General features: G+C 62.0%; 147 protein-coding genes, 4 tRNA genes and 2 pseudogenes. 70 read left to right on the forward strand and 83 right to left on the reverse strand.

The annotated features are described in order from the left end of the window. Positions 1 to 14: 14 nt before the first annotated feature. From B9N88_RS22605 to B9N88_RS22615, 3 genes are read right to left on the reverse strand one after another with little or no spacing between them, the layout of a single operon-like run. A complete protein-coding gene (locus B9N88_RS22605) occupies positions 15 to 1,433 on the reverse strand; it encodes an efflux transporter outer membrane subunit (RefSeq protein ID WP_027606235.1) in 1,419 nt (472 codons plus the stop codon). Next, positions 1,417 to 2,586 carry an efflux RND transporter periplasmic adaptor subunit gene (locus B9N88_RS22610; RefSeq protein ID WP_027606236.1) on the reverse strand — a complete coding sequence of 390 codons (1,170 nt, stop codon included), beginning with the start codon at positions 2,584 to 2,586 and terminating at the stop codon, positions 1,417 to 1,419. Before B9N88_RS22610 ends, B9N88_RS22605 begins: the two co-directional genes overlap by 17 nt. Next, complete coding sequence (locus B9N88_RS22615; RefSeq protein WP_027606237.1) at positions 2,576 to 5,797, reverse strand: efflux RND transporter permease subunit; 3,222 nt, start codon at positions 5,795 to 5,797, stop codon at positions 2,576 to 2,578. Before B9N88_RS22615 ends, B9N88_RS22610 begins: the two co-directional genes overlap by 11 nt. A 207-nt stretch (positions 5,798 to 6,004) precedes the next feature. Here B9N88_RS22615 and B9N88_RS22620 point away from each other — a divergent pair, with 207 nt between their 5' ends. Beyond that, entirely contained in the window at positions 6,005 to 6,415 is a 411-nt protein-coding gene (locus B9N88_RS22620; RefSeq protein ID WP_027606238.1) for a PA0061/PA0062 family lipoprotein, read from the forward strand. On the opposite strand, the gene B9N88_RS32685 is transcribed toward B9N88_RS22620, so the two are convergent. Next, complete coding sequence (locus tag B9N88_RS32685) at positions 6,412 to 6,573, reverse strand: hypothetical protein (RefSeq protein ID WP_166655314.1); 162 nt, start codon at positions 6,571 to 6,573, stop codon at positions 6,412 to 6,414. The genes B9N88_RS22620 and B9N88_RS32685 overlap by 4 nt on opposite strands. Before the next feature lie 211 nt (positions 6,574 to 6,784). Between B9N88_RS32685 and B9N88_RS22625 the strand changes: the two genes are divergently transcribed. Beyond that, the gene (locus B9N88_RS22625; RefSeq protein WP_027606239.1) at positions 6,785 to 7,447 is read left to right on the forward strand and encodes a C39 family peptidase; all 663 of its coding nucleotides are present in this window, start codon (positions 6,785 to 6,787) and stop codon (positions 7,445 to 7,447) included. Positions 7,448 to 7,490: 43 nt separating this feature from the next. On the opposite strand, the gene pbpG is transcribed toward B9N88_RS22625, so the two are convergent. Both pbpG and folD read right to left on the reverse strand, forming a co-directional pair. Further along, a complete protein-coding gene (gene pbpG / locus B9N88_RS22630; RefSeq protein WP_027606240.1) occupies positions 7,491 to 8,414 on the reverse strand; it encodes a D-alanyl-D-alanine endopeptidase in 924 nt (307 codons plus the stop codon). A 207-nt stretch (positions 8,415 to 8,621) separates the two neighbouring features. Continuing rightward, positions 8,622 to 9,476, reverse strand: a complete 855-nt coding sequence (folD, locus tag B9N88_RS22635; RefSeq protein WP_027606241.1) for a bifunctional methylenetetrahydrofolate dehydrogenase/methenyltetrahydrofolate cyclohydrolase FolD — start codon at positions 9,474 to 9,476, stop codon at positions 8,622 to 8,624. 275 nt (positions 9,477 to 9,751) lie between these two features. Between folD and B9N88_RS22640 the strand changes: the two genes are divergently transcribed. The 11 genes from B9N88_RS22640 (at position 9,752) to B9N88_RS22690 (ending at position 19,771) form a co-directional block, all read left to right on the forward strand. Continuing rightward, a tRNA-Arg gene (locus B9N88_RS22640) sits at positions 9,752 to 9,828 on the forward strand. A gap of 32 nt (positions 9,829 to 9,860) precedes the next feature. Next, a tRNA-His gene (locus B9N88_RS22645) sits at positions 9,861 to 9,936 on the forward strand. A 56-nt stretch (positions 9,937 to 9,992) separates the two neighbouring features. Beyond that, positions 9,993 to 10,077, forward strand: a tRNA-Leu gene (locus B9N88_RS22650). A gap of 77 nt (positions 10,078 to 10,154) precedes the next feature. Beyond that, positions 10,155 to 10,230: transfer RNA gene (locus B9N88_RS22655), tRNA-His, on the forward strand. Between the two features lie 397 nt (positions 10,231 to 10,627). Next, on the forward strand, positions 10,628 to 11,938 hold the full coding sequence (gene tig / locus B9N88_RS22660; protein ID WP_027606242.1) for a trigger factor: 1,311 nt from the start codon (positions 10,628 to 10,630) through the stop codon (positions 11,936 to 11,938). Between the two features lie 91 nt (positions 11,939 to 12,029). Next, positions 12,030 to 12,665 (forward strand): ATP-dependent Clp endopeptidase proteolytic subunit ClpP, encoded by a 636-nt coding sequence (gene clpP / locus B9N88_RS22665; RefSeq protein ID WP_003174822.1) that lies wholly within the window; start codon positions 12,030 to 12,032, stop codon positions 12,663 to 12,665. Positions 12,666 to 12,777: 112 nt separating this feature from the next. After that, on the forward strand, positions 12,778 to 14,061 hold the full coding sequence (gene clpX, locus B9N88_RS22670) for an ATP-dependent Clp protease ATP-binding subunit ClpX (protein WP_003238279.1): 1,284 nt from the start codon (positions 12,778 to 12,780) through the stop codon (positions 14,059 to 14,061). Positions 14,062 to 14,223: 162 nt separating this feature from the next. After that, a complete protein-coding gene (gene lon, locus B9N88_RS22675; RefSeq protein WP_027606243.1) occupies positions 14,224 to 16,620 on the forward strand; it encodes an endopeptidase La in 2,397 nt (798 codons plus the stop codon). A 149-nt stretch (positions 16,621 to 16,769) separates the two neighbouring features. Then, positions 16,770 to 17,042 carry an HU family DNA-binding protein gene (locus B9N88_RS22680; protein WP_003174819.1) on the forward strand — a complete coding sequence of 91 codons (273 nt, stop codon included), beginning with the start codon at positions 16,770 to 16,772 and terminating at the stop codon, positions 17,040 to 17,042. 230 nt (positions 17,043 to 17,272) lie between these two features. Continuing rightward, positions 17,273 to 19,147: a SurA N-terminal domain-containing protein gene (locus tag B9N88_RS22685; protein ID WP_027606244.1), complete on the forward strand. Its 1,875-nt coding sequence runs from the start codon at positions 17,273 to 17,275 to the stop codon at positions 19,145 to 19,147. Between the two features lie 99 nt (positions 19,148 to 19,246). Next, positions 19,247 to 19,771: a GNAT family N-acetyltransferase gene (locus tag B9N88_RS22690; protein ID WP_092354596.1), complete on the forward strand. Its 525-nt coding sequence runs from the start codon at positions 19,247 to 19,249 to the stop codon at positions 19,769 to 19,771. Here the strand turns inward: B9N88_RS22690 and B9N88_RS22695 are convergent. Then, positions 19,718 to 20,923, reverse strand: a complete 1,206-nt coding sequence (locus B9N88_RS22695; RefSeq protein WP_027606246.1) for an MFS transporter — start codon at positions 20,921 to 20,923, stop codon at positions 19,718 to 19,720. The genes B9N88_RS22690 and B9N88_RS22695 overlap by 54 nt on opposite strands. Positions 20,924 to 21,041: 118 nt before the next feature. Between B9N88_RS22695 and B9N88_RS22700 the strand changes: the two genes are divergently transcribed. After that, positions 21,042 to 21,938 carry a LysR family transcriptional regulator gene (locus tag B9N88_RS22700; RefSeq protein ID WP_027606247.1) on the forward strand — a complete coding sequence of 299 codons (897 nt, stop codon included), beginning with the start codon at positions 21,042 to 21,044 and terminating at the stop codon, positions 21,936 to 21,938. 89 nt (positions 21,939 to 22,027) lie between these two features. Continuing rightward, on the forward strand, positions 22,028 to 22,810 hold the full coding sequence (locus B9N88_RS22705; protein WP_027606248.1) for a DUF2242 domain-containing protein: 783 nt from the start codon (positions 22,028 to 22,030) through the stop codon (positions 22,808 to 22,810). A gap of 1 nt (position 22,811) precedes the next feature. Here the strand turns inward: B9N88_RS22705 and aceE are convergent. Beyond that, a pseudogene (gene aceE, locus B9N88_RS22710) lies at positions 22,812 to 25,472 on the reverse strand (pyruvate dehydrogenase (acetyl-transferring), homodimeric type). Between the two features lie 145 nt (positions 25,473 to 25,617). On the opposite strand from aceE, the gene B9N88_RS22715 reads away from it, so the two are divergent. Next, positions 25,618 to 26,094, forward strand: a complete 477-nt coding sequence (locus B9N88_RS22715; RefSeq protein WP_027606249.1) for a MarR family winged helix-turn-helix transcriptional regulator — start codon at positions 25,618 to 25,620, stop codon at positions 26,092 to 26,094. 76 nt (positions 26,095 to 26,170) lie between these two features. After that, positions 26,171 to 26,428: a hypothetical protein gene (locus B9N88_RS32420; protein WP_133822091.1), complete on the forward strand. Its 258-nt coding sequence runs from the start codon at positions 26,171 to 26,173 to the stop codon at positions 26,426 to 26,428. An 8-nt stretch (positions 26,429 to 26,436) separates the two neighbouring features. Here the strand turns inward: B9N88_RS32420 and B9N88_RS22720 are convergent, their stop codons facing one another. Together B9N88_RS22720 and B9N88_RS22725 are read right to left on the reverse strand one after the other, a co-directional pair. Continuing rightward, complete coding sequence (locus B9N88_RS22720) at positions 26,437 to 27,471, reverse strand: AraC family transcriptional regulator (RefSeq protein WP_027606250.1); 1,035 nt, start codon at positions 27,469 to 27,471, stop codon at positions 26,437 to 26,439. A 4-nt stretch (positions 27,472 to 27,475) separates the two neighbouring features. Next, positions 27,476 to 28,606 (reverse strand): carbon-nitrogen hydrolase family protein, encoded by a 1,131-nt coding sequence (locus tag B9N88_RS22725; protein WP_027606251.1) that lies wholly within the window; start codon positions 28,604 to 28,606, stop codon positions 27,476 to 27,478. Between the two features lie 211 nt (positions 28,607 to 28,817). Here B9N88_RS22725 and B9N88_RS22730 point away from each other — a divergent pair, with 211 nt between their 5' ends. After that, entirely contained in the window at positions 28,818 to 30,857 is a 2,040-nt protein-coding gene (locus tag B9N88_RS22730; RefSeq protein ID WP_027606252.1) for an NADPH-dependent 2,4-dienoyl-CoA reductase, read from the forward strand. A 57-nt stretch (positions 30,858 to 30,914) separates the two neighbouring features. After that, positions 30,915 to 31,805: a 1-aminocyclopropane-1-carboxylate deaminase/D-cysteine desulfhydrase gene (locus B9N88_RS22735; RefSeq protein ID WP_027606253.1), complete on the forward strand. Its 891-nt coding sequence runs from the start codon at positions 30,915 to 30,917 to the stop codon at positions 31,803 to 31,805. On the opposite strand, the gene B9N88_RS22740 is transcribed toward B9N88_RS22735, so the two are convergent. The 3 genes from B9N88_RS22740 to B9N88_RS22750 all read right to left on the reverse strand — a co-directional run bounded on the left by B9N88_RS22740 (position 31,795) and on the right by B9N88_RS22750 (position 34,430). Next, on the reverse strand, positions 31,795 to 32,352 hold the full coding sequence (locus tag B9N88_RS22740) for a cytochrome b (protein ID WP_027606254.1): 558 nt from the start codon (positions 32,350 to 32,352) through the stop codon (positions 31,795 to 31,797). The two genes, B9N88_RS22735 and B9N88_RS22740, sit on opposite strands and share 11 nt — an antisense overlap. Positions 32,353 to 32,465: 113 nt before the next feature. Then, positions 32,466 to 33,293, reverse strand: coding sequence for a phosphonoacetaldehyde hydrolase (gene phnX / locus B9N88_RS22745; RefSeq protein ID WP_027606255.1), 828 nt, complete (start codon positions 33,291 to 33,293; stop codon positions 32,466 to 32,468). Between the two features lie 27 nt (positions 33,294 to 33,320). Next, the gene (locus tag B9N88_RS22750) at positions 33,321 to 34,430 is read right to left on the reverse strand and encodes a 2-aminoethylphosphonate--pyruvate transaminase (RefSeq protein WP_027606256.1); all 1,110 of its coding nucleotides are present in this window, start codon (positions 34,428 to 34,430) and stop codon (positions 33,321 to 33,323) included. A gap of 112 nt (positions 34,431 to 34,542) precedes the next feature. Here B9N88_RS22750 and B9N88_RS22755 point away from each other — a divergent pair, with 112 nt between their 5' ends. Next, the gene (locus B9N88_RS22755) at positions 34,543 to 35,400 is read left to right on the forward strand and encodes a LysR substrate-binding domain-containing protein (RefSeq protein WP_027606257.1); all 858 of its coding nucleotides are present in this window, start codon (positions 34,543 to 34,545) and stop codon (positions 35,398 to 35,400) included. Positions 35,401 to 35,498: 98 nt separating this feature from the next. Next, positions 35,499 to 36,206, forward strand: coding sequence for a YebC/PmpR family DNA-binding transcriptional regulator (locus tag B9N88_RS22760; RefSeq protein ID WP_027606258.1), 708 nt, complete (start codon positions 35,499 to 35,501; stop codon positions 36,204 to 36,206). A gap of 76 nt (positions 36,207 to 36,282) precedes the next feature. Here B9N88_RS22760 and B9N88_RS22765 read toward each other — a convergent pair whose 3' ends face one another. The 4 genes from B9N88_RS22765 to B9N88_RS22780 form a co-directional block, all read right to left on the reverse strand. Next, complete coding sequence (locus tag B9N88_RS22765) at positions 36,283 to 37,587, reverse strand: protein kinase (RefSeq protein ID WP_027606259.1); 1,305 nt, start codon at positions 37,585 to 37,587, stop codon at positions 36,283 to 36,285. A gap of 39 nt (positions 37,588 to 37,626) precedes the next feature. Further along, positions 37,627 to 38,721, reverse strand: a complete 1,095-nt coding sequence (gene zapE, locus B9N88_RS22770) for a cell division protein ZapE (protein ID WP_027606260.1) — start codon at positions 38,719 to 38,721, stop codon at positions 37,627 to 37,629. A gap of 62 nt (positions 38,722 to 38,783) precedes the next feature. Further along, a complete protein-coding gene (locus tag B9N88_RS22775; RefSeq protein ID WP_027606261.1) occupies positions 38,784 to 39,521 on the reverse strand; it encodes an anti-sigma factor family protein in 738 nt (245 codons plus the stop codon). Further along, positions 39,518 to 40,024 (reverse strand): RNA polymerase sigma factor, encoded by a 507-nt coding sequence (locus tag B9N88_RS22780; protein ID WP_027606262.1) that lies wholly within the window; start codon positions 40,022 to 40,024, stop codon positions 39,518 to 39,520. The genes B9N88_RS22775 and B9N88_RS22780 overlap by 4 nt, the downstream gene beginning before the upstream one ends. Positions 40,025 to 40,193: 169 nt before the next feature. On the opposite strand from B9N88_RS22780, the gene B9N88_RS22785 reads away from it, so the two are divergent. Together B9N88_RS22785 and B9N88_RS22790 are read left to right on the forward strand one after the other, a co-directional pair. Next, positions 40,194 to 41,276, forward strand: coding sequence for a catalase family peroxidase (locus B9N88_RS22785; protein ID WP_027606263.1), 1,083 nt, complete (start codon positions 40,194 to 40,196; stop codon positions 41,274 to 41,276). Then, positions 41,273 to 41,812 carry a cytochrome b gene (locus B9N88_RS22790; RefSeq protein ID WP_027606264.1) on the forward strand — a complete coding sequence of 180 codons (540 nt, stop codon included), beginning with the start codon at positions 41,273 to 41,275 and terminating at the stop codon, positions 41,810 to 41,812. The genes B9N88_RS22785 and B9N88_RS22790 overlap by 4 nt, the downstream gene beginning before the upstream one ends. An 18-nt stretch (positions 41,813 to 41,830) precedes the next feature. On the opposite strand, the gene B9N88_RS22795 is transcribed toward B9N88_RS22790, so the two are convergent. After that, on the reverse strand, positions 41,831 to 42,982 hold the full coding sequence (locus tag B9N88_RS22795; RefSeq protein WP_027606265.1) for a M14 family metallopeptidase: 1,152 nt from the start codon (positions 42,980 to 42,982) through the stop codon (positions 41,831 to 41,833). Between the two features lie 464 nt (positions 42,983 to 43,446). Continuing rightward, positions 43,447 to 43,797 carry a DUF6124 family protein gene (locus B9N88_RS22805; RefSeq protein WP_027606266.1) on the reverse strand — a complete coding sequence of 117 codons (351 nt, stop codon included), beginning with the start codon at positions 43,795 to 43,797 and terminating at the stop codon, positions 43,447 to 43,449. Positions 43,798 to 43,928: 131 nt separating this feature from the next. On the opposite strand from B9N88_RS22805, the gene B9N88_RS22810 reads away from it, so the two are divergent. Beyond that, entirely contained in the window at positions 43,929 to 44,564 is a 636-nt protein-coding gene (locus B9N88_RS22810) for a LexA family protein (RefSeq protein WP_027606267.1), read from the forward strand. Here the strand turns inward: B9N88_RS22810 and B9N88_RS22815 are convergent. From B9N88_RS22815 to B9N88_RS22830, 4 genes are read right to left on the reverse strand one after another with little or no spacing between them, the layout of a single operon-like run. Beyond that, the gene (locus B9N88_RS22815; RefSeq protein ID WP_027606268.1) at positions 44,561 to 46,486 is read right to left on the reverse strand and encodes an acetyl/propionyl/methylcrotonyl-CoA carboxylase subunit alpha; all 1,926 of its coding nucleotides are present in this window, start codon (positions 46,484 to 46,486) and stop codon (positions 44,561 to 44,563) included. The genes B9N88_RS22810 and B9N88_RS22815 overlap by 4 nt on opposite strands. Next, on the reverse strand, positions 46,483 to 47,289 hold the full coding sequence (locus B9N88_RS22820; protein WP_027606269.1) for a gamma-carboxygeranoyl-CoA hydratase: 807 nt from the start codon (positions 47,287 to 47,289) through the stop codon (positions 46,483 to 46,485). The genes B9N88_RS22815 and B9N88_RS22820 overlap by 4 nt, the downstream gene beginning before the upstream one ends. A gap of 14 nt (positions 47,290 to 47,303) precedes the next feature. Continuing rightward, entirely contained in the window at positions 47,304 to 48,911 is a 1,608-nt protein-coding gene (locus B9N88_RS22825) for a carboxyl transferase domain-containing protein (RefSeq protein ID WP_027606270.1), read from the reverse strand. Between the two features lie 11 nt (positions 48,912 to 48,922). Continuing rightward, positions 48,923 to 50,086: an isovaleryl-CoA dehydrogenase gene (locus B9N88_RS22830; protein WP_027606271.1), complete on the reverse strand. Its 1,164-nt coding sequence runs from the start codon at positions 50,084 to 50,086 to the stop codon at positions 48,923 to 48,925. 150 nt (positions 50,087 to 50,236) lie between these two features. On the opposite strand from B9N88_RS22830, the gene B9N88_RS22835 reads away from it, so the two are divergent. Beyond that, a complete protein-coding gene (locus tag B9N88_RS22835) occupies positions 50,237 to 51,874 on the forward strand; it encodes an AMP-binding protein (RefSeq protein WP_027606272.1) in 1,638 nt (545 codons plus the stop codon). Between the two features lie 542 nt (positions 51,875 to 52,416). Here the strand turns inward: B9N88_RS22835 and B9N88_RS22840 are convergent. The 3 genes from B9N88_RS22840 to B9N88_RS22850 all read right to left on the reverse strand — a co-directional run bounded on the left by B9N88_RS22840 (position 52,417) and on the right by B9N88_RS22850 (position 54,775). Continuing rightward, a complete protein-coding gene (locus B9N88_RS22840; RefSeq protein WP_027606273.1) occupies positions 52,417 to 53,316 on the reverse strand; it encodes a hydroxymethylglutaryl-CoA lyase in 900 nt (299 codons plus the stop codon). A 16-nt stretch (positions 53,317 to 53,332) separates the two neighbouring features. Further along, positions 53,333 to 53,725 (reverse strand): MerR family transcriptional regulator, encoded by a 393-nt coding sequence (locus tag B9N88_RS22845; protein WP_027606274.1) that lies wholly within the window; start codon positions 53,723 to 53,725, stop codon positions 53,333 to 53,335. 114 nt (positions 53,726 to 53,839) lie between these two features. Further along, positions 53,840 to 54,775 carry a LysR family transcriptional regulator gene (locus B9N88_RS22850; RefSeq protein ID WP_027606275.1) on the reverse strand — a complete coding sequence of 312 codons (936 nt, stop codon included), beginning with the start codon at positions 54,773 to 54,775 and terminating at the stop codon, positions 53,840 to 53,842. 151 nt (positions 54,776 to 54,926) lie between these two features. On the opposite strand from B9N88_RS22850, the gene B9N88_RS22855 reads away from it, so the two are divergent. Next, a complete protein-coding gene (locus B9N88_RS22855) occupies positions 54,927 to 56,156 on the forward strand; it encodes an acyl-CoA dehydrogenase (protein ID WP_027606276.1) in 1,230 nt (409 codons plus the stop codon). Between the two features lie 122 nt (positions 56,157 to 56,278). On the opposite strand, the gene B9N88_RS22860 is transcribed toward B9N88_RS22855, so the two are convergent. Beyond that, the gene (locus B9N88_RS22860) at positions 56,279 to 57,613 is read right to left on the reverse strand and encodes a substrate-binding domain-containing protein (RefSeq protein WP_027606277.1); all 1,335 of its coding nucleotides are present in this window, start codon (positions 57,611 to 57,613) and stop codon (positions 56,279 to 56,281) included. A 149-nt stretch (positions 57,614 to 57,762) separates the two neighbouring features. Continuing rightward, a complete protein-coding gene (xthA, locus tag B9N88_RS22865; protein ID WP_027606278.1) occupies positions 57,763 to 58,575 on the reverse strand; it encodes an exodeoxyribonuclease III in 813 nt (270 codons plus the stop codon). A 168-nt stretch (positions 58,576 to 58,743) separates the two neighbouring features. Between xthA and B9N88_RS22870 the strand changes: the two genes are divergently transcribed. The 7 genes from B9N88_RS22870 (at position 58,744) to B9N88_RS22900 (ending at position 69,722) form a co-directional block, all read left to right on the forward strand. Next, entirely contained in the window at positions 58,744 to 59,388 is a 645-nt protein-coding gene (locus B9N88_RS22870) for a GNAT family N-acetyltransferase (RefSeq protein ID WP_027606279.1), read from the forward strand. A 64-nt stretch (positions 59,389 to 59,452) separates the two neighbouring features. Beyond that, a complete protein-coding gene (locus tag B9N88_RS22875) occupies positions 59,453 to 61,180 on the forward strand; it encodes an autotransporter assembly complex protein TamA (RefSeq protein ID WP_027606280.1) in 1,728 nt (575 codons plus the stop codon). Then, a complete protein-coding gene (locus B9N88_RS22880; protein ID WP_081744439.1) occupies positions 61,180 to 64,851 on the forward strand; it encodes a translocation/assembly module TamB domain-containing protein in 3,672 nt (1,223 codons plus the stop codon). Before B9N88_RS22875 ends, B9N88_RS22880 begins: the two co-directional genes overlap by 1 nt. A gap of 205 nt (positions 64,852 to 65,056) precedes the next feature. Next, positions 65,057 to 65,530, forward strand: a complete 474-nt coding sequence (locus B9N88_RS22885) for a MarR family winged helix-turn-helix transcriptional regulator (protein WP_027606282.1) — start codon at positions 65,057 to 65,059, stop codon at positions 65,528 to 65,530. Further along, positions 65,527 to 66,978: an efflux transporter outer membrane subunit gene (locus tag B9N88_RS22890; protein ID WP_027606283.1), complete on the forward strand. Its 1,452-nt coding sequence runs from the start codon at positions 65,527 to 65,529 to the stop codon at positions 66,976 to 66,978. Before B9N88_RS22885 ends, B9N88_RS22890 begins: the two co-directional genes overlap by 4 nt. A gap of 15 nt (positions 66,979 to 66,993) precedes the next feature. Continuing rightward, positions 66,994 to 68,193 carry an HlyD family secretion protein gene (locus tag B9N88_RS22895; RefSeq protein WP_027606284.1) on the forward strand — a complete coding sequence of 400 codons (1,200 nt, stop codon included), beginning with the start codon at positions 66,994 to 66,996 and terminating at the stop codon, positions 68,191 to 68,193. After that, a complete protein-coding gene (locus B9N88_RS22900) occupies positions 68,193 to 69,722 on the forward strand; it encodes a DHA2 family efflux MFS transporter permease subunit (RefSeq protein ID WP_027606285.1) in 1,530 nt (509 codons plus the stop codon). The genes B9N88_RS22895 and B9N88_RS22900 overlap by 1 nt, the downstream gene beginning before the upstream one ends. 154 nt (positions 69,723 to 69,876) lie before the next feature. Here B9N88_RS22900 and lpxH read toward each other — a convergent pair whose 3' ends face one another. Together lpxH and B9N88_RS22910 are read right to left on the reverse strand one after the other, a co-directional pair. Next, a complete protein-coding gene (gene lpxH, locus B9N88_RS22905) occupies positions 69,877 to 70,626 on the reverse strand; it encodes a UDP-2,3-diacylglucosamine diphosphatase (RefSeq protein ID WP_027606286.1) in 750 nt (249 codons plus the stop codon). Continuing rightward, the gene (locus B9N88_RS22910) at positions 70,623 to 71,126 is read right to left on the reverse strand and encodes a peptidylprolyl isomerase (RefSeq protein WP_027606287.1); all 504 of its coding nucleotides are present in this window, start codon (positions 71,124 to 71,126) and stop codon (positions 70,623 to 70,625) included. Before B9N88_RS22910 ends, lpxH begins: the two co-directional genes overlap by 4 nt. Positions 71,127 to 71,375: 249 nt before the next feature. Here B9N88_RS22910 and B9N88_RS22915 point away from each other — a divergent pair, with 249 nt between their 5' ends. Together B9N88_RS22915 and cysS are read left to right on the forward strand one after the other, a co-directional pair. After that, complete coding sequence (locus B9N88_RS22915) at positions 71,376 to 73,076, forward strand: glutamine--tRNA ligase/YqeY domain fusion protein (RefSeq protein WP_027606288.1); 1,701 nt, start codon at positions 71,376 to 71,378, stop codon at positions 73,074 to 73,076. 20 nt (positions 73,077 to 73,096) lie between these two features. Further along, positions 73,097 to 74,485 carry a cysteine--tRNA ligase gene (gene cysS, locus B9N88_RS22920; RefSeq protein WP_027606289.1) on the forward strand — a complete coding sequence of 463 codons (1,389 nt, stop codon included), beginning with the start codon at positions 73,097 to 73,099 and terminating at the stop codon, positions 74,483 to 74,485. A gap of 389 nt (positions 74,486 to 74,874) precedes the next feature. On the opposite strand, the gene B9N88_RS22925 is transcribed toward cysS, so the two are convergent. The 7 genes from B9N88_RS22925 to B9N88_RS22955 all read right to left on the reverse strand — a co-directional run bounded on the left by B9N88_RS22925 (position 74,875) and on the right by B9N88_RS22955 (position 81,968). Continuing rightward, positions 74,875 to 75,213, reverse strand: a complete 339-nt coding sequence (locus tag B9N88_RS22925; RefSeq protein ID WP_027606290.1) for a Na+/H+ antiporter subunit G — start codon at positions 75,211 to 75,213, stop codon at positions 74,875 to 74,877. Continuing rightward, positions 75,210 to 75,488 (reverse strand): K+/H+ antiporter subunit F, encoded by a 279-nt coding sequence (locus B9N88_RS22930; protein ID WP_005789171.1) that lies wholly within the window; start codon positions 75,486 to 75,488, stop codon positions 75,210 to 75,212. Before B9N88_RS22930 ends, B9N88_RS22925 begins: the two co-directional genes overlap by 4 nt. Continuing rightward, entirely contained in the window at positions 75,485 to 75,973 is a 489-nt protein-coding gene (locus tag B9N88_RS22935; RefSeq protein ID WP_027606291.1) for a Na+/H+ antiporter subunit E, read from the reverse strand. The genes B9N88_RS22930 and B9N88_RS22935 overlap by 4 nt, the downstream gene beginning before the upstream one ends. Beyond that, entirely contained in the window at positions 75,970 to 77,652 is a 1,683-nt protein-coding gene (locus tag B9N88_RS22940) for a monovalent cation/H+ antiporter subunit D (protein ID WP_027606292.1), read from the reverse strand. Before B9N88_RS22940 ends, B9N88_RS22935 begins: the two co-directional genes overlap by 4 nt. Then, positions 77,649 to 77,993 (reverse strand): Na+/H+ antiporter subunit C, encoded by a 345-nt coding sequence (locus B9N88_RS22945; protein WP_003192163.1) that lies wholly within the window; start codon positions 77,991 to 77,993, stop codon positions 77,649 to 77,651. The genes B9N88_RS22940 and B9N88_RS22945 overlap by 4 nt, the downstream gene beginning before the upstream one ends. Beyond that, positions 77,993 to 80,914, reverse strand: a complete 2,922-nt coding sequence (locus B9N88_RS22950) for a monovalent cation/H+ antiporter subunit A (protein WP_027606293.1) — start codon at positions 80,912 to 80,914, stop codon at positions 77,993 to 77,995. The genes B9N88_RS22945 and B9N88_RS22950 overlap by 1 nt, the downstream gene beginning before the upstream one ends. 124 nt (positions 80,915 to 81,038) lie before the next feature. Then, positions 81,039 to 81,968 carry a DMT family transporter gene (locus B9N88_RS22955; protein ID WP_027606294.1) on the reverse strand — a complete coding sequence of 310 codons (930 nt, stop codon included), beginning with the start codon at positions 81,966 to 81,968 and terminating at the stop codon, positions 81,039 to 81,041. A gap of 92 nt (positions 81,969 to 82,060) precedes the next feature. Here B9N88_RS22955 and B9N88_RS22960 point away from each other — a divergent pair, with 92 nt between their 5' ends. The 11 genes from B9N88_RS22960 (at position 82,061) to B9N88_RS23010 (ending at position 92,964) form a co-directional block, all read left to right on the forward strand. Continuing rightward, complete coding sequence (locus tag B9N88_RS22960) at positions 82,061 to 82,624, forward strand: helix-turn-helix domain-containing protein (RefSeq protein ID WP_027606295.1); 564 nt, start codon at positions 82,061 to 82,063, stop codon at positions 82,622 to 82,624. Positions 82,625 to 82,778: 154 nt separating this feature from the next. Then, on the forward strand, positions 82,779 to 83,975 hold the full coding sequence (locus B9N88_RS22965) for an SfnB family sulfur acquisition oxidoreductase (protein ID WP_027606296.1): 1,197 nt from the start codon (positions 82,779 to 82,781) through the stop codon (positions 83,973 to 83,975). Positions 83,976 to 83,986: 11 nt separating this feature from the next. Next, positions 83,987 to 84,313, forward strand: coding sequence for an acyl-CoA dehydrogenase (locus B9N88_RS22970; protein WP_027606297.1), 327 nt, complete (start codon positions 83,987 to 83,989; stop codon positions 84,311 to 84,313). Further along, the gene (locus B9N88_RS22975) at positions 84,313 to 85,761 is read left to right on the forward strand and encodes an LLM class flavin-dependent oxidoreductase (RefSeq protein ID WP_043293595.1); all 1,449 of its coding nucleotides are present in this window, start codon (positions 84,313 to 84,315) and stop codon (positions 85,759 to 85,761) included. Before B9N88_RS22970 ends, B9N88_RS22975 begins: the two co-directional genes overlap by 1 nt. Positions 85,762 to 85,876: 115 nt before the next feature. Beyond that, positions 85,877 to 86,725: an AMP-binding protein gene (locus B9N88_RS22980; RefSeq protein WP_027606299.1), complete on the forward strand. Its 849-nt coding sequence runs from the start codon at positions 85,877 to 85,879 to the stop codon at positions 86,723 to 86,725. Continuing rightward, positions 86,722 to 87,492 carry an ABC transporter ATP-binding protein gene (locus B9N88_RS22985; RefSeq protein WP_027606300.1) on the forward strand — a complete coding sequence of 257 codons (771 nt, stop codon included), beginning with the start codon at positions 86,722 to 86,724 and terminating at the stop codon, positions 87,490 to 87,492. The genes B9N88_RS22980 and B9N88_RS22985 overlap by 4 nt, the downstream gene beginning before the upstream one ends. Then, positions 87,492 to 88,373 carry a branched-chain amino acid ABC transporter permease gene (locus B9N88_RS22990; protein WP_027606301.1) on the forward strand — a complete coding sequence of 294 codons (882 nt, stop codon included), beginning with the start codon at positions 87,492 to 87,494 and terminating at the stop codon, positions 88,371 to 88,373. Before B9N88_RS22985 ends, B9N88_RS22990 begins: the two co-directional genes overlap by 1 nt. A gap of 4 nt (positions 88,374 to 88,377) precedes the next feature. After that, the gene (locus B9N88_RS22995) at positions 88,378 to 89,427 is read left to right on the forward strand and encodes a branched-chain amino acid ABC transporter permease (RefSeq protein ID WP_027606302.1); all 1,050 of its coding nucleotides are present in this window, start codon (positions 88,378 to 88,380) and stop codon (positions 89,425 to 89,427) included. Positions 89,428 to 89,445: 18 nt separating this feature from the next. Next, entirely contained in the window at positions 89,446 to 90,786 is a 1,341-nt protein-coding gene (locus B9N88_RS23000) for an ABC transporter substrate-binding protein (RefSeq protein ID WP_027606303.1), read from the forward strand. Positions 90,787 to 90,789: 3 nt separating this feature from the next. Next, entirely contained in the window at positions 90,790 to 91,557 is a 768-nt protein-coding gene (locus B9N88_RS23005) for an ABC transporter ATP-binding protein (RefSeq protein ID WP_027606304.1), read from the forward strand. Between the two features lie 12 nt (positions 91,558 to 91,569). Next, positions 91,570 to 92,964 (forward strand): FAD/NAD(P)-binding protein, encoded by a 1,395-nt coding sequence (locus tag B9N88_RS23010; RefSeq protein WP_027606305.1) that lies wholly within the window; start codon positions 91,570 to 91,572, stop codon positions 92,962 to 92,964. 76 nt (positions 92,965 to 93,040) lie between these two features. On the opposite strand, the gene B9N88_RS23015 is transcribed toward B9N88_RS23010, so the two are convergent. The 4 genes from B9N88_RS23015 to B9N88_RS23030 are packed head-to-tail and all read right to left on the reverse strand — an operon-like array spanning position 93,041 to position 97,643. Continuing rightward, the gene (locus B9N88_RS23015; RefSeq protein WP_027606306.1) at positions 93,041 to 94,282 is read right to left on the reverse strand and encodes an efflux RND transporter periplasmic adaptor subunit; all 1,242 of its coding nucleotides are present in this window, start codon (positions 94,280 to 94,282) and stop codon (positions 93,041 to 93,043) included. Continuing rightward, positions 94,272 to 95,750 carry a TolC family protein gene (locus B9N88_RS23020; protein WP_027606307.1) on the reverse strand — a complete coding sequence of 493 codons (1,479 nt, stop codon included), beginning with the start codon at positions 95,748 to 95,750 and terminating at the stop codon, positions 94,272 to 94,274. Before B9N88_RS23020 ends, B9N88_RS23015 begins: the two co-directional genes overlap by 11 nt. Then, entirely contained in the window at positions 95,743 to 96,942 is a 1,200-nt protein-coding gene (locus tag B9N88_RS23025; RefSeq protein ID WP_027606308.1) for an ABC transporter permease, read from the reverse strand. The genes B9N88_RS23020 and B9N88_RS23025 overlap by 8 nt, the downstream gene beginning before the upstream one ends. After that, the gene (locus B9N88_RS23030; protein ID WP_027606309.1) at positions 96,939 to 97,643 is read right to left on the reverse strand and encodes an ABC transporter ATP-binding protein; all 705 of its coding nucleotides are present in this window, start codon (positions 97,641 to 97,643) and stop codon (positions 96,939 to 96,941) included. The genes B9N88_RS23025 and B9N88_RS23030 overlap by 4 nt, the downstream gene beginning before the upstream one ends. Positions 97,644 to 98,005: 362 nt before the next feature. On the opposite strand from B9N88_RS23030, the gene B9N88_RS23035 reads away from it, so the two are divergent. Further along, positions 98,006 to 98,758: a TetR/AcrR family transcriptional regulator gene (locus B9N88_RS23035; RefSeq protein WP_027606310.1), complete on the forward strand. Its 753-nt coding sequence runs from the start codon at positions 98,006 to 98,008 to the stop codon at positions 98,756 to 98,758. A 166-nt stretch (positions 98,759 to 98,924) separates the two neighbouring features. On the opposite strand, the gene B9N88_RS23040 is transcribed toward B9N88_RS23035, so the two are convergent. Then, positions 98,925 to 99,986 (reverse strand): FUSC family protein, encoded by a 1,062-nt coding sequence (locus B9N88_RS23040; RefSeq protein WP_027606311.1) that lies wholly within the window; start codon positions 99,984 to 99,986, stop codon positions 98,925 to 98,927. A 90-nt stretch (positions 99,987 to 100,076) separates the two neighbouring features. Further along, positions 100,077 to 101,693 (reverse strand): NADP-dependent glyceraldehyde-3-phosphate dehydrogenase, encoded by a 1,617-nt coding sequence (locus tag B9N88_RS23045; RefSeq protein ID WP_027606312.1) that lies wholly within the window; start codon positions 101,691 to 101,693, stop codon positions 100,077 to 100,079. A 151-nt stretch (positions 101,694 to 101,844) separates the two neighbouring features. Here B9N88_RS23045 and B9N88_RS23050 point away from each other — a divergent pair, with 151 nt between their 5' ends. The 4 genes from B9N88_RS23050 (at position 101,845) to B9N88_RS23065 (ending at position 106,030) form a co-directional block, all read left to right on the forward strand. Then, positions 101,845 to 102,720, forward strand: a complete 876-nt coding sequence (locus tag B9N88_RS23050; RefSeq protein WP_027606313.1) for a Dyp-type peroxidase — start codon at positions 101,845 to 101,847, stop codon at positions 102,718 to 102,720. Positions 102,721 to 102,871: 151 nt separating this feature from the next. Then, a complete protein-coding gene (locus tag B9N88_RS23055; RefSeq protein WP_027606314.1) occupies positions 102,872 to 103,327 on the forward strand; it encodes a hypothetical protein in 456 nt (151 codons plus the stop codon). 144 nt (positions 103,328 to 103,471) lie between these two features. Continuing rightward, a complete protein-coding gene (locus tag B9N88_RS23060) occupies positions 103,472 to 104,839 on the forward strand; it encodes an MFS transporter (RefSeq protein ID WP_027606315.1) in 1,368 nt (455 codons plus the stop codon). A gap of 57 nt (positions 104,840 to 104,896) precedes the next feature. After that, positions 104,897 to 106,030, forward strand: a complete 1,134-nt coding sequence (locus tag B9N88_RS23065) for an MFS transporter (RefSeq protein ID WP_027606316.1) — start codon at positions 104,897 to 104,899, stop codon at positions 106,028 to 106,030. 1 nt (position 106,031) lies between these two features. On the opposite strand, the gene B9N88_RS23070 is transcribed toward B9N88_RS23065, so the two are convergent. Continuing rightward, positions 106,032 to 106,553 (reverse strand): DUF3087 domain-containing protein, encoded by a 522-nt coding sequence (locus tag B9N88_RS23070; RefSeq protein WP_027606317.1) that lies wholly within the window; start codon positions 106,551 to 106,553, stop codon positions 106,032 to 106,034. A 134-nt stretch (positions 106,554 to 106,687) separates the two neighbouring features. Between B9N88_RS23070 and B9N88_RS23075 the strand changes: the two genes are divergently transcribed. Beyond that, positions 106,688 to 106,867: a hypothetical protein gene (locus B9N88_RS23075; protein ID WP_027606318.1), complete on the forward strand. Its 180-nt coding sequence runs from the start codon at positions 106,688 to 106,690 to the stop codon at positions 106,865 to 106,867. A 12-nt stretch (positions 106,868 to 106,879) separates the two neighbouring features. Then, entirely contained in the window at positions 106,880 to 107,080 is a 201-nt protein-coding gene (locus B9N88_RS23080) for a DUF6021 family protein (RefSeq protein ID WP_027606319.1), read from the forward strand. A gap of 32 nt (positions 107,081 to 107,112) precedes the next feature. On the opposite strand, the gene B9N88_RS23085 is transcribed toward B9N88_RS23080, so the two are convergent. Next, the gene (locus tag B9N88_RS23085) at positions 107,113 to 107,349 is read right to left on the reverse strand and encodes a DUF6555 family protein (protein ID WP_027606320.1); all 237 of its coding nucleotides are present in this window, start codon (positions 107,347 to 107,349) and stop codon (positions 107,113 to 107,115) included. Between the two features lie 120 nt (positions 107,350 to 107,469). Between B9N88_RS23085 and B9N88_RS23090 the strand changes: the two genes are divergently transcribed. Continuing rightward, positions 107,470 to 108,309 (forward strand): arylamine N-acetyltransferase family protein, encoded by an 840-nt coding sequence (locus B9N88_RS23090; protein WP_027606321.1) that lies wholly within the window; start codon positions 107,470 to 107,472, stop codon positions 108,307 to 108,309. A gap of 123 nt (positions 108,310 to 108,432) precedes the next feature. Then, positions 108,433 to 109,185 (forward strand): outer membrane beta-barrel protein, encoded by a 753-nt coding sequence (locus B9N88_RS23095; protein WP_027606322.1) that lies wholly within the window; start codon positions 108,433 to 108,435, stop codon positions 109,183 to 109,185. A 124-nt stretch (positions 109,186 to 109,309) separates the two neighbouring features. Here the strand turns inward: B9N88_RS23095 and nuoN are convergent, their stop codons facing one another. The 21 genes from nuoN to B9N88_RS23200 all read right to left on the reverse strand — a co-directional run bounded on the left by nuoN (position 109,310) and on the right by B9N88_RS23200 (position 133,043). Then, complete coding sequence (nuoN, locus tag B9N88_RS23100; protein ID WP_003174731.1) at positions 109,310 to 110,773, reverse strand: NADH-quinone oxidoreductase subunit NuoN; 1,464 nt, start codon at positions 110,771 to 110,773, stop codon at positions 109,310 to 109,312. 7 nt (positions 110,774 to 110,780) lie between these two features. Further along, positions 110,781 to 112,313 carry an NADH-quinone oxidoreductase subunit M gene (gene nuoM, locus B9N88_RS23105; RefSeq protein ID WP_017527174.1) on the reverse strand — a complete coding sequence of 511 codons (1,533 nt, stop codon included), beginning with the start codon at positions 112,311 to 112,313 and terminating at the stop codon, positions 110,781 to 110,783. Positions 112,314 to 112,352: 39 nt separating this feature from the next. After that, a complete protein-coding gene (nuoL, locus tag B9N88_RS23110) occupies positions 112,353 to 114,206 on the reverse strand; it encodes an NADH-quinone oxidoreductase subunit L (RefSeq protein ID WP_027606323.1) in 1,854 nt (617 codons plus the stop codon). Continuing rightward, positions 114,203 to 114,511, reverse strand: coding sequence for an NADH-quinone oxidoreductase subunit NuoK (nuoK, locus tag B9N88_RS23115; protein WP_003174727.1), 309 nt, complete (start codon positions 114,509 to 114,511; stop codon positions 114,203 to 114,205). Before nuoK ends, nuoL begins: the two co-directional genes overlap by 4 nt. Before the next feature lie 2 nt (positions 114,512 to 114,513). Next, a complete protein-coding gene (nuoJ, locus tag B9N88_RS23120) occupies positions 114,514 to 115,017 on the reverse strand; it encodes an NADH-quinone oxidoreductase subunit J (protein WP_003174726.1) in 504 nt (167 codons plus the stop codon). A 9-nt stretch (positions 115,018 to 115,026) separates the two neighbouring features. Next, positions 115,027 to 115,575, reverse strand: coding sequence for an NADH-quinone oxidoreductase subunit NuoI (gene nuoI, locus B9N88_RS23125; protein ID WP_003174725.1), 549 nt, complete (start codon positions 115,573 to 115,575; stop codon positions 115,027 to 115,029). Between the two features lie 11 nt (positions 115,576 to 115,586). After that, the gene (nuoH, locus tag B9N88_RS23130; protein ID WP_017137518.1) at positions 115,587 to 116,594 is read right to left on the reverse strand and encodes an NADH-quinone oxidoreductase subunit NuoH; all 1,008 of its coding nucleotides are present in this window, start codon (positions 116,592 to 116,594) and stop codon (positions 115,587 to 115,589) included. Next, entirely contained in the window at positions 116,591 to 119,305 is a 2,715-nt protein-coding gene (gene nuoG, locus B9N88_RS23135) for an NADH-quinone oxidoreductase subunit NuoG (protein WP_027606324.1), read from the reverse strand. Before nuoG ends, nuoH begins: the two co-directional genes overlap by 4 nt. Positions 119,306 to 119,440: 135 nt before the next feature. Then, the gene (nuoF, locus tag B9N88_RS23140) at positions 119,441 to 120,796 is read right to left on the reverse strand and encodes an NADH-quinone oxidoreductase subunit NuoF (protein WP_027606325.1); all 1,356 of its coding nucleotides are present in this window, start codon (positions 120,794 to 120,796) and stop codon (positions 119,441 to 119,443) included. Further along, on the reverse strand, positions 120,793 to 121,290 hold the full coding sequence (gene nuoE / locus B9N88_RS23145; protein ID WP_010566874.1) for an NADH-quinone oxidoreductase subunit NuoE: 498 nt from the start codon (positions 121,288 to 121,290) through the stop codon (positions 120,793 to 120,795). The genes nuoF and nuoE overlap by 4 nt, the downstream gene beginning before the upstream one ends. A 2-nt stretch (positions 121,291 to 121,292) precedes the next feature. Then, on the reverse strand, positions 121,293 to 123,077 hold the full coding sequence (gene nuoC / locus B9N88_RS23150; RefSeq protein WP_027606326.1) for an NADH-quinone oxidoreductase subunit C/D: 1,785 nt from the start codon (positions 123,075 to 123,077) through the stop codon (positions 121,293 to 121,295). Between the two features lie 72 nt (positions 123,078 to 123,149). Next, entirely contained in the window at positions 123,150 to 123,824 is a 675-nt protein-coding gene (locus B9N88_RS23155) for a NuoB/complex I 20 kDa subunit family protein (RefSeq protein ID WP_003174719.1), read from the reverse strand. 10 nt (positions 123,825 to 123,834) lie between these two features. Beyond that, positions 123,835 to 124,248: an NADH-quinone oxidoreductase subunit A gene (locus B9N88_RS23160; RefSeq protein ID WP_003219575.1), complete on the reverse strand. Its 414-nt coding sequence runs from the start codon at positions 124,246 to 124,248 to the stop codon at positions 123,835 to 123,837. A gap of 594 nt (positions 124,249 to 124,842) precedes the next feature. Next, on the reverse strand, positions 124,843 to 126,168 hold the full coding sequence (gene aceA / locus B9N88_RS23165; RefSeq protein ID WP_003219577.1) for an isocitrate lyase: 1,326 nt from the start codon (positions 126,166 to 126,168) through the stop codon (positions 124,843 to 124,845). A gap of 494 nt (positions 126,169 to 126,662) precedes the next feature. Beyond that, positions 126,663 to 127,400 (reverse strand): secretin N-terminal domain-containing protein, encoded by a 738-nt coding sequence (locus B9N88_RS23170; protein ID WP_027606327.1) that lies wholly within the window; start codon positions 127,398 to 127,400, stop codon positions 126,663 to 126,665. 230 nt (positions 127,401 to 127,630) lie between these two features. Further along, on the reverse strand, positions 127,631 to 128,053 hold the full coding sequence (locus B9N88_RS23175; protein ID WP_027606328.1) for a GNAT family N-acetyltransferase: 423 nt from the start codon (positions 128,051 to 128,053) through the stop codon (positions 127,631 to 127,633). Continuing rightward, complete coding sequence (locus B9N88_RS23180) at positions 128,046 to 129,212, reverse strand: ribosomal protein uL16 3-hydroxylase (RefSeq protein ID WP_027606329.1); 1,167 nt, start codon at positions 129,210 to 129,212, stop codon at positions 128,046 to 128,048. Before B9N88_RS23180 ends, B9N88_RS23175 begins: the two co-directional genes overlap by 8 nt. Positions 129,213 to 129,296: 84 nt before the next feature. Next, positions 129,297 to 130,667 carry an adenylosuccinate lyase gene (purB, locus tag B9N88_RS23185; RefSeq protein ID WP_027606330.1) on the reverse strand — a complete coding sequence of 457 codons (1,371 nt, stop codon included), beginning with the start codon at positions 130,665 to 130,667 and terminating at the stop codon, positions 129,297 to 129,299. A gap of 125 nt (positions 130,668 to 130,792) precedes the next feature. After that, positions 130,793 to 131,416: a high frequency lysogenization protein HflD gene (gene hflD, locus B9N88_RS23190; RefSeq protein ID WP_027606331.1), complete on the reverse strand. Its 624-nt coding sequence runs from the start codon at positions 131,414 to 131,416 to the stop codon at positions 130,793 to 130,795. Continuing rightward, entirely contained in the window at positions 131,413 to 132,537 is a 1,125-nt protein-coding gene (gene mnmA / locus B9N88_RS23195) for a tRNA 2-thiouridine(34) synthase MnmA (protein WP_027606332.1), read from the reverse strand. The genes hflD and mnmA overlap by 4 nt, the downstream gene beginning before the upstream one ends. A gap of 59 nt (positions 132,538 to 132,596) precedes the next feature. Then, the gene (locus B9N88_RS23200; protein WP_027606333.1) at positions 132,597 to 133,043 is read right to left on the reverse strand and encodes an NUDIX hydrolase; all 447 of its coding nucleotides are present in this window, start codon (positions 133,041 to 133,043) and stop codon (positions 132,597 to 132,599) included. A 189-nt stretch (positions 133,044 to 133,232) separates the two neighbouring features. Between B9N88_RS23200 and B9N88_RS23205 the strand changes: the two genes are divergently transcribed. Next, positions 133,233 to 134,129, forward strand: coding sequence for a DMT family transporter (locus B9N88_RS23205; RefSeq protein WP_051429364.1), 897 nt, complete (start codon positions 133,233 to 133,235; stop codon positions 134,127 to 134,129). Between the two features lie 72 nt (positions 134,130 to 134,201). After that, on the forward strand, positions 134,202 to 135,074 hold the full coding sequence (locus tag B9N88_RS23210) for a LysR family transcriptional regulator (RefSeq protein ID WP_027606335.1): 873 nt from the start codon (positions 134,202 to 134,204) through the stop codon (positions 135,072 to 135,074). Positions 135,075 to 135,131: 57 nt separating this feature from the next. Here the strand turns inward: B9N88_RS23210 and B9N88_RS23215 are convergent, their stop codons facing one another. Then, positions 135,132 to 137,357: an NADP-dependent isocitrate dehydrogenase gene (locus tag B9N88_RS23215; RefSeq protein ID WP_027606336.1), complete on the reverse strand. Its 2,226-nt coding sequence runs from the start codon at positions 137,355 to 137,357 to the stop codon at positions 135,132 to 135,134. A 493-nt stretch (positions 137,358 to 137,850) separates the two neighbouring features. On the opposite strand from B9N88_RS23215, the gene icd reads away from it, so the two are divergent. Continuing rightward, positions 137,851 to 139,107 (forward strand): NADP-dependent isocitrate dehydrogenase, encoded by a 1,257-nt coding sequence (icd, locus tag B9N88_RS23220; RefSeq protein WP_027606337.1) that lies wholly within the window; start codon positions 137,851 to 137,853, stop codon positions 139,105 to 139,107. Positions 139,108 to 139,188: 81 nt separating this feature from the next. Here the strand turns inward: icd and cspD are convergent, their stop codons facing one another. Continuing rightward, positions 139,189 to 139,467, reverse strand: a complete 279-nt coding sequence (cspD, locus tag B9N88_RS23225; protein WP_043293603.1) for a cold shock domain-containing protein CspD — start codon at positions 139,465 to 139,467, stop codon at positions 139,189 to 139,191. A 225-nt stretch (positions 139,468 to 139,692) separates the two neighbouring features. Here cspD and clpS point away from each other — a divergent pair, with 225 nt between their 5' ends. Continuing rightward, positions 139,693 to 140,061 carry an ATP-dependent Clp protease adapter ClpS gene (gene clpS, locus B9N88_RS23230; protein WP_010567912.1) on the forward strand — a complete coding sequence of 123 codons (369 nt, stop codon included), beginning with the start codon at positions 139,693 to 139,695 and terminating at the stop codon, positions 140,059 to 140,061. Between the two features lie 29 nt (positions 140,062 to 140,090). Then, positions 140,091 to 142,361: an ATP-dependent Clp protease ATP-binding subunit ClpA gene (clpA, locus tag B9N88_RS23235; protein ID WP_027606339.1), complete on the forward strand. Its 2,271-nt coding sequence runs from the start codon at positions 140,091 to 140,093 to the stop codon at positions 142,359 to 142,361. Positions 142,362 to 142,524: 163 nt separating this feature from the next. Here the strand turns inward: clpA and infA are convergent, their stop codons facing one another. From infA to aat, 3 genes are all read right to left on the reverse strand, one after another. Then, on the reverse strand, positions 142,525 to 142,743 hold the full coding sequence (gene infA / locus B9N88_RS23240; protein ID WP_002553999.1) for a translation initiation factor IF-1: 219 nt from the start codon (positions 142,741 to 142,743) through the stop codon (positions 142,525 to 142,527). A 100-nt stretch (positions 142,744 to 142,843) separates the two neighbouring features. Then, entirely contained in the window at positions 142,844 to 143,551 is a 708-nt protein-coding gene (locus B9N88_RS23245) for an arginyltransferase (protein WP_027606340.1), read from the reverse strand. A 55-nt stretch (positions 143,552 to 143,606) separates the two neighbouring features. Then, positions 143,607 to 144,287, reverse strand: a complete 681-nt coding sequence (gene aat / locus B9N88_RS23250) for a leucyl/phenylalanyl-tRNA--protein transferase (protein WP_027606341.1) — start codon at positions 144,285 to 144,287, stop codon at positions 143,607 to 143,609. Between the two features lie 498 nt (positions 144,288 to 144,785). On the opposite strand from aat, the gene B9N88_RS23255 reads away from it, so the two are divergent. Genes B9N88_RS23255 through cysG form a run of 6 tightly spaced genes read left to right on the forward strand, consistent with a single transcriptional unit; the run spans position 144,786 to position 152,288 of the window. Beyond that, a complete protein-coding gene (locus tag B9N88_RS23255) occupies positions 144,786 to 147,194 on the forward strand; it encodes a DNA translocase FtsK (protein ID WP_027606342.1) in 2,409 nt (802 codons plus the stop codon). Positions 147,195 to 147,248: 54 nt separating this feature from the next. Continuing rightward, on the forward strand, positions 147,249 to 147,872 hold the full coding sequence (lolA, locus tag B9N88_RS23260) for an outer membrane lipoprotein periplasmic chaperone LolA (protein ID WP_027606343.1): 624 nt from the start codon (positions 147,249 to 147,251) through the stop codon (positions 147,870 to 147,872). A gap of 27 nt (positions 147,873 to 147,899) precedes the next feature. Beyond that, positions 147,900 to 149,222, forward strand: a complete 1,323-nt coding sequence (locus B9N88_RS23265; protein ID WP_027606344.1) for a replication-associated recombination protein A — start codon at positions 147,900 to 147,902, stop codon at positions 149,220 to 149,222. Further along, complete coding sequence (gene crcB, locus B9N88_RS23270; protein WP_027606345.1) at positions 149,222 to 149,596, forward strand: fluoride efflux transporter CrcB; 375 nt, start codon at positions 149,222 to 149,224, stop codon at positions 149,594 to 149,596. The genes B9N88_RS23265 and crcB overlap by 1 nt, the downstream gene beginning before the upstream one ends. A 16-nt stretch (positions 149,597 to 149,612) precedes the next feature. Continuing rightward, the gene (gene serS, locus B9N88_RS23275; RefSeq protein WP_027606346.1) at positions 149,613 to 150,893 is read left to right on the forward strand and encodes a serine--tRNA ligase; all 1,281 of its coding nucleotides are present in this window, start codon (positions 149,613 to 149,615) and stop codon (positions 150,891 to 150,893) included. Beyond that, on the forward strand, positions 150,894 to 152,288 hold the full coding sequence (gene cysG / locus B9N88_RS23280) for a siroheme synthase CysG (RefSeq protein ID WP_027606347.1): 1,395 nt from the start codon (positions 150,894 to 150,896) through the stop codon (positions 152,286 to 152,288). Positions 152,289 to 152,338: 50 nt separating this feature from the next. Here the strand turns inward: cysG and B9N88_RS23285 are convergent, their stop codons facing one another. The 6 genes from B9N88_RS23285 to tusD form a co-directional block, all read right to left on the reverse strand. Then, positions 152,339 to 153,334 carry a glutathione S-transferase family protein gene (locus B9N88_RS23285; RefSeq protein ID WP_027606348.1) on the reverse strand — a complete coding sequence of 332 codons (996 nt, stop codon included), beginning with the start codon at positions 153,332 to 153,334 and terminating at the stop codon, positions 152,339 to 152,341. Between the two features lie 88 nt (positions 153,335 to 153,422). Next, entirely contained in the window at positions 153,423 to 154,424 is a 1,002-nt protein-coding gene (locus B9N88_RS23290) for a glycosyl transferase family protein (protein WP_027606349.1), read from the reverse strand. Next, positions 154,421 to 154,756, reverse strand: a complete 336-nt coding sequence (locus B9N88_RS23295) for a TusE/DsrC/DsvC family sulfur relay protein (protein ID WP_027606350.1) — start codon at positions 154,754 to 154,756, stop codon at positions 154,421 to 154,423. Before B9N88_RS23295 ends, B9N88_RS23290 begins: the two co-directional genes overlap by 4 nt. After that, entirely contained in the window at positions 154,753 to 155,031 is a 279-nt protein-coding gene (gene tusB, locus B9N88_RS23300) for a sulfurtransferase complex subunit TusB (RefSeq protein ID WP_027606351.1), read from the reverse strand. Before tusB ends, B9N88_RS23295 begins: the two co-directional genes overlap by 4 nt. After that, positions 155,031 to 155,381, reverse strand: a complete 351-nt coding sequence (tusC, locus tag B9N88_RS23305; protein WP_027606352.1) for a sulfurtransferase complex subunit TusC — start codon at positions 155,379 to 155,381, stop codon at positions 155,031 to 155,033. The genes tusB and tusC overlap by 1 nt, the downstream gene beginning before the upstream one ends. 1 nt (position 155,382) lies before the next feature. After that, positions 155,383 to 155,775 (reverse strand): sulfurtransferase complex subunit TusD, encoded by a 393-nt coding sequence (gene tusD / locus B9N88_RS23310; protein WP_027606353.1) that lies wholly within the window; start codon positions 155,773 to 155,775, stop codon positions 155,383 to 155,385. A gap of 157 nt (positions 155,776 to 155,932) precedes the next feature. Here tusD and B9N88_RS23315 point away from each other — a divergent pair, with 157 nt between their 5' ends. Beyond that, positions 155,933 to 157,108: a CaiB/BaiF CoA transferase family protein gene (locus B9N88_RS23315; protein WP_027606354.1), complete on the forward strand. Its 1,176-nt coding sequence runs from the start codon at positions 155,933 to 155,935 to the stop codon at positions 157,106 to 157,108. Positions 157,109 to 157,141: 33 nt separating this feature from the next. Here B9N88_RS23315 and B9N88_RS23320 read toward each other — a convergent pair whose 3' ends face one another. Together B9N88_RS23320 and B9N88_RS23325 are read right to left on the reverse strand one after the other, a co-directional pair. Further along, complete coding sequence (locus B9N88_RS23320) at positions 157,142 to 157,636, reverse strand: SprT family zinc-dependent metalloprotease (protein WP_027606355.1); 495 nt, start codon at positions 157,634 to 157,636, stop codon at positions 157,142 to 157,144. Positions 157,637 to 157,765: 129 nt separating this feature from the next. Then, positions 157,766 to 158,368 (reverse strand): Yip1 family protein, encoded by a 603-nt coding sequence (locus tag B9N88_RS23325; RefSeq protein ID WP_027606356.1) that lies wholly within the window; start codon positions 158,366 to 158,368, stop codon positions 157,766 to 157,768. A 264-nt stretch (positions 158,369 to 158,632) separates the two neighbouring features. Here B9N88_RS23325 and ttcA point away from each other — a divergent pair, with 264 nt between their 5' ends. Beyond that, positions 158,633 to 159,457 carry a tRNA 2-thiocytidine(32) synthetase TtcA gene (gene ttcA, locus B9N88_RS23330; protein ID WP_027606357.1) on the forward strand — a complete coding sequence of 275 codons (825 nt, stop codon included), beginning with the start codon at positions 158,633 to 158,635 and terminating at the stop codon, positions 159,455 to 159,457. An 80-nt stretch (positions 159,458 to 159,537) separates the two neighbouring features. After that, a complete protein-coding gene (locus tag B9N88_RS23335) occupies positions 159,538 to 160,209 on the forward strand; it encodes a DNA-3-methyladenine glycosylase I (RefSeq protein ID WP_027606358.1) in 672 nt (223 codons plus the stop codon). A gap of 7 nt (positions 160,210 to 160,216) precedes the next feature. On the opposite strand, the gene B9N88_RS23340 is transcribed toward B9N88_RS23335, so the two are convergent. Genes B9N88_RS23340 through arsC form a run of 3 tightly spaced genes read right to left on the reverse strand, consistent with a single transcriptional unit; the run spans position 160,217 to position 161,572 of the window. After that, positions 160,217 to 160,624 carry a DUF2069 domain-containing protein gene (locus B9N88_RS23340; RefSeq protein ID WP_027606359.1) on the reverse strand — a complete coding sequence of 136 codons (408 nt, stop codon included), beginning with the start codon at positions 160,622 to 160,624 and terminating at the stop codon, positions 160,217 to 160,219. After that, a complete protein-coding gene (wrbA, locus tag B9N88_RS23345; protein ID WP_027606360.1) occupies positions 160,608 to 161,222 on the reverse strand; it encodes an NAD(P)H:quinone oxidoreductase in 615 nt (204 codons plus the stop codon). Before wrbA ends, B9N88_RS23340 begins: the two co-directional genes overlap by 17 nt. Then, complete coding sequence (arsC, locus tag B9N88_RS23350; protein ID WP_027606361.1) at positions 161,219 to 161,572, reverse strand: arsenate reductase (glutaredoxin); 354 nt, start codon at positions 161,570 to 161,572, stop codon at positions 161,219 to 161,221. The genes wrbA and arsC overlap by 4 nt, the downstream gene beginning before the upstream one ends. Positions 161,573 to 161,687: 115 nt before the next feature. On the opposite strand from arsC, the gene B9N88_RS23355 reads away from it, so the two are divergent. Further along, entirely contained in the window at positions 161,688 to 162,149 is a 462-nt protein-coding gene (locus B9N88_RS23355) for a TlpA disulfide reductase family protein (RefSeq protein ID WP_027606362.1), read from the forward strand. A 136-nt stretch (positions 162,150 to 162,285) separates the two neighbouring features. On the opposite strand, the pseudogene B9N88_RS32755 reads toward B9N88_RS23355, so the two are convergent. Beyond that, positions 162,286 to 162,522, reverse strand: a pseudogene (locus B9N88_RS32755) (IS481 family transposase); the annotation flags it as partial.

Below are 162,522 nucleotides of genomic sequence, written 5' to 3' on the forward strand. Positions count from 1 at the left end.
TGCCTGGGGTGATGTCAGGCGCCAGGTTGCCAGCCGCCGCCGAGTGCGGTCATGAGTCCTACACTGGCCTGCAACTGCCGCGTCTGCACCGCCTGCAATGTCCGCTGCGCCTGCAACGCCGCCGTCTGCGCGGTCACCACATCCAGGTAACTGACCGCCCCCGCCTGATAGCTGTTCATCGCCAATGATTGCGTATGCTGCGCCGCATCCGCTGCCGCCTGTTCATCCTGCGCCTCCTGCTGCAAATCCCGTAGTTGCGCCAGGTTATCTTCCACCTCGCGCACGGCCTTCAGCACCTGGCTACGGTACTGCGCCGACGCCTCTTCAAACTCGGCCTTGGCCTGGCGTTCATTGGCGCTCAAGCGGCCACCGTCGAAGATCGGCAGGTTCACCAACGGTCCCAGCGCCCAATACCGATTGCCCGCCGACAGCAGATTGCCGACGCCCTGTGTCTGTCCGCCAATCAACCCGGTCAAGCTGAAGTCCGGGTACCACGCCGCCTTGGCCACGCCGACATTTGCGTTGGCCGCAAACACCCGGCGCTCTGCCGCTGCAATATCCGGGCGACGTTGCAACAGGTGGCTTGGCAACTGCGACGGAATTCCCGGCAGGGCGATCAGTTGCTGGCCGGGCGGCAAGGTAAAGTCGCTGGCTGCCACACCCACCAACTCGCCGATGGCGTGCTCGGTGAGGTTGCGTTGCCCACGCACTTCATCCAATTGCGCCCTGGCCTGCGCCAGTTGATTTTGCGCACGGGTCAGGTCCAGCTCCGAGGCTATCTGGCCCTCGTAGCGGCTGCGGGTCAATTGCAATGCCTGGCTGAAATCATCCAGCGAGCGAGTGAGAATCCGGCTCTGTGCATCCAGCCCATTGAGCTGCACGTACAAGGTCGCCAACTGACGCTGCAAACTCAGGCGTGCCACCGCCAGGTCATCCCCGGACGCTTGCGCCTGGGCATCGCCGGCCGCGACCTGGTTGCGGATTTTGCCCCACAGGTCCAGGTCATAGCTCAAGGAAAACCCCGCGATGTTGCTGTTGTACACCGACGGTTGCGTATCCCCCCGCAACGGTCGCGAATCCGATTGCCGCTGGCGCAGCGGTTGCGCGCTGGCGGTGATCTGCGGGAACAGGCCTGCGTGCAGTTGGCTGGCATACGCTTGGGAAGCATCAAAGTGCGCCAGCGCCGCCGCCAGGTCCGGGTTGGCCTTGAGCAGCTGCTGTTGCAGGTCATCCAGGCGCGAATCGTTGTAGAGCTTCCACCATTCGGGTGCCAGTTGGTCGGACGGCTGCGCGCTGTGCCAGGGGCCATCGCTGGTCTGTTCGCGGTAGTGGGTCGGCAGGTCGATCGCCGGCACCTTGTAGGTCGGCGCCATCGAGCAACCCTGCAAGAGCAGCAGCGTCAATGCGGCGAGCGGTTTAAGCCTTATGCGCATGCGCACCTCCGGAGGCATCGGCGAGCTGCACGGGATCACCTTCGCGCAGGGCATCGGGCGGGTTGTCGACGATGCGGTCGGCGGGTTTCAAGCCCTGGTCGATCACCAGGCGTTCGCCCAGGTCGAGGCCGATATGGATGGGCTGCAGGTGCACACGGTTCTGCCCGTCCAACACCGCCACCTGGGTGCCCTGGGCGCGGAAGATCAGGGCGCTGGCCGGGATGCTCACGCCATGGGTATCGGCCGGAATCGGCAGGGTGGCCTCGGCATAATCACCGGGCAGCAGCTCGCCGTCGGGGTTGTCGGCGACGAACTGGGCGAGCAGGGTGCCGGAGCGGCGGTCGATGGCGGTGGAGTCACCGATCAGGCGCGCCTTGAAATGCTTGCCGGGGTGCTCGGGCACGGTCAGCTCGGCTTCAAGGCCCGGATGGATGACTGCTGCGTAGTTCTGCGGCACCGGTACGTAGAGGCGCAATTGATGGGTGTCGGCAATGTTGAACAGTTCCGGATCGCTGTCGGTGTCGGCCTTGATCAGCTGGCCGATATCGGTGTTGCGCGCGGTGATGGTGCCGGCGAACGGGGCGCGAAGGGTCTTGTAGCTTTCCAGTGCCGACAGCCGGGCATAGTCGGCAGCGGCGGCCTCGGCGTTGGCCTTGGCGGCAGCGGCATTGGAGGTTTTTTCATCGGCCTCCTGGCGCGATACCGAATGGCTGGCCAGCAGGTTTTGCCAGCGCGTGGCGGTGGTTTCGGCCAGGCGTGCGTTGGCCTGTTCCTGCACCAGGCGTGCATGGGTCTGCGCCAGCTGTTGATCCAGGTCGGGGCTGTCGATTTCCGCGAGGACTTGCCCGGCCTTGACCCGGCTGCCGATATCGACTTTCCAATCCTTCAGGTAACCGCTGACCCGGGCGTGGATCGGCGCCTTGCTCCAGGCTTCCAGGTGCGCCGGCAGGCGCAAGGTATCGCCGGCCACATTCTGCCGGGGCTGGAACACCATCACGTGCGGGATGGCGGCGGTCTCGGTCCAGGCCGTGACCGATTGTTCGTGCAGCGTGCGGGCATGCAGGCCGTTGGCGACCAACAGGGCGGCCAGGGTCAGGCCGCCGACACCCATGAGCATCAGACGCTTGCGCGAGGGTTTGTGATCAGACGACATGTGGGGTTTCTCCTGCAACTGCGCGAGTAGGGTGACGACCGTGGACCAGGCTGAAGACCACGGGAACAAACAACAATGTGGCGAGGGTCGCGAAGATCAAACCGCCGATGACGGCGCGCCCGAGCGGGGCGTTCTGCTCCTCGGAAATTGCCAGGGGCAACATGCCGATGATCATCGCCAGGGCGGTCATGCACACCGGGCGGAAGCGCGTGTAACCGGCCTCCATGGCGGCTTTCAACGCATCACCATGTTCGGCCAGGCGCTCACGGCAGAAGCTCACCACCAGGATCGAGTTGGCCGTGGCCACGCCCATGCACAGGATGGCGCCGGTGAGCGCCGGCACCGACAAGGAGGTGCCGCTGAGGAACAGCATCCACACGATGCCTGCGAGCGCCGCCGGCAACGCGGTGATGATGACGAACGGGTCGGCCCACGACTGGAAGTTGATCACGATCAGCAGGTAGATCAGCACCACCGCACCCAGCAGGCCAAGGCTCAAGCCGCTGAAGGCTTCATGCAGCGCATCGATCTGCCCGTGCAGGCTGATCGTCGCGCCTTTGGGGCGCAGATGCGCGGTGTCATCCAGCACCTTTTGCACGTCGCGGGCTACGCCGCCGAGATCGCGGCCCTGCACGTTGGCGTACAGGTCCAGGGTCGGTTCGATGTTGTAGTGGGTCACCACCGCCGGGCTTTGCACGCGGGAGATAGTTGCTACGCCGCCGAGGATCTGTGACTGCCCATCGGCGCCGGTGACGGGCAGCGCTTCCAGTGACGGCAGGCTGTCGAGTCGGTATTGCGGGGTGGCGGCGACAATGGAATAGGACACGCCGTTGGCCGGGTTGAGCCAGAAGGTCGGCGCGGTCTGCGAACTGCCGGCCAGCGACGCCACCATGCTGTTGGTCACGTCCCGCTCGGTAATGCCCAGGCCGTTGGCGCGCATGCGGTCGACATTCACCTGCAGCGACGGGTAGCCGGTGGACTGCTGGATGCGCAGGTCGGCGATACCGGGCACGTGTTGCAGGCGACGTTCCAACTCGACGGCATAGGCGCGGTTTTCTGCATCGCTGCGCCCGGAGATTTTCACGTCCAGCGGCGCCGGCGCGCCGAAGTTGAGGATCTGGCTGCTGATGTCCGCCGGCAGGAACGCAAAGTGGCTGCCAGGGAAACTCTGCGGCAGCGCTTCACGCAGTTTCTTCACGTAGTCCGCGGTAGGCGCATGGCCCTTTTTCAGGCTGACCTGGATGTCGCCATCCTGCGGGCCGATGGTACCGCTGCTGCTGTAGGCCATGTCGATGCCGCTGAGCGGAATGCCAATGTTATCGACGATGGTGTCCAGCTCTTCGGCGGGGATCACTTCACGGATCCGCGCTTCGATGCGGTCGAAGGCGGCGGCGCTTTCTTCGATACGCGTGCCCAGCGGCAGGCGCACATGCAGGGCCAGCGCGCCGGCATCCGTCGCCGGGAAAAAGTCCTGGCCCAGGCTGGGCAACAGCAGGAATGAGGCGAGCACACAGGCCAGGAAACCGACGATAAAACCCTTGCGATTGCCCAGGGCCAAGGTCAGCAGGCCGTGGTAGGTGTCGCGGATATTCGAGAAGTGACGCTCGAAACCCTGCTGGAAATTCAGCACCGCTTGCAGTGCGGCATTGCGCGGTTTCGGGTGCTGCTCGCCCTCATGGTGGTTGATGAATGCATCTTCGGGATGGTGCCCCACGCCTGGCTCCGGCGTGTGCGGCTTGAGCAGGAACATCGCCAGCGTCGGCACCAGGGTGCGCGAAAGAATGAATGAGCTGGCCATGGCAAAGATCACCGCCAGCGCCATCGGCCGGAACAGATAACCGGCGATGCCTTGCAGCAGGAACATCGGCACGAACACGATGCAGATGCACAGCAGCGAGACGAACGCCGGGCCGACAATTTGCGCGGCGCCGTCGAGGATCGCGGTCTTCACCGGCTTGCCTTGCTCCAGGTGCCAGTTGATGTTTTCGATGGTCACCGTGGCGTCGTCCACCAGGATCCCTACGGCCAACGCCAGCCCGCCGAGGGTCATGACGTTGAGGGTCTGCCCGCTGACCGCCAGCAGCGCAATGGCCGACAGCACCGCCAGGGGAATCGACGCCGCGATAATGATCGTGGAGCGCCAGCTGCCGAGGAACAGCAGGATCATCGCACTGGTCAGCAGCGCGGCGATGATGCCTTCCTGGGCCACGCTGCCCACCGATTGCTTGACGAATACCGAGGCGTCGCCCAGCAGCGAGGTCTTCAGTGACGGCGGCAGGGTTTCGTTGATGCGCGGCAGCATCTGGCGGATACCGTCGATGATCGACAGGGTGGAAATGCTGCCGTTTTTCAACGCCGGCATCAGCACCGCGCGATGGCCGTCGACGCGCACGATGTTGGTCTGCGGCGGCGAACCGTCGCGCACGTGGGCGACCTGGCCGATGGTGATCAGCGCGCCGTCGACGGTCTTGATCGGCAGGTCGTTGAGCTCATCGATGGCCTTGGGGCTGTTGTTGAGCAGGATCGTGTATTCATTGGGGCCGAGTTTGGCGGTGCCCACCGGGATGATCTGGTTCTGCAGCGCCAGGGCATTGCCCACATCCTGGGCCGACAAGCCTTTGGCCGCCAGCGCCTGGGGGTCGAGGTCAAGGGTGATCTGCCGCTGCTTGCCACCCATCGGCGTGGGCATGGCCAGGCCGGGCAGGGCGCTGAGGGGCAGGCGGATATTGTTCTGCACCAGGTCGCGAATTTTGGCTTCCGACAGCGTCGGGCTGGAGAACGCCATTTGCAGGATCGGCACCGTGGAGGCGCTGTAGTTGAGGATCAGCGGTGGCGTGATACCCGGTGGCATCTGCTTGAGCACCGTTTGTGACACGGCGGTCACTTGGGCGTTGGCGGTGCGGATGTCGACGCCGGGCTGGAAGAAAATCTTCACGATGCCCATGCCGGGCAAGGATTGCGATTCGATATGTTCGATGTCGTTGACGGTGGTGCTCAGGGAGCGTTCGTAGGTGTAGATCACCCGGCCGGCCATGGCGTCCGGCGACAGGCCGTTGTACTGCCAGACCACGGCGACCACAGGGATGCCGATATCGGGAAACACGTCGGTGGGGGTTCGCAGGGCCGCCATCGGCCCGATGATGCAGATGAATATGGCCAACACGATAAACGTGTACGGCTTTTGCAGTGCGGTCTTTACCAGCCCGAGCATGCGTGAACCTCCGAGGGAGCAGGATTGCAAACCCCGGCAGTCTTGCCCGACCCACCTAACACGCGCCTTTCAGCCAGGTGAAGGAACATTTAGGTAAGGGCTGAAGATCGTTTCATATGGATTCATTTGTTCTACAGGGCGTGGCTGCCCAAGCTTGCATCCCATCGGACGACTTGTCTTTTTACTGATGTTCTTTGGAGCTCTGCCATGTCACTCAAACCTTTATTGATGATCCCCGCCCTGGGGGCTGTTTTGTTGTTGTCGGCCTGTGCCGGCCCGATTCCCAAGGCGGACCCCAGCGAAGCCTGGATCGGCTTGAAAGAAGAAGCGCCGAACGACCTGATGGCCGAACGTGTGGACGGCAAGCGTGTCGACGACGGGCGCTTTTTCGAGGTGACCCCCGGGGATCATCGCCTGGACGTGACGTTGTTCGAGGAAGAAGCCGGCGACGACAACCAGCAGGACTGCCAGGGTCGGGTCGAGTACAAGGATTTCAAGGCGGGTGAGCATTACACCCTGGTGGAGTCGAGCCTGGGCACCACCGTGCGCGCATCCCTGATGGACGGGCACGGTAAGGAAGTCGCGGCGACTCAGGATTTCAATTGCATGCCTGGCTAGGCGTGGTGCACCGCCGCTCTATGGGGCTTGGCGGGTGCCTCAGGTTTGACGTGGGGGTGATGGTGCCGGCGGGTAATGCGCAACACCCCCCACAACATGGCGCCGGCTACCGCCAGCCAACCGCAGATCAACAGGAAAATCGTTGTTGCAAGGCTCATTTTGGCCTCCTTTCGCCCCGCAGGGGGCACACACAGTCTTCTCAATGGACAGTCTAGCTACCCGGCGGTTGCCTGCTATTGACCAATGGTCGTGTTCGTCCAACTCGTTTGCTCTAACCGCGACGCTTTACTGAGCCTATGGGCTATACCCGCGTGGCAGAGCGTCCTATGATCAGGGCCCTCACCGGCAGTTGATCAAGAGAGTAAAAAATTGCGGTTACGGTCGAACCTTAAAACATCCTTGTTGCTGGCCTGTGCCCTGGGGCTCGCGGCCTGTTCCGGGCAGCCGTCGAAACTTCCGGGCCTGCCGGAACGTGTCGAACTCAATGGTGTGCCGACCTTTCGCAGCGAGGCTTATCAGAGCGGTCCTACGGCATTAGCCAGCATGCTGTCGCAACAAGGCATTGTGATGACACCGGGCTTGTTGGATAAGCCGTTGCATTTGCCGGGCGGTGAAGCGGACCTGGAGCGCAACATGCAGGTGCTGGCCCGTGAGTACGGGCTGATGGTGTACCCGCTGGATGCCAAGCTGACCGCGGTACTGGCGCAGGTGGCGGCGGGTTACCCGGTGATGGCGCGGATTGGCGGCGGCCTGTTGTCTGACGCGCACTACGTGGTGGTGGTGGGTTTCAACCAGCAGAAAAGCACGGTGCTGTTGCGTTCAGGCATGGACCGACGCCTGCTGATGAGCTTCAGCGACTTTGAGTCGAAGTGGAGCAGTGCCGGGCACTGGGCAATCGTCACCCAGCGCCCGAGCCAATTACCGGCCAATGTGGATGCGCAGCGCTGGCGGGATTCGGCGAACGCAACGGCCCAGGCCGGGCAGGAGCGGGCGGCAGCGCAGGCGCTCAAGGTGTTGGCGGAACACAAATAAAATGGGAGGGGCGAGCCCCTCCTAAATGCGTTCTCGGTGTTCCTTAACGGCGGACTTCGGCGGCATTCGCGCGGTTCTTCAGGTTCTTGTCAGCCTTGTAGCGCAGCGCGACGTCCGGCACCGAGCCGCCCTTGCCGGTCTCGACCCAGCTACGGATACGGCTGGCATCGGCAAAGTGGGTGAATTTGCCGAAAGCATCCAGGATCACCAGCGACACGGGACGATTACCCATGCGGGTGACCAGCACCAGGCAATGACCGGCCTGGTTGGTGAAACCGGTCTTGGTCAGCTTGATATCCCAGTTGGCGCGGTTGATCAGGTGGTCGGTATTGGAGAAACCCAGGGTGTAGTTGGGCTTGCGGAACGCTACGGTCTTTTCCTTGGTGGTGCTCAACTGGCTCAGCATCGGAAATTTTTGCGCGTAGGCCAGCAGCTTGCTCAAGTCGCGGGCGGTGGACACGTTGTGGATCGACAGGCCGGTGGGCTCGACATAATGGGTGCTGGTCATGCCCAGGGCCTTGGCCTTGGCGTTCATCGCGGCAATAAAGGCCGCGTAGCCGCCCGGATAGTGGTGCGCCAGGCTAGCGGCGGCGCGGTTTTCCGAGGACATCAGGGCAATCAGCAACATCTCCCTGCGCGGCATCTGGCTGCCGATCTTCACGCGGGAGAACACGCCTTTCATCTCCGGCGTGTCGGTGATGTTGATGTCGATGTACTCGTCCATGTTCTGCTTGGCTTCAAGCACGATCAGGCCCGTCATCAGCTTGCTCACCGAAGCGATAGGCACTACCACGTCGGGGTTGCTGGCGTAGATGACCTTGTTGGTCTGCAGGTCCACCAGCATGGCGCTGCCGGAAGCGATCTGCAGTTTGGACGGATCCCGCGGCGCCAGGGCGGAGTCGGCAGCGTGTGCAAAGGTGCCGGTGAACGCAAAAAACAGGCTGACAATGGAAAGACGAATTTTCACGCGGATGAACTCGCTAAAAAGTAAGAAATACCGTTGGGAAACGGGTTTTGTGATAAATGGCGTTACATTTTAGGAGTATGGACGAGAGACTGTCGAATGTTCTTCTAAAACCGGACGAAAGTGCTTAAAAACTAAGAAAAAACAGGTTTTCTTCCGAGCAATAAAAAGCCCTGCGATAAGGCAGGGCTTTTTCAGTACGGCTGGTTATTAACCGTGCAGGGTTTCTGCGGCGTACAGGGTATTTTCCAGCAGGCAGGCACGGGTCATCGGGCCAACGCCACCCGGCACCGGGGTGATCCAGCCGGCGCGGGGCAGGGCGGTTTCATACACCACGTCGCCGACCAGCTTGCCGTCTTCCTGGCGGTTGATGCCCACGTCGATGACGATGGCGCCTTCCTTGATCCATTCGCCCTTGACCAGGCCCGGCTTGCCGGCGGCCACGACGACCAGGTCGGCACGGCCAACGTGGCCGGCCAGGTCCTTGGTGAAGCGGTGGGTCACGGTGACGGTGCAGCCGGCCAGCAGCAACTCCATGGCCATTGGGCGGCCCACGATGTTGGACGCGCCGACGACGACGGCATCGAGGCCGTACAGGTCGACACCGGTGCTTTCCAGCAGGGTCATGATGCCTTTGGGCGTGCACGGGCGCAGCAGTGGGATACGCTGCGCCAGCCGGCCGACGTTATAAGGATGGAAACCGTCGACGTCTTTGTCAGGGCGGATGCGCTCGAGCAGCTTGGACGCGTCCAGGTGCGCGGGCAATGGCAATTGCAGGAGGATGCCGTCCATCGCCGGGTCGTCGTTGAGGCTGTCGATCAGGTCGGTCAGGGCCTGCTGGGTGGTGTCGGCAGGCAGGTCGTAGGCCTTGGAAAGAAAGCCGACCTCTTCACAGTCTTTACGCTTGTGCGAGACATAAACCTGAGAGGCAGGATCGCTGCCGACCAGGATCACCGCGAGGCCAGGCGTGCGCAAGCCTTGCTGGCTGCGCTCGGTGACTCGTTTGGCGATCTGCTGGCGCAGGCTGGCGGCGATTGATTTGCCGTCGATAAGTTGTGCAGTCATTACGCGTGATTAACCATCGAGAGGGGGAGGAAAAGTGCGCGCATTCTCGCACGCCACGGCGTGAGGGCAAAGGCGCTTGGTCCGCAAATTGGCCTAACCCCTTAAATAAAATGAATTTTTTTCAAAAAAGATTTGACGGGTTTCCAGGCCCTCTATACTATTCGTCGCACTTGTCGGGCACAGCCTAGCACTGGTTAAGAAGGTCGAGCAGAATGGTTGTTCTGCAAGGCTGGAAGCACTTAGTTTGTAATCCTCCAAGAGTACAGATTAATAAGGCGCCCGTAGCTCAGCTGGATAGAGCATCCGCCTTCTAAGCGGATGGTCGCAGGTTCGAGTCCTGCCGGGTGCGCCATTAGGCAGCTTTGGCACAAGTAGCGCTATATGGTGGGCGTAGCTCAGTTGGTAGAGCACGGGATTGTGACTCCCGTTGTCGAGGGTTCGATCCCCTTCGTCCACCCCATATTTTGAAAGGCGCCAGATTAACCGTCTGGCGCCTTTGCTTTAAGAGCTTCAAGCGCGGATGTGGTGGAATTGGTAGACACACTGGATTTAGGTTCCAGCGCCGCGAGGCGTAAGAGTTCGAGTCTCTTCATCCGCACCAAATAAGGCCTTACTCGGTTTACATGCAGGGTGGGGTTAGACAAAGAAGTAGTTTGGTTTCTTTGTTAACGCAATATGGTGGGCGTAGCTCAGTTGGTAGAGCACGGGATTGTGACTCCCGTTGTCGAGGGTTCGATCCCCTTCGTCCACCCCATATTCGAAAGGCGCCAGATTTAACAGTCTGGCGCCTTTTTTGGTTTTGGCGGTTCGGTTTTTCGTGGCTGCGGGTTGTGGGTCGCGATGGCGATGCGTTTCATCGTATTTATGTGTCTCGATGATACTGCATTGTTATCTGCCTTCATTGCGAGGTAGGCCGTCAGGGAGATGGGCGACGATCCCTTCTATATATAGAGGGGCGGCGCAGAGCCCTGGCGTGATTGGCTTTATTTGTCACCGGGGCGGGGCGCGACAGTGCCTTCGTACCGATAAATTGCCGGCTGTTTACGGGCGTATTTCCAGTAGGGTGACTTCTTGAGTTTGACCCACTAGAATGCATGCCCTTGATTGGGGTCGGAAATGGCCGGCTAACGTCTGTGCAACGAGGAATATCCATGCAAGTTTCTGTTGAAAATACTACTGCTCTCGAGCGCCGCATGAGCATCACCGTGCCGGCTGAGCGCATCGAGACTGCGGTCAACAAGCGTCTGCAGCAGACTGCCCAAAAGGCCAAGATCGCTGGTTTCCGTCCAGGCAAAGTGCCAATGAGCGAAATCAAGCGCCGTTTTGGTGCTGATGCACGCAATGAAGCCGTCGGTGACGTGATCCAGGCTTCTTTCTACGAAGCAGTGGTTGAGCAAAAGCTGAACCCGGCTGGTTCGCCTTCGATCGAGCCCAAGTCCCTGGAAGCGGGCAAGGACCTGGAATACGTTGCCGTATTCGAAGTGTTCCCTGAGTTCGAAGTGGCCGGTTTCGACGGTATCGCTATCGAGCGCCTGAGCGCCGAAGTGGCTGATTCGGACCTGGACAACATGCTGGAAATCCTGCGCAAGCAGAACACCCGTTTCGAAGTGGTCGACCGTGCTGCCCAGAACGAAGACCAGCTGAACATCGATTTCGTTGGCAAGGTTGACGGCGAAGCATTCGCTGGCGGCTCCGCCAAGGGCACTCAGCTGGTGCTGGGTTCCAACCGCATGATTCCTGGCTTCGAAGACGGCCTGGTTGGCGCCAAGGCCGGCGAAGAGCGTGTCCTGAACCTGGAATTCCCTGCTGACTACCAGAACCTGGACCTGGCTGGCAAAGCCGCCGAGTTCACCGTGACCGTCAACAGCGTTTCCGAGCCTAAGCTGCCAGAGCTGAACGAAGAGTTCTTCAATCAGTTCGGCATCAAGGAAACAGGTATCGAAGGCTTCCGCACCGAAGTTCGCAAGAACATGGAGCGCGAGCTGCGCCAGGCTATCAAGTCCAAGGTCAAGAACCAGGTCATGGATGGTCTGCTGGCCTCCAACCCGATCGAAGTGCCTAAGGCCCTGCTGTCCAACGAAGTGGATCGCCTGCGCGTACAGGCTGTCCAGCAGTTCGGCGGCAACATCAAGCCAGACCAACTGCCGGCCGAGCTGTTCGAAGAGCAAGCCAAGCGCCGTGTGGTGCTGGGTCTGATCGTGGCTGAAGTGGTCAAGCAGTTCGACCTCAAGCCTGACGAAGATCGCGTCCGCGAAATGATCCAGGAAATGGCTTCGGCCTACCAGGAGCCTGAGCAGGTCGTGGCCTGGTACTACAAGAACGACCAGCAGCTGAACGAAGTACGTTCGGTTGTGCTGGAAGAACAAGTTGTGGATACTGTTCTGCAGAAGGCTAAGGTGACCGATAAAGCGGTCTCTTACGAAGAAGCAGTCAAGCCGGCGGAAGCAGCACAAGCCGACTGATTGTCCAACTCGTTGGAAATTCAACCATAAGCCAGCCTCGCGCTGGCTTATGCGTTTTCAAGACATGACTATTTGGGAGTAACTGCAGAGCATGTTCCGTAATTCCTATATTCAGCAGAACTCTGATATCCAGGCCGCAGGCGGCCTGGTCCCGATGGTTGTCGAGCAGTCCGCTCGTGGCGAACGCGCCTACGACATCTACTCGCGCCTGCTCAAGGAGCGAGTGATCTTTCTGGTGGGCCCGGTAGAGGACTACATGGCCAACCTGATCTGTGCGCAACTGCTGTTCCTTGAAGCGGAAAACCCGGACAAGGACATCCATCTCTACATCAACTCGCCGGGCGGTTCGGTGACAGCGGGCATGTCGATCTACGACACCATGCAGTTCATCAAGCCGAACGTATCGACGACCTGCATTGGCCAGGCCTGCAGCATGGGCGCGTTCCTGCTGACCGCAGGTGCCGAGGGCAAGCGTTACTGCCTGCCGAACTCGCGTGTGATGATTCACCAGCCACTGGGCGGTTTCCAGGGTCAGGCGTCGGACATTGAAATCCACGCCAAGGAAATCCTCTTCATCCGCGAACGCCTCAACACGCTGATGGCCAAGCACAGCGGGCACACCCTGGAAGAAATCGAGCGCGACACCAACCGTGACAACTTCATGAGCGCCGAAGCCGCACGTGAATATGGGTTGATCGACGCAGTGATCGAAAAGCGCCCCGCTTAATATAAGCCGCTCAAAATAGGGCTGGTCGGGTTTTCCGATCATCTGCGGGCTTGAAAAAGCCCGCATAAGCCTTCATCTTGTGTTGCAAGCCTATCGGATTTGGATCGAACGAATGACTGACACCCGCAACGGCGAGGACAACGGCAAGCTGCTCTATTGCTCCTTCTGTGGCAAAAGCCAGCATGAAGTGCGCAAATTGATTGCCGGCCCCTCGGTCTTTATCTGCGACGAGTGCGTCGACCTGTGCAATGACATCATCCGTGAGGAGGTGCAGGAAGCCCAGGCCGAAAGCAGCGCGCATAAATTGCCTTCGCCTAAAGAAATCAGCGGCATCCTTGATCAGTATGTGATTGGTCAAGAGCGTGCAAAGAAGGTTCTGGCCGTAGCGGTATACAACCACTACAAGCGCTTGAACCAGCGTGACAAGAAAGGCGACGAAGTCGAACTCGGCAAGAGCAACATCCTGCTGATCGGTCCTACAGGCTCGGGTAAGACCCTGCTTGCAGAAACCCTCGCTCGCCTGCTGAACGTTCCGTTCACCATCGCCGACGCCACCACCCTCACCGAGGCTGGCTACGTGGGCGAAGATGTCGAGAACATCATTCAGAAACTGCTGCAGAAGTGCGACTACGACGTAGAGAAGGCCCAGATGGGTATTGTCTATATCGACGAAATCGACAAGATCTCGCGCAAGTCCGACAACCCGTCGATCACTCGGGACGTTTCCGGTGAAGGCGTGCAGCAGGCCCTGTTGAAACTGATCGAAGGCACGGTTGCTTCCGTACCGCCACAAGGCGGCCGCAAGCACCCGCAGCAGGAATTCCTTCAGGTTGATACGCGCAACATCCTGTTTATCTGTGGCGGCGCATTCTCCGGCCTGGAGAAGGTTATTCAGCAACGGTCTACCCGTGGCGGCATCGGTTTCAGTGCAGAAGTGCGCAGCAAGGAAGAAGGCAAGAAGGTGGGCGAGTCCCTGCGTGAAGTCGAGCCTGACGATCTGGTCAAGTTCGGTCTGATCCCGGAATTCGTTGGCCGTCTGCCGGTCCTGGCCACGTTGGACGAGTTGGATGAGGCGGCTCTGATTCAGATCCTCACCGAACCGAAAAACGCCCTGACCAAGCAATATGCCAAGCTGTTCGAGATGGAAGGTGTGGACCTCGAGTTCCGTACTGACGCGCTCAAATCGGTGGCCAAGCGGGCACTGGAGCGCAAGACCGGTGCACGTGGCCTGCGTTCGATCCTCGAAGGTGTATTGCTCGACACCATGTACGAAATCCCCTCGCAGTCCGAGGTGAGTAAAGTGGTGATCGACGAAAGCGTTATAGAAGGCAAGTCCAAGCCACTGTATATCTACGAAAACAGTGAGCCGACTGCCAAGGCTGCGCCAGACGCGTAAGCGTTTCGCAGTTTTGGTACAAACGAAGGGGCCTCTAGGGGCTCCTTTGTTTTTCATAAGGATTTTTACTGCGTGTAACTGCCAGCATTGAGCTTGTTTTTTTTACACGCAGCCCCCATCTTGGTTTCAAGCTTATTTTTCAACTGTCATAGAGGCGAAATCATGAAGACAACCATCGAATTGCCTCTCCTGCCGTTGCGTGATGTCGTCGTCTATCCGCACATGGTTATCCCGCTGTTCGTGGGGCGCGAGAAGTCTATCGAAGCCCTCGAGGCCGCGATGACGGGCGACAAGCAAATCCTGCTGTTGGCCCAGAAAAACCCTGCCGATGATGATCCAGGCGAAGATGCCCTGTATCGCGTCGGCACCATTGCCACTGTCCTGCAACTGCTCAAGCTGCCCGATGGCACCGTCAAGGTGCTGGTGGAAGGCGAGCAGCGCGGTGCGGTAGAGCGTTTCATGGAGGTGGACGGCCACCTGCGCGCCGAAGTGGTGCTGATCGACGAAGTCGAGGCCCCTGAGCGCGAGTCCGAAGTGTTTGTGCGCAGCCTGCTCTCGCAGTTCGAGCAGTACGTGCAGTTGGGCAAGAAAGTCCCGGCTGAAGTCCTGTCTTCCCTCAATAGCATCGATGAGCCAAGCCGCCTGGTCGACACCATGGCCGCGCACATGGCGCTGAAGATCGAGCAGAAGCAGGACATCCTCGAAATCATTGACCTGTCGGCCCGTGTCGAACACGTGCTGGCGTTGCTGGATGCCGAGATCGACCTGCTCCAGGTCGAGAAGCGCATCCGGGGTCGTGTCAAAAAACAAATGGAGCGCAGCCAGCGCGAGTACTACCTGAATGAGCAGATGAAGGCCATTCAGAAGGAGCTCGGCGACAGCGAGGAAGGCCACAACGAAATCGAAGAGCTGAAAAAGCGCATCGATGCTGCCGGCCTGCCTAAAGACGCCCTGACCAAAGCCACCGCCGAGTTGAACAAGCTCAAGCAGATGTCGCCGATGTCGGCCGAAGCCACCGTGGTGCGCTCGTACATCGACTGGCTGGTGCAGGTGCCGTGGAAGGCTCAGACCAAGGTACGCCTGGACCTGGCTCGTGCCGAAGACATTCTCGATGCCGACCACTATGGCCTTGAAGAGGTCAAAGAACGCATCCTCGAATACCTCGCCGTGCAGAAGCGCGTGAAGAAGATTCGTGGCCCGGTGCTGTGCCTGGTTGGCCCGCCTGGGGTAGGTAAAACCTCCCTGGCCGAGTCCATCGCCAATGCCACCAACCGTAAATTCGTACGTATGGCCCTCGGTGGCGTGCGCGATGAGGCGGAAATTCGTGGTCATCGCCGGACTTACATCGGTTCGATGCCAGGAAGATTGATTCAAAAAATGACAAAGGTGGGTGTGCGCAACCCGCTGTTCCTGCTCGATGAAATCGACAAAATGGGCAGCGACATGCGCGGCGATCCGGCATCGGCCTTGCTGGAAGTGCTCGACCCTGAGCAGAACCACAATTTCAACGACCATTACCTGGAGGTCGACTACGACCTGTCCGACGTAATGTTCCTGTGCACCTCCAACTCCATGAATATTCCGCCGGCATTGCTGGACCGGATGGAGGTGATTCGTCTGCCGGGTTACACCGAAGACGAGAAGATCAATATCGCCGTCAAATACCTCGCGCCCAAGCAGATTTCGGCCAATGGGCTGAAGAAGGGCGAGATCGAATTCGACGTCGAGTCGATCCGCGACATCGTGCGCTACTACACTCGCGAGGCCGGTGTACGGGGGCTTGAGCGCCAGATCGCGAAGATTTGCCGCAAGGCGGTCAAGGAGCACGCGCTGGAAAAACGCTTCTCGGTGAAGGTCACGGCCGACGCTCTTGAGCACTTCCTGGGTGTGCGTAAATTCCGTTACGGCCTGGCGGAACAGCAGGATCAGGTAGGGCAGGTGACTGGCCTGGCGTGGACCCAGGTGGGCGGCGAATTGCTGACCATCGAAGCTGCGGTGATCCCCGGCAAGGGCCAGTTGATCAAGACCGGCTCCCTCGGTGACGTGATGGTCGAATCCATTACCGCCGCGCAGACCGTGGTGCGCAGCCGCGCCAGGAGCCTGGGGATCCCCCTGGACTTCCACGAGAAGCACGACACCCACATCCACATGCCGGAAGGGGCTACACCGAAGGATGGCCCGAGCGCTGGCGTAGGCATGTGCACGGCCCTGGTTTCGGCATTGACCGGCATACCGGTGCGCGCCGATGTCGCGATGACCGGGGAAATCACCCTGCGTGGCCAGGTATTGGCCATTGGTGGCCTGAAAGAGAAATTGCTGGCTGCACACCGCGGGGGCATCAAGACTGTGATCATTCCTGAAGAGAATGTTCGCGACTTGAAGGAAATTCCTGACAATATCAAGCAGGATCTTCAGATTAAACCGGTTAAATGGATTGACGAGGTCCTGCAAATTGCGCTGCAATACGCGCCGGAGCCCTTGCCGGATGTGGTTCCGGAGATAGTTGCAAAGGACGAAAAACGAGAGTCTGATTCCAAGGAAAGAATTAGCACGCATTAATGTGAATAAGCCTGGGGGCTTCCTTGACAGCTTTTTAGAGCCCTTGTTATAAAGCGGCTCTTAAGTGTCTGTAGGCCATTCAGCACTGGTTTTTGCTGTTTACCAAAAAACTTAGAATCATACTCAATAGATATATAAGGGGACTTAGAGTGAACAAGTCGGAACTGATTGATGCTATCGCTGCATCCGCTGATATCCCGAAAGCTGCTGCCGGCCGTGCGCTGGATGCAGTAATCGAATCCGTCACTGGCGCTCTGAAGGCCGGCGACTCCGTGGTACTGGTAGGCTTCGGTACTTTCTCTGTGACTGACCGCCCAGCTCGCACTGGCCGTAACCCACAGACTGGCAAAGCACTGCAAATCGCTGCTGCCAAGAAACCAGGTTTCAAAGCCGGTAAAGCCCTGAAAGAAGCGGTTAACTAAGCTTCGATCAAGCCTTTGCTACCCGGGTCGGACGCAGGTCTGGCCTGGCAGCGGAGCGAAAGCTGACCCAAGTATCCATCGGGTCGCCAAGCCGGGGGTGTAGATTCAACCCCCCGTCCGCTCCGCCAGTTACGAGAAGGCGCATCCTCGGATGCGCCTTTCTTCTATCCGGACTCTACCCACGCTCCACGGTTGCCAATTTTTGAAGTTCAACCGTTTCTGGGGGACGCATGCTGCAAAATATCAGGGACAATTCACAAGGCTGGATTGCCAAGACCATTATCGGGATCATCGTCGCATTGATGGCGTTCACCGGTATCGAGGCCATTTTCCAGGCTTCGACCAACACCAAGCAGGACGTGGCCAAGGTCAACGGTGAAGAAATCACCCAGACTGAACTGAGCCAGGCCGTCGACATGCAACGTCGCCAGCTGATGCAACAGCTGGGCAAGGATTTCGATGCTTCACTGCTGGACGAAAAACTGCTGCGCGAAGCGGCCCTCAAGGGCCTGATCGATCGCAAGCTGCTGCTGCAAGGCGCCGCCGACTCCAAGTTTGGCTTCTCCGAAGCTGCACTGGACCAGGTGATCCTGCAGACCCCGGAATTCCAGGTGGACGGCAAGTTCAACGCCGAACGCTTTGACCAGGTGATCCGTCAGCTGGGCTACAGCCGTCTGCAGTTCCGTCAGATGCTGACCCAGGAAATGCTGATTGGCCAGGTTCGCGCAGGCATCGCCGGCAGCGGTTTCGTGACCGACGCCGAAGTGCTGGCATTCGCCCGTCTGGAAAAACAGACCCGTGATTTCGCTACCGTCAATATCAAGGCCAACCCTGCGGCGGTGAAACTCACCGACGACGAGGTCAAGGCTTACTATGACCAGCACGCCAAGGAGTTCATGACCCCGGACCAGGTGGTCATCGACTACCTGGAACTGAAGAAGTCTTCCTTCTTCGATCAGGTCAGCGTGAAGGACGATGAACTGCAGGCTGCCTATCAGAAAGAAACCGCCAACCTTGCTGAACAGCGTCGTGCCGCGCACATCCTGATTGAAGTCAACGACAAGGTCACCGACGCGCAAGCCAAGGCCAAGATCGAAGAAATCCAGGCGCGCCTGGCCAAGGGTGAGAAGTTCGAGGCCCTGGCCAAGGAGTTCTCCCAGGATCCAGGTTCGGCCAACAATGGCGGCGATCTGGGCTTTGCCGGCCCTGGCGTCTACGACCCGGACTTCGAAGCAGCCTTGTACGCCTTGAACAAGGACCAGGTATCTGCACCGGTGCGCAGCACCTTCGGTTGGCACTTGATCAAGCTGTTGGGCGTTGAAGCACCGCAAGTGCCGACGTTCGCCAGCCTGAAAGACAAGCTGACCCGCGAGCTCAAGACCCAACAGGTCGAGCAGCGTTTTGTCGAAGCAACCAAGCAATTGGAAGATGCGGCATTCGAAGCCTCCGACCTGGCCCAACCAGCATCGGACCTGAAGCTGACCGTACACACCTCCGCGCCGTTTGGCCGTGAAGGTGGTGACGGTGTTGCGGCCAACCGTGCCGTGGTCACCGCTGCGTTCAGCCCGGAAGTGCTGGATGAAGGTGCCAACAGCAGCGCCATCGAGCTGGACCCGGAAACCATCATCGTGCTGCGTGCCAAAGAGCACCGCAAACCGGCGCAACTGCCGTTGGAAAGCGTTGCTGCGGCGATTCGCACACAGATGGCCAAGGAGCGCGCCAGCGCGGCTGCCAAGACTCACGCTGACGAGCTGATCGCTAGCCTGCGTGATGGCAAGACCCCGCTGAACCAGCCGGTCGACGGCCAGGCCTGGAAAGTCACTGAAGCGGCTACCCGTAGCCAGGAAGCGATTGACCCGGCCGTGCTGCAAGCCCTGTTCCGCATGCCCAAGCCTGCGGCCAAGGACAAGCCGACCTTCACCACCGTGACCCTGGCTGATGGCAGCCTGGTGATCGTGCGCTTGAACGGCGTCAACGAAGCGGCTGCCCCAACGGACGAAGAAAAGGCGCAATACCGCCGCTTCCTCGCTTCCCGTGTCGGCCAGCAGGACTTCGCGGCGTACCGCAAGCAGTTGGAAACCAAGGCTGATATCAAGAAGTACTGATGTCGCTTTGAACAAGAAGCCCCCGGCCTGAAAAGACCGGGGGCTTTTTTATGTGCGCTAGACTGGGTACTCGGTATCGTCGACCCAGGAGTTCCAAGCGTGTTGATTCAAGGAATGGATGGCTTGCTGATCCGCCGCGCCAGCGTGGCGGATGTTCCTGCTGTGCTGCAGGTGTTCGACGAGGTGATCGCCTGGTTCGTTGGCAGGGGCAATACCCATCAGTGGGGCACCGAGCCCTGGTCGGCGTCGCCCCGGCGGGTCGCGCAAGTGGCTGAAGCCTGCGCGTTGCCCGGGGCCTGGGTTGTCGAGGACCCCGAGGGGCATCTCCGAGGAGCGCTGGTGTTGGGCGATCCCATGCCATATGTACCGTCGGCGACTGAGCCCGAGGTGTATGTGCGCCTGTTGATTGCCGCGCGTGACCCGAGTGTTCGCGGCCTTGGCCGGCGCATGATGGCCTTTGCCGATGACCAGGCCCGCGCAGCAGGAGTCACGGGCTTGCGTGTGGACTGCTACGGCGGCGGGACAGGGGATCTGGTGCGTTTTTATGAGTCCTGTGGTTACCAGCGCATTTCAACGTTCGACTTGGCGGGGTGGCCGGGCCAACTGCTGGGGCGCCGTCTGTGATGCACCGGCCCAGGCCAGCAGCATCAGAAGCACAACCGCCCAAGGAAAGGCCGTGGCGCCCCAACCTTGAAGCAATACACCACCCGCCAGGCCGCCACCGGCTATCCCCAGGTTCCACACGGTCACCAGCATGGATTGTGCGGCATCCGCCGACTTGCCCGCCGATTGGGCCAGTGCGGTTTGCAGCAATGCCGGCAAACCGCCGAACGCCAGGCCCCATAACGCCACGGCGATATAGATGACTGCCGGCACATTGATCCACAACGCCAGCGCCAGGGCGATCAGGCCAAACAGCGCACAGCTGGTCAGCAGCAAAGCGCGCAGCCACCGGTCAATCAATACACCTGCTAGCCAGATGCTCAGCACCGCCGAGAGGCCGAACACCAGCAGCACTCGGTCAACGTCTGCCTCAACCCCGGCGGGCACCAGCAACGGGGCGATGTAGGTGTACAGAATGTTATGGGCCAGCACGTAGGTAAACGTCACCCATAGCACCGGACGAACGCCCGGCAGGTTCAGCACCTCGCGCAGCCCCAGGCGTTTATCCGCCCGTTCGCCGGCAAAGTCCGGCAGTTGCCAGCGTGCCCAGGCGAGCAGTACCAGGGTCAGCCCGGTCATGATCGCAAAGCTCAAGCGCCAGCCAACGGCGGTGCCGAGGAAGGTACCCGCGGGTACACCCAGCGACAGTGCCAGCGGTGCACCCAGCATCGCCACGGCAATGGCGCGACCTTGCAGGTGTGGCGCCACCATTCGGCTCGCATACCCCGCCAGCAGCGCCCACAGCAACCCGGCGAAGACCCCGGCAAAAAAGCGTGCCACCAGGGTCAGCCCGTAATGGCTGGACAGCGCGGTTACGCTGTTGACCAAGGCAAACCCGCCAATGGCCAGCAGCAGCAAGGGCCGCCTGCGCCAGCCGCGGGTCAGCAGCGTCAGCGGGATGGCTGCCAGCAGGGAGCCAAGGGCGTAGAGGGTAACCAATTGGCCGACCAGGGCGGGTGACACGCCCAGGCCTTCGCCCATCTGCGGCAGAAGCCCGGCGGGCATGGCTTCGGTGAGGATGGTGATAAAGCCGGCGCTGGCCAGGGCCAGTAGACCGCCCAGGGGTAAGGAGTCCCGCTGGGCTGATGCGGTGAGTGGAGGGCAGCTGCTCATGACGTTTTATCCAGGTAAAAGGGCAAGCAGGCAGAGTAGGGGGCTGCGACTGGCGGAAAAACAGGCTAAGGTTCCGAACTTATCGGACGCCGGTGTCCGTAATTGCTGGAGGCAGATCATGGACAGCTTGGGCAGCCTGTCGGTATTTGTGCAGGTGGCGCAGACGCTCAGCTTCACCGCCGCCGGCCGCGTGCTGGGGGTGTCGTCGTCGGCCGTGGGCAAAAGCATTGCGCGGATGGAAGAGCGCCTGGGCGTGCGGCTGTTTCACCGCAGCACGCGCAGTATCACCTTGACCAGTGAAGGTGCGCTGTTCCTTGAGCGCTCGCGGCGGATTCTCGCTGAGGTGGAAGCGGCCGAGCAGGAACTGACGGACGCCGCTGCAACGCCACGGGGCAAGTTGCGCATCAGTGTGCCGCAGGTGCGCGGCTTGTTGATGCCGGTGCTCAGTGACTTTATGCGCGCCTACCCGGAGATCGAGCTGGACGTGGATTTTTCCGACCGCATGGTGGACGTGATCGAGGAAGGTTTCGATGCAGTGATTCGCACCGGCAAGCCGGAAGATTCACGCTTGATGGCCCGCCACCTGGGCCACTACCAGTTGGTACTCGTCGCCACACCGGGCTACTTCGCCCAACACGGCACGCCGCAGCAACCACAGGACCTCAATGGTCACGCCTGCCTGCGCCACAAGTTCTGCGCCACGGGCAAGCTCGAGCCCTGGCCGTTGCGCCTTGCCCCGGGGGCTGCGGAACCGCTGTTGCGTACGCCGTTGGTCAGCACCACCATCGAGTCCCTCAAGCATGTGGTGCTCGAGGGGTTGGGCATTGCCTGCCTGCCGGACTACATGGTCAACCAGGCCGTTGACGAAGGGCGCTTGCAACGGGTGCTGGATGAATACCTGGAGCATCGGGGCAATTTCTGGATATTGTGGCCCGGTCGCCATACCTCGGCCAAGCTCCGTGTGTTTATTGACCATATGTGCGCCGGGCTTTTCCCAGCAGGCCCCGGTGCGTAACCCTGTGACGTTTTACCGACAGGAATGTGCGCGCCAAGGCCTCGTTCTGTTGCACAATACCGCCCAGACCGTTTTCCTCAGGAATATCAATGTCGACATCATTCCACTTGCGTAGCCTCGGGCTGGCGCTGGTGCTGGCGGGCGCCGCGGGCTGCTCGTCACCCAAGACCGCTATTTATGAACATGAAAACTTCGACGACTCCGGTACATTTTCCCGGGATTATCCGGTTACCGATGTAGCGGCGTGCGAGGCCGCGCGGCGCGCCTTGCTGAGCCAGGGCTACATCATCACCAGCAGCGATCCGAAACTGGTCGTGGGTAACAAGAGCTTCCAGCAGACCGGCGAAACGCACCTGCAGATCAGCTTCAACGTGGTCTGCGCCGATGATGGCAAAGGCAAGAACCACTCGACGATGTTCGCCAATGCCCTGCAGGATCGCTATGCGCTGAAGAAGGTCAACAACTCCGCAAGCCTGGGTGTGGGCGTGCTGGGGTCGGTGTCGATGCCGATCGGCTCTACCGATGACTCGATGGTGAAGGTGGCCAGTGAGACGGTGTCCGCGCCGAAGTTCTACGACCGTTACTTTGCGTTGGTGGATGTGTTCCTGCCACAGGAAGTGAAGAAGGCCGAGCATATCCCCGAGCAGCCCAAGGCCGATCTGGGTGTGCCGGAGCCGAAGGCCGCACCGGCTGCAGAGAAAGTCGAGGCGCCGAAGGAAGAGCCTGCCGCACCGGCTGCCTCGGAGCCGGTTGTGCCCGCGCCTGAGGCTGCACCGATTGCGCCGCAGGCCGAACCCGCACCCGCTGCCACCACGCCGGACCTGCCGCCGCCGACAGAAGCGATTCCGCCGCTGCCGACGCCTGCGCAGTAAATCAAACCGCTACGGGGTCAGCCTTGTCGACGTTGATCCCGTAGCGCTTGATCGCTTCACTGACCTTGTCGCGACCGATCACGCCGTCATCCGCCAGTGCCTTCAGGGCAGCCAGGGCGATGAAGTGGCGATCCACCTCAAAGAACGCGCGCAAGGCTTCCCGAGTGTCTGATTGCCCGAAGCCATCAGTGCCCAGTGCGACAAAGCGTCGGCCCGGCACGAACGGACGGATCTGATCGGCGAACAGTTTCACGTAATCCGTCGCCACCACCACCGGTCCCGTTTGCCCGGCCAGGCATCGCTCGACGTAGCTCGCGCGCGGCTCACGCTCGGGGTGCAACAGGTTCCAGCGCTCCACCGCGTGTCCGTCACGGCGCAACTCGGTCAGGCTCGTCACGCTCCAAACGTCGCATTGCACGGCAAAGTCGTTGGCGAGCAGGTCGGCGGCTGCGATCACTTCGCGCAGGATCGACCCGCTGCCCATCAGTTGCACCTTGGCGTGCTGGCTGCCGCTCAGGCGGTACATGCCTTTAACAATGCCATCCTCCACACCTTCGGGCATCGCCGGGTGCGGGTAGTTTTCGTTGAGCAGGGTGATGTAGTAGTAAATATCCTCCTGTTCGACATACATACGCCGCATGCCCTCGCGAATAATCACCGCCAGTTCGTAGGCAAAGGTCGGGTCATAGGACACGCAGCACGGAATCACCGACGACAGGATATGGCTATGGCCATCGTCATGCTGCAGGCCTTCGCCCATCAGCGTGGTGCGCCCGGCCGTGGCACCCAGCAGGAAACCACGCGCCCGTGCATCGCCCGCCGCCCAGGCCAGGTCGCCGACGCGCTGGAAGCCGAACATCGAATAGAAGATATAGAACGGCACGGTCATCAGGCCGTGGTTGCTGTAGGACGTACTTGCTGCGATCCACGAGGAAATGGCGCCGGACTCATTCAGGCCTTCCTGCATGATCTGTCCGTCCTTGCTCTCCTTGTAATAGCTCAGTTGCCCGGAGTCCTGTGGGGTATAGAGCTGGCCGACGGCGGAGTGGATGCCGATCTGTCGGAACAGGCTTTCCATGCCGAAGGTGCGTGATTCGTCCGGCACGATGGGCACGATCAGCTTGCCCAGGTGCGGGTCTTTCAGCAGCGTACCGAGGATGCGCACGAAGGCCATGGTGGTTGATATCGCGCGCTCGCCGGTGTCCTTGAGCTGAGTGGCGAAGGCGCTCAGTTCGGGGATCTGCAACGGTTCGACCGCCGTGTGGCGCGCGGGCACATAGCCGCCCAGGGCCTGGCGACGCGCGGCGAAGTAACGGGCTTCTTCGCTGTCGGCGGTGGGCTTGAGGTACGGAATTTCAGCGAGTTGCTCATCGGGCACTTCCAGGCCGAAGCGGTCGCGGAAGGCTTTGACGGCATCGGCGCCCATCTTTTTCAGTTGGTGATTGATGTTCTGGCCTTCGCCGGCTTCGCCCATGCCAAAGCCCTTGACGGTCTTTGCCAGGATCACCGTCGGTTGGCCGCTGTGGCGCACGGCGGCGGCATAGGCGTTGTAGACCTTGTCCGGGTCATGGCCGCCCCGTGAGAGTTTCCAGATATCGTCGTCGGACAGGTCTGCAACCAGTGCCAGCAACTCCGGGTATTTGCCGAAGAAATGTTCGCGCACGTAGGCGCCGTTCTGGGATTTGTAGTTCTGGTAGTCGCCGTCCACGCACTCCATCATGCGCTGGCGCAGCAGGCCACTGGTGTCTTTTTCCAGCAGTGCATCCCAGCCACCGCCCCAGATCACTTTGATCACATTCCAGCCGGCGGCGCGGTACAGGCTTTCGAACTCCTGGATCACCTTGGCATTGCCGCGTACCGGGCCGTCCAGACGTTGCAGGTTGCAGTTGACCACGAAGATCAGGTTGTCGAGTTTCTCGCGTCCGGCCAGGGAAATGGCGGCCAGGGATTCCGGTTGGTCCATTTCGCCATCACCGAGGAATGCCCAGACCTTGCGGCCCTGGTGTTGCTTGAGGTCACGAAACTCCAGGTAGCGCATAAAGCGCGCCTGGTAGGCTGCCGTGATCGGCCCGAGGCCCATGGACACGGTGGGGAATTGCCAGAAGTCCGGCATCAGCCGTGGGTGGGGGTAGGACGAAATGCCCTCGCCACCGGCTTCGCGGCGGAAGTTATCCAGGTGTGCTTCGCTGATGCGGCCTTCGAGGTAGGCACGGCCTTAGATGCCTGGGGAGGAGTGGCCCTGGATGTACACCAGGTCGCCGTCGAAGTTGTCGGTGCGGCCACGGAAGAAGTGGTCGAAACCTACGTCGTACAGCACAGCGGCTGACGCATAAGTGGCGATATGCCCACCCACACCGGAGTGTTTACCTGCACGCAATACCATGGCCATGGCGTTCCAGCGGATAAACGCGTTGATACGGCGTTCGATGACCAGGTTGCCGGGGTAGGGCAACTGGCGTTCCACCGGGATGGTGTTGACGTAAGGCGTGGTCACCCGCCCGTAGAAGTCACCATGCCGCGCCACGTCGAAATCCAGCAACTGATCGATCAGGTAATGGGCGCGCGGGCGGCCTTCGGTGGACAGCACCGATTCGATGGACTCCAGCCACTCGCGGGTTTCCTGTGGATCGACGTCGCGTCTGACTTCGTTATTCGGGGTCATGTGAGGCTCCAGGGTCGGCGGATTTCAAGTGGCGGGCTCCTTGTGGGAGTGTCGCCAAAGTTGTTGCAATTGCAACTACATGGTCGAATCTAGCGCGGGATGAGCTACTATTGCAACCTTCTTGAAATCCGCCGGATGGTGTTGCATGTCGTCGAAAGAGCCTGATGTATGGTTCCGTTTTGTCAGGGCCCACAGAACCGTCATCCGCGAAATCGAGCGCCGCCTGGCGGCCGCCGACTTGCCGCCTTACGCCTGGTACGACGCACTGTGGGGCCTTGAAAGCGGCCCCGAAGGCACCCGCCGCATGCACGAATTGGCCGATGTGCTGGCCATCGAGCGCTATAACCTCACGCGCCTGGTAGACCGCCTGGAAAAGGACGGCCTGGTGCTGCGTTCACGCTCCGACGGCGATGGCCGCGCGGCCTTTGCATCTATCACCGATGCCGGCCGGGCGTTGCGTAAAAAAATGTGGAAGATCTACGAAAGTACGGTGGACGAGTTGTTCCTGTCGCAGATCGAACCGCAGCAGCGTCAGGCGTTTGCCGAGGCGTTGGAGCGTACCGCCGGGATGGCGGTGGAGGCGGGTGTTCAAACCCGTGGTCGACGCAAGTCTGAAACTTGATGCAGACCCCATGTGGGAGGGGGCAAGCCCCCTCCCACATTGGAATGCATTCCCGTCCATTTCCGTGCATCCCTGATTGCAATCGCGCCTCAAAACCCCGGTGCTAAATTCGTACAACGCTGCTACGTTTAATCCTGGAGTGCAGGAACGTCATGACGTCGACATTTTTTCGTCATCACGGCACTTTAGGCTGGCTGTGCAGGTCATTTATCTGCAGCCGCTTTTAATTCAAAACAAGGAGCCCACCATGGACGAATACCAGGAAGAACTGCTGGAGTACCAGGCCTTTGAACTGGATCCTCTGGATCCGGCCGATGACGCCACCGAGCTGTAAGACCGACTTCAGGCGGAATGCCGCTGACTGCGGCGAAATTCCCCTGGGGTCTGGTTGTTCCATCGCCTGAACGCCCGTTGAAACGCCTGGGCTGAGGCAAAACCGAGCAAGTACGCGATTTCGCCGAATGCCAGTTCCGTATCGCGAATGTAGGTCATGGCCAGGTCGCGGCGGGTATCGTTGAGAATCGCGCGAAACTGTGTGCCTTCTTCGGCCAGTTTGCGGCGCAGTGTCCAGGTCGGCAGCTTCAAGCGCGCCGCCACTTCTTCCAGGTCGGGTTCCCGGCCGCCATTGAGCATCGGCCCGAGCAAGCGGGTAATGCGCTCGCGCAGGCTGCGGGTGCGGGTCAACTGCTCCAGTTCCCGTTCACACAGTTGCAGCAACAGGTGCCAGGTACTCGGACAATGCTGCGGGTTGCGCAGGGCCAGGGTTTGCTGGCTCAGGCGCAGTTGATTGGCGTCGGCGCCGAACTGGATCGGGCCATCGCCCAGCAGCGCGTACTGTTCGCTGTAGTCCGGCGCTGCAAATTCGATTTCAATCCGTTGCGCCTGTACCGTTTGCTGGGCCAGGCTCGAGAGTTGCTGCAGCCAGCCGGCGATGATCGAGTCCACCACGAAGCGGTTGTAGGCGTTATAGGGGCTGATGGAATAGAACCGCAGCCAGGCGCCTTCGGCGTCCTCGTGGAAACTCGATTGCCCGCGATAGTTGGAGCCGTACAGCGCCTCGAAGCGGGTCAGGGTGCGCGCTGCCTCGCGCACATTGGGCGCCTGGGCGGCGGTGACCCCGGCCAGCCCGGCCTGGCTCAGGCGGCTGAGCTGGCCCATGCGCAGGCCCAGGCCGGGGTCGCCGGTGAGTTGGATGGCCCCATGGCCCAGGCGCATATAACGCGGGATCGACAAGCGTGCACCCGCTTCGGCGAGGCGCGCGGGGTCGAGGCCGTATTGCAGCAGCAGCGGTTGCGGGTCGAGGCCGTGGCTGTGGATCGCGTCGGCCAGGGTGTGCACGAAGCCCACCGACAAATCACCCAGTCGCACCGGCTTCACGGGGCTACAGCCAGATATTCAGCAGGCGCGCGCCACGGGCGTCGCCGTCGGCGCTGATCTGCCCGTTGCTGCTGAGAAAACTGTGCCCGGCCGTGCCCAGGTCCCAGAACTGCCCACGCAGGAATACGCTCATGCCCGCGGTTGCCTGGCTGACGGGTTGTTGGCTGATCAGGGTGAGGCGTCGCCAGGCCTCACCTTCGCTGAGCTCTTCAGGCTTGAGGCTGATTTCCGGTGGCGTGGACACGCTCTTGAAGCCGCGCCATGGTCGATCCCAGGTATCGCGACCGAGCACAAAGGCCGGCACCGCAATCAGTTGCGCACCTTGCTCGTTGAGCTTGCGATAGTTGTCCGGGTACCAGCTGTCACTGCCGACCAACACGCCGAGGCGCCCGGCCGGGGTGTCGACCACGCTGACGATGTTTTCGTCACCGGGTTCGATAAAACCGCGTTCATCGTAGATCGGATAAAGCTGGCGCTGGGGATCGCCGAGGGGCAAGCCGTCCGCCGCAAACACCACGCTGGCGTTGTACAAGGCGCCATGGCCGACCTGCAGTTGGCCCTGGCTGACGCTGGGGTTGGGCAGGGCGATGGAGCCGGCCACCAGCGTGACGCCAAACTCCTTGGCCAGGCCGCCGAACAGCACCTGGTAGTCCCGCGCCATGCCGGAGGCTTTCATACGCAGGTAGGCGTCATCGGTGCGGTTATCGCCGGTTGCGCTGATCCAGGCACGGGCAAACAGCAGCGGGTTGCTGACCGATAGCCAGTTCATCGCATCCTTCACGTGCAGCGCCTGGTACACCTCATTTTTTTCACCGGTCAACATCAGCCAGGTACCGATATGTTCAGGCAGCACTACGATGGTTTTTTCGTTGATCAACCCCTGGTCCCGGGCCTTTTGCAGATAGGCCGCGAGCTTCAGGTGCAGGCGTTCCAGGCTCTGGTAATCGGCGGGAAACAGCTCCGGCTGGATGCCCAGCAAGTTGCCGCGATCGGCGGGCAGGCCTTCGTTGACGGCGAGGGTGATGCGCAGGTCCGACAGGTAATGCGCCACAGGGCGCTCCTGGGTCCAGACCAGATACGCGGCGACGGCGGCAACCAGGGCCATGGAGACGGTAAAAGCGAGAAGTTTACGCATGGGGCAACAGACAACAGACCGGGTGCAGGGTTCGCGACTAGGGTAGGGCCCCTGCAACGGCTTGCCAAGGGGCGCTGTGCATTTGGATCAATAACTTGTCAGTTTCAGTCATTGAGCCGTCGTCCACCGCCTCTTAGTCTGTGGGACATAAACCGATGAGGTGCCATTCGAGCCCCTCACGTCCCGTGATGATCCGTTGTGGAGCTGTACCATGACCGCTGCTGCCTACCCGCACCTGCTGGCCCCGTTGGACCTGGGTTTTACCACCTTGCGCAACCGCACCCTGATGGGCTCGATGCACACGGGCCTGGAAGAAAAGCCCGGTGGTTTCGAACGCATGGCGGCCTACTTTGCCGAGCGCGCCCGTGGCGGCGTGGGCCTGATGGTCACTGGCGGCATTGGCCCGAATGATGAAGGCGGGGTGTATTCCGGCGCGGCCAAGCTCACCACCGAAGAGGAAGCGCAGAAGCACAGGATCGTCACGCAGGCCGTGCATGAGGCGGGCGGCAAGATCTGCATGCAGATCCTCCACGCCGGCCGTTACGCCTACAGCCCAAAACAGGTGGCGCCGAGTGCGATCCAGGCGCCGATCAACCCGTTCAAGCCCAAGGAGCTGGACGAGGAAGGCATCGAGAAGCAGATCCAGGATTTCGTCACCTGCTCGCTGCTGGCCCAGGTCGCCGAGTACGACGGCGTGGAAATCATGGGTTCCGAAGGTTACTTCATCAACCAGTTCCTCGCCGCCCACACCAACCACCGCACCGACCGTTGGGGCGGCAGCTACGAAAACCGTATGCGCCTGGCGGTGGAGATCGTGCGCCGGGTGCGCGAAGCCGTTGGCCCGAACTTCATCATTATCTTCCGCCTGTCGATGCTCGACCTGGTGGAAGGCGGCAGCACCTGGGAAGAAATCGTGCAGTTGGCCAAGGCCATCGAGCAGGCCGGCGCGACCATCATCAACACTGGTATCGGCTGGCACGAAGCGCGTATCCCGACCATCGCCACCAAAGTACCCCGTGGCGCGTTCAGCAAAGTCACGGCCAAATTGCGCGGTGCGGTGCAGATCCCGCTGATCACCACCAACCGCATCAACACACCGGAGATTGCCGAGCAGATCCTCGCCGAAGGCGATGCCGACATGGTCTCGATGGCGCGGCCGTTCCTCGCCGACCCCGAGTTCGTCAACAAGGCCGCCGCCGGCCGCGCCGATGAAATCAACACCTGCATCGGCTGCAACCAGGCCTGCCTGGACCACACCTTTGGCGGCAAGTTGACCACCTGCCTGGTCAACCCACGCGCGTGCTACGAGACCGAACTCAACTACCTGCCGGTCAAGCAGATCAAGAAAATCGCCGTGGTCGGCGCCGGCCCCGCAGGCCTGGCTGCCGCGACCGTGGCGGCTGAGCGTGGCCACCAGGTGACCTTGTTCGATTCGGCCAGTGAGATCGGCGGCCAATTCAATATCGCCAAGCGCGTACCGGGCAAGGAAGAGTTTTTCGAGACCCTGCGCTACTTCAATCGCAAGTTGCAGACCACCCACGTCGAGCTGTGTCTCAACACCCGGGTCGACACCGCGCAGCTGGTGGCGGGCGGTTACGACGAGATCATCCTGGCCACGGGCATTGCGCCACGCACGCCGGCGATTGCGGGGATTGAAAACCCCAAGGTGCTGAGCTACCTGGACGTGATCCTCGAGCGCAAGCCGGTGGGCAAGCGCGTCGCGGTGATCGGCGCCGGCGGCATTGGTTTTGACGTGTCGGAATTCCTTGTGCACCAGGGCGTGTCCACCAGCCTCGACCGCGAAGCGTTCTGGAAGGAATGGGGCATCGACACCCAGTTGCAAGCCCGTGGCGGCGTGGCCGGGATCAAGCCTCAGCCCCATGCCCCGGCCCGTGACGTGTTCCTGTTGCAACGCAAGGCTTCCAAGGTCGGCGACGGCCTGGGCAAGACCACCGGCTGGATCCACCGTACCGGCTTGAAGAACAAGCGCGTGCAGATGCTTAACAGCGTCGAGTACCTGAAGATCGACGATGACGGCCTGCATATCCGCATCGGCTCCGAGGGTGAGCCGCAGCTGCTGGCCGTGGACAACATTGTCATCTGCGCCGGGCAAGACCCGCTGCGCGAACTGCAGGACGGCCTGGTCGCCGCAGGGCAGAACGTGCACCTGATCGGCGGCGCCGATGTGGCGGCCGAGCTGGATGCCAAGCGCGCGATCAACCAAGGCTCGCGCCTCGCCGCCGAGCTGTAAGACGACGCAAGGGGTGGTGTTAGACTACCGCCCCTTTTTCCATGCAGATGCCGCCCGATGGGTCCCTTTGACTGGCTTCCCCACACGCCCCTTGAAGCCATGCGGCTCGATTGGTTGAACGGCGTCGAACTGGCCGTGCTGCGCCTGGACCGCATCGACCCGCTGATCAGCGGCAACAAGTGGTTCAAGCTCACCAAACATCTGGCCCAGGCACGACAGGCCGGTGCCAGCGGCGTCATCAGCCTTGGCGGGGCGTACTCCAACCATCTTCACGCGCTGGCAGCGGCGGGCAAGCGTTTTGGTTTCGCCACTGTCGGCCTGCTGCGTGGCCATCCCCAGGACACCCCCACCGTCCTCGACCTGAAAGCCTGCGGCATGCACCTGCATTGGCTGGGCTACGGCGGTTATCGCGCGCGCCATGAGCCGGGTTTCTGGCTGCCGTGGCGCGAGCGCTATCCCGATCTTTACCCCGTGCCCGAAGGCGGAGGCGGGATGGCCGGGGCATTGGGTTGCGGGGTCTTGGTCGAGCAGGCACGCCGGCAATTGAGCACCGTGGGCTGGGCCGATTACGACGCCTGGTGGCTGGCGGCGGGCACCGGTACGACGTTGGCGGGGTTGGCGCTGGCGGAGGCGGGCGCGCATCCGGTGTATGGCGCAATGGCGGTACCGGATGATCATGGCGTGGCGCAGAACGTGAGTGCCCTCGTGCAGGGCGGTTATGAATTGCTGGACGCCAGCCGGGGTGGCTTTGGGAAGGTTGATCCGCTATTGCTCGAGTTTATCGAGAGCACTGAACAGGCCTGCGGTGTACCGCTGGAGCCGCTCTATACCGGCAAGGCGTTGCTGGCGTTGAAGCAGCAGATCGAGGCCGGGCGTTTCGTGCCCGGCACTCGCCTGATCTTCGTGCATACCGGTGGCTTGCAGGGCCGCCGAGGGTTTACAGCCTAGCGCGCTTACCCGGCATCATCCGCAACGCCGTGTTATCACGCATCACATAATGATGAAAGATCCCCGCCAACGCATGCAGGCCGATCAGCCAGTAACCGATCTTGCCGAACAGCACATGCCAGCCCTCGATCTGCTTGGCCAGCGCCTTGTTTTCAGCAATCAGCGGCGGCAGCTCGATCCCATAGAACATCACCGAATGCCCCTCGGCACTGACGATCAGCCAACCGGCAATCGGCATGCCGATCATCAAGGCGTACAGCGCGAAGTGCATCAGCGTGGCCAGCAGGCTTTGCCATTGTGGCGGGGCGGGGACGATCTTGGGTGCAACCCCCAGGCTGCGCGCGAACAGGCGCAGCCACACCAGCACAAACACGGTGAGGCCGAACATGAAGTGCATCTCGACGATCAACGTCCGTGCACCGCTGCCTTTGGGGAACTGGCCGCGTAACTCAATGCAGGCGTAGACCACCGCCAGCAGCACCACCATCAACCAGTGCAGCGCAATCGATATGGTGCTGTAGCGCGTATCGGAATTTTTCCACGGCATCGCTGGGTTCCTCACTCATCAGGGCGAACCTTCGTTCTTTGGCGACGAAGTCCTTTTACTGTAAGCCTGTTTTGCGCGGTTTGCCCGGTGCGATGTCGTTGTCTTGACCTCTATCAGTCGCTTTGCGGCATTTCACCGCGGGCCAGGCGCTGGTTGATGTCGGCGATGACGGCCGGCAGGTCGGTAATGGTGTCGATCAGGTAGTGGGGGCGCGAGCCTTCGAACATCGCTTCGATACGCGTGCGTTCGCTGGCCAGCGTCGAGGCGTCGAGGGCGCGGAACTGCGCGTAGGTCAGGCCCAGGGCGTTGCCGGAGCAGGTCAGGGCCACGGTCCACATCCCGGCGCGACGGCCTTCGAGGATCCCCGGCACGGTGTCGTCGACCTTGACGCACGCCGCCACATCGTCGATGCCCAGGGCGATCACGTTGGCGAGTGCCTGGGCTGGCCATGGGCGGCCGTTGGGCACTTCGTCGGTGGCGACCACGTGGTCGGCGACGTAGCCGTTGGTGGCGGCCAGGGCGACCACTTTGTCCATGACTTGCTTGGGATAGCCCGAGCAGGAGCCGATCTTGATACCTTGCCCGCGCAGCTGGCCGATGGTGTCGAGGGCACCGGGGATCAGTGTCGAGTGCTCGGCGATCTTCTCGATCTGCAACGGCATGAAGCGCTGGTAGATGGCGGTCACGTCGTCATCGGTAGGCGTGCGGCCGAATGCCTGGCGGTAGCGCTCGGCGACTTGCGGCTGGTCGCACAGGGTGCGGATATGGTCCCACTTGCCCATGCCCATCGGGCCACGGGCTTCTTCGATGGAAACCTGCACATCGAATTCGGCGAAGGCCTCGACAAAAATCTGCGTGGGGGCGAAAGAGCCGAAGTCGACCACGGTGCCGGCCCAGTCGAGGATGACGGCCTGGAGGGTGTTGGGGTTTTGATAGTTCATGGTTCAGATCCTGTGGGTAAGGGGCAATCAGATGTCCGACACTTCCATTTCTTCCAGCACCTCGGCGATCGCCTTGACCGCTGCGCGCATCCCTTGCGTATCGACATGGCCGATGCAGCCCACGCGGAACGTCTCCACCTGGGTCAATTTGCCGGGGTACAGAATGAAACCCTTGGCCTTGACCCGTTCGTAGAAATCCTTGAACTGGTAGCGCGGGTCTGTCGGGGCATGAAAGGTCACGATGATCGGGGCCTGGATCGCCGTTGGCAGGAAGCTGCGCAGGCCCAGTGCGGCCATGCCGTCGAGCAAGGCCTGGCAGTTGTCGGCATAGCGTCGGTGGCGCGCGGGCAGGCCGCCTTCTTCCTGGTATTGCAGCAGCGCTTCGTGCAGGGCGGCGACCACATGGGTCGGCGGGGTAAAGCGCCATTGACCGGTCTTGGCCATGTAGCTGTGCTGGTCGAACAGGTCCATCGCCAGGGAATGGCAGTTGCCCTGGGCGGCGGCCAGCGTCTGTTTGTTCGCGAAGACGAAGCCCATGCCCGGCACGCCTTCCAGGCACTTGCCGGAGGCGGCGATCAGTGCGTCGAACGGCACCTCGCGGGCATCGATCGGCAGGGCGCCGAAGGAGCTCATGGCGTCGATGATCAGGCGCTTGCCGTGGTGTTTGACGACCTCGGCGATCTGCGGCAGCGGGTTGAGGATGCCGGTGCTGGTTTCGCAATGGATCAACGCAACGTGGGTGATGGCGCTGTCTGCCGCCAGCAGGCGGTCCACATCGGCGGCGGTAGCAGGCTCGTCCTCGGCGGTTTCAAAGGTGCTGAAATCACGGCCGAGCACTTCGCAGATCCTGGCCAGGCGCTTGCCGTAGGCGCCGTTGATCAGCACCAGCACCTTGCCGTCACGCGGTACCAGGGTGCCGATGGCCGCCTCGACCGCAAAGGTGCCGCTGCCTTGCAACGGCACGCAATGGTGGCTGCCTTCGCCGTGGAGGATCGCCAGCAATTGTTCGCAGACGCTGGCGGTGAGTTGGTTGAAGCGGTCATCCCATGAACCCCAGTCCACCATCATGGCCTGGCGGGTGCGGTTCGATGTGGTCAGGGGGCCCGGGGTCAGCAGGATCGGTGCGGCAGTGGTCATCTCAAGTCCTCGCAAGGCATCGGGGTTGAAGCTACGGCGCCTAAATTGCAGTTTGGCTTGTCATCAATCAAATTGTTTGTTGTTATGCGAGCTATCAGTGAGGCCGATAACCATGAACCTGTTCCAACTGCGCGCGTTCGACGCCGTGGCCCGTGAGGGCAGTTTTACCCGTGCTGCCGCGCGGCTGTTCATCAGCCAGCCGGCGGTGACCGGGCATATCAAGGCCTTGGAGGAGCACTACCAGATTCCGTTGCTGCGCCGCACCGCGCGGCGGGTGGAGTTGACCGAAGAGGGCGCGCGGCTGGCGGCGATCACACGGGCGATCTTTGGCCTGGTGGACGAAGCCCAGACCATGCTGGAGGCCAACCGCCAACTGCTGAGCGGGCGCCTGGAAGTCGCGGCGGACGGCCCGCACCTGGTGATGCCGATGATTGCCAGCCTGCGCGCGCGCTACCCCGGGATTACCGTCAACCTGCGCCTGGGCAATGCCCAGGAAACCCTGGCCGCGCTGTTGTCCGAACATGCCGATGTGGCGGTACTCACCGAAGTGGAGCCGCGCAATGGCCTGCACCTGCAACCGTTGAGTGAGTCGCGGCTGTGCGCATTGGTGCCGGCCAGCCATGCGTGGGCGCAGCAACCCGAGGGTATCCGCCTTGAGCAACTCAATGATGTGATCATGGTGCTGCGCGAGCCCAGCTCGATCACCCGGCGTACCTTCGATGACGCCTGCATGGCCGCGAATGTGCAGCCCAAGGTGTTGCTGGAACTGGACAGCCGCGAGGCGGTGACCGAAGCCGTCGCCGCTGAGTTGGGGGTGGGCGTGGTCTCGTCCATGGAAGTCAGCCCCGACCCACGGGTGCAGGCGGTGCCGATTGAGGGCGAGGGGCTGGTCAACCGGCACCTGCTCGGTTGCATGGAGCGGCGCCGCTCGTTGCGCCTGATTCAGGCGGTTTTCGAGTTGGCGCCCTGAGGGTTTTTGGTGGAACGATGCGTTCTTGCGCTATAAACTCTGCCCCCAAAGCGCCGGCCAGTAGACGTTTCGGCGCGATGTATAGAAGAGAGTGAGTCATGGGCGCACAGTGGAAAGTCAAACATAAAGAAGCGGCATCCAATGCCAAGGGCAAGATCTTCGGCAAGCTGGTGAAAGAAATCACCATCGCCGCCCGCAACGGTGCCGACACCGCGACCAACGCCCACCTGCGTCTGGTGGTGGAACAGGCCAAAAAGGCCTCGATGCCCAAGGAAACCCTGGAACGCGCGATCAAGAAGGGCGCCGGTCTGCTCGGTGAAACCGTGCAATACCACCGCGTGACCTACGAAGGGTTCGCCCCGCACCAGGTGCCGTTGATCGTCGAGTGTGTGACCGACAACATCAACCGCACCGTGGCGGAAATCCGCGTGGCGTTCCGCAAGGGGCAGCTGGGTGCTTCCGGCTCCGTGGCCTGGGATTTCAACCATGTCGGCCTGATCGAAGCCTCGCCGGACACCCCGGATGCCGATGCGGAAATGGCCGCGATCGAAGCCGGTGCGCAGGACTTTGAAGACGGCGAAGAAGAAGGCACCACCCTGTTCATCACCGAGACCACTGACCTGGACGCCGTGCAAAAAGCCCTGCCGGAACAGGGGTTCACCGTGCTGTCGGCCAAGCTGGGCTACATCTCGAAGAACCCGGTGAGTGGTTTGACCGATGAGCAGATGGCTGAAGTCGAAGCCTTCCTCGAAGGTTTGGACAACCATGATGATGTGCAGGATATGTTCGTCGGCCTGGCGGGCTGATTTATCAACTGAAGAAACGCGATCCAAATGTGGGAGGGGGCCAGTCGAGTCGTCGCACCGCCCCTCCCACATTTGTTTAGTGGTGTTGGATGGATTGCAGCATGGCGTTGATTTCTTCGAAGCTCGGCCGTGCCAACACGTCGGGCTGGCAACAGCTTTTCTGCAAATCCAACAGCACCTCGTCAGACAACCCCGCCTCAACCCGCTCCAGCAATTCCCCCAGCAGCACCCCGAACGCGCGCACTTCAATGCGTTGCAAGGCTCGTGTTTCCAACGTGTCTGCCTTGGCATGGAACGACGCCGCGCCAAAGTCCCCGAGCAAACAATCGCCCGCTTCATTCCACAGGATATTGTGCCCGTACAGGTCGCCATGGGTGATGCCGTGCCGGTGCAGATGCGCCGCCACGGAGGCGATGCCCCGTGCCATGCGCAAGGCTGTGTCGACGCTGAAGCGAGTGTCGGGGGCATAGACGTCGCGGGTGCAGGAGGCCAGGCTCGGCAGGGCGGCGAGGTTGCGGTAGCTCGGGTCGATCAGGTCCATGACCAATGCGGCCTGGTCCTCGGGGGCACCCACCACGCGGCCTTGCACCTTGATCAGGTTAGGGTGCAACCCGGCGGCGATGCAGGCCTGCATTTCGTGCAGCGGCGAGCCGTCGCTGGTGATCGTGCCTTTGTACAGCTTGACGGCGACGGGCTTGGCGGTGGGTGTCCACAGGGCCTTGCGAATCACCCCCGAGGCACCTTCGCCCAGCACCTCGGCCAGTTCCAGTTCCGTCCAGGGAATAGCCGCTGTCGCGTCGTCTACCGTCACATCCACGGCCATTTCCACCGGGTTGCCCGCATAGGCCAGCCACGTCAGGCTCGGCAGCGTCAACAGCCACTCGGGCAGGTGCGTGAGGCGGTTGGAGGCAATGCGGATCAGCTCCAGGTTGCTGCAGTTGGCCAGGCTCTGCGGCAACTGCGTCAGTTGGTTCCCGGCGAGCATCAGTTTCTGCAGCAGCGGCCGCTCGCCCAACTCGCTGGGCAACTGGCTGATGCGGTTGTCGGTGAGGATCAGCCAGCGCAGCAACGGCGGCAGCGCGGCGGCGGGCACGTGGCTGATCTGGTTGGCCTTGAAGCCGATCATGCTCAGTTTGGCGCATTGGCCCAGGCATTCCGGCAGTTCGGTAAAGGCGTTGTCCGAGCAGAACAGCACGCGCAGGTGCGGCAGGCGGTGCAGGTCGTCGGGCAGGCGGCTCAGGGCATTGCCGCTGAGGTTGAGGATTTCCAGGGAGTCGGCCAGCCCGAAGATTTCCTCAGGAAATTCGGTGAGCCCGCAGGACAGGTCCAGGCGCGTAATGCCGGCCAAGTGGCCGGCCTTGAGTTGGGCGAGGGTATTCATGAACGGCGCGGTCACTCGGCAAGGGGGCGTAAATGGCGCTCATGATACCGGGTCGCGCACCCGTTGCGGGTCGGCCTGTCGCAATTGGTTCAGGCGGCTGGCGGTGCGCGCCAGGTCGATGGCCTGGCCGCTCATGGCCTGTGCCAGCGGTTGTTCGCCGATCAGGATCAGGTGCTTGTCCTTGTCGTAAAGCACGTCCACCAGGTTGATAAACCGCTGCTGCACGGCGATCGGGCAGTCTGCCAGGCGGGGCAGGCCGTCGATGACCCAGTGATCGAACACCTCGCACAGCAACAGGTAGTCCATCACCGCCGTCAGCTGTTCGCACAGGTCGTTGAAGGCGAATACGATGGTGCGGGCCTGATGCCGGCGGCAGATCAATGTGCGGTGGCCCACCGTCAGCGTCTGCGGCGGGCCACCGCTGACCGGCAGGCCGAGCGCCGTACGCTGGGCCTGTGTGCCCGGCCACAGGTAACAACCGGTGGTGAAGCGCTGCGCGGCATGGGCCTGGGGCAGGCTGCGAAAGTCCTCGGGCGAACTGACTTCCAGCACGTCCATACGCGCGGCAATCAAGTCGATCACCGGCTTGAACCGCTCGTGGTACAGCGGGTTGGGCAACAGCCCTTCGGGTGGATAGTTGGAGGTGACCAGCACCCACACGCCACGCTGGAACAGGGCCTTGAACAGCCGGGTAATCAGCATGGCATCGCCGATGTCGTGCACGTGGAACTCGTCGAAACACAGCACGCGGCAGCCGTCGAGCAACTCGTCCAGGGTCATGGCCAAGGCATCGTCCGTCGCCTGGTGCGTGAACATACCGCGGTGCAGTCGGGCGAAAAACTCATGGAAATGCACCCGTTGTTTCTCGGCGATGGGCAGCGCCTGGAAGAAACCGTCCAGCAGCCAGCTTTTGCCGCGCCCCACCGGGCCGTGCAGGTACAGGCTGCGGGTCGGCTGGCTGGCGAGCAGGTGCCGGGTCTGGCGCGCCATCGCGGTGATGGCCTGGGCTTGGCCAGCACTGAGGGTGTAACCCTGTTGCCGGGCTTTGTCCTGAAAGAACGTCTGGATGGGCGTGTCGTCCAGTGTGTCGGTTTTTTTACCGAGCAAACGACGGATAAGGGGGAGCACGGCCAATGCGAGTCACTCTGTAGTGCGGTGGTCGCTTACTTTAGGGCGCCGATGGCGATTTGACCAATCTAGAACGGCTGCAGGGGTGGCGTCGCCTGGCCGGCCGGGCTGACCACCGCATAGTTGTAGCCGCCGCCGGACCAGTATTGCGCTTGCAACCCATCCGCCGTGCGCTCGCCACGGGGCAGGAAACCGTTGTCCGGGCCAGGTGGGCGGATGTAGAAGCTGAGGCGTCGACCTTGTGCGTCCTGGTACAGCACCATGGCGGCGGCGCCTTGATCGGTAGTGAGCAGTCGCCCGCTGACGGGCGTGAAGCCCGCCTGGCTCAAGTCCGGCAGGCGATGGGCTTGATTGAAGTAGCGGTCGAGCCACGCCTGCATCGTGCCGCGGTCCTGGCCGTTGTAGTCGGCGGGCATGATGCCCTCCTGGGCAAACAGGCGGAACGCTTGCATCGCATCGGCCATCGGCAGCAGCGGCGGTTGCGTGGCTTCACGGGCCTGCCAGCCGCCGAGGCCACCGAGGCTGACGGCCATCAGCAGCACTGCGGCGGTGGCAAAGCGGCGGCGCGTCTGGTGCTTGAGGCGCTGGCGAATCAGTGCCGGGTCCAGCGCCGGGTTGGCCGGTTGTTGCAGGGCGCCGCTCAAGGACGCGCGCAGCAATTGCGCGTCCTGCTGCCACGCCTGCACTTGGGCCGCGACCTCGGGGTGGGCGGCCAGGTAGGTTTCGAGCACACGGCGATCACTGTCCAGGAGTTGGTGATCGACGTAGGCATGCAGGTCGCGTTCGCTGGGGGGCAGGCTGATCATTTGAGTATCCGCAGGGAAGGGCTGGCGATGTCGCCATCGCTGAGTTGACGCAACGCTTGGCGCGCCCGGGACAGGCGCGACATCACGGTGCCGATCGGCACCTCGAGTATTTGCGCGACTTCCTTGTAGCTCAAGCCCTCCACCGACACCCACAACAGCAGTGCGCGTTGTTCGGTGTTGAGTTGGTCGAAGGCTTGCAGGGTCGCCTGGGCGATGACGGTGCGCTCCACCGACGGCTGCGCGTCATCGCGGCCGGTAAAGAATTCCAGCATGCGTGCATAGCGCCGGGTGCGGCGGTGGGCATCGAGGAACTGCCGGTAGAGGATCGAGAACAGCCAGGCGCGCAGGTCGCCCTCGATGCGCTTGTCGGCCCAACGGGTGATCGCCCGCTCCAGGGTCGCCTGCACCAGGTCGTCGGCACTGCTGGCGTTACGGGTCAGGGACACAGCGAAACGCCGCAGCCTGGGGATGAGTTCACGTAACGGTTCGTCGAGTTCATGCATGGGTGTCTGGCTGGTCACTACGCTGGGACTAGAGAGACGTCCGGCGTGAACGGTTATTCCCGGCCGTGGAAAATAAATCCAGGGCCTGGGAATAGAGCGGATCGGCGTTCGTCTTAATGCTCCGACCTTATGGTTACCCCTAAAGGCCTTCAGGCCCTGGAGTCTGTTCATGGTAGATCACTCATCACCGCCACGTCCCCCGTTAAGCACGGCGAGCCTGATCGCACGACTCGCGGGAATTGGCGCCGTGGTTGCGGTTATGGCCGGGGCATTTGCCTACGTCAACGGCAGCCTCGACCCACAACGCCTGCGTCCGAAAACCCTGGTCAATGCCCTGGAAACCAACAACGGCGTGCACCCGGGATTCCGGCGTAACCATGCCAAGGGCGTGTGCGTGGCCGGGTATTTCGAAAGCAGTGCCGAGGCGCGTGCCTATTCCCGCGCCCAGGTATTCAGCGCGGCCAGGACCCCATTGATCGGCCGCTTCGCCCTGCCCAGCGGCAACCCCTATGCGCCGGATAGCAGTGTGCCGATCCGCAGCTTTGCCGTGCAGTTCAGTCTGGCTAATGGCCAGCAATGGCGCACCGGCATGAACAGCATGCCGGTGTTCCCGGTGGGCACGCCCGAGGCGTTCTACCAGATGCTCAAGGCCGGCGCGCCGGACCCGGCCACCGGCAAGCCGAACCCGGCGAATATGCCGGCGTTTTTTGCCGCTCACCCTGAGGCGGCGCCATTCCTGGCGTGGGTCAAGACGGCCAGGCCATCGGCCAGTTATGCGACCGAAACCTATAACGGTATCAACGCGTTTTACCTGGTGAGTGCCGAGGGCAAGCGCCAGGCCGTGCGCTGGGGCGTAGTGCCCCAGATTCAGGATGCAGCGGGGGAGACCGCACCAGCGGGCGCCGACTTTCTGGAGAAAGACCTGGTGCAACGCCTGGCCTCAGGGCCGTTGCGTTGGCAATTGAACATGACCCTGGCCAACCCCGGCGACCCGCTGGAGGACGCGAGCAAACCCTGGAGCGGTGAGCACAAGGTGTTGAATGCCGGCACCCTGGTGCTGCAAAGCAGCCAGCCCCAGGCCGACGGCGATTGTCGCGACATTAATTTCGATCCGTTGATTTTGCCCAGCGGCATCGAAGCCTCCAATGATCCGCTGCTGGCTGCACGTTCGGCGGCGTATGCCAGTTCGTACCTGCGCCGTGCCGGTGAAGTCAGCCCCTTGCACAGTGCCCCAGCGGAGTCGAAGCCATGAATGCCCAACCGCGGTTTTTTGCCCCCCTGGCGCGCCTGCTGCACTGGTTGATGGCGCTGATGGTCATCGCCATGTTGTTTATCGGCGCAGGCCTGGCGGCGTCAGTGTCGGAGCGGCATGAGTGGTTGATCCACCTGCACAAGCCGCTGGGGATCGCGATCCTGGTGCTGGTGATCGTGCGCCTGGCGGTGCGCTTCTCCACCCGCCAGCCGCCGTTGCCGTCTGACTTGCCGCTGTGGCAGGTGCTGGCAGCCAAGGTGTCCCATCTGGTCTTGTATGGGTTGATGCTGGTGTTGCCGCTGCTGGGCTGGGCGATGATTTCGGCGGCGGGCGACCCGGTGATGCTCAGCAGTTCGGTGCAGTTGCCGGCGCTGGTGGCGGCGGATGCACCGCTGTTTGCGCTATTGCGCAAGGCCCATGGGTATCTGGCCTACCTGCTGTTCCTGACGGTACTGCTGCACCTGGCGGCGGCGCTGTTCCATGGGTTGATTCGGCGCGATGGTGTGCTGCAGAGCATGACCGGCACCAAGGACTGATGCCGGGGGCCAGGGGCGTTAGCGCAGGACCGTGACGATATCGGCCACGCTGCTCAAGACGTCCTTGGCCAGCTGTTTGGAACGTTCGCCTGACCAACCGGTTTTCGGATTGGGGGCGTCGTCGTTGTCCTTGAACGGCATTTCCAGGGTCAGGGACAGGCAGTCGTACTGCTCGCCGACGGCATTGCAGGCCAGGGTCATATTGGCTTCGCCCGGCAAGTCGCGGGTGTAGCCGTGGGTGGTTTGGAAGTCACGGGTCAGCGAACTCAAATGGCTGCGGAAGCGTTTTTCCAGCGCTTCGATACGCGGGGTGTAGCCGGGGTTGCCTTCGCAGGCAGCGGTAAACACGTAGGGGATTTCTTCGTCGCCGTGGATGTCGAGGAACAGGTCGACACCGTACTGCTGCATTTGCTGTTGCACGAACAGCACTTCCGGGCTGATCTCCTGGCTGGCGCTTTGCCAGGCGCGATTGAGGTCCTGGCCCATGGCGTTGGTGCGCAGGTGACCGTGGAAGGCGCCGTCGGGGTTCATGTTCGGCACCAGGTACAGGTCGGCAACGGCCAGGAGCTTTTTCATCTCGGCATCGCCATCCTGTTGCAGGCGTTCGATGATGCCCTCCATGAACCATTCGGCCATGTGCTCGCCGGGGTGCTGCTGGGCAATGATCCAGACATTGCGCCGGCCTTCGCCGCCTTTGCCACGTCGCAACAGTTGGATATCGCGGCCCTCGACACTTTTGCCGGTGGCCAGCAGTTGGGTGCCGGCGTACTTCAGGGCCTGGTCGATCAGCCAGTCGTGGCGTTCGCGGCTGTAGGGCTCGAAGTAGGCCAACCAGGCATGTTTCTCACGGGTTTCGAGGCTGATGTGCAGGATCTCGCCGTCGAAGCGGGTAGGGACTCGGAACCAGTTGACGTGATCATAAGACGCGACAGCGTTGTAGCCGCTCCAGGCGTGCTTATACGAAGAACCACCGGCGTTGCTCAGGCGAAAATTATGGGTGTGACCCACGTGCATGCCTTCGGCTTTGAAGTGGAACCATTGGTAATGGTGGCTGCGGGTATCGGGCTGGATGGCCAGCAGCAACTGGTAGGCGTCGCTGGCGTCGAGCACCTGGATATTGCCACTGTCGAAGTCGGTGCTGATCTTGATGGAGGTCAAGGCCACGGTCATAGTCTGGTTGCCTGAATATGAGTGTTGTGGCGGCTATATTACACAGGAGTCTGGTAAAGCCTGGATGCAAAATTGTTGCGGGGGAGGGGGGCGTCGTCCGTGACGCCGCCGCAGCTTAGAATCTATGAGATTGATTCTCAAGCGCTATTTCGCAGAGATGTGCGCTGGAGCACTGGACTGGCTTTCTTTTGGCGATGGTCTTTTGCTACCATGCGCGCCATCAAGCAACACACAGTCTTCATTAGCCTGAAGCCATGCCAGGGAAACTGGCAAAAAAAAGACCCGGCCAAAGAGCCGGGTCAAAAACCGTGATTAGCCTGATGAGGAGATATTCCAAGAGTCCGACCTAAGGTCCCTTGGTCTATCGACTGATCTCGCGATCAGCTGGGTCCAATAATAATCATTATCATTTGCAAGTCAAATGTTTTTATCCGTGGGATAGAAATATTTTTCCTTCGCGGCTGTTATCCGTTCGCCCGAACCTCCGGAGCCCGCAACGACCGCTCGACCATCGCCTTTGCCATATCAATCAAATACACCACTGAAAACGCCAGGTCGCGCTGGTTGCCCTGATGGCTGCTCGCTGATTCGTAGGCCGTGGCGGCGGCACTGCGCAACAGGTCCGAGGCGTGCACCAGGGCTTCCTCCTGGCTGATGCCGGGCTTGATGGCGAAAAAGCTGTCATCCGGGACGGGTGCTGACATATTTTCTTTCAAGTAGAAGTCCAAGGCACGCTGGGCAGCACCGCTGCTGCGCAGGCCTTGCACGTCATCGTTTTCGGGTGTTTCAGGCAGGGGATACGGGCTCGTCGTCATAAGGGGCGGTACTCTGGGTGGGTGTCGAAAACCTTATGCCCGATGATAGTACGTATCGTATTTATGTCGTTTTATGGATTACTACAAACTGTTTATTGCCCTGGAAACTGGCTGACGTATTGTCGGCGGCCATGGATAAATGGATAGCGTTGGTCAAGGCCAACATGAAAGACCGCAAGGTCACCCAGGGTGAGTTGGCTGAACGCTTGGGCATGTCCCAGGGGGGCGTTGGCCACTGGCTCAACAAGCGCCGCGTGCCGAGCCTGGCGGATATGAACCGGGTGCTGGCAGAGTTGGGGCTGGGCGACCTGGAAGTGGTGCAGGAGCTGCGTGAGAAGGCCGACGAGGTCGTAGACCCGGCAAGACAGTACACGGCGTATTTTCGCTACCCGGTCAGCGAGTGGAAAGGCCTGGGCGAAATCCGCGAAGAGCGCCCGGCCTATGGTGCCGCGCGCTTCGAACTGACGGATTACCACGCCCGGGGCGACGCCTACTGGCTGCCGGTGACGAGCGACGCCATGACCGCACTCAGCGGCCCGAGCATCGCAGCAGGGATGATGATCCTGGTGGATCCGGCCATCGCCGCCGAACCCGGCAAATTGGTAGTCGCCCAACGGGCCGGCAGTACCCAGGCGACCTTCCGGCAGTTGCTGGAAGAGAGCGGCCAGCTCTACCTGGTGCCGCTCAACCCCACCTACCCGAAACTGCTGTTCACCGTTGATTGCCGCATCCTCGGCGTCGTCGTGCAGGCCACGGTGAAGTTCTAGTCCGCCGTTTCGAGCTCCACCAACGCACACCCCTCGGCAACCATTTCGCCCTCCTGGCAGAACAGCGCCTTGACTACCCCGGCCTGGGGCGCGCGGATACTGTGCTCCATCTTCATCGCTTCGAGCACCACCAACTGGGTGCCGGCCTCGACCGTTTGGCCGACGTCCACCAGCACCCGCACGATGCTGCCGTTCATCGGTGCCGTGAGGCCGCCCTGGTGCGACTGGCTGGCCTCGACAGCAGCAATCGGATCGAACAGGCTCACGCCCTGCATCTCGCCGTCCCAACGCAGGAAAACCCTGTGCTCGTTGCGCACTGCCAGATGTGAACGACGGACGCCCCGGTGTTCGATCACTAACTGTTCGCCCTGCAATGTCGCGGCGATGGCGGCCAGTGTCACCAGGCGGTCCTGGCCATTGCAGCTCAAGTGCAGCGAGACCTCGGCGGGCAGTCCTGCACGGAATCCACGGGTGTCCGCCCATGGCCCGTCACCTGGGGGCAAGCTCTGCATGAAGGCAGAACCTGCGGCCTGCCAGAATTCATCGCTCAACGTCCCGGCCACCGGCAGAAGTTCGTCCTGGTAGCGCGGAATAAATCCGGTATCCAACTCGGCCGCCGCAAATGCCGGATGACCAATAATGCGCCGCAGGAAGCCCAGGTTGGTCTTCAGCCCACCCACGGCAAACTCGTCGAGCATGCTCAGCAAGCGCAGGCGTGCCTGTTCACGGTCTTCACCCCAGGCAATCAGCTTGCCGAGCATCGGGTCGTAGAACGGCGACACGTCGTCTCCTTGCTCGACACCACTGTCCACGCGACGCCCCGGGCCCGGCACGGACTCGCGATACAGCGCCAGGTGCCCGGTGGCGGGCAGGAAGTCATTGGCCGGGTCTTCGGCGTACAAGCGCACTTCAATCGCATGGCCGATCAGCGGCACCTGCTCCTGGGTGATCGGCAGCGCCTCGCCCTGGGCGACGCGAATCTGCCAGGCCACCAGGTCCAGGCCGGTAATCGCTTCGGTGACCGGGTGTTCCACCTGCAGCCGCGTGTTCATCTCCATGAAGAAAAACTCGCCGCGCGCATCCAGCAAGAACTCCACCGTGCCCGCGCCGACATAACCGATGGCCTGGGCCGCACGCACCGCCGCTTCGCCCATGGCCTTGCGCTGTGCAACGCTCAGCCCCGGTGCCGGGGCTTCCTCGACGACCTTTTGGTGGCGGCGTTGGATCGAGCAGTCCCGCTCATTGAGGTACAGGCAATGCCCGTGCTGATCGGCAAATACCTGGATCTCTACGTGGCGTGGCTTGAGCAGGTATTTCTCCACCAGCATCTGCCCATTGCCGAAGGACGACAGCGCCTCACGCTGGGCCGAGGCCAGGGCGTCGGCGAGCTGGCTGACATCCTCCACCACCTTCATGCCCTTGCCGCCGCCCCCGGCCGTGGCCTTGAGCAGCACCGGATAGCCGATGCGCTCACAGGCGTCGCGGAAGGTTTCCAGGTCCTGTTCCGTGCCGTGATACCCCGGCACCAGGGGCACGCCGGCGGTTTCCATCAGGGCCTTGGCGGCGGACTTACTGCCCATGGCGTCGATGGCCGAGGCGGGCGGCCCGAGGAAGATCAGCCCCGCCGCCTCGATCGCACGGGCAAACCCGGCGTTTTCCGACAGGAAACCGTAGCCTGGGTGAATGGCCTGGGCACCGCTGGCCTGGGCGGCGGCGATCAATTTGTCGATTTGCAGGTAGCTCTCGGTGGCTTTGCTGCCCCCCAGGTCGACGCGAATATCCGCCTCGCGGCTGTGTCGCGCATCACGGTCGACGGCGCTGTGCACCGCCACGGTGGTCAGGCCCATGGCCTTGGCGGTGCGCATCACCCGGCAGGCAATCTCGCCGCGGTTGGCCACCAGCAGGGTGGTCAGCGTGCTCATGAACGCGGCTCCTGGGGCTGCCAGCTGGGTGGGCGTTTTTGCAGGAACGCGCGTAAACCCTCCTGGCCTTCGGCGCTGACACGGATGCGCGCAATGGCATTTTCGCAATAGCGGCGCAGGGCTGGGGTGAGCGCGCCGTTACCGACTTCGCGCAGCAGGTCCTTGCTGGCGCGCATCGCCGCCGGGCTGTTATGCAGCAGGTGGGTGATCCACTGTTCCACCTGTTGGTCCAGTTCGCCAATCGGGTAGCTTTCCGCCAGCAGGCCGATTTCCCGGGCACGCTGGCCGCCAAACCGCTCGGCGGTCAGGGCATAGCGACGCGCCGCACGTTCGCCGATGGCCTGCACCACGAACGGGCTGATCACGGCCGGGGCCAGGCCGATGCGGACTTCCGACAGGCAGAACTGCGCGTCATCGGCGCCGATGGCCATGTCGCAGCAACTGATCAGGCCCAGCGCGCCACCGTAGGCCGCGCCTTGCACCACCGCCAGGGTGGGGATTTTCAGCTTGGCCAGGTTGTACATCAGCTCCGCCAGTTCGCGGGCGTCGTCCAGGTTGGTGTGGTAATCCAGTTCGGCCGACTGCTGCATCCACGCCAGGTCGGCACCGGCGCTGAAGTGCCTGCCGCGCCCCCGCAGGACCAGGAAACGCAGGGATGCATCACCTTGCACATGGTCGAGGGCGATGATCAGTTCGCGGATCATCTCGGCGTTGAACGCGTTGTTCTTGGCTTCTCGGCTGAGCCACAGCGTGGCAAAGCCACGGCTGTCGGTGATCAGTTCGAGGGTATTGAAATCGCTCATGGGTACGGCTCCATTTACATGCGGAACACGCCGAAGCGGCTCGGCTCGATGGGGGCATTCAGCGCGGCGGACAAGGCCAGGGCCAGCACATCGCGGGTCTGCATCGGGTCGATGACGCCGTCGTCCCACAGGCGTGCGCTGGAGTAATAGGGGTGACCCTGGGTTTCGTACTGGTCGAGGATCGGCTGCTTGATCGCCGCTTCCTCTTCAGCGCTGAAGCCGACGCCTGCCCGTTCAGCCTGTTCACGCTTGACCTGCACCAGCACGCCCGCAGCCTGTTCGGCACCCATCACGCCGATGCGTGCGTTGGGCCACATCCACAAAAAGCGCGGGTCATAGGCGCGGCCACACATGCCGTAGTTGCCGGCGCCGAAGCTGCCGCCGATGATCACCGTGAATTTCGGCACCTTGGCGCACGCCACTGCAGTCACCAGCTTGGCGCCGTGCTTGGCGATGCCACCGGCTTCGTATTTCTGGCCGACCATAAACCCGGTGATGTTCTGCAGGAACAGCAGGGGAATCCCGCGTTGGCAGGCCAGCTCGATAAAGTGCGCGCCTTTTTGCGCGGCCTCGGCGAACAGAATCCCGTTGTTCGCCAGGATCGCGATCGGGTAGCCGTGCACATGCGCGAAGCCGCACACCAGGGTGGTGCCGAACAGCGCCTTGAACTCATCGAACACCGAGCCATCCACCAGCCGTGCGATCACTTCGCGCACATCGAACGGCTGCTTGGCATCGGCCGGGATCACGCCGTAGAGCTCTTCGCTGCTGTACAACGGCGCCACGGGCGTGCGTTGCAGCAATTGGCCTTGCTTGCGCCAATTGAGGTTGGCCACGCTGCGGCGGGCCAGGGCCAGGGCGTGTTCATCACTGTCGGCATAGTGGTCGGCCACGCCGGATATCCTGCAGTGCACGTCGGCACCGCCGAGGTCTTCGGCGCTGACCACTTCACCGGTAGCCGCCTTCACCAATGGCGGGCCGGCCAGGAAGATCGTCGCTTGGTTACGCACCATGATCGCTTCGTCGGCCATGGCCGGCACGTAGGCGCCACCGGCGGTGCACGAGCCCATCACCACGGCGATCTGCGGGATGCCCTGGGCACTCATGTTGGCCTGGTTGAAGAAGATCCGCCCGAAGTGCTCGCGGTCGGGAAACACTTCATCCTGACGCGGCAGGTTGGCGCCGCCGGAATCCACCAGGTAGATGCACGGCAGGCGGTTCTGTTCGGCGATGGTCTGGGCGCGCAGGTGTTTTTTCACCGTGAGTGGGTAGTAGGAGCCGCCTTTGACCGTGGCGTCGTTGGCGACGATCATGCATTCGACGCCTTCCACGCGGCCGATCCCGGCAATCACCCCGGCGGCCGGTACGTCTTCGCCGTACACCTGATGGGCGGCCAGTTGGCTGAGTTCGAGGAACGGCGAGCCCGGGTCCAGCAGGCGATTGATGCGCTCGCGCGGCAGCAGTTTGCCGCGTGAGGTGTGACGCTCCTGGGCCTTGGCGCCGCCGCCTTGCTGCACGTGGGCGAGCAGAGTGTGCAGGGCGTCGACCTGTTGGCGCATCGCCGCGCTGTTGCTGGCGAACTCCGCTGAGCGTGGGTTGAGCTGGGTGTGCAAGGTGGCCATGGGACGCTCCTTCAGCGGGTTTCGTTGAAGAGTTCGCGACCGATCAGCATCCGCCGAATCTCACTGGTGCCGGCGCCGATTTCATACAGCTTGGCGTCTCTCAGCAGGCGCCCGGCGGGGAATTCATTGATATAGCCATTGCCGCCGAGGATCTGGATCGCGTCGAGGGCCATTTGCGTGGCGCGTTCGGCGCTGTACAGGATCACCCCGGCCGCGTCCTTGCGCGTGGTTTCGCCGCGTTCGCAGGCCTGGGCCACCGCGTAGAGGTAGGCGCGGCTGGCGTTGAGCTGGGTGTACATGTCGGCGACCTTGCCCTGGATCAGCTGGAACTCGCCGATGCTTTGACCGAACTGCTTGCGATCGTGGATGTAGGGCACGATCAGGTCCATGCACGCCTGCATGATCCCGGTGGGGCCGCCGGACAACACCACGCGCTCGTAATCGAGGCCGCTCATCAGCACTTTCACGCCGCCGTTGAGCACGCCGAGGATGTTTTCCTCCGGCACTTGCACGTCATCGAAGAACAGTTCGCAGGTGTTGGAGCCACGCATGCCGAGCTTGTCGAACTTGTTGCTGCGGCTGAAGCCTTTCCAGTCGCGCTCGACGATAAACGCGGTGATGCCGTGGGGGCCCCTTTCCAGGTCGGTCTTGGCGTAGATCACATAGGTGCTGGCGTCGGGGCCGTTGGTGATCCAGGTCTTGCTGCCGTTGAGCACATAGTGGTCGCCGTGTTTGTCGGCGCGCAGTTTCATCGAGACCACGTCGGAACCGGCGTTGGGTTCGCTCATGGCCAGGGCGCCGACGTGTTCGCCGCTGATCAGTTTGGGCAGGTACTTGAGTTTCTGTTCGTGAGTACCGTTGCGGTTGATCTGGTTCACGCACAGGTTGGAGTGGGCGCCGTAGGACAACGCCACCGAGGCCGAGCCACGGCTGATTTCTTCCATGCTCACCACGTGGGCCAGGTAGCCCAGGCCGGCGCCGCCGTATTCTTCCGGTACGGTGATGCCCAGCAGGCCCATGTCCCCGAACTTGCGCCACAGGTCGGCGGGGAACAGGTTGTCGATGTCGATCTGTGCCGCACGGGGCGCGATTTCCTTGGCCACGAAGGACTGCACCTGGTCGCGCAGCATGTCGATGGTTTCACCGAGGGCGAAGTTCAGGGACGGGTAACTCATGGACAGGCACCTTAATGTGAGCTTTGTTGTTGTGTGGATGGCGCGCCAGGGAAGGGCGCTCACCTTTACGTTAACGTAAGCTTGCGTTACGGTGCTGTCAATCGTAGTTTACGTTTACGTCAACCTACAAAAAAGACAACAGGGGTCGTTATGGATCAACTGCATCCGAGCTACAGCCGTGGCTCCCAGGACAAGGCCTTGCTGGCCATGACCATTGGCCAGGCCTTCGATCACACCGTGGCGCAGCACCCCGATGGCGAGGCCCTTGTGGTACGCCATCAGCAGCGTCGCTACACCTGGCGGCAACTGGCCGAGACCGTCGAGGTGCACGCTCGCGCGTTCCTGGCCTTGGGTATGCAGACCGGCGACCGCCTGGGTATCTGGGCGCCCAATTGCGCCGAGTGGTGCATCAGCCAGATCGCCAGCGCCAAGATTGGCGTGATCCTGGTCAATATCAACCCGGCGTACCGCAGCAGTGAACTGGACTACGTGCTCAAGCAGTCCGGCTGCGAGTGGCTGGTGTGCGCCGGCGCGTTCAAGACCTCCGACTACCACGCGATGTTGCAGGCATTGCAGCCTGAGCTGCGCGGCATGATCAGCCTCGACCCCAGCCCGCCCCCGGGCTTCCTGCCCTGGTCGGAACTGGCGGCCCTCGGTGCGGGCCTGCCGCCCGAGCAGCTGCACAGCCGCCAGGCCAGCCTGCACTTCGATCAAGCCGTCAATATCCAGTACACCTCCGGTACCACCGGTTTCCCCAAGGGCGCCACCCTCAGTCATCACAACATCCTCAATAACGGCTATATGGTCGGCGAAAGCCTGGGCCTCACCGCGCAGGACCGCCTGGTGATCCCGGTGCCGCTGTACCACTGCTTCGGCATGGTGATGGGCAACCTGGGCTGCATCACCCATGGCACCACCATGATCTACCCGAATGACGGCTTCGATCCGCTGCTGACCCTCACCGCCGTCGCCGAAGAACGTGCCACCGGCCTGTACGGCGTGCCCACCATGTTTATTGCCCTGCTCGATCACCCACGCCGGGGCGAGTTCGAGCTGTCCACCCTGCGCACCGGCATCATGGCCGGCGCCACGTGCCCCATTGAGGTGATGCGCCGGGTCATCGGCGAATTGCACATGGGCGAGGTGCAGATTGCCTACGGCATGACTGAGACCAGCCCCGTATCCCTGCAAACCGGCGCGGATGACGATCTGGAGCGCCGCGTGACCACCGTCGGCCGCACCCAGCCGCAACTGGAAAGCAAGATCATCGATGAAGCCGGTAACACGCTGCCCCGTGGCCAGGTCGGCGAACTCTGCACCCGTGGCTACAGCGTGATGCTCGGCTACTGGAACAACCCCGACGGCACCCGCGAGGCCATCGACGCTGCGGGCTGGATGCACACCGGCGACCTGGCCACCATGGATGCCCACGGCTATGTGTGCATCGCCGGGCGCAACAAGGACATGATCATTCGCGGTGGCGAAAACGTGTACCCGCGCGAGGTGGAAGAGTTTTTCTTCACCCACCCGGCGGTGGCCGATGTGCAGGTCATCGGCATTCCGGACGAGCGTTACGGCGAAGAGATCGTGGCCTGGGTCAAGTTGCATCCGGGCCATGTGGCCGACGAGCTGGAACTGCAGGCCTGGTGCAAGGGCCGTATCGCGCACTTCAAGACGCCCCGGTACTTCAAGTTCGTGGAGGAGTTTCCGATGACGGTGACGGGCAAGATCCAGAAATTCCGCATGCGCGAGATCTCGATCGAAGAGCTGGGGGCAGGGCAGGGTTAAAGGCCAGAAAGCACAAAGGGGACCCGAAGGTCCCCTTTAATTTGTCGTTGCGTGCTCTTTTTTTATTATTGAGGGGCGGTCTATTGTTGTTTTTGGCAACCGTTACCCTTTACCGCTGTTTTTGGCGACCCCCATCCGGGGTCAAGAGCAAACGTATTTTTTTGAGCGCTGACCTGCTTCTTCGTTAACGATCCAACCAGTGGGTAGCTACCTGAGGTAGTTTTATTTTTCTCTAACCGGTTGCGGGTTTCGGCATGCCGTACCCTGCGAAGCACATCTTCTCCAAAAAAATCTGTTAGCTGCGTCTCTGCCGTGTTGTTTTTGTTATGTCAGAGTCGTTTCGTCTTATTTTTATTAGGTTTGGCGCTTTTTATTCTTGTTATGCCATAGAGATAGCAGAAGGCGTGCCAACTTTTAAAATCCATTTAAAATCAATAAGTTAATTTTTTAGTAGGACTTGGCCTACAGAAAATACGACAAAATATGTTCCCGTGTTACTCGATGTGTAGCCGTGCGGTAACACATTGTCACGGCTACGCTACTCAACCGGCTGTCCGCGCCTTGGCTACGCGCGAGCCCGTGGGGCGGCCGAGGACATGGCTGATGTGCAGGCCCGCGCGAATCAATGCATCCAGGTCGATGCCGGTGTCGATCCCGAGGCCATTGAGCAGGTACAGCACATCTTCGGTGGCGACGTTACCGCTGGCACCCTTGGCATAGGGGCAGCCGCCGAGGCCTGCAATAGAGCTGTCGAATACCGTGATGCCTTCCAGCAGGCCGGCATAGATATTGGCGATGGCCTGGCCATAGGTGTCATGGAAGTGGCCTGCCAGTTTGTCCCGTGGCACCTGCGCGCCGACCACCTCGAACAGCCGCCGCGTGGTGCCCGCCGTGCCGGTGCCGATGGTGTCGCCCAGGGACACCTCGTAGCAGCCCATGGCATACAGCTCCCGCGCGACCGCCGCCACCTGTTCCGGCGCAATCTCACCTTCGTAAGGGCAACCCAGCACACAGGACACATAGCCGCGCACGCTGATGCCGTGCTGCCTCGCCGCCGCCATGATCGGCGCAAAACGCTCCAGGCTTTCGCTGATGGAACAGTTGATATTGCGCTGGGAAAACGCCTCGGAGGCTGCGGCAAACACCGCCACTTCCTTCACGCCCGCCGCCAGCGCGTCCTCGAAACCACGCAGGTTTGGCGCCAGCGCACCGTAGGTTACGCCGGGCTTGCGCTGGATCTGCGCGAACACGTCGGCGGAACCGGCCATTTGCGGCACCCACTTGGGCGAGACAAAACTGCCGACTTCGATATAGCTCAGGCCCGCCGCGCTGAGGGCGTCCACCAATCGGACCTTGTCGGCCACGCTGATGGGCTGGGCTTCGTTCTGCAAGCCGTCGCGCGGGCCGACTTCCACCAGGCGCACATGGGAGGGGAGGGACATGGCAGCTACCTTCTGATCAATGGCCAACCTGGCCCATGGTTTGCGCCAGGGCCTGGGTGCAACGCTCTTCGGCGGTGTCCAGCTCCAGCTTCATTTGTTCGATATCCAGCAGTTGCTGTTCCAACTGCTCACGGCGCTCGGCGATCTTGGCCAGCATGCTGTTGAGTTGGATCTGGTTGCCGCCGGTGGGGTCGTAGAGTTCGATCAGCTCACGGCACTCGGCCAGGGAAAAACCGATGCGTTTGCCCCGCAGGATCAGCTTGAGGCTGACCTTGTCCCGCGCCGAATAAATGCGCTCCTGGCCCCGGCGTTCCGGGGCCAGCAGGCCTTGTTCCTCATAGAAGCGAATGGCGCGGGTGGTGATGTCGAGCTCACGGGCGAGGTCGGAGATGCTGTAGGTCGTGCTCATGGGGGCGCTCAAGAAGGTCTTGGCGCTAAGCTAATGTCAGGTTGACGTAAACGTCAAGGGGCGCTGCGCAGCCCATCGGGGCAAGCCCCCTGCCACAGGGGGCGCTCTTCAGCCTCAGGCCTGTTGCTTATCCAGCTTCTTCTCATGGGCGGTGACTTGCTGGCACAACTCGATCATCTGCTCGCGCATCCAGCGGTTGGCCGGGTCCTGGTCGGTGCTTTCGTGCCAGTACAGGTGGGTTTCCACCGGTGGCACGTCATTGACCGGCAGGTTGAACCAATGCAGTTCATGGCGGCGGGCGAAACGTTCGGGCACGGTCATGACCATGTCGGTCTGCTGCAACACTTGCGAGGCCATCAGGTAATGCTGGGAGCGCAGGGCGATCTTGCGCTGGATGCCCATCTTGCCCAGGGCCAGGTCGACGTGGCCCAAGCCGTTGCGGCGGCTGGAGATATGGATATGGGTCAGCGACAGGTAGTCATCCAGGGTGAACTTGTCCTTGCCCGCCATGGGATGGCCCTTGCGCATGGCGCACACGTAGCGGTCTTCCATCAGCTTGACGTGGCGTACCTGCGGGTCGGTGTTGAGCGGCGCGTCCACGGCAAAATCCAGGCGCCCGGCCGCCAGTTCCTTGGTGGTCTCGCGGCGTTTGGACAGGAAACTCTCGATCACCACGGTGGGCGCCAGGCGGCGCAGGCGTTGGAACAGCAGCGGCAGAATCACCGCTTCGGTGAGGTCGGTCATGCTGATGCGGTAGGTCTTGGCCGCCTGCTGCGGGTTGAAGATGCGGCTTTCCTGCACCGACACCCGCAGCAACGACAGCGCATTGCGCACCGGGCCGATGATGTTCTGCGCCATCGGCGTGGGCACCATGCCTTGGGCGGTGCGCACGAACAGCGGGTCGTTGAACGTCTCGCGCAGGCGCGCCAGGGCGTTGGACACCGCCGGCTGGGTGATGCCGACAATCTGCCCGGCGCGGGTCAGGTTGGCTTCGGTGTAGATCGCGTCGAAGACGATAAAGAGGTTGAGGTCGACCTTGCTCAGATTCATTTCGTTGCGCTCTTATTGTTAGTTGGCCATACGTCGATCATATATCGGTGATGAATGTTAATACACGCCGAGAATAGGCTAGGTAAATTATCAACGCTGTTCTAGCATCGATTGCATGACCTAAACAACCTCTCAAAGAAGGGAGCTGCTCATGGATTTCGCCTATTCGCCCAAGGTTCAGGAACTGCGTGAACGTGTTACAGCGTTCATGGACGCTTACGTTTACCCGGCCGAGCCGGTGTTCGAACGCCAGGTCAGCGAAGGCGACCGCTGGCAGCCCACCGCCATCATGGAAGAGCTGAAGGCCCGGGCGAAAGCCGAAGGCCTGTGGAACCTGTTCCTGCCCGAGTCCGAACTGGGCGCCGGCCTGACCAACCTTGAATACGCCCCCCTGGCCGAGATCATGGGCCGCTCGCTGCTGGGTCCGGAACCGTTCAACTGCTCCGCCCCCGACACCGGCAACATGGAAGTGCTGGTGCGCTACGCCAACGAAGAGCAGAAACAACGCTGGCTCGAACCGCTGCTGCGCGGCGAGATCCGTTCGGCCTTCGCCATGACCGAGCCCGATGTCGCCTCTTCGGACGCCACCAACATGGCCGCCCGCGCCGAGCGCCAGGGCGACGAGTGGGTGATCAACGGCAAGAAATGGTGGACCTCCGGCGCCTGCGACCCGCGCTGCAAGATCCTGATCTTCATGGGCCTGAGCAACCCGGATGCACCGCGCCACCAGCAGCACTCGATGATCCTGGTGCCGGTGGACGCCCCTGGGGTAAAAATCGTACGCCCGCTGCCGGTGTTCGGCTACGACGACGCGCCCCACGGCCACGCCGAAGTGCTGTTCGACAATGTCCGCGTGCCTTACGAAAACGTACTGCTGGGTGAAGGCCGAGGCTTCGAGATTGCCCAAGGCCGCCTTGGCCCAGGCCGTATCCACCACTGCATGCGCTCCATCGGCATGGCCGAGCGCGCGCTGGAACTGATGTGCAAACGCTCCGTCAGCCGCACCGCGTTCGGCAAGCCTTTGGCGCGCCTGGGCGGCAATATCGACAAGATCGCCGACTCACGCATGGAAATCGACATGGCGCGCCTGCTGACCTTGAAAGCGGCGTACATGATGGACACCGTGGGCAATAAAGTGGCGAAAAGTGAAATCGCCCAGATCAAGGTGGTGGCGCCGAACGTGGCGTTGAAGGTGATCGACCGCGCGATCCAGATCCACGGCGGCGCCGGCGTCTCCAACGACTTCCCGCTGGCCTACATGTACGCCATGCAACGCACCCTGCGCCTGGCCGACGGCCCGGACGAAGTGCACCGCGCGGCCATCGGCAAGTTCGAGATCGGCAAGTATGTGCCTAAGGAGTTGATGCGCGGCGGGCAGTAACAGCGCGTCGCCTGCAATCGGGGGCAAGCCCCCTCCCACACTTTGAATGTATTCCCAAATCAAAATGTGGGAGGGGGCTTGCCCCGATGAGGCCGGATCAGGCCCTGAAGATCCAGCAGCCCTCAGTACACCCAAACTTCCACGCGCCGATTCTTGATCCGCCCCTCATCCGCCGTATTCGCCGCCACCGGCATCTGTGCGCCGAAGCCGCGAATATCGCGCAATACCACGCCGTTCTTGACCAGCTCCCGGCGTACCGCCATCGCCCGCAGCTTCGAGAGCAGCGCGGCCCGTTGCGGGTCATTCTTGGCATCGCCGAATCCCACCAGCGTTACCTGCTTGTCGAGTTGGTTGTGGCGCTTTATATAGGCCACGACGCGCTGCACGTCCTGGCGCGCCTTGTTGTCCAGGCTGGCGCTGCCTTCCTCGAAGCGAAAATTCACGCTCAAACGCTGGGCGTCACGGGCAATCGCCTGGTAGTCGTCGGGCATCGAAGGGCGCGGCTCCACCGTCATCGCCTGCACCTGCTGCGCAATAAACCCATTGGCCGCCACAATCGCCTGGCCTTTGCTGCTCTGGGCAAAGTCCACCAGCGCCTTGGCCCACGGGTTGCTGGAGGAGGGCGGCAGGTAGAAGAACAGACGGCGAGACAGCGGGTAATCCTCGGTGGCAATCAGGCTGTTCAACGGCAACATCGGTTGCGAGTCGCCATCGACAATCGCCACCGCCTTGGCCTGGCGCACGTAAGGCAAGCCGATAAAACCGATGCCCTGGGGATCCCGGCTCACCGCATCGGACAACGCTTCGCTGGACTCGAAGCGCTTGGCGGACGCGGCCAGGGGCTTGCCGCGCAGGCGCAGCACCAGGTCCTTGAAGGTGTCATAGGTGCCGGATTGGTCATCCCGCGCGTACAGATGAATGGTTCCGCCGATCCCGCCCAATGCTTCCCACGTGTTGATTTCGCCGTTGAAAATCTGCGCCAGTTGCTCGGTGTTCAACGTATTCAGCGGGTTGCGCGGGTTGAGGATAATGGCCAGGCCGTCGATGGCGATCACCTGTTCGGCCTCGGGGCTTTTCAGGTCGCCGAGCGCTTCGAGGTCCACCAGTTCGCTGTCTTTTATTGGCCGGGACGAGGCGGCCAGGTCGGCGCTGGCGTTTTTCAGCGCGACAAACCCCGTGCTGGAACCATGGGCCGCCACCTCGACGGTCACCGTCCTGCCCTGGCGCGTCTTGCCGATCACGCGCTGTTCATTGGTGCCCTCGGCCGGTTCGCTGTGCACCGCCTGCAGGCCCTGATGCTCCATCAACCCCTTGACCAGCGCGGGCCCCAGCGCCGCGCCAATGGTGTTGGAACCCTGGATGTGCAAAGCCGGGCCTTGGTCGGGAACGGGGAGGGGGGCAGCCACGACGCAGAGGGACAACGCGCTACACAACAGGAACAGAACGCGCAGCATCATGCCGGCACCTTCTCAAGCCAAAGGGAGTGCGGCGAGATTAAGTCACTTGGATTTCAATAATGTGACTGACAGTCAGCTTATCTGTTACTGATACACCGCGATCGTGGGCAAGCCCCCTCCCACATTTGGCCCGAGTACAGTCAGGGGGATCAGCTGAGTTCGAGCCAGATCGGCGCATGGTCAGACGGTTTCTCCAAGCCCCGCAGGTCGTAATCCACCCCGGCATCCTTGACTCGTGGCAACAAGCCATTGGAGGCCATGATCACGTCAATGCGCAGCCCACGCTTGGGCTCATCCTCGAACCCACGGCTGCGGTAGTCGAACCAGCTGAAACGGTCGGCCACCTCGGGGTTGAGGTGGCGGAAACTGTCCACAAGGCCCCAGTTCTTCAGGCGCGCCATCCACTCGCGCTCTTCGGGCAGGAAGCTGCACTTGCCGGTTTTCAGCCAGCGCTTGGCGTTGTCGGCGCCGATGCCAATGTCGCAGTCCTCCGGGGAAATGTTCACATCGCCCATCACCACCAGGGCCTGGTCGTTGCTGAACTGGCTTTCCAGCAGGTGCTGCAAATCTGCGTAGAAGCGCTGCTTGGCGGGGAACTTGGTCGGGTGGTCGCGGCTTTCACCTTGTGGGAAATAGCCGTTCATGATGGTCACCGGCTGGCCGTTTTCATCGGCGAAGGTGCCCCAGATAAAACGGCGCTGGGCGTCTTCTTCATCGCTGGCAAAGCCCTTGTGCACGCTCAAGGCTTCTTTGCGCGAGAGCAGCGCTACACCGTAGTGGCCTTTTTGCCCGTGGTAGTACACGTGATAGCCCAGGGCCTGCACTTCGGCCAGGGGGAACTGGTCGTCGTGGACCTTGGTTTCCTGCAGGCCGATGACGTCGGGTTGGTGTTTTTCAATCAGTGCCGCCAGCTGATGAGGGCGGGCGCGCAGCCCGTTGATATTGAAGGAGACGATTTTCATGGTCGGCGGTCCAGTCTGGCAAAAGGGCGATGCTAGCGGACAAGTCGGACGGGGGCCAGCGTGGCGGTAGGACAGATGCACTGCTAATGTCTGGGAACGACTGGTGCTGCGTAGGTTCGTACCCATAAGAACGCCATCTATTGAGTGGCGCCCAGGGAGATTGACTGTATGACTGACACTGCCATTGGCGAAGTTCGCCTGCTCAACAGCGGCTACTCCCGCGAAGCACGCTCGCTGCTGTACCAGGCCTATCGGCATGAGCCGACGTTTGCCTACATCTTCGAGGCGGAACGCGCAGGTTATGAACAGCGGGTACGTGCCACCGTGCGCGAACTGGTCAAGCAGCATTTCTTCCAGAAACTTCCCGCCATCGGCCTGTTCGTCAACGACCGCCTGATCGGCATCGCGCTGATCGCGCCCCCGCAGCGGCGCCTGGGGATTACCGAAAGCTGGGCCTGGCAATTGCGCATGTGGCTGAGCACCGGCGTGCGCGGCACCCGGCGCTACCTGGACTACCACTATGCGGTGATGGCCTGCCTGCCCAACGAATCGGTGCATGTGTTGCCGCTGCTGGGCATTCATCCGCAATTCCAGGGCAAGCACTACGGTGAACAGCTGCTGGAGGCGGTACACAATTGGTGCGCGGAAGACCCGCACTCGTCCGGTGTGGTGTTGGACACGGGGAATTCGCGCTATCTGGAGTTCTACAAACGCCAGGGCTATGAGGAGATCGGCGAAGTGGCGGTAGGACCGATTCTGGAGCACGTATTTTTCCACCCCAATCCGCAGGTGTTACATGCTGCAACGGCTTAGCGCAGAATTTTTCAGAATCCTCTGAGTTCTAAGTTTCTCCCCAGCTCGTGTAGCATCCGCGCCTATGAAGTTTCCAGGAAGATTTACCAGCGGCTTGGTTCTGCTGTTCACAAGCTGCGGCGCATTCGCGCAAAGCGAATTGGACGTGCGGATCAAGCCAAAAAACGACGCGTTGAAAGCCAACATCGAAGGCTATATCGGCGGGGTGGGCGAGCGTGATGAAGACGCCTTGCTGCGGTTCAGCCGTGGGGCCGAAGAGCAGGCGCGCAAAGCCGCCCAGGCTTTAGGTTTCTATCAGCCCCGGATCGAAAGCGATGTGAAGGGCGGCAAGAACCCGCGCCTGATCCTCACCATCGACCCCGGCGAACCGGTGCATCTGCGCAACGTGACCATTCGGGTCGACGGCCCGGCCGCGGACCTCAAGGCCTTTCGCGTACCCGCCAGCGACGACCTCAAATCCGGCGCCGTGCTCAACCACGGCCACTACGAAGACGCCAAGCGTCTGATCCAGAACCAGGCCTCGCGCTACGGCTTTTTCAGCGGGCGCTTCACTCACCAGAAACTCTCGGTAGACCCCCAGGCCGGTGTCGCCGATATCGAACTCATCTATGACAGCGGCCCGCGCTACACCTTGGGCAAGGTCAGCTTTGCCGGCGATACGCCGTTTGACGAAGAGCTGCTGCAACGCATGGTGCCGTTTAAAAGTGGCGCCCCCTACGATTCCGAACTGATCGCCGAACTCAACCAGAACCTGCAAGCCAGCGGCTTTTTCGAAGGCGTGCGCGTCGACGCCGCACCCGCGGCTTCGGCCAATGACGTGATCCCGGTGGCCGTCAACCTGGAGACCCGCAAGCCACGCACCATGGGCCTGGGCCTGGGTTTCTCCACCGACGTCGGCCCGCGCGGCAAGGCCAACTGGACACGCCACTGGGTCAATCCCCAGGGCCACAGCTATGGCTGGGAGGCTGAACTGTCGGCGCCACGGCAGAACGTCGGGTTGTGGTACGACATCCCGCTGGACCCGCCGCTCACCGATAAACTGCGTTTCGCCGGCGGTTACCAGAATGAAGAAATCGCCAACACCGACACCTTGAGTAAATTGCTCACCCTAGGGCCCGAATGGCACAGCAAGTTGCCCAGTGGCTGGACCCGGGTGATCTCGCTCAAATACCAGCGCGAAGAATACCGCCTGGGCAATGACTCGGGCCTCAGTAACCTGGTGATGCCGGGTGTGAGTTATTCCTACCTGCGCAGCGATAACCGCATCGACCCCCATAACGGCTACCGCCTGCAATTCGACAGCAAGGTGGCGAAGGAGGGACTGGGCTCCGACACCAACCTGTTGTACGGCACGGCCATGGTCAAGGGCCTGACCACCCTGTGGGACAACCACCGCTTCCTGGCGCGGGCCCAGGTCGGCGGCAGTGCCACTAATGGCTACAAGTCGGTGCCGCCGTCGCTGCGGTTCTTCGCCGGTGGCGACCAGAGCGTGCGCGGCTACGAGTACCAGACCCTGTCGCCGGAGAATGACCGGGGCGACCGTATCGGCGGCCGCTACATGGTGGCCCTGAGTGCCGAGTATCAATATTCCATCGCCGAAAAATGGCGGATTGCGACCTTTATCGACCAGGGCAACTCGTTCAACTCCCTGGAGTTGCCCAGCTTGAAGACTGGTGTGGGTGTCGGCATCCGCTGGGTCTCGCCGGTCGGGCCGATCCGCCTGGACCTGGCCCACGCCCTGGAAGACCCGGGCGGTGTTCGATTGCACTTTTCCATGGGGCCTGAGCTGTGATGCGTGGTGTGAAAATAGCGGGGCTGGCCGTGTTGGCCACCCTTGTCGTGCTGTTGCTGGCCCTGTGGGCGGTCCTCGGCACCCAGGCGGGCAGTCGCTGGGCGCTGGGGCGTGTACCGGGTTTGAGCGTAGAGAATTTCCACGGCCGTCTGGGCGGCCAGTGGCGCGCCGATCATCTGCTGTGGGCGCAGGACGGCAGTCGCGTCGAACTCGATGCGCCGACGTTTGACTGGTCGCCGACGTGCCTGTTGCGCATGACCCTGTGCATCAATCGCCTGGATGTGGAGCAAGTCCGCCTGGACGTTGCGCCGAGCACCGAAGAAAGCAGCGGGCCGATTCAATTGCCCGACCTGAAGCTGCCCGTTTCCATTCAGTTGGGCGACGTTCGTGTCGGCAGCCTGCTGCTTAACGGCAGCGAACAACTCAAGGGCCTGCAACTGGCCGCGCACTGGACCGCCGCCGGCATGCAGATTGACGCGGTGCACCTGCAACGGGACGGCCTGGTGCTGGACCTGAACGGCCTGTTGCAACCCAGCGGCGACTGGCCGCTGACCGCCAGCGGCAACCTGAGCCTGCCCTACGCCCCCGGCGGCGCGCCGTGGACGGTGGCGCTCAAGGTCGAGGGCGACCTGCTCAAGACCCTCAGGCTTGACGCCGACAGCAGCGGCTACCTGCCGGCCAAACTCAAGGGCGAGCTGCAACCCCTGGTGGACAACCTCCCGGCCCAGGTGCATATCACCGCCGATGGCTTCAAACCCAGCGCCGATCTGCCCGACACCCTGCAGCTCAATCAACTGGACCTCACCGCCAAGGGCGACCTGGGCAGCGGCTACCAACTGCTGGGCAAGGCCATACTGCCGGCGGAAAAAGGCCCGGTGGACCTGCTGCTGCAAGGCAAGGTCGACGCCAAGGGCGCGCAGATCGCCGGCCTGGACCTGAATGCCGGCGACAAACAAAGCCTCAAGCTCACGGCGCAGTTGGACTGGCAACAAGGCTTCAGCGCCGAGGCCAAGATCGACTGGCTGGACTTTCCCTGGCATCGCCTCTACCCGCTGATCGACGAGCCACAGGTGGTGTTGCGCACCTTCAACGGTGAGGTTTCCTACAAAGACGGCAACTACCTCGGCAACCTCAAGGCCGACCTGGACGGCCCGGCGGGCAAATTCAATCTGGTCACGCCGTTCAGTGGCGACCTCACGCAAGTCTTCCTGCCTGAGCTGAAGCTGACTGCCGGCCAAGGCAAGGCCGAAGGGCATTTGAACCTGCAATTTGCCGATGGTATTGCGTGGGATACCGCGTTGGACCTGTCGGCGCTGAACCCGGCGTACTGGGTGGCGGAATTGCCGGGCACGCTGGCTGGCCCCTTGCGCAGCAAAGGTGAATTCAAAAACGAGCAGCTCAAGCTCAACGCCGACCTCGACCTCAAGGGCCGCCTGCGTGGGCAAACCGCCGTGCTGGCGGCCAAGGCCGAGGGCGCGGGCGAGCAATGGACCCTGGCCAACCTGGATGTCCGCCTGGGCGACAACCGCATCAACGGCAGCGGCAGCCTGCAGCAACGCCTGGCCGGGCAGATCGATATCAAGCTGGCGCGCCTGGCCCAGCTGTGGCCGCAATTGCGTGGGCAGGTCAATGGCCGACTCGACGTGGCCGGCAGCCTCAAGGCGCCCCAAGGCCAACTCGACCTCAAGGGCCAGCAACTGGCGTTCGCCGATAATCGCCTGCAAAGCCTGAGCCTGGACGCGACCCTGGACAGTGCCCAGCGCGGGAAAATCGACCTCAAGGGCAGCGGCATTCAAAGTGGTGACACCCAGGTGGGCACGCTCACCGCCAGCGCCCAGGGCGATATCAGGAACCAGAAGGTCCAACTCGGCCTGGCCGGCCCCTTGGTCAAGCTGGCTCTGGCCTTGGACGGCAACCTCGACAAAGGCAACTGGCGCGGTCGCCTGGCCAGTGGCGATGTGCAGGCGGGTGGCCAGGACTGGAAGCTGCAGGCGCCGGCAAAAATCGAGCGCATGGCCGACGGCAAGCTGACTTTTGCGGCCCACTGCTGGGTCTCCGGTGCGGCCAGCCTGTGCGGTGAAGACCAGCGCCTGATGCCGGAACCCAAATTGCGCTACCACCTCAAGCAATTCCCCATCGACAGCCTGGCGGCGTTTCTGCCCAAGGACTTCGCCTGGCAGGGCAAGCTCAACGCCGACGTCCAACTGGACCTTCCCGACAGCGGTCCCAAAGGCGTGGTCGCGGTGGATGCCAGCGGCGGCACCCTGCGGGTCAAGGACAAGGATCAGTGGCTGGATTTCCCCTACGACACCCTCACGCTGGAAACCACCCTCAACCCCAAGCGTATCGACACCCAACTGAACTTCCGAGGTGGCAAGCTCGGCGAGTTGCTGTTGCAGGCGCAGATCAACCCATTGCCGAAAAACAAGCCGATCAGCGGCAATTTCAGCCTGACCGGGCTGGATCTCGCCGTGGCGCGGCCGTTTGTGCCGATGGTCGAGAAACTCAGCGGCAAGCTCAACGGCAGCGGCCGGATCGCCGGTGGCCTGCTGGCGCCGCAGGTCAACGGCAACGTCAACCTGGTGGGCGGTGAAGTCTCCGGGCCAGAGCTGCCCATCAGCCTTGAAGGCCTGAACGTGCAGGCGCTGATTGCCGGTGAAAGTGTGCAATTGAATGGCGCATGGCGCAGTGGCAAGGCCGGGCAGGGCAGCCTCAAGGGCCAGGTCGACTGGGGCCAGGCCCTGGTGGTGGACCTCAGCCTGCAAGGCTCGCAACTGCCGGTCACGGTGGAGCCCTATGCGGTGCTCGAAGTGGCCCCGGACCTGAAGATCAGCCTGAAGAACGACAAACTGGCGATTGCCGGCAAGGTGCGGATCCCCCGCGGTGACATCACCGTGCGCGAACTGCCGCCGTCCACCGTCAAGGTCTCGGATGACACCGTGATCGTCGGCAGCCAGACCGAAGAGGGCAAGCCACCGATGGCCATGGCCATGGATATCGACGTGGCGGTGGGCGAAGACCAGCTCAACTTCTCGGGCTTCGGCCTCACCGCCAAGGTGCAGGGCCATGTGCACATCGGCGACAACATGGATACCCGTGGCGAGTTGTGGCTCAACGACGGTCGCTACCGCGCCTATGGCCAGCGCCTGGATGTGCGCCGCGCACGCCTGCTGTTCGCCGGGCCGCTCGACCAGCCGTACCTGGATATCGAAGCGATCCGCAAGACCGACGATGTCGTCGCCGGTATCCGCCTCAGCGGCAGCGCCGAGCAGCCCACCACGCAGATCTTCTCGGAACCGGCCATGAGCCAGGAACAGGCGCTGTCCTACCTGGTGCTGGGCCGTCCGCTGAGTTCTACCGGCGAAGACAACAACATGCTCGCCCAGGCCGCCCTCGGCCTTGGCCTGATGGGCAGCGCCGGGGTCACCTCGGATCTTGCCAACAAACTGGGGATTCGCGACTTCGACCTCGACACCCAGGGCAGCGGCAACAATACGGCAGTGGTGGCCAGCGGCAAGATCACCGAGAAACTCAGCCTGCGTTACGGGGTAGGGGTGTTCGAACCGGCCAGCACCATTGCCTTGCGCTACCTGCTGAGCAAGAAGGTGTACCTGGAAGTGGCGAGTGGCGTGGCCAGTTCCCTCGACATCTTCTACAAGCGCGATTTCTAGATCCTTTCGCGGTACAAAATGTGGGAGGGGGCTTGCCCCCGATAGCAGTCGTTCAGTCAACACATCAGTGACTGACCCAACGCTATCGGGGGCAAGCCCCCTCCCACATTAGCAAGCAAGCTAATTATTCCATTTGACTTTCTCTGCCTAGGCAGTAACATCTCGTCATACATTCACTGCCTAGGCAGTAATAAGGTGACTTCCGATGCCCCACTTCACCCCTGAAAACTTCCACAACTGCCACCTCGGGCTGTTGCTGGGCCGTGCGGCGCTCCTCAAGGACCGCATCATCGACACCCACATGGAACCCCACGGCATCACGGCCGCGCAGTTCAAGGTGCTGATCATCATGGCCCAGTTCGGCGTCGACACCCCGGCCGAGCTGTGCCGCAACCTGTCCCTGGACAGCGGTTCGATGACCCGCATGCTCGACCGCCTCGAGCAGAAAGGCCTGCTGGACCGCAAACGCTCCGAGCAGGACCGCCGCCAGGTCCAGTTGGTGCTGACTGCCGACGGCCAGCGCCTGGCAGACATGCTGCCGCACATAGGCGCCCAGGCGTTGAACCAACTGGCGGGCGTACTTGAGGCTGGCGAGCTGGAAACCCTGGAACGGATTCTCAAGAAAATTCTGATAGCTGCCGGTGATCCCATCACCCTGCAGCGGGTAGGTAAAGCATGAACACACGTGCCCTTTGCCTGGTGCTCGTGGCCATGAGCATGGCCGGTTGCGCCAACTACAGCGGCCTCGACACCCAGGGCCGGCGCCTCGACGCCAACACCTTGCAGACCGGTAAATCCCTGAGCGGGGTGACCCTGTCGAGTGCCGCCTGGCCCAGCGCCGACTGGTGGAAAAACCTCGGCGACCCGCAGCTCGACGGCCTGATCCAGGAAGCCCTGCAAAACAGCCCCGACATGCAAGTCGCCAGCGCCCGTGCCCATCAGGCCGAAGCCGCCGCCTATGCCGCGAATGCCGCACGCATGCCGACCCTGGATGCCAGCGCCGGCGTGAGCCGTTCACGCCTGGCCAAGGACCAGGACCCGCGCGGCGAGGGCGATGCCTACTCGACCGTGCGTAATATCGGCGCCAGCTTCAATTACAACTTCGACCTCTGGGGTGGCCAGCGCGCCGCCTGGGAAGCCGCGCTGGGCCAGGCCCGCGCCGCCGAAGTCGACCAACAGGCCGCGCGCCTGACCCTCGCTGCCGATGTGGCCAAGGCCTACAGCGACCTGGGCCAGGCGCACATCGTGCGCGACCTGGCCGGCGATGACCTCAAGCGCACCCGGCAAATGCTCGACCTGAGCAAGCGCCGCCTCGCTGCGGGCATCGACAGCCAGTACCAGTACCAGCAGACCGAAAGCCTGGAAGCCAGCTCCCAGTCGCAATTGATCGATGCCGACAAGCAACTGCAGAGCGCCAAGATCGCCCTCGCCGTATTGCTCGGCAAAGGCCCGGACCGAGGCGGCGAACTGGCCCGTCCGAATGTGCTCAAGCCCGCCGCTGTCGCCGTGCCTTCGGTGTTGCCCGCCGAGCTGCTGGGCCGTCGCCCGGACCTGATCGCCGCGCGCTGGCGAGTCGAGGCCGCGAGCAAGGACATCGCCGCCAGCAAGACGCGCTTCTACCCCAACCTCAACCTCAGCGCGAGCGCCGGGGCCGAGTCGTTGCTGGGGGATGCGATGTTCGGCTCGGCCAGCCGCTTCTTCAACATTGCGCCGACGATCTCGTTGCCGATCTTCGATGGCGGCCGCCTGCGCGCCGACCTCGATGCGCGCGATGCCGACTACGACCTGGCCGTGGCCCAGTACAACAAGACCCTGGTGCAGGCCTTGGGCGATATCGGCAACACCCTTTCGCAACTGCGCGAAACCGGTCGGCAGATCCAGGCCCAGCAACACGCCACGGATATTGCCCAGCAGTCCTACGACACCGTGGTCCAGCGCTACGGCTCAGGGGTCGGTAACTACCTGGACGTGCTCAGCATCGAGCAGCAATTGCTGCAGGCCCAGCGTCAGCTGGCGACCCTGAATGCCGGGCAAATCGATCTGTCGATTCAATTGATGCAGGCCCTGGGTGGCGGATACAGCGCCGACAACGTGGCGTCGACCACCCCAGCCACCCGCACGGAATAATTTGAGGTATTTGTCATGGCCACTGCCGAAAACACCACCGCTACCGAACAACCCAAAGACAACAACCCACGCAAACGCAAGGTCATGCTGATCGGCCTCGCGCTGATCGTCATCCTCGGCGTCGTGGGCGTATGGGGCTGGTATGAATTCTACGGGCGCTTCAACGAGAGCACCGACGACGCCTATGTGAACGGCAACGTGGTGGAAATCACCCCGCTGGTCACCGGCACCGTGGTCAGCATCGGCGCGGACGATGGCGACCTGGTCCACGAAGGCCAGGTGCTGATCAACTTCGACCCCAACGACGCCGCCGTCGGCCTGCAAAGTGCCCAGGCCAACCTGGCCCGCACCGTGCGCCAGGTGCGTGGCTTGTACAGCAACGTCGATGGCATGAAAGCCCAGGTCAACGCACAGAAAGCCGATGTGCAAACCGCCCAGGACAATTTCAACCGCCGCAAGACCCTGGCCCAGGGAGGCGCGATTTCCCAGGAAGAACTGTCCCACGCCCGTGACAGCCTGACCGCCGCGAAAAACGCGCTGACCAACCTTGAGCAGCAACTCAAGACCAGCAATGCGCTGGTGGATGACACCGTGATCTCGTCCCACCCGGACGTGCAGGCCGCCGCCGCGCAACTGCGCCAGGCCTACCTGGCCAATGCGCGCAGCACCTTGATCGCGCCGGTCACCGGCTACGTGGCCAAGCGCACCGTGCAACTGGGCCAGCGCGTGCAGCCGGGTACGGCGTTGATGGCGGTGATCCCGCTGAACCAGTTGTGGATCGACGCCAACTTCAAGGAAACCCAATTGCGCGACATGCGCATTGGCCAGCCGGTGGACATCGAGTCGGACATCTACGGCAGCGACGTGAAATTCAGCGGCACCGTGGATAGCCTTGGCGCCGGCACCGGCAGTGCGTTTGCCCTGCTGCCGGCGCAGAACGCCACCGGTAACTGGATCAAGATCGTGCAACGGGTGCCGGTACGCATCCACATCAATGCCGAAGAACTGGCCAAGCACCCGCTGCGGGTCGGCCTGAGCACTGTCGTCAATGTCGACCTGCATGACCAGAGCGGCCCGGTGCTGGCGCAACAGGCGCCGCAGAAGGCGACCTTCACCACCAACGTGTACGACCGCCAATTGGCCGAGGCTGACGCCATGATCACCGAGTTGATCCATGCCAACAGCATCGCCGCGCCCAAGGCTGTGCAGCGCTGATGAGCAATAACGCCTCCTTCACGCCGCCCAGCCTGTTGATGGCCACCATTGGCCTGTCGCTGGCGACCTTTATGCAGGTGCTCGACACCACCATCGCCAACGTGGCCTTGCCGACCATTTCCGGCAACCTCGGCGTGAGTTCGGAGCAGGGCACCTGGGTGATCACCTCGTTTGCGGTGAGCAACGCCATCGCCTTGCCGCTGACCGGTTGGTTGAGCCGGCGGTTTGGCGAAGTGAAGCTGTTCCTGTGGGCCACCATGCTGTTTGTGCTGGCCTCGTTCCTCTGTGGTATTTCCACTTCGATGCCCGAACTGATCGGCTTCCGGGTGCTGCAAGGCCTGGTGGCCGGGCCGTTGTACCCGATGACCCAGACCCTGCTGATCGCGGTCTACCCGCCGGCCAGGCGTGGCATGGCCCTGGCGTTGCTGGCGATGGTCACGGTGGTGGCGCCGATTGCAGGGCCGATCCTCGGTGGCTGGATCACTGACAGCTACAGCTGGCCGTGGATCTTCTTTATCAACGTCCCCATCGGCATCTTTGCGGTGATGGTGGTGCGTGCGCAATTGAAGAAGCGCCCGGTGACCACCAGCTACCAGCCGATGGATTACGTCGGGCTGTTGAGCCTGATCGTGGGCGTCGGCGCGTTGCAGATCATCCTCGACAAGGGCAACGACCTGGACTGGTTCGAATCCAACTTCATCATTGTGGGCGCGGCGATTTCGGTGATTGCCCTGGCGGTGTTCATCATCTGGGAAATGACCGACAAGCACCCGGTGGTCAACCTGCGGCTGTTTGCCTACCGTAACTTTCGCATCGGCACGATTGTGTTGATCCTCGGCTACGCGGGCTTCTTCGGCATCAACCTGATCCTGCCGCAGTGGCTGCAAACCCAGATGGGCTACACCGCCACCTGGGCCGGCCTGGCGGTGGCGCCGATCGGCATCCTGCCGGTGCTGATGTCACCGTTCGTGGGCAAGTACGCGCACAAGTTCGACCTGCGCCTGCTGGCGGGCCTGGCGTTCCTGGCGATCGGCTTGAGCTGCTTTATGCGCGCGGGCTTCACCAATGAGGTGGACTTCACCCACATTGCCCTGGTGCAGTTGTTCATGGGCATCGGCGTGGCGCTGTTCTTCATGCCGACCTTGAGCATCCTGATGTCCGACCTGCCACCGCACCAGATTGCCGACGGCGCCGGTCTTGCGACCTTTCTGCGGACCCTGGGCGGCAGCTTTGCGGCCTCGCTGACCACCTGGATCTGGATCCGCCGGGCGGACCAGCACCATGCGTACATGAGCGAGAACATGACCACCTATGACTCGGCCACCCGCGACGCGCTGCAGGCGCTCGGTGGGGCAGGGCACAAGGCCTACGCGCAACTGGACCAGATCCTCACCAGCCAGGCGTACATGATGTCCACCGTGGATTACTTCACGTTGCTGGGGTGGATGTTCATGGGGTTGATGCTGCTGGTGTGGCTGGCCAAACCGCCGTTTGGCGCCAAGGCAGGGCCGGAAGCGTCCGGCCACTGATTGGCAAAGACTGAAATGCAATCAATTGTGGGAGGGGGCTTGCCCCCGATGAGGGAGTGTCAGTTGAACATCTTTTACTGACCCGCCCTAATCGGGGGCAAGCCCGCTCCCACATTTTGATCTCTGTTCACATTGAATCAGGGGGATTCGAGGATCAGGCGCCAGGCAACGCCAGCTGCGGATTGACGAAGTCAAACGCCGCCAACTGAAAGCCTTGCTCGTCCGCCTGCAACGCCCAGCCCTGCTTGTCCCAATCCCCCAGCACAATGCGCTTGGCCGCCTGGTCGCCAATCTGCAGCTTATGGATCGCCGGGCGATGCGTGTGGCCGTGGACCAGGGTGCGCACGCCGAACTGCTGCATCACCCGCGGCACTTCCTCGGGCGTGACATCGACAATGTCGTTGGCCTTCATGCGCGTTTGCGCACGGCTTTCACTGCGCAGCTTGCGCGCCAGCCGATGGCGGGTGCGCAACGGCAGGTGACGCAGGATAAACAGCACGATGGGATTACGCAGGATGCGCCGCAGCTTCATGTAGCCAAGGTCGCGGGTGCAGAGGCTGTCGCCGTGCATCAACAGCACGGGTTCGCCTGCGAGCTGCACGACACTCGGGTCCTTGAGCAAGGTGGCGCCTGCCGCTTTGCAGAACGCCTTGCCGAGCAGGAAGTCGCGGTTGCCATGCATGATAAAAATCGGGGTACCGCTGTCGCTCAGCTCGCGCAGAGCCTCGCAGATCGAACGCTGGAAGGGCGTCATCCCATCGTCGCCAATCCAGGCTTCAAAGAAGTCCCCCAGAATGTACAACGCCTGGGCGCCACGGGCGCGGTTGTGGAGCAGATCCAGAAACGCCCGGGTAATGTCCGGGCGCTCCTCTTCCAGATGCAAATCTGAAATCAGTAATATCACTCAACGATCTCGGCTTTCTCGACGATCACGTCTTCGACCGGAACGTCCTGGTGACCGGCCTTGGAGGTGGTCGACACGCCTTTGATCTTGTCGACTACGTCCTGGCCTTCGGTGACTTTACCGAACACGGCGTAGCCCCAGCCCTGTACGTTCTTGCCGCTGTGGTTCAGGAAGGTATTGTCGGCCACGTTGATGAAGAACTGCGCGGAGGCCGAATGCGGCTCCATGGTACGGGCCATGGCGACGGTGTACTTGTCGTTGGAAAGGCCGTTGTCCGCTTCGTTCTGGATGCTTGGGCGCTTGTCTTTCTTTTCTTTCATGCCAGGCTCGAAACCGCCGCCCTGGACCATGAAGTTACCGATGACACGGTGGAAAACCGTGTTTTCGTAGTGGCCGGCCTTAACGTACTCGATGAAGTTGGCGACGGTGATCGGCGCTTTCTCGGCGTTCAGCTCGATGACGATGTCACCGTGGTTGGTGGTCAGTTTGACTTGAGTCATGTTCACTACTCTTTTCAGGGAATTCGTGGGTTTGGACGCCTGGGGCGCCTTACCTGTCTGGCTAAACGGCGGCCAAGGCGCGCAGTTTAGCGTGCCCGGCAGGAATTTCGAGGTGGTTTTTTACCGCCTGGTTAATTAAAGCAGCAGTTTTTGGTCGTGACCTGTCAGTGTCTTGACAGCATCAGCTATGATATCGCCTTTGTTTTATCTGGCCCCAACCGGCCACGAACCTGTCTGTTCAAGGATCCTATGAGCAAGCCCACTGTCGACCCTACCTCGAATTCCAAGGCCGGACCTGCCGTCCCGGTCAACTTCCTGCGCCCGATCATCCAGGCGGATCTGGATTCGGGCAAGCACACGCAGATCGTCACCCGCTTCCCGCCAGAGCCCAACGGCTACCTGCACATCGGTCACGCCAAGTCGATCTGTGTGAACTTCGGCCTGGCCCAGGAGTTCGGTGGCGTCACGCACCTGCGTTTCGACGACACCAACCCGGCCAAGGAAGACCAGGAATACATCGACGCCATCGAAAGCGACATCAAGTGGCTGGGCTTCGAATGGTCCGGTGAAGTGCGCTATGCCTCCAAATACTTCGACCAGCTGTTCGACTGGGCCGTCGAGCTGATCAAGGCCGGCAAGGCCTACGTCGACGACCTGACCCCCGAGCAGGCCAAGGAATACCGTGGCACCCTGACCGAACCGGGCAAGAACAGCCCGTTCCGCGACCGCTCCGTAGAAGAGAACCTCGACTGGTTCGCCCGCATGCGCGCCGGTGAGTTCCCGGACGGCGCCCGCGTGCTGCGCGCCAAGATCGACATGGCCTCGCCGAACATGAACCTGCGCGACCCGATCATGTACCGCATCCGCCACGCCCATCACCACCAGACCGGCGACAAGTGGTGCATCTACCCGAACTACGACTTCACCCACGGCCAGTCGGACGCCATCGAAGGCATCACCCACTCCATCTGCACCCTGGAGTTCGAGAGCCATCGCCCGCTGTACGAATGGTTCCTCGACAGCCTGCCGGTCCCGGCGCACCCGCGTCAGTACGAATTCAGCCGCCTGAACCTCAACTACACCATCACCAGCAAGCGCAAGCTCAAGCAACTGGTGGATGAAAAGCACGTCAATGGCTGGGACGACCCACGCATGTCGACCCTGTCGGGCTTCCGCCGCCGTGGCTACACCCCGGCGTCGATCCGCAACTTCTGCGAGATGGTCGGCACCAACCGCTCAGACGGTGTGGTCGACTACGGCATGCTCGAGTTCAGCATCCGCCAGGACCTCGACGCGAACGCGCCACGGGCCATGTGCGTGCTGCGTCCGTTGAAAGTCGTGATCACCAACTACCCGCAAGACAAGGTCGACCACCTCGAACTGCCGCGTCATCCGCAGAACGAAGCACTCGGCGTGCGCAAGCTGCCGTTCGCCCGTGAAATCTACATCGACCGCGATGACTTCATGGAAGAACCGCCAAAAGGCTACAAGCGCCTGGAGCCGAACGGCGAAGTGCGCCTGCGCGGCAGCTACGTGATCCGCGCCGACGAAGCGATCAAGGACGCCGAGGGCAACATCGTCGAACTGCGTTGCTCCTATGACCCGGAAACCCTGGGCAAGAACCCGGAAGGCCGCAAGGTCAAGGGCGTGATCCACTGGGTGCCGGCCGCTGCCAGCATCGAGTGCGAAGTGCGCCTGTACGATCGCCTGTTCCGTTCGCCGAATCCTGAAAAGGCCGAAGACAGCGCCAGTTTCCTCGACAACATCAACCCTGACTCCCTGCAAGTGCTCACCGGTTGTCGTGCCGAACCCTCTTTGGGCGACGCACAGCCGGAAGACCGTTTCCAGTTCGAGCGCGAAGGCTACTTCTGCGCGGATATCAAGGACTCGAAACCTGGTCAGCCGGTATTCAACCGTACCGTGACCTTGCGTGATTCGTGGGGCCAGTGATTCTGTTTTAAGGAACTGTCGTGCTAACGATCTACAACACACTCAGCAAGACCAAAGAAGTCTTCAAGCCGCTGGATGGCAACAAGGTGCGCATGTACGTGTGCGGCATGACCGTGTACGACTACTGCCACATCGGCCACGGCCGCAGCATGGTTGCCTTCGACCTGGTGACCCGCTGGTTGCGTTTCAGCGGCTATGACTTGACCTATGTGCGCAACATCACCGACATCGACGACAAGATCATCAACCGCGCCAACGAGAACGGCGAGTCGTTCGACGCGCTGACCGAGCGCATGATCGCCGCCATGCACGAGGACGAGGCGCGCCTCAACATCCTCAAGCCGGACATGGAACCGCGTGCCACGGACCACATCCCCGGCATGCACGCCATGATCCAGACCTTGATCGACAAGGGTTACGCCTACGCTCCTGGCAACGGTGACGTGTACTACCGCGTCGCCAAGTTCATGGGCTACGGCAAGCTGTCGCGCAAGAAAATCGAAGACCTGCGCATCGGCGCGCGCATCGAAGTCGACGAAGCCAAGCAGGATCCGCTCGACTTCGTGCTGTGGAAAGGCACCAAGCCCGGCGAGCCGAGCTGGGAATCGCCATGGGGCGCCGGGCGTCCGGGCTGGCACATCGAATGCTCGGTGATGTCCACCTGCTGCCTGGGCGAGACCTTCGACATTCATGGCGGCGGCAGCGACCTCGAGTTCCCGCACCACGAAAACGAAATCGCCCAGAGCGAAGCCGCCACCGGCAAGACCTACGCCAACGCCTGGATGCACTGCGGCATGATCCGCATCAATGGCGAGAAGATGTCCAAGTCCTTGAACAACTTCTTTACCATCCGCGACGTGCTGGAAAAGTACCACCCGGAAGTGGTGCGTTACCTGCTGGTGTCCAGCCACTACCGCAGCGCCATCAATTACTCGGAAGACAACCTCAAGGACGCCAAGGGCGCCCTGGAGCGGTTCTACCACGCGTTGAAAGGCCTGCCATCCGTGGCGCCGGCCGGCGGCGAAGCGTTCGTGGCACGCTTCACCGAAGTGATGAACGACGACTTCGGCACACCGGAAGCCTGCGCCGTGCTGTTCGAGATGGTGCGCGAGATCAACCGCCTGCGCGAGAGCGATCTCGACGCAGCGGCGGGCCTGGCGGCGCGCTTGAAAGAACTGGCGAGTGTGCTGGGCGTGTTGCAGATGGAGGCTGATGACTTCCTGCAAGCCGGCGCCGAAGGCCGTGTGGATGCGGCTGAGGTGGATGCGTTGATCCAGGCGCGCTTGGCTGCTCGCACCAACAAGGACTGGGCGGAGTCCGACCGTATCCGTGACCAACTGACCGCGATGGGTGTGGTGTTGGAAGACGGCAAGGGCGGGACTACCTGGCGGTTGGCTGATCAGGCCTGATTGGCAAACGCTGGATGAAAAACGCCCCGACTGGTTCGGGGCGTTTTTTTGCACACTGTTTTAGTGAGCGGCTCACCCGATCCCGTGTGGGAGGGGCGGCGCGACGATTCGACTTGCTCCCGATGGCGGTGGGTCAGCCAACATACCTGTCAACAGTGCCGCCGCCTTCGAAGCCTCGCTAAAGCTCGACATCTCCCACAGGGGATTGGCGGTATCCTTGAGATCTACAGCCGGGCTGCTTTCTACCTGTCAACCGCAATCAAATGTGGGAGGGGGCTTGCTCCCGATAGCGGTGTTTCAGCCAACACCTCTACCAACTGTGCCGCCGCCATCGAAGCCTCGCTAAAGCTCGACATCTCCCACATTTTTAACCGTGTTCGCCTCAGCGCTCAGCGGCGGCTGCTGACCTCGGCCGGTACATCATCACCGGCCATGCGCTTGCGAAACAGCGCCGTCCGGGCCAGCAGCAGCGTGGTCACCGGTACGGTGATCGCCAACAAAATCGGAATCAGCCACCCGTGCAGCACCGGCCCGGACTTGAGCACCGAAAAATAGATAATCGACGCCAGCGCCACACACCAGGCGCCCAATGTCGAGGCCAGCGCCGGCGGGTGCATGCGCTGGAAGAAGTCTTTCATGCGCAGCAGGCCAATCGCGCCGATCAACGCAAATACGCTGCTCAACACCAGCAGCACCGCGACGACGATTTCCATCCATAACGGCATCATTCAATCACCTCCCCACGCAGCAGGAATTTGGCCAGGGCAAACGAGCCCACGAAGCCGAACAGCGCAATCAGCAGCGCCGCTTCAAAGTAGGTGTCGCTGGCATAGCGAATACCCAGCACCAGCATCATCAGCATCGCCAGGATGTACAGGTAGTCCAGCGCCAGGACCCGGTCCTGGGCCGACGGGCCTTTGAACAGGCGGATCAGGGTCAGCACCATGGCCAGGGAGAACAGGAACAGGCTGAACAGGATCGCATTGGAGAGCAGGGCGCTCATTCGAAGATCTCCATCAGGGGCCGCTCGTAGGTGGTCTTGAAGTGCTCGATAAACGACACTTCATCCTCCAGGTCGAATACGTGCAGCAGCAGGATGCTACGGTCCAGCGCCAGTTCCGACCAGATGGTGCCGGGGACCACGGTGGTGATCATCGACAGGGCGGCGAGGCCGTTGGCGTCGCGCAGGTCCAGGGGGATTTTGACGAAGCGCGAACGCGGTGGGCGGGAGCCGCACATCAGCACGCCCCAGGCCACTTGCAGGTTGGAGACGATCACATCGCGGCCGACCAGGAAAAACAGGCGGATGATCACGCCAGGGCGGCGGATGCGGATCGGCAGCGGGCGCAGCGGCGCCATCAGCAGCGGCGCGAGAAAGCCCAGCAGCGCGCCCAGCAGCAGGTTGCCGGGGCTGACGGACAGGTTCAGCACCAGCCACAGCAACCACAACGCGAGGGACAACCATGGGGCAGGCAACAGGCGCTTCATGGTTGAACCTCCAGCGCGGCGGTCTTGGCTTCGGGGCTGGGGACCGGACGCGTGGCCATCACCGCCATCACGTAGTGTTCCGGGTTGTTCAGGCTCTGGGCAGTGGCCTGGGTGTAGCGCATCAGCGGCTCGGCCTTGAAGGTCAGCAGGATGCTCAGGCCCAGCAGGAAGAAGATCGGCACGCACTCATAGCGGCGCAGCAAGGGCGACGGGCGCTCTTCCGGGGTCCAGAAGCGCTGGATACCCAGGCGGGCGAAGGCGATCAGCGAGGCAAGGCCCGAGAGGATCAACAGCGCCACCAACCCCCAGGCCGCGGGACGAATGGGTTCATCCACACTGACACCCAGGCCCAACGGGTTAACCAGCGCACTCAACAAACTCAGCTTGCCGATAAACCCGGACAGCGGCGGCATGCCGATGATCAGCAGGGCGCAGGCGACAAAGCTCAAGCCGAGGAAGGCCATGGTCCAGGGAATCACCTGGCCGACCACGGCTTTCTGCTCGTCATCCAGGTTCACGCCAGGACGCGGATGCAGGGATTCCATGGCCTTGGGCAGTGCGTCAATCTCTTCATCCAGCGGCAGGTCGTTGGCCGAGCGCGAACGCTCGATCAATTCGGCCAGCAGGAACAGCGCACTCAACGCCAGGGTGGAGCTGACCAGATAGAACAGCGCCCCGGCGGTCAGGCTTGGCTGGGCGAAACCAACGGCCGACAGCAGGATCCCGGCCGAGACCAGGATGCTCAAGCTGGCCATGCGCTCGAGCCGCTGCGCCGCCACCATCGCCAGCGCCGCGCAGATGATCGTGGCCATGCCGCCGTACACCAGCCAGTCGCCGCCAAACAACGCCGATGCGCCGGCCTGGCCGGAGAACAACAGGGTCCACAGGCGCAGCACGGTGTACACGCCGACCTTGGTCATGATCGCGAACATCGCCGCCACCGGCGCGCTGGCTGAGGAATAGGCGGGGGCCAGCCAGAAGTTCAGCGGCCACATGCCGGCCTTGGCCAGGAATGCGGTGGCGAGGATCGCCGCACCGGCATGCAGCAGGCCGCGATCCGCCTCGGGAACCAGCGGGATTTTCAGTGCCAGGTCAGCGAAATTCAGCGTGCCGGTCACGCCGTAGATCATCGCCGCGCCGATCAGGAACAGCGACGACGCCAACAGGTTGATCGCGATGTAATGCAGCCCCGACGACACCCGCGCCCGGCCCGAGCCGTGCAGCATCAAGCCGTAGGACGCCGCCAGCAGCACTTCGAAGAACACGAACAGGTTGAACAGGTCCGCCGTGAGGAACGCGCCGTACAGGCCCATCATCTGGATCTGGAACAGCGCATGGAAACTGGTACCGGCACGGTCCCAACGGGCCATGGCGAACAGCAGCGCGCTCACGCCGATGATCCCGGTGAGCACCAGCATCAGCGCCGAGAGCTGGTCGACCACCAGCACGATGCCGAACGGCACCTGCCAGTTGCCCGGCAGGTACACCCCAATCGAGCCGGGGCCGCCTTTTTGCGTCCAGTACAACAGCAGGATCGCTATGCCCAGGCCGATGACGCTGGAGAACAGATTGATCCTGGCCTTCAGCGGGCGGCGTTTTTCGCCGAGCATCAGCATCAGCGCGGCGGTGAGCAACGGCAGCAGGATCGGGGCGACGATCAGTTGGTTGACCCAATTCATTCCTTGGGCTCCCGGCCGTCCACATGGTCAGTGCCGGTCAGGCCCCGTGACGCCAGCAGCACCACCAGGAACAACGCGGTCATGGCGAAGCTGATCACGATCGCCGTAAGCACCAGGGCCTGGGGCAGGGGATCGGTGTAATTGAGCAAGTCCTGGGGCACGCCGTCCTTGATGATCGGCTCCTTGCCGATAAACAGGCTGCCCATGCTGAAAATGAACAGGTTGACCCCGTACGACAACAGGCACAGGCCCATCACCACCTGGAACGTCCGTGGCCGCAGGATCAACCAGACGCCGGAGGCCGCCAGGACCCCAATGGCAATTGCGATGACTTCTTCCATCAGGCGGCTCCTTCGGTGGCGGCGACTACTTTGGCCTGGTTGCTCGGTTTATGCGCACGCACCGACTGGTGGCCGAGGGCGGTGAGCATCAGCAGCGTCGAGCCGACGACCATGGCGTATACGCCCACATCGAAGAACAACGCGCTGGCAACATGAATATCGCCCAGCAGCGGCAGGCTGAAATGCCAGGTATGGGTGGTGAGGAACGGGTAGCCGACAAACAACGCGCCGATCCCGGTCAGCGTCGCCGAGAACAGGCCGAAGCCCATCCAGCGCATCGGCCGCAGGCTCATCTGCGCCTCGACCCACTGGGTACCGGCAACCATGTACTGCAGGATAAACGCCACCGACATCACCAGGCCGGCGACAAACCCGCCGCCCGGTTGGTTGTGGCCGCGCATGAACAGGTAGAACGACACCACCAGCGCAATCGGCAGCAGCAGGCGCACCAGCACCGCCGGCACCATCATGAAGCCCAGGGCGGTGTCGCTGGCCTGGCGCGGGTTGACCAGGTCGGTGGCCACGTCCGGCGCCAGTTGACGCTGCTGTGGCGGCAGCTCCATGCTTTCCTTGGACGGGCGGAAACGACGCAGCAGGGCATACACCGTCAGCGCCACGGCGCCGAGCACGGTGATTTCGCCGAGGGTATCGAAGCCCCGGAAGTCCACCAGCATCACGTTCACCACATTGCTGCCACCGCCCTCGGGCAGGGCGCGGCTCAAGTAGAACGAGGAAATATCGTTGGGCGTCTGGCGCGTCAGCATCGCATAGGACAGCAGCGCCATGCCGCCGCCTACCACGGTGGAGAGCAGGAAGTCGCGCAGACGACGGATGCGCGCCTTGCGCAGCGAACTGGGCAGTGGCGAGACTTCTTCGATCCGCCGTGGCAGCCAGCGCAGGCCGAGCAGGATCAGTACGGTGGTGACCACTTCCACCACCAACTGGGTCAGCGCCAGGTCCGGCGCCGAGAACCACACGAAGGTGACGCAGGTCATCAGGCCGCACACGCTGACCATGGTCAGGGCCGCGAGCCGGTGGTACTTGGCTTGCCAGGCGGCGCCCAGGGCACAGGCAATCGCCAGCAGCCACAGGGTGACGAACACGATGGAGCCCGGGATCTTCGGGCGGTCGCCCCAGCTGAGGCCGCTGTTGAGCATCGGGATCATGGCGCCGATCACCGCGACGATCACCAACAGGAACAATTGGGTCTGCAGGCGCTTGGTGCTGATGCGTTTCTCGATCCTGCGCACGCCGCGCATCATCACCACCAGGCTGCGCTCGAAGCCGCGCTTGCCGTTGAAGTAGCTGATGACCGGCGGGTACTTGAAACGCCCGCGCTTCAGTTGTTTGCGTAGCAGCAGGTAGAGCACCACGCCACCGGACATGGCCACCAGGCTCATGATCATCGGTGCATTCCAGCCATGCCAGATCGCCAGGCTGTATTCCGGCAGCACGCCGCCGACCACCGGCAGCGCCGCAGCGGCGAGGATCGAACCGACCACCTGGGCCGGGAAGATGCCCACCAGCAGGCAGGTGAATACCAGCAGCTCAACCGGGGCACGCATCCAGCGCGGGGGTTCGTGAGGCGTGTGGGGCAGATCGGTGGCGGGCGGGCCGAAGAACACATCCACGGTAAAGCGCAGGGCGTAGGCCACGCTGAACGTACCGGCGATGGTCGCGATCAGGGGCAGGGCGATTTCCACCCATTGGGTCGATGAGATAAACACGGTTTCAGCGAAGAACATCTCTTTGGACAGGAAACCGTTGAGCAACGGTACGCCGGCCATGGATGCGCTGGCCACCATCGCCAGGGTCGCGGTAAACGGGATCAGGCGCACCAGGCCACTGAGCTTGCGGATGTCCCGCGTGCCGCTTTCGTGGTCGATGATGCCCGCCGCCATGAACAGCGAGGCCTTGAAGGTGGCGTGGTTGAGGATATGGAACACCGCGGCGACGGCGGCCAGCGGGCTGTTGAGGCCCAGCAGCAGGGTGATCAGCCCGAGGTGGCTGATGGTGGAATAGGCTAAAAGGCCTTTGAGATCATTCTGGAACATGGCGCAGTAAGCGCCGAGGAGGAGGGTCAGGGCGCCGGCACCGCCGACGATCCAGAACCATTCTTCGCTGCCGGACAGCGACGGCCACAGGCGGGCCAGCAGGAACACGCCGGCCTTCACCATCGTCGCCGAGTGCAGATAGGCAGACACCGGGGTCGGTGCAGCCATGGCGTGGGGCAGCCAGAAATGGAACGGAAACTGCGCGCTTTTGCTCAGGGCGCCGATCAGCACCAGGGCGAGCATCACCGGGTACAGCGAATGCGCGCGGATCTGCTCGCCGGCGGCCAGCACCTGGTCCAGGTCATAGCTGCCGACGATATGCCCCAGCAGCATCACGCCCGCCAGCAGGCACAAGCCGCCAGCGCCGGTGACCATCAAGGCCATGTACGCACCACGACGCGCATCGGCGCGATGGTGCCAGTAGCCGATCAACAGGAACGAGAACAGGCTGGTCAGTTCCCAGAAGAACACGATCTGGATCAGGTTGCCGGAAATCACCAGCCCGAGCATGGCGCCCATGAAGGCCAGGAAAAACGCGAAGAAACGCGGCACCGGATCGTCCGGCGACATGTAGTAGCGCGCATACAGCGACACCAGCGCTCCGATGCCGAGCACCAGCATCGAGAACAACCAGGCGAACCCATCCATGCGCAGCACGAAGTTCAGCCCAAGGCTGGGCAACCACATGAATTCTTCGCGGATCACGCCACCGTGGGCGATCTGGGGGTAGAGCAGGGCGACTTGAACGGTTCCGACCAGGGCCACAAGGCCAGCCAGCAGGGATTCGGTGTTACGTGCATTGTGCGGCAGCAAGGCCGCCAGACAGCTGCCGATAAAAGGCAGAAGCAGTAGAACTATCAGGGACATAGGCTTCTAATCTGCGGGAGTTTGGGATGCATCATACGTGCCGCTTTGTCGATCACCAAACGGCAACATGTGGCAGGATCCTACAAAGTAGGTCGAAAACTCCCGTTTGGCATTGTTTCGGACCCTAGCCCTGTTGCTCCTGTTCCCGCTCATCCTGCAACTCGATGGCCTTTTGCCCTTTTGTCTTGATCTCACTCACAATCACCGCCACCACAATCAACGCCGCCCCCAGCATGGCAATCGGCGGGAATCGCTCGCCGGCGATCCGCCCGACTACCCCGGCCCACACCGGCTCACCGGCATAGATCAATGTGGCCCGTGTCGGCGAAACGCTTTGCTGCGCCCAATTCATGGCGACCTGGATCACCGCACTGGTCAGGCCCAGGCCCACGGCGCTGAACAGCAGCAGCCAGGAGAACCCCGGCAGTGCCTCGCCCATCGGCACCACCATCAAAAACGACAGCAGCGACGCCGTCGCCAGTTGCACCACCGTCACCCGGCGTACGTCCACTTGCCCGGCGAACGCACTGATCAAAATGATTTCCGCCGCTATCGCCACGGCACCGATCAGGGTGGCGATTTCCCCGGGGCTGAAATTCAGCGAAGCCCCGGCGGGACCGGTCAACAACATCAACCCGGCAAACGCCAGCATGATGCCGATGCTTGGCATCAACCCCGGGCGCCGGCCCAGCACCAGCCATTGCAGCAGCGGCACGAACGGCACATACAGCGCGGTAATGAACGCCGACTGGCTGCTCAGGATCGTCTGCAGGCCAATGGTCTGCAGGCCGTAGCCGAACATGATCGCCACGCCGATGAACACGCCTGCCTTCAGCTCGAACAACGTCAGGTCGCGCAGGGTACGCAAGGAAAAGAACCCGACCACAATCGCCGCCGCCGCAAAGCGCAGGCCCACGAAAAACATCGGCCCGCTGACAGTCATGGCATGCTGCACCAGCAAAAACGTGCCGCCCCAGATCATGGTAATAAACACCAGGATGCACTCGGCTTTACTGAAACGGTGGAAACGCGAGGGGGAGTTCGGCGTGGTCATGGCGGCTCGGTCTTGCAAGGGAAAGGCACGGACCGCACAATGCGCCGCACGCTGGGCAGTATACTGCGCACACCCACCCATTGAGCAATATAGTGCACAAAGAAAATCCACAACGGGCCTCGGTCCTGCAGCACGTCAGCCAGAACGTTCGTCGCCTGCGCCACGCCGCCGACCTGAGCCAGACTGCGCTCTCGGAAAAGTCCGGGGTCAGCCGGCGCATGCTGGTGGCCATCGAGGCCGGGGAAAAGAACGTCAGCCTGTCCACCCTCGACCGTGTGGCCGAAGCGTTGGATGTGGCGTTCAGCGACCTGATCCAGGCGCCGGATGTGCGCGATCACAGCCGCATCAACGAACTGGCCTGGGCGGGGGAAATCGACGGCAGCAAGGCGGTGTTGCTGGCCAAGGCCACGGCGCGGCGCGAGGTCGAGTTATGGGAGTGGCGTCTTGAACCGGGCGATCGCTATTGCCCGGACCCCGACCTGGAGGGGTGGAGCGAGCAACTGTTCGTCTTCGAGGGCAGCCTGACGTTGGTGGTCGGCGAGCAGGAAAATACCATCGGCGCCGGCGAATTCTTCATGTTCGCCAGCCACCAGCCCCATGCCTATCGCAATGACGGCCAGGTCGCCGTGCGCTTTGTGCGCAATGTGGTGATCTAACTGTTTGCCAGCCAACAGTGGATGCACACTTTGCTGGTTTGAAACTGCGGTTGTACGCCTGTTTACGCGGCAACCGGCTGATTTTACTGACGATTAAAATCAGGCACGACTCCTGCAAACACTCCAGTATCCCCTCGGAGCCTGGAGTCGGCCCATGTCTGCCCACCCTCAACAACCTGCCCATATCATCCGCTCGGACGCGGAGGCCATCGAGGTCGCCAAGCGCCTGGCCGAACGCTTTGCCGTCGACGCCAGTGCGCGCGACCGCGAGCGGCGCCTGCCGGTGGCCGAACTGGACGAGTTTTCCGCCAGCGGCCTGTGGGGCATCACCGTTCCCAAGGCCTATGGCGGCGCCGGGGTGTCCTATGTGACGGTGGCCGAGGTGATCAAGTTGATCTCCGCCGCCGACCCGTCATTGGGGCAAATCCCGCAGAACCACCTGGGCGTGGTGGACATCCTGCTGCAAACCGCCACCGAGGAACAAAAACGCCACTACTTTGGCAAAGTCCTGGCGGGTTATCGCTTTGGTAACGCCTTCTCCGAGGCCAAGAGCAAAAACGCCGGCACCTTCGACACGCAGATTCGCTTCCACGGCGACACCGCGCAGATCAACGGCGAGAAGTTCTACTGCACCGGCGCGCTGTTCGCCCATATCGTGCCCACCGTGGGTAATAACGAAAAGGGCCAGGCGTTCATCGGCCTCGTCGAGCGCGATGCGCCAGGCCTGACCGTGATCGACAACTGGGACGGTTTCGGCCAGCGCACCACCGCCAGCGGCGGCGTGACCCTCGACGGCGTGAGCGTGCCCTTGAGCGCGGTGATTCCCGCCCACCTGGCGTTTGACCAGCCCACCGCGGACGGGCCGATTTCGCAAATTATCCAGGCGGCGGTCGACACCGGTATTGCCCTCGGCGCCCTTGAGCAGGCAAAAATCTTCGCGCGCCAGGCCCGTCCGTGGATCGACAGCCAGCAGGATCACGGTTGGCAGGACCCGTTCACCATCGCCGCCATCGGCGACCTGGAGTGGCGTGTGCACGGCACCGAAGCGATCCTCGCCAAGGCCGGCCTCGCCGTCGACCGGGCCCTTGCCGAACCGAATGAAGACACCGTCGCCCAGGCTTCACTGGTGGTCGCCCAGGCCAAGGTCCTGTCGGCCGAAACCGCGTTGCTCGCCAGCAGCAAACTCTTCGAACTGGCCGGCACCCGCTCGGTCACCGCCAAGCACAACCTCGACCGCTTCTGGCGCAATGCGCGGACCCACACCCTGCACGACCCGGCCCGCTGGAAATACCACCTGATCGGCAATTTCGTGCTCAACGGCGTCAAGCCTGCGCGCCACGCCTGGAACTGAGGACCTGACCCATGACCGCACTGACCCTCGCACGCCAATTGCTGGACAGCACCCGTCGCCACGTCGCAAAAAGCGACGACCCCTACGTGATCAGCCGCTTCGGCGATTGGCAGATTCGCGTGGATGTAGCGGCCGCCTTGCTTGAACGCGCCGAAACCGATCCAAGCCCGGTCGCCGTCACTGAAGCGCAGATCGCCGCCGCCGAAGCCTTGCTCTTTGCCAGCAACACCGAATTCGAACTGACCGGCCAACGCACCGCGCTGCCACCGACCCTGGATGACCCGTTGCGCTGGAAATACCAGGTCGTCGGCAACTACCACCTCAACGGAGTGCTGTGATGTCCCGTGAAATCCGCTTGAACGCTTTTGACATGAACTGTGTCGGCCACCAATCGCCGGGCCTGTGGGCGCATCCGCGCGATCGCTCGTGGCAGTACAAGGACCTTGAATACTGGACCGACCTGGCGAAGATCCTTGAGCGCGGCAAGTTCGACGGCCTGTTTATCGCCGACGTGCTGGGCATCTACGACGTGTACAACGGCAACGGCGACGCGGCGATTCGCCAGGCGACCCAGGTGCCGGTCAACGATCCGTTGTCGCTGATCGCACCCATGGCGCTGGTTACCGAGCACCTGGGTTTTGGCCTCACCGCATCGCTGTCGTTCGAGCACCCGTATCCGTTTGCCCGCCGTCTCTCGACCCTCGACCACCTGACCAAGGGCCGCATCGGCTGGAACATCGTCACCTCCTACCTGGAAAGCGGCGCCAAGAACCTTGGCCAGAAAGCCCAGACCGAACACGACGCCCGCTACGACTATGCCGAGGAATACCTGGAGGTCTGCTACAAACTCTGGGAAGGCAGTTGGGAAGAGGGCGCGGTACTGCGCGACCGTGAACGTCGGATCTTCAGCGACCCGAGCAAGATCCACGAGATCCGCCACGTCGGCAAACACTTCCAGGTGCCCGGCATCCACCTGTGCGAACCCTCGCCGCAGCGCACCCCGGTGCTGTACCAGGCCGGTGCCTCCAGCCGTGGCAAGCAGTTTGCGGCCGAGCAGGCTGAATGCGTGTTCGTTGCCGCGCCGTCCAAGGTGCTGCTGAAAAAGACCGTCGCCGACATCCGCCGCCGTGCGGCCGAAGCCGGACGCGACCCGAAGAAAATCCTGATTTTCAACTTGCAGACCGTGATCGTCGACGAGACCGACGCCAAGGCCAAGGCCAAATTCGACGAATACAAATCCTACGCCAGTTATGAAGGCGCGATGGCGCTGATCTCCGGCTGGACCGGGATCGATTTCAGCCAGTTCAAGCCGGATGAACCGCTCAAGCACGTGCACACCAATGCGATTCAATCGGCGGTGGAAGCTTTCTCCACGGCGGATCCGAACAAGGTCTGGACCCCCAGCGAACTGGCCGATTGGGTCGGTATCGGCGGCTTTGGCCCGCTGTTCGTCGGCGGCCCGGAAACCGTGGCGGACCTGTTGCAGGAGTGGGTCGAAGAGACCGACGTCGACGGCTTCAACCTCGCCTATGCGCTGACCCACGAAACCTTTGTCGACGCCGTCGAATGGCTGGTGCCGGAGTTGCAGAAGCGCGGCGTGTACAAGACCGAATACGCCCAGGGCACGTTGCGCGAGAAGTTGTTTGGCGATGGTGCAAGGTTGGGCGCGAACCACCCTGGCGCGGGCTATCGCAATTTATCTGGGATACAAAAAACCAATGTGGGAGGGGCGGTGCGACGATTCGACTTGCCCCCGATGGCGGTGGCTCAGTCAAAGGTGTTCTAACTGATCCACCGCCATCGGGAGCAAGTACCGCCCCTCCCACAGTTGTCCTGTGTCGATCCAAATAATCAAGCCAGCGGACCACCGCACGCACACCCCCCAATAGGAGCAACCCCCTATGAGCGTGCACGAACCAACGGCCCTCCTGGAACACCTGAGCCACTGGGCACAACTCACGCCGTTGCACATCGCCCTGCGCCACAAGCGCCAGGGCCAGTGGTACGCCTGGCGCTGGATCGACACCTTGCGCGATGTCGAACGCCTGGCCGATGGTTTGCGCCAGCAAGGTTTCGATCAACAGTCACGCTTGGTGCTCAGCGGCGCCTTTGAGCCGAACCTGCTGTTGCTGGCGTTGGCGGCCCATTCCGTCGGTGCACAGGTGCTGACGCTGGCCGATAACCTCGAGCCGCAGGCCTTGGAGCAACAGCTGTGGCGTATTCATCCCAGCCACGCCTACGTTCAAGGTCGCCAGCGCGATTGGACCTTCACCCAGCGGTTGGATTTCGCCCAACTGCTCGGCCCCGTGGACCCGGCGCAACACCTGCAGCGCTGGTGGCAGCCCGCCGGTGAAACCGCGTTGTGGAGCGAGGAGGGCACCCACTGGCAAGGCGGCCTGGCGGTGGTGCTGGAGCAGTGGCTGAGCAGCGGCCACGGCCTGGCCTTCCCGGAAAGCCTGGCCTCGGCGCGACGTGATCGCAGCGAAGTCGCGCCCACCGGCCTGCTGCTGTCGCCCGCCCGTTTGCTGCACCTGGCCGACGAGATCGAAAGCCGCCTGCCACCCCACGGCACCTGGCGTCGACGCCTGTGCGACTGGGCCATTGCCCACCCGCACAGCGGCCTGCGCCGCCTGCTGAAAAACCGCGTGCGCACACTGTTGGGCTTCCAGCGCCTGGCCTATATCTGGCAGCCCCTCAAATCCAATGCCGAGCCGACGTGGCTTGCCGAATTCAAACGGGAACGTGCATGAGCCAAGCCATTCTCCAGGTGCGGGACATCTCGCTGTCGTTCAAGGGCGTCAAGGCGATCAATGGGCTGTCGTTCGAGGTGGCGCGCGGGGAAATCTGCGCGTTGATCGGGCCCAACGGTGCCGGCAAGAGTTCATTGCTCAACGTGCTCAACGGCGTGTATCGCTTCGATGCCGGCGAGATCGTGTTCGAGGCGCAGCATTTCCAGCGTATCGACCCGCTGGGCGCCGCGCGTCGAGGCATTGGCCGTACCTTCCAGAACAACGCCCTGTTCAAGAAAATGAGCGTGCTCGACAACATCCTCACCGGCCTGTCGCGGCATATGCGCACCAGCTTTATCGAACAGGCCCTCGGCTTGCCCCGCGCACGTCGTGAAGCCGAAGCCTTCCGCCTGCGCGCCCAGAGCATCCTCGAGTTCCTGGAGCTGCAAGCCTACCGCGATGTGCTGGTGGGCAACCTGTCCTATGGCCTGCAAAAGCGTGTGGAGCTGGGCCGTGCATTGATCGCCGGGCCCAGCCTGTTGCTGCTGGACGAACCCATGGCCGGCATGAACGCCGAGGAAAAACAGGAAATGGCGCGCTTTGTCGCCGACGTGAACCGCGACCTCGGCACCACCGTGGTGTTGATCGAACACGACATGGGCGTGGTCATGGGGCTGTCCGACCATGTGGTGGTGCTCGACTACGGGCGCAAGGTCGGCGACGGCACCCCTGCCGAGGTGCAGGCCAATCCCGAGGTGATCGCGGCCTACCTGGGAGTGACGCACTGATGACGTTCTTCTTCGAAACCCTGCTCGGCGGCCTGCTCGCCGGCACCATGTATTCCCTGGTCGCGATCGGCTTCGTGCTGATCTACAAGGCCAGCGGCGTGTTCAATTTTGCCCAGGGCTCGATGCTGCTGTTTGCCGCGCTGACCTTCGTCAGCCTGCACGACCAGGGCGTGCCGTTTGCCCTGGCGTTGCTGTTGACGGTGATCGTGATGATCGTCGGCGCCTTGCTCATCGAGCGCCTGGTGCTGCGGCCGCTGGTGAACCGCTCGCAGATCACGTTGTTCATGGCGACGCTGGGCCTGTCGTTCATTATCGAAGGCCTGGCCCAGGGCGTGATGGGCTCGCAGGTGCGCGCCCTGGACCTGGGCATCGACGATGTACCGCTGTTCGTCGGGCCGCTGATGCTCAGCCAGTTCGACCTGATCGCCGCGGCCGTGGCCGTGGTGCTGGTGACCGTGCTGGCGCTGCTGTTCAACAAGACCCGTATCGGCGTGTCGCTGCGCGCGGTGGCGGATGACACTACGGCGGCGCTGTCCATCGGCATCAACCTCAACCGCATCTGGCAGATCGTCTGGGCGGTGGCCGGCATCGTCGGGCTGGTGGCGGGGTTGTTGTGGGGGGCGCGCCAGGGCGTGCAGTTTTCGCTGTCGCTGGTGGTGCTCAAGGCCTTGCCGGTGTTGATCATCGGCGGCTTCACCTCGATTGGCGGGGCGATTGTCGGCGGGCTGATTGTCGGTGCGGCGGAGAACCTCGCCGAGGTGTATATCGGCCCGCTGATCGGTGGCGGCATCACGCCGTGGTTCGCCTATGTCCTGGCGTTGTCCTTCCTGTATATCCGTCCCGCCGGCCTGTTCGGCGAGCGCGCCATCGAGCGAGTCTGAAAGCATGTCGATCCCTGTTGCTGAACACACCGCACCCTTGCTGCTGGTCCAGCGGCGCGTGCCCTGGAGCCTGCTCGGCCTGCTGGCGCTGGCGTTTATCGTGGTGCCGCTGTGGGGCAATGACTATTGGCTCAACGCGATCCTGATCCCGTTCCTGGTGCTGTCCCTGGCCGGGCTGGGCCTGAATTTACTCACCGGCTATACCGGGCAAACCTCGGTGGGCGCAGCCGGCTTCATGGCGGTTGGGGCGTTCGCCACCTATGGGTTTTTACTGCGCCTGCCTGAGCTGGGCCTGCCGGTGGCGCTGCTCGGCGGTGGGATCATCAGCGCCGTGGTCGGGTTGCTGTTTGGCTTGCCCAGCTCGCGGATCAAGGGCTTCTACCTGATGGTCACCACGCTGGCCGCGCAGTTTTTCCTGGAGTGGCTGTTCGTCAAATTCCCCTGGTTCTACAACTACGGCTCGTCCGGGACCATTTCGGCGCCGAAGCTGGCGTTGTTCGGCCATGACCTCAACACGCCGCTGGGCCGCTACGGGCTGACCCTGGTCACGGTGCTGTTGTTGACCTGGGCTGCGGTCAACCTGGTGCGCAGCCAGGTGGGTCGCAACTGGATGGCGATCCGCGACATGGACACCGCCGCCGCCGTGGTCGGTATCCCGGTGGTGCGCTACAAGCGCCTGGCGTTTGCGGTCAGTTCGTTCTACCTCGGCATCGCCGGCGCGTTGTGGGCGTTTGCCTACCTGGGCACGGCCAGCGCCAGCAGCTTCGACATCAACCGCTCCTTCCAGATCCTGTTCATCATCATTATCGGCGGCATGGGCAGCATTGCCGGCAACTTCGTCGGCGCGGCATTCATCAGTTTGCTGCCGATCTTCCTCAGCCATGCCGGGCAGGCGTTGTTCGGTGGCTCGGTGGACGCGGGGCAGTTGCAAAACCTGCAGAAAATCATTTTTGGCGTGTTGATCATCGTGTTCCTGATCAAGGAGCCCGAGGGCTTGATTCGCCTGTTGTACAACCTCCGTGACCGGCTGCGTCAGTGGCCCCTACGTTTCTGACTGAATAAGAGAATCCCTATGCGTGCATCCTTGAAACGCTCCCTGGCCGGCGCCGCCTTCGCGCTGGCTGCCCTGGCCGGTGCCGTGCCCCAGGCGGTAGCCTCGGCCGACCAGCAGTTCTTTCCCCTGGCCACCTACCGGGTGGGTGCCTACGCCTCCAGCGGCGTGCAGGTGTGGGCCGGGATGATCGACTACCTGCGTTATATCAACGAGGTCGAAGGCGGCATCAATGGCGTCAAGCTGGTGTGGCAGGAATGCGAGACCGAGTGGACGGCGGAGAAAGGCATCGAGTGCTACGAGCGCTTCAAGAACGGCCTGGATGGCGCGCCGGTCGCGGTGTACCAGCCCAACGGCGCACCGGCGGCCTATGCGCTCAGCGAAAGGGCAGAGGTGGACAAGATCCCGCTGATCACCCTCGGCTACGGTCGCACCGAAGCCACCGACGGCACCGTGTTCCCGTACAACTTCCCGGTGATGCTGACGTTCTACAGCGAGGCGTCGACCCTGGTGAACTACATCGCCCAGCGCGAAGGCGGCTTCGACAAACTCAAGGGCAAGAAGATCGCCACGGTCTACCACGACTCGGCCTACGGTCGCGAAACCCTTGGCCCGCTGAAATTGCTGGCGGAAAAATACGGTTTTGAAAACATCCAGATTCCGGTGGCCGATCCGGGCAATGAGCAGTCCGCGCAATGGCGCCAGGTACGCCAGGCCAACCCGGATTGGGTGTTCCTGCGCACCTGGGGCGTGTCCACCCCGGTGGCGGTGAAAACCGCCGCACGCTTCGGCTTCCCGGTGGACCATATCATCGGCGACATCTGGGCCAGCTCCAGCGAAGACGTATTGCCCGCAGGCGCCGCCGCCAAGGGCTACCTGGCGCTCACGCCTTACCCGGCAGGTGCGGATTTCGAGATCCACAAGCGCCTCAAGCAATACATCCTCGACAAGGGCCACAGCGACCTCAAGGACCTGAAGAATTTCGGCAGCGTCTACTACAACTCCGGCCTGGTGAACGCCGCCGTGGCCGTGGAAGCGATCCGCACCGGCCAGGCCAGGTTCGGCAAGCGCCCGCTCAATGGCGAAGAAGGTCGCTGGGGCCTGGAACACCTGAATATCGATGACGCGCGCTTGAAGGACATGGGCTACCTGGGCCTGATGCAGAACCTCAAGCTGTCGTGCCGCGACCACGAAGGCGGCGGCTCGGCGCGCGTGCAGCAATGGGACGGCGTCCACTGGACGCTGATCAGCGACTGGATCGCCGCCGACCGCGCCCTGTTGCGCCCGCTGATCGATGAAAAATCCGCGGCGTTCGCCAAGGAAAAAGGCCTGACGCCACGCACCTGCACCGGGGATGAATAAATCATGAGCCAGCTCGCCAGCGAAGCCACGCGCCCGTCGTTGTTGACGGTCAACGATATTGAAGTGATCTACGACGGCGCGATCCTCGCCGTGGCCGGGGTGTCGCTGAGCGTGCCCAAGGGCGCCATCGTCGCCCTGCTGGGGGCCAATGGCGCCGGCAAGAGCACCACCCTCAAGGCGATCTCCGGGCTGGTGCGTGCCGAGCGCGCCGAAGTCAGCCGGGGCGTGATCGAATACGCGGGCGTCGACCTGGCCGGCGTCGACCCCAGCCAGCGTGTGCGCCAGGGCATGGTGCATGTGCTGGAAGGCCGCCATGTCTTCGGCCAGCTCAGCGTCGAAGACAACCTGCGCAGCGGCGGCTTTGTCCGGCGCCTGAGCCGCAAGGCCATGGAACAGGACCTGGAGCGCATCTACGCCTGGTTCCCGCGGCTCAAGACCAAGCGCCACACCCGCGCCGGCCTGACGTCCGGCGGCGAGCAGCAAATGGTCGCCATCGGCCGCGCGTTGATGACCCGTCCTACTTTGGTACTGCTCGACGAGCCGTCCATGGGTTTGGCGCCTATGATCGTGCAGGAGATCTTCGAGATCATCGCGCAGCTCAACCGCGAGCAGCAGGTGAGCTTCCTGATCGCCGAGCAGAACATCAACGTCGCGCTCAACTATGCGTCCCAGGGCTACGTGCTGGATACTGGGCGCGTGGCCTTGAGTGGCAGCGCCGCCGAGCTGTTGGCGCGGGGCGACTTGCACGATATTTATCTGGGTAAACAGTAAAGGCGAATGTGCATGACTGAATCCCTCCGCAACGCTGATGTGCTGATCATCGGCGGCGGCCTGAGCGGCACGATGCTGGCGGTGCAACTGCTGCGCTGGCCTGGGCAGCGCCGGATCCTGGTGATCGAACCGCGCGCCGAACTCGGCCGTGGCGAGGCCTACAGCGCCGTCGAACTGGGCCACACCTTGAACGGCAACGCGGCGCGCATGAGCGTCGACCCGGACAACGCCGATGACCTGACCCAATGGCTGACCGCCTACATCGGTGCCGGCGGTTGGCCCGAGTCGGACCAGCAACACGTGCCCATCAGCGAACTGTTCCCGCCACGCGGGATTTTTGGCCTGTATGCGCAGCAACGGCTGGCTGAGGCCAAGGCGTTGTCGGCGTCCACCGTCGAGCATATCCGCGCCGAAGTCGTCGACCTGCAGGTCGGCGACGATTCAGTGTTGCTGACCCTCGACAACGGCCAGCAACTGCGCGGCGCCCAGGCGGTGTTGGCCACCGGCATGTTCCCGGCGGCACGCACGCCGCAGACCCAGTCCAGCGGCTTGAACGCCGCCGCCGTGGACCCCTGGGACGTGCAGGCCATGACCCGGATCGACCCGCAGGCGCCGGTGCTGATCATCGGCTCCGGGTTGACCATGGTCGACGCCGTGGTGTCCCTGGAACAGGCCGGGCACCGTGGGCCCATCGAGGTGTTTTCACGCCACGGCTTGTTGCCCCATGTGCGCCGGCAACCGCCGGGCTGGGACGATTTCCTCGCTGCCGACCACGCCTTGCGCAGCCCGCGACAACTGCTGCGCGAGGTGCGGCGTCAATGCCGCCTGGCATTGGCGCAGGGCATCGATTGGCAGGCGCCATTGGACACGGTGCGCGCCCATATCGGCCGGCTGTGGAGCCAGGCCAGCGAGGGCGAGAAACGCCAGTTCGTGCGGCATGTGCGGCCCTGGTGGGAAAGCCATCACCACCGCTCGCCGCCGTTGAGTGCCCAGTTGGTGGCCCGGCTGCATGAGCAAGGGCGGTTGCGCATTCACGCGGCGTCGTTCAAGGGGCTGGAGCCCTCGGGCGAGGGCGTGACCATTCGCTTGCGTTACCGTGGCGAACAGGTGGTCAGCCTGGTATCGGGAGCGGCGCTGATCAACTCCAGCGGCATCGAATACGACTGGCGCCGCGTGGCCCGGCCGTTGCCGCAGCAGTTGCTCAAGCGCGGGCTGATCAGGCCGGGGCCGCTGGCGTTGGGGATTGCGGCGGACACGTGCGGCGCCGTGCTGGATGCCCAGGGCCAGGTCAGCATGCGATTGTTCGCCATGGGCCCGCCGTTGCGCGGGATGTGGTGGGAGAGCACGGCGGTGACGGATGTGGCGCTTCAGGCCAAGGCCTTGGCATTGAAGTTGGCGCATTTCTAAATGTGGGAGGGGGCAAGCCCCAATGCCGGTCAGTTAAGGGACAGAACGGGCAACCCCTCCCACAGGGGATCTCCATTTATCTTGAGGTCTTTACGAAACCGGGTTTTAGGCCGAACACTTCCACCCCCTGCGGCGTCGATTGCCCGGTAGTCACCTTCACCCGCTCCACCGGTTTATCCATCGCTTCTCGATACTCCACCGTCCTGTCCGCCTGGATCGCCTCGCTCGGAATCACTATCGCCTGCGCATTGTTGTACGTGACGATGGTCAACCGCGCACTCATCCCCAGCCGCACCCGCTGCAACTGTTGCGGGGTCAGCCTGGGAATCGTCAGGGTTACCGGAAACTGCGCGCTGCCCTGGCTGTCGCTGGCAATCGCCAGGCCGCTGACCACGCTCACCGAGCCGCTCAACCGTTCCCCGTCAAAACCATCGCCCAGCACTTCCACCGCCTGGCCTTGGTGCAGCTGGTTGATGTCCAGCTCAGACACCTTGGCGACGATTTTCAGCCGCTCGATATTGGCCAGGCCGAACAGCACCTGGCCCTGGCTGACCTTGCTGCCGGCCTGAATCGGCGCGTTGGTGTTGCCGCCTTGGGGCGTATTGTTGCCGGGGGCGGGCACCACGATGCCGGAGAACGGCGCCTTCACCTCCTTGCCTGCGAGCAGGGTACGCAAGGCCTCGTATTTCACCGTGGCGTTGGTCAGTTCCATGTCGGCGATCTGGCGGTATTCGCCCTTGCCCTGGTCGAGGGCCTGTTGCAGTTCGCTGCGGGCGGAGGCGAGGTCCAGTTGCTGTTGCTGAGCCTGTTGCTTGAGGTCGTCCAGCTCATTGCGCGGGATGATGCCGCGCTTGAACAGGTTTTCGCTTTCGGTGAGTTTGCGTTGGGTGTTGCCGGCGGTCATCTCGGCGGTGCGCAGGCTGCGGCGCGCACGGCTGACGGTGGGGCCGCTGTCCCAGTCCTGCAGCTCTTGCACGGCGCGGCGGGCCTTGAGCTGGGCGGAGAGGGCGTCGCGCAACTGCACCTCAAGGGTGGCCGGGTCCATGCGCAACAGCACCTGGCCAGCCTCGACCCGCTGGCCTTGCTCCACCAGATTGGCCTGCACGTTACCGTCGAACGGCGCCGTGAGGGTGAGGGTGGTGTCGGGTTCTATCTTGCCCACCAGGCCGATCTGGTGCACCAGCGGGTCGGGCTTGACGGCCAGCCATTGTTCGGTGGCGCCGGCCGGGCCTTCTGCGGGGCTGCGCAGGGCCAGCCCCGCGCCGGCCAGCAGCAGAATCAATGCGACGCCCAGCAGGCGTTTTCGATTAGTAGTCATTGAGGGCGATTTCCCAACTTTCCAGCGTCATGCCCAGGGTCAAGTCGAGCTGGGTCTGGGCGTTCAAATAAGCGATCAGGGCGTTGAGCTGCGCGTTTTCGGCATTGCGCAGGTCGGTCTCGAAGCTCAGCACCTGGAAGTTGGTGGAGCGCCCGGCGCTGAGTTTCTCGCGTTCGATCTCGATCTTGCGCCGCGACAACTCCACCGCGCGCTGGGAGATTTCATACTGGCGCCAGCGGGTGCCGAGGTCGCGTACCACGTCGTTGACGTTGCGTTCCAGTTCCTGGCGGGCGTCGGTGATGCGGATCTCCTGGTCCTCCACATTGACCCGCGCGCGCACTTCGGCCTGGCGCGTGCTGATGTCGCCGATGGGGATCTGCACCTGCACGCCGGCGTAGCTGTCCCAGGTCCGGTTGTTGGTGCTGCCGCCGTCGTTATTGTAGGCGTCGCGTATCTGGTTTGCGCCGGCCACCAGGTCCACCTGCCAGCGCCCGGAGTCCTTGGCGATCACCAGGTTGAGGTCGGCCTGCTGGCTGCCGAGCAGGGCGGCGAGGTATTCCGGTTGCTGGGTCTGCGCCAGGTTGAAGGCCTGGCGTTTGTCGATCTGCAGGGGCTTGGCCTCCAGGGCTTCGGTGGCGCGAATCGGCGTCGACAGGTCCAGGGCCAGCAGGCGCAGCAAGGCCAGGCGGTTGGTGTCCAGTTGGTTCTGCGCTTCTTCGACGCCCAGTTGCTGGGTGGCGATATCGGCTTCGGTCTGCACGATCTCGAATTCGGCCATGCGCCCGGCGCTGATCAAGGCTTTGTTCACCTCCAGCAAGGTGCCGGAGCGCTTGAGAGCGTCCTGTACGATGCTCAGTTGCTCCTGGGCCCGCAGCAGTTCGCGGTAGGTGGCGATGATCTGGCTGATGGTCTGCGCCACGGTCGCCTTGAGGTTCAGGCGGTTGGCCTGCTCCGACAGGCGCGACAGGCGCAACGGTGCGGTGGTGGCGTCCCAGCCGGCGCCGCGCATCAACGGCTGGATGATCGCCAGGTCGAGGCCGTCGCTGCGGTAGCGGCCGGCGCGGTCGGCGTTGTTCAGCTGCTGGGTCCAGGCCATGCTCAGGCGGGTGCCGTACTCACTGAGCAAGCTGGTGGCCGGCGCCACGTTGGCATTGCGCGCACTGTCCTGGGAGCCACGGGTGCTGCGGTAATAGCTGTTAAGGGTGAGCTTGGGGTTGAACACGTCTTCGGCGACGCGCAGGTCGAACTTCTGCGCCACCCGTTGCAGGTAGGCGCTGCGGATTGCCGGGTTGTTGCGCAGGCCCAGGTACACGGCGTCACCCAGGGTCATGCTGGTGACCTGGGCATTCAAGGACACGCCCCGGTCGTAACCGCTGCGGGTGCTGCTGGGGGCCGACGGCTTGATGACCACCTCGGCGGCCATGCCGTGCAGGCTGATCAACACGAGCAACCCCAGCCATTTACTCATCGCGCAAGGCCTCCACCGGCTGCAACCGTGAGGCCGACACCGCCGGGTAGATGCCAAAGAACAAGCCCACCAGCAACGTACTGCCCACGCCCAGGGGCAGGGCGGCGACGGCCAGGTCGAATAGCCAGCCCGACAGCCAGGCATAGAGCCAGGCGGCGGTCATGCCAAGTACCGCACCGCACAGCGCGCCGACGGCGGTGAGGGTGACGGCTTCGAGCAGGAACAGGTTGCGGATGTCGCGCTGGCGAGCGCCCAGGGCCATGCGAATGCCGATCTCACGACGGCGTTCCGACACGTTCATCAGCATCACATTCATCACGCCTACGCCGCCGCCGACCAGGGAAATGGCACCGAGGGCCAGCAGCAGGTAGGCGAAGGTGCGGCTTTGCCGGGTCATGCCGTCGATCATTTGCTGGGGCACCTGGATGTCGACCGTGTGGTCGGTGAGTTGGGTCTGCAAGGCGCTGGCGGCTTCAGTGGCAATGTGTTCCATGTCCTGGCCGGGCGCGGCGCGGATAATCACATTGCCGATCTGCGGCATGGCATGGATGCGGCGCATGCCTTCGGCGGGAATGAACAACGACTCGTTGGCCTGTACCGGCATCAGCATTGCCCTGGGCTGGTTCTGCAGAATGCCCACCACCAGGAACAGGTAGTCGTTGATGCGCACGCGGTCGCCCAGTTGCAGCGGATCGCCCGGCGCTCCGAGGGCCTGGGCCAGTTGGTCACCGATCACGCCATAGGTTTCGTTGGCGTCGAAGCTCGACAGGAAGCGCCCCTGCCGTACCACCAGGCGCATCGCCGCCTGGATGTCCGGTGTGCTGCCGACGAGGTTGGCGTTGGTGGTGCGGCCATGGAACACGATGGGCCCGCTGAACAAGGTCAGCGCGCCGATATGGGCAATGCCCGGCACGGCCTGGCGCACGGCATCCAGGTCGAGCCTCGCGGGCGCGGGGACCGTGCTGCTGCCCTTGGGAGGGAACTGGGCGACCAGGGTGTCGGTGCCCATGTCCTTGAAAATCATCGCGGCATCCACCGCCGCGTTATGGCCGATATTGATCAGCGCCACCACCGACGAACTGCCGATGACGATGCCCAGCAGGGCCAGCACCGAGCGCTTGCCCAGGGTGCGCAGGCTGACGAAGGCTTCATGCAGCAGTTGGCTGAAGCTCTGTTCGACCCGCAGGCTCATAGGCGCCCGGCCTCGTGCACTACGCCGTTGCGCACCAGGATCTTGCGCTCCAGGCGTTCGGCGATATGCGGGTCGTGGGTGACGATGATCAGTGTGACCTGTTGCTCGCGGTTCAATGCCAGCAGCAGGTCCATGATGTCCTGGGCGGTGCTGCTGTCGAGGTTGCCGGTGGGCTCGTCGGCCAGGATCACCGAAGGCTTGCCCACCAATGCACGGGCAATCGCCACACGCTGGCGCTGGCCGCCGGAGAGGTCGGCGGGGCGATGGTGGGCGCGTTCCGCCAGCCCGACCTGTTCGAGCATGCGCAGGGCCTGCGCCACCGATTCATGCCGCGATACACCGCGATAGCTCAGGGGCAGGGCGACGTTGTCCAGGGCGCTGAGGCGCGGCAGCAGGTTGAAGCTCTGGAACACAAAGCCGATCTGCTGGTTGCGGATCGCCGCCAGTTCGTCCGGGGATGCACTGAAAATATCGTGGCCGGCAAAATGGTACTGGCCGCAATTGGGCAGGTCCAGCAGGCCGAGGATATTGAGCAGGGTGCTTTTGCCGGAGCCCGAGGCGCCGAGGATGCCGCAGCTGTCACCGCGCTCGATGGACAGGCACACCTCATTGAGAATGGTCAGTTCCTGCCCGGCGAGCTGATAGCGCTTGCCGATGCCTTGCAGGGAAATCAAGCCTGGGTGCGCGGGGGTATCTGTCATCGTGACTACGCCTGCAGTCTCGACGCTGCCGTCATGCGCCCTTTGTAAATCTTTGTAACAAGTTCGGGAGCTATCTGGTTCGCGTCACGGACTGGTTTTATTTCTTGTTTTTAAAATATTGTTTGAATACTAACCGTGTTCCCGATGCTTCGCCAGCCGTGGATGTAGAGCGGTTTTACGCTTTGAAAAGATTTCCCTCGCCGGTACGGGGGTCTACCGAAAGGTCCGTGGCTTGCCTGAGAATCCCCATGGGCAAAGGCTTTGGATAGTATGGCGGTGTGTCACTACTTGCTTTCGACCGGCCACACCGGTATAAAAAATCAAATTATTTTTTAAAACAATATTTCCGCCGTGGAACCCTTATGGTCGCGAAGAAACTCAGCGCTCCAAACGTTACCAAGACTCGATTGCTGGATGCGACAGAGGCTCTCTTCATCAAATACGGCTATGACGCCGTGCTGCTGCGGCAGATTACCGAGCGCGCCCAGGTGAACCTGGCTGCCGTGAACTACCACTTCGGGGACAAGGACTCCTTGATGAAGACCCTGCTGATGCAACGCCTGGAGCCGCTCAACGAGCAGCGCTTGGAATTGCTGGCGCGCTGTGAGGCCGAATCCGACGGCCCCCTCGACTGCGACACCTTGCTCGGCGTGCTCTTCGCCCCGGCCATGGGCCTGGAACGCAGCGACCCGGCGAGTGGGGAAGGCCGTTCGTTCATCCGTTTCCTCGGGCGGGTGTACAGCGACACCTCGCCGTTTATCCAGGAATACCTCAAGGTGCATTACCAACCGGTGTTCCAACGCTTCTTCGAAGCCTTCGCCCTGGCCTTGCCGGACTTGCCGCGCAACGAGCTGGGGGTGCGCCTGCAATTTGCCCTCAAGGCGATTTCCGGGGTCATGGCCGGTACCGAATTGCGCCTGCTGATGAACTCCATGAGCCTGGGCCGCCCGGCGACGGATGCCGAGGTGATGGCCAAGCTGATCACCCTGGTCTCGGCGGCGATTCGTGTGCCGCAGCAAAGCCCCGAAGCCGAAAACGCGTTGGCCAAGGTGCTGGACACCCAGCGTGCCATTCGTGAACAGGCGACAGCGCCGGCCGCCAAGGCCTCGCGCTGACAAATCCCAGGCAAAAAAAAGCCCGCTGGGGCGGCGGGCTTGATGTGCAACGTTTGTAACGGATGAGGCTTCACCCTACGTCCCGGGATGTGAATAAAACGTGAAAAAAATGTAAGAGAAAGTGTGAAACTGTTGAGCTGGGTAAACAGGTCAACGGACTCCCTTTCTAGATCTTCCAGCGACCGGCGCTTTTAGCCAGGCGTTGGCGCATCGCGTCCACATTCGCCGCCAGTTGCACGGTCAACGATCGATACCCATCCAGCGCGCTGTAAACCGGCGCGTCCAGGCTGGGCTCGCCGCCGCTGACAGGGCTGGGGCGCTCCAGCCGCTCCGTAACCCCGGACTTCAATGCCCGCGCCATCCCCACCAACTGCACGCGAATCTGTCGATGCTCGGCTTTCAACATCACTTGCATGCGCGCCATCGCCTGTTCGTCCCGCGGGTCCGGGCGGGTGTTGCCGAGAATCTCCAGGGTGCTGATGCACATGCGCAGGTGGCGTTGGATCGTGTCCAGCTCGGTCATGGAGATGCGCACTTCCTTGGACACCGACGGCATCAGCGAGCGCAATTGCAGCATTGCCGCATTCAGGCGGTTGAGCAGCTTCAGGTGTTCATCGTCGGTGACCGACTGGCCATTGATGATCCGGCTGTAGATCTGGGCGCAATCACGCAAGGCGCTGGCCAGGTTGTAGCGCCAGGAATACACGGCATACAGCGGCAGGGCGAAGGAAAACGCCAACGCCAAGGCAATGCCGATCAGGATATCCACGGTGCGCCACAGCCCGTCCGACAACGGGTTGTCACCGTGCCCCGCGACGATAAACACCGTGATCGCGGACAACAGCGCCGTGTACCCGCCCTTGCCGATGGCGTGATAGGAAAAGAACCCGCACACCACCGACATCAGCAGGTAGGTGAGCAGCGGCTGGCCGACATACGCCTCCTGCACCACCAGCAGCAGACCGACGCTGGCACCGATCAGCGTGCCATAGGCGCGCTCAACGGCCTTCTTGCCGATATTGCCGTGGTGTTGCAAACCGCCGATCACCACCAGCATGGTCACCGATGCCCATTCACCATGGGGCAGGTTGATGCCGGTGGTCAGCAGGATCGTCGCCAGCAAGCCGATGGACACGCGCACGGCGTGGATCAGCTTGGCGTGGCGATAGCGGCGGTAGGGGTCGAGCAAGGGGCGCAGCAGGCGCCGGGCGAAGAGTGGCAGGTTCATCGGTAATTAAAGTGGCCTCGGTTTTGGATATGTACACAATCCAAATGTGGGAGGGGGCGGTCCCCTCCCACATTGAGATCGGCATTGTGCTTAGAAGATATAGTCGGTGGTCAGGAAGCTTGAGTCACGGTTGCGCAGGATATCGCTGACCAGCGCCTTGTTGCTTTCCTGGAACTTGGTCGCCACCAGGGTGCGGATCGAAAACACGCGCAGCGCGTCATGTACCGACAGCGTGCCTTCGGCCGAGTTCTTGCGCCCGTTGAACGGGAAAGTGTCCGGGCCGCGCTGGCACTGGGCGTTGATATTGATGCGGCCGACCTGGTTGGCGAAGGTGTCCACCAGGCGTCCGACTTCCACGGCGTTGGTGCCGAAAATACTCAATTGCTGGCCGAAGTCCGAGTCGAGTACGTACTCGATCACCGTCTCCAGATCGCGGTAGGGCACGATGGGCACCACCGGGCCGAATTGTTCCTCGTGGTACACGCGCATCTGCGGATTCACCGGGTACAGCACCGCCGGATAGAAGAACGAACCACGATGGGTACCGCCATTGGCATTCACCACGTGGGCGCCGTGTTGTTGGGCATCGGCCACCAGGTCGTTGAGGTAATCCACCTTGCCGACTTCCGGCAGCGGTGTCAGTGAAACCCCGTCTTCCCAGGGCATGCCGGGTTTGAGGGTCTCCAGCTTGCGGTTGAATTTCTCGATGAAGCTGTCGACCACGTCTTCATGCACAAACAGGATTTTCAGCGCGGTGCAGCGCTGGCCGTTGAAGGACAGCGAACCGGTGACGGCCTCGCTGACGGCGTTGTCCAGGTCCACCTCGGGCAGCACGATGCCGGGGTTTTTCGCATCCAGGCCCAGGGCCGCACGCAGGCGGTGCGGCTTGGGGTGCAGTTTTTTCAAGTCACTGGCGGCCTTGTTGGTGCCGATAAAGGCAAAGATGTCGATCTTGCCGCTGGCCATCAACGCACTGACGGTTTCGCGGCCGCTGCCGTAGATCACGTTGATCACTCCGGCCGGGAAGCTGTCGCGGAAGGCTTCCAGCAACGGACGGATCAGCAGCACACCGAGTTTGGCCGGCTTGAACACCACGGTATTACCCATGATCAGCGCCGGGATCAGCGTGGTAAACGTCTCGTTGAGCGGGTAGTTGTAGGGGCCCATGCACAGCGCCACGCCCAGGGGCACGCGGCGGATTTGCCCGAGGGTGTCCTGTTCCAACTCGAAGCGGCTGCTGCGGCGGTCGAGTTCCTTGAGGGCATTGATGGTGTCGGTGATGTAGTCGCAGGTGCGGTCGAACTCTTTCTGCGAGTCCTTGAGGTTCTTGCCGATCTCCCACATCAGCAGGGTGACCACTGCGTCGCGCTGTTCGCGCATACGTCGCAAAAACGCCTCGACGTGCTGGATACGCTCCACCACGCGCATCGTCGGCCATTCACCCTGGCCACGATCATAAGCGCGCACGGCGGCATCGAGGGCGGTGAGGGCGGTGTCGGCATCCAGCAACGGCGTGCTGCCGATCACCACGCGGCGGTCGCCCAATTGCACCGGGCTCTGCACCTGGGCCAAGGGGCCGTTCCACACCTGCAACTGGCCATCCACCAGGTAGTCACGCTGTTCGATGGGCGCCGCCAGGCGGTATTGCTCGGGAATATCGGCGACGCTGGTGGGAAACAGCTGGGCGAGCAGGTTGCTGGTGGTCATGGCACTACCCCTGAAATAGTTGCAAAACATGACTAGAGAGTCACCCAACACAGGGCTCTATGGCAAGGCTTGTGCGCGTTGCACTACACACCGGGGCGTGTCGCCTGCTCTTCGAGATAGTAGACTGCGCGCCTTTCTTGAAGGAGTTCACATGAGTCAGTACCAGCCGGGCATTCTTGCCGCACCGGTGCCTTTGCAGGCACGCCATCTGTTTTTTGCCGTGGACACCCTGGCAGCCGTGCCCGCTGCGCTGGACGCGCTGGTGCAGTTGGCCGATTCGGCGGCAGTGGTCGGATTTGGCGAGCCGCTGGTCAACGCGCTGGGTGCAACGATTGATGGTTTGCGCAGCTTTCCTGCCGTGAGCGCACCGGGCGCGCACAACCCGTCCACCCAGCAGGCACTGTGGGTGTGGCTGCATGGCGTCGATCGCGGCGAGTTGCTGCTGCGCAGTCGCGCTTTCGAGAAGGCCCTGGCCCCGGCGTTTCGCCTGGTACAGTCGACCGAAGGCTTCCGCTACAAGACCGGCTTCGACCTCACCGACTACGAAGACGGCACCGAAAACCCCCACGATGACGCTGCCGTTGAAGCCGCCCTGACCGACAGCGGTGCCAGCTTCGCCGCGATCCAGCAATGGCAGCACGACCTCGATGGCTTCGCCGCGTTGCCCGCCCAGGAGCGCGACCACATCATCGGCCGCCGCCATGGCGACAACGAAGAGCTGGAAGACGCTCCCGAATCCGCCCACACCAAACGTACCGCCCAGGAAAGCTTCACCCCGGAAGCCTTCGTGGTGCGCCGCTCCATGCCCTGGGCCGACAATGGCCAGGCCGGGTTGATGTTCCTCGCATTCGGCCATTCCTTCGATGCGTTCGAAGCCCAACTGCGCCGCATGAGCGGGTTGGAGGACGGGATTGTCGATGGCCTGTATCGCATCAGCACGCCGTTGACCGGTGGTTACTACTGGTGCCCGCCGGTCAAGGACGGACGCCTGGACCTGAGTGCAATCCTTCAAGGACCGCGTATGTAACGCTGTCCGGACTTGGGTGGCGAAGCGGTTTCTGCGTACGACTGCGGAACCACCCTGGCGTGGGTCGCCACAGAGACAACAGTCTGCTTTGCATATCCGTTTTTCGACGGTATGTAGCGCGGATTTGTCGAGTAATCAAGGAAACTCACTCATGGCTATCATTCATCAGCACCACGTGTCTCTTGTCCATAGTGCATCTTTCGCCACCCATGCCCCTGTTGTTGCCCATTGGCACCCTGCCAACCCTTATGCGGGGCGGTCCGACGCCGCGCTGGCGCAGGAGTTTGACAAAAATTTCGATGCATTCAGGCCAGCAGGCTCGCCCTATGCGACACAGGGGGAAATTTGTCAGGTCGCGGGGCGCCCCCTGACGGGCGATTCACAGCAAGACAACCTGACAATGTTGGCCAGGGAAGTGCTCAAGCGTGACCAGGTGATGAACCAACTGGATACGGTGGATGTTGCAGGTCGGGACGGCATTATTGGCCGGTGGAATCCGGACATGGCCGCCAATAAGTTATCGGCTTCGTCTCCACACTGCTTTGCGCCAACGCCTGGATCCTGGCTTCTTAAACCCGCTATTGCTGCGAGCCTGATTGTTTATTAGGGGATGACAGGCAGGCGTGATTCGGGATAAGGCGCGAATCCCATGTTCAACAACATGAAAATTTTGACAGCGGCGCCATGGGCCACTGAAATCAATCCCCGTTGATCGTATGCTAGTGGCCTTTGTTACCTGTCCGGATGGTTCATGTCTTCTGTCGTCGATGGGCTGCCCCTCAATAAACGCCTGCCGGCCGTGATCGCGATCTCCCTGGGGATCGGCATGGCGACCCTGGACACGGCCATCGTCAACACGGCGTTGCCGACCCTGGCCGAAGGGATTGGCACCGATTCCGCCTCGGTGATCTGGGTGGTCAATGCCTACCAGTTGGCGATTATCGCCACGGTGCTGCCGTTTGCGTCCCTCAGCGATGTGCTCGGGCACCGCCGCGTGTATCTCGGCGGGTTGCTGCTGTTTATCGTCTCGTCGCTGTTTTGCGGGCTGGCCGGCTCGCTGGTCAGCCTGACCGCCGCCCGTGTGGTGCAGGGGCTGGGAGCGGCGGCGATCATGAGCGTCAATACGGCGTTGCTGCGGCATATCTACCCGTCAAAAATGCTCGGGCGTGGCCTGGGCTATAACTCGCTGGTGGTGGGGCTGGCGTTTACCCTGGGGCCCACGGCGGCGTCGGCGATTCTGTCGGTGGCGACCTGGCACTGGCTGTACCTGATCAATGTGCCGTTGGGGCTGTTGGCCCTGGGACTGGGCCTGCGTTCATTGCCGACCCTGCCGATGACCGGGCATGCCTTCGACCGCCTCGCGGCGGCGCTGTGTGCCGGGTTATTCGCCTTGCTGGTGCTGGGGCTGGGCACGGCGGTGCATGGTGCGCAGGGGGCGTTGACCCTGGGCTTGATTGCGGTGGCGCTGCTGTGTGGCGCGTTGCTGCTGCGTCGGCAGGCCGGTCACCCGGCGCCGATGCTGGCGTTGGATCTGTTCAAGCGGCCGGTGTTTGCCTTGTCTTCCCTGACGGCGATCTGCGCCTTCAGCGCCCAGGGCCTGGCCTTTGTGTCGCTGCCCTTTCTGTTGCAGGCGGTGCTGGGGCATAGCCAGGTGGAAACCGGATTCCTCATGACACCGTGGCCGGCGGTCGTGGCGGTGATGGCGTTGGTCGCCGGGCGCCTGGCTGACCGTGTGTCCCTGGGCCTGCTGTGCGGTATCGGGCTGTTGATGTTGAGCGTGGGAATGGCCGCGTTGGCGACCTTGGGCCACGGCGCGTCGGCCTTCGATATTGGCTGGCGCATGGCGTTGTGCGGTGCCGGTTTCGGCTTCTTCCAGTCGCCCAACCTCAAGGCCTTGATGACCAGTGCGCCGTTGGCGCGCAGCGGTGGGGCCAGCGGCATCGTGGCGATTTCGCGGTTGCTGGGGCAGACGCTGGGGGCGTCGTTGGTGGCGCTGTGTTTCCACCTGTCCCTGGGCAATGGCCCGCTGTATGCGCTGTGGCTGGGTTGCGTGTTTGCGCTGGTGGGCGCCGTGGCCAGTGGCCTGCGTTTGCTGCCCTACGGGAAAAAGCCGTTGTAAAACCTGCGGCGGGAGGGCTACCGTGGCGACCTGAATATTTCGGGATGTTTCAGATTTATGTCCAGCCTGGCCCTCCGCACTGCCGATACCCATTCCCGCCGTGCTGCGTTGACCCTGGCGTTATGCCTGCCCAGTGACGTGTTGCTCTATCTGCTGCTGCCCATGGAGTCCCAGGCCTTCGGCATCACGCTCGCCCAGGCCGGGGTGTTGCTGGCGGCCAACCGGCTGGTGCGGATTTTCGGTTATCGCCATGTGCTGAATTTCTACGCGCGCAACGGCGATCGCCTGACCTGCATGATCGCCGCCGGTGCCGCAACGCTGTGCGCCCTGGGTAATTCGGTACTGTCGGGCTTTGCCGCGTTGTTGGGGCTGCGGCTGGTGTGGGGCCTGTGTTTCGCTGCGTTGAACCTGTCGACCCAGGTATTGGCCACCTCCGAGCCGGAGGGCGCCGCTCGCCGGGCCGGGCGATCGCGGGCCCTGATCGCCTGGGGGCCGATGTTGGCGTTACCGTTCGGTGGCTGGCTGACGCTGTGGGTCGGGCCGCGTCCGATCTTTGTGATCCTCGCCGGCTGTTGCCTGGTGGGGCTGTGGATGGCGCGCGGCCTGCCCAGCGCCGGGCATGATTTGCACAGCACCCCGGGACGCCGTTTCAAGTGGCCCGACAGCGTGGCGCTGTGGTCGTTTATCGAAGGCGTGGCGCTGGACGGACTGTTTATTTTCGGCCTGTCGATCCAGGCGCAGAAGCTGCTCGGCGGTAATGCGGTGCTGATCGCCGGCGGCTTGATGGCCCTGCGTTATGTCTCGGAAATGCTCCTGAGTCCCCTGGGAGGCCACGCCGCCCAGCGCTTTGGCGCGACCTCGATGTTGTTGCTGTTTTCGTTCCTGAGTGCCTTGGCCTTGACGGCGTTCGGCAGCTATTGGGTGATTGTCGGCGCGGCGGCGGTGTTGGTGCTGCGCGCGTTGCAACTGCCCCTGGTGACCACCCTGGTCGCCGAGCGCAACCCCGGTTCGCTGCGGGTGTCGGCCCTGGCGTCGAATGCGGTATGGCGTGACATCGGTGCGGGCCTCGGGCCACTGCTGGCAGGCCTGCTGTTGCCGGTGGCCTCGGCCCCCCTGGTGTTTGGCGTGGCGGGTGCGGCGATTGCGGTGAGTGCGTTGTTCTGCTGGCGCACCCGTGTGGCAGCCGGCTGACTTACGTGCGTTTCAATCCTTCCAGCCACGCGGGATCAAAGCGGGTTTGTTCGGTGTCGATCCCCAGCACGTGCATCTTCGCCTGATGTGCTTCGATTTCCCCCACCAACTGCGCCTGGGCACTGGAGTTGGCGTCCAGGGCGTGCATCTGCGTCAGCCCCAGGTGATAGAAGCGCAGGACCTTCATGGCCGTCGGATCATTCGCCTGCACACGCTCGGTGACGGTGTGCATCACGTTGGTCACGCGCATCAGGGTGCGCTTGAGCTGCCAGCCATAGACGGCCGGTGCCAACCACGGTTGGGTGCGGAGCGGGCCGCGCAGCAGGGCGACCGTTATCAACACCCCGGCGAATACGCCACCGACATTGAAGCGGAAGTTGTCACCGCCGGGTTCGCCGAACAGCATCACCGCCAGGCTCGACAGCAGCATGGCCAGGGCCACGAACAGCACGGCCACGATCAGCGTGCTGCGGCGCGTCTGTTGGCGGTAGGTGACGGGGTCGCAGGGTTTGAGCTCGAACATCCGGTCCAGGTCTCCAGGGCGGGTAGGGGGAAGGCATCTTCTCATGGTCAGCGGTCAGTGGTGGGGCAATCAAGTTGAACCATGATCTGGGGCAGTTTCTCTAAACCGGTGTAGTCCCTTTGAGGTCAACCACCATGCCCGAGTACAAGCAGCCACCGCCCGGTACCCCCGACCCTGATCGCACACCCGGCGAAGAGGAGCGCGACAACGATGCCTTGCGCCCCAATGACCCGAAAGAGCGTGACGCCCAGGATGATGTGGAGCGCGTCGAAGACGACCTGGAAAACCTCCACGACAAAGCTCGCCCGCTATAACAGGAGACCATGATGAACAAGCGCTCGGATGGACCGCCCTCCAACGAACACGCCAGCGGCAAGGATGAGCTGGGATTTGATCCGGACTCGCCCGATGTGGCCGATCCGCAGGTTGATCCCATCGGTCCGGCCATCGCCCCCCTGGATAAAAAGGCCAAGGACGACGGGAAAAAAAAGCCGCCCTACGATCCGTTGGGCGACTTGAAGAAATGAGCTGGGCCCCGCCAATGAGCGGGGCTTTTTATTTATCTGGGCGGCATCCAGGTGACGTCGGTAATGCCGTACTTCTCGGCCCACGGGCGCGTGGTTTTTTTCACCTGCTCATGGCCGACCCGGCCGATACGACTGACATGCGCTATGTCGGCGTCAACGGCTGCCCAGTGCCAGGCCTCGGCGTTGTTCATCACTTCGGCACGCACCACAAAGGACTTCGGTTGACCGTGCAGTTGGTAGTGGATGGTGTAGATTTTTGCGGTACTCATGTTGCCTCCCTGTCTTGTTATAGATGGATAGGGAACGGTTTAAAAAGGTTCACTCAAAATGACAATCTGCATGCTTGCGCGGCATAGTGACGCATTCCTCCCGCGCCCAAGGATCGCGCCATGACCCTCCTGAACCACAGCCGCCTGTACCTGCAACGCCTGGGTTACGACTCGCCACCACCGCCCACCCTGCAGACCCTGCGGGATTTGCAACTGCGTCATGTGTGCACCTTCGCCTTCGAAAGCCTGTCGACCCTGTTGCGTCTGCCGGTGCCGATCGACTTGCCCAGCGTCGAGCAGAAAGTCCTGTTCGATGGGCGGGGTGGGTATTGCTATGAGTTGAACCAGATGTTCCTGGCGCTGTTGCAGGCACTGGGCTTCGATGCTCGCGGCATTACCGGGCGGGTTGTGATGGGGGGGCCGCCGGATGCACGTACGGCGCGTACCCATCGCCTGAGCCTGGTGACATTGGACGGCGTGCGCTACATCACCGACGTCGGCTTTGGTGGCATGGTGCCCAGCAGTCCGTTGCAGTTGGACACGCAGGCCGTGCAGGCCACGGCCCATGAGCCGTATCGCCTGACTCTCAATGAACAGGAGAGCAGCTACACCTTGTGGGCCGAGGTCGCGGGGGAGTGGCGTGGCTTGTATGTGTTCGACCTGCAAGTGCAGGCAGACATCGACTACGAAATCGGTAACTGGTACGTCTCGACCCATCCAGGTTCGCCGTTCGTGGGCCAATTGAAAGTCGCACGCCTGGCAGCGGGAGAACGCCACACCTTGAACAACGCCCACTATGGGATTCACTACCTGGATCGGCCGAGTGACAAGCGTGTGATCCAGAGCGCCGACGAGCTGCTGGACGTACTGGGCACTACCTTTGGGATTCGCGTGCCGGTTCACCCTCAGCTTGATTCAACCCTTGAGGGCTTGGTAATGGCTGCACGCCAGGAGTATTGATCCAGAGCGATCGCTGAACCGTTTTACCTCCAAGTGGGGGCAAATTTTTTCGAACCTTTGGTGCCAGCCTGGGTTCGAAGCGTTTCCTGAATAATTTGCCCACCAGACAAGGAGATGTAAACGATGTCCAAACTATTCGGAAACCTCCTCAAGCATTCCTCACTGCTGGCGCTGGTCGCCGCGCCAGCCGTGGTGTTCGCCGCACCGTCCACTGACCCGATTTCTACCTTTGGGATTCTGGGCAGCTACAACGACTTCAAGCTCGAAGGCGGTAGTGAAAGTGATAAGGACCACATGCCCGAAGCCGGTCTTTTCTACAACTTCGGCAACAAGCTCACCGCCGAGTCGGGCTTTATCTACCAGGCAGGTGTGGAAGCCAAGTACGGTAAAAAGAGTGATAACAAACTCAAGGAAGGCCAGGCCGACCTGGATCTCGGCTGGCGTGCCGCGCTGGATGCGCGCAACTTCGTCGACGTGATCGTGGGCGGCGGTTACAGCTGGACCCGCTATGAGCTGGACTCGAACGACTACGACATGGAGCTCACCAACAAGTCGCCGTTCGCCAAGGCAGCCCTGGGCTACAACCATCAGTTCGATGACATGACGCTGCGTTTCGAAGCCGGTGCGCGTCGCACCATTGATGGTCGTACGAAGCTCAAGGTGGACGGCGTGGGCAGCGACACCGTAGACCTCAAGGACCGCACCAACCCTTACGCCGAAGTCAGCCTGCTGATGAACCAGAAGGGCGACCTGCCGGTGATGGCGGGCCTTTACTACACCCGCACCGAATACAAGCTCGACGGTGATTCCGAAGTGGCCGATAACACCCGGCTCAAGCGGGATGAGTACGGGGTCAAGGTCGGTATCGCGTTCTGACGCGATTGCAATGTAAAACGCCCCGAACATTCGGGGCGTTTTTTTGGGCTGTTGCAGGTCAGCCCAGAACGCAAAAACGGCGCCCTGGGGCGCCGTTTCTGTTGGTTCACATACCGCTAAGGGATCAAACCCCCAGCACCGCGTGCTGCACCAGGGTCAGCAACGGTTGTGGGTACACGCCCAGGAAGAAGGCGAGCAGGGCGATAGCCAGCAGCATCACGCCACCGGCTTTCTGTTCCCAGTGCAGCTCGGCATCCACACGGCGCAGGTTTGGCTCGATCAGGTACAGGGTGACCATCACGCGCAGGTAGTAGAACACGCCGATGGCACTGCCCAGCACCAGGGACGCAACCAGCCACCACTCGTGGGCTTCGACACCGGTCGCGACGATGTAGAACTTGCCGATAAAGCCCGCGGTCAGCGGGATACCGGCCAGGGACAGCATCATCACGGTCAGTACGGCGGTCAGGTACGGACGGCGCCAGAACAGGCCGCGGTATTCGTACAGGGCGTCGGCGTCACGGCCCTTGTAAGGCGAGGACATCAGGGTGATCACGCCGAACGCGCCGAGGCTGGTGATCACGTAGGTGACCAGGTACACGCCGATGGCTTCCACGGCCAGGCCTTTGCTCGCCACCAGGGCGATCAGCAGGTAGCCGAAGTGGGCGATGGACGAGTAACCCAGCAGACGCTTGAGGTTGTTCTGGGTCAGCGCCAGCAGGTTACCGAACAGGATCGACGCGATGGCGATCACGGTCAGCACGTTGCTCAGCACGCCGGTGTTGGCGGCAGGCGAGATCTGGAACAGACGCACCATCACCGCAAACACAGCGACCTTGGACGCGGTCGCCAGGAACGCCGCCACCGGCGCCGGGGCGCCTTCGTACACGTCCGGGGTCCACAGGTGGAACGGCACCAGCGACAGCTTGAACGCCAGGCCGATCAGCATCATCGCCAGGCCCAGTTGGGCAATCGGCGCGGGGCTGTTGGTGGCGGCCAGGGCGTGACCGATACCGGTGAAGCTCAGGCTGCCGGCTTCGGCGTAGAGCAGGGCCATGCCGAACAACAGGAACGCGGAACCGGCGGCCGACAGCACCATGTACTTGATGCCGGCTTCCAGGGAGCGCTTGTTGAAGAAGGCGTAGGCCACCAGGCCGTAGGTCGGGATCGACAGCAGTTCCAGGCCGATGAACAAGCCGGCCAGGTGCTGCGCGCTGACCAGCACGATACCGCCGGCCGCAGCCAGCAGGATCAGCAGGTACAGCTCTTCGCGGTTGCCCGGGTAGCCGGTGCCGCCTTCGCCGAGGTAGGCGTGGGCGAGGGTGACGCAGGCGAGGGTGGCGACGAGGATCAGCGCGATATACAGCAGCGCGAAGTCATCGACCATCATCAGCGGGGTCACCGCCAGTGGCGCGACCTTGAGTGCCGGGATAATCGACAGCAAGGCCAGGTTCAGACCGGCGCAGGACAGCAGGAACGTTTGTGAATGATTGCGGCGCCAGGCGATCGCCAGCATCACCACCACGATGGTGAGGCTGGTGATCAGCAGCGGCGCAAGCGCGATAAAGTGTTGGATCGTGAATTCCATAGCGCTCTTACCGGGCCGAAGCGAGTTGAGAGAAGGCGGTGCCGAACCACTGCTGCACGCCATGCATCGTCGCGGCAGAAGTGTCCAGGAACGGTTGCGGGTACACGCCGATGTAGATCAGCAATACCGCAAGGCCGAGCACCATGATCAGTTCGCGAGCATCCATCCCCTTGAGGACGGTGTCGGACTTGGCCGGGCCGAAGTAGGCGCGGTGGATCATGATCAGCGAGTAGACCGAACCGAATACCAGGCCGGAGGTAGCAATGGCGCTGATCCACGGTGTTTGCACGAAGGCACCCATCAGGATCAGGAACTCGCCGATGAAGTTACCGGTACCCGGCAAGCCCAGGGAAGCGGCGGCGAAGAACAGGCTGATCGCCGGCAGGTACGCAATGCGCGACCACACGCCGCCCATCTCGCGCATGTCACGGGTGTGCAGGCGCTCGTACAACTGGCCACTCAGGATAAACAGTGCGGCGGCCGAGACACCGTGGGCCAGCATCTGGATCACTGCACCTTGCAACGCCAGCTGGCTGCCGGAGTAGATGCCGATCAGTACGAAGCCCATGTGGGAAACGGACGAGAAGGCAATCAGACGCTTGATGTCGGTTTGCGCGAATGCCAGGAACGCACCGTAGAAGATCCCGATCAGGCCGAGGGTCATGGCAATCGGCGCGAACTCGGCCGAGGCGTTCGGGAACAGCGGCAGGGCGAAACGCAGCAGGCCGTAGGCCGCCGTCTTCAGCAGGATACCGGCCAGGTCCACGGAACCGGCGGTCGGCGCCTGGGCGTGAGCGTCAGGCAGCCAGGAGTGGAACGGCACCACCGGCAGCTTCACCGCGAAGGCGATGAAGAAGCCCAGCATCAGGATGTACTCGGTGGTCAGGGACATCTTGGTTTTCAACAGGTCGGCGTAGTTGAAGGTAATCACGCCAGTCGAGTTGAAGTTGACCAGTACCAGGCCCAGGATCGCCACCAACATGATCAGGCCGGAAGCCTGGGTGAAGATGAAGAACTTGGTCGCCGCGTAGATCCGGGTTTTCTTGCCGTCCGAAGAACTGTGACCCCAGAGCGCGATGAGGAAGTACATCGGCACCAGCATCATTTCCCAGAAGAAGAAGAACATGAACAGGTCGAGGGCGAGGAACACGCCGACAACGCCGCCCAGGATCCACATCAGGTTCAGGTGGAAGAAGCCCACGTGACGCTGGATCTCTTTCCAGGAGCAGAGTACCGAGAGGATACCCAGCAGGCCGGTCAGCAGGATCATCAACAGCGACAGGCCGTCGAGGGCCAGGTGCACGTTGATGCCGAAGCGCTGGATCCACACGTGCTTGAATTCAAGCGCGAACGTCGGATCGACACCCGGTGCCGGAGCGAATGAATAGTCGCCATGGGCCCACAGCCAGAGGCCGAGTGCGAGTTCCAGGGACATGGTCAGCAACGCAATCCAGCGGGGGAGGGTGGCGCCGAAGCGTTCACCCATCCAGCAGAGCAGGCCGCCGATAAAGGGGATCAGGATTAGCCAGGGCAGAATCATGACGGGCTCGTTTCCTTTCGCAAGTTCGCAAAGTTCATATCAGACCGCTACCACAACGATGGCGCCGATCACCAGCACGGCACCGGCCGCCATGGAAGCCGCATACCAACGCAACTGGCCGGTCTCGGTACGGCTCAGGGCGGTGTGACCGCCTTTGGCCGCGCGCGGGATCAAACCGATGGTCTGGTCGAGCGGGTCTTTACGCAGTACATGACTGATGGCCAGGTAGGGCTTGACGAACAGTTTGTCGTAGAGCCAGTCGAAGCCCCAGGCCGCGAACCACCAGGCCGAGAGGAAACGGCCGATGCCACTGTTGGCCACGGCGGTCACGAAGCGACGCTTGCCGAGGAACAGCAGGGCCGCCAGCAGGATACCGGCGATGGCAATGGCGCCCGAGGCGATTTCCAGGCTGTGCTTGGCGGCGCCGCCGGCATGGCCGGCGCTTTCCGGCAGTACACCGGCCAGTGGCGGGGTGATCAGCGCGCCGATGAAGGTCGACAGGATGATCAGCACCGACAGTGGCAACCAGTGGGAGATGCCATGGCCTGCGTGGGCTTCGGTCTTGGCTTCACCGTGGAAGGTGATGAAGATCAGGCGGAAGGTGTACAGCGAGGTCATGAACGCACCCACCAGGCCTGCGTACAGCAGGTTCTGGTTACCGCTGGCAAAGGCTTCCCAGAGGATTTCGTCCTTGGAGTAGAAACCGGCGGTCACCAGCGGCAGGGCGGCCAGGGCGGCACCACCGACGATGAAGCTGGCGTATGCCAGTGGCAGTTTCTTCCACAGGCCGCCCATCTTGAAGATGTTCTGCTCGTGGTGGCAGGCCACGATCACCGCACCGGAGGCCAGGAACAGCAGGGCCTTGAAGAAGGCGTGGGTCATCAGGTGGAAGATCGCCGCGTCCCAGGCGCCGACGCCCAGGGCCAGGAACATGTAGCCGATCTGGCTCATGGTCGAGTAGGCGAGGATCCGCTTGATGTCGGTCTGCACCAGCGCGGCGAAGCCGGCCAGTACCAGGGTCACGCCGCCGACGATGCCCACCAGGTGCAGGATGTCCGGCGCCAGGGTGAACAGGCCGTGGGTACGGGCGATCAGGTAGACACCGGCGGTCACCATGGTTGCGGCGTGGATCAGTGCCGACACCGGGGTAGGACCGGCCATCGCATCCGCCAGCCAGGTCTGCAGCGGCAGTTGCGCGGATTTACCCACGGCGCCGCCCAGCAGCATCAGGGTCGCCAGGGTGATCCAGAAGTCGCCGACCTGGAATTTCTGCGGTGCCAGCACCAGCAGTTCCTGGATGTTCAGCGTGCCCACCTGTTGGAACAGGATGAACAGGCCGATGGCCATGAACACGTCGCCGATGCGGGTGACGATAAATGCCTTGAGTGCCGCGTTACCGTTGTTGCGGTTGCTGTAGTAGAAACCGATCAACAGGTACGAACACAGGCCCACGCCTTCCCAACCGAAGTACAGGAACAACAGGTTATCGCCGAGCACCAGGAACAGCATGCTGGCGATAAACAGGTTGGTGTACGAGAAGAAGCGCGAGTAGCCCGCTTCACCGCGCATGTACCAGGACGCGAACAGGTGGATCAGGAAGCCCACGCCCACCACCACGCCAAGCATGGTGATCGACAGGCCGTCGACGTAGAGGGCGAAGTTGGGCTTGAAGCCTTCCACCGACATCCACTGCCACAGCACCAGGGTGTAGTGGCCGCTTTCCGGCGGTGCCACGTTGAATTGCCAGATGACGTAGGCGGCAACGATAGCCGACAGGCCAATGGAGCCCACACCGATCAGGGCCGAAAGGTTTTCCGACCAGCGTCCGCGAGAGAACGACAGCAGCAGGAAACCGATCAGGGGAAATACGAAAGTCAGAAAGATCATGTTCATCCGCGCATCTCACTGGCAGCGTCGATATCAAGCGTGTGGAAGCGACGATACAGTTGCAGCAGGATCGCCAGGCCGATACTGGCCTCGGCGGCTGCCAGGCTGATCACCAGGATGAACATGACTTGTCCATCCGGCTGGCCCCAACGTGCACCTGCAACGATGAACGCCAGTGCCGCAGCGTTCATCATGATTTCCAGGCTCATCAACACGAACAGAATGTTACGGCGAACCATCAGGCCGACCAGGCCAAGGCAGAACAGGATGCCGGCGACCGCCAGACCATGCTCCAAAGGGATAGCAGGCATCGTCATTGCTCCTTGGCTTCGTTGCGGCCCAAGTGGAAGGCAGTGATGGCTGCGGCGAGCAGCAGCATCGACGCCAGTTCGACCACCAGCAGGTACGGGCCGAACAGGCTGATGCCCACGGCTTTCGCGTCCACGGTGGTATGGCCGATGGCCTGGCCGCTCTGGTGAGCGAACAGCACATACAGCAGTTCACCCAGCAGCAGCGCTGCGAGGACAACCGGGCCGAGCCAGATGCCGGGCTTGAGCCAGACGCGTTCCTGGGCGACCGAGGCCGGCCCGAGGTTGAGCATCATCACCACAAACACGAACAGCACCATGATGGCGCCGGCGTAGGCGATCACTTCCAGCACACCGGCGAACGGTGCGCCGAGGCTGAAGAAGGTCATGGCCACGGCGATCAGCGAAATGATCAGGTAGAGCAGGGCGTGCACGGGGTTGGTGTTGGTGATCACGCGAAGCGTGGACACAACCGCGATACCCGATGCGAAATAGAAAGCGAATTCCATCTTTCTTCCTTAAGGCAGCAAGCTCTTCACGTTGATCGGCTCGGCTTCGTTTTGTGCGGCGCCTTTCGGCTTACCGGCAACGGCCATACCTGCAACACGATAGAAGTTGTAATCAGGGTTTTTACCGGGACCAGAGATCAAAAGATCTTCTTTCTCGTACACCAGGTCCTGACGTTTGAACTCGGCCATCTCGAAATCCGGTGTGAGCTGGATCGCGGTGGTCGGGCAAGCTTCCTCGCAGAGGCCGCAGAAAATGCAGCGCGAGAAGTTGATGCGGAAGAAGTCCGGGTACCAGCGACCGTCTTCGGTTTCAGCTTTCTGCAGGGAGATGCAACCCACCGGGCACGCCACGGCGCACAGGTTGCAGGCCACGCAACGCTCTTCGCCATCGGGGTCGCGGGTCAGCACGATGCGGCCGCGATAGCGCGGCGGCAGGTACACCGCTTCTTCCGGGTATTGCAGGGTGTCGCGTTTACGAAAGCCATGGCCGAAAACCATCACCAGGCTTCGCAACTGGGTACCGGTACCCTTAACGATGTCGCCAATATATTTGAACATGGGTCAAATCCTCACTGAACCGCGCCCGCTGGCGTGTTCAACAACACAACGGCAGCAGTCACCAGCAAATTGATCAGGGTCAGCGGCAGGCAGAAGCGCCAGCTGAAATCCATCACCTGGTCGTATCGTGGACGCGGAATGGAAGCGCGCAGCAGGATAAACAGCATGATGAAGAACGCGGTCTTCAGGAAGAACCAGAAGAACGCCAGCTGCGGCAGGATGCCGAACGGACCGTGCCAGCCGCCGAAGAACAGCGTGACCAGCAGGGCCGAGATCAAGATGATGCCGATGTACTCACCGACGAAGAACATGCCCCATTTCATGCCGGCGTATTCAATGTGGTAACCGTCGGCCAGTTCCTGTTCCGCTTCCGGCTGGTCGAACGGGTGACGGTGAGTCACGGCGACGCCGGCGATGAAGAAGGTACAGAAGCCGAAGAACTGCGGAATGATGAACCACAGGTTCTGCGCCTGGTACTCGACGATGTCGCGCATGTTGAACGAGCCGACCTGCACCACGATGCCCATCAGCGCGAGGCCCATGAACACTTCGTAGGACACGGTCTGGGCCGAGGCCCGCAAGCTGCCCAGCAGGGCGAACTTGTTGTTGCTCGACCAGCCGGCGAACAGCACCGCGTAGACCGACAGGCCGGCCATGGCGAAGAAGAACAGCAAGCCGATGTTCAGGTCCGCCACGCCCCAGGTCGGGGTGATCGGGATGATCGCGAAGGCGATCAGCAAGGCGCTCATGGCCACGACCGGTGCCAGGGTGAAGATCACCTTGTCGGCAAACGGCGGGGTCCAGTCTTCCTTGAAGAACATCTTCAGCATGTCGGCGGCGATCTGGAACATACCGAACGGGCCAACGCGGTTCGGACCGTAACGGTCCTGCCACCAGCCCAGCAGGCGACGTTCGACGAAGCTGAGCAGGGCGCCCGCGACGACCACGGCCAACAGGATCACGATGGCCTTGACGACCGAGATGATCACGTCGATCACTTCAGGGGTGAACCAGGTCATTGCGCTGCCTCCTGCAGACCGTCAACGGTTTTGCCGAAGATCGCCGGCGGGATGCCGGCGACGCCTTTAGGCAGGGCAACCAGGCCGGCACCCAGCTCTTCGTTGATGCGCAGCGGCAGACGCAGGGTCTGGCCGGCCACGGTCACGTCGAGCAGGGCGCCGTCGTTGACGCCCAGGCGGTCCGCTTCGGACTTGGCCACGGACACGTAGGCCTCGGGAATGCGCTCTTGTACCGGCGCGGCCTTGGAAGAGGTCTCTTCGCTGCCGAACAGGTGGAAGAACGGCACAACCTGCCAGGTGCCCTGGGCCGGGTTGAACGGACGCGGGACCGCAGCGAACCAGTTCAGCGCGTCGCCCTGGGGTTCGATCAGGCGAGTGCCCGGGTCGCCGGCGCGGATGTGACCACCGACTTCGTCCTGGAACTTGTTCCAGGCCTGTGGCGAGTTCCAGCCCGGCGACCAGGCAAACGGCACCTGCTGACGTGGCTCGACCGAACCCGAGTAACCTTCCATGGAGAAGGCGAACGCGGTGTCGTTGTCTTGCGGGGTACGCGGTTCGTGCACGCTGATGTCGGCGCGCATGGCGGTACGACCGGAGTAACGCAGCGGCTCACGGGCGAGCTTCATGCCCTTGATGCGGAACGCGGCGGACGGTGCGGCGTCGACGATACGCGCCAGCTGCGGCGCGCTCGCGGCGGCTGCGGCGGTGACGTGGTCGAGCTGGGTCCAGTCGATCGGCTGGTTCAGCAGGGTCGCGCGCAGGGCATGCAGCCAGCGCCAGCCTTCGTGAACCAGGATGCTGGCGTCCATGTACTTCGGATCGAACACCTGGAAGAAGCGCTGGGCACGGCCTTCCTGGCTGACCAGGGTGCCGTCGCCTTCGGCGAAGGTGGCGGCCGGCAGTACCAGGTCGGCGCGATCGCTGGTGGCGGTCTTCTGGTGGTCGGCGACGATCAGGACCTTGGCGGCGTTCAGCGCAGCGTCAACCTTGGCGGCGTCGGTGCGGGTGTACAGGTCGTTTTCCAGCACCACGATCGCATCGGCAGTGCCGTCGATCACGGTTTGCAGGGCGGCATCCAGGGACTCGCCGCCGAGCATGGCCAGGCCAAGGCTGTTGGCTTCCGGCACCACCAGGCTGATGGAGCCGTTCTTGTCGCGCAGCTTCAAGGCTTTGGCGATGTTGGCGGCGGCTTCGATCAAGGCCTTGGAACCCAGCGAGGTACCGGCAATGATCAATGGACGCTTGGCTGCCAGCAAGGCATCGGCAATGCGTTGGGCCAGTTCGGCGGCTTCAGTGTCCAGGCCTTCGACTGCCGGTGCGCTGGCGTCGAGGGCGTGGGCCACGGCGAAACCGATGCGGGCCAGGTCGTCCGGTGCGGCGTGGACGCATTCTTCGGCGATGTCGTCGAGCTTGGTTTCCGCCAGGCTGGCGATAAACAGCGGGTTCAGCGCGTGCTGGCCGATGTTTTTCACCGCAGCGTCGAGCCAAGGCTGGACGCGCATGGCGTCGGCCATGTCTTCGGCCTTGCCTTTGACCGACTGACGCAGGGACAGCGCGATACGCGCGGCGGTCTGGGTCAGGTCTTCACCGAGCACGAAGATGGCATCGTGGTCTTCGATGTCGCGCATGTTCGGCACCGGCAGCGGGCTGTCGTTCAGCACCTGCAGGACCAGGCGGATGCGCTCAAGCTCACCGGCTTCGATACCGGAGTAGAAGTGCTCGGCACCCACCAGCTCGCGCAACGCGTAGTTGCTTTCGAGGCTGGCGCGGGGCGAGCCGATACCGACGATGTTGCGGCCGCGCAGCAGGTCGGCGGCTTTGTCCAGCGCCGCGTCCAGGCTCAGCTTGGCGCCATCGGCCAGCAGTGGCTGGCGTGGGCGGTCTTCGCGGTTGACGTAGCCATAGCCGAAACGGCCACGGTCGCACAGGAAGTACTGGTTGACCGAACCGTTGAAGCGGTTTTCGATGCGACGCAGTTCGCCGTAGCGCTCGCCCGGGGAGATGTTGCAACCGCTCGAGCAGCCATGGCAGATGCTTGGCGAGAACTGCATGTCCCACTTACGGTTGTAGCGCTCGGAGTGGGTCTTGTCGGTGAACACACCGGTCGGGCAGACCTCGGTGAGGTTGCCGGAGAACTCGCTTTCGAGCACGCCGTCTTCAACGCGACCGAAGTACACGTTGTCGTGGGCGCCGAATACGCCGAGGTCGGTGCCGCCGGCGTAGTCTTTATAGAAACGTACGCAGCGGTAGCAGGCGATGCAGCGGTTCATTTCGTGGGAAATGAACGGGCCCAGTTGCTGGTTCTGGTGGGTACGCTTGGTGAAGCGATAACGGCGCTCGTTGTGGCCGGTCATCACCGTCATGTCTTGCAGGTGGCAGTGACCGCCTTCCTCACAGACCGGGCAGTCGTGGGGGTGGTTGGTCATCAGCCATTCGACAACGCTGGCGCGGAACGCCTTGGATTCTTCATCGTCGATGGAGATCCAGGTGTTGTCGGTGGCTGGGGTCATGCAGGACATGACGATACGACCACGGGTGTCGTTTTCGTCGGTGTACTGCTTGACCGCACACTGGCGACAGGCACCGACGCTACCAAGCGCGGGGTGCCAGCAGAAATACGGGATATCGAGGCCGAGTGACAGACACGCCTGTAACAGGTTGTCCGCCCCATCGACTTCGAGCGCTTTGCCGTCTACGTGGATAGTGGCCATGGTTCAAAGTTCTTCGTTGGCCCGTTGTCAGCGGGCGTGGCTAATGGAATCTTGTTATTCATGTGCATCTACACAGCCATGAAGGCGTCAGCACATGAGCAGGCGAAGGGCACGGACCCTTCGCCTGTTTAAGCGTTACGCGCCGACTACGATCGGCCTTGCCAGAGGCGGGACGGCGGCGCTGGTGGGCGCAATGCCGGCTTCGAACTCCGAGCGGAAGTATTTGATTGCGCTGCCCAATGGCTCCACGGCGCCCGGTGCGTGAGCACAGAAGGTCTTGCCTGGGCCGAGGAAGCCGACCAGGCCCAGCAGGGTTTCGATATCACCCTCGCGGCCTTCGCCATTTTCCAGGGCCATCAGCAGCTTCACGCTCCACGGCAGGCCGTCGCGGCATGGGGTGCAGAAGCCGCAGGATTCACGGGCAAAGAACTGCTCCATGTTGCGCAGCAGCGAGACCATGTTCACGGTGTTGTCCACCGCCATCGCCAGGCCGGTACCCATCCGGGTGCCCACCTTGCCGATGCCGCCGGCATACATCTGTGCGTCGAGGTGCTCGGGGAGCAGGAAGCCGGTGCCGGCGCCGCCTGGCTGCCAGGCCTTGAGGGTGTAGCCGTCGCGCATGCCGCCGGCGTAGTCCTCGAACAACTCGCGTGCGGTCACGCCGAACGGCAGCTCCCACAGGCCAGGGTTCTTGACCTTGCCGGAGAAGCCCATGAGCTTGGTGCCCATGTCTTCACTGCCTTCGCGGGCCAACGATTTGTACCAGTCCACGCCGTCGGCGATGATCGCCGGCACGTTGCACAGGGTCTCGACGTTGTTCACGCAGGTCGGCTTGCCCCACACGCCCACGGCGGCAGGGAAGGGCGGCTTGGAGCGCGGGTTGGCGCGGCGGCCTTCGAGGGAGTTGATCAGTGCGGTTTCTTCACCGCAGATGTAACGCCCGGCGCCGGTGTGCACGAACAGTTCGAAGTCAAAGCCCGAACCGAGGATGTTCTTGCCCAGCAGGCCTGCGGCCTTGGCTTCTGCCACGGCACGGTTGAGGTGCTTGGCGGCGGTGGTGTATTCGCCGCGCAGGAAGATGTAGCCACGGTAGGTTTTCAGCGCGCGGGCGCTGATCAGCATGCCTTCGATCAGCAGATGGGGCAGTTGCTCCATCAGCATGCGGTCTTTCCAGGTGTTGGGTTCCATTTCATCCGCGTTGCACAGCAGGTAGCGGATGTTGATGGATTCGTCTTTGGGCATCAGGCCCCACTTAACACCGGTGGGGAAGCCTGCACCGCCGCGACCCTTGAGGCCGGCGTCCTTCACGGTCTGGACGATGTCGTCCTGGGCCATGTCGGCGAAGGCCTTGCGCGCAGCGGCGTAGCCGTTCTTGGCCTGGTACTCGTCGAGCCATACCGGCTCGCCGTCGTCACGCAGGCGCCAGGTCAGCGGGTGGGTCTCGGCCGAACGCTTGATCAGGTTGGCCGGGCCGAAGGAAGTCAGGGTCATGGGTAGCCCTCGAGCAATTGGGTCACGCCAGCAGGCTGCACGTCACCGAATGTGTCGTCGTCGATCATCAACGCCGGCGCCTTGTCGCAGTTGCCCAGGCAGCACACCGGCAGCAGCGTGAAGCGGCCGTCCGGGGTGGTCTGGCCGAGGCCGATGCCCAGCTTGGCCTGGATCTCGCTGACCACCGACTCGTGGCCACCGATGTAGCAGACCATGCTGTCGCACACGCGAATGATGTGGCGGCCGACCGGCTGGCGGAAGATCTGGCTGTAGAACGTCGCCACGCCTTCAACGTCGCTGGCGGGGATGCCGAGGATCTCGCCGATGGCGTAGAGGGCGCCGTCCGGCACCCAGCCACGTTCCTTCTGGACGATCTTCAAGGCCTCGATCGACGCCGCGCGCGGGTCTTCGTAGTGATGCAGCTCGTGCTCGATGGCCGAGCGCTCGGTTTCACTCAAGGTGAAACGGTCTGTCTGGATAAGCGTGCTGTTCATGCTTAGCGGTCCACGTCGGCCATAACGAAATCGATACTACCCAGGTACGCAATCAAGTCCGCGACCATCTCGCCTTTGATCACCGAAGGGATCTGCTGCAAGTGGGCGAAGCTTGGGGTACGAATCCGGGTGCGGTAGCTCATGGTGCCGCCATCGCTCGTCAGGTAATAACTGTTGATACCCTTGGTCGCTTCGATCATCTGGAAGGATTCGTTGGCCGGCATTACCGGGCCCCACGAAACCTGCAGGAAGTGCGTGATCAGGGTTTCGATGTGCTGCAGCGTGCGCTCTTTCGGCGGCGGCGTGGTCAGCGGGTGATCCGCCTTGTACGGGCCGGCCGGCATGTTGCGCATGCACTGCTCGATGATCTTCAGGCTCTGGCGCATTTCTTCGACGCGCACGATGCAACGGTCGTAGGCATCGCCATTGGCCGCCAGCGGGACTTCGAACTCGAAGTTCTCGTAGCCGGAATAGGGGCGCGCTTTACGCAGGTCGAAGTCGCAACCGGTCGAACGCAGGCCGGCACCGGTGACGCCCCATTCCAGGGCCTCTTTGGTGTTGTACTGGGCGACGCCGATGGTACGGCCCTTGAGGATGCTGTTATCCAACGCAGCCTTCTGGTACTCGTCCAGGCGCTTGGGCATCCAGTCGATGAATTCCTTGACCAGGCGTTCCCAGCCATTCGGCAGGTCGTGGGCGACGCCGCCGATGCGGTACCAGGCCGGGTGCAGGCGGAAACCGGTGATGGCTTCGATGACCTTGTAGGCGCGCTGACGGTCGGTGAAGGTGAAGAACACCGGGGTCATGGCGCCGACGTCCTGGATATAGGTACCCAGGAACAGCAGGTGGCTGGTGATCCGGAAGAACTCGGCCATCATGATGCGGATGGTGTCGACGCGGTCCGGGACCTTGATGCCGGCCAGCTTCTCGACCGAGAGCACGTACGGCAGGTTGTTCATCACGCCGCCGAGGTAGTCGATACGGTCGGTGTACGGGATGAAGCTGTGCCACGACTGACGCTCGGCCATCTTCTCGGCACCACGGTGGTGGTAGCCGATGTCCGGTACGCAGTCGACGATTTCTTCGCCGTCCAGTTGCAGGATGATGCGGAAGGCACCGTGGGCCGAAGGGTGGTTCGGGCCCAGGTTGAGGAACATGTAGTCCTCGTTGGTGCCGGAGCGCTTCATGCCCCAGTCTTCCGGACGGAAGCGCGCGGCCTCTTCTTCAAGCTGCTGCTTGGCGAGGTTGAGGCTGAACGGGTCGAATTCGGTGGCGCGGGCAGGGAAGTCCTTGCGCAGCGGGTGACCTTCCCACGTTGGCGGCATCATGATGCGCGTCAGGTGCGGGTGGCCCGGGAAGTCGATACCGAACATGTCCCAGACTTCGCGCTCGTACCAGCTGGCGTTCGGCCAGATACCGGTCACGGTCGGCACGCTCAGGTCGCTCTCGGACAGTGCGACCTTGATCATCACGTCGCTGTTACGTTCCAGCGACATCAGGTGATAGAACACGGTGAAATCGGCGCCGCTCGGCAGACCCTGGCGCTTGGTGCGCAGGCGCTCGTCCACGCCATGCAGGTCATAGAGCATGACGTACGGCTTGGGCAGGTTGCGCAGGAAGGTCAGGACTTCGACGAGCCTGGCGCGCGCCACCCACAGCACCGGCATACCGGTGCGTGTGGCCTGGGCGGTGAAGGCGTCAGGGCCAAAACGGTTATTGAGTTCGACGACCACATCCTGGTCGTCTGCCTTATAAGGCGGGATGTACAGAGCACTGCCTGTAGTCATGGTTTTTTATCGCTTTCGGTCAACGTAAAGAATGAAGCCAGGTTTTCGTTCTATAAAAGAAGCGGGGCTGGATCAGACTTCGTCGGGGCTGCGCAGGTTGGTGACTGCGATTCGCTGTTCGCGGCGCTGTTCCTTTTGCGACGGCATCTCGGCGCGGTACACGCCTTGATCGCCGACGACCCAGGAAAGCGGGCGACGCTCCTTGCCAATCGATTCCTGCAACAGCATCAAGCCTTGCAGGAATGCTTCGGGGCGGGGCGGGCAGCCAGGCACGTAGACGTCCACGGGCAGGAACTTGTCCACCCCCTGAACCACGGAGTAGATGTCGTACATGCCACCGGAGTTGGCGCACGAACCCATGGAGATAACCCACTTTGGCTCGAGCATTTGCTCGTAGAGACGCTGGATGATCGGCGCCATCTTGATAAAGCAGGTACCGGCGATAACCATGAAATCCGCCTGGCGCGGTGATGCCCGGATCACTTCGGCGCCAAAGCGCGCGATGTCGTGGGGCGCCGTGAAGGCGGTGGTCATTTCCACGTAGCAGCACGAAAGACCGAAGTTGTACGGCCACAGGGAGTTCTTACGTCCCCAGTTGACCGCGCCACTCAGCACGTCTTCGAGTTTGCCCATGTAGATGTTCTTGTGGACTTGGTCTTCTAACGGATCGGAAACGGTTTCCCGTTCGCCGATGGGGTACTGCTCGTTAGGAGCATCCGGGTCGATCCTGGTGAGATTGTATTGCATCGCCAAAGCCTCATTGTTTCAGCTTCGCTTGCCGCTTACGACGAGCTTCCGGAGCCCAGTCAAGGGCGCCCACTCGAAATAGGTAGACAAGGCCTGCCAACAGAATTGCTATGAAAACGAGGGCTTCGACGAATCCGGTCCAGCCGCTTTCGCGGACGGACACAGACCAGGCAAAGAGAAAGAGGGCTTCGATGTCGAAGATCACGAAGAGCATCGCGACCAGATAGAATTTGGCTGAGAGCCGCAAGCGGGCGCCACCTGTAGGCAGCATGCCGGATTCGAACGGTTCATTCTTGCTGCGGCCCCAGGCTTTTGACCCGAGGAGGCTGGACACACCGAGCATGAAGGCGCAAAGGCCGACAACACCGAGGAGGAAAATGGCAAAGCCCCAGTTGTGGGCCATGAGTCCTGTCGCTTCGGTCATGCTGGAAATCCTTAACAGAGAGCAAAGGTCTCTGAGCTCGAAAAAGTAACGATGCAGTGACGATATGTCGCACTGCAATCAATCGCGGTGATTTTATGGCTAAACACCGGGCAAGTAAAATTCCTAGGGCGAAATTATTCGATGGAATAAGCACATAGTGCACCTTCTTGGGGCTGTAGCCCTTGCGGGGCGGGCATTAGCGGGCATTTGATCAAATGTGTTTTGTTTAACCTGTAACGAAGTTTTTATGTTCTAAATGATAATGAATATTGTTTGCGCGGGGTTGAAGCGATTGTTTCTCATACAGCGGAGTAAGTTGCCGTTACTTGCCTGATTAGCGCGAGTTGTTGGAGCGGATCTTTTAACCGATTTATCTGCAGCCAATACCGCTCTGGATCAAGGTTTTGTACAAAATCTTCAGGTTGCGAGGGTTCCTCACCGCTATCGGGGGCAAGCCCCCTCCCACATTTTCCCGATTGAATCAGTGGGATGTGTACCGGCAAAAAAAACGCCCCGAACCAGTCGGGGCGTCAGATCGTGCGGCACTGCGGTTAGCTCTTTAACGGATCCGCCGTGGCCGTGTACTCACATCGATCAGTGGAACTGCTCTTCTTCGGTCGAACCGGTCAGCGCGGTCACGGACGAGGTGCCGCCCTGGATCACGGTGGTCATGTCGTCGAAGTAGCCGGTGCCCACTTCCTGCTGGTGGGCCACAAAGGTGTAGCCCTTGGCGGCGTCAGCGAATTCCTGTTCCTGCAGCTTCACGTAGGCGGTCATGTCGTTGCGGGCGTAGTCGTGCGCCAGGTTGAACATGCTGTGCCACATGTTGTGAATGCCGGCCAGGGTGATGAACTGGTGCTTGTAGCCCATGGCGGACAGTTCGCGCTGGAACTTGGCGATGGTCGCGTCGTCCAGGTTCTTTTTCCAGTTGAAGGAAGGCGAGCAGTTGTAGGACAGCAGCTGGTCCGGGTATTCCTTCTTGATTGCTTCGGCAAAGCGACGCGCTTCGTCCAGGTCCGGCTTGGCGGTTTCGCACCAGATCAGGTCGGCATACGGCGCGTAGGCCAGGCCGCGGGCGATGGCCTGGTCGAGACCGGCGCGCACTTTGTAGAAACCTTCCTGGGTACGTTCGCCGGTTACGAACGGCTGGTCGTACGGGTCACAGTCCGACGTCAGCAGGTCTGCAGCGTTGGCGTCGGTACGGGCCAGGATGATGGTCGGCGTGCCGGCAACGTCAGCCGCCAGGCGGGCAGCGGTCAGCTTCTGTACGGCTTCCTGGGTCGGTACCAGTACCTTGCCGCCCATGTGGCCGCATTTCTTCACCGAAGCCAGTTGGTCTTCGAAGTGCACGCCGGCCGCGCCAGCCTCGATCATGCTCTTCATCAGCTCGTAGGCGTTCAATACGCCGCCGAAACCGGCTTCGGCGTCGGCCACGATGGGCGCGAAGTAGTCGATGTAGCCTTCATCACCCGGGCCTTTACCGGCTTTCCACTGGATCTGGTCGGCACGACGGAACGAGTTGTTGATGCGCTTGACCACGGTCGGCACGGAGTCCACCGGGTACAGCGATTGGTCGGGGTACATGGATTCAGCGGAGTTGTTGTCCGCTGCCACTTGCCAGCCGGACAGGTAGATCGCCTGGATACCGGCTTTCACCTGTTGGACTGCCTGGCCACCAGTGAGGGCGCCCATGCAGTTGACGAAATCTTTCTCGGGGCGGAAGGACGGCTTGGCACCTTGGGTGACCAGCTTCCACAACTTCTCGGCGCCGAGTTTTGCAAAGGTGTGCTCAGGTTGAACCGAGCCACGCAGGCGGACGACGTCAGCAGCGGAATAAGCGCGGGTTACGCCTTTCCAGCGTGGGTTTTCAGCCCAGTCTTTCTCGAGGGCTGCAATTTGCTGTTCGCGTGTCAGTGCCATGGGGGAAAACCTCGTCGCATAGGTCTAGGTGGAAAATTCCATTTGCCAGCCACGTAGTGAATGCGTGGTTATGGCTGCTCGCTGACCAGAAGCTCAGGTGTTCAAGTCAAGTTCGGCGGGGCAGGCGACGGGATGAACGATGGCTCAAGGGAGGAGTTGAGCAGGTAAGGGCGAACTGCGAACGGTCTTCGGGCATCGTGGGCCTTTGTACTATCCATCAGTGTGTAGCCGGGTTACCTGGTTAGCTTCCGTCCCTCGGGACAACTTCGTTCCAGTCGCAACCTCGTCAAACACACCTTGTGGGCGGTACAGACACGAATCGGCTCGGGTGGGTAGCTTGGAGCGGCGATCCGAAGGCCCTTGCCAGGGCCCCTGATTAGCGGGAGCGAGGCCATCATGCCCATGCTTTTTTGGATCGTCAAATGTTTTGTAGTGCTTTTTTTCAGGCACTACATCTTTAGTCTAATACGACTCATCAGTCAGTTTTTGGTGCTTCAGTTCAGGGTGTCGACCTTGACCCGCAACGTCAGGTCATCGCGGCCCTGGGTAGAGTAGCTGCGGGTTGTGGAGGATTTATCGGCCTGGGTCTCGCGGTTGATGCCGGCCAGGGGGATCCATTCGCCAAGACGTCCGCTGACGGTTGTGTCGGTGCTTTGCACATTCACTACATCGGGACGTTCCTGGCTCATGCGGTCACGGTTGGTACTGATCGCCAGGTGCACGGTCTCGCCGGTGACGCTGGCGGTGACGTAGAAGCCCTGGGTGACGTTGCGGTACTGGGTCTGGTTCTGCGGGCGACCGTAAGCGTCGGGTTGGGTCGTGGTCAGTGGCACGCTCTGGCCGACCTGAATCAGCGCGGGCACGCCTTCGCTGGCCTGGATCTGCTGGATGCCGCCGTCGCGGCTGGCCGTGCCGTAGCTGATGATGCGGGTCTGGCTGTCGCCGCTGTTCTGCTGGTTGTTTTCATTGGTATCGACGGTGATCAGCAGGCGCTTGGCTGGTGTATCCAGCTGGGCGAGCAGCGCACGCAGGTCCTGGATCTTGCCGGGGGCAGCGTTAACGATAAGCTGGTTGCCGTAGGCGCTGACGGTGCCGTCCTTGCCGATGAAGTTCTGTGCAACCGGGAGCAGGTCGGTGCTGGTGCGGTTGCTCAGGTTGACGACTTCGGTGTCGGCCATTGCCGAGCAGCTGGCGGTGAGGAGGAGGGCGGTGAGCAGGGTGCGTAGGGACATGTCCGTTATCTCTGCGAGTCAGTTAGGCTTGATAGTGCCAGTTTGTCGGCCTGGGGTGTAGTGAGCGGGCTTGCCCCGCGCTGGGCTGCGTAGCAGCCCCTATAAAAAACGCCGCGTTCTTACGGAAAGAATGCGGCGTTTGGTTTGGGGCTGCTACGCAGCCCAGCGCGGGGCAAGCCCGCTCACCACAGGCAAGCTGGCTCACCACGGGCAAGCCCTTACAGCAGGGATCAGCCCCCGCGCACCATATCGACATGGGGAATCCCGACTTCCAGGAATTCCTCGCTGACGATCTTGAAGCCCAGTCGCTCATAGAACGGCGCCGCATACACCTGCGCGCTCAGGAACTGCTTGGTCTGGCCACGTTGCTCGGCCACGCCGATCACCGCTTCCATCAGCTTGTCGCCGACCTTCAGCCCGCGCCAGTCCTTGAGCACCGACACCCGGCCGATCTCGCCGCTGGGCAGCAGGCGCGCGGTGCCAATCGGAAAGTCGCCTTCGAATGCAAGGAAATGCACTGCGTCTGCGTCGTCCGCATCCCACTCAAGCTCAGGTGGAACCGATTGTTCAGCGATAAATACCGCTTCACGAATGCGCCGAATCTCGGCGATATCCTTATGCCAGTCCGCGACACCTACGTGAATCCTATTCATCGGCAAACCCCAGGCTTCCTTGCTTGACCAGCTCGCACAGCAGGTCACGGGCGTCTTCGTCCAGCAGCCATTCGCCGAGGTTTTCGGCGTGCAGGGCGTCGGCGGCGCAGACCAGTTTCAGCAGTTCGCGCAGTTTGCCCGGCAGGTAACGGCTCTGGCCGCTGGCGAACAGCAGGACGTCATCGTCGACTTCCGACCAGGCCATGCGCGCGCTTGGGTTGCGCACCAGGATCGCGCCGTCCTGCAGGCTGTTGATGAAGTCGTCTTCGCCCAGCTCTTCGCCTGCTACCAGTTCCGGGTAGCGCGGCTCGGTCATGAATTGGCCGAACCAGGTCAGCAGCATGCGCTCGTCGCTCATGTGCTCGGCCAGCAGGCTCTTGAGGCGGTCGAGGGCGTCGCTCTGGATCTGGTGCGGGTCGCTGACCGGCTGCGCGTCGGCGTCGGTGTAGCGCTCTTCGTCGGTCAGGTACTGGGCGAGGAAGTCGGTGAAGTGGGTCAGTACTTCTGCGGCGCTTGGGGCGCGAAAGCCCACCGAGTACGTCATGCAGTCATCTTCGGCGATGCCGAAATGCGCCAGGCGTGGCGGCAGGTAGAGCATGTCGCCCGGTTCCAGCACCCATTCGGCGCTTTCTTCGAATTCGGCGAGGATGCGCAGGTCGGCGTGTTGCAGCAGCGGGCTTTCGGAGCTGCACATCTGGCCGATCTTCCAGTTGCGCTTGCCCTGGGCCTGCAGCAGGAACACGTCGTAGTTGTCGAAGTGCGGGCCTACGCTGCCGCCGGGTGCGGCAAAGCTGATCATCACATCGTCGATGCGCCAGCTTGGCAGGAAGCGGAACTGCTCCAGCAACTCGGCCACTTCCGGCACGAACTGGTCGACCGCCTGTACCAGCAGGGTCCACTCACGCTCAGGCAGGGTGCTGAAGGCGTCTTCGGCGAACGGGCCGCGGCGCAGTTCCCACGGGCGTTCGCCGTGTTCGATCACCAGGCGCGATTCGACTTCTTCTTCCAGGGCCAGGCCGGCGAGTTCGTCGGCGTCGATCGGGCTTTCGAAGTCAGGGATCGCCTGGCGGATCAGCAGCGGTTTTTTCTGCCAGTAGTCGCGCAGGAATTCCCGTGCCGTAATGCCGCCCAGAAGTTGAAGAGGGATATCAGGATTCATGTGTAACCTATTGAAAAAAAGCACTTTTCAGACTGAAATAAAAACGCCCGGCGCGGCCGGGCGTCTCAAGGGGGCTTGCGCGAATCAGATGCGCTTGGCTTGCTCTACAGCGTTGCCGATGTAGTTGGCCGGGGTGAGCAGTTTCAGCTCGGCCTTGGCCGCGGCTGGCATGTCCAGGCCGTCGATGAAAGTTTGCAGTGCTTCAGGGCTGATGCCCTTGCCACGGGTCAACTCTTTCAGCTTCTCGTAAGGGTTTTCGATGTTGTAGCGGCGCATCACGGTCTGGATCGGCTCGGCCAGCACTTCCCAGCACGCGTCCAGGTCAGCGGCGATTTTCTGCGCGTTGAGCTCCAGTTTGCTGATGCCTTTGAGGCTGGCTTCGTACGCGATCACGCTGTGGGCAAAGCCCACGCCGAGGTTGCGCAGTACGGTGGAGTCGGTCAGGTCGCGCTGCCAGCGGGAGATCGGCAACTTGCTGGCCAGGTGCTGGAACAGGGCGTTGGCGATGCCGAGGTTGCCTTCGGAGTTTTCGAAGTCGATCGGGTTGACCTTGTGCGGCATGGTCGACGAACCGATTTCACCGGCAATGGTGCGCTGCTTGAAGTAGCCCAGGGAGATGTAGCCCCAGATATCGCGATCGAAGTCGATCAGGATGGTGTTGAAGCGCGCGATGGCGTCGAACAGCTCGGCAATATAGTCGTGGGGTTCGATCTGCGTGGTGTACGGGTTGAAGCCCAGGCCCAGCTCGTCTTCGATGAAGGCGCGGGCGTTGGCTTCCCAGTCGATCTCAGGGTAGGCCGACAGGTGCGCGTTGTAGTTGCCCACGGCGCCGTTGATCTTGCCTAGCAGTGGGACAGCGGCGACTTGAGCGATCTGGCGCTCCAGGCGATACACCACGTTGGCGAGTTCCTTGCCCAGGGTAGTCGGCGACGCCGGCTGGCCGTGGGTACGCGACAGCATCGGCACGTCGGCGAAACGGATGGCCAGCTCGCGGATCGCTTCGGCGGTCTGGCGCATCAGCGGCAGCATCACGTCATCACGGCCTTCGCGCAGCATCAGGGCGTGGGACAGGTTGTTGATGTCCTCGCTGGTGCAGGCAAAGTGGATGAATTCGCTGACCTGGGCCAGTTCCGGCAGCTTGGCCGCCTGCTCCTTGAGCAGGTATTCGATGGCCTTGACGTCGTGGTTGGTGGTGCGCTCGATCTCTTTCACACGCTCGGCGTGCTCCAGGGAGAAGTTGTCCGCCAGGGCGTCGAGTACAGCGTTGGCTTCGGCGGAGAACGCCGGCACTTCGCTGATGGCGGGGTGAGCGGCCAGGCGCTGGAGCCAGCGCACTTCAACCAGTACACGAGCACGGATCAGGCCGTATTCGCTGAAAATAGGGCGCAGGGCCTGGGTTTTGCCGGCGTAGCGGCCGTCAACAGGGGAAACCGCAGTGAGCGAAGAGAGCTGCATGGGGTGTTCTCGGACAGTCGGGCAACGAAATGGGGCGCGTATCATACATGAAAAAATCCGCCGGTCCGTTGCCAACTGACCGGCGTATTACGCGTAACGGCTTGAAAATAGCCTGTCGGTGCGACTTATTCGTTGCGCATCAACGGGTAAAGCTCTTTGAGCAATTTGCGTCGGCTGATCACCAGCTGCCAGCGATGACCGCCCAATTGCCGCCACAACCGCGCCGAACGAATGCCGGCGAGCAGCAGTGCGCGGATTTTCGAGGCGTTGTTCGGTTGCTGCAGGTTGCGCATGTCGCCGTGCACCTGGATGCGCTGGCGCAAGGTGCTCAAGGTGTCCTGGTACAGCGCACCGCAGGCGGCGATCACGTTTTCGTGGGCCGGGCCGAAGTGTTCTACCTGGGACTGGATCTGCGGCAGGCGTTTGCCGATGGTTTCCAGCATGTCTTCGCGCTTGGCCAGCTGGCGCTCGAGGCCGAGCATCGACAGGGCGTAGCGCAGCGGCTCACGCTGCAAGGTACTCGGGTCGCGCTCCAGGGCGCCGATCAGTGCGCGGTAACCTTCACGCAGTGCGAGGTCGTCGCCGCCGTAGACTTCCAGGGTGTCCTTGGGGTCGCGGATCAGCAGGCTGCCGAGCATGCAGGTCAGGCCGGCTTCGGTAACCTGGCCGGTCTTGGCGATCTTGTCCACCAGCACGGCGGAGAGAAATACCCCGCCGAGTGCTGTCAATTGCTCCTGGGTCGGGCTCATGCCGGGTTGCTCCAGGCTTCGGCGACTTCAATCACGCCGCCGCCCAGGCAAATTTCGCCGTCATAGAACACCACGGACTGGCCAGGGGTGACCGCGCGTTGCGGGTCATCAAAGGTGGCGCGGTAGCCCGTCGCGGTTTTTTCCAGGACGCAGGGCTGGTCGCCCTGGCGATAGCGTACCTTGGCCGTCAGGCGGCGCGGGGTGCTCAGGTCGATCGGGTTGACCCAATAGATCTCCGAGGCCAGCAGTGCGCCCGAGAACAGCAGCGGGTGTTCATTGCCCTGGCCGACGATCAGCACGTTGTGTTCCAGGTCCTTGACCAGCACGTACCACGGCTCTTCGCCGGCATCCTTCAGGCCGCCGATGCCCAGGCCCTGGCGCTGGCCGATGGTGTGGTACATCAGGCCGTGGTGACGGCCGATCACTTCGCCGTCGGTGGTCCTGATCTCGCCCGGCTGCGCCGGCAGGTACTGCTTGAGGAAGTCGCTGAAGCGGCGCTCGCCGATAAAGCAGATCCCGGTGGAGTCCTTCTTCTTGGCGGTCGCCAGGCCGTGTTGCTCGGCGATCCTGCGCACTTCTGGCTTTTCCAGCTCGCCCACCGGGAACAGGGTCTTGGCGATCTGTTCACCACCGACGGCGTGCAGGAAGTAGCTCTGGTCCTTGTTCGGGTCCAGGCCCTTGAGCAGTTCGGTGCGGCCATCGATGTCACGGCGGCGCACGTAGTGGCCAGTGGCAATCAAATCGGCGCCAAGGATCATGGCGTAGTCGAGGAACGCCTTGAACTTGATTTCGCGGTTGCACAGGATGTCCGGGTTCGGCGTGCGACCAGCCTTGTATTCGGCCAGGAAGTGCTCGAACACGTTGTCCCAGTACTCGGCGGCGAAGTTGGCGGTGTGCAGCTTGATGCCAATTTTGTCGCACACGGCCTGGGCGTCCGCGAGGTCGTCCATGGCGGTGCAATATTCCGTTCCATCGTCTTCTTCCCAGTTCTTCATGAACAGGCCTTCCACCTCATAACCCTGCTCCATGAGCAGAACGGCGGAAACGGAAGAGTCCACGCCGCCGGACATGCCGACGATGACGCGCTTCTTTTGTGTGTCAGAAGGGGCTGGATCACGCATAGGGTTTCAACGGGTGTCTTGAAAAAGGACGCGATTCTAACAGGCCTGGGCCCGCAAGGCTAAAGAGAAGGGCGGATCAATTCCAGGCTGTGACGCTGACCGGCCAGGTAATCATCGATACAGCGGATGATCAGCTCGCTGCGCCAGTCGTCGCGCACGGCCATCAGCTCGTCACGGCTCAACCAGCGGGCGCGCAGGATGCCTTCGTCCAGTTGATAGTCCGGGTGGTGTTTCAGTGCCTTGGCAATAAAGCAGACGCGTTGATAGGTAACCCCGTTGCTGGGTGCGGTGTACAGGTAGATGCCGACGATACCCGTGGCTTCCACGTCCCAGCCGGTTTCCTCGAGGGTCTCGCGCACGGCGGCCTCGGTCAGGGTTTCATGCGGGTCGAGATGGCCGGCGGGCTGGTTGAGCACGGCGCGGCCGCCCTTGAGCTCTTCGACCATCAGGAATTTGCCGTTGTCTTCGACGATGGTGGCGACGGTGATGTGGGGTTGCCAGGTCATGGGATGCCTCTCGATTCTGAATGCAGCGCAGTCTTGGAGCAGGATTACAGCAGTGTGGGAGGGGGCAATCCCCCTCCCACAAGGATGATGCATAAGCAATCTGCATGATGCGCCTGACATTTTATGATTTTACCGATTTCAGCGCCTGGCGCAGCTTATCTCTCCAGAACCCTCAGTTTGGAGAGTGTCATGAACCCGATTGCCGATAAAAGCTACGAAGTACGCCTTACATCGCCACTGCCCATTGCCTTCATCCTGCTGTGGAGTTCCGGCTACATCGGCGGTGCGTTCGGTGTGCGTTATGGCGAGCCCTTCACCATGACGTTCTATCGGTTTGCCCTGGCTGCCCTGGTGTTCCTGGGCGTTGCACTCGCCATCAAGGCGCAATGGCCGAAACGACTTGCACCCTACTTCCATGCTGCGACAGTGGGGCTGCTGTTGCAGGCCCTGCAGTTCGGCGGCCTTTACACCGGCATCAGCCACGGCGTTCCCGCAGGGCAGGCGGCATTGATCGTCGGGCTGATGCCGGTGTTCGTGGTGATCGGTGCCTATTTCTGCCTGGGTGAACAATTGAGTTGGCGCGACCTGCCGGGTTCGATCCTCGGCGTTGGCGGCGTGGCCATCGTCGTGGCCAGCAGCTTTTTTGGCTCCGAGGCGTCAGTGGGTGGTTACGGCGCGGTGGGCTTGGCGCTATTGGGTATCACGCTTGGCACGCTCTACCAGAAGCGCTTTCTTGGCGGGGTGAATCTATGGGTGGGGTGTTTCATTCAGATGGTCACCGCGTCGTTGGTCATGTTGCTGCTGGCCTACACCACCGAAACCATGCAGGTCACCGAGTGGGTTCCATTCGCAGCGTCGGTGGCCTGGATCACGCTGATGAACTCCGTGGGTGCGCTGTCGCTGCTGTATTTGATGATTCGACGCGGGGAGGCGAGTAAGGCGACGAACTTGTTTCATGTGATTCCGGCGGTCACGCAGATCATGGCGTCGTTGGTGTTGGGTGAGGTGCCGAGTGGGGTGGCGATTGTAGGGTTTGTTGTTTCAGGGGCAGGGGTTTATTGGATGAATCATGTGCGCGCCAAGTAGGTAGTCTTGACAGGTATAGCGGGCGCCTTGCACTAATGGCGGGGAATAATTACTCACTCCCATGGGTGTGGCATGAGAGTCAATCTTGATATTCAGTCGCTGCGCAGTTTCCTCAAGGTCGCAGAGCTGGGCAGTTTCACCCGGGCCGCGCAAGCGTTGAGCCTGACCCAGCCGGCAATCAGCCAGCAAATTCGACGACTTGAGGATTTGCTGGGTGTCGAGCTTTTTGCCCGCGACAATCGGCAGGTGTTGCTCACCCTCGAAGGAGAGCGCTTGACCGGCTATGCCCAGCAAATGGTCAGCGTCAACGACAAAGTGGGGAGCCTGTTTGATGCCAGTCGCACTCAAGAGTCCGTGACGCTGGGTATTCCCGAATATTTCAGCGAGGAAATCCTGCAGCGCATTATTCCTGCTCTGGCGCTTGAATTACCTTCAGTGCGAATTGTGGTCAAGGTCGCGCGTTCCCTGTTGCTCGCAGAGGCGTTCAGTGAGGGACGAATCGATATTGGCCTGATGATTGATGAGTTGCCAAAAGTCGCTGGCGTGCCTTTGCATGCACTTTCGTTGATGTGGCTGGGTGGCGAGTGTGCGGCAGCCCCCATGGAAGGGCAGGAAGTTTCGCTGGCGCTGTTCAAGGCGCCCTGCGTGTTCAGGAGCCTGGCGATTCGGCGTTTGGAGGAGAGTGGCATCAGGTGGCGCTGCGTGTATGAGTCTGAAGACTTGATGTCGCTGCGTTCAGCGGTCCAGGCGGGAGTCGGTGTGACGCTTTTACCCTGGTTTGCCCAGGTGCCGGGCTTGAAAAACGTCGAAGCGCTCGCGCATTTGCCTGCGCTGCCGGGGTTTGGGGTTGAACTCAAGCAGAGGCCGGGCTGGGAGCCTTGGTACAAACCGCAGTTCCTGGCGATTATCGAGGCCGCATGGCGCGAGGAATACGGTGTTGCATAAACCCTGAAAACACAAACCCCGGCACGTGGCCGGGGTTTGTGATGCGTCCCTACAACCTTACTTCAACTTGGCAATCGCCGCATTGAGGGTGTTGCTTGGGCGCATGGCCTTGCTGGTCAGCTCCGGGTTCGGCGCGTAGTAGCCGCCGATGTCCACTGGCTTGCCCTGTACGGCATTGAGCTCGGCAACGATGGTTGCTTCGTTCGCGGCCAGGGTCTTGGCCAGTTCGCCGAATTGGCCTTGCAGTGCCGTGTCTTCGGTCTGGGCGGCCAGGGCCTGGGCCCAGTACAGCGCCAGGTAGAAGTGGCTGCCGCGGTTGTCGATGTTGCCGACTTTGCGCGATGGCGACTTGTTGTTGTCGAGGAACTGGCCGGTGGCCTGGTCCAGGGTCTTGGACAGTACCAGGGCTTTCGGGTTGTTGTACGTCACACCCAAATGCTCGAGGGAAGCGGCCAGGGCCAGGAACTCGCCCAGGGAGTCCCAACGCAGGAAGTTTTCTTCCAGCAGTTGCTGTACGTGCTTCGGTGCCGAGCCGCCGGCGCCGGTTTCGAACAGGCCACCGCCATTCATCAGCGGTACGATGGACAGCATCTTGGCGCTGGTGCCCAGTTCCATGATCGGGAACAGGTCGGTCAGGTAGTCACGCAGCACGTTGCCGGTCACCGAGATGGTGTCCAGGCCCTTGCGGGTACGTTCCAGGGTGAACTTCATCGCGTCGACCGGTGACATGATGCGGATGTCCAGGCCTTCGGTGTTGTGGTCTTTCAGGTAGGTCTGGACTTTCTCGACCACGACGCCGTCGTGCGCGCGCTGGGGGTCCAGCCAGAAGATGGCCGGGGTGTTGCTGGCGCGGGCACGGTTGACGGCCAGCTTGACCCAATCCTGGATCGGCGCGTCTTGGGTCTGGCACATGCGGAAGATGTCGCCGGCTTCGACTTTCTGTTCCATCAGCAGGTTGCCCTTGCTGTCGGTCACGCGGACGACGCCGTCAGCCTTGACCTGGAAGGTCTTGTCGTGGGAGCCGTACTCTTCGGCTTTTTTCGCCATCAGGCCAACGTTCGGCACGCTGCCCATGGTGGTAGGGTCGAAGGCGCCGTTGGCCTTGCACTCTTCGATCACCGCCTGGTAGATGGTGGCGTAGCAGCGATCCGGGATCACGGCCTTGGTGTCGTGCAGCTGGCCGTCGGTGCCCCACATCTTGCCGGAGTCACGGATCATGGCCGGCATCGAGGCGTCGACGATGACGTCGCTCGGCACGTGCAGGTTGGTAATGCCTTTGTCGGAGTTGACCATCGCCAGGGAAGGACGAGCGGCGTAGACCGCCTGGATGTCAGCTTCGATCTGGGCTTGTTGCTCGGCCGGCAGGGCCTTGATGCGGGCGTACAGGTCGCCGATGCCGTTGTTCAGGTTGAAGCCGATCTGTGCCAGCACGTCTGCGTGCTTGGCCAGGGCGTCTTTATAGAACTCGGCAACGATCTGGCCGAACATGATCGGGTCGGAGACCTTCATCATGGTGGCTTTCAGGTGGACCGACAGCAGCACGCCTTGTTTCTTGGCATCTTCGATTTCAGCGGCGATGAAGCTGCGCAGGGCGTTCTTGCTCAGTACCGCGCTGTCGATGATTTCGCCGGCCTTGACGGTGGTCTTTTCTTTCAGGACGGTGGTGGTGCCGTCCTGGGCGACCAGCTCGATCTTGACCGCGTCAGCGGCTTCGATCTGTACGGATTTTTCGCTGCCGTAGAAGTCGCCGTTGCTCATGTGGGCAACGTGGGACTTGGAGTCCGCAGCCCAGGCGCCCATCTTGTGCGGGTGCTTGCGAGCGTAGTTCTTGACCGACAGCGGCGCGCGGCGGTCGGAGTTGCCTTCGCGCAGTACCGGGTTCACGGCGCTGCCCTTGACCTTGTCGTAACGTGCACGGGTTTCTTTTTCCGCGTCGGTGGTTACGGTTTCCGGGTAGTCCGGCAGGGCATAGCCCTGGGCCTGCAGTTCCTTGATCGCGGCTTGCAGTTGCGGGGTCGAGGCACTGATGTTAGGCAGCTTGATGATGTTGGCTTCAGGGGTAACGGCCAGGTCGCCCAGTTCGGCGAGGTGGTCCGGTACGGCCTTGGTGCCCAGTTGCTCGGGGAAGCTTGCGAGGATGCGCCCTGCGAGGGAGATGTCGCGGGTTTCCACGGCAATATCAGCGGAAGCGGTGAAGGCCTCTACGATAGGCAGCAGTGAATAGGTGGCGAGGGCTGGGGCTTCGTCGGTGAAGGTGTAGATGATCTTCGAGCGGGTGGGCATATTCGGATTAACTCTCTTCTTTGCTGAAAGCGTGCGCAGAAACTCGAGATGCGCCGGGTGGAGCGCGTTCGTTCAAAGTCATCCATGAGCGAAAGGTCGAGGTTTCTTCGCGGTGATGTTGGGTTGCATCAGTCGAGCGTCAAGCGGGTGGACTATTGTATTAGTCCTGCTTTGTAGCGGAGGGCCCTGTTCCAGAGCGGTCTGCCATCGTGACTCTTTGGTCAGCGGCGGCATTATACATAGGTCGCTATGCTTACGCCGAGCCTTCATACAAAAGGTGTGTCGTCCATTGGTCTAAAGGTCGCAGGTACCGGGTTACGCCTAAAGTCGCACGAAGTGCTCAAGATTGGCGCTTTTCCCTTTGCTTTCAGGCTTGTAGGCGACAATTTATGCTGTTTTCGATGCAAATGAGCATGGCGCGAGGTTTCAGTCGCCATTTATCTGGAGTAGGCTCGAACGCAGCCAGATGTTCAATCCATAGATGGAGTTCAGCATGGGATACAAGAAGATTCAGGTTCCGGCAGTCGGCGACAAAATCACCGTCAATGCAGACCATTCTCTCAATGTTCCTGACCAACCGATCATCCCGTATATCGAAGGTGACGGTATTGGCGTCGACATCAGCCCGGTGATGATCAAGGTGGTCGACGCAGCTGTTGAAAAGGCCTACGGCGGCAAGCGCAAGATCTCGTGGATGGAGGTGTACGCCGGCGAGAAAGCGACCCAAGTCTACGACCAGGACACCTGGCTGCCCCAGGAAACCCTGGATGCGGTCAAGGATTACGTGGTGTCCATCAAGGGCCCGCTGACCACTCCGGTAGGGGGTGGCATTCGTTCGCTGAACGTGGCCCTGCGTCAGCAACTCGACCTCTACGTCTGCCTGCGCCCGGTGCGCTGGTTCGAAGGTGTGCCCAGCCCGGTCAAGAAACCAGGCGACGTGGACATGACCATCTTCCGCGAAAACTCCGAAGACATTTACGCCGGGATCGAGTGGAAGGCCGGCTCGCCGGAAGCGACCAAGGTCATCAAGTTCCTCAAGGAGGAAATGGGCGTCACCAAGATTCGTTTCGACCAGGATTGCGGCATTGGGATCAAGCCGGTGTCGCTGGAAGGCACCAAGCGCCTGGCGCGCAAGGCCCTGCAGTATGTAGTGGATAACGACCGCGACTCGCTGACCATCGTGCACAAAGGCAACATCATGAAGTTCACCGAAGGCGCCTTTAAGGAGTGGGCCTACGAAGTGGCGGCTGAAGAGTTCGGTGCGACCCTGCTGGATGGCGGCCCGTGGATGCAGTTCAAGAACCCGAAGACCGGCAAGAATGTAGTGGTCAAGGATGCCATCGCCGATGCCATGCTCCAGCAGATCCTGCTGCGTCCGGCCGAGTATGACGTGATCGCGACCCTCAACCTGAACGGCGACTACCTGTCCGACGCCCTGGCGGCAGAGGTGGGCGGTATCGGGATTGCGCCGGGTGCCAACCTGTCCGACACCGTGGCCATGTTCGAGGCGACCCACGGTACTGCGCCCAAGTATGCGGGCAAGGACCAGGTCAACCCGGGCTCGTTGATCCTGTCGGCGGAAATGATGCTGCGTCATATGGGCTGGACCGAAGCGGCCGACCTGATCATCAAGGGCACCAATGGTGCTATTTCGGCCAAGACCGTGACCTATGACTTCGAGCGCCTGATGGATGGCGCGAAGCTGGTGTCGTCGTCGGGCTTTGGGGATGCGTTGATTTCGCATATGTAAAAGCCTGGTACAAAAAAACCGGCCAACCCAAGTCGATCGGGCGGCCGGTTTTTTATCGCATGTCACTCGCTTCGCGGGGTGTCAGGCCGTTTGTTTCTTTTCGTTATGAGCGGTTGATGGCGTGTTTTTTTCATGTGTTTCGGCTTTCACTGCACCGATATTCACGGCGTGCAGCCCTTTCGGTCCTTGAATGATTTCAAAGCTCACAGCTTGGCCCGCCTTCAGCGTTTTGTACCCATCCATGTTAATCGCTGAGTAGTGCGCAAAAAGGTCCTCGGTTTTACCGTCTTCATTAACAAAGCCATATCCCTTGGCATTGTTGAACCACTTGACCTTGCCACTGATCTTGACGCCAGACATACCCATATCCCTCTGCACCAGACTCCATCACTGGAGTATCATCCAGTTTATCCGTCCTAACCCGAATAAATAAGGTTGACTGCGCGGACCTTTTTTACCCACTGTGGGTTCTATTGGTTGTAACACCGATTTGCCGATAGTCAAGGCGACCGGGTGGTCAGGAGTTGAAATTCTGACAGGTCGCCCCCACCACTGTATTTGAACCACTGACGAACCTTTCTTTCCATGCATGCAATCAGCCAGATTCGACTAACATTCAATCAGGATCGACCGGATCACGAACACGATGACGACGGTTCTGCAGGCATTGCTGTTCAGGAGGCCAAGCCTGCTTTACAGGCGCCGCCGATGTACAAGGTGGTTTTGTTCAACGATGACTACACACCGATGGATTTCGTGGTCGAAGTGCTCGAGGTGTTTTTTAACCTGAACCGCGAGTTGGCGACCAAGGTAATGCTGGCCGTTCACACAGAAGGACGGGCAGTATGTGGAGTGTTTACCCGTGACATCGCCGAGACAAAGGCCATGCAGGTCAACCAGTACGCCAGGGAAAGCCAGCATCCGCTACTCTGTGAAATCGAGAAGGACGGTTAACGCCGACCACTTGGGTATGAGGTGAAGCTATGTTAAACCGCGAGCTCGAAGTCACCCTCAATCTTGCCTTCAAGGAGGCTCGTTCGAAGCGTCATGAATTCATGACCGTCGAACACCTGCTGCTGGCACTTTTGGATAACGAAGCTGCCGCCACGGTTCTGCGTGCGTGCGGCGCCAATCTCGACAAGCTCAAGCATGACCTGCAGGAGTTTATCGACTCCACCACGCCACTGATCCCCGTGCATGACGAGGACCGCGAGACCCAGCCAACCCTGGGCTTCCAGCGGGTATTGCAGCGTGCTGTTTTCCACGTACAGAGCTCCGGTAAGCGTGAAGTCACAGGCGCCAATGTGCTTGTGGCGATCTTCAGCGAACAGGAAAGCCAGGCAGTGTTCCTGCTCAAGCAGCAGAGCGTTGCCCGTATCGATGTCGTCAACTACATCGCCCACGGTATCTCCAAGGTGCCTGGGCACGGCGATCATTCCGAGGGTGAGCAGGATATGCAGGACGACGAGGGCGGTGAGTCTTCTTCTTCAAGCAACCCGCTGGATGCCTATGCCAGCAACCTCAACGAGCTGGCGCGCCAGGGGCGGATCGATCCGCTGGTGGGGCGTGAGCTTGAGGTTGAGCGCGTAGCGCAGATCCTGGCGCGCCGTCGCAAGAACAACCCGTTGCTGGTGGGTGAGGCGGGCGTGGGCAAGACCGCGATTGCCGAAGGCCTGGCCAAGCGCATCGTCGACAACCAGGTGCCGGACCTGCTGGCCAACAGTGTCGTCTACTCCCTTGACCTGGGCGCGTTGCTCGCCGGGACCAAGTACCGTGGCGATTTCGAGAAGCGCTTCAAGGCTCTGCTCGGCGAGCTGAAAAAACGCCCGCAGGCGATCCTGTTCATCGACGAGATCCACACCATCATTGGTGCGGGTGCGGCATCCGGTGGGGTGATGGATGCTTCCAACCTGCTCAAGCCGTTGTTGTCGTCGGGTGATATCCGCTGCATCGGTTCGACCACCTTTCAGGAATTCCGCGGCATCTTCGAGAAAGACCGTGCCCTGGCGCGTCGCTTCCAGAAAGTCGACGTGTCCGAGCCGTCGGTCGAAGACACCATCGGCATCCTGCGCGGGCTCAAGGGGCGGTTTGAAGCGCACCACGGCATCGAGTACACCGATGAGGCGTTGCGTGCGGCCGCTGAGCTGGCGTCGCGCTACATCAATGACCGGCATATGCCGGACAAGGCCATCGATGTGATCGACGAGGCCGGGGCCTACCAACGCCTGCAGCCGGTCGAGAAGCGTGTTAAGCGCATCGACGTGCCTCAGGTCGAGGACATTGTCGCGAAGATCGCGCGGATTCCACCAAAACACGTCAACAGTTCTGACAAGGAGCTGCTGCGTAACCTGGAGCGCGACCTCAAGCTCACCGTGTTCGGCCAGGACGCAGCGATCGACGCGCTGTCCACTGCGATCAAGCTGTCGCGTGCGGGCCTCAAGTCGCCGGACAAGCCTGTCGGTTCGTTCCTGTTCGCCGGTCCTACCGGTGTCGGCAAGACCGAGGCGGCGCGGCAATTGGCCAAGGCCATGGGGATCGAGCTGGTGCGCTTCGACATGTCCGAATACATGGAGCGTCACACCGTGTCGCGCCTGATCGGTGCGCCTCCGGGCTATGTCGGTTTCGACCAGGGCGGTCTGTTGACCGAAGCGATTACCAAGCAGCCCCATTGCGTACTGCTGCTCGATGAAATCGAGAAGGCTCACCCGGAAGTCTTCAACCTGCTGCTGCAGGTAATGGACCACGGGACCCTGACCGACAACAACGGGCGCAAGGCGGACTTCCGCAATGTCATCCTGATCATGACCACCAACGCCGGTGCCGAGACGGCCGCGCGGGCTTCGATCGGCTTTACCCACCAGGATCACTCGTCCGATGCGATGGAAGTGATCAAGAAGAGCTTCACGCCGGAGTTCCGCAATCGCCTGGACACCATTATCCAGTTTGGTCGCCTCAGCCATGAGGTCATCAAGAGTGTGGTGGACAAGTTCCTTACCGAGCTTCAGGCGCAGTTGGAAGACAAGCGCGTGCAACTGGATGTCACGGAAGCGGCGCGCAGCTGGATCGCCGAAGGTGGCTACGACGCGGCAATGGGCGCTCGCCCGATGGCGCGCCTGATCCAGGACAAGATCAAGCGGCCGCTGGCCGAAGAGATCCTGTTTGGCGAGCTTTCCGACCATGGTGGCGTGGTGCATATCGACCTGAAGGATGGCGAGCTGACCTTCGAGTTCGAAACCACGGCTGAAATGGCCTGATCGTTCTGTAACAACGCAAAAGGCGCCGAAAGGCGCCTTTTTGCTGTCTTGAAATGCAATTCTCAGAATGGGGCTTGCCCCCTCCCGCAGGATCCCTCGGTGTTTGAGAAATCCCATGCACACAAAAACGCCCGGCATAACCGGGCGTCTTGTATTGACTTGCTTAGCGAGCGCGGTAAGTGATACGCCCTTTGCTCAAGTCATAGGGCGTCAGCTCGACGCGCACTTTGTCACCGGTAAGAATACGAATGTAGTTCTTGCGCATCTTGCCGGAGATATGCGCGGTTACGACGTGCCCATTTTCCAACTCCACACGAAACATGGTGTTGGGCAGGGTGTCGACGACAGTGCCTTCCATTTCGAAGCTGTCTTCTTTCGACATGCAGTAAAGCCCTCGGTATCCAGTGAATGGCCCGGTGCAACTGCGCCAGGCAAAAGCGGCGTGCATTGTGCCCGAAAAAGGGTGTTTAAGCCAAGGGGTTCTAGTTAAGCGTGACCCATCTTTGATTAATCAGCAGTTCTATGGGGCGATATTGGGTCTTGTAATTCATCTTTTTGCAGTTCTTGATCCAGTATCCGAGGTACACCGCCTCGAGTTCCAGGCGCAGTGCTTCACCGATTTGCCAGAGAATCGCGAAACGCCCGAGGCTGCGTCGCTCTTCGGCCGGCTCGTAGAAGGTGTAGACCGCTGACAGGCCGTTAGGCAGCAAATCGGTCACGGCGACGGCCACCAGGCGGCCGTCCGCGCGAAATTCGTAAAAGCGCGAGAACGGCAGGTCGCGCACCAGGAAGGTGGAAAACTGGTCTCGGCTCGGTGGGAACATATCGCCGTCGGCGTGGCGCTGCTCGATATAGCGCTGGTACAGGTCGAAATACTCTTCGGTGAATCGCGGCTTGGCAGCTGCCACCGTCAGGTCGGCATTGCGCTTGAGGATGCGCTTCTGATTGCGGTCCGGCAGAAACTGCGCCACGGGGATGCGTGCCGGCACGCAGGCATTGCAGTTCTGGCAGTGGGGCCGGTACAGATGATCGCCGCTGCGTCGAAAACCCATTTCCGAGAGATCGGCATACACGTGCACATCCATTGGCTGGCTGGGGTCGAGGAACAGCGTGGTGGCCTGCTCGTCGGGCAGATAGCTGCAAGAGTGGGGTTGAGTGGCATAAAACTTCAAACGCGCCAACTCGGTCATGATCAACCCTCGGATAAGCTTTGAAATAAGTGTAAGCCAGGTGTGCGGATGTCGCCTAAGAAACCCATGGCCCTGCGTTGGGTTGGTCCAGATGGTTGCGCAGGAAACCTGCAAAGTCGCTGCGGGATATGGCGCGGGCACCCAGGCTGTGCAGGTGGTCGTTGGGCATCTGGCAGTCGATCAGTACAAAGCCCCAGGCCTGCAATTGCCGGGTCAATGTGGCAAAGCCGAATTTCGAGGCGTTGTCGGCACGGCTGAACATCGACTCGCCGAAGAACAGCTGGCCCATCGCCAGGCCATACAGGCCGCCTACCAGCTCGCCGTTGTCCCATACCTCCACCGAATGGGCGTAACCGCGCTGGTGCAGCGTCAGGTAGGCGCTCTGTATGCCTTCGGTGATCCAGGTGCCATCGGCATACGCACGCGGCGCGGCGCACGCCTGGATGACGGCGGCAAAGTCCTGGTCGAAGGTCACGGTATAGCGCTGCTGGCGCAATAGTTTGCCCAGGCTGCGGGAGACGTGCAGCTCGTCGGGGAATATCACGGTGCGCGGGTCCGGCGACCACCAGAGGATCGGCTGGCCCTCCGAGAACCAGGGAAAGCAACCGTGGCGGTAGGCTTGCACCAGTCGTTCGGCCGACAGGTCGCCGCCGGCGGCGAGCAGGCCATTGGGTTCGCGCATGGCCTTGGCCAGCGGGGGGAATGTCAGTGAGTCGCGTTGTAACCAGGTCAGCATGGCATCCAGGCTTGCGGAAGGGGAGGGGAGTGGCAGGCGGATCGCGTGCCCCAAGGGGTGTGATTATTGTCGACGCAGCGCTGTGGGGCCAGCCCGAATCGGCTGTTGGCGTGCATAAGCGTGAGCGGGTGTTTCTGCAACTCTCTGCGTGAGGCGTGGTCGTAATCGGGTCTGGCCCATGCAGGCCATTTGCCAAGCTTGCCTGGATTGGTAAAAACAGCTCATAAGCCTTTGTCAGCAAAGACAATGCATGCTCAAATTGAACATGTTGTGACACACAATTGGCTATGCTGCCTGAAGAAAGCCAAGTGGCGTGGCAACCGCAACACAAACCCGTACAATGCGGCCATTGTGGCGTTATCGCCATTTCATCCAGCAATCGCCCAGTGTTAAAAGTAGATTCCACGACGTTCGTTCATTTTTCAACTGCTCGGATTGGGCAGTATTTGCACTTATTCAACAGATGGACGCGCTAACAGGCGCAGGAAAAGACCCGTTTTGAAGAAATCCGCCGCAACACCTAAAGCAGCCGTCGTGCCGGCCTGGCGCCAGCACCTGCACTATCGACTCAAGGAAGGCGCGCTGATCGCTATCGGCGCGCTGTGCCTGTTCTTGATGATGGCCTTGCTCACCTATGGCAAGGACGATCCGGGCTGGAGCCACAACAGCAAGATCGAAGACGTGCAGAACTTCGGTGGGCCTGCCGGTTCCTACAGCGCCGATATCCTGTTCATGGTGCTGGGTTACTTCGCCTATATCTTCCCGTTGTTGCTGGCGATCAAGACCTGGCAGATCTTCCGCCAGCGTCATGAGCCGTGGCAGTGGAGCGGCTGGCTGTTTTCGTGGCGCCTGATCGGCCTGGTATTCCTGGTGCTGTCCGGTGCCGCGCTGGCGCATATTCATTTTCACGCACCCACCGGCCTGCCGGCGGGTGCGGGTGGGGCGCTGGGTGAGAGCCTCGGCGACCTGGCGCGCAAGACCCTGAATATCCAGGGCAGCACCCTGATGTTTATCGCGCTGTTCCTGTTTGGCCTCACCGTGTTCACCGACCTGTCGTGGTTCAAGGTGATGGACGTGACGGGCAAGATCACCCTCGACCTGCTGGAGCTGTTCCAGGGCGCTGCCAACCGCTGGTGGGCCGCCCGGGTCGAGCGCAAGCGCATGGTGGCCCAGTTGCGCGAGGTGGATACCCGCGTCAACGAAGTGGTGGCCCCAAGCACACCGGACCGCCGTGAGCAGGCCAAGGTCAAGGAACGCCTGATCGAACGCGAGCAGGCCCTGAGCAAGCACATGTCGGACCGCGAGAAGCAGGTACCGCCGGTGATCGCCCCGGCGCCGCCCAAGCCGGCCGAGCCCAGCCACCGCGTGCAGAAAGAGAAACAGGCGCCGTTGTTTGTCGACAGCGCCGTGGAAGGCACCTTGCCGCCGATCTCGATCCTCGACCCGGCCGAAAAGAAACAACTCAACTATTCTCCTGAGTCCCTGGCGGCCGTCGGCCATCTGCTGGAAATCAAACTCAAGGAATTCGGCGTCGAGGTGTCGGTGGACTCGATCCATCCCGGCCCGGTGATTACCCGTTACGAAATCCAGCCGGCTGCCGGCGTCAAGGTCAGCCGCATTTCCAACCTGGCCAAGGACCTGGCGCGCTCCCTGGCCGTGACCAGCGTGCGCGTGGTGGAAGTGATCCCGGGCAAGACCACCGTGGGTATCGAGATTCCCAACGAGGACCGCCAGATCGTGCGTTTCTCCGAAGTGCTGTCGACGCCCGAATACGACAACTTCAAATCGCCGGTCACCCTGGCCCTGGGCCACGACATCGGCGGCAAGCCGGTGATCACCGATCTCGCCAAAATGCCTCACCTGCTGGTGGCCGGTACCACCGGTTCGGGTAAGTCAGTGGGCGTGAACGCGATGATTCTGTCGATCCTGTTCAAATCCGGCCCGGAAGACGCCAAGCTGATCATGATCGACCCGAAGATGCTCGAGCTGTCGATCTACGAAGGCATTCCGCACCTGCTCTGCCCGGTGGTTACTGACATGAAGGACGCCGCCAACGCCCTGCGCTGGAGCGTGGCCGAGATGGAGCGCCGCTACAAACTGATGGCGAAGATGGGCGTACGTAACCTGTCGGGCTTCAACGCCAAGGTCAAGGAGGCCCAGGACGCCGGCACGCCGCTGACCGACCCGCTGTACAAGCGCGAAAGTATCCACGACGAGGCTCCGCTGCTGGGCAAGCTGCCGACCATCGTGGTGGTGGTCGACGAGTTCGCCGACATGATGATGATCGTCGGCAAGAAGGTCGAAGAACTGATCGCCCGTATCGCCCAGAAGGCGCGGGCGGCGGGTATTCACTTGATCCTTGCCACCCAGCGTCCGTCGGTGGACGTGATCACCGGCCTGATCAAGGCCAACATCCCGACCCGCATGGCGTTCCAGGTGTCGAGCAAGATCGACTCACGGACCATCATCGACCAGGGCGGTGCCGAGCAACTGCTGGGCCACGGCGACATGCTCTATATGCCGCCCGGCACCAGCCTGCCGATCCGGGTCCACGGCGCCTTCGTCTCCGACGATGAAGTGCACCGCGTGGTGGAAGCCTGGAAGCTGCGTGGCGCACCCGAATACAACGACGACATCCTTGCCGGTGTCGAAGAGGCCGGCAGCGGCTTCGACGGCGGCAGCAGCGGTGGCGACGACGATGCCGAAACCGACGCGCTGTATGACGAAGCCGTGGCCTTCGTGCTGGAAAGCCGCCGCGCCTCGATTTCTGCGGTGCAGCGCAAGCTGAAGATCGGCTATAACCGCGCTGCGCGCATGATCGAAGCCATGGAAAACGCTGGCGTCGTCACTGCCATGAACACCAACGGCTCGCGCGAAGTCATCGCCCCCGGGCAGATGCGCGACTGATTCCGTGCCGCGTGGCAGCACGCGGCGCGCCCTTACGACTCAATGAGGACTCCCATGCGTCTTATCCGCATGCTGTTGTTGCCGGTACTGGCCCTGACCGCTGTTTCGGCCCACGCTGACCCGGCCTCCGTCGCCAGCCTGAAAAACCTGTTGGACAAATCCCAGACCCTGACTGCGCGCTTCTCCCAGCTCACCCTGGATGCCGGTGGCACCCAGTTGCAGGAAACCGCCGGCGAGATGGCCGTGCAGCGCCCAGGGCTGTTCTACTGGCACACCGAAGGCAAGGCCGAGCAGACCATTGTCTCGGACGGCCAGAAAGTCACCCTGTGGGACCCGGACCTGGAGCAGGCCACCATCAAGAAGCTCGACCCGCGCCTGAACCAGACGCCGGCGCTGCTGCTCTCGGGCGACGTGTCGAAAATCAACGACAGCTTCGACATCACCTCCAAGCAGACCAGCAACGTGATCGAGTTCACCCTCAAGCCGAAATCCAAGGACACGCTGTTTGACACGCTGTCCCTGTCGTTCGGCAACGGCGTTATCAACAACATGCGCCTGGTCGACAGCGTCGGCCAGCGCACCGATATCCTGTTCTCCGGGGTCAAGGCCAACCAGCCGGTACCGGCGTCCAAGTTCAAGTTCGACATCCCCAAGGGTGCCGACGTGATCCAGGAATAAACTGCCCAGAGGTTTCAAACGCTGCCCATGGATCTGTTTCGAAGTGACCCGATTGCCCAGCCTTTGGCCGCGCGCCTGCGCTCGACCAACCTGGATGAGTACGTTGGTCAGGAACACCTGCTCGCTCGCGGCAAGCCGTTGCGCGAAGCCCTGGAGCAGGGTGCGCTGCACTCGATGATTTTCTGGGGGCCGCCGGGCGTGGGTAAGACCACCCTGGCGCGGCTGCTGGCAAAAGTCTCGGATGCACACTTCGAAACGGTCTCGGCCGTGCTGGCCGGGGTCAAGGAGATCCGCCAGGCCGTCGAGGTGGCCAAGCAGCAGGCCGGGCAGTACGGCAAGCGCACCATCCTGTTTGTCGACGAAGTGCATCGCTTCAACAAGTCTCAGCAGGATGCGTTTTTGCCCTACGTCGAGGATGGCACGCTGATTTTTATCGGTGCCACCACCGAAAACCCTTCGTTTGAATTGAACAATGCGTTGCTCTCGCGGGCGCGGGTCTATGTGCTCAAGAGCCTCGACGAAGCCGCGATGCAGAAGCTGTTGCACCGTGCCTTGAGCGAAGACAAGGGCCTGGGCAAGCGTCAGCTGAGCCTCAGCGACGAAGGCTTCAAGATCCTGCTCAGCGCTGCCGACGGCGACGGTCGCCGCTTTCTCAACCTGCTGGAGAACGCCTCCGACCTCGCCGAAGACGGCAGCGAGATTGGCGTCGACCTGTTGCAAAGCCTGCTCGGCGATACGCGTCGACGTTTCGACAAGGGCGGCGAAGCTTTCTACGACCAGATTTCGGCGCTGCACAAATCCGTGCGCGGCTCCAACCCGGACGGCGCGCTGTATTGGTTTGCGCGCATGATCGACGGCGGCTGCGACCCACTGTACCTGGCGCGCCGCGTGGTGCGCATGGCCAGTGAAGACATCGGCAACGCCGACCCGCGTGCCTTGAGCCTATGCCTGGCGGCCTGGGAAGTGCAGGAGCGCCTCGGCAGCCCGGAAGGCGAGCTGGCGGTGGCCCAGGCCATCACGTACCTGGCCTGCGCACCGAAAAGCAACGCGGTGTACATGGGCTTCAAGTCCGCCCTGCGTGCGGCCGCCGAACACGGCTCCCTCGAAGTGCCGCTGCACCTGCGCAATGCGCCGACCAAGTTGATGAAACAACTGGGCTACGGTGATGAATACCGCTATGCCCATGATGAGCCGGACGCCTATGCCGCCGGCGAAGACTATTTCCCCGATGAGCTTGAGCCGCAGCCGTTCTACCAGCCGGTGCCCCGCGGCCTGGAGCTGAAGATCGGTGAAAAGCTCAATCACCTCGCCCAACTCGACCGCCTCAGCCCCAAACAGCGGAGAAAGTAGTGTTCAAGACGATTCTTGCCGTGTCCGCAGCCGGCATCGCTGGTACATTATTGCGTTTCGCCACCGGTACTTGGGTGAGCGCCAATTGGCCGAAGCATTTTTATGCGGCGACCCTGGCGGTCAACCTGGTGGGTTGCCTGATCATCGGGTTGTTGTACGGCTGGTTCCTGTTGCGCCCGGAAGTACCGATTGAAATTCGCGCCGGCTTGATTGTCGGCTTTGTAGGCGGTCTGACGACCTTTTCATCCTTTTCACTGGATACGCTGCGCCTGCTGGAAAGCGGGCAGGCCCTGGTCGCCTTCGGGTACCTGGGCATCAGCGTGTTCGGCGGGCTGCTCGCCACCTGGGCCGGCCTGTCCTTGACCAAACTTTGATAAACGAGAGACCGACATGCTCGATTCCAAACTGTTACGTAGCAACCTTCAGGACGTAGCGGACCGCCTGGCATCCCGTGGCTTTGCCTTGGATGTTGCGCGCATCGAAGCGCTGGAAGAACAGCGCAAGACCGTCCAGACCCGCACCGAAGCACTGCAGGCTGAGCGGAATGCGCGTTCCAAATCCATCGGTCAGGCCAAGCAACGTGGCGAAGACATCGCGCCGTTGATGGCGGACGTCGAGCGCATGGGCACCGAGCTGTCCGACGGCAAGGTCGAGCTGGAAGGCATTCAGTCCGAGCTGGATTCGATCCTGCTGGGCATCCCCAATCTGCCGCACGAGTCCGTGCCGATTGGCGACGACGAAGACGGCAACGTCGAAGTGCGCCGCTGGGGCACGCCAACGGCCTTTGATTTCGAGATCAAGGACCACGTCGCCCTGGGCGAATTGACCGGTGGCCTGGATTTCGAAACCGCCGCCAAAATGTCCGGTGCGCGCTTTGCCTTGCTGCGCGGCCCGATCGCACGCATGCACCGTGCCCTGGCGCAGTTCATGATCAACCTGCACACCGGCGAGCACGGTTACGAAGAGGCTTACACTCCGTACCTGGTGCAGGCGCCGGCGCTGATGGGCACCAGCCAGCTGCCGAAGTTCGAGGAAGACCTGTTCAAGATCAGCCGCGATGGCGAAGCCGATCTGTACCTGATCCCGACCGCCGAAGTGTCGCTGACCAATATCGTTGCCGGCGAGATCCTCGATGCCAAGCAACTGCCGCTCAAGTTCGTCGCCCACAGCCCGTGCTTCCGCAGTGAAGCCGGTGCGTCGGGGCGTGACACCCGCGGCATGATCCGCCAGCACCAGTTCGACAAGGTCGAGATGGTGCAAGTGGTCGAGCCGTCGACCTCCATGGACGCCCTGGAAGGCCTGACCGCCAACGCCGAACGTGTCCTGCAGCTGCTGGAGCTGCCGTACCGCGTCCTGGCGCTGTGCACCGGCGACATGGGCTTCAGCGCCGTGAAGACCTACGACCTCGAGGTGTGGGTACCCAGCCAGGACAAATACCGCGAGATCTCGTCGTGCTCCAACTGCGGTGATTTCCAGGCCCGGCGCATGCAGGCGCGTTTCCGTAACCCGGAAACCGGCAAGCCGGAGCTGGTGCACACCCTCAACGGTTCGGGCCTGGCTGTAGGTCGCACCCTGGTGGCGGTGCTGGAAAACTACCAGCAGGCTGACGGTTCGATCCGCGTACCTGAAGTGCTCAAGCCTTACATGGCGGGCGTCGAGGTCATCCGCTAAATGGAATTCCTGCCGCTGTTTCATAACCTGCGCGGCAGTCGTGTGCTGGTCGTCGGTGGGGGGGAGATTGCCTTGCGCAAATCCCGCCTGCTGGCTGACGCCGGCGCCGTGCTGCGGGTGGTTGCTCCCCAGATCGAAGACCAGTTGCGCGAGTTGGTGCAGGGCAGTGGCGGGGAAATGATTCTGCGCGGTTATCAGGAGGCCGACCTGGAAGGCTGCACCCTGATCATCGCGGCGACCGACGACGAGCCACTGAACGCGCAAGTGTCCAGTGACGCCAAGCGTCGTTGCGTACCGGTCAATGTGGTGGACGCGCCGGCCTTGTGCAGCGTGATCTTCCCGGCGATTGTCGACCGTTCGCCCTTGGTGATCGCGGTGTCCAGCGGCGGGGATGCGCCGGTGCTGGCGCGCTTGATCCGGGCCAAGCTGGAAACCTGGATTCCGTCCACCTACGGCCAGTTGGCCGGGCTGGCGGCGCGCTTTCGTGCCCAGGTCAAAGGCTTGTACCCGGATGTGCAGCAGCGTCGGGCGTTCTGGGAAGAAGTGTTCCAAGGGCCGATTGCCGACCGTCAGTTGGCCGGGCAGGGCGATGAGGCTGAGCGTCTGTTGATCGAAAAGGTCAACGGCGCACCGCCTTATGCGCCGGGCGAGGTGTACCTGGTCGGTGCCGGCCCGGGCGACCCGGACCTGCTGACCTTCCGTGCCCTGCGCCTGATGCAGCAAGCCGACGTGGTGCTGTACGACCGTTTGGTGGCGCCGGCGATTCTGGAGCTGTGCCGTCGTGATGCCGAGCGCATCTACGTCGGCAAGCGCCGCGCCGACCACGCCGTGCCGCAAGACCAGATCAACCAGCAACTGGTGGACTTGGCCAAGCAAGGCAAGCGCGTGCTGCGCCTCAAGGGGGGCGATCCGTTCATCTTTGGTCGTGGCGGTGAAGAAATCGAGGAACTGGCGGCCCATGGCATCCCGTTCCAGGTGGTGCCGGGGATCACCGCAGCCAGTGGTTGCGCGGCGTACGCCGGGATTCCGCTGACCCATCGCGACTACGCACAGTCGGTACGCTTTATCACCGGGCACTTGAAGAATGGGACGTCGGACCTGCCCTGGAGTGACCTGGTAGGGCCGTCGCAGACCCTGGTGTTCTACATGGGCTTGATTGGCTTGCCGATCATCTGTGAGCAACTGATCAAGCATGGGCGTGCCGCGGATACCCCGGCGGCGTTGATCCAGCAGGGCACCACGTCCAACCAGCGCGTGTTTACCGGCACCCTGGCAGACTTGCCGCGCATGGTGGCGGAGCATGAAGTGCATGCGCCGACGCTGGTGATCGTCGGTGAGGTGGTGGTGCTGCGCGAGAAGCTGAAGTGGTTTGAAGGCGCCCAGTCTCAGGTTTGACAACACTCTTGCGACAAGCCCGCTCACCAAGACGGGCTTGCCAGCCGTACTCAGCTCAAGACACCCTGACCTGTCAGCCGCACTCGATCATGCCCGGCATCAAACGCCTGCAACGGCCCCTTCGGCACAATCGCCGTCGGGTTGATCGTGCGGTGGCTCCCATAGTAATGCCCCTTGATGTGTGCGAAATCCACCGTCTCGGCCACGCCCGGCCACTGATACATCTCCCTCAGCCAATTCGACAGGTTCGAATAATCGGCAATCCGCCGCAGATTGCATTTGAAGTGGCTGTAATACACCGCATCAAAACGAATCAGCGTGGTGAACAAGCGCACATCCGCCTCGGTCAGGTACTCGCCGGCCAAGTAGCGATGGTCGCCCAAGTGCTGCTCCAGATGGTCCAGTTCGGCAAACACATCATCAAACGCGCTTTCATAGGCTTTTTGTGAGGTGGCAAAGCCTGCGCGGTACACGCCATTGTTCACGGCCGGGTAGATCCGCTCGTTCAGCCCATCGATGGTCGGGCGCAGGGCCTCGGGGTAGAAGTCCAGGGTGTTGCCGGTCAGGCCGTTGAACGCGCTGTTGAACATGCGGATGATCTCTGCCGATTCATTGCTGACGATGCGGTTGAGCTGCTTGTCCCACAGCACCGGCACGGTGACGCGGCCGGTGTAGTCGGCGGTGTCGGCGGTATAGCGCTGGTGCATGAATTCGAAACCATCGAGCTTATCGCCGGTGGAGCCGTGGGCCTTGTCGAAGGTCCAGCCGTTTTCCAGCATCAGCCAGCTGACCACGGACACGTCGATCATGCTTTCCAGGCCCTTGAGCTTGCGCAGGATCAGGGTGCGATGGGCCCAGGGGCAGGCCAGGGACACATAGAGGTGATAACGACCGGCCTCGGCCTTGAAGCCGCCTTCGCCGCTGGGCCCCGGCTGGCCATCGGCGGTCACCCAGTGGCGGCGCTGGGCCTGTTCGCGCTGGAAAGCGCCATCTGCGCTACTTTCGTACCACTGGTCTTTCCAGTGTCCTTCGATCAGCAAACCCATGACTGGCTCCTTGGCTAATAAGCGTTGGAGCCCAGTCTAAAGGGATGAGTTCGAACTAAAAGCGCAAAGACCGGGCGGGAATGATCGATTAAATCGATTTGTCCCGTGCATCCCAGTATTGTCGGGCCAATGCGAACGCTTGTTCCCGTGGGTGGCCGAGGCCGCGCAAGGCCAGGGCCATGGTGGCGATCAGCGCCAGTTGCGGGTAGCTGTCTTCTACGTCGCCGCGCCACACGGCCTTCAGGTGATCAGGCTCTAGGGTTGCCGGCTTGACGTGGCGCTGGTCGGAGAGGGCGGGCCATTCTTCATCCCAGCTTTCGCCACCGGTGGTGCCATAGAGGTGACTGATCGTGTCGGGGTTGATCTCGACTTCGCCGCCGTCGCCCTTGACCACGATCACATGGTCGCCAAGCAGGCCGCTGGCATCGCGGTGCACGCCCTGGTAACCGGGGTGGAAAATGCTTTGCAGGCCGCAGCGCGCATTCAGCGGGTTGAGCAGGCGCGCCAGGGAGTGGATCGGCGAGCGCAGGCCCAGGGTGTTGCGCAGGTCGATCATGCGTTGCAGTTGCGGCGCCCAGTCGCCCAGCGGGATAAACGCCAGGTTGCCTTGTTCAAACGCCGTCCCGACCTGCTGCCAATTGCGGCACAGCGGGATATGCAGGGTTTCGAGCAATTGTTCGGTGTACAGCCGGCCCGCCGTGTGTGCGCCGCCGCCGTGCATGAGAATGCGCACGCCATGTTGCGCCAGGCACTTGGCGGCCAGCAGGAACCACGGCAGGTGGCGCTTCTTGCCGGCGTAGGTCGGCCAGTCGACGTCCACATTCAGTGCGGGGGCGTCCAGGCGTTCACGCACGGCTTGGGTAAAACCGGCGAGTTCTTCCGGGCTTTCTTCCTTGTGGCGCAGCAGCATCAGGAACGCGCCGAGCTGGGTGTCTTCGACTTGTTCGTCGAGCAGCATGCCCATGGCGTCGCGGGCCTCTTCGCGGGTGAGGTTGCGCGCGCCGCGCTTGCCTTTGCCCAGGATGCGCACGAACTGCGCAAACGGATGCTCGGCAGGGGTTTCAAGGGTCAGTGGGGCAAAGTCGGTCATAAGCAATTCGTCGGCCGGGGCAGGCCCGCCAGCTTGGCGGCGAGTTTGGCGGGAGTGCCGTTGAACAGTGTGTTGAGGTGCAGGCTGTTGCCCTTTTGCGGGCCGAGCTTCAAGGCGGTGTACTTGATCAGCGGGCGCGTGGCGGGGGACAGCTGGAACTCGGCATAGAACTGGCGCAGCAGCTCGAGGATCTGCCAATGGTCCGGGGTCAGCTCCAGGGCTTCGGCGGCGGCCAGGGCCTCGGCCACCTCAGGGGACCATTCGTTCAGGTCGACGAGGTAACCGTCCTTGTCCAGTTCGAGGGTGCGCGGGCCTACGGTCAGGGTGTTCATAGCCAGGTGTTGACCTTGCGGTAGTCGAGCGACAGCTGCACGAAACCCGGGTAGTCCACGCTGTCGGCCCAGTCCGGCAGCGGCAGATTGCGCGCCTGCATGTCTTCCGCCAGCACGAACACCTTCACGCCCTTGGTGCGCAGGGCCGGGTCGTGCAGCCCGTAGGCGCCATCGCCGCAGAGCAGGATCGCATCCTCGGCGCCACAGATACGCAGGCAACTGGCGAGGCGGCTATCGGTAAAAGGAGAGTGAGATACCACATGTAAAGTCGACATCAGAGGGTTATCACCTGGTCGTAACGGTCAATCAGCCTGGAGATCGCTTCGCTGTCCAGCGACTGGGCATTGGCCGGCTGCGTCAGCCCGCGCTCACCCAGGCTGTGGCGGCAGGCGAACACCTCATCGATGCCGAACAGGCCCAAGGCCTGCAGATTGGCGCTGAGGTCTTTTTGCTGCACGGCCTTGGCGTCCTGGTGCGGCGCCAGTTGGAACACGCCGTCATCCATGAACAGCACGCCGATCGGCAGATCAAACGCGCCCCCGGCCAGCACGATATCCAGCGCTTCGCGCGCGCTCGGCCCGGACCAGGGCGCCTGGCGGCTGATCACTAACAAGGATTTGGACATGTCACGGCCCTCCAAAACAGATCAGGCGGTCGGCGGCCTGGGTGGCGTCGTGCAATTGCCCCAGGCCCGACAATGCCCAGGGCGCATCCAGGTTGGCCGCGCTGCGTTGATAGCGCGTGGCTTCCTCGGCATTCAGCACGCCACGACGCAAGGCGGCAGCGATGCACACCACGCCGTCGAGTTGATGCGCATTGACCAACTCGCGCCATTGGCGGGCAATGTCCTGCTCATCCTGGGGTGCAACGATGTTATTGGAGGCGCCGTAGACGCCGTCCTGATAGAAAAACAGCCGCACAATCTCATGCCCGCCGGCCAACGCTGCCTGTGCAAACAGCAGGGCGCGGCGCGAGGAGGGCGCGTGGGCGGCGGAAAACACTGCAATCGCAAACTTCATGGAACACTCTGCAAGCAAACGTGGGGCAATGATAAAGCCGCTGCCACGAAAAAGCCCGCCATGATCAAAACGGTCACCCTCGATGATCGTTCTGACGATTGCCGGTAGGCGCCAGGCTGCCTAGTCTGTGGGAATTCGAAACCCAAATGGAGTCTCCATGTCAGGTCCCTTGGCGTCCCTCAAAGTACTGGATTTTTCCACCTTGCTGCCCGGCCCGTTTGCTTCCTTGATGCTGGCGGACATGGGCGCCGAGGTACTGCGCATCGAATCTCCCACGCGCACGGACCTGCTGCGGGTGCTGCCGCCCCATGACCGGGGGACTTCGGCCAGCCATGCCTACCTCAATCGCAACAAACGCAGCCTGGCGCTGGATTTGAAACAGCCCGAAGGGCTGGAGATCGTGCGCGAACTGGTCAAGGACTACGACATTGTCCTCGAACAATTCCGCCCCGGCGTGATGGAGCGCCTGGGCCTGGGCTATGAGGCGCTGAAGGCGATCAACCCGCGGCTGATTTATGTGTCGATCACCGGTTACGGCCAGACCGGGCCCTATAAGGACCGCGCCGGGCATGACATCAACTACCTGGCGCTGGCCGGGGTCGCCAGCTACACCGGGCGCCGGGACAGCGGGCCACTGCCCTTGGGCGTGCAGTTGGCGGACGTGGGCGGCGGTTCGCTGCATGCGGTAGTGGGGCTGCTGGCGGCCGTTATCGCCCGGCAGCAGAGCGGGGTCGGCCAATACCTGGATGTGAGCATGACCGATTGCTCGTTCAGCCTGAATGCCATGGCCGGCGCGGGTTACCTGGCGTGTGGTGTAGAGCCTGAGCGGGAGAGCCATGTGCTCAATGGCGGAAGTTTCTACGATTACTACCGCTCGCGAGATGGGCGCTGGATGTCGGTCGGCAGCCTGGAACCGGCTTTCATGCAGCAGTTGTGTGAAGCGTTGGGCCGGCCGGAGTTGGCCGCGCAGGGCTTGAAGCCTGAGCAGCAGCCGGCGCTTAGGCAGGCCTTGCAGGTGGAGTTCGAGAAGCGCAGTTTCGAGCAGTTGTGCGAGCTGTTTGCCGGGGCGGATGCCTGCGTGGAGCCGGTGCTGACGCTCAGCGAAGCCGTGGCCCATCCGCAGTTGAAGGCGCGGGCGCTGGTCAGCCAGGTGCCCAGGGGCGATGGCTCGAGCCAGGCGCAGATAGCCTGCCCGTTGAAGTTTTCGGAAGGGTTGCCAGCGCCCCGGCACATTGGCGTCGCCGTGGGCGCGCACAGTGATGAAGTGTTGGCGGAGCTGGGCTTGAGCCCGCAGCGCATCAGCGAGCTGCGCAGCTCCAAGGTGATTATGTAGTGGCTGGGTGGAGGCTTGCTCTCGATGAGGCCTTTATTCCACCCTGGTTTCGCCGGTAAACACCAAGGTCTGCCGACACCGCCGGCACAGATACCGCCGCCCCTGAGCCACCATGCCATGGCGTTGCGATGAAAACGGGAAGTCGCTGTCGGCACACGGGCACCGGTAGATATAACGGGTCACCTGGCGACGCTTCACGGCATAGGTGTGGCAGCGGTCCGGCGGCAGTTCGTAGACCCCACGCATGATCAGTTGCCATTCCTCGCCATGGGGCTGGATGCGCTCGCCAAACAATTGGTGGGCAATCAGGTGCGCCACCTCATGGGCCACGGTCTGTTTCAGGAAGTGTTGGCTGTTTTCTCGGTACAACTGTGGGTTGAAGCGCAGCAGGTTCTCGTGCAAATGTGCGACACCGGCCTTCTGACCCCGCAGCTTGAGGCTGACCTGGGGGCGTTTGAAGCTTCGTTTGAAAAAGGATTCGGCTTGCAGGAAACAATCTTCGACGCGGGTATTGAGTTGCTCGGGCATGCTGTACATATCTCCAGAGACGTCCAGTATGCCGCAAAACCGAGTGTTTCCGAATCTGTCAGGCGCCGAATGGTCATCCATCACGCACAAAGCCACCTTGCGATGGCCTTGCCTTTGCCATTGAACGGGTCAGTTCGTGTAGATCGGCCCCACGCCCAGGCCCCAGACGATCACGGTAAACGCCATGATCGCCACCAGCACCACCAGCCCTACGGCCAGTATCGAACTGGAAAACAGGAAGCCTTCATCCGGGTCGATGCTCATGAAGGTCGGTACGCCGACATACAGCAGGTACACCGTGTAGCAGATCGCCGCAGTGCCCACCACCATGCCCAGCCACATATGCGGGTAGAGCGCCGCCAGCCCGCCGATGAACAGAGGTGTCGCGGTATAGGTGGCAAACGCCACGCACCGCGCCATGCTGGGGTTGGCGTCGTAGGTGCGGGCCATCCAGTGAATGAACGCGCCCATCACTGCCACGCCGCCGAGCATGGCCGCGTAGGACATGAGGGTCATCCACAGCGCACTTTCCTGGGTCAACATGACCGGGGAGCGGTTGCCGATGACCCAGCCGACCTGGGTGGTACCGATAAAAGCCGATACGGCGGGGATCGCCGCGAGAATCAGGGTGTGAGTGAGGTACATGTGGCCGATGCTTTCTTCTTTATCGCCACGAATTTCCCGCCATTCCTGGTCGGGATGGGTAAACAGCCCCACGACGTGATGGATCATGCCAGTCACTCCTGTCGTTATTACCATCGCCCCCCATCGGAGCGCCCACGGGCCAGATGGCCACAAAGGTCTGGATATATGTGTGCGACCTCAAGTCGCAGTATAGGAAGGGATGACCGGAATAACCGTAGGGCCTTTAGAGCAAATTGCGCTGTAAACAGGGGGCCTAATCGCGGCGGGGTCTTTTACTGTTAGCCCTTTAGCTGTTTTTTTTGCGTAAAATACCCGGCTTTTCGTCACACACCTCCAGCGGATCCAAGCGCCATGGGCACTCTTACGGTCAACCAGAACAAACTGCAAAAACGCCTGCGCCGCCTGGCCGGTGAGGCAGTCGCCGATTTCAACATGATCGAGGACGGCGACAAGGTCATGGTCTGCCTCTCCGGCGGCAAAGACAGCTACACCATGCTCGACGTGCTGCTGCACCTGCAAAAGGTCGCACCGATCAAGTTCGACATCGTTGCGGTCAATATGGACCAGAAACAACCGGGCTTCCCCGAGCACGTGCTGCCGGCCTACCTCAAGGCGCTGGGCGTCGAGTACCACATCGTTGAAAAAGACACCTATTCGGTGGTCAAGGAACTGATCCCTGAAGGCAAGACCACCTGCTCGCTATGCTCGCGCCTGCGCCGTGGCACGCTCTACACCTTTGCCGATGAGATCGGGGCGACCAAGATGGCCCTGGGTCATCACCGCGACGATATCGTCGAGACCTTCTTCCTCAATATGTTCTTCAATGGCTCGCTCAAGGCCATGCCGCCCAAGCTGCGTGCCGATGACGGGCGCAACGTGGTGATCCGCCCGCTGGCGTATTGCAACGAGAAGGACATCCAGGCCTATTCCGACTTCAAGCAATTCCCGATCATCCCGTGCAACCTGTGCGGCTCCCAGGAAAACCTGCAGCGCCAGGTGGTCAAGGACATGCTGGTGGATTGGGAGCGCAAGACCCCGGGGCGTACCGAAAGTATTTTCCGCAGCCTGCAGAACGTGCAGCCGTCGCAATTGGCCGACCGCAACCTGTTCGACTTCACCAGCCTGAAAATCGATGAGACTGCCGCGTCGCGTTTCGTCAATGTTGTGAACCTCTGAGCTCATTCAACGCTCTGACACACGGCGCTCGCGGGCGCCGTTTTCAATTCCATTGCCAGCATTCAACAGCAGGAGAGGGCATGCGCGATTACAAGTGGCTGCACGAATATTGTCTGAACCGCTTCGGTTCAGCGGCCGAGCTGGACGCCCACCTGCCGGTGCCCAAGACCCCGGCGCAGTTACGCAAGATCAGTGATGATCGCTACCTGTCGACCTTGGCGCTGCGCGTGTTTCGCGCCGGCTTGAAACACAGCGTGGTGGATGCCAAGTGGCCGGCCTTCGAGCAGGTGTTCTTCGGCTTCGACCCGGAAAAAGTCGTGCTGATGGGTGCCGAGCACCTGGAGCGGCTGATGCAGGACACGCGCATCATTCGTCACCTGGGCAAGCTCAAGAGTGTGCCGCGCAATGCGCAGATGATCCTGGACATCGAGCAGGAAAAAGGCAGCTTCGGCGCATTTATCGCCGACTGGCCGGTGACCGACATCGTCGGGTTATGGAAATACCTGAGCAAGCACGGTCATCAGCTGGGCGGGCTGTCGGCCCCGCGCTTTTTGCGGATGGTGGGCAAGGATACCTTTGTGCCGAGCGATGACGTGGTCGCGGCATTGAATGCGCAGAAGATTGTCGACAAGGCACCCACCAGCCTGCGCGACCTGGCCACGGTGCAGGCTGCGTTCAACCAGTGGCATGCCGAGAGCGGGCGGCCGATGTGCCAGCTGTCGATGATGCTGGCCTATACGGTGAATCACTGACCGGCTTCTAGGGTGTGGCCAACCGGCGGTTCAACTGGTGCCGCCAGCGCACATACAGCAGCGCCGTGCAAAACACCGCCAGGCTGGCCAGCATCTCCAGCACCCCGAACCACTGCCGGTTCGGGTCATACGCCGCCAGCGCGCCCTTGATGAAATACAGGTTCACCGCAAAGCACATCCATGAATGCCCGCGCGTGCTGCCGAGGATCATCCCCGGCGCCAGCACCAGCAGCGGCACCAGTTCGATCAGCAGGATCACCCACGGGCGTGCGCCGTGCAGGTCGGCGACGAACAGGTAGTAGCCGCACAACAAACCCACCAGGGCGAAAAACGCCAGCAGGCTTAACACGCGTGCCGCCTTGACCCGTGGCTCCAGCCACGCTTGCGGCGGCAGAACCTTAGGCTTCCTGGCCACGGCCGTTCTCCAGCAACGTGGCGGTCTTGGCCAGGCGCAGGCCCAGGGCCCGGCACAGGGTGATTTCATGCGGGTCGAGCAGGCGCTTGCCATCCGGCCCGGCGTGGTGGCTGGCGCCATACGGCGTGCCGCCGCCCTGGGTGTCGAGCAGTGCCTGTTCGCTGTAGGGCAGGCCAGTGATCAGCATGCCGTGGTGCAGCAGCGGCAACAGCATCGACATCAGCGTGGTTTCCTGGCCGCCATGCAGGCTGGCGGTGGAGGTGAACACCCCGGCCGGCTTGCCGACCAGCGCACCGGTGAGCCACAGGTTGCTGGTGCCATCGAGGAAGTACTTGAGCGGCGCGGCCATGTTGCCGAAGCGCGTCGGGCTGCCCAGGGCCAGGCCCGAGCAGTTTTTCAAGTCATCGAGGCTGGCGTACAGCGCGCCTTCGTCCGGGATGCTCGGCGCCACGGCTTCGCATTCGGTGGAGATCGCCGGTACGGTGCGCAGCCGCGCTTCCATGCCGCCTTGCTCGATGCCCCGGGCAATCTGCCGGGCCATTTCGCTCACCGAGCCATTGCGGCTGTAATACAACACCAGCACATACGGCGCAGTCACGGCAGGATCTCCAGCACGTTCTCTGGCGGACGGCCAATGATGGCTTTATCGGCGGTTTCCAGGATCGGGCGTTCCATCAGCTTGGGGTGTTCGGCGATCGCGGCGATCAACTGCGCTTCGCTGAGGCTGGCGTCGGCCAGGTTGAGGGCCTTGTATTCGTCTTCGCCGGTGCGCAGCAGTTGGCGGGCGCTGATGCCCAGCTTGGCCAGCAGTGTCTTCAATTGCGCGGCATTCAGCGGGGTTTCCAGGTAACGCACCACGGTGGGGGCGAGGCCTCGGGCTTCCAGCAGTTCGAGCGCACCGCGGGATTTCGAGCAGCGCGGGTTGTGATAAAGCGTCAGATCGGTCATGTGCGGGTCGCATCTTGCGTAAGGTGGCGGGTATTCTACCTGCGCGGCGTCCTGTCCTTAAACCGTAAGAGGCGATAGGTCGCAGCCAACGTTCATTTTTGCGAAGGAATACCCCATGACAAGGCGACTGATCGGTGCATTGGCGATCATCACAACCCTGCTGCTCAGCGGCTGCGGCAATGACTACGGCGTTGACCAGTACGGCCGGAAGGTCGCGGCCGAGCGCCTGGACAAACAGTGGCTGGTGGTCAACTACTGGGCGGAATGGTGTGGCCCATGCCGTACGGAAATCCCTGAGCTCAACGCCCTGGCGGAACAGTTGAAGGGGCAGGGCGTGGGGGTGTTCGGGGTTAACTTCGACAACGTGCAGGGTGCAGAGCTGAAGGAAGCCAGCGACAAGCTGGGGATCAAGTTCACCGTGCTGGCACAGAACCCGGATGGGATCTTCGAGATTCCGCGCAGCGAAGCGTTGCCGGTGACCTATATCATCGATGACAAGGGCAAGGTGCGCGAGCAGTTGATGGGTGAGCAGACGGCGGAAGGGGTGTTGGCCAAGCTCAAGGCCTTGCGCGGCTAGAGTATTGTCCTCGATCAAATGTGGGAGGGGGCTTGCCCCCGATAGCAGTGTGTCAGTCAATACATCAGTGACTGTTACACCGTCATCGGGGTGTAGAACCGTAGACATCGTTTACATCTGAAACCGGGGACATCGTTTACACATTTGAGGCCTGGACGCGGGTCATACCTCGTCCAAGCCTCCCCAAGGGATAATCACACAGGTACAAATCCCAAGCATCATCTTCAGCTTCTTTGAGCCCTATCCTTTCCCCGGACAGCGCCTCGCTGATAAATACCAACTTGCCGTTCCACTTGATCGATCCGTCCTGCCTGACGCTTCGAACTTTCATTTCTGCCGGATATTCCACATCGGGCAAGCACCCTGGATAAAT

This window comes from Pseudomonas sp. LAMO17WK12:I1, from assembly GCF_900177315.1.
Lineage (GTDB): Bacteria > Pseudomonadota > Gammaproteobacteria > Pseudomonadales > Pseudomonadaceae > Aquipseudomonas > Aquipseudomonas marginalis.

What these genes read in the sequence shown, in the direction of transcription:
- cysG (WP_027606347.1), top strand. Translation starts at nt 150,894, where the DNA reads ATGGAATTCCTGCCGCTGTTTCATAACCTGCGCGGCAGTCGTGTGCTG.
- B9N88_RS22970 (WP_027606297.1), top strand. Translation starts at nt 83,987, where the DNA reads ATGACCGCACTGACCCTCGCACGCCAATTGCTGGACAGCACCCGTCGC.
- phnX (WP_027606255.1), bottom strand. Translation starts at nt 33,293, where the DNA reads ATGAACTATCAAAACCCCAACACCCTCCAGGCCGTCATCCTCGACTGG.
- B9N88_RS22605 (WP_027606235.1), bottom strand. Translation starts at nt 1,433, where the DNA reads ATGCGCATAAGGCTTAAACCGCTCGCCGCATTGACGCTGCTGCTCTTG.
- B9N88_RS22705 (WP_027606248.1), top strand. Translation starts at nt 22,028, where the DNA reads ATGTCGACATCATTCCACTTGCGTAGCCTCGGGCTGGCGCTGGTGCTG.
- B9N88_RS23210 (WP_027606335.1), top strand. Translation starts at nt 134,202, where the DNA reads ATGAGAGTCAATCTTGATATTCAGTCGCTGCGCAGTTTCCTCAAGGTC.
- B9N88_RS23205 (WP_051429364.1), top strand. Translation starts at nt 133,233, where the DNA reads ATGAACCCGATTGCCGATAAAAGCTACGAAGTACGCCTTACATCGCCA.
- B9N88_RS22910 (WP_027606287.1), bottom strand. Translation starts at nt 71,126, where the DNA reads ATGACTCAAGTCAAACTGACCACCAACCACGGTGACATCGTCATCGAG.
- lolA (WP_027606343.1), top strand. Translation starts at nt 147,249, where the DNA reads ATGCGTCTTATCCGCATGCTGTTGTTGCCGGTACTGGCCCTGACCGCT.
- B9N88_RS22765 (WP_027606259.1), bottom strand. Translation starts at nt 37,587, where the DNA reads ATGAATACCCTCGCCCAACTCAAGGCCGGCCACTTGGCCGGCATTACG.
- nuoF (WP_027606325.1), bottom strand. Translation starts at nt 120,796, where the DNA reads ATGACCCTGACTTCCTTCGGCCCGGCCAACCTGATCAAGCGTTCGGCC.
- B9N88_RS22695 (WP_027606246.1), bottom strand. Translation starts at nt 20,923, where the DNA reads ATGAGCAGCTGCCCTCCACTCACCGCATCAGCCCAGCGGGACTCCTTA.
- clpA (WP_027606339.1), top strand. Translation starts at nt 140,091, where the DNA reads ATGTTAAACCGCGAGCTCGAAGTCACCCTCAATCTTGCCTTCAAGGAG.
- serS (WP_027606346.1), top strand. Translation starts at nt 149,613, where the DNA reads ATGCTCGATTCCAAACTGTTACGTAGCAACCTTCAGGACGTAGCGGAC.
- B9N88_RS22735 (WP_027606253.1), top strand. Translation starts at nt 30,915, where the DNA reads ATGGGTCCCTTTGACTGGCTTCCCCACACGCCCCTTGAAGCCATGCGG.
- clpP (WP_003174822.1), top strand. Translation starts at nt 12,030, where the DNA reads ATGTTCCGTAATTCCTATATTCAGCAGAACTCTGATATCCAGGCCGCA.
- B9N88_RS22820 (WP_027606269.1), bottom strand. Translation starts at nt 47,289, where the DNA reads ATGAGCGATTTCAATACCCTCGAACTGATCACCGACAGCCGTGGCTTT.
- B9N88_RS23025 (WP_027606308.1), bottom strand. Translation starts at nt 96,942, where the DNA reads ATGAGCCTGCGGGTCGAACAGAGCTTCAGCCAACTGCTGCATGAAGCC.
- cspD (WP_043293603.1), bottom strand. Translation starts at nt 139,467, where the DNA reads ATGTCTGGCGTCAAGATCAGTGGCAAGGTCAAGTGGTTCAACAATGCC.
- B9N88_RS22615 (WP_027606237.1), bottom strand. Translation starts at nt 5,797, where the DNA reads ATGCTCGGGCTGGTAAAGACCGCACTGCAAAAGCCGTACACGTTTATC.
- B9N88_RS23290 (WP_027606349.1), bottom strand. Translation starts at nt 154,424, where the DNA reads ATGACCGACTTTGCCCCACTGACCCTTGAAACCCCTGCCGAGCATCCG.
- nuoE (WP_010566874.1), bottom strand. Translation starts at nt 121,290, where the DNA reads ATGAACAGCACGCTTATCCAGACAGACCGTTTCACCTTGAGTGAAACC.
- B9N88_RS22840 (WP_027606273.1), bottom strand. Translation starts at nt 53,316, where the DNA reads ATGTCCCTCCCCTCCCATGTGCGCCTGGTGGAAGTCGGCCCGCGCGAC.
- B9N88_RS22740 (WP_027606254.1), bottom strand. Translation starts at nt 32,352, where the DNA reads ATGCCGTGGAAAAATTCCGATACGCGCTACAGCACCATATCGATTGCG.
- nuoL (WP_027606323.1), bottom strand. Translation starts at nt 114,206, where the DNA reads ATGAACATGATCTTTCTGACTTTCGTATTTCCCCTGATCGGTTTCCTG.
- B9N88_RS22825 (WP_027606270.1), bottom strand. Translation starts at nt 48,911, where the DNA reads ATGGCCACCTTGCACACCCAGCTCAACCCACGCTCAGCGGAGTTCGCC.
- tusB (WP_027606351.1), bottom strand. Translation starts at nt 155,031, where the DNA reads ATGTCGACTTTACATGTGGTATCTCACTCTCCTTTTACCGATAGCCGC.
- B9N88_RS22835 (WP_027606272.1), top strand. Translation starts at nt 50,237, where the DNA reads ATGGATCAACTGCATCCGAGCTACAGCCGTGGCTCCCAGGACAAGGCC.
- B9N88_RS22725 (WP_027606251.1), bottom strand. Translation starts at nt 28,606, where the DNA reads ATGCGTAAACTTCTCGCTTTTACCGTCTCCATGGCCCTGGTTGCCGCC.
- B9N88_RS23215 (WP_027606336.1), bottom strand. Translation starts at nt 137,357, where the DNA reads ATGCCCACCCGCTCGAAGATCATCTACACCTTCACCGACGAAGCCCCA.
- clpS (WP_010567912.1), top strand. Translation starts at nt 139,693, where the DNA reads ATGCATGCAATCAGCCAGATTCGACTAACATTCAATCAGGATCGACCG.
- B9N88_RS23180 (WP_027606329.1), bottom strand. Translation starts at nt 129,212, where the DNA reads ATGAATCCTGATATCCCTCTTCAACTTCTGGGCGGCATTACGGCACGG.
- aceA (WP_003219577.1), bottom strand. Translation starts at nt 126,168, where the DNA reads ATGGCACTGACACGCGAACAGCAAATTGCAGCCCTCGAGAAAGACTGG.
- B9N88_RS22880 (WP_081744439.1), top strand. Translation starts at nt 61,180, where the DNA reads ATGCGTGGTGTGAAAATAGCGGGGCTGGCCGTGTTGGCCACCCTTGTC.
- nuoC (WP_027606326.1), bottom strand. Translation starts at nt 123,077, where the DNA reads ATGACTACAGGCAGTGCTCTGTACATCCCGCCTTATAAGGCAGACGAC.
- B9N88_RS22885 (WP_027606282.1), top strand. Translation starts at nt 65,057, where the DNA reads ATGCCCCACTTCACCCCTGAAAACTTCCACAACTGCCACCTCGGGCTG.
- nuoH (WP_017137518.1), bottom strand. Translation starts at nt 116,594, where the DNA reads ATGACCTGGTTCACCCCTGAAGTGATCGACGTGATCATCTCGGTCGTC.
- B9N88_RS22985 (WP_027606300.1), top strand. Translation starts at nt 86,722, where the DNA reads ATGAGCCAAGCCATTCTCCAGGTGCGGGACATCTCGCTGTCGTTCAAG.
- B9N88_RS23075 (WP_027606318.1), top strand. Translation starts at nt 106,688, where the DNA reads ATGCCCGAGTACAAGCAGCCACCGCCCGGTACCCCCGACCCTGATCGC.
- B9N88_RS22775 (WP_027606261.1), bottom strand. Translation starts at nt 39,521, where the DNA reads ATGATCAGCCTGCCCCCCAGCGAACGCGACCTGCATGCCTACGTCGAT.
- B9N88_RS22620 (WP_027606238.1), top strand. Translation starts at nt 6,005, where the DNA reads ATGTCACTCAAACCTTTATTGATGATCCCCGCCCTGGGGGCTGTTTTG.
- B9N88_RS23315 (WP_027606354.1), top strand. Translation starts at nt 155,933, where the DNA reads ATGTCAGGTCCCTTGGCGTCCCTCAAAGTACTGGATTTTTCCACCTTG.
- B9N88_RS22955 (WP_027606294.1), bottom strand. Translation starts at nt 81,968, where the DNA reads ATGACCACGCCGAACTCCCCCTCGCGTTTCCACCGTTTCAGTAAAGCC.
- B9N88_RS23090 (WP_027606321.1), top strand. Translation starts at nt 107,470, where the DNA reads ATGACCCTCCTGAACCACAGCCGCCTGTACCTGCAACGCCTGGGTTAC.
- B9N88_RS23020 (WP_027606307.1), bottom strand. Translation starts at nt 95,750, where the DNA reads ATGAGTAAATGGCTGGGGTTGCTCGTGTTGATCAGCCTGCACGGCATG.
- B9N88_RS22940 (WP_027606292.1), bottom strand. Translation starts at nt 77,652, where the DNA reads ATGAATTGGGTCAACCAACTGATCGTCGCCCCGATCCTGCTGCCGTTG.
- B9N88_RS22805 (WP_027606266.1), bottom strand. Translation starts at nt 43,797, where the DNA reads ATGACGACGAGCCCGTATCCCCTGCCTGAAACACCCGAAAACGATGAC.
- folD (WP_027606241.1), bottom strand. Translation starts at nt 9,476, where the DNA reads ATGACTGCACAACTTATCGACGGCAAATCAATCGCCGCCAGCCTGCGC.
- tig (WP_027606242.1), top strand. Translation starts at nt 10,628, where the DNA reads ATGCAAGTTTCTGTTGAAAATACTACTGCTCTCGAGCGCCGCATGAGC.
- nuoG (WP_027606324.1), bottom strand. Translation starts at nt 119,305, where the DNA reads ATGGCCACTATCCACGTAGACGGCAAAGCGCTCGAAGTCGATGGGGCG.
- nuoI (WP_003174725.1), bottom strand. Translation starts at nt 115,575, where the DNA reads ATGTTCAAATATATTGGCGACATCGTTAAGGGTACCGGTACCCAGTTG.
- icd (WP_027606337.1), top strand. Translation starts at nt 137,851, where the DNA reads ATGGGATACAAGAAGATTCAGGTTCCGGCAGTCGGCGACAAAATCACC.
- B9N88_RS22790 (WP_027606264.1), top strand. Translation starts at nt 41,273, where the DNA reads ATGAATGCCCAACCGCGGTTTTTTGCCCCCCTGGCGCGCCTGCTGCAC.
- nuoN (WP_003174731.1), bottom strand. Translation starts at nt 110,773, where the DNA reads ATGGAATTCACGATCCAACACTTTATCGCGCTTGCGCCGCTGCTGATC.
- B9N88_RS23045 (WP_027606312.1), bottom strand. Translation starts at nt 101,693, where the DNA reads ATGACCACCAGCAACCTGCTCGCCCAGCTGTTTCCCACCAGCGTCGCC.
- mnmA (WP_027606332.1), bottom strand. Translation starts at nt 132,537, where the DNA reads ATGCGTGATCCAGCCCCTTCTGACACACAAAAGAAGCGCGTCATCGTC.
- B9N88_RS22895 (WP_027606284.1), top strand. Translation starts at nt 66,994, where the DNA reads ATGGCCACTGCCGAAAACACCACCGCTACCGAACAACCCAAAGACAAC.
- B9N88_RS22750 (WP_027606256.1), bottom strand. Translation starts at nt 34,430, where the DNA reads ATGACCACTGCCGCACCGATCCTGCTGACCCCGGGCCCCCTGACCACA.
- B9N88_RS22855 (WP_027606276.1), top strand. Translation starts at nt 54,927, where the DNA reads ATGGATTTCGCCTATTCGCCCAAGGTTCAGGAACTGCGTGAACGTGTT.
- B9N88_RS22780 (WP_027606262.1), bottom strand. Translation starts at nt 40,024, where the DNA reads ATGCATGAACTCGACGAACCGTTACGTGAACTCATCCCCAGGCTGCGG.
- B9N88_RS23285 (WP_027606348.1), bottom strand. Translation starts at nt 153,334, where the DNA reads ATGGGTTTGCTGATCGAAGGACACTGGAAAGACCAGTGGTACGAAAGT.
- B9N88_RS23040 (WP_027606311.1), bottom strand. Translation starts at nt 99,986, where the DNA reads ATGAACCTGCCACTCTTCGCCCGGCGCCTGCTGCGCCCCTTGCTCGAC.
- tusC (WP_027606352.1), bottom strand. Translation starts at nt 155,381, where the DNA reads ATGTCCAAATCCTTGTTAGTGATCAGCCGCCAGGCGCCCTGGTCCGGG.
- B9N88_RS23325 (WP_027606356.1), bottom strand. Translation starts at nt 158,368, where the DNA reads ATGATCCATCACGTCGTGGGGCTGTTTACCCATCCCGACCAGGAATGG.
- B9N88_RS22965 (WP_027606296.1), top strand. Translation starts at nt 82,779, where the DNA reads ATGTCTGCCCACCCTCAACAACCTGCCCATATCATCCGCTCGGACGCG.
- B9N88_RS23335 (WP_027606358.1), top strand. Translation starts at nt 159,538, where the DNA reads ATGCGCGATTACAAGTGGCTGCACGAATATTGTCTGAACCGCTTCGGT.
- B9N88_RS22930 (WP_005789171.1), bottom strand. Translation starts at nt 75,488, where the DNA reads ATGAGCGCCCTGCTCTCCAATGCGATCCTGTTCAGCCTGTTCCTGTTC.
- B9N88_RS23320 (WP_027606355.1), bottom strand. Translation starts at nt 157,636, where the DNA reads ATGCCCGAGCAACTCAATACCCGCGTCGAAGATTGTTTCCTGCAAGCC.
- B9N88_RS23070 (WP_027606317.1), bottom strand. Translation starts at nt 106,553, where the DNA reads ATGTTCGAGCTCAAACCCTGCGACCCCGTCACCTACCGCCAACAGACG.
- B9N88_RS22700 (WP_027606247.1), top strand. Translation starts at nt 21,042, where the DNA reads ATGGACAGCTTGGGCAGCCTGTCGGTATTTGTGCAGGTGGCGCAGACG.
- B9N88_RS23170 (WP_027606327.1), bottom strand. Translation starts at nt 127,400, where the DNA reads ATGTCCCTACGCACCCTGCTCACCGCCCTCCTCCTCACCGCCAGCTGC.
- nuoJ (WP_003174726.1), bottom strand. Translation starts at nt 115,017, where the DNA reads ATGGAATTCGCTTTCTATTTCGCATCGGGTATCGCGGTTGTGTCCACG.
- B9N88_RS23200 (WP_027606333.1), bottom strand. Translation starts at nt 133,043, where the DNA reads ATGACCTGGCAACCCCACATCACCGTCGCCACCATCGTCGAAGACAAC.
- B9N88_RS22935 (WP_027606291.1), bottom strand. Translation starts at nt 75,973, where the DNA reads ATGAAGCGCCTGTTGCCTGCCCCATGGTTGTCCCTCGCGTTGTGGTTG.
- B9N88_RS23055 (WP_027606314.1), top strand. Translation starts at nt 102,872, where the DNA reads ATGGCTATCATTCATCAGCACCACGTGTCTCTTGTCCATAGTGCATCT.
- B9N88_RS22785 (WP_027606263.1), top strand. Translation starts at nt 40,194, where the DNA reads ATGGTAGATCACTCATCACCGCCACGTCCCCCGTTAAGCACGGCGAGC.
- xthA (WP_027606278.1), bottom strand. Translation starts at nt 58,575, where the DNA reads ATGAAAATCGTCTCCTTCAATATCAACGGGCTGCGCGCCCGCCCTCAT.
- B9N88_RS23355 (WP_027606362.1), top strand. Translation starts at nt 161,688, where the DNA reads ATGACAAGGCGACTGATCGGTGCATTGGCGATCATCACAACCCTGCTG.
- B9N88_RS23080 (WP_027606319.1), top strand. Translation starts at nt 106,880, where the DNA reads ATGAACAAGCGCTCGGATGGACCGCCCTCCAACGAACACGCCAGCGGC.
- B9N88_RS23065 (WP_027606316.1), top strand. Translation starts at nt 104,897, where the DNA reads ATGTCCAGCCTGGCCCTCCGCACTGCCGATACCCATTCCCGCCGTGCT.
- B9N88_RS23035 (WP_027606310.1), top strand. Translation starts at nt 98,006, where the DNA reads ATGGTCGCGAAGAAACTCAGCGCTCCAAACGTTACCAAGACTCGATTG.
- B9N88_RS23095 (WP_027606322.1), top strand. Translation starts at nt 108,433, where the DNA reads ATGTCCAAACTATTCGGAAACCTCCTCAAGCATTCCTCACTGCTGGCG.
- B9N88_RS22815 (WP_027606268.1), bottom strand. Translation starts at nt 46,486, where the DNA reads ATGAGCACGCTGACCACCCTGCTGGTGGCCAACCGCGGCGAGATTGCC.
- B9N88_RS22860 (WP_027606277.1), bottom strand. Translation starts at nt 57,613, where the DNA reads ATGATGCTGCGCGTTCTGTTCCTGTTGTGTAGCGCGTTGTCCCTCTGC.
- clpX (WP_003238279.1), top strand. Translation starts at nt 12,778, where the DNA reads ATGACTGACACCCGCAACGGCGAGGACAACGGCAAGCTGCTCTATTGC.
- hflD (WP_027606331.1), bottom strand. Translation starts at nt 131,416, where the DNA reads ATGAGCCCGACCCAGGAGCAATTGACAGCACTCGGCGGGGTATTTCTC.
- lon (WP_027606243.1), top strand. Translation starts at nt 14,224, where the DNA reads ATGAAGACAACCATCGAATTGCCTCTCCTGCCGTTGCGTGATGTCGTC.
- B9N88_RS23010 (WP_027606305.1), top strand. Translation starts at nt 91,570, where the DNA reads ATGACTGAATCCCTCCGCAACGCTGATGTGCTGATCATCGGCGGCGGC.
- B9N88_RS22995 (WP_027606302.1), top strand. Translation starts at nt 88,378, where the DNA reads ATGTCGATCCCTGTTGCTGAACACACCGCACCCTTGCTGCTGGTCCAG.
- B9N88_RS23175 (WP_027606328.1), bottom strand. Translation starts at nt 128,053, where the DNA reads ATGAATAGGATTCACGTAGGTGTCGCGGACTGGCATAAGGATATCGCC.
- nuoM (WP_017527174.1), bottom strand. Translation starts at nt 112,313, where the DNA reads ATGATTCTGCCCTGGCTAATCCTGATCCCCTTTATCGGCGGCCTGCTC.
- B9N88_RS22925 (WP_027606290.1), bottom strand. Translation starts at nt 75,213, where the DNA reads ATGATGCCGTTATGGATGGAAATCGTCGTCGCGGTGCTGCTGGTGTTG.
- B9N88_RS22760 (WP_027606258.1), top strand. Translation starts at nt 35,499, where the DNA reads ATGGGCGCACAGTGGAAAGTCAAACATAAAGAAGCGGCATCCAATGCC.
- B9N88_RS23160 (WP_003219575.1), bottom strand. Translation starts at nt 124,248, where the DNA reads ATGACCGAAGCGACAGGACTCATGGCCCACAACTGGGGCTTTGCCATT.
- B9N88_RS32685 (WP_166655314.1), bottom strand. Translation starts at nt 6,573, where the DNA reads ATGAGCCTTGCAACAACGATTTTCCTGTTGATCTGCGGTTGGCTGGCG.
- B9N88_RS23155 (WP_003174719.1), bottom strand. Translation starts at nt 123,824, where the DNA reads ATGCAATACAATCTCACCAGGATCGACCCGGATGCTCCTAACGAGCAG.
- B9N88_RS22685 (WP_027606244.1), top strand. Translation starts at nt 17,273, where the DNA reads ATGCTGCAAAATATCAGGGACAATTCACAAGGCTGGATTGCCAAGACC.
- B9N88_RS22795 (WP_027606265.1), bottom strand. Translation starts at nt 42,982, where the DNA reads ATGACCGTGGCCTTGACCTCCATCAAGATCAGCACCGACTTCGACAGT.
- purB (WP_027606330.1), bottom strand. Translation starts at nt 130,667, where the DNA reads ATGCAGCTCTCTTCGCTCACTGCGGTTTCCCCTGTTGACGGCCGCTAC.
- infA (WP_002553999.1), bottom strand. Translation starts at nt 142,743, where the DNA reads ATGTCGAAAGAAGACAGCTTCGAAATGGAAGGCACTGTCGTCGACACC.
- B9N88_RS23005 (WP_027606304.1), top strand. Translation starts at nt 90,790, where the DNA reads ATGAGCCAGCTCGCCAGCGAAGCCACGCGCCCGTCGTTGTTGACGGTC.
- B9N88_RS22845 (WP_027606274.1), bottom strand. Translation starts at nt 53,725, where the DNA reads ATGAGCACGACCTACAGCATCTCCGACCTCGCCCGTGAGCTCGACATC.
- B9N88_RS23050 (WP_027606313.1), top strand. Translation starts at nt 101,845, where the DNA reads ATGAGTCAGTACCAGCCGGGCATTCTTGCCGCACCGGTGCCTTTGCAG.
- B9N88_RS22875 (WP_027606280.1), top strand. Translation starts at nt 59,453, where the DNA reads ATGAAGTTTCCAGGAAGATTTACCAGCGGCTTGGTTCTGCTGTTCACA.
- ttcA (WP_027606357.1), top strand. Translation starts at nt 158,633, where the DNA reads ATGGGCACTCTTACGGTCAACCAGAACAAACTGCAAAAACGCCTGCGC.
- B9N88_RS22990 (WP_027606301.1), top strand. Translation starts at nt 87,492, where the DNA reads ATGACGTTCTTCTTCGAAACCCTGCTCGGCGGCCTGCTCGCCGGCACC.
- B9N88_RS22870 (WP_027606279.1), top strand. Translation starts at nt 58,744, where the DNA reads ATGACTGACACTGCCATTGGCGAAGTTCGCCTGCTCAACAGCGGCTAC.
- B9N88_RS22715 (WP_027606249.1), top strand. Translation starts at nt 25,618, where the DNA reads ATGTCGTCGAAAGAGCCTGATGTATGGTTCCGTTTTGTCAGGGCCCAC.
- B9N88_RS23015 (WP_027606306.1), bottom strand. Translation starts at nt 94,282, where the DNA reads ATGACTACTAATCGAAAACGCCTGCTGGGCGTCGCATTGATTCTGCTG.
- B9N88_RS23245 (WP_027606340.1), bottom strand. Translation starts at nt 143,551, where the DNA reads ATGACCGAGTTGGCGCGTTTGAAGTTTTATGCCACTCAACCCCACTCT.
- B9N88_RS23265 (WP_027606344.1), top strand. Translation starts at nt 147,900, where the DNA reads ATGGATCTGTTTCGAAGTGACCCGATTGCCCAGCCTTTGGCCGCGCGC.
- B9N88_RS23295 (WP_027606350.1), bottom strand. Translation starts at nt 154,756, where the DNA reads ATGAACACCCTGACCGTAGGCCCGCGCACCCTCGAACTGGACAAGGAC.
- B9N88_RS22900 (WP_027606285.1), top strand. Translation starts at nt 68,193, where the DNA reads ATGAGCAATAACGCCTCCTTCACGCCGCCCAGCCTGTTGATGGCCACC.
- B9N88_RS22810 (WP_027606267.1), top strand. Translation starts at nt 43,929, where the DNA reads ATGGATAAATGGATAGCGTTGGTCAAGGCCAACATGAAAGACCGCAAG.
- B9N88_RS22850 (WP_027606275.1), bottom strand. Translation starts at nt 54,775, where the DNA reads ATGAATCTGAGCAAGGTCGACCTCAACCTCTTTATCGTCTTCGACGCG.
- B9N88_RS22975 (WP_043293595.1), top strand. Translation starts at nt 84,313, where the DNA reads ATGTCCCGTGAAATCCGCTTGAACGCTTTTGACATGAACTGTGTCGGC.
- B9N88_RS22980 (WP_027606299.1), top strand. Translation starts at nt 85,877, where the DNA reads ATGAGCGTGCACGAACCAACGGCCCTCCTGGAACACCTGAGCCACTGG.
- B9N88_RS22890 (WP_027606283.1), top strand. Translation starts at nt 65,527, where the DNA reads ATGAACACACGTGCCCTTTGCCTGGTGCTCGTGGCCATGAGCATGGCC.
- B9N88_RS22950 (WP_027606293.1), bottom strand. Translation starts at nt 80,914, where the DNA reads ATGTCCCTGATAGTTCTACTGCTTCTGCCTTTTATCGGCAGCTGTCTG.
- B9N88_RS22830 (WP_027606271.1), bottom strand. Translation starts at nt 50,086, where the DNA reads ATGAGTTACCCGTCCCTGAACTTCGCCCTCGGTGAAACCATCGACATG.
- B9N88_RS23030 (WP_027606309.1), bottom strand. Translation starts at nt 97,643, where the DNA reads ATGACAGATACCCCCGCGCACCCAGGCTTGATTTCCCTGCAAGGCATC.
- nuoK (WP_003174727.1), bottom strand. Translation starts at nt 114,511, where the DNA reads ATGCCTGCTATCCCTTTGGAGCATGGTCTGGCGGTCGCCGGCATCCTG.
- B9N88_RS22610 (WP_027606236.1), bottom strand. Translation starts at nt 2,586, where the DNA reads ATGTCGTCTGATCACAAACCCTCGCGCAAGCGTCTGATGCTCATGGGT.
- B9N88_RS22915 (WP_027606288.1), top strand. Translation starts at nt 71,376, where the DNA reads ATGAGCAAGCCCACTGTCGACCCTACCTCGAATTCCAAGGCCGGACCT.
- B9N88_RS23000 (WP_027606303.1), top strand. Translation starts at nt 89,446, where the DNA reads ATGCGTGCATCCTTGAAACGCTCCCTGGCCGGCGCCGCCTTCGCGCTG.
- B9N88_RS22730 (WP_027606252.1), top strand. Translation starts at nt 28,818, where the DNA reads ATGACCGCTGCTGCCTACCCGCACCTGCTGGCCCCGTTGGACCTGGGT.
- B9N88_RS22945 (WP_003192163.1), bottom strand. Translation starts at nt 77,993, where the DNA reads ATGGAAGAAGTCATCGCAATTGCCATTGGGGTCCTGGCGGCCTCCGGC.
- aat (WP_027606341.1), bottom strand. Translation starts at nt 144,287, where the DNA reads ATGCTGACCTGGTTACAACGCGACTCACTGACATTCCCCCCGCTGGCC.
- B9N88_RS23060 (WP_027606315.1), top strand. Translation starts at nt 103,472, where the DNA reads ATGTCTTCTGTCGTCGATGGGCTGCCCCTCAATAAACGCCTGCCGGCC.
- arsC (WP_027606361.1), bottom strand. Translation starts at nt 161,572, where the DNA reads ATGACCGATCTGACGCTTTATCACAACCCGCGCTGCTCGAAATCCCGC.
- B9N88_RS22755 (WP_027606257.1), top strand. Translation starts at nt 34,543, where the DNA reads ATGAACCTGTTCCAACTGCGCGCGTTCGACGCCGTGGCCCGTGAGGGC.
- B9N88_RS23085 (WP_027606320.1), bottom strand. Translation starts at nt 107,349, where the DNA reads ATGAGTACCGCAAAAATCTACACCATCCACTACCAACTGCACGGTCAA.
- tusD (WP_027606353.1), bottom strand. Translation starts at nt 155,775, where the DNA reads ATGAAGTTTGCGATTGCAGTGTTTTCCGCCGCCCACGCGCCCTCCTCG.